The following is a 224,295-nucleotide window of genomic DNA, read 5'->3' on the forward strand; positions in this document are numbered from 1 at the left end:
TGGTGTGCGGCTGGTACAACTTCGGGCCACCCTTCTCCTGGACCGCCCCTCGGATACTCACGGTGGGCACGCGGCCTGGAGACGAAAGCCTGCCCATCACTGTTCGCTCGCGTCACCCAACTATGCGGATGTCCCAACATCGCCTCGACGACATCCTGCAGGCCCGACTTCGAGTGGACCCAATGCGGTTCGACCGCTCACGGTCGCGGCGTAAACGCCGACGGCTGGGAGTCCCATGTCCTCGGCGGTGGAGATGGTGACAAAGGCGGCAGCCCGTCGGTTAGGAGCGGGAGGGTGGCCGGCACAGTGAGGACGGCGCCCCCGGCATTTAACGCAAGGCAGTGATCGTTGTTCATACTCGGGGTCAGCTCTGACGGCGCGCCTGGTCAAATGGTCAGGTCGGTGACTCATGTGGGCGCCGCGGCGCCGCGGCCGATTTGGCAGCATCCTTAGGGGTGCGTGTGGGGTGCGCGCTGTCAGATGGGCCCATTTTCGGGCGCTGCGCGGCAAGAACGACCCAAGCCAAATTGGCGGTGGATTGGCGGTGAAAAACCCGACTAGCCAGAGTCAGCCGCAAGTGTCCGCAGATTTGACCCGCGGAAGCTTGCCAACACTTGCGGTTCTCTATGGTCAGTTGCCAAATTTCGTCACATTTACACCGTGGATGTCGTCGGTTCGATCCCGGCAGGGCCCACACTAAGAGACTCGCGCCGCGAGGCGCCCCCGCTCTCAGGTTTCCGGTGCGGCAGTCTTGTGGGAGATCGTCGTGTGTGGTCAGCCGGCCCGTCGGCGCCGAGCTCTTCCCCTTGCGAAGCCGAAGGCCATCACGACGACGATCACGACGGACACGACTGTAAGGAGCCCGCCCAACCCCGCGACAGTGCGGCCCGGGGTCCCGTGACCCTCGACCAGAGCTGCGCTCGGTTCGGTAGCGCTGTAGATGACCGTGACGCTGGAACCGAAAGCGGGCTTCGCGTCGGGCGCCCAGTCGGCCCAGACCGAATGCACGGAAGCGTCGCTGGCGACGTACTCGACCCTGAAGTTGTGCGTGGGGGCCTCGGCGCCGTCATTCACCTCGACCACCGTCCCCGTCGTGCGCGAACCACTCGCGACGAGCTCCCGGTCGGCGGCGTTCATCGACGACCCGATAACCAGCAACACGGGCCCGGCGAGGAGGATGACGGCGATCACGATCGTCTGGAACACCGGGTGGTACACGAAGCTCCGGGGCGCGTTGGCGGAGCTGTAGGACGTCATCACGTGCCCATCTCAGCACAGGCTCATCGGCGGCGCTCCGTGGTCAGACGACTCGAAGCTCATACGCGAGGATCACCGCGTGAACGCGGTCTCGCACGTGGAGCTTCGCGAAGATGCGGTTGACATGCGTTTTCACCGTCGCAGGAGTCAGGTGCAGGTGAGCGCCGATCTCGGGGTTCGACAGACCCCGGGCGATCGCGAAGAAGACGTCGAGCTCGCGCGGCGTGAGACGGTCGAGGGGTTCGGGCCGGCTGTCGCCTCAGGGAGAGACTCCCCCACCCCATGCGTCTCGTACGGCGTCGGTGCTCGTGCACGGCTCGATCGGATCGGGGTCGTCCGCCAACGTCTGCAGTTCGCGCGCGACAGCGCTCTTGCTCATGCCCAACGCCGCAGCGATGTGCCGTACGGGGTGCACCGGGTGTATCTCGAGAAGCGCGCGAATCGCCTGAGTCTGAACGGTGCGGTAGACCCGCTGCCGCGCGGCCGCGTCGGAGGCGGCGTAGGCGACGGCCCGTCGGATCTGCTGTGCATCGGCTCCGACCGCGAACTCCGCGCTGAGAGGATCGGGTGATCCACCGTCTCTGGAGACGGTGGATACTGGGCCGCACGGATCGTCGAGGGCAAGAGAGGGGCGGGCGCCGTCAGAGCGCGCGTGGGTGCCGCGTCCCCCGTGGGCGGCAGGTGGGAGGCCTCCGTACGGTGTCGACATCCGCATCCAATCGGGCGTGGAGTCGGCGGGGTGCACAACGACACGTGGTTCTCGGGAGCCCCTGCGGTCATGCGGCGCCACCCGGCCCAGTGCGCCGTCTCGGCGTCCGAACTGAGGTCACTCTAATTCAGTTTGTCCCCCAAATGGGGGACATGAACACAGTCTCAGGTGATCGATACCTCATACCGCCGGGCGGGAGAACCCCGGGGTGGCGCAGGCGGCGCCGCCATAGCGTGTCGATGTCAAGGGTGTCGCTCAGAATGACCCCGCATCGTTCGCCGGAGGAGAAGAGACCATGAGTCAGCCCGCACAGCAACAGAACGTTCCCGGCACGGAGGCCGACCTCGACCCGCTCGCCGACCACGGCGAGCACAGCTACGTCGGTTCCGGACGCTTGACCGGCAAGATCGCATTGATCACGGGTGCGGACAGCGGCATCGGCAAGGCGGTGGCTATCGCCTACGCCCGCGAGGGGGCAGACGTCGCGATCGCGTACCTGTCGGAACACGACGACGCACGCGACACCGCGCGCTGGGTCGAGGAGGCCGGTCGGCGGGCAATCCTCCTGCCCGGGGACCTCTCCGATCCGGCGACCTGCCGAAGGATCGTCGCCGAGACGACCGAGCAGCTGGGCGGACTCGACATCCTCATCAGCAACGCAGCGTTCCAGATGTACCGCGACGACATCACCGACATCCCCGACGAGGAGTGGGACTTCACCCTCGCTACGAACCTCAGTGCGTACTTCCATCTCGCCAAGGCCGCCGTGCCACTGCTGAAGCCGGGGTCCGCCATCATCGCCACATCGTCGATCCAGTCGGACTCCCCTACTCCGCAGCTTCTCCCGTATGCGATGACGAAGGCGGGGATGGCGAGCATGACGGCCTCGCTGGCGCAGATGCTGGGCGAGCGAGGCATCCGCGTCAACGCCGTGGCGCCCGGTCCGATCTGGACGCCGCTCATCCCGTCGACGATGCCCGCGGAGGTGGTCGAGTCCTTCGGGGGCGATACCCCGCTCGGTCGCCCGGGTCAGCCGGCCGAGCTCGCCGCGGCCTATGTGCTGCTGGGCTCGGACGAAGGCAGCTACATCTCGGGTGCCGTGCTGCCGGTCACCGGAGGCAAGCCCATCCTCGGCGCGTAACGCGGGCGGCGCCCCCGGACGTCAACGAAGGATGCCGCGTTGCCGAGCGGCGGAGATCGCCGCGGTTCGGGACGCGACACCGAGCTTGGTGAAGATGTGGGCCAGGTGCGACTTGACGGTCGTCTCGCTCACGAAGATCGCCGAGGCCACCTCGGTGTTCGAGAGGCCGGAAGCGACGAGCTCCAGCACCTCGATCTCCCGCGAACTCAGGCTCGCCTGCGGCGCGCGCATCCGGTCGAGCAGGCGCGACGCGATCACGGGCGCCAGTGCGCTCTCCCCCGCCGCTGCGGCACGCACGGCGCCGATGAGCTCGTGGGGCGGGGCATCCTTGAGCAAATACCCGCTCGCTCCCGCCTCCACGGCGCCGAGGATGTCGGCGTCGGAGTCGTAGTTGGTGAGAACGAGCACGTACGGTGCGGCGTCGAGGGCACGGATGCGGCGCGTGGCCTCGGCGCCCGACCCCGTCGAACCCGACCCGAACTGCAGATCCATCAGCACGACGTCGGGGTTCACGCTCTCGGCGAGGGCGACGGCATCGTCGGGCGTTGCGGCCTCGCCGACGATCACGAGATCCTCCTCTGTGTCGAACAGAGCAGTCATTCCCGCCCGTACGATCGGGTGGTCATCGGCGATCACGAGCCGAATCATGCGGCTCCCTCCAGAACGAGATCGACGGCGAGGGTCGTGCCTCGGTCGGGCGTGGAATCGATCGACAGAGTGCCGCCGAGCTGGTCGATGCGCTCGCGGGTCGCACGCAGACCGAACGAGTCCGAGCGACTCCGCGAGGCGTTGGCCGCTGATTCGGGGTCGAAGCCCGTGCCGTCGTCTTTGATCGTGAAGCGCAACCGCTCGCGATCGGTGGCGAGGGTGATGGTGGCGTGGTGGGCCTGCCCGTGCTGGATCGCATTCGCGACGGCGCCCTGCGCCACCCGCAGGAGGGCTGTCTGCACGTGCATCGGCACCGACATGCTGTCGGCCACCCGCACGTCGACCGTGAGTCCTTCGACGGCCCACTGTGTGCGGGCGAGCCGACGCAGTGCCCCGCCCAAGCCCCTGTCTTCGAGGTCGGGCGGGGTGAGTTCACGGATGAAACGGCGGGCTTCGGCGAGATTGTCGGCGGCCGTCTCCCGCGCGAGACGGATGTGTTCGATACCGGGTCGCGACGGATCGGCGCGCTCTGCGGCATGGAGAAGCATCTGGATGCTGGACAGGCCCTGCGCGACCGTGTCATGGATCTCCCGAGCGAGCCGGGCTCGTTCGGCGAGAACGCCCGACTCGTGCTCGGTGGCGGCGAGCTGATCGCGCGTGGCCAGAAGCTCGCGCATGAGCGCATCTCGCTGCTCGGCCTCCCGGGCCAGAGCCTGATAGCCCAGCCCGATCAACAGGGCGACAGCCGCGCCCACGATGGGACCCACGACCCCGCCGACGCTCCATCCGCCGTGAAGACCGAGGGCGCAGATCGCGATCGTCGTTGTGACGACGATGGCGGCGGAACCCCACCACCGGCCGAGGAGATGCAGGTAGAGGAAGAACAGCGGAAAGACCAGATACGACGCCTCGGGCGTCAGCCAGAGAAGCGCGATCCACTCGACGGAGAGGAGTCCCAGCCAGATCGTGCCGCCCGTTCGGCGGCGACGTGCCCGCCGAGCGATCGACGCGCCGAGCGCATACGTCGCCAGCAGAAGAAGGCCGAGGCCGATGATCGCGGCCTCGGCGTCGGCGCGCGTCAGCACCGCTCGTGCCATGACGAGCACGGTCAGGGCGCCGAAGACGACGTGCAATCCGATGCGCAAGCCCACGAAGACCGGGGTCAGCGCGTTGTGGGCCATGGTCGGAATCCTACGCAGCGGGGTGTTCCCCGCATCCTCCGAAAGGACGATCCGGAAGACGGCATTTCGGCCCGATGAGGCTGTGCCCGCGGGCGATGTCGTCGGCGCCGCGAGTGGCGAGAGTGGACTGCGTCGCCGCCCCTCACGCCGTGTGCGGCAGGAAAGGACCCCCATGTTCGTCGCTCTTCGCGACCTCCGCTTCGCTCGCGGACGGTTCATACTCATAGGTTCGGTGGTCGCTCTGATCACCGTGCTCGTCGGGTTCCTGAGCGGCCTTACGGGAGGCCTCGCCACCCAGAACATCTCCGCCGTTCTGGCACTCCCGGGCGACCGGATCGTCTTTGCAGCCCCCTCGGCCAACGCGCAACCGACGTTCGCCGATTCCGTGATCACCTCCGAAATGGTCGAGGAGTGGTCGGCCACCGCGGGTGTCGGGGAGGTCGAGCCCATCGGCGTGAGCCAGACCCGTGCCGAGTCCGGCGACGCACGCACCGCCGTCGCCGTGTTCGGTGTGCAGGCGGGTATCGACGGTGCCCAGGTCGGGGGCGACGGCTCCGTCGTCGTCTCGGAGACGGTCGCCTCGGCGCTCGACGTCGCCGCGGGCGACGTCCTCACGATCGCGGGGACGTCGTACACCGTGGAGTCGGTCGTGGCCGACCTCTGGTACAGCCACACCCCGGTCGTGCAGATGACGCTCCACGACTGGGAGGCGTTGTCGGCGGTCACCGGCAACCCCGGCGCGTACGCCACGGTGATGGCGGTCACCGGCGATCCCGACTGGGCAGCGGCTGATGCTTCCGCCGCAACGGTGTCGACGACGACGCTGTCGTCGCTGACGGCGCTCGCGTCGTTCCGCTCGGAGATCGGATCGCTTCTGCTGATGGTTGTTCTGCTATTCGGCATCTCGGGCCTCGTGATCGGAGCGTTCTTCACCGTCTGGACGATGCAGCGGAAGAGCGACATCGCCGTCCTCAAGGCACTCGGTGCGAGCACCGCATCCCTCATCCGCGATGCCCTCGGGCAGGCGCTCGTCGTGCTGGTGCTCGGGATCGGTGTCGGACTCGCTCTCGTCGCCGTCCTGGGCGGCCTGGCGGGTTCCGCCCTGCCGTTCCTGCTCAGCCCTCTCACCACCATCGTGCCGGGCGCGATCATGATCGCCCTCGGTCTCGCCGGGGCGGCGTTCGCCCTGCGATCCGTCACCTCCGCCGACCCCCTCACCGCACTCGGGAGCAACCGATGATCCGACTCGACGACGTCACCCTCACCTTCCCCGACGGCGATTCCCGCATCACCGCGGTCGATCACGTCACTCTCTCGGCACGACCCGGCACCGTGACGGGCATCACCGGCCCGAGCGGTTCGGGAAAGTCCAGCCTTCTCGCCATCGCCGCGACGCTGATCCGCCCCGATTCGGGTCTCGTCCTCATAGACGACGTCGATGCGTCAGCCCTCAGCCTGAGTGAAGCGACGGCCCTCCGGCGAGAGAAGATCGGCATCGTCTTCCAGCAGTCCAACCTCATCCCCTCGCTGACGGCGCGTGAGCAGCTCGTCGTCATGGACGAACTCCGCGGTCGTGGCCGGAGGAATCGCAGCGCGGCGCGCACAAAGGCCGACGCTCTGCTCGAGTCGGTGGGCCTTCTTCCCCACGCGGATAAGCTCCCCCATCAGATGTCGGGAGGCCAGCGCCAGCGGGTCAACATAGCGCGCGCCCTGATGAACGACCCGCGCGTCCTTCTGGTCGACGAACCGACCAGCGCCCTCGACCAGGAGCGCGGAGCTGAGATCATCGAGCTCATCCTGAGGCTCAGCGGGGAGACGAACACCTCGACGCTTCTCGTGACCCACGATCTCGTGCATCTGCCCCGCATGCACGACGTGAAGAACATCGTGGACGGACGACTCGTCGAGGCGGCACACCTGTCGCGATGATCCGGATGCTTCGCGACTCGCTAGGCTGGTCGATGGTGCGTTGTGCGGATCGAACAAAGCGATCCGCGTTGCCATGGTGAGTGTCTGGCATGATCTGCCAGCCGAAGAAAGGTCTTCTGTGACTGTTCACGACCAGGATCCGTACTCGCAGGGGCCGCAGGACAGCGATCCCGAAGAGACCTCGGAATGGCAGGAATCGCTCCAGCAGCTGGTGGAGGCCAAGGGCCCCCAGCGTGCGCGCGAGATCATGCTGAGTCTCCTCAAGGAGTCGAAGGACCTGCACCTCGGGGTGCCGATGGTTCCGACGACCGACTACATCAACACGATCGCCGCCGAGAACGAGCCCGAGTTCCCCGGCGATGAAGAGGTCGAGCGCCGCTACCGCGCGTGGATCCGCTGGAATGCGGCCGTCACCGTGCACCGAGCGCAGCGCCCCGGCATCGGTGTCGGCGGGCACATCTCGACCTACGCGTCGTCGGCCGCCCTCTACGAGGTCGGGTTCAACCACTTCTTCCGCGGCCAGGACCATGCGTCCGGCGGCGACCAGATCTTCGTGCAGGGTCACGCCTCGCCCGGAACCTACGCCCGCGCCTACCTCGAAGGTCGTGTGACCGAGGCGCAGCTCGACGGATTCCGCCAGGAGAAGTCCGCAGCGCCCAACGGACTTCCGTCGTATCCGCACCCCCGTCTCATGCCGGAGTTCTGGCAGTTCCCGACGGTGTCGATGGGGCTCGGCCCCATCAACGCCATCTACCAGGCGATGTCGAACAAGTACCTCACCAACCGCGGGATCAAGGACGTCTCCGACTCGCACGTCTGGGCGTTCCTGGGCGACGGTGAGATGGACGAGGTCGAGAGCCGCGGCCAGCTCCAGGTCGCTGCGAACGAGGGCCTCGACAACCTGACCTTCGTCATCAACGCGAACCTGCAGCGCCTCGACGGCCCGGTCCGCGGAAACGGCAAGATCATCCAGGAGCTCGAGAGCTTCTTCCGCGGCGCGGGCTGGAACGTCATCAAGGTCGTCTGGGGTCGCGAGTGGGACGACCTGCTCAAGCGCGACACCGATGGTGCGCTGCTCAACCTGATGAACATCACCCCCGACGGCGACTACCAGACCTACAAGGCCGAGAGCGGCGCGTACGTGCGCGAGCACTTCTTCGGTCGTGACGAGCGCGCCGCCGCTCTGGTGAAGGACTACACCGACGACCAGATCTGGAACCTGAAGCGCGGCGGCCACGACTACCGCAAGGTCTACGCGGCGTTCAAGGCGGCGCAGGAGCACAAGGGCCAGCCCACGGTCATCATCGCCAAGACCATCAAGGGCTACGGCCTCGGTCCGCACTTCGAGGGCCGCAATGCGACCCACCAGATGAAGAAGATGACCCTCGACGACCTGAAGTCGTTCCGTGACGTGATGCACATCCCGATCACCGATGCGCAGCTCGAGGAGAACCCCTACCTTCCCCCGTACTACAACCCTGGGCCCAAGGACGAGGCGATCCAGTACATGCTCGAGCGCCGTAACGCGCTCGGCGGCTTCCTGCCCGAGCGTCGCACCCACCACGTGGGACTCGAGCTCCCCGGCGACGCGGCGTACGCGCTCCCCAAGAAGGGCTCCGGCACCCAGGAGATCGCCACCACGATGGCGTTCGTCCGTCTGCTGAAGGACCTCCTCCGCGTGAAGGGCTTCGGTCACCGCATCGTGCCGATCATCCCCGACGAGGCGCGCACGTTCGGCATGGACGCGTACTTCCCGACGGCGAAGATCTACAACCCGAACGGCCAGCACTACACCTCGGTCGATCGCGAACTGCTGCTCGCCTACAAGGAGAGCCCGCAGGGTCAGATCATCCACGTCGGCATCAACGAGGCGGGCGCCGTCGCGGCGTTCACCGCGGCGGGCACGTCGTACTCGACCCACGGTGAGCCGCTCATCCCGGTCTACGTCTTCTACTCGATGTTCGGGTTCCAGCGCACGGGTGACGCCCAGTGGGCCGCCGGCGACCAGATGGCCCGAGGCTTCATCATCGGGGCCACGGCCGGACGTACGACCCTGACCGGCGAGGGTCTGCAGCACGCCGACGGTCACTCGCACCTGCTGGCCTCGACCAACCCGGCGACGGTGTCGTATGACCCGGCCTACGGGTACGAGATCGCCCACATCGTGCGATCGGGCATCGATCGCATGTACGGCGGACAGCACCCCGACCCGAACGTCATGTATTACATGACGGTCTACAACGAGCCGATCGTGCACCCGGCCGAGCCGGCCGATGTCGACGTCGACGGCATCATCCGCGGCATCCACCGCATCTCCACCGGCGAGGGAGACGGCGCGCGCGCCCAGATCCTCGCGTCCGGCGTGGGTGTGCCGTGGGCCCTCGAAGCCCAGCAGCTGCTGAAGGACGACTGGGGTGTGGGGGCCGACGTGTGGTCGGTCACCTCGTGGACCGAGTTGCGCCGCGACGGTCTGGCGGTGGACGAGCACAACTTCCTCCACCCCGACGAGGAGCCTCGCCAGGCGTACATCACCGAGAAGCTGGCGGGAACGCCCGGTCCTGTCGTCGCCGTGAGCGACTTCATGCACGCCGTGCAGGACCAGATCCGTCCGTGGGTCCAGCACAACTTCTCGACCCTGGGCGCCGACGGATTCGGTTTCTCCGACACCCGCGCAGCCGCTCGTCGCTTCTTCAAGATCGACGGCCCGTCGATCGTCGTCCGCACCCTGCAGGCGCTCGCGCAGGAGGGCACGGTCGACCGTGGTCTCGTCGCACAGGCGATCGAGAAGTACAAGCTGCACGACGTGACGGCAGGAACGAGCGGCAACGCGGGCGGCGAGAGCTGATCCACCCGTGACGCGCGGCGGAGTCGCCCCGATGGACAAGACCGAGACCCTCGCGTGGTTGAAGCGGATCTCGGGAGACCTGGCGACCGCGACTCTGAACAGGCTCGAGGAATCGCTGCCCTGGTACGCGGAGATGCCGCCTGCGCGACGATCGGCCGTCGGCCTCGTCGCGCAGGCGGGCATCACCTCGTTCATCACCTGGTACGAGGACCCCACCTCCACACCGTGGGTCGCAGCCGACATCTTCGCCGCAGCTCCCCGCGAGCTGCTGCGGAGCGTGAGCCTGCAGCAGACGCTGCAGCTCATCCGGGTCACGGTCGAGGTGACCGAAGAACGGGTGCGGGGCAAGGGCGGTCAGCTTCGCGAGGGGATTCTTCTCTACTCCCGCGACGTGGCGTTCGCCGCCGCCGACGTCTACGCGCGCGCCGCCGAGGCGCGCGGGCTGTGGGACGCCCGGCTCGAGGCGCTGGTCGTCGACTCGATCCTGACGGGCGAGACCGACGAGGAGCTGCCCAGCCGCATCGCGGCCCTCGGGTGGCACGGTCACGGCGAGGTCGCTGTGCTGGTGGGTACGACTCCCCCGCAGCTCGACGTCGACCAAGTACGGCGCACAGCGCGCAAGCTGGGCGTCGACGTCCTCATCGGCGTACAGGGGTCTCGTCTCGTGCTGGTGGTGGGGCGTGCCCAGCTCGCGGGTCGCGTGGATGAGACCACCGTCGAGCTGCCGTTCGACGAGATCGCCCGCCGTCTCGAACCGGGTTTCGGTGACGGCCACCTCGTGCTCGGTCCGACGGTGCCTGCGCTCGTCGAGGCCAGCCAGAGCGCACGCGCCGCGCTTGCCGGTTTCGCTGTGGCCCGCGCGTGGCGACACGCGCCCCGACCCGTCGAGGCCGACGACCTGCTGCCCGAGCGCGCACTGGCGGGTGACGCCGTCGCCAAGCACACGCTCGTCGAGCGCATCTACCGTCCGCTTCACACGCACAGCCCCGACCTCGTGGCGACGCTCTGGAGCTACCTCGACAACGGTCGGTCGCTGGAAGCCACCGCCCGCGAACTGTTCGTGCATCCCAATACGGTGCGCTATCGACTGAAGCGGGTGTCCGAGGTCATCGGGTGGGATGCGACGGGGCCGCGCGAGGCCCTGATCCTCCAGACCGCGCTCATCCTCGGATCCATCGGCACCGACGCGACGCGACGCCGGCCGTCGACGCTTCGGCGTCACGCCCCCTGACCGCTGAGGTCCGACACGACGCGCGCCTTATCGACACCCGACAACGGATCGTGGCATTGTTGTCCCGCTTCCGACAGATGTCTCCCGACGAATATTGACAGGATGGATCCCGTGATCATCGCCGTCTTCCCCGGGCAGGGTTCTCAAACCCCCGGCTTCCTCGCCCCGTGGCTCGAACTCGACGGAGTGCGCGAACGTCTCGAGGCGTTCTCCGACCACTCCGAAATCGATCTGATCGCCGCCGGCACCGAGTGGGACGCCGACCGCATCCGCGATACCCGTATCGCTCAGCCGCTCATCGTTGCGGCGAGCCTCATCTCCTGGGAGGCCCTGCGGTCGCGAGCCGCTCAGCCTGCTGCGGGATTCGCGGGGCACTCGGTCGGCGAGATCGCCGCGCTCGTGGTCGCCGGCGTGCTCACGGCCGAGGAGGGCATGCGGCTGGTCGGCCTGCGCGGGCGCGCGATGGCGGATGCTGCGGCGCTCGCTGAGACCGGGATGAGCGCCGTGCTCGGAGGCGACGAAGCCGCTGTGCTCGCTCGGCTCTCGGAACTCGATCTCACCCCCGCGAACTACAACGGCGCCAATCAGATCGTCGCGGCCGGCACGCCGGCGTCTCTCGCGGAGCTTGCCGCCTCCCCGGTCGCCGGCACACGGGTGATCCCCCTCGCCGTCGCGGGCGCGTTCCACACCCGCTTCATGAAGCCCGCCGTCGACGTGCTGCGCGAGGCCGCCAGCGACGTCGAGCCGTCCGACCCGTCATCGCTGCTCTGGACGAACTCCGACGGTTCCGTCGTCTCGTCCGGACGCGCCGCCCTCGACCTGCTGGTGGCCCAGGTCGCCTCGCCCGTCCGCTGGGACCGCACGATGGCGTCGTTCGCCGAGAACGGCGCGACCGGCCTGATCGAGTTCGCTCCGGCGGGTACCCTCACCGGTCTCGCCAAGAGAGGCCTGCGCGGCACCCCCGCCGTCGCGGTGAAGACCCCCGATGATCTGGTCGCCGCTGCGGCCCTCCTGGAAGAAGTCCCCGCGTGACCGCCGTTCTCCGCCAGCCCCAGGGCGTGGCCCACACCCGCATCTACGCCTACGGTGCCGCCCGTGGCGAACTCGTCGTCCCGAACGACGCCCTCGTGGGTCCCATCGACTCCAGCGACGAATGGATCCGTCAGCGAACCGGGATCATCACGCGCGTTCGCGCCGAGGCGACCACGTCGGCCATCGACCTCGCCGCGATCGCCGGCGCGGAGGCCATCGAGCGTTCCGGGGTCGCAGCATCCGACATCGACGCGGTGATCGTCGCAACGATCAGCAACCCGAAGCAGACCCCGTCGGTCTCGGCGATCGTCGCCGACCGTGTGGGCGCCAATCCCGCCGCCGCCTATGACGTGAACGCCGCCTGCGCGGGCTTCGCCTACGCGGTGGCACAGGCGGATGCCCTCATCCGCGGGGGCATCGCCCACTACGCGCTCGTCGTGGGCACCGAGAAGCTGAGCGACGTCGTCGACCCGACCGACCGCAGCATTTCGTTCCTCCTCGGAGACGGCGCGGGTGCGGCCGTGATCGGCCCCAGCGACACGCCCGGGATCGGACCGACCGTATGGGGTTCCGACGGTTCGAAGGCCGAGGCGGTGGGCATGAACCACACGCTGACCGAGTTCCGCGATGGCGTCGCACCGTGGCCCACGCTCCGCCAGGAGGGACCGACGGTCTTCCGCTGGGCCGTGTGGGAGATGGTGAAGGTCGCTCGTGAGGCCCTCGAGCGCACCGGGATCGAAGCATCCGATCTCGCCGCCTTCGTGCCGCACCAGGCCAACATGCGCATCATCGACGAGTTCGCCAAGCAGCTCGGGCTGCCGGAGTCGGTCGTGATCGGCCGTGACATCGAGACGACGGGCAACACGTCGGCCGCCTCGATCCCGCTCGCGACGCACCGTCTGCTCGAGGAGCACCCCGAGGTCAGCGGCGGACTCGCCCTGCAGATCGGGTTCGGCGCCGGACTCGTCTTCGGCGCGCAGGTCGTGGTGCTCCCGTAGGGGCGGCGCGGCGAACTCTAGACTGATCAGGGCCCGTCGGGCCCACACCCCCAGAACAGGAGACACCATGGCATTCACCAACGACGAGGTCCTCGCCGGGCTGGCAGAGCTCATCACCGACGAGACCGGTATTTCCGCCGACGAGGTGGCTCTCGAGAAGTCGTTCACCGACGACCTCGACATCGACTCCATCTCGATGATGACGATCGTCGTCAACGCCGAGGAGAAGTTCGGCGTCACCATCCCCGACGACGAGGTCAAGAACCTCAAGACCGTCGGCGACGCCGTCACCTACATCACGTCGGCCCAGGCGTAGTACCTGCGGTGGGGGCCACCGCGCCCCCACCACATACCTCGAGGATCTTCATCACATGAGCACGACACGCATCGTCGTCACCGGCATCGGTGCCACCTCGCCCATCGGCGGGACGGCACCCGAGAGCTGGTCCGCCCTGCTGGACGGCGTTTCCGGCACCCGGACACTGGAGCACGACTGGGTCGAGAAGTACGACCTCCCGGTCACCTTCGCCGCCGAGGCGCTCGTTCGCCCCGAGACCGTGCTCGCCCGCCCCATCGCGAAGCGCCTCGATCCGTCGTCGCAGCTCGCGATGGTGGCCGCCATGGAGGCGTGGGAAGACGCCGGCAGCCCCGAGGTCGACCCCGAGCGGCTCGGCGTGGACTTCGCCACCGGCATCGGTGGCGTCTGGACGCTGCTCGACGCCTGGGACACGCTTCGCGAGAAGGGCCCTCGGCGCGTCATGCCGATGACGGTGCCGATGCTCATGCCGAACGCGGCCGCCGGCAACCTCTCCCTCCACTTCGGAGCGCGCGCCTTCGCCCGCACCGTCGCCTCGGCCTGCGCGTCGAGCACCGAATCGATCGTGAACGCCGTCGAGCACCTGCAGGACGGGCTCGCCGACGTCGTCATCGCCGGTGGCACCGAATCGGCGGTGCACCCGATCACGATCGCGTCGTTCGCGTCGATGCAGGCGCTTTCGCGTCGCAACGACTCCCCCGAGACCGCATCGCGTCCGGCGAGCATCGATCGAGACGGCTTCGTCATGGGCGAGGGCGCGGGCGTGCTGATCCTCGAGACCGAGGAACACGCGAAGGCTCGCGGCGCCAAGATCTACGCCACCGTCGTCGGTGGCGGAGTGACGGCCGACTCGTACCACATCACCGCCAACGACCCCGAGGGTACGGGCGCGGCCCGAGCCGTGCGCATGGCACTGAAGGCGGCGGATGCGTCTCCCGACGACGTCACGCACATCAATGCGCACGCGACGTCCACCCCGGTGGGTGATCCGAACGAGTACACCGCGTTGCGCACCGTCTTCGGTGAGCGGGTCGACGAGATCCCGGTCTCGGCGACGAAGGCCTCTACCGGACACCTCCTGGGCGGCACCGGTGCACTCGAGGCCATCTTCACGATCCTCGCGATCCGCGACCGTCAGGCGCCGCCCACCATCAACCTCACCGAGCAAGACCCGGCGGTGCCGTTCCGGCTCTCGGGATCGACGATCCCGCTCGGCGACGGACCGCAGCTCGCGATCAGCAACTCGTTCGGCTTCGGCGGCCACAATGCCGTCGTCGCGTTCGCCTCTGTGTGACCCGCTCGACGCGAAAATGCCCCCGGCCGAAGCCGGGGGCATTTTCCGTATCAGGCGGGTGATACGCGTTCGCGGCACCGGGACGCCCCACCGGCCGCCGTTACCGACGCCTCACCCGCCTGAGATCCTGCGGCGTTTCAGCCGACTTTGTGCAGCCAGACGACGGGAACCTCGTCGGACGCGTGACGGAACGGTTCGAGCTCCTCGTCCCAGGCGGCCCCCAGCGCTACGTGCAGCTCGCGCTGCAGCTCGAACGCGTCGCCGCCGGCAAGCTCCATGGCGTAGCGGACGCGGTCTTCCCCGATGACGACGTTGCCGGAAGCATCCGTCTGCGCGTAGTGGATGCCGAGGCCGGGGGTGTGCATCCATCGGCCGCCGTCGCTGCGGGGCGTCGGGTCTTCACTCACCTCGAAGCGAAGGTGCTCCCATCCGCGGATGGCGCTTGCCAGCGCCGCACCCGAACCGACGGGTCCTTCCCAGAAGAACTCCGTACGTCGAGCGCCCGACAGCACGGGCTGCTCGGACCACTCGAAGTTGACGGCACGCCCGAGGGCGCGACCGACGGCCCACTCCAGGTGTGGGCATAGTGCACGTGGCGCGGAGTGGATGTAGATCACTCCGCGCGAAGACGCAGTTGCCATGGTTTCTCCTTCGTCAGGTACGTCTTCCCCTACGACCTGACCGGAAACCGGCATATTCGGTTGTTATGTCGCAATTATCTCCGGTATGCCGCGGAATCACAAGCGTGTGATTCCGGGCGGAGAAGTGGCCCCGGTCGAACCCGACCGGGGCCACTTCGAACGAGTGGTTACGCCTCGCTCATGACCGTCTGCTCGGCCTGGCCGCGGGCCGCGAGAGCGGCGGCGCGCGCCGCGAGCCGGCGGGTCTGCTCGGCCTGACCGGCATCGAGCTGATCCTGGGGGACCTCGTAGCTGTCGACGTGGTTCACACCGTTGTACTTCTCGATGTACGCGTCGAGCTCGGGGCCCGACGTCCACGACGTGATGAGGCAGTACCGCGGGTCGTTGCCCGGGTGCGTGGCAGCGTGCCAGAGGCGCTGCGTGTCGACGATGAGCTGCGCACCCGCCGGGAGCGCGATGCGCGTCTCCTTGCTGGGGTCGGTGCGGTTCTCGCGCAGGACGAAGTAGCTGTCCTTATCGTCGGTGAGGTTGAAGAACCCGCGCACGACCCATCCGGTGCCGTCGGGGTTGAGGCGGTTGTTGTCGTCCTGGTGCAGGTTGTAGAGGCAGTCCGCGTACGTGTTCGGCTGCAGCTCGATGATGCGGCAGCGGCCGACGTTCGCGCCGGGCTCCAGCGCGCGCTCGGTGAGCGTCGGGGCGAGTGCCGTCTGCGAGTCGATCCAGATGCCGTCCTTGTCGGTGCGGGGGTTCTTCCCGCTCCAGAATCCGGCGCACTCGATCTCTCCGTCGCGCGAGGCGAGGGGGGCGAAGCGGGTGTCACCCGACGACTTCCAATCGACGTACTCGATGTCGAGCCATTCCTTGGGGTCGATCTCTTTGTTGTAGCGGTCCAGAACGACATAGCCGGTCTCTTCGAGAGCGGCCGATTTGATGTAACCCATGAGGTGAGTCATGCCTTCCGTAGGGGGCCAGTACGTTTTTCCTGGCCCTGGTAAGGCAAGCCTACATCGGCTCCCCGGGCGATCCCGGGAGCTCGGTTAGACTCGCCAGGGCTCGCGCCGCACCCGGTTCGACGCTCCCCCGACGCCGAACGGAGACCGGTACCGAGCATGGTCAGCGCCACGAATGTCGATGCGACCGCCGTCAACACGATCGGATGGCTGTCGTCGCCCGAGACGAGCATCGTCGTTCCCGTCTACCAGCGGCAGTACCGCTGGGACATCGGCGGCTGCGAGCAATTGCTCGCCGACATCCGCGCCGTCGCCGACACCGATGATCGGCGCATGCACTTCATCGGATCGATCCTGTCGGCCGTCAACACGGAAGACACCACCGGCGAGCTCGTGCTCATCGACGGTCAGCAGCGCATCACGACACTGATGCTGCTGGTCGCGGCGCTCCACCACACCGTCAGAGGCGCGCATCCCGAGATGGCGGCCGAACTCGAGCGCGTGATCGTACGCGCGGCCGATCCGTCGCGCACGAAGCTGCGCCCGCATCGCGCGTGGGCCGATGCCTTCCGCGCGGTGATGATGGACGCGCACGCAGACGACGCCGCTCGCGACACGCGCTTCGACGACAACTACGCGTTCTTCCGCAGCCAGGTGAGCCTCGCCGAAGCACCGAGCATCTGGCGCGGCCTGCAGAAGCTCGAGCACGTCTCGATCACCCTGGGGGCGGGCGCCAACGCCCAGCAGATCTTCGAGAGTCTCAACTCCACCGGCGAGCCGCTGCGCGATCACGAACTGATCCACAACTACGTGCTCATGGGCTTGTCGCACGACGAGCAGACCGAGATCGAAGACGGGTTCTGGCTGCCCATCGAGCAGAACACCGGTGACACGATCGCGTCGTTCTGGCGGCATTACCTCGTCATGCGCACCGGGCGCGAAGTGTCGACAGTCGGCGAGCGGGGAGTCTACGACGCGTTCCGGGCGGAGTTCCCCCGCCTCGATCTGGCGCAGTTGCGGGCGGATGCGGCGCAATGGAAGGCCTATTCGGAGATCTACCGCGTGCTGCTCGAGCCGGCCCATGAACCGGACCCCGAGATCGCGCGTCAGATCGCATACCTCAACACCTTCGGCCGCGGGATGTATCCCCTGATCATGCGGTCCTACGGCGACTATCTGACGGATGCGGCGCATAAGCCGACTCTGCTTCGTACTCTCGAGTTCGTGCAGGCGCTCCTCCTGCGACGCAGCGTCGTGGGACTGACGAACGATCGGCTCGTCGCCCGACTGTGTCGAGCCCGCGCTGACGGCCAGGACGAGCTCGAGAAGGCCGTCTCGCGCATCACGCCGTCGGATGAGCGCGTGCGCGTGGGGCTCAAGTACAGCGAGCTCCCGCATCCGACCTACGTTCTCCGGCGTCTCGCCGCAACGGACTCGCCCGACATCGAGCTCGAGTGGATCTTCCCTCCCGCCCCCGCCGACACATGGAGCGGAGACGGGACGCGCGAATGGTCGGAGTACACCGAGGACGAGCAGAACAGCCACCGAGCGCTCGCGAAGACGCTCGGCAACCTCACTCTCCTCGAGGAAGGACTCGCTGAGCGCGCGGTCGATCGCACATATCCCGACAAGCGCGACGGCGTGTACCCGCGCAGCGCGGTGGACATCTCCGCCGAGCTCGCGTCGGTGCCGGTGTGGAACACGGCGGCGATCTCTGCGCGGTCCGCTTCGCTGGGCGAGCGGTTCCTGGAGATCTGGGCCAAGCCCCCCGTCGTCGACATCGACGACGACGGGCTGACCCCGATCCTCGACGCGAAACGCCGGCGGGGCTGGCCTCGCGGCTGGCAGCGCGAATGGGACTACGTCGAATACTGCGGCGAGCACTGGGAGGTCTACGACGTCAAGTACCTCTTCAACCGCGTGTTCAAGCGGCTGTGGGCAGACTCGCGCGAGTCGGTCGTGGCGTTCAGCGGGCGCCGGGGCGGCCCGGTCTATGGGGCCCAGTCGTGGAACGGGCAATGGGACGCTCTCGACGACAGTCACTTCCTCTACATGGGCTGGGACTCGCGCTACATGCTCACCGCGGTGCAGGGCGTGCTCGACGAAGCCGGACTCGCGTCGGAGGTCTTCGTGAAGTACTCCTACATCGGCGACGCGATGGCCTGACCGCAGCATCCGGCGACCCGGGTGGCCACCGATATCGCTTCGTCGATCGCGCCCGCTCAGGGGCGCAGCAGGTCGACGAGTCCGCCGATGACCAGCCCGATCGCGAGCGCGATCAGCAGCATTCCGATCAGAAGCCTCGCCACGAAGCGCGGCCCGGACCGTGTGCGGGTTCGCACACCGAACAAGATGGCAGCACCCGACGAGGCCAGGAGCAGAGCTCCCGCGCCGACGAGCACGATCATGACGCCCGCGCCGACCTCGGGGGTATGGAGATACCCGAGGACGAGCGCTCCGACATAGACGATCGCGGCCGTGACGACACCGGCGAGGACCCTCGCTCCGATGTCGCGCCAGAACTTCTCTTCGCGAACCCACTCGCCCGGCCATGCCCACGGCGAGACCGGTCGTTCGTCGCTGTTCTCGGCCATCTCTGCACGATAGCGGTCGGCTCGCTCCGCCAGCGCTATGGTGCAGGAGTGTGCACGCGAATCCTCTGGAACGACAACCCGATCGCCAAGACCGTCAGCCGCTGCATGGACTGGTCGGTGAGCGACGAGCCCGAGCTGTGGTTCGTGCCGCGAGGCATCGAACGCGGAGGCGCGGGCGACTCGGAGGCGCACACGTGGCGATCCCTGTACTCGAGCGTGGTCACCAGCATGTGGGGAATGGGCACCGTCGACGGCCTCAACGAGAAGGGGCTGGGTGCGCACGCGCTCTATCTCGATCCCGAGGACGTCTCATTTCCCGAACCCGACGGTCGTCCTTCCGTGCCGAACGCGCTCTGGGTCCAGTACCTGCTCGACAACTACGCGACGGTGGCCGACGCTGTCGCCGACATCGACAGCATCCGGATCACCTCGCCCACGTTCCGCGGTATCGAGCTCGGCATCCACATCGCTCTGGAGGATGCCACGGGTGACTCCGCGATCATCGAGCCGCTCGACGGCACGCTGGTGGTGCACCACGGCCCCGAGTACACCGTCATGGCGAACTCCCCCACTCTCGACAAGCAGCTCGAGAATCTCGCGCGATACCGGCCCTTCGGAGGCGAGCTGCCGCCGCCCGGCGACATCACGTCGTCGGACCGTTTCGTCCGCTCGTCGTACTTCCTGCACTACCTGCCCGAGCCGGAGAACCTCGAGGAAGCGGTGGCGGGGGTCTTCCAGCTCATCGCCAATGTCTCCGTGCCTTACGGCGCGCCCTACTCGACAGGCGACGTGTATCCGACCTGGTGGCGCTCCGGTGCCGACCTGACGAACCGGGTCTACTACTTCGGGTCGACACGGAGCCCGAACATCTTCTGGATCGTCCTCGACGACCTCGCCGACGGCTCGGAGGTGCGCCGCATCGATCCGCGCCAGCTCACGCTCGTCGGCGACCAGACTGAGAATCTGCAACCCGGAGTGCTTCCCTACTAGAACCATCCGCCGTCGCAATGACGGCGATGACCTCGGAGTGCTCAGCCCCGTCGCTGATCGAGCCACCGCCGAACGTCTGGCCAATGGGATGCTGCGGGGTCGATCGCGTCCAGGTGCGAGAGCTGTGGCAGCTCGATGAGATCGACATCGGCGCCCGCGGCTCGTGCCGCCTCGACGTAGTCGCGAGTGTGTTCGATCGGCACCCGAGCATCGTCGCGGCCGTGCACGACGAGCAGCTCGCCACGAGGCGGAATCTGGGCGAGGGGGGACGCGGCGATGATCGTGTCGGTCGATTCGCCGAAGAACTCGGCTACGGCGCCATCTCCGATCCGCTCACGGAAGCCGCGTACGAGGTCGGTGACCGGGGCGAGGGCGACCACAGCGTCGCCGTCTCGGCTACCGAGGAGGGCCAGCTGTCCTCCGACCGAGTGCCCGATGATCGCGAGCCGCGAGGCCTCTCCCGCTGACCGTGCGACGTGCAGCGCCGCGGTGATATCGGCGTCGGTGGCTGCCCACCCTTCCGAACCTCTCCGGTACTCGACGTTCGCTACCACCCATCCGTCAGCGACGAACGTCGGTACCAGCGGGCGCATGAGCTCAGCCGTGAACGGGCGACGCCAGTAGCCGCCGTGAATGAGCGCCACCGTGCCTCGCGAGCTGCCGACCGGAGAGGTGACCTCCACATACTGGTCGGCCAGCGGGCCGTAGCGGAGAATGCGATGCGCAGCCTCCGGTGCGCTCACGCCCCTTCGACCGCGCCCTCGGGAAGGAAATCGACGCCATTGAGCGCCGAGAGTCGAACGACCTCGGCAGGATCGGTGACGTTGTGCAGCAGGCTGAACAGGTTGGCGAGCTTGCCGCCCGGACTGACCCAGAACAGCGACTTCGCCGCCGAATCCTGCTTGTTGTAGTACGCGTGGGGAAGGTTGCGCGGCATCTGCACGAGGTCGCCCGGACCGGCCGTCGTCCACTGACCGTCGAGGTAGAGCGTGTAGACACCCTCGAAGACGTAGATGAACTCGTCCTGCGTCGGGTGCACGTGAGGCGGTACACCCGTCCCGGCGGGATCGAGCGAGAGCCACGAGTAGGTCGAGGCGCTTTCGATCTTCGTGGTGTACGTGTGGCCGAGCACGTTCCACACGCGCCCTGCGTAGGCTTCATCGGCCCGCACGATGCCTGCGGGCAGATCGCCCAGGATGATCTCTTCGGACTTCATCGTCGTACTCCTCTGCTCGGGATCTGCTGGTGTCAGTGTGGCAGAGACCAGGACCGTCGAGCGGATGTACGCGTGCGGTGGGCCGAACCGATCCGTGGGTGCCGCTAGGCGTCTTCGGTTCGTCGCCGGGGCACTGCTGCCCCGCGATTCTTCGCCGCGCGCGGCCGGAGGATGTAGAAGAACGTCAGCACTCCGATCACCGCGACCAGCACACCGAGGTCGATGAACAAGATCAGCAGCAGCGTGGAGGAGTCGAGCACTCACCGACAATAATCCACGCACGACGGGCGAACCGCATCGCCGTGTGTGCGCCTCCACGGAGCGTATGATCGTGTGCCCTTCGCGTGGTCGAGGGGGCTTTTCCGTAAGGCGCACAGGACGTGATTCTCCGTCGCTCGCGTCTCCCTCGCCCCTCGGCGAAGAGCTCCGTGTGTGAACACGGAACCGTTGTCATAGTGGCTGCGCGCGCGGTCTCATCGCCAGCCTGCGCGTTACGCTTTCCCACACGCCTCTCGAGTTGCGGGTTCGAATCCCGTCGCCTCCGCTTGTGGGGGCGTAGCCACCGGCATGGCCCACTGCGCCCCGACTTCGTTCGGGGCGCAGGCGGCTGCCGTGAGGCAGTTGCGGCTATGAGGACACCTCTGTGGGTTGCGCCATGCTTCCGGCGGACGCGACGGTGATGGCAGCGGCGCGAATCTACTCCCCCGATTCGCCTCTTCGGGTGCCGGGCGCGGTCGAGCGGGGCCGTGCGACAGAGAGCCGGGCGGTCAGGTAAGTGAGAGGGATCGCGGCGCAGCTACCGACCACTAATCCGAGCAGGGGGTTCGCCGAGAGCAGTCCCGCCACGAAACCGAGTGCGACCGCGCAGAGTGCGCCTGTTGACGCACGAAAGAGCTGTTCTATCGACATATTGAGACGCTATTCCGCCGGCCACGCACCCACCTCCCCCGTGAGAGGGAAATGGACCTCGCTCTTGCGGTGAGCTGGGCGTGTCGAACGGTCACCCCAGGCGGCCGGCTAGGCGTCCGCGCGCACGGGCGGCCTGTTCACGCTTTCGGGTTGAGCACTGCCTGGATGCTGCGGATGTTCTCGCCGAGGAGGCCCGAGGCGAGCAGTCCGGTGCCCAGCGGGCCAGACGAGTCCTCTCCGAGCGTCGGCAGCTGGCTCAATGCTGCTCTCACGGTCTGGCTCATGTTCGCCAGCTGCCACGCGATCTCTGCCGCACCCCCGCGACCCGGGTCGACGATCTCGGCCGCCTTCGCCGCGTAGGCCGCCGCACCGAGGGCGTGCGCCCCCATGTGTGCGACTCCCGCTGCCTGGCCGGCTGACCACGCTGCCGCCTTAGCCGCCGGAGAATCCACTCCCTGTGAGGCTCGCCCTGCGACGAAGCGGCGACGGATCTCGCCCGCAGTGTCCAGTTCTCCTCGGGCGAAGGACCGCGCGCGGCTGATGCCGTCTCGCGGCCTACCGTCGCCCGGCGCCTCTGCCTCGAAGAGCGGCAGAACGCGCTCTGCACAATCCGCCGCCCACGCGGCGACGATTCGACGGTCATTCTCGCTCAGCGATTGCGGGGAGAGCATCCTCCTACCTTCCTACACACGGTGTCTGTGGGGCAGCCGGGTACGGCATCGCCGTGCGTCGGGCCATCCGGAACGAGTGGCAGTGAGATCGCGACTCCCTGTCTTCATCGAGCGCCGCTCTCTGCGGCGGGTGTCCAGGCGTAGAAGTCACCATCGTTCTGGGCGATCGCCCACTCACCGCAGAGGGCGACATCGTTTACTGCGTAAACGTCCAGCCCGCCGGGCACGACCATGGTGGGTGCCGATTGTCTTTCAACTGTTTCGCAGCCCGAGAGCCCCTGTTCGCTCTCGAACACCAGCGATTCTGTGCTGTCGGATCGAGTCGACGCCACGAGAACGATGTGCTGTGCGTCGTCGGGCAGCCATTCCAACGTCTCGCCACGATCCTGCTCCAACATCTGAGAGTTCGCGAAGGAGCTCTGAGACGTGCCGTGAGCGACGTCGTCGACGACGCCGCATCCTGTCACCACGATGAGGACAGCGGTGAGCCCCACGAACGCGGAACCGGGGCGCGGGCTTCGGAAGAAGTTCTTCGGGTTCATGCCCTCCACGCTAGGAACGCATGCCCCCACGCACATCGTGCCTCAGAGGTAGCCGGCGTAATCCTCCGGAGGGATTGATATCGGTGCACTTTGTCTCGCCCACGCTCATCGAGACGATCAGCGCGGGCCATCAGCATTGTGCGGGGTGGCCGCGAAACTCGGGGCTTCTCGTAGGGCGGGTGGGACTTGAACCCACGATCGTCGGGTTATGAGCCCGCTGCCTTGACCAGCTTGGCCACCGCCCCCTGCGTCGACGAGTTTATCGTCACGCCGTCACGCCAGCGGCGGGCGCTCTCCACCGCTGCCGCGGGCAATGCGGAGTTCCTGGCTGTCGCTGATGATCTGCGGGTGGTAGCGCGTCAGGAGGAACACTCCGACGATCGCGATCGCGCCCGCGATGCCGAAGCCGACAAGCGCCCACGGTGGAGCGCTCGACGCCTCCCCCAGCACCACGAGGCCGATCACGACGGCAACGATCGGGTCGATCACGGTGAGACCCGCGATCACGAGATCGGGCGGGCCGACGGAGTACGACGTCTGCACGAAGTACGAACCGACGCCCGCGGCGATCAGAAGTCCGACCACGCACAGCACCGTCAACCAGTCGAAGTTGCCCGCTTGCGCCCGGCTGATGACGACCTTCGCCAGCGTCGCGACGAACCCGTAGACCACGCCACCGGCGGAGATGTAGAACAGCGCGCGGAGCTTGCGGCGGCGAGCCAACCACGTGCCGCCGAAGATCACGAGGACGACCAGCAGGATCACGAGGATGATCGAGAGCTCTCGGGCCGTGATGGCGTGCTCGGTCGCGAAGAACGCGGCGATCGTCACGAACGAGAAGATGCCGCCGAGGCAGAGCACGATCGCGAAAATCGATCGACGGGTCGGCTTGTGCCCCGACACGCGCGCATTGAGCAGTGTCGTGATCACGAGGGCGATCGCACCGATGGGTTGCACGAGGATCAGGGGGGCGACGGACAGTGCGCCCAGTTGACAGATGATCGCGAGACCCAGCATGAGCGTGCCGGCGACCCAGGAAGGGCGACCGAGCAGCGCCAGCAACTGGCGACCGGTGAGGCCTGCGCCGGTCTGACCGGTGACTCGTTCGACCTTCACCACACCTCGGTGCTGGTACTGCGCACCGAAGGACATGAAGACCGCACCCGCCAGGGCGAGAGGGATACCGAGGAGGATCCCGGGGTCGCGGAAGATCCCGACGAGTTCATCCGTGACGTCGTTCAGCGAAACTTCGGCGCCAATCACCCTCCGACACTAACCGCCGGAATGGCTCGATAGGCTCAAGGCGTGGCCGTTCTTCCTATCCGCATCATGGGAGACCCCGTTCTCCACGCCCCCGCCAGCCGCGTCGCCGAGATCTCGGATGAGATCCGCACGCTCGTCGACGACATGTTCGAGACGATGGATGCTGCGCCCGGGGTCGGACTCGCCGCTCCCCAGGTGGGCGTCGGCCTGCGGATCTTCACGTACAGCTACACCGACGACGACGGCGCACCATGGCGAGGAGCGATCCTCAACCCCGAGTTGTGGATGCGGCCTCTCGAGCCCGGCGCTCCCGACGACGACGAGGAGTCCGAGGGGTGCCTGTCGTTCCCGGGTGAGCGCTTCCCGCTTCGCCGCTCGGACGAGGTGCTCATCACGGGCACCGACCTCGATGGGCAGTCGGTCAGCATCCAGGTCGACGGGTGGCGTGCGCGCATCCTGCAGCACGAGTTCGACCACCTCGACGGGATCCTCTACGTCGACCGGCTCGACGACTCCGATTGGAAGACTGCGCAGAAGATCGCGAAGAAGCGCGGATGGGGGCGTCCGGGCAAGTCCTGGACGCCCGGAATCGACGATCTGGACGCGTGAGTTTCCGACCACCCCTCACGCTTTGCTAGTATCGAGGGGTTGCCCTGCGAACGGGCGATGTAATCCTCGGTAGCTCAATTGGCAGAGCAATCGGCTGTTAACCGATAGGTTCTTGGTTCGAGTCCAAGCCGGGGAGCCACGAGAGGCCCAGAGCATTCGCTCCGGGCCTCTTCCATTGGGCGAGATGCGCGGATTCCCGCAGCCTGCGGCTGGCTACAATCTAGACGGCGGGGAGCTCCCCCCGACGGTCGAATCAGCCTCTCGAGGATCGGACTGCGCAGTCACGAGTCCCACTGCGCTGTCTGCACCTCGCTCTCCGCAAAGGTGCGTCATGTCAGCCCTTCCTCACACCCTCGTCGATGCTCTCCGCGCGACCGCCGCCCATCACGGCAACGATCGAGGCGTCCGCTACTACGGCACCCCGACGTCCTCGGAGTTCATCGGCTACGCAGATGTCGATCGGGACGCGCGGTCGATCGCTGTCAGCCTCATCGCTGCGGGTCACAAGATCGGCGAAACGGCCCTCATCGCCGTCTCGCCTGGTCTGGGATGGGCGCCGGCCGTGTACGGCGTGATGTATGCCGGCCTCGGCTTCGTTCCGGCGCCTATCGCGGGGTACGGGTCGGCCGACAGCATCGCCGAGAAAGCCGCGGGGATCGGACATGCCGCCGAAGCCGCCCTGTTCGTGACAGACCGACAGGCGCTCGCCAAGCTCGGCGGGTCGGTGCCCGGATTCGAGGGTTCGACGGTGTTCGTCGAAGACCTCCTCGCCGATGGGGATGCGGACGCGTGGGTACGACCCGACATCGACGGCGACTCCCTCGCTTACCTGCTCTTCACCTCGGGCTCGACGGGTGACCCGAAAGGCGTCATCGCCGCCCACGGTGGCATCACGGCCACCTGCTTCGGCAACCGGCCCTTCTACGGCGACGTCGATGGCAACTCGACGGTGGTGGGGTGGGCGCCACTGCACCACATCACGGGACTGTCCATCAGCCTCCTCATCCCGGCGACGATCGGCGTCGATACCGTCATCACACCGACCGAGCAATTTCAGCGCAGACCGATCTTCTGGCTTCAGTTGATCAGCAAGCACAAGGGCACGGTGAGCGCAGCGGGAAACTTCGCCTTCGCGCTGTGCACCCAGCTGGTGACCGACGAGCAGGTGGCCGACCTCGACCTGTCGAGCGTGCGAGCGCTCATCTGCGGCAGCGAGCCGATCCTCCCGGGCACGATGTGGGCGTTCATGGAGAAGTTCGCCCCCGCCGGTCTCGCGCCCGACGTCATCGCGCCCTCGATGGGTCAGACCGAGTCGGGCCTCATCTCGGCGAAGTTCGCGGGAGAGCCCCTGGTCATCCGACGGTTCGACGCGAAGGCGCTCGAATCCGGTGAGCTCGTACCGGTCGACGGAGAGGGAGACGAAACCGTCGAGTGGGTCTCGTGCGGCCGGATCGCGGACGACGTCACCATGAAGATCGTCGACCCCGAGACTCGCGAGCTCCTGCCGGATGGCCGCGTCGGCGAGATCTGGGTGTCGTCGTACATGGTGTCGCCCGGGTACTTCCACCGTCCCGAAGCCACCGCGGAGACCTTCGGCCTCTCCCTCCCGGGCGATGACCTTCCGTACCTGCGTACGGGTGACCTCGCAGCGATCCTGAATGGACAGCTCTACGTCACCGGCCGGCTCAAGGAGATGATCATCATCCGGGGCCGAAACCTTTACCCGCAAGACATCGAGGCCGCAGCCCGATCCGTCTCGCCCGCGGTGGGCATCGGGTCGGCGTTCGAACTGACCGGTCACCCCTCAGCCGTCGGCCTCGTCTTCGAGGTCGATGAGGAGGCACTCACGACATCCGGGGAGAGCCTCGAGTCGCTCGTGCTGCGGGTGAAGGAGAGCCTCATGAGCAAGTTCTCGCTGGCCTCTCTCGCGACCGCGACGCTGCCCCCGAATCACCTGCCGAGAACCGCCGGTGGGAAGGTGCGCCGCAGCCCCACCCGCATCGCACTCGAAGCGGGAGACCTCGCCGTGACATCAAGCTCGGGCTTCCGCACCCCCGGTAAGCGCTGAGTCGAGAGTACGGCGATCACCCGATTGCTCGACGTCGTCGCGTAGCGAGACCGTCGGCCCCGTCAGAACCGCGCGGCCACCTCGCGGAGAACTCCCTCTTCACCGGCGTAGATGCCGTCGGCGCGGGGCCAGTGCGAGATCACGTCGGTGAAGCCCAGCGCCCCGGCGCGCTCGACCATCTCGTCGAAGCGGGCGACACTCTCGAAAGAGAAGAAACCGCCGGAGTCGAGAGAGAGATAGCGGTCGATCGATCGCGCCTCGCGTCCGACGGAGTCCAACGCGTCGTCGAGGCGACGAGACAGCATCTCGACCGACTCCCACCACTCCTCACCCGTGCGTCCCTCCAGCCCTGTGGTCACCCACCCCTGAGCTCGTTCGGCGACGAGTGAGAGTCCTTTCGGGCCGTTGGCCGCGAGGACGAAGGGCACCCGGGGCCGCTGCACCGGCTCCCCCACCATGCGGGCGCCCCGAGCTGTGAACCACCGACCATCGACGTCGAACCCGCCGGAACCCGTCGGCTCGTGGCGGAGGAGCTCATCGAGGACGGCGACGAACTCGACGTAACGCTGGTGCCGCTCGCGCGGCGAGTACTCGGGCTGACCGAGCACGAACGCGTCGAAGCCGGTGCCTCCCGAACCGATGCCGAGGATGAACCGACCCCCGGAGATGTCGTCGACCGTCGCGATCTCTTTGGCGAAAGGAACCGGATGCCGGAAGTTGGGCGAGGCGACGAACGTGCCCAGCCGGATCGTCTGCGTCACCACGGCTGCCGCAGTGAGGGTGGGCACGGTCGCATGCCAGACCTGATCGGCCAGTGTGCGCCACGAGAGGTGGTCGTAGGTCCAGGCGTGGTCGAAGCCCAGCGCTTCCGCCGACTCCCATTTTGCGCGAGCGGTCGACCAGGGTTCCTGCGGGAGGATCACGATGCCATGGCGCATGGTTCCGAGTGTAGGTTCGGCGTCACGCCCTGACGACGAAACAGTCGGATGCTACGCAGCGGGCGTGCGGCGGAATTTGATCAGCGCACCGGCCGCGAGACAGACGGCGGCGCCCACGATGTGCGCACCGACGAGCCACTCACCGGTGATGTTTATCGGGTATACCGGATTCCAGATGAGGGCGATGGCGAGCATGACGGGCGCCCACCACCACTGACCCGCCTGAATGGCGAACCAGCCGATGATGACCGCCAGGATCGCCACGACGAATCGGACGGCGAGGTAGTACTCCTGTCCGACGAGGGCTATACCCGCGATGAGCACGACCGCGACGAGAATCCCCGGTGCGAGAGCGTTCCGCTGATAGGCGGCCGCGGCCTTCGGAGTCTGGGGCGCCCCCATCAGCGGACGACCGAGCGGTGGTCGTTCGCCTCGTCGGGCGTCCAGACCATCGTGCTCGCGTCGGCCCCGTAGGCGACGGTGTGGCCGGCTCGCAGTACCAGCACGTCGGAATCGAGCTCGCGCGCAGCATCCGGGTCGTTCGTCACCACCAGGGCGGACAGGCCGTAAGACGTGCGCCGACGGCGCACCGCCTCGAGAACGGTCTCCCGCACTTCGATGTCGAGGTTCGCGTAGAGGTCGTCGGCCACGAGCAGACGCGGATCGAGAACCAGGGCACGGGCCATCGCGACCCGTTGGCGCATACCCGCGCTGAGTTCGTAGGGGTACTTCGGGGCCGCTCCGAGAGGCAGCTGCATCTCGTCGAGCAGCGTTGCGACACGGACGGCGAGAGCACGCGGGTTGACTCGTCGATCGCGGCTCGTGATCGGTTCGGCGATCACCTCTGACACGGTCAGACGCGCGGGCAGGTCGGACCCGCCGCCCTGCGGAAGATATCCGGTCAGGTACGTGAGGGTGCGAAGCGCCCGCCCGGGCCGCTTCACGGATATGCCTTCCACGACGGCTTCGCCCCCGGCGACCGAGATCGACGTGCCGGCGCGTCCGGCGAGGACGGCGGCGAGGCTCGATTTACCGGCGCCCGTGGGGCCCATGATCGTCAGCGTCTCACCGTGGGCGAGGGTGAACGACAAGCCGTCGATCACGCGCGCGTCACCTCGGGTGAGCGACAGATCGTCGACCCGGATCGAGACGTCGGGTGTTTTCGCGCGGGACATGGGTTTCATCCTGCCTGCCCGACGGCGCGAACGCTACTGCGCGCCGACCAGGCGCTGGCGCTCGATGTCGACTTCCCGCAGACGCAGACGGAGCGTTCGCCCATCGGCGGAGTCTGCGGGAACGCGCTGGATCGCACCCAGCAGCTCCGTCTTCTCGCGGTCGAGAACTCGACGCAGGAGGTTCACAGCCAGATCGTTCGCCGAGGCGATCGCGTGCGCTTCGTCACGCGCGGGGAAGTCCGACGTCAACAGCTCGGCGGCCAGCGTGCGGTAGGGCTCTCGCACCGCGCCCACCGCCTCAGCGGCCCATCCCGGCTTGGACGCGTCGTTGGACGAGGCGAGCACCGACCGTACGGCCTCGAGACCGGGATGCGTGAACGGGGCAGCGAGGGCACGGGAGAGCAGGGACGCGTCGACATGATGCCCGTACTGGAGGAATGCCATGAGCGCGTCGCGCTCGATGGCCACGTCGCGCGAGCGCGGCAGCGTGGCGACGGTGACGCGCAGCTCGGGCGCGGGAGCTTCGGCGGGCGGGGCCGACGACGGCGCGCGGTCGTCCGCGCGCGCCGATGCGCCATCGGCGCGCGCACTCCGCGCGGCACGGTCGACGGCCGCCGACACCTCGGAGAGGTCGAGTCCGAGTCGTCGAGCCAGCACGCGGGTGTAGCCGGGGCGCAGCGACGGGTCGCGGATCTCGGCCACGATGGGAGCGGCGGTGCGCAGGCCCGCAGCGCGTCCTTCCACGGTCGCGAGGTCGTAGCCCGAAAGTCGCTGGTCGATCACGAACTCGAACATGGGCACCTTGTTGTCCATGAGCGCCCGCACGGCCCCGTCTCCCCGCTTGAGGCGAAGATCGCAGGGGTCGAGGCCTTCGGGGGCGACGGCGACGTACGTCTGGGCGGAGAAGCGCTTCTCGTCGCCGAACGCGCGCAGCGCCGCCTTCTGGCCGGCCGCATCGGGATCGAACGTGAACACGACCTCGCCCGACGCGGAATCGTCTCCCATGACCCGACGGAGCACAGTGATGTGGTCGGCCGCGAACGCGGTTCCGCATGTCGCGATCGCCCCCGTCACGCCCGCGAGGTGGCAGGCCATGACGTCGGTGTATCCCTCGACGACGACCACACGATGCCCACGGGAGATATCGCGCTTGGCGAGGTCGAGGCCGTAGAGCACCTGCGACTTGCGGTAGATCGGCGTCTCGGGGGTGTTCAGGTACTTGGGTCCCTGGTCGTCGTCGTAGAGCTTGCGCGCACCGAAACCGATGACCTGCCCCGTGACATCGCGGATCGGCCACACCAGGCGACCTCGGAATCGATCGTAGACACCGCGCTGACCACGCGAGACGAGCCCGGCCTGCTCGAGTTCTTCGCGCGTGAACTTCTGCGCGACGAGGTGGTCGAGCAGAGCCGACCAGCCTTTCGGCGCGTATCCCACCCCGAAGTGCGCGGCGGCGCCGGCGTCGAACCCTCGTTCGCCGAGGAACCTTCGCGCGGTCTCGGCCTCCGGGTCGAGCAGGCGCGCACGGAAGAACTCCGCCGCCGCTGCGTTCGCGGCGTACAGGCGCGAACGTCCGCTGGTCTCGGGCGCTGCTCCCCCGTCTTCGTAGTGCAGTGTGTAGCCGACGCGCCCCGCCAGCCGCTCGACGGCTTCCGTGAACGAGACATGGTCCATGGCACGGAGGAACGAGTAGACATCGCCCGACTCGCCGCAGCCGAAGCAGTGGTAGAAGCCGACCTGCGGCCGCACATGGAAGCTCGGACTGCGCTCGTCGTGGAACGGGCAGAGCCCCTTCATCGAGCCGACCCCCGCCGACTTGAGAGCGACCCGCTCCCCCACGATGTCGGCGATGTTCGTCCGGGCCTTCACCTCATCGATGTCGGCCTGACGAATCCGCCCCGCCATCAGCGGTCCCCGGCGGTCGGCGCGGGCGCCCACGGCGCCCAGACGCCGAGGGATGCAGCATCCACCTCGCCTACCAGCCGCCCGTGCCAGGCGATGGCCAGTTGATCGGTGAGACTCGCGACCTGATCGACCACGACCCGACGACGCGCCGTGTCGTCGGCGGCCGCAGCGAAGTCGTCGGCATGGATCGCGTCGAGGAAGTCGGGTTCGTCCCACAGCGCCGAGGCCAGCCGCTTGAGCACGCCGCGCTGCTCCTTGTAGAGCGCCTTGCGGCCGTCGATCGAGACGACGGTGGCTCCGATGATGCCTTTGAGCACCGCCATCTCGGCTTCGACGACCCGAGGCACGACGACGTGCGCCCGGTAACGGGTGAGGGCTTCGAGGGGGAACGCCTCGCGAGTGGCGGCCGTCGCAGCCCGCGCGAACCGGCCGATGAGATCGGATGTGAGGTTCTTCAACCGCGCGAGGTCGGGACGGCTCCCGTCGAACGACGGCAACCACTCGGGCAGGCGCATGAGCCGATAGAGAGCGTCTTCGAGCTCCTCGCGGGGGAAGTCGAAGCCGACCCACGTCTGAATCGCAGAAAGCAGCGCGGAGTGCTCGCCGGTGTCGGCGAGCACGCGCGGATCGAGGTACCGGTTCGTGATGGCGTCTTCGAAGTCGTGCACCGAATAGGCGATGTCATCGGAGAGGTCCATCACCTCGGCCTCGATGCAGCGGACGCGCCCCGGCGCGCCGTCGCGCATCCACCGGAAGAGCGGCTCGTCATCGGGGTAGACCCCGTACTTCAACCGACCCCCGGGATCGGGGAGCGGGTGCTCGGAGGTCCAGGGGTATTTGCAGGTCGCGTCGAGGCTGGCTCTCGTGAGGTTCAGCCCGAAGGTGCGTCCGTCGTCGTCGATGACCTTCGGCTCGAGACGGGTGAGGATGCGGAGGGTCTGAGCGTTGCCCTCGAATCCCCCGATGTCTTCCGCCCAGTCGTTGAGCGCCCGCTCGCCGTTGTGCCCGAAGGGCGGGTGGCCGAGGTCGTGGCTGAGGCAGGCGGTGTCGACGACATCGGGCGAGAGCTGCAGCGCGGTGGCGAGTTCGCGACCGACCTGAGCGACCTCGAGCGAATGCGTCAGACGGTTGCGTGCGAAGTCGGCGGGACTCGCGGGGCTCAGCACCTGGGTCTTGGCGGCGAGGCGGCGCAGCGCGGCCGAATGCAGCACTCGGGCGCGGTCGCGCGCGAAATCGTCTCGACGTGAGCGGTGCTCTTCCACGTGGAACCGTGCGGCGTCGGGATCGTCATAACCGGCGGGGCGGGCGGCGGCGACCACCGCGCCGCTCTCATCCGCCACTGTTGTCGATCTCCGCAGCGGCGAGGGCGGTGGACGCCTCGAGGCCGATCTCGCGGGAGGCGAGCCAGCCGTCGGGCAGAGCCGTGCGCTTGGGTGTGCCGGCGCGCCCGCGCTGACCCTCCGCACCGGCGCCGGGGTACGGCGCCGATCGGTCCATCGTCTCGAGGAGCTCGTCGATCTCGGCCAGGCTCGAGACCATGGCCAGCCGCGCGCGCAGGTCGCCCCCGACGGGATATCCCTTGAAGTACCACGACGCGTGCTTGCGGATGTCGCGGCAGCCGCGCAGCTCGTCCTCGTAGAAGTCGACCAGCAGCTCGGCGTGCCGGCGGAAGGCGTCGGCGACGAAGCCGAGGGTGGCGTCGACCGGGGCAGCCATCGCGGCATCCGGACCGCCCAGTGCGCGCGCGAGATCACCGAACAGCCACGGTCGGCCCAAGCATCCGCGGCCCACGACCACTCCGTCGCACCCGGTCTCATCCATCATTCGCCGTGCGTCGTCGGCGGACCAGATGTCGCCGTTGCCGAGGACGGGGATGCTGGTGACGGCCTCTTTGAGCGCGGTGATCGCCGACCAGTCGGCGTGACCGGAGTAGAACTCCGACGCCGTCCGGGCGTGCAGCGCGACGGCCGCCACGCCCGCGTCTTCGGCGATGCGGCCGGCGTCGAGGAATGTCAGGTGGTCTCTATCGATGCCTTTGCGCATCTTGACGGTGAGAGGGATGTCGCCCGCTGCTTTGACGGCACGCGACACGATCTCTTGGAAGAGCCCGAGTTTCCACGGCAGCGCCGCTCCGCCGCCCTTGCGCGTGACCTTGGGCACGGGGCAGCCGAAGTTGAGGTCGATGTGGTCTGCGCGGTCTTCTTCCACCAGGAGGCGAACCGCGCTCTCTGTCGTGGCCGGGTCGACGCCGAACAGCTGGATGGAGCGCAGCGTCTCGGACTCGTGGTGCTGGATCAAGCGCATCGTCACCGCATTGCGCTCGACGAGCGCGCGGGTCGTGATCATCTCGCTGACGTACAGCCCGGCGCCGTACTCACGGCAGAGACGGCGGAAAGCGGTGTTCGTGATCCCGGCCATCGGCGCGAGCACGACGGGCGCGTCGAGCTCGATGGGACCGATGCGCAGGGAGCGCGTCGGAGCGAGGGTCGAAGTCATTGTTCCATTCTCCCAGACGTTGGCCCACGAGAGCTGCTCACGGTTCTAGCCTGGGGACCATGACCGCTGATTCCACAGATCTTCGCGACATCCCGTTCCAGACCGCGGAAGGCGAGCCCACGAGCCTTGCGTCCTACGGGCAGGATGTGCTCCTCATCGTGAACGTCGCGTCGAAGTGCGGCCTGGCTCCGCAGTACGAGCAGCTCGAAGAGCTGCAGCGCACCTATGGAGACCGCGGATTCACCGTCCTGGGCTTTCCCTGCAATCAATTCATGGGGCAGGAGCCGGGGTCGATGGAGGAGATCCTCGACTACTGCGCGACCACGTGGGGAGTCAGCTTCCCGGTGCTCGACAAGGTGAAGGTCAACGGCCCCGGCGCCGCGCCGCTCTACAAGGCGCTGAAGAAGGCCGAAGACCTCGAGGGCAAGCGCGGGCCGATCCTGTGGAACTTCGAGAAGTTCGTGCTGACACCGACCGGCGACGTGCACCGTTTCCGCCCGACCACCAAACCCGACGACCCGGCGATCGTGGCCGTCATCGAGCAAGCCCTAGGCGACTGATTCCTCGGGTTCGGCTGCGCCGACCTGGCGGCGTTCCTCCCACACTTGGCGTGCGATCTGAGCGAAGGCCTCCGCGGGCTGAGCGCCGCTGACGCCGTACTTGCCGTCGATCACGAAGAACGGAACGCCGTTGATGCCGTAGGCCTGCGCCTGGGCCTGGTCGGCGCGCACGTCGTCGAGATACCGCTCCGAGACGAGCGCGTCGCGCGCGGCCTCGGGATCGAGCCCGGCGTCGGCGGCCAGCGCGACCAGCTCGTCGTCGCGCCCGAGATGCCGACCCTCGGTGAAGTAGGCCGACATCAGGCGCTCGGTCAGTTCGGGCTGCTTGCCCTCCGCCTTGGCGAAGTGCAGCAGCTGGTGAGCCTTGACGGTGTTCGTGTGCTTCAGCTTGTCGAACCGGTACTCCAGACCCGCGTCGGCGGCGACGCCCGTGACACGGTCAAGCATCTCGCGCGCCTGCTCGGCGGGGATGCCCTTGTGGTGCGCGAGATAGTCGGTCTCGCCGCCGTCGAAGTCGACCGGTGTGTCGGGGGCGAGTTCATAGGAGTGGAAGACCACCTCTACGACGGGGGCGTCGTCGTCGGTGGATGCTGCGGCGAGGCCGGATTCCAGATTGCGCTTACCGATGTAGCACCACGGGCAGGCGATGTCGCTCCACACGTCGATCTTGATGGCGTCTGTCATGTCATGCGCAACACGTCTGCCGCGGCGCGCATTCCATGACGCGGGAGTGTTGCCGCGACATGCGAAGATGGCTCCGGGAATTCGCACGGGGGTTGCGGATCCCGGGGGAAATGAGATCCATGCGTCATCGGGGGAAGCGCGGCCTGTCCGCGCTCGGATTCGTCTTCATCGCCGCGGCGACCGTACTCGGACTCGCCGGCTGCGCCGCTGTGTCTGCGACCGAACTCGCGCCGACGACGGCGCCTTCGGTCTCGTCGGTGTCGAACGCGACCCCGACTCCCACCCCGACGGCGACTCCGACCATCGCGCCGACGCCGACGCCGACGCCGCCGCCGACCGCCACCGCTGAGCCGGAACCGCCCGCGCCGCCGCCGGTCGATCCGCTGCGTCCCGCCTGCGCGGGGGCGCGGGCCATGTCGGTGTGGGCTCATGAAGACGACGATCTGCTGTTCGCCGGCACGCAGCTTCCCCAGGTGCTCGCGGCGGGCGGCTGCATCCGCACCGTCTTCCTGACCGATGGCGATGCGGGCCGCGGTTCGGACTACGCGCGCGGTCGGGTGGAGGGCATCCATCGCGCCTACGACGTCCTCCGCGGGGCGTCGTCGCCGTGGACGGAGACCGAGGTGACGCTGCCGTCGGGTGCGACTGTCTCGGTGCACCAGCCCGTCGATGACACGCGGGTGTCGCTCGTCTTCCTCCATCTGCCCGACGGCAACCTGAACGGTCAGGGGTACCCCGCAACAGGTGAAGTGAGCCTCGCCAAGCTCGCAGCCAACAAGATCGCCGCGCTCCCGCCCTCCACCGGGGGCGCACCGCTGTCGTGGAGCGCGATCGTCGCGAGCCTCGACGACCTGATCGGGGCCTACCAGCCGGCATCGTTCTTCACACACGTTCCTGGCAGCGCGAATACCCTGGCCAAGGGCGATCATGCCGACCACGCCATCACGGGCATCATCGCGCGCAAGGCATGGTTCAGCGACGTCCGCGGCGGGGCGACGATCATGTACGCGATGGGATACCAGTCCGCACAGCGACCGGCCAACCTTTCGGGCGATGTGCTGCGGCATAAGATCGCCGTCTTCCGCACGTACGCCGCAGACGACCCTGTGATCCGCGGGTGCAGCGATGATGCGTCGTGCCTCGCGGTGCCGCGCTTCGGCGGCTGGCTCGGGCGCGAATACCTCTTCACCGAAGCGCAGCTCGGGCTCGGCTGAGCCCGCCGCCTACTCCTCGTCGGGGGTGTCGACCGCCCCGCCGAACCGGCGATCGCGTCCGAGGTAGTGGCCGATGGCGTCCCAGAGGTGCGTGCGGCGGAAGTCGGGCCAGAGCGTGTCGAGGAACACGAACTCGGCGTAAGCCGACTCCCACAGGAGGAAGTTCGACGTCCGCTGCTCGCCGCTGGAGCGGACGAAGAGGTCGACGTCGGGCATGTCGGGCTGGTAGAGGTGGCGACGGATGAGCTTCTCCGTGACGGCCGAAGGCTTGAGCCGTCCCGCGGAGATCTCGTCGCCGATCCGTCGCATGGCGTCGACGAGTTCGACCCGGCCGCCGTAGTTCACGCACATCGTCAGGGTGAGTACGTCGTTGCCCGCGGTCAGCTGCTCGGCGTACTGCAGCTCCTTGATGACCGAGCCCCAGAGGCGCGGCTTGCGCCCCGCCCACCGCACCCGCACGCCCCACTCGTTGAGCTGGTCGCGACGACGGTGCAGCACGTCGCGGTTGAAGCCCATGAGGAAGCGCACCTCGTCGGGCGAGCGCGACCAGTTCTCCGTCGAGAACGCATAGACCGAGAGGTGCTTGACGCCGGCCTGCACGGCTCCGGCGACGACGTCGAGGAGCGCGGCCTCACCCGCGCGATGGCCCTCGACGCGGGTCAGTCCCTGACGGTTCGCCCATCGGCCGTTGCCGTCCATGACGATCGCCACGTGCTCCGGCACCGAGCCGCGCGGAAAAGCAGGCGGGTACTCGCCGGTCCAATCCAGCGGACGGAAGGGCACAGCATCCTTGTGGGTGAAGGGCTTCGGGCTCATCGGGTCATCTCCGCTCTTCCCGTCTCGACGTGGGCGAGCGAGCGGATGCCGCGCTCGAGGTGCCACTGCGCGTACGCGGCGACGAGGCCGGATGCCGCGGCGGAGGCGTGCTGTGGTGCGCCGTCGACGGCGTCCCACTCCCCCGCCATCAGCGAGCGGAGAAGGGAGGTCGTCTCGGGTGCCACCTTCGGCGAGCCGACCGGCGCGCAGTTCGCGCACACCATGCCGCCCAACTGCGCGACGAACGACCGGTGGTCGCCCGCGGTGCCGCAGCGCGCGCATTCGCCGAGACCGGGCGCCCAGCCCGACAGCGCCATGACGCGAAGAAGGTACGAGTCGAGCACGCTGCGCGGGGTGTGGTCGCCCTTGGCAAGGGCGCGGAGGCCCCCCACCAGCAGGAGATACTGCTGCGGGGTCGCCTCGGACTCGTTGAGTCGGTCGGCGGTCTCGACCATCGCGTTGGCGGAGGTGTAGCGCTCGTACTCGACGACGATGTCGGCTCCGTACGATCCGAGCGACTCGGCCTGCTGCACGACGTCGAGGGTGCGCCCGCGGTAGAGCTGCACATCGGCGACCATGAACGGTTCGAGGCGTGCGCCGAACTTCGACGAGGTGCGCCGCACGCCCTTCGCGACCGCCCGGATCTTTCCGTTGCGGCGGCTGAGGAGGGTGAGGATGCGATCCGCCTCCCCCAGCTTGTGGGTACGCAGGATCACGACTTCGTCGCGATAAGTGGGCACGGTCCATTATCGGTCGCCCCGGCGACGTCGGGCCGGCACCGCCCCGCCGACGCGGGACAATGGTGGGGTGGATCAGCCCGAGTTCGTCATCCCCCTCTGGGCCGACCTCACCGCGGTCGGGCTCGGGGGCGTGCAGGGGGCGCTGTTCGCCTCGGGCTTCCGGGGCCAGCGGCGGCTCGATCTGCTCGGCGTGGCCATCATCGGCATCCTGATCGGCATGGGCGGCGGGCTCATCCGCGACCTGCTGCTGGGTGTGCCTCCCGCCACACTGCAGAGCAACTGGTATCTGCTCGTCGCGACCGGGGCGGCGCTCGTGGGGATGCTGCTGGCCGGGGTCTTCCAGCGGGTGAACCGGGTCATCGTCGTGCTCGATGCCTTCGTGATCGGCATGTTCGGTGCATTCGGCACCAGCAAGGCGCTGGCGCTCGGTCTGCCGATGGTGCCCGCCGTCTTCGTGGGAGTGTGCGCTGCGGTCGGCGGAGGCGTGCTCCGCGACGCCCTCATGGGGCTTCCCATCGCGATCATGCACGTCGGCTCGCTCTACGCGGTGGCGGCGGCCGCGGGATGCTTCGTGCTCGCCACGGCCGCCGCGTTCGGCCTACCGCTCGTGGGCGCCGCGATCACCGGCATCGCCGTCACCGCCGTGATCCGCATCCTGGCGGTGGTGTTCGACCTCTCACTCCCCGAGCAGCGGATGCTCTACCGCCGCAAGGTCGCCGCCGAGACCCGGGCGATCCCGGTCATCCGGCCCGATGCGTAACATCCGCGCCCGCCCGTAACGACCGCGAGACCCCTTCTGACGCTCGAGACCCCGGCCGAATGTCGGGGTCTCGCGCACAGAACGAGGTCTCGCGGTCGAGAGGGATCAGACAGCGGCGAGCTCGCCCGCGTTCTCGCGGGTGCGGATCGCGCGGTTGACGCCGGAGATGATCGCCTTGAGGCTCGCGGTGGAGATGTCGCCGTCGATACCGACGCCCCAGAGGCGCTCGCCCTCGACCCGCAGTTCGACGTAGGCCGCCGCCTGCGCGTCGCCGCCGGCGCTGAGCGTGTGCTCGACGTAGTCGTACAGCGAGATGTCGATTCCGCGCGACCGCACGATCTCGAGGAACGCGGCGATCGGGCCGTTGCCGTTCGCGGTGGTGTCTTCGATCGAGTCGCCGTCGCGCAACCTCACGTGCAACTCGACGTCGCCGGTCATGTCGCTGGACGACCGCGTGCCGAGCACCTCGAAACGCCCCCAGCGGTCGGCGACGTCGGGCGCCGGCAGGTACTCGTCGGTGAAGACGTCCCAGATCTGGTCGCTCGTGACCTCGCCGCCCTCGGCGTCGGTCTTCGCCTGGACGACGCCCGAGAACTCGATCTGCAGCTTGCGGGGCAGGTCGAGGGCGTGGTCGCTCTTCAGCAGGTAGGCGACGCCTCCCTTGCCCGACTGCGAGTTGACCCGGATGACGGCTTCGTACGAGCGGCCCAGGTCCTTCGGGTCGATGGGCAGGTACGGCACGGCCCATTCGATCTCGTCGACCGTGACGCCCTGCGCGTCGGCCTTCGCGGCCATGGCCTCGAAGCCCTTCTTGATGGCGTCCTGGTGCGATCCGCTGAAGGCCGTGAAGACGAGGTCGCCGGCCCACGGGCTGCGCTCCGGCACGGGCAGCTGGTTGCAGTACTCGACCGTGCGCTTGACGTGGTCGATGTCGCTGAAGTCGATCTGGGGGTCGATGCCCTGCGACAGCAGGTTGATGCCCAGCGCGACGAGGTCGACGTTGCCGGTGCGCTCGCCGTTGCCGAAGAGGCATCCCTCGATGCGGTCGGCGCCCGCCATGTAACCGAGCTCTGCAGCCGCAACCGCGGTGCCGCGGTCGTTGTGCGGGTGCAGCGACAGCAGCACGTTCTCGCGGTGGTTCAGGTGACGGGACATCCACTCGATCGAGTCGGCGTAGACGTTCGGGGTGGCCATCTCGACCGTGGCCGGCAGGTTGATGACGACCTTGCGCTCAGGCGTCGGCTCGAGGATCTCGAGCACCTGGTTGCAGATGTCGACGGCGAACTCGAGCTCGGTGCCGGTGTAGCTCTCCGGCGAGTACTCGTAGAACACCTCGGTCTCGGGCACGGTCTTCTCGTACTGGCGGCACAGGCGAGCACCGGCCAGAGCGATGTCGACGATGCCCTGCTGGTCGGTGCGGAAGACGACTTCGCGCTGCAGCACGCTCGTCGAGTTGTAGAAATGCACGATCGCGCGCTTCGCGCCCGCGATCGACTCGTATGTGCGGGCGATCAGGTGCTCGCGCGCCTGCGTCAGCACCTGGATCGACACGTCGTCGGGGATGCGGTTCTCTTCGATCAGCTTGCGTACGAAGTCGAAGTCGGTCTGGCTCGCGCTCGGGAACCCGACCTCGATCTCCTTGTAGCCCATCTGCACGAGCAGCTCGAACATGACGAGTTTGCGCTCGGGGCTCATCGGATCGATGAGTGCCTGGTTGCCGTCGCGCAGATCGACGGCGCACCACCGGGGAGCCTGCGTGATGCGGGCGTCGGGCCAGGTGCGGTCGGGCAGGTCGACGCGGATCTGCTCGTGGTACGGCCGGTACTTGTGGATGGGCGCGGTCGTGGGCTTCTGGGTGTTCTTCATGATGCTGTCGCTTCCGTTGGATGAGAGACGGGCCGACGACAAGCTCCGCGACGAGGTGGGCCCTAGAACGAGGCCTCGTCGCGGCGACTAAGAAGAAGCAGACCGTGAAGCATGCACAGATCGTACCAGGATGCTGCGCTCAGGCGTTCGCTCAGAACCCGAGGCGTCCGAGCTGCTTGGGGTCGCGCTGCCATTCCTTCGCCACGCGCACGCGCAGAGACAGGAAGACCCGGGTGCCGACGAGCGGCTCGATGCCGGCACGCGCGCGGGCGCCGACGTCGGCGAGACGCGAGCCCTTAGGCCCGATGATGATGCCCTTCTGGCTGTCGCGCTCGACGATGATATTGGCGTAGATGTCGGTCAGGTCGGTGCCCTCACGGGCCGCGATGTCTTCGACCGTCACCGCGATCGAGTGAGGGAGCTCGTCCCTGACGCCCTCGAGCGCGGCCTCGCGGATGATCTCGGCGATGCGGTCGTCGAGGCTCTCGTCGGTGACGATGCCTTCGCCGTACAGCGGCGGCCCGTCGGGCATCATGCCGATGAGTTCTGCCACCAGCACGTCGAGCTGCTCCCCCGCCGTCGCCGAGAGCGGGATGACGCTCGCCCAGTCTTCGCGGAGGGCGTCTACCTCGAGCAGACGCTCGGTGATCTGGTCGCGGCTCGCGGCGTCGGTCTTGGTGACGATGGCCACCTTCTTCGCGCGCGGGTAGCCGCTGAGCGACTCGGCGATCCGCCGGTCGCCGGGGCCGACCTTCTCCGTCGCCGGCACGCAGAACCCGATCACGTCGACGTCGCCGAGCACCTGCTCGACGAGGTTGTTCAGTCGCTCTCCGAGAAGGGTGCGGGGCCGGTGGATACCGGGGGTGTCGACGATGACGAGCTGTCCGTCGGCGCGATTGACGATCCCGCGGATCGCCCGCCGGGTCGTCTGCGGCTTCTCGCTCGTGATGGCGACCTTCTCGCCGACGAGGGCGTTCGTGAGCGTGGACTTTCCCACGTTGGGCCGGCCGACGAAGGTCGCGAACCCCGAGCGGAAATCGGTCATCTCATTCCCCTTTTCGAGGGAGACGGATCTCCCCGGTCTGCGGTGCGCGACCATCGGTGGTCGTCGTCGCCGCGTCAAGACTCTCGGCCCGCTCGACGAAGACCGTCGCGAGCCCCCGGCCGCGCCCGCGGGAGGCGCCGCCGGTCATGGTGAGCCCGGCGTACTGCGCCGTCGCGCCCGGCTGAGGCACGCGCCCCAGGGCTTTGCCGAGTAGACCGCCGATCGAGTCGACGTCGTCGTCTTCGAGTTCGATCCCGAACAGGTCGCCGACCTCGTCGAGCGCGACGCGCGCGCTGAGGCGGTACCTGCCCGGCTCGAGTTCGACGATCTCGGTAGAGCGCGCATCGTACTCGTCGGAGATGTCGCCGACGAGCTCCTCGATGAGGTCTTCGAGCGTGACGAGGCCGGCCACCCCGCCGTACTCGTCGACCGCGAGGCACACGTGCACGGCGTCGCGGCGCATCTTCTGCAGGAGCGTCTCGGCCTTCATCGACTCGGGCACGAACATCGCCGGTCGCGCGATGCGACGGATCGGCGCGTCGCGCCAGGAACCCTGGTCCTCGAAGCCGAACTGCACGAGGTCTTTGAGATAGAGCATTCCCACGATGTCGTCGCGCTCGTCGTCGACCAGAGGGAGACGCGAGTGCCCCGTGTCGAGGAAGAGCGTCATCGCCTCGCGCGTCGAGGCTGCAGCATCCACCGTCGTCATGTCGGTGCGCGGGATCATCACCTCGCGCACGTAGCGGTCGGTGAAGTCGAACACCGAGTGGATGAGCTCGCGGTCGTCTTCTTCGATGAGCTCGTTCTCGGCGGCCTCGTCGATGATGCTGAGCAGCTGCTCCTCCGACGCGAACGACGAGCCCTGCGACAGACCGGGCGTGACACGGTTGCCGATCGCGACGAGCCCGTAGGCGAGCGGTCCGAGCAGGATCCGCAGGCCCCGCACGAGCGGGGCCGCGCCCAGGAGCAGACCGCGCGCGTGCTGGCGTCCCACCGAGCGGGGGCTCGCGCCCACCGCGACGAACGAGATGCCCGTCATCAGCAGCGCCGCCGCGAGCATCGCCCACCAGATGTTGTCGAAGAGGAGGGTGAAGGCGACGGTGACCAGCACGGCGGCCGCGGTCTCCGCGAGCACGCGGATGAACGCGACCGCGTTCGCGTGCGCGTCGGGGTCGTCGGCGATCTTCTGCAGCGCGCTGACGCTCCGACCCTCCGACGTGAGGTCGACGAGGTCGGCGCGCGAGGTGACGCTGAGCGCGGCCTCGATTGCGGCCATGAGGCCGCCGAAGGCGACGAGGAGGAGAGCTGCGACGAGCAGGAGGGTTTCGGTCATGTGCGGCGACGTCGCCGCTCGGAAGCCTGGAAGCCGGAGATGAGCTCCTTCTGCAGGCCGAACATCTCGCGTTCGTCCTCGGGCTCGGCGTGGTCGTACCCGAGGAGGTGCAGCAGACCGTGGGTGGTGAGCATGACGAGCTCGTCCTGCGTGGAGTGCTTCGCCGCCACGGCCTGCGTCTCGGCGACCTGCGGGCAGAGCACGATGTCGCCGAGGAGCCCGGCGGGTGTCGGCGCGTCGTCGGTGCCCGGGCGCAGTTCGTCCATCGGGAAGCTCAGCACGTCGGTGGGGCCGGGTTCGTCCATCCACTGCACGTGCAGTGCCTCCATGGCGCCCTCGTCGACCAGCACGATCGCGAGATCGGCATCGGGGCTCACGTGCAGTTCGGCGAGGTCGAACTCGACGAGGCGCAGGAGCACCTGCTCGTCGACCGCGATGCCCGACTCGTTGTTGATCTCGATCGTCACGGGCGTCCTCGTCTCGGCTGGTGGTCGCGGGGTCCAGCGGCGCGCCCGCCGCGGCGTTCGGCGCGGTTGGACATCTCTGCGGCCTCGTCGCGCTCGCGCCGGGATGCCAGACGCTCTTCGTCGTATTCCGTGTAGGCGTCGACGATGCGACCCACGAGCGTGTGACGCACGACGTCGGCGCTCGTGAGGTACGCGAAATGGATGTCGTCGATGTCGCGCAGCACGCGGGTGACCAGCCGCAGCCCGGAGGCGCCCATCGGGAGGTCGACCTGGGTGATGTCGCCGGTGACGACCATCCGCGTGCCGAATCCGAGGCGCGTGAGGAACATCTTCATCTGCTCGGGCGTGGTGTTCTGCGCCTCGTCGAGCACGACGAATGAATCGTTGAGCGTGCGCCCTCGCATGTAGGCGAGCGGTGCGACCTCGATGGTTCCCGAGGCGATGAGCTTCGGCACGATCTCGGGATCCATCATCTCGTTCAGCGCGTCGTAGAGCGGCCGAAGATACGGGTCGATCTTGTCGGTCAGCGTGCCCGGGAGGAACCCGAGCCGCTCGCCGGCCTCGACCGCGGGGCGGGTCAGGATGATGCGGCTGACCTCTTTGCGCTGGAGCGCCTGCACGGCCTTCGCCATCGCGAGGTAGGTCTTGCCGGTGCCGGCCGGGCCGATCCCGAAGACGATCGTGCTCTCCTCGATCGCGTCGACGTAGGCCTTCTGGCCGAGAGTCTTCGGGCGGATGACCTTGCCGCGCGACGACAGGATCGCCTCGCCGAGCACCTCGGAGGGGCGGGGGCCGCCTTCCGAGCGGAGGATGCGGCTCGAGCTGCTCACATCGGACGGCTCGAGCCCGTGTCCGGCCTTCGTCATGGCGATGAGCTCTTCGACGAGAGCGAGCGCCCCGGCCACGACTCGAGCCTCGCCGCTGAGGGTGATCTCGTTGCCGCGCACGAGCACGTCGACGCCGGGATGCTCCTTCTCGACCACGCGCAGCAGCCGATCCTGGGGACCGAGCAGCTGAACCATGGCGACCCCGTCGACGTAGACGTGCTCGACGACGGTCTCGTCGAAGGATTCAGGCATTCAGGCTCTTCTCGTCGAGGTCGCCCGCGAGGACGTGGGCGTGCACGTGGAAGACGGTCTGGCCGGCGCCGGCGCCGGTGTTGAAGATCAAGCGGAACTCGCCGTCGGCATGCTCGGCAGCGACCGTGTGCGCGAGGCCGACGACCTCGGCCAGCAGCGCCGGGTCGCCGGCGGCGAGCTCGACGACGTCGCGGTAGGCGGCCGTCTTCGGGATCACGAGGAGGTGGACGGGTGCCTTCGGAGCGATGTCGCGGATGGCGAAGACGTTCTCCGTCTCGGCGATGATCTCCGACGGGATCTCGCCCTCGAGAATGCGCGTGAAGATCGAGGTCTCGGTCATGGAAACAGTCTACCGACGCGGGGTCGGGCGGATCCGGCGGCGGCCGACGTCACCATCGTCCGAGCGCGACGCTCACGACGGCGAGGGCGGCGGCGCCCGCGGTGGAGGTGCGGAGCACCGTCGCCCCGAGCCTCACCCGCACGGCAGCGGCCTCTTCGAGAGCCGTGAGCTCGGCCGGGGAGATTCCCCCCTCCGGACCGACGACGAACACGACGTCGCGGGTGTCCGCATTCAGATCCACCGCGCTGAGGGGCGACTCGGCCGACGGCTCGAGCAGCAGCATCCGGGTCGAGCCGGCCAGCGCGGCGAGATCGGCCGTGCGGGCGACGGATCGCACCTCGGGAACCCACGCGCGATGCGCCTGCTTCGCGGCCTCGCGCACGATGGTCGTCCAGCGCGCGATGCCCTTGTCGGCCTTGCCGTCCCAGCGCGACACGCTGCGCTCGGCCTGCCAGGGCACGATCTCGTCGACCCCCAGTTCGGTCGCGGCCTGCACCGCGAGCTCGTCGCGGTCCCCCTTCGCGAGAGCCTGCACGAGGATCACTCGCGGGCTCGGAGCCGGCTCGTCCCGGCGAGCATCGACTCGTACCGTCACCTCGCGAGGACTGACGGCCGTGCTGCGCCCGGTGAGCCAGACGCCCCGGCCGTCGCCGACCGTGACCTCTTCGTCGATCCGAAGACGTCGAACGGATGCTGCGTGGTGGGCCTCGGCGCCCTCGAGGACGACGTCATCGCCGGGCTGAGCCGTCGTCGCGGCGTCGGAGAGGAAGTGCAGCGCCACGGTCAGACGTTGCGGAAGCGGTCGCGCAGCTTCGCGAACAGGCCCTGGTGGAACTCGGCCAGGTGCGGTGCGGGGGCCTTCGTGCGCTTGGCGAAGTCCTCGATGAGAGCGCGCTCCTTGGCGTCGAGCCTGGTCGGTGTGACCACGTGCACCCCGATGCGGAGGTCGCCGCGCTGGGTTCCCCGCAGCGGGGTGATCCCGCGGCCCTTGATCGTCAGCACGTCGCCGCCCTGGATGCCCGCACGCAGCTCGAGATCGACCGAGCCGTCGAGGGCGTCGATGGTGGTGTTCGTGCCGAGGATGGCGTCCGACATCGACACCTCGAGGGTCGCCAGGAGGTCGTCGCCGTCGCGGCTGAAGGTCTCGTGAGGAGCAACCGTGACCTCGAGGTAGAGGTCGCCGTTGGGCCCACCGGCGGGTCCGACCTCGCCGGAGCCGGGCAGCTGCAGCCGCAGGCCTGTCTCGACACCCGCCGGGATGTCCACCGACACGGTGCGACGAGCGCGCACGCGCCCCTGACCCTGGCAGGTCGCGCAGGGGTAGGGGATGGTCGTGCCGTGTCCCTGGCACGTTCCGCACGGCTGGTTCGTGACGACGTTGCCCAGGAGGCTGCGCACGGTGCGCTGGATGTGCCCGCTGCCATGGCAGATGTCGCAGGTGACCTCCGAGGTGCCGGGCTGGGTGCAGGCTCCCTGACAGGTCTCGCACAGCACGGCGGTGTCGACCTCGAGGTCGCGGTGCACGCCGAAGACGACGTCGTCGAGCTCGAGCGTGACCCGCACCAGGGCGTCCTGTCCGCGTTCGCGACGCGAGCGCGGACGCGGACCACGGCTTCCGCCTCCGCCTCCGCCCCCGAAGAACGTCTCGAAGATGTCACTGAAGCCGCCGAAACCGGCTGCTCCCCCGGCTCCGCCGAATGCACCGCCGTCGCCGCCCATGTCGTAGCGGCGACGCTGCTCGGCGTCGCTCAGCACGTCGTACGCGTGGGTGACGAGCTTGAACCGCTCGGACGCGTCGGCGCCCGGGTTCACATCGGGGTGCAGCTCGCGCGCGAGACGGCGGTATGCCTTCTTGATCTCGTCTGAGCTCGCGTCGCGCGCGACACCGAGAACCTCGTAGTGGTCAGCCACATTCGCCTTCCTGCCCGCACGCGGCGGGGATCGTCAATGGAACGGAGCCCGCGTCAGCGGGCGTTCTCGTCGTCTTCGAGCATCCTGGTCAGATGGTGGGCGACGGCTCGGACCGCCGCCAGATGCGAGGGGTAGTCCATACGCGTCGGGCCGAGCAGCCCGACCCGCGCGCCTGTGCCCGATGCGTCGTAATCACTCGCGAGGACGGACGCCTCGATGAGGCCGAACGGTTCGTTCTCCCGCCCGATGCTCGCGGCGAGTCCCTTGGCGTCGACCACCATCTCGGTCATGAGCTTCAGCAGCGTGACCTGCTCCTCGATCGCCTCGAGGAGCGGGTAGATGCTGCCCCGGAAATCGGACTCGCGACGAGCGAGAGTCGCCGCTCCGGCCATCACGAGACGGTCTTGGCGGAACTCTTCGAGTTCTTCGGCGAGCACTCTCAAGATGGCGTGGGCCGCCGCATCCGTTCCCGTCGCCGGCACGATCGAGGCGGCGAGCAGGTCTGCGATCCGCTGCGTGGCGTCGCCGACGAGGTGCCCGACGACGACCGAGGAGACCCGAGCTCGCAGCTGGGCGAGGTCGGCCTCGCTCGGCTCTTCGCGCACGAGGGCGATGCGCTGCGAGACCCGGCCGGTGTCGGTCACGACGATCACGAGCAGTCGCCCGCCGCCGAGATCGACGAGTTCGACGTGGGTGACGTTCGCGCGGGCGAACGACGGGTACTGGACGATCGCGACCTGCCCGGTGAGCTGCGTGAGAGCGCGCACCGTGCGCGAGAGCAGATCGTCGAGGTCGCCCGAGCCGTCGAGGAACGACGCGATGGCGCTGCGCTGCGCGGGGCTCAGCGGACGCAGATCGGCGAGGTGGTCGACGAAGACGCGATAGCCCTTGTCGGTGGGGACGCGCCCCGACGAGGTGTGGGGGGCGGCGATCAGCTCCTCGTCTTCGAGGAGCGCCATGTCGTTGCGGATGGTGGCGGCCGACACACCGAAGGCATGGCGCTCGACGATTGCCTTGCTCCCGACGGGCTCGCGCGTGTCGACGTAGTCCTGCACGATCGCACGGAGCACCTGGAGTCCGCGTTCGCTGACCATGGTCCCCTCCGCTCTGTCGCTGTCGTGGGTCGGATTGGCACTCGCGCGCCGTGAGTGCCAATTCTAGCTGATCGGGTCGCGCGGGGCCCCGAGCTCACGCCGTGAGCGTGCGCACCACCGTATCGGCCAGCAGCCGGCCGCGGCGAGTCAGCACGACCCGTCCGGCACCGGCGCCTTCCGCCGCGACGAGTCCCTCATCGACCAACGACGCCACGGCGCGAACACCCTCGTCGGTCAGCTCGGTGAAGGGAAGCCCCTCGCGAATACGCGAGCGCAGCAGCACGGACTCGAGTCGCCGAGCCGTGGCATCGGGACGCTCACGCGCTGCCGCGGGCGACTCCCCGAGCGCGAGCCGCTGGGCGTACGCGGCGGGGTGCTTCACGTTCCACCACCGCAGACCCGCGACGTGGCTGTGGGCGCCGGGCCCGAACCCCCACCAGTCGGTTCCGCGCCAGTACGCGAGGTTGTGACGTGATCGCCGGGTGTCGTCGCGCGCCCAGTTCGAGACTTCGTACCAGTCGAACCCCGCGGCGGCGAGGAGATCGTCGGCCAGTTCGTACATGTCGGCCTGCAGATCGTCGTCGGGCGCGACGACTTCTCCGCGACGGATCTGGCGGGCGAGCTTCGTACCGTCTTCGACGATGAGCGCATAGGCCGAGAGATGATCGGGGTGGAGCGCGACGGCGGTCTCGAGCGATGCGCGCCAGTCGTCGAGCGACTCACCGGGAGCGCCGTAGATGAGGTCCACGCTCACGGCGAGGCCGGCATCGCGCGCGGCCGCCACCGCGGTCGCGACGTTCGCCGGGTCGTGCGTGCGGTCGAGCGCGGCGAGCACGTGGGGTCTCGCCGACTGCATGCCAATCGACAGGCGCGTCACTCCGGATGCTGCGAGCTCTCGCACGACCGCGGGGGTCACGGTGTCGGGGTTCGCCTCGACGGTGATCTCCGCACCGTCGGCGAGGCCGAAGGCGTCGGTCACCCCGGCCAGCATCCGTCCGAGGTCGCCGGCCGGCAACAACGTCGGGGTGCCCCCTCCGAAGAACACCGTCTGCGCGGGGCGGAGCGCACCGGCATCGCCGAGCACGCGACGGGCGAGAGCGATCTCCTGGCCGACCGTGTCGGCGTACTGATCCTGTCGCGCACCCTGCAGCTCGGTCGCGGTGTAGGTGTTGAAATCGCAGTATCCGCACCGCACCCGACAGAACGGCACGTGCAGGTACACCCCGAACGGCGTCGACGGATCATGACCGAGGTCGTCGGGGAGGGCGCCGTCGGGAGGTGCGGGATCGCCGAGAGGGAGGGCCGAGCCCATCAGGCGGGCGTCGTGTACATCGGAGAAATCGCTCGCAGGTACCGCGAGAACAGCTCACGCCGGCGCTGACGCACCATCGCCGGGAACAGCCGATAGAGGAACGCCACCGGACGGTCGAAGGCGCGCACGGTGAACCAGACCTCGTCGTTGTCGCGCCATTCGAGCAGGAAGAGCTCTTCGCCGCTGACGACGGAGCCGCCGACCGTGCCGAGGGCGAAGCCGACGCGACGCGGCTCTTCGATGACCGAGATGACGCGCGCCTCGGCGTCGGCGCGGTATCGCCCGGCGTGGCCGTGCAGGTGCACCGTGGTGCCCGGACCGACGAACGGTGTGCCGTCGGCGGCGAAACGCTGGTCGGACTCGAGCCGACTGGGGGCTATGGGCCTGCCCTCGCCGTCGTACCCGACGCCCGTGTACGACGGACCTGCGGCCGGACGCACGTCGGCGAGAGTGAGACCGCCCTCGCGCTGCGCCGACCAGCTGAGCAGAGCCTCTCCCGCGACCGTGAAGCGGTCCTCGCCGCTGCCGATCCGCCACGCTTCCTCCGCCGGCACGGAGCGCTCGGGCGGGTACTGCATCAGGTCGGAGGCCTGGGTGGCTCCGACGGCGGCATAGTCCACCGTCTCGTCCTTGAAGGTTCCGCGACGCATGACCTCAGCCTTACTTCTTTTCCTCGACGTCGCCCGAGAGGGCTGCGATGAACGCGCCCTGGGGGACTTCGACGCGACCGATGGTCTTCATGCGCTTCTTGCCCTCCTTCTGCTTCTCGAGGAGCTTGCGCTTGCGGCTGATGTCGCCGCCGTAGCACTTGGCCAGAACATCCTTCCGCATGGCGCGGATGCTCTCGCGTGCGATGATCCGCGCGCCGATCGCTGCCTGGATCGGGATCTCGAACTGCTGACGAGGAATGAGTTTGCGGAGGCGCTCGGTCATCAGCGTGCCGTAGGCGTAGGCCTTCTCGCGGTGCACGATCGCGGAGAACGCGTCGACCTTCTCGCCCTGCAGCAGGATGTCGACCTTGACGAGGTCGGCGCTCTGCTGACCCGAGGGCTCGTAATCGAGACTGGCGTACCCCTGGGTCTTGCTCTTGAGCTGATCGAAGAAATCGAACACGATCTCGCCGAGAGGCATGTTGTACCGGATCTCGACGCGGTCCTCGCTGAGGTAATCCATGCCGAGGAGCGACCCGCGCCGCTGCTGGCACAGTTCCATCACGGTGCCGACGTAGTCCTTCGGCAGCAGGATCGCGGCCTTGACCATCGGCTCCTGCACGGAGGAGACGCGACCATCGGGGTACTCGCTGGGATTGGTCACGGTGACGGTCTCGCCGTTGTCGGTCGTGACCTCGTAGACCACGCTCGGAGCCGTGGCGATGAGCTCCAGACCGAACTCGCGTTCGAGCCGCTCGGTGATGATCTCGAGGTGGAGGAGCCCGAGGAACCCGCACCGGAAGCCGAACCCGAGGGCTACCGACGTCTCGGGCTCGTACGCGAGCGACGCGTCGGAGAGCTTGAGCTTGTCGAGCGCCTCGCGCAGGTCGGCGTAGTCGCTCTGCTCGATCGGATACAGGCCCGAGTACACCATCGGCTTCGGATCGGTGTAGCCCGCGAGCGCCTCGGTCGCGGGAGATCGATGCGTGGTGATGGTGTCGCCGACCTTCGACTGCCGCACGTCCTTCACACCGGTGATCAGGTAGCCGACCTCGCCGACGCTCAGACCTCGCGACGGCGTGGGCTCCGGGCTCGACACGCCGATCTCGAGGGTCTCGTGGGTCGCACGCGTCGACATCATCTGGATCTTCTCGCGCGGCTCGAGCTTGCCGTCGATCATTCGCACGTATGTGATCACACCGCGGTAGGCGTCATAGACCGAGTCGAAGATCATCGCCCGTGCGGGGGCATCCGGGTCGCCCTTCGGCGCCGGGATGTCACGGACGATCCGGTCGAGCAGCTCTTCGACGCCCTGGCCGGTCTTGCCGCTCACGCGCAGCACGTCGTCGGGCGAACCGCCGATGAGGCCCGCGAGTTCGGCGGCGAACTTGTCGGGGTCGGCGGCGGGGAGGTCGATCTTGTTCAGCACCGGGATGATCGTGAGGTCGTTCTCGAGCGCGAGGTAGAGGTTCGCGAGCGTCTGCGCCTCGATCCCCTGCGCCGCATCGACGAGGAGGACGGCCCCTTCGCACGCGGCGAGCGAGCGGCTCACCTCGTACGTGAAGTCGACGTGACCCGGCGTGTCGATCATGTTGAGAGCGAACGCGTTGGCGGGCGATTCGAACGCCCACGGCATGCGAACCGCCTGGCTCTTGATCGTGATGCCGCGCTCACGCTCGATGTCCATGCGGTCGAGGTACTGCGCCCGCATGTCGCGGTCGGCGACGACGCCGGTGATCTGCAGCATCCGATCGGCCAGCGTCGACTTGCCGTGGTCGATGTGGGCGATGATGCAGAAGTTGCGGATCAGTTCCGGCGGGGTCGCGGAGGGCTCGAGAGACTGGAGTGCGCGCGGTGACATGTTCCGTCGATTCTACGGGCGACCGAGCATGTTCGCGGGCGCAGGCAGTCGGCGGATCCCTTCGAGGAGGCCGTCGAGGTCGCTCGCGAGGCAGATCCGGATCCATCCCTCGCCCTGCGACCCGAACGCCGAGCCCGGAGCGACGGCCACTCCCTGCTCGTCGAGGAAGCGCATGCACCAGGACGTCACGTCGCCTGCGGTGTCATGCGACACGTCGATCCAGAGGTAGAAGGCGCCCGTCGGAGGCAGGTAGCGGAACCCACGCTCGTCGAGCAGAGCGGATGCTGCCGCAAGGTTCGCCGCGTAGTGGGCGGCCGCATCCGAGACGGCGTCCTGCGGACCATCGATCGCCGCGAGCGCGGCGTACTGGGCGGGCGTGTCGACGCAGCTGATCGACGCCTCCTGCACGCGCAGCATGACGTCCTGCCAGCCGGGTGGAGTCAGCAGCCAACCGACCCGGGCACCCGTCATCGCATAGGTCTTCGAGGTGGAGAACACGGTGAAGACGCGGCCGTCCGTGTCGAAGCCGGCGGGACTGACATGTGCCCGGCCCCACGTGAACCGTTCGTACACCTCGTCGCTGATGAGCCAGAGGTCGCGGCGCCGCGCGAAATCGACCAACGCGGCGATCGTATGCGCGTCGTAGGTGACGCCGAGCGGGTTCGAGGGGCTGTTCACGATGAGCGCCCGTGTGCGCGGGGTGACGAGGGCGTCGAGCTCGGCGACGTCGGGCACGAAACCGCGCTCGGAGCGAAGACTGTACGCCACCGGCGTCGCCTGGAGCAGATGGGCGTTCATGGTGAACGTCGTATATCCGGGGTCGGGCACGAGAACCTCGTCGCCCGCAGCGAGGGCGAGGGTCATCGCCTGATGCAGGGCCTGCGTGCCGCCGACGGTGACCCAGATCTGCTCGACCTCGACGTCGAGGCCGTTCTCCCGGAAGAGCTTTCGCGCGATCGCCTCGCGCAGAGGACGGATGCCACCGTTGGGCGTGTAGCGGACGTCGCCGCGCTCCCACGCTGCGGCGGCAGACGCACGGATCTCTTCGGCGACCGACGCCCCGGGCTCCCCGACGGCCAAGATGATGGTGCCCGGCCGCTGCAGTGCGACCTCGAGGATCCGACGCACGCCGGAGCCCGCCATCTCAGCGACATGAGCGGGGATTCGAGGCACTCCGTCATCATATTTCGAGCCCGCGCGCACCCCATCGTGACGGCGGCGTTACCGGACGTTTACCTCGACGACACGCGCATGTCCGTGGCATCGTTGAGTATCGAAACAGGTCCCCCCGACCTCCGAACGGCCGTCGTCCCGGCCGCTGTTCGTCGTGCGCCCAAACCCTGGAGAAGAGTCTGTGACGTCGCATCCCCCCACCTCTGATCGGTCCGAGACCACGAGAGGAGGAAAGGGCCGGGCGTTCGCCGCGAGTGCTGTCGTCGCGGCCCTGGCGGCGAGCTCTTTCGCCGTCGGAGTGCTGCCGGCGACGGCTGCCGTCAGCACCGAAGCGCCCGTCGTGATCAGCGAGGTCTACGGCGGAGGCGGCAACAACGGCGCCGTCTTGAACCGGGACTTCATCGAGCTTCTCAACACGAGCGACGTCGCCGTCGATCTCGACGGGTGGAGCGTTCAGTACGCCTCTGCGTCGGGCACCTCGTGGCAGGTCACTCCGCTCGGCGACATCTCGCTCGAGGCCGGGGCCCACCTCCTCGTGGGACAGGCGTTCGGCACGAACACGGGGCTTCCCGGTTTCGAGGCGGACGTCGACGGCTCGATCCCCATGCAGGCCTCCAACGCCAAGGTCGCGCTGGTCGACAGCATCACCGCTCTCGCCGCCGGGACCGGTGTAGCGGCCCTCCCCCAGGTCATCGATTACGTCGGCTACGGGTCTGCCAACGACTTCGCGGTCGCACCGGCACCGGCCACGAGCGTGACCCAATCGGCCTCGCGCGATGCCGCCGGCACGAACACCGGCAACAACTCCGCCGACTTCGCACTCGGCGCACCGACGCCGACGTCCAGCGGCACGGGGACGACCCCCACACCCGAACCGACGACGACCACGTCGCCGTCGCCGTCACCCTCCCCCAGCCAGCCGACCACGCCGGGCACCGTCGTGCCGATCGCCGAGATCCAGGGCACCGGCGCCGCATCGCCTCTCGCCGGACAGACGGTCACCACCGAGGGTGTCGTCACGGCGCACTACCCGACCGGCGGCTTCAACGGGTACGTCATCCAGACCGCCGGGACGGGCGGGTCGCTCGATCTCGCGACCCACACCTCGTCCGACGCGATCTTCGTCTACTCCCCCGCAGCCGCCGACGCCGTCGCCCTGGGCGACACCGTTCGCGTGACGGGCCCCGTGAGCGAGTTCAACGGGCTCACCCAGATCACCGCGGGCGTCGGAGCGGCCTCGAAGATCGACGCCGCCACAGCGCCGACCTCCTCGACCGTCGCCTGGCCGACCACCGATGCTCAGCGCGAGTCGCTCGAGTCGATGCTCGTCCAGCTGACCGACGAGTTCACGGTGTCGAACACATACTCGACCAACCAGTACGGCGAGGTCGGTCTCGCCGTCGGATCCACACCCCTTCGTCAGCCCACCGATGCCGCCCGACCGGGGACGCCTGAGGCTGCCGCCGTGGCCGACGACAACGCGGCCCGGGCGCTCACGGTCGACGACGGTGCATCGACGAACTTCCTGAACGTCTCCAACAGCACGCTGACCCCCGCATACGTCTCGCTCCTGGAGCCCGTCGTCGTCGGCGGGCAGGCCGAGCTCAGCGGTTCGTTCATCGTCGACTACCGCAACAACACGTGGAAGATCAACCCGACGCAGCCGCTCGTCGCGGACGGCAGCGGCACCGACCAGGTCGTGTTCTCGAACCCGCGCACGGAAGCCCCGCAGCCCGTCGGCGGTGACCTCAGTGTGGCGTCGTTCAATGTCTTGAACTACTTCACGACGCTCGGAGAGACGACCGCGGGCTGCCAGACCTACACTCCGCTTCCCAACGGCCAGGCGAACTCCGTGCGAACCGGCTGCGATGTGCGCGGCGCGTGGGATGCGGCGGACTTCACCCGTCAGCAGTCGAAGATCGTGACCGCCATCGAAGACCTCGACGCCTCCGTCGTCGGTCTGATGGAGATCGAGAACTCCGAGGCACTCGGTGAGACGAAGGACGAGGCCGTCGGGTCGCTCGTCGCCGCGCTGAATGCGGCCTCGACCCCGGGCAAGTGGGCGTTCGTCCCGACCGACGACTCGCTCGCCGACGTCGACCGCGACGTCATCACGAACGCGATCATCTATCAGACCGCGCTCGTGGAGCCGGAAGGGACGTCGGTCGCGCTGGCCACGCAGAGCGGGAACGGTCAGGCGTTCGCCAACGCGCGCGAGCCGATCGGACAGTTCTTCACCCCCGCGGACGGCGGGGAGAAGTTCTTCGTCGCCGTGAACCACTTCAAGTCGAAGGGCTCCGGCGAGGGCGTCGACGCCGACCAGAACGACGGGCAGGGTGCGTCCAACAACTCTCGCGTTCGTCAGGCGACGGCGCTGACGGCGTGGGTCGACGAGGTCACGACCGACGAAGACGCCGTCTTCCTCGTGGGCGACTTCAACTCCTACACGCAGGAAGACCCCATGCAGGTGCTCTACGGCGCCGGCTATGTCAACGCCGAGTCGGAGTTCGAGCTGGACTCGTCGAGCTACTCGTTCTCGGGTCTGTCGGGTTCGCTCGATCACGTCCTCCTCAATGAGGTCGCCCTCCAGCGCGCCACCGGCGCGGACATCTGGAACATCAACTCCGGAGAGTCGATCGCCCTCGAGTACAGCCGCTACGGCTACCACGGCACGAACTTCTGGGAGGACGGAACGCCCTACCGGTCGTCGGACCACGACCCCGTGAAGGTCGGCCTGTCGGCAAGCGCGACGGCCCCGATCGAGCTGACCCTCCTCGGGATCAACGACTTCCACGGCCGCATCGACAGCAACACGGTGAAGTTCGCGGGCACGATCGAGCAGCTGCGCGACCAGGCGCGGGGCGAGAGCCTGTTCCTGTCGGCGGGTGACAACATCGGTGCGTCGCTCTTCGCGTCGAGCTACTTCGATGACGAACCGACCATCGAGGTGCTGAACGCGCTCGATCTCGAGACGAGTGCCGTCGGAAACCACGAGTTCGACAAGGGATTCGACGACCTGAGCGGTCGCGTCGAGGAGTCGGCCGACTTCTCGTACCTCGGCGCGAACGTCTACGAGAAGGGCACGACCGACCCCGCGCTGCAGGAGTACCAGCTCATCGAGGTCGACGGCCTCACTGTCGCCGTCGTCGGAGCGATCACCGAGGAGACGAGCACCCTGGTCTCCCCCGGCGGCATCGCCGACCTCGAGTTCGGCGACCCGGTCGAGGCGGTCAACCGCGTCGCGGGCCAGCTGTCCGACGGCGATGCCGCCAACGGCGAGGCCGACGTGATCATCGCGATGTACCACGAGGGTGCTGGTGGTGGCGTCAAGGAGAACACCACCCTTGAGGAGGAGATCGCCGACAGCGCGGTCTTCGCCTCGATCGTCAACGACACCTCGGCCGAGGTCGCCGCGATCTACACCGGTCACACGCACAAGGAGTACGCGTGGTCGGCACCGGTCCCGGGTGTCGAGGGCGCGACGCGGCCCATCGTGCAGACGGGTTCCTACGGCGAGAAGATCGGCAAGATCGTGCTGACGCTGGACGCCGAGAACGGCGACCTGATCGCGCACACCGAGGAGAACGTCGCGCGGACGACGGCGGACGACGCGGCCTTGGTCGCCGAGTACCCCCGCGTCGCCGAGGTCAAGGAGATCGTCGACCTGACGCTCGCTGCAGCGGCCGAGGTCGGCAACACGAAGGTCGGCGAGGTGTCGGGAGACATCACGACGGCGTTCGGCGGCGGCTCGTTCGTGAACGGCGTCTGGACGGGCGGATCGCGCGACGACCGTGCGTCCGAGTCGGCGCTGGGCAACCTCGTCGCCGGGGCGCTGCGCGACTCCATGGCCGACCTGCCGAACGGCGCCCAGATCGGTGTGACCAACTCGGGCGGTCTGCGTGCCGAGCTCTGGGACACCCAGGCGGAGTTCGGAGCGAACGCGGTGGCCGGCCTCGAGGACGGAGACATCTCCTTCTCGCAGGCGCTCGCCGTGCTGCCGTTCAACAACACCACGACGCTGGTGACGATGACCGGTGAGCAGTTCACCGATCTGCTCGAGCAGCAGTGGCAGCGTGCGGCAGATGGCACCGTGCCCTCGCGGGCCTACCTGCAGCTGGGCCTGTCGGACAACGTGACGTACACGTTCGACGCCGCACTGCCGGAGGGTTCGCGCATCACCTCGGTGACGGTCGACGGCGCGCCCATCGACCCCGCCGCGGAGTACCGCATCGGAACCCTGTCGTTCCTCGCGGACGGCGGAGACAACTTCCGGAAGTTCGCCGAATCGACCGACCGTCAGGACACGGGCAACGTGGACTACCAGGCGTGGGTCGACTTCCTGGCCGCGGAGTCGCCGGTGGCGGCTCCCTACGCCAAGCACGCCGTGTCGGTGAAGGGCGCTCCGGAATCCGCGGCTGCAGGGTCGAACCTGGCCTTCCAGGTGTCGACGCTCAACATGACGAGCCGGGGCACGCCCGAGGCGCGCGAGCTCACGGTGAGCCTGGGCGACGAGGTTCTCGGAACGTTCCCGATCGTGGGCGGTGCGGCGGATGTCGCCATCACCCTTCCGGCAGATGCGGCCGAGGGAGCAGCGTCTCTGACGCTCACGACCGACGTCGCCGGCACGGTCGTGACGCTCCCCGTCACGATCACCGCCGCGGGATCAGGGAACCCCGGTACGGGCGAACCCGGCACCGAGGCGCCGAACGGCAGCTGGGCCACCGTGACGCTCAACGACCGTGTCGAGCAGGGCGGCGTACTCAACGTCACCGTGACGGGCCTGAAGCCGGGCCAGCTGATCGGCGCGACCCTGTTCAGCGAACCGATCGTGGTGACGGGGATCCCTGTCGCCGACGCGTCGGGACGCACATCGTTCTCGGTCGCGATCCCGTCGGACTTCGCCCTCGGTGCGCACGAGCTCGTGGTCACCTCCGCGGGCGAGAGCCCGATCCGGGTCGGTGTCACCGTGCTCGCCGGCGGTCAGCTGGCCGTCACCGGGTCCGAGCTGCCGCTCGGTATCGCTCTCGCCGCGGGCTTCCTGCTCGTCGCGGGCGGTCTGACCTACGCCCTGCGGCGTCGGTCGCCCGTGATGCGCTAGTCGCAGACGTACGCGCCCCCTGCTCGGCTTCGGTCGGGCAGGGGGCGCGTCGTATGTTGGAGGCATGTCGGTCGGAGTGGTGTTCGTCCACGGCATCCGCACGTCTGCGAGCATGTGGCGGCCCCAGCTCGAGTACCTCGCCGCGCGTGGCAACGCGGCGACAGCGGTCGACCTCCCCGGACACGGTGCCCGGATGTCGGAGGACTTCACGATCGAAGGGGCCTTCGCCACCATCGACCGGGCCGTCAGGGACACCGCATCCCAGGGGCCCGTCCTGCTGGTCGGCCATTCCATGGGCGGCCTCCTCTCGCTCGAGTACGCGGTATCGGAGGAGCCCCCTCCACTGGCGGCGGTCATCGGCGCGGGCTGCACCGCGATCCCCCGCGGCCCCGCCCTGCGGGCATACCGCCTCTTCCTGCGCGGTTTCGACTCGCTTCCCGACCGTGGCGCGGCCATCACCGACTACGTGCTCGCCCGCACGTTGCCGGAGGAGACTCGCGACGACTTCGGCGCGGGCGGCTACGCATTCGACACGCAGCACACCGCTCTGGCGAGCCTCTCGGTGCTCGACCTCATGCGGGCGCTGCGCAGCATCCGTGTGCCCTTGTGGTTCGTGAACGGGCAGTTCGACCAGCTCCGCATCAACGAAGCGTTGTTCACGCGGACCGTTCCCGAGGCCGAGCTGATCATCGTGCCGAAGACCACGCATCTCGTCACCTCGATGCGCCCCGATGTGTTCAATGCCGTGCTCAACCTCGCGATAACGACGGTGGAGCAGACCTGATAGACTCGGTGTTTGGCTTGCGTGTGGGTTTTCCCACCCTCACGACCGCCGTGCGACAGCCCTCTTCTGTCAACCGGCAATTGACCGAATCCTCCGAACGAAAGACCGTCGAACGTGGCGAATATCAAGTCGCAGATCAAGCGCAACAAGACCAACGCGAAGGCTAACGAGCGCAACAAGGCTGTCAAGAGCGGCCTGCGCACCGAGATCCGTCGCACCCGCGAAGCCATCGCCGCAGGCGACAAGGCCACGGCCGAGAAGGCTCTCATCACGGCGACCAAGAAGCTCGACAAGGCCGTGAGCAAGGGCGTCATCCACCAGAACCAGGCGGCGAACCGCAAGTCGGCCATCGCCAAGCAGGTCGCCGCTCTCTGAGCCGCACCTCGTGAAGAGCCCGTCCCGTTCGCGGGGCGGGCTTTCGTGTTTCCGCCGTGAAGCACCGGAATCGGCCGACACGCGCGGCCCTGCGGTGCGTCTCAGCCGATCGCGGTGTCTCGCCGGGCAGCAGTTGCTCAGTCGCCGAACGGCGTGCGCGTCGCAATCACGGTGATCATGCGCTCGAGGGCGAATACGGGGTCGCGCGACGCGCCCTTCACCTCGGAGTCGGCCCGCGCCACGGCGTGGATCGCCATGCCCAGCGTGGTCTGCGACCAGCCGACGAGGTCGCGCCGAGCTCGGTCGACCTGCCAGTCCTTCATGCCCAGCCGGGCAGCCAGAGCCCCCGATGACTCGCGACTGCCCGCGACACGGGCCATCGTGCGCACCTTCATCGCCACGGCGGCCACGAGCGGCACCGGGTCGGCACCCGAGGCGAGCGCGTGCCTGAGAGCGATCAGGGCATCGCCGTACCGACCGGCGATCGCGGTGTCGGCGACGGTGAACGCCGACGTCTCGACCCGGCCGCCGTAGTAGCGCTCGACGATCCTGTCGTCGATGTCACCGGCGACGTCGGAGATCAGCTGCTGGCATGCCGCCGCGAGCTCGGTCACGTCGTCGGAGAAGGCCGAGACGAGCGCGCGGAGTGCGGTGGGGGCGATGCGTTTACGGGCGGCGGAGAACTCGCCCGCGGCGAAGTCGTACTTGTCGCTATCGCGCTTGATCGCCAAGCACGGAATCTCGATGCCGCTCCCCTGCCCCGCGCGCACCGCGTCGAGCAGCTTCTTCCCACGGACGCTCGCACCGTTGTGCCGCAGCACGATCGTCGCGCCCTCCTGCGGGTGCTCGAGGTAGGCGAGCGCCTCGAGCAAGAAGGTGTCGGATGCTTTCTCCACGCCGCCGATGCGGACCAGACGCGGTTCGCCGAAGAGCGAGGGAGAACTGACGCCGAGCAGGGTGCCGGCGGCGTAGTCGTCGGCACGGACGTCGGTCACCTCGAGGCTCGGGTCCTCGGCGCGCAGGTAGTCGCGGATGCCCGCGATCGCACGCTCGGCGCAGACCTCTTCGGGGCCGGAGACCAGCACGACGGGCGCCGGTCTGGGCTCGCGCCACGACACCTGCGGGATCGCCGACTTCGCCTTCGCCGGAGCGGATCGACGGGGAGCGGCGGCCATACCCACCAGCCTAACGAGCCCCGCCGACGTCGCGCTCCCGCCAGAGGACGAGCTCGTCGCCGTCACCCCGCCACGCGGCGACGATGCCCTCCTGATCGGTGCGCGCCACGGTCGCCCCCACCGAGGCCAACGTCGACAGGATCGATTCCCGGGGGTGGCCGTAGTCGTTGTCGGCACCGACCGTGATGAGCGCGAGCGTCGGCGATGCCGCGCGGTAGAGCTGTGCATCCTGGTCGGCGCTGCCGTGGTGCGCGACCTTCACCACGTCGAACTCCCCCACCGGCTCGTTGCGCTGCATCGCCTGCTGCGCCTCGGCGGACAGATCGCCGAGCAGAAGAGTGTCGGGGATGCCCCCGCCGCGCACGTCGAGCACGACACTGGCGTCGTTTCCCGCTGCGACCGTCGCGGACGGCCAGAGCACCCGCCACCGTGCGCCGCCGAGGATCCCTTGCATACCCGGGTGGGCGACCTCCGTGCGGGCTCCTCCCTGCCGCATGTCGGCGAGCAGTCGGTCGGCGGCGCCGCCGTCGGAGATCCCGTGGACCACCAGGTCGACGCGACCGTGCAGCGCCGCGGCACCGCCCCGGTGATCGGCGTCGAAGTGGGTGAGCACGAGCAGATCGACTCGAGAGACCCCGAAGCGGACGAGACACGCCTCCAGCGGCGCCGGGTCGGGCCCGGTGTCGATCAGTGCGGTGGCACCCTCCGACCGCAGCAGCACGGCGTCGCCCTGGCCGACGTCGCATGCCGCGATCGCCCAGCTGCTGGGCACCGTCCACGAACCCGCCACCGTGCGGAGGGCCGTCTGTCCCGCACCGACCCCGACGACCGCGCAGACCACCACGACCGCGACGCCACGCAGCATCCGCCGATCCGCGCCCTGCGGAGCGAGGATGACCACGGCGACGCACGCCGACACGACCGAGAGAGCGGCGAGGCCGCCGAGATCGCCCCACCACGGCAGCTGCTGGCCCGGAAGTGAGCCCACCACCTCGGAGATCCCGGCGATCCAGCTCGCAGGCAGCCAGGCGATGGCCGTGAGGCCGTCCTGCAACCAGGGGAACGGTGCCGTGAGGCACGCGGCGAGCCCCGCGAGGGTGGCGAGGGGCGCGGCAGGGGCGGCGAGCAGGTTCGCGGCGACCCCGAGCACAGGAACGCGAGGGTCGACGAGCACCAGCAGCGGCCCGCAGGCGAGCTGGGCCGCGAGCGGTATCGACAGGCCGAGGGCGAGCGGTCGCGGCATCCAACGACCGAGCCCGTGCGCCAGCGGACGAGCGAGCACCAGGAGTGACGCCGTCGCGACGGTCGAGAGTGCGAATCCGAGCGAGAGGGCGAGCCAGGGGTCGACGGCGAGCAGCAGCACGACGGCGAGGCAGAGCACGCTGAGCCCCGCACCTGCGCGACCGAGCGCGAGGGCGAGCATCGCGATGGCGGCCATCGCTCCGGCGCGCACCACGCTCGGTTCGGGGGTGACGAGAACGATGAATCCCCCGAGCGCCAAGAGTCCGGCGGCGATGCGCACGCCCCGCCGCGCGCCGACGAGCGCTGAGGCGCCGTAGGCCACGCCCACAACGAGGGCGCAGTTCGCACCCGACACCGCCGTCAGGTGCGACAGCGACGACGCTTTCATGCTCTCGTCCAGCGACGCCGAGACCGCTCGCGTCTCGCCCACGGCAAGGCCGGGCACGAGTGCCGCACCGGGGCCCGGCAGCCCCGCGGCCGACTCGACGAGACCGCCACGCAGATCGGATGCGGCGGCCAGCACCGCGATGGGCCGATCGGCGCGCACGATCACTTCCTGCGCGCGGAGCACGAGCACGGCCCGGTCGCCCGCACCCACGGGGATGGAGGCACCTCGAACGGTGACCTCACTGCCGATGTCGACGCCGTCGAGCCCGGCGACCGCGTCGGCCGCGACCCCGATGCGTACGGGCAACGCGCCACCGGTGACGGCACGATCACCGGCCGTGATGCGGCCGGCAAGGGCGTCGAACCAGATGTCGCCCGAGCTGTTCGGGTCGAGTTTCCCCGAGATCGTCGCGTCAACGACCAGCGCGCGGCCACCACCCGTGGCGAGGTCGTCCACGCTCGTGCGGGCCGGCTGCGCGAGCGCCACGTGCGACATACCGACGGCGGCACCGACCGCCGCCACCGCGATCACCGCGCGCACCGGCGACGGACGCCGCCACAGCAGGGCTCCGCCCACGACCGCGACTGCCCAGAATGCCGCCGAACCCCACACCGCCGCCTCGGGGAGGCAGACCGCGAGGGCGGCCCCCGCCCACGACGCCGCAGCCGCCGGGACGAGCCGCGCCGCACGGCGGCGCCGACGCGCGGCGCTCATACCCTGACGAGATCGCGCAGGCCGTCGACGATCTTCTCTCCGATCCCGGGGATGCTGAGCAGATCGTCGACGCTCGTGAACCGACCGTTGTCCTCGCGCCAGGCGACGATCCGCTCCGCCAGCGCCGGGCCGATCCGCGGCAGCGTATCGAGCACCGAGGCGTCGGCCCTGTTCAGGTCGACGAGTCCGCCGACAGTCCCGGTCGCAGCATCCGACGACCCCTGCGCCGGCTCCTCGGCGGTCGCCCCGATCACCGGGACGACGAGCTGTTCGCCATCGGTCACCGGGCGTGCAAGATTCACCGACCCCCGGTCGGCATCCTCGGCGAATCCGCCCGCCGCCCCGACCGCGTCGACGACGCGTGCCCCGACGGTCAGGCGGTAGAGGCCGGGTGCGGCGACCGCGCCGGTGACGTGGACGTAGAGCGCGCCGTCCGTCGGGGCCCCCGGCGACGCCGTCGACGAGGGGGTCACCGTCGTCGTCCCTGCACCTCCCGCGCCGCGAGCGATCCCGATGCCGACCGTGATGACCAGACCCGCCAGTACGAGCACGACGACCGCGCCGACGCCCAGACGTCGCGAGGCGGTGCGGTCGTGGTCGTCTGGCACCCGGGCGACGCTACGTGGCACCGACCCGCATCAGGAAGCACCGGCTCACGGCCGTGGAAGGATCACGACGGACCGCGGCCTGGGGAGGGGCGGATGCTGCGCCCCTCCCCGGCCGGGCGCTGCTACTTGGTCGAGAAGCTGACGACCTTCGGCGGACGCACCACCGCGCGGACGATCTCGCGATCGCCGAGAGCACGGCGCACCTTCTCGTCGGCGCGCGCACGGGCCTCGAGGTCGGCGGCATCGATCCTCGCCGAGACCTCCAGCGTCGCGCGCACCTTGCCGTCGACCTGCACGACCGCGGTGACCGATTCTTCCACCAGGAGGGTCGGGTCGGGCTGACGCCAGACGGCCAGACCGACGAAGGGCTCGTACCCGAGCACCTCCCACATCTCCTCCGCGGTGTGCGGAGCGAAGAGGTCGAGGATCATCGCAATCGCTTCGGCCGCCTCGCGGACGGCGGGATCGCCGGCCCCGGCCCCGGTGTCGATCGCCTTGCGGGTCGCGTTGACGAGCTCCATGAGCCGGGCGACCACGACGTTGAACTTCGTCTGCTCGATGAGTCCAGGGGCATCGGCCCACAGTCGGTGCGTGACCCGCCGCAGAGCCGCGTCGCCCTCGGCCCATACGACATCGGTCTCGCTGTCGACGTCGTGGGCGATGCGCAGCGCTCGCGCGAGGAACTTGGTCGCGCCCGTCGTGGAGACGTCGTCCCAGTCCTTGTCGTCCTCCACCGGGCCCGCGAACCCGAGGGCGACCCGGAGAGCGTCGGCGCCGTGCGCGTCGAGCTCCTCCTGGAAGAGCACGAGGTTGCCCTTGCTCTTCGACATCTTGGTGCCGCCGAGGATGACCATGCCCTGGTTGATCAGGTGCGTGAACGGCTCGGTGAACTCGACCATCCCCATGTCGAACATCGCCTTCGTGACGAAGCGCGCGTAGAGCAGATGGAGGATCGCGTGCTCGACGCCGCCGATGTAGAAGTCGACCGGGCCCCATTTGTCGGCCTCACGCGAAGAGAACGGCTGCGTCGTGTCTCCGGGCGAGAGGAAGCGCATGTAGTACCAGGAGCTGTCGACGAACGTATCCATCGTGTCGGGATCACGTCGCGCGGGCGCTCCGGTCTCGGGGTCGGCCACCTCGACCCAGTCCTTGGCCGCGCCGAGCGGCGAGGCGCCCTTGGGGGTGAGATCGAGACCCTCGACCGCAGGCAGACGCACCGGCAGCTGGTCGTCGGGCACGGGAACGATCCGGCCGTCGTCGGTGTGGATCATGGGGATGGGCGTTCCCCAGAAGCGCTGACGCGAGATGAGCCAGTCGCGCAGACGGAACGTCTTGGCGGCGCGGCCGAGTCCGTCCTTCTGCAGCTGGTCGATGACACGGGAGATGGCCGTGCGCTTGGACAGCCCATCGAAGGGGCCCGAGTTGATCAGACGCCCCTCGCCCGCGAGCGCGACGCCCGTGCGCGCCGGATCGAGGTCGTCGATGCTCTCCCCGCCCGGATCGATCGGGACGCCGTGCTCGTCGAGCTCGATGACGGGGATCGCACCGGTGACCGGAGCGGTGGTGTCGACGACGATCCGCACCGGCAGGTCGAATGCGCGGGCGAAGTCGAGGTCGCGCTGATCGTGGGCGGGAACGGCCATGACCGCGCCGTGGCCGTAGTCTGCCAGCACGTAGTCGGCCGCCCAGACGGGCATGCGCTCGCCGTTGACGGGGTTGATCGCCCAGCGCTCGAGGAAGACACCCGTCTTCGGGCGGTCGCTCGACTGACGATCGATGTCGGTGGCCTTGCGGACGTCGGCCAGGTAGGTCGCGAACCGCTCCTGCGCCTCGGCGGACGCGCCCTGGATGAGCTCGGCGGCGAGGTCGGAATCGGGTGCCACGACGAAGAACGTCGCTCCGTGCAGCGTGTCGGGGCGGGTGGAGAAGACCGTGACCTTCTCGGCGCGCCCCTCGATCTCGAAGTCGATGTCGGCGCCCACGGAGCGACCGATCCAGTTGCGCTGCATCTGGATGACCTTCTGCGGCCAGAAGCCCTCGAGCTGGTTCAGGTCGTCGAGCAGACGGTCGGCGTAGTCGGTGATGCGCAGGTACCACTGCGTCAGCTTCTTCTTGATGACCTCGTTGCCGCACCGCTCGCAACGGCCGTCCACGACCTGCTCGTTGGCGAGCACCGTCTGGTCGAAGGGGCACCAGTTCACGGCGCCGTCCTTGCGGTACGCGAGGCCCCGCTCGTAGAGGCGCTCGAAGAGCCACTGGTTCCAGCGGTAGTAGTCGGGATCGCTCGTGTGGAGCACACGACTCCAGTCGAAGGAGACCCCGTAGTCCTTCATGCTCGTCTTCTGCTGAGCGATGTTCGCCGATGTCCACTGCACCGGGTCGGCCTTCCGCTGGATCGCCGCGTTCTCCGCCGGGAGGCCGAAGGAGTCCCAGCCGATCGGGTGGAGCACGTTGTACCCGCGGTGCCGCCAGAACCTCGCGACGATGTCGGAATAGAGGTAGTTCTCGGCGTGACCCATGTGCAGGTCGCCGGAGGGGTACGGGAACATCGCCAGCACGTACTTGCGGGGGCGCGTATCTTCGTCGCCGCCCGCGCGGAACGGGTCCTTCTCGGCCCAGCGTTCCTGCCACTTGCGCTGGACCGCGTGAACGTCGGGGCCACCGCTCTCAGCGGGCGAAGAGGGCATAGAAGACATACGGAAGAGCCAATCGTGGGGTTCGGGTCGCGCACACGGCGCGCGATCCACGTTACCGGAATGCCGCCGTCACCAGCCCGGCGGCAGAACGGCGCCGATCGCGGCCAGGGGCGCACGCGCCTTCCAGCCCACCTCGCGCACCTCGGCCTCGGGTCGGGAGTGCCACGTGATGCCTCCCCCGGCACCGACATACGCGCCCTCGGGGTGCACGACGACGCTGCGGATCACCATCGCGAGGTCTGCTCCCCCGTCGTCGCCCACCCACCCGAAGCAGCCCGAGAACACGCCCCGCGGAGCCTCCTCGAGCTCGCGCAGGATCGTCATGGCCGACAGCTTCGGGGCCCCCGTCATGCTGCCCGCCGGAAACGCGGCCGCGAGCAATGAGCCGAGGGTCGTGCCGCCGGCGAGGGAGCCCGCGATCGTGCTGACGAGCTGGTGCACCGCGGGGTAGCTCTCGACGTCGAGCAGCCGTTCGACGGTCACCGTGCCGGGGGCGCACACCCGCGCGAGGTCGTTGCGCATCAGGTCGACGATCATCACGTTCTCTGCGCGCTCCTTCGGATCGGCGCGCAGCTCGTCGGCGAGTCGGCGATCCTCGACGGGATCGACCGCACGAGGTCGAGTGCCCTTGATGGGATGCGTCCGCACGACGCCGTCGGTCACCGTGAGGAATCGCTCCGGGGTCGCGCTGACGAGCGCTGTGCCTCCCGCCCGCACGAAGCCTCCGTGGTGGCTCGGCGAGGACGCCCGCAGCCGTCGATGCACCGCACGCGCATCGATGCTCCCGCCGACGTCGAAGCGGGTCGTCAGGCAGAGCAGGTACGCGTCGCCCTCACGGATGTGGTCGCGGCACCTCTCGACGAGTTCGCCGTACTCCGACGGCAGATGGCGGGAACGTGCGACGGATGCGGCGGGCTCGACCGGTGGCGCAGCATCCGGCCGACGTCGATCCGCCGTGGCGGCCAACCGCCCGGCACGCTCGCGTGTCGGCGCCCACGCCCACACGCGGCGCCTCGCGTGATCGAACGCCAGGAATTCGTCCACGCGCAGCCACCACCGCTCGGGTTCGTCGCCCGGGACCGTGGGCGCAGCGGCGGCAGCGGCCCCCGCCTCGTAGGTGGCCCAGCCCACCCATCCGCCGCGGAACGGGCCGGCCTCATCGGTGCGTGGCATCGACCGCGACAGGTCGACCGCGGCGACCGCGTCGGGGTCGGGTTCGGGACGGCCGATGCCGAGCCAGCTCCAGCCGTCGAGGGCGTCGGCTCCCGCGTCGAGCCAGAAGCCGTGCGGGTCGTCTCCCACGACACCGGCGTAGGCGTCGGAGGGGTCGATCCATGCGTCGACGGCGACGGCGACGTTCTCTGGCGACACGCTCCCAGGGTAGACGCGACGACGCGTCTTAGGCTCGTGGCGTGAACGAGATCCTGACGTGGCTGCTCGACACGGTGCAGAGTGTCGATCCCGTCGTGCGGACGATCATCGCCGGCGTAGCGATCATGCTCGAGACGAGCGTGCTCGTCGGTCTCGTCGTGCCCGGTGACACGGTCGTGATCGTCGCCGGCACCGCCGTCTCCGGCCCCGTCGAGGCCATCGCGCTCGGAATCGCGGTGGTCGCGGGTGCACTCGTCGGTGAGAGCGTCGGCTTCGCCCTGGGCCGGTTCCTCGGGCCCCGCATCCGCGCCTCGCGGTTGGGGCAACGCATCGGGGAGGAGAACTGGCGACGATCGGAGCGCTATCTCGAACGTCGCGGCGGTCTCGCGATCTTCCTCTCCCGGTTCCTCCCGGTGCTCCACTCCTTGGTTCCGCTCACGGTCGGCATGAGCAACTACTCCTACCGGCGGTTCCTCGCCTGGACGACCCCGGCGTGCGTGATCTGGACGACGCTGTACATCTCAGTCGCCTCTCTCGCCGCGGGCACGTATCGCGACCTCTCCGAATCGATCCACTACGCGGGGTACATCTTCGTCGCCGTGATCGTCGTGTTCCTGGTGCTGATCTTCGTCGGCAAGAAGGTAATCGAGCGCGTGGAGCGCAAGCATCTCGGCGACGATCCGACCGAACCCTCACGCGGGGACGGTGCGGGCATGAAAGACTGACGGCGATGCCTTCCGACGCACCTGAGCGCCCCAAGATCCTGTGGCTCGCCCGTCTCGAGCGACGCTTCCACTCGTGGCGGGAGCGTCGCGCCCGCGGGCGCGGCCTCGTGCCGACGGCGACCGGCTTCCCCGGATACGGCAGCGAGGAGTGGGTGCGGGTCCTCGGCCGCGTTCTCATCGTCCCGGCCGTGAAGCGCACCTCGTCCGGCGAGTACTCCAGCGTCCGCGGGTGGCGGAGCTTCGCGGCCGTTCCGGTCGCGTTCGCGCAGGTGACGGTCACCATCGAAGGCGAGCGGCACGACGTGCGCGCCGACCGCGGCGGGGTCATCGACACGGTCCTCCCGGCCCGTCTCGCACCGGGGTGGCAGACGATCATGGTGGCCGTCGAGGACGGCGAGCCGGTCGAGTCGCGGGTGTTCATCGTGGCCTCCGGCGTCCGCTTCGGACTGGTCTCGGACGTCGACGACACCGTCATGGTGACCGCTCTCCCCCGGCCCCTCCTCGCCGCGTGGAACTCCTTCGTCGTCGACGAGCACGCCCGTCAGCCCGTACCCGGCATGGCGGTCATGCTCGAGCGGCTGTCCCGTGAGCACCCCGGTTCGCCGGTCATCTATCTGTCCACGGGAGCCTGGAACGTCGCGCCCACGCTGATCAGGTTCCTTCACCGTCACCTGTACCCCGCGGGGGCCATCCTGCTCACCGACTGGGGCCCGACCCACGACCGATGGTTCCGCAGCGGTCAGGATCACAAGAAGACGAACCTGCGGCGGCTGGCCGAGGAGTTCCCCGACATCCGGTGGCTGCTCGTCGGAGACGACGGTCAGCACGACGACGAGATCTACACGGGGTTCGCGATCGATCACCCCGCCAACGTCGCAGGGGTGGCGATCCGCAAGCTCTCACCCGCCGAGGCGGTGCTCGCGGGTGGCCGCACGGTCGTCGACGATCACTCTGCAGCAGAGGTCCCCTGGGTCACCGCATCGGACGGCGCAGGGCTGCTCGACCGGCTCGCCGCTGTCGGGATCGCCGCGGAGGACGACACCGAGAAGTGACGGTGTCGTAACGCCCGTCTACGGTGGAAGCATGTGCGGTCGATTCGTGGTTGCCAATGTCGGTTCCGAGCTCGTCGGGGTCTTGCGCGTCGACGTCGAGAACGACGATCTCCCCGCCCCGTCGTACAACATCGCCCCCACGGCGTCGGCGGCGATCGTGCTCGATTCCGTGAAGACCGATCCACCCACTCGGCGGCTCGAACCGGCGCGCTGGGGCCTCGTACCGTCGTGGGCGAAAGATCCGGGGATCGGCGTCAAGGCCTTCAACGCCCGGTCGGAAGAGATCGAGAACAAGCCGATGTTCCGGGGAGCGCTCGAGAAGCGTCGCGCTATCATCCCGGCCTCGGGTTACTACGAGTGGAAGACGACCGACGACGGCAAGGTCCCCCACTACATCCACCCCGCCGACGGATCACCGCTGTTCTTCGCCGGGCTCTACGAGTGGTGGAAGAACCCCGAGCTCGCCGACGACGATCCGGCTCGGTGGATGCTGAGCTTCACCATCCTCACCCGCGCCTCGATCGGTCGGCTGGGGTCGATCCACGATCGGATGCCGTTGTTCATGGACGCCGACTACGCCGACGCGTGGCTCGACCCGTCGACCGACAACGTCGGCGACATCCTCGATGCCGCCATCGATGCTGCGCCCACGGTCGCCGACACGCTCGACGACCACGTCGTCTCCACGGCAGTCGGCAACGTACGCAACAACTCCCCGGAGCTGATCGAGCCGGTCGACGAGTGACGTCGCCCACGCAACGGAGTCCGACCTCGATCGCCCTGGGCGGCGACGAATGGCGCGCGATCGCCCAGACGCACGCGGCACGCGCCGATGCCCTCACGGCGGGCCGGCGAGCCCGGGCATCGCGCGGTGAGACGCATCCGGTCGATGACTTCCTGTTCACGTACTACTCGTACAAGCCGGCGGTGCTGCGGCGGTGGCATCCCGGTGCCGGTGTCGAGCTCGCCGATGCCGATGAGCGCGCCGGATGGCGGTGGTACCGGTCCAACGGCTACGGCGGTGTCGTCGTCGACGTCGACGCGTTCCGAGCGGATCGCGGCGATCTGATCACGGCCGTCTTCCGCCTTCTCCGGGCGACATCGCAGCGCCCGGCCCATTTCGGATGCTTCGGGCTCCACGAGTGGGCGATGGTGTACCGAGACGCCGCGCCCCGCCACGACGTCCCGCTGCGCCTGAGCGCAGCGGAAACCGATGCCGTGGTCGAAGCATCCGAACTTCGCTGCACCCATTTCGACGCGTACCGGTTCTTCACCGACGCTGCGGTGCCGCGCAACCACGAGCCCCTCAGTCGCGACCTGCAGGTCGCCCGCGAGCAACCGGGCTGCCTGCACGCGGGCATGGATCTTTACAAGTGGGCGATGAAGCTGGGGCCCGTCGTGCCGGGTGAGCTGCTGCTCGACGCGTTCGCACTCGCGCGCGACATCCGCACGCTCGACATGCAGGCCTCACCGTACGACCTACGCAACTGGGGCTACGAGCCGGTGACGATCGAGACGGTCGAGGGAAAGACCGAATACGGGCGGCGCCAGCGCGCATTCAGCGCGCGAGCCAGCGAGATCAGGGCGCACCTGCTCGCGAGACTCGACGGCGTGTCTTAGCCCCATCCACCCGAGTTACGGGTGGAGCGCATGTCGAACTGAATTCGCGTCATGGGATCTTGCTCTCCCACCTCGCGCTGCCTCTGCATCTCCTCGCGGCTCAGCGGCCGTCCGGTGAACACCCAGATCAGGCGTCGCCAGAACGAGGGCTTCTTCTGATCGGTCATCAAGGCCTCCGTTTCTCTGTGACTCCTCCAGCCTGCACAATCGACGCTCGCGCGTCCAGGCCTTGCGAACGGTGCCGTTCACCGAACCTCAGATGTCGTGACGAGCTTCGTCCACGGACCGTCCGGCACATCGGCCTCATCGACGAACGCCCAATCGACGTGATCGCCGTCCCCGTCGAGCTCGTCGAACCCGAGGCATCCGTTGAGCGCGGGCGAGACATCCAGCCCCGCGCCGTTGAACCGTTCGTTCGCCGGTCGCTGATCGTCGGTCCCGAAGACGTACGCCGCATCGGCGTACTCCCCCGGCCCCGCATCCTCGATCTGGCCGTAACACACACGGCCGTTCCTGTGGAGGACCACCCATCGGTTCTTCATGAGGCTGCGCGACCGATCGTCGATCGAGGGCGCATAGGCCGGCTCGTTCGCCCAGGGAACCACCCCGCCGCGGAGTGCGAAAGCCGATCCGTCGTTCACATCGTCGAACGGGAGGTCGAGATAGAACGGATTCTCGCGAGGCGTCATAGTGCGCGGGAAGAACCCGTTCTCTGCCGTGCGCGGTTCGGTGACGCACTCGCCCGTCGCATCCGTGACTCCATCGCATCCGCCGTACGACGCCATCCAGTCGGAGTCGTAGGTCGAGAACCGCTGGCTCCCATCCGGCGCGCTCGGGTCGAACACCTCGCCGATCCAGAAGGTCGTCGCCACGATGCCGGTATGCCGGGGATAGCCCGTCTCGGGAAGACCCCCGCCCCGCGTCATGAGCGGCACCGTGACGACAGCGGCGGCCACGGCGAGGAGAGGGACGGCGACCGCCACCAGGACGACCGCCGTCCCTCTCCGCCCCACCGTGTCACTCGCCCTCGAGGTCTTGCGCGACCTCTGGGGCTCCCGTCGGCGGTTGCACGGCGATCCGACTGCTCGCACCCGGGACGGCGGTCTGCGCCGACGTCGCGGCGGGCGCACCGGTCGAATCGTACATCGACACGTCATCCGTCTGCAGAGTGCCGTTCGAGAACACGTTGAGCGCGAAACTGATGCCCGTGTACCCGGCGGGGATTGCGGGAGTGGTCCATTCCGCCTGCGTGTACGCCGACGCCGCCGAGAACCAGGGGCTCGACGTCCAGTACTGCCAGACACCGGTGGATGCGCGCAGATATACCGCGAACTGCGTGACGGCGGTCGAGGTGTACCAGCTACGCAGCGAGTAGGTGTGTCCCGTGACGACCGTCGGCGCACACGCACCGAGATCGAACTGGGGAAGCAGCTTCGCATCGCCCGAGACGTAGTTCGACATCGAGACCCGGCTCGCCACCGAGCCACCATGCGCCGGCGATCCCTTGCTGAAGGCAGCGGTGTTCTGTCCCCATCCGCCCTGCATCCAGCAAGAGGGCGCCCCCGCTGTCAACGTCTCCATCCCGGGGTTCTTGATCGCATTCACGCCCGCCGCGGCCGCGGGCACGACGGGGCCGTTCACCACCGGTTTGGCGGTTCCCCCGACCGCGTCTCCCACCGTCTTCACGACGGTGTTGGCCGCGGCCATGTGCTGCTTCAGCCACGACAGGAACTGGTCGAGCAGCGCCGGACTGATCGCGATGTCGGTGCACGCGTTGTCGCAGACGTCATGGAACGTGTACTGCACCCATCCGCCGGTGGACTCGGCATTCAGCACGCCCTGCTTGAGGTCGTCCAACGTCCAGTTCGCTTCGAACTGTGGCAATGCCTTGGTGCCGAACCGGTCGGACGGAGGCAAGGTCTCAGCGACATCGCAGTCCTGGCAGTCGAATCGTGTGCGGAGGTCGCCCAGGAGTCGGGCCGATCGGTAGCCGCAATCGGAGGCCGCCTTCTCCACCGCCGGCGACGCCGACGCGAAGGGATAGGCGAAGCTGCGCAGCGTGAAGCCCCAGGAGGTGAGCGTGCTGCGGTCGGTGCAGATCTGCCGCTTCGCTTCGTCGGCGGGCAGTGTGGCGAGGTCGGGGTGGTTCACGGTGTGACCGCCGATCTCGTGCCCGGCCGCCTTCAACGAGTCGAGGTCGGACCGCGTCATGTACCCGGCGGCGCCCACGAACCCCGAAGGGATGAAGAAGGTCGCCTTCATCCCGTACTTCTGGAGAATCGGGAGCGCGCTCAGCTGGCTCGCGTCGGCATCGTCGAACGTGAGGCTGACGGTGGTGCGCGGGCCGGCGGCCGTCGCTGGGGGAACAGCGGCGGCCGTCGAGAGGAAAGCCGTCACGGCGAGGATGGCGAAGCCGCCCGCGATCGTCCGGCGAAGACGTGAGGTGAACATGAAATCTTCCTTCTGGGGATCAGTCGACGGTGACGGACTTGGCGAGGTTGCGCGGTTTGTCGACGTTGCGGTCGAGACGAATCGCGAGTGAACGGGCGAACAGCTGCAGGGGGACGACGGCCTCGAGCGGGCCCCAAGGCGGTGCGGGTCGGAGGTCACCGACCGGATCCGGTCCGACGCCCGCGATGCGGACGACGCGTCCTCCGCGCGCGAGCACCTCAGCGATGTTGATGTCGAGACGCCGGTCGCCGACGTCGACGGCCAACACCGGGGTCCCGTTCTCTACGAGTGCGAGCGGGCCGTGCTTCAGTTCGCCCGCAGGCTGGTGCTCGGCCCACCGGTAGGTGAGCTCCTTGAGCTTCAGCGCTCCTTCCGCGGCGTACACCACACCGGAGCCTCGGCCGAGAAAGAGGAATCCCGACGCATCGGCGAACTCCTCCGTGAGGAGGGGGATGCTGTCCGACCAGCCGCGCAACGCCGCATCCAGTCTCAGCGGGGTCTCGGTCAACGCCTCCAGGGCTGCACGGGCATCCACTCGATCGACCCGTGCCGACCCGCACAGGCCCGACAGCGCGACGGCGACTCCCGTCATGACCTGGGCGACGAAGGTCTTGGTCGCGGCGACCCCAATCTCGACACCGGCGAGGCAATCGATCACCGCATCCGCCTCCCGCGCGAGCGAGGAGTAGGGGTTGTTGGTGAGGGCGAGCAGCGTGCGGTCGGGAAACGACAAGGCATCGAGCGCGCGAAGGATGTCTGCTGTCTCGCCGGACTGGCTGATCGCTATGACCAGGGTGTGCGGTTCCGGTACGAACGAGGACGCCTCGCTCGCGACCAGGGCAGTGACGGGCAGGTGGCCGAGATCGGAGAACACACGGCCGATCGCGATGCCCGCGTGCAACGAGGTACCGCATCCCAGTACGACGACGCGATGGATGCGGTCGAAGCCGGCCAGCCCCAGAGAGCGCCACAGCGATCCGTCCGCGATGCCCCCGGCGAACGCGTCGAGGACTCGGGCGGCGACGGCGGGTTGTTCGTCGATCTCGTTGCCCATGTGGTCGTCGAACCGTCCTCCGTGCTCCGCGGTCGCGCGCCATCGCACGGGAGAAGACGACGGGCCGGCGGAGCGGGCGCCCCCGTCCCACCAGGTCGCACCGCCCCGCCCGATCTCGACGACGTCGGAGGAGCGGAGCACCTGATAGGCGTCCACGCGGTCGGAGATGGCGGTGATGTCGCTGGCGACGAAGGTGCCCTCCGGAGTCGTCGAGACGATCAGCGGCGACCCCTGGGCGGTGGCCGCGACCGTTCCCGTCCGCGCGTCCATCGCGACGATCGCCCACGACCCTTCGAGCCGGGCGGTCGCGCTCGTGAGGGCAACCGCGATCGAGGAGCCCTCCTCGACGAACTCCTCGACCAGGTGCGCGATGACCTCCGAATCCACCTCGCCCACGAGGCGGTGGCCCCGAGCGGCGAGCTCGCGCCGCAGGACGTCGGCGTTCGCGATGACGCCGTTGTGCGCGATGCTCACCGCACCGTGGCAGTCGGAGAGGGGATGCGCGTTCACTTCGGTGACCGCGCCGTGCGTGGCCCACCGCGTATGTCCGATCGCGGTGCCGCTGGTCTGCAGATCGGCTCTCACCAGAAGGGAGGTGAGCGCGACGACACCGCCGACCGTCTTCTCGGTCTCGATCTCGCCGTCAGGGGTGAGTACGGCGATCCCCGCGGAATCGTAGCCGCGGTACTCCAGGAGACCCAACGCGTGGAAGACGAGCGGTGCGGCCGGACGCAGACCGACGTAGGCGACGATGCCGCACATCAGTCGGACGTTCCCACGCCACCGGCGCGCGCGAGGGGCATGAGCTCGTCGCTGATCCGGTCCCGCGTGACCAGATCGGCCGCGACGAGGAGGATGGACGTTCCGAGCGAGGTGTGGGGGTGGTAGCCGACCAGGTCGTGCGCGCGGGAGTTGTCAGGCACGCGCCGCCGCATGTCTTCGAAGCCGGCGCTGTAGGCGCGCTCGTACGGGATGAACTCGATCGTGCTCGTGCTCTCGACGATCTCGATGATCTCGCGGGCGAGTTCCACGATCGCGATCTCGCGTGCCCCGCCCAGGTTGTACGCCTGGCCGCGGGAGCGCGGATCGCGTTCGATGGCGACCATCGCCGGCACCACGTCGCCGACCGCCGAGAAGCATCGTGTCTGCATCCCGTCGCCGAAGACGCTCAGCGGATCACCGCGCAGCGCCTGCCCGACGAGGTTCGGGACGACCATGCCGTATCGCCCCGTCTGTCGGGGACCGATCGTGTTGAACAGGCGCACGATCGATACCTCGAGGCCCTCTTCGTCGGCGTAGGCCTTTGCGAACGCCTCGTCGATGCCTTTGGCCGCCGCGTAGCTCCACCGCGACTTCAGCGGCGACCCGAGAATCCGGTCGGCGTCTTCGTCCAGCCGGTCTGCGGTGTTCTTCCCGTAGATCTCGCTGGTCGAGACCAACAGGACCGATGCCTCGCTCTCCACCGCGGCGGCCAGGACGTTCTCGGTTCCGTGGATGTTGGTGCGCAGGCCCTGAAGGGGATGTTCCACGATGAGCTTGACCCCCACGGCAGCCGCGAGGTGGAACACGCGGTCGCATCCGCGCATGGCTTCTCGCACCGTACGGGCGTTGAGGACCGAGCCATGCACGATCGTGAGTCGATCGTGTCCGGCGACGGCTCGCAGGTTGCGAGGAGAGCCGGTCGACATGTCGTCGAGCACGACGACCTCGTCGCCCGACGCGAGCAGGTGCTCGGTGAGGTGGCTGCCGACGAAGCCGGCGCCTCCGGTGATCAGCGTACGCATCTCGATTCTCCCGACGTCTCAGACCAGCACACGGCCGGCGATATCCGCGCTGCGATACGTGGCGTCGAGGACGACGCCCGCCTCAGCCAGCCACGACAGATCCGCGTCGGCGTGGCGCGTGTGGATCAGCACGAGGTCGGGGACCACCTCACCTGGTTCGTCGAGCGACGTCAGCACCGTCCCCGACGCGAGCCGCAGCGAAGGAACGCGGCTATCGAGGTACTGCACGTCGACGCCGAGATCAGCCAGCGCCTCGATGATCTCGATCGCGGGGGATTCCCGGAGGTCCGCGACGTCGGGCTTGTAGGTGACGCCGACGACGACGACACGGGAGCCGGTCGTGCCGATCCCGGCGCGGCCCAGCACCTCGCGTACGCGGTCGACGACGTGACCCGGTCGTGCGGAGATGCCGCTCATCGCCTCGGTGATCACACGGGCGTCGACACGGAGGGCGCGAAGCTGCCACAGCAGGTAGTGGGGATCGCACGGGATGCAGTGACCTCCGACGCCAGGGCCCGGATAGAACGGCATGAAGCCGTACGGCTTCGTACTCGCGGCATCGATGACCTCGGTCACGGGCACGTCCAGCGCCGAGCAGATCTCCGCGAACTCGTTCGCGAGGGCGATGTTGACGGCACGGAAGGTGTTCTCGAGCAGCTTGGTCATTTCCGCCGCCGCGAGGCTCGACACGTGGTGCACCCGTGAGACGTAGCGCGAGAGCAGCCGTGCACCCTCCTCCTCGCATTCGAGAGTCGCTCCCCCGACGACGCGAGGCACGTCCTCCTGCGCGAACCCGGTGTTGCCGGGGTCGATGCGCTCCGCGCTGAAGGCCACGAACACGTCGCGTCCGATCACGAATCCGCGGTCGCGGAGCGGCTGCTCGATCAGATCGTGCGTGCACCCGACATAGCTGGTCGAGGTGAGCATGACGGTCTGACCGGCTCGGACGGCGGCGACGACGGTGGCGCACGCCGCCCGAAGCAGCGAGAGGTCGGGGACGAGCTGATGGTCGACCGGGGTGGGTACGCAGACCACGATCGCCGCCGCCGAGCTGAGAAGAGCGATGTCGTCGGTGAGGCGGAACGAACGGTCTCGCAGCGCTCCGCCGAGCCGGACACGATCGGTCTCCAACAGGTCGGCGCGCCCGGCGGTGATGTCCGTCAGCCGGGCGGACGAGGCATCCAGAGCCAGTACCCGGCTCCCCGCCGCGTGATAGGCCAGCGCCGTGGGCAAACCCACGTAGCCCAGACCGACGATGGCGACGTCGTAGTCGAATCCGAGGGCGATCTCGGGGGACGTGGTCGTTGCGACCGGGGCGAGCCCGGTGTCGACTGCCGTCATTTCTCCTCCTGCGTGTTGATGCATCGACTCGGCGGGCATGACGCCCGCCTCGGGATAGCCGACGCGATTCGGGTTGATTCGCTGGGTCCAGGCGAGGATTCGAGCCACAGCCTCGATCCGGCCGATCCCCGGGTCAAGGGAATCGACCGGATCGTGCGGCTTCCCACCGAGGGACGATCCAGGCCTGCGGAGAACCGCAACGCATTCTGCGGATGTTGCGGACCGATCTGCCGTGGTGCTCTCGTAGCGTCGTGCGTACGCGCAGAGACACCGAGAGGACAACGGCATGGATGCTGTGTGGATCACGGTTGTCGTCGTCGCGATCGTGGGTCTGTCGACCGTGATCTGGTCGGTCTCCGGTCTTGCCCGTCTGGTCGCGGCAGCGTCCTCACGGCCTCTGCATCCGCGACCCCACGCGTTCCATCCTTCCGACGTCGCCGTGATCATCGCCGCGCACAACGAACAGCTGGTCATCGAGGACACAATCCGCAACGCAAGCGGCCTCGTCACGATCGACCACGTCTTCGTGGTCTCGGACGGATCGACTGACGAGACGGTGCTTCGCGCCCGGACCTGCGGCGCCTCGGTGCTCGAGGTCGCGCCCAATCGGGGCAAGGCCGGTGCGATCGCCCTCGGCATCGACGAGTTCCGGATCGCCGAGCGGTTCGACGTGCTCGTGCTGCTCGACGCCGACACCCGGTTGCGTCCCGACTACCTCTCCACCGGCCTGCCCCTGTTCGACGACACCGGCGTGGTGGCCGTCGCCGGTCGCGCGACGAGCCATCCCCGAGCGGGCGGGTCGTGGGTCGCGCGGTTGCTCACGACATACCGTGAGCGGACGTACGTGTGCACGCAGTACCTGCAGAAGTTCGGGCAGGCCGCACGGTGCATCAACGCGGTCACCATCGTGCCGGGATTCGCGAGCATGTACCGCACAGCCATCCTCGGTGACATCGACATCGTGGCCAGAGGGCTGTCCATCGAGGACTTCAACATGACCTTCGAGGTGCACCGGAAACGTCTCGGTCGCATCGCCTTCCACCCGGGGAAGGCGATCGCCGAAACCCAGGATCCGGTCGTCCTGGGCGACTACGCACGGCAGATGAAGCGCTGGAGTCTCGGATTCTGGCAGACCGTGCGGCGGCACGGTCTACATCCCGGTCTGTTCTGGTCGTCGCTGGCGCTCTTCGTGACCGAGGTGCTCGTCTCGAGCGTGGTCCTCGCGCTGATCCTGCCCGTCCTGGCGGTCGCGGCGGTCGCCCTCGCCTTGAGCGGCCTGCCGGATCCGGTGGGAGCCACCGCGCGCGACGTCTCGGGGGTGATCCCCCTCGCCGTCCTCGCCGCCGGATTCGTGATCTCGGACGTGATGCTGACCCTCGTCGCCGCCGCCCTCACCCGCCGTCGTCCGAGCCCGAGCGCTGTGCTGTTCCCCTTTCTGCGGGTGCTGGACGCGTGGATGTGTCTTCTCGGTCTCGCCGCCGCTTTCGGCCACCCCTCGGACGGACGGTGGCGGAGCCCGGAGCGCCGGGACATGGCGGATGGGGCGGAGAATGCCGGGGCAACGGCAGCGGCGGCCGCCGTCACTCGTTGACGAGCACGGACGCGAGGTGCGAGCGTGACCGTACCTCGAGCTTGCGGTAGATCCTGGTGAGCCGCAGCTCCACAGTGCGCGTGGAGACGAAGAGCTGGGCGGCGATCTCGCGGTTGCGCAGACCCCGGTGAACCAGTTGAGCGACCTCGCGTTCGTCGTCGGTCAGGCACGACAGTGGCACCACCGCGCCCCCCTTCGAGACCGCGCCCCCCTTCGAGACCGCGGCGCCGTCGGTGGGCGCGGGACTTCCTGTCGGCACGCAGATGGCGCGCACTCGCGCGACCGCCCGCTCCGCCCATCGCGAGGGGTGACGCTCGACGTCTGCTTCGAACCGGCGCATCTCCTCCCGTGCCTCGTCCTGTCGGTCCAGTGTCCAGAGCGCTTCGATCAGGTCCGATCCGCAGCGCATCACGGCGGGATCGTCCGGCGCGTGGACATCGGTCATCGCATCGCGGAAGAGTTCTACAGCGTCGTCGATGCGTCCTGCCGCAAGAGCGCAGCGAGCATCCAGGACATCCAGGAACGGCGGCAGCGCCGCGTTGTGCTCGCGCAGGCAGAGGGCACGCCCCTCAGCGATCATCTCCTCCAGATGCTCGACATCGACATCGGGTTGCACGGCCCGGGCACCGATCGCAGACAGGTGGCGCGCCGCATCCGTTCTCAGCTCGCTGAGAGCCGATCGCTCCCATGCGATCAACGCGTCTTTGGCTCCGGGCGTGTCACCCGCGCGGAACTCGTTCTCCACGAGCAGTCGCCGGAGGAACTCCTCCCAGAACGGAGCAAGACGGTCCATCCTCTCCATGTGGAACGCTGCCCGTCGCCGAGCCAGTCCGTAGCGCTCGGTCACCGTCAGGAAGCGGATCAGGAGAGCGAGCTCCGGCGCGGTCAGTTCGACCACGGCACCCGGCTCCGTCGGATCCCTTACGAGCTCAGCGAGACACGCCTCCGAAGCGGGATCCAGGTCGTACGGATCGATGATCGCGCGCATGAGGTGGTGCTCGAGCGTGAGCGGCCCCCGCGCGAGGGTGCGCGCTGCCGCCAGACGCGTGCGCGCGCGCGGATACTCCCGCCGCCGGATGCGGATGCGAGCGACCTCTTCGAGCAGCCTTACGCACCCGGCGCTGTCACGAGCGGCGGAGGACGCGACGTAGCTGTCGACGATCGCGTCATCGACGACGCCGTCCAGTGCGTCCGCGATCCGCAGAGAGACGATCCGAGCCAGCACGCTCACCTCCTCCCCGTCGAGAGAGGCCGCGCGAGCGAGGTAGAGCTCCGCGAGGGCGAAGTACCCCTCGTCGCAGAGCGCCTCGCTGAGCCGGACGAGCGCACGATCGCGGCCGGCCACCGGAACCGTGCGGGCGAGGGCCCGCTCGGCGAACTCCACTGCGGCGGCGGCCTCGCCCGCGATGACATAGCGCGCAGCCGACTCGAGCAGGCCCGCGCTCTCGTCGCTCGTCTCGGCGAAGCTCCTGTGCCATTGCTCGAGGCCCGGCGCCCATCCGCCGTGCGCGAGCTGCAGCTCCTCGTGACCGGACAGTCGCGCTCGAGCGTCGAGGCTGCGATACAGGCCGATGCGGTCGAGCGGATCGGACACGCGGATCATCCCGGTGTGCGAGGTGAGCACTCCGGCATCGAGCAGGTCGTCGACGAGGCTCGCGCCTTCGGGAAGGAGATCTGCCACCGCTTCACGGGCCGTCTCCGGCGCGAGTGAGACCAGGGTGAGAAGCTGGAGTGCCGCGGGGTTCCACCTCTCTATGGCCATCTCGTCATCCGCACGCTGAGGCTGCTCGGCGCGAAGCCGAAGCGGGAGGGGCACGGGCGACTCCCCGGTCTGCTCATGCGATGCCAGCCGAACACGTCGGATCGCCGACGGATTGCCGGCCGTAGAGGCGGCGACGATGTGCAGCACGCCGCGAGCGGTCGACGGACCGAGGGTGGAGGCCGCTAATTCCACCGATTCCGAGTGGCTGAGCGGCCCCAGCCTGATCTGGGCGAGTGACCAGAAGGGGTGCCGGCCGTCGATGCGTGTCGCGCTGGAGAGTACTCGGAGCCCTGTGCCGGGAAGGCGACCGAACACGTAGGCCAGAACCAGTGAGCTCGCCGCGTCCATTTCGTCGATGTCGTCGATGAGCACGACCTGGTCGTCACCGTCGGTCGCGTGAAGAACACGGCTGGTCTCATCGGCGACGCGGAAGTCGGTCCACTCGATGCTCTCGGACGTGATGCGATCGATGGCGGCTGCCCGTTCACCGCCGAGAGCGTGAGCGAACGCCGAGAGGCCGGAGTAGGGCCAGACCCGCTCCGATCTGTTGACCGCGAGCAGCGTGCTGGTGGTGTGTCGACGAGCTACCTCTCGAAGAAAGGCCGTCTTTCCTATTCCCCTCTTCCCCAAGAAGATGCTGGCAGACGATTCCGAACTGGCGAGCGTACGGTCAGCGAGTTCGTTCTCGCGGGCGCGACCGATGAAGCCCATGGCAGACTCTCATTCCGCTCGATCATCGCAGTCCGGGTGGCTGGGTCCCCACGACCCATTCCTGCTCGATCGAGCTGTGCGGCGAACACTACGCCTCGATCATCGGAATCGGCAAGGCGGTTTTGCACTGATCTGCGGAGGTTATTGAGGAATGCGCGACCGACACACGACACCCGCGGGCACAGCGAACGACGCACTCCCGGCGATGCCCACCGGGCGAGGAAAGGCGACGGCCGGCTACGCTGCCGTGACGCCGTACCTGTCTAGATGAGGTCCTCCCAGTACCCCCCCGTTCCATGATTCGATCCCCGTTCGGTCCTCGGTCTCTACGGTCGTCCCCGCGACCGTTGCGCCGCGGCTCATCGGCGCTCCCATGCGAGCATTCCCCGCCTTGAGGTGAAGCTCGAGGACCGTGTCGATGTCGAACATCTCCTCGTCGCGATCCGCGCTCGTAACGGTCGCCATCTCGATTCCCTCGCCGATCGAGAAGGTGACACGCCCCGCGGTCTGGAACGCATCGAGAAAAGGAATATCGACCGTGTCGACGTCGTGCGCGCGGTGGAGCGCCAGAGCATAGGCGGAGACCGCATCCGCGATCTCGGATCCCGTGAGGAATGCGCCGCGCGCAATCAGGACGGTCTTCATACGGAACCTCGCGATTCATCAGCAATGATGCACCGGGGTCTGGGGTACGTGCCCAGTGTAGGGCGGTCCGGGAGCGGACCGTACCGACTCCGCAGATTTCTAAAGCTTGAGCCGCCCTGCGATGACGTCGGCCGCCACGACGCTGAGGCGAGACTGGGTCGAACGCGCGTGCGAACGCAGCAGCCGGAATGCGGCGTCCATGTCGATGTCGTGGCTGAACGCGATGTAGCCCTTCGCCTGCTCGATGACGACGCGACTGTCCAGCGCTCTCTGCAGCTGCCTCTGGGCGACGACGGACTCCTCCGTGAGCCGTTGCTGCAGGATGCTGATGGTGGCGATGTCGGCGAGCGTCTTCGCCGCCGCTGCGTCGGCGTGATTGAGCTCTCCGGTACGGTCGCGGAACAGGTTGAGGGAACCGATGACCGAGTCCCGCAACCGCATAGGGATGGCATAGAGCGAGGCGTACCCCGATCGATGGGCATCGACGGCGAACCGCGGCCATTTGTCGGTGATGTGCCGCAGATCGGGGACCGATACGACCTCGCCGGTCAGCACGGCCTCGACGCAAGGCCCCTCCCCGACGCGCACCTGGAGGAGGCCGATGAGCTCGCTGCGCTCGCTGGTGGACGCGATGACCTCGAGTTGACGGTCAGGGCCGACCAGCAGGATCCCGGCGGCGGTGGCGTCGAAGATATCGGTGCAGCCGTCGACCAAGAGCTGCAGCAGGTCGACGATGTCGAAGTCGTCGACGAGCGAATCTGCCAGCTTCGCCACGGTTCGCAGCAGGTGCTCTTCGCGGGTGCTCATAGTTGAGTGTAGGTACCGACGCCGCTCAGATATCGAATCTCAGTCGGCGCGCGACGACGTCTTCGGCTACCTGTGCCACGGTTCGGTTGGTCGAATACGCACGCCCGCGCAGCACGAGCAGCGCGTCTTCCACCCCGATGCCGAGTTGCGCGGCGACCATGCCGGACGCCTGGTGCATCTCTCGACGCGAGTGCGGACCGTCCGGCAGACCGTCTTCGGTGTGCTCGACATCGTCGAGCGCGCGCTGGAGGATCCGCCGGGACGCGATCTCGGCGAGGGTCGTGACGTCGGCGACAGCCCGGGCGGTCAGATCCCGCGGTCGTTCGCTGTAGAGGTCGACCGCACCGACGCTCAGTTCGCCCACGTAGAGCGGAAAAGAGTAGATCGCGCCCACGTCCAGCGAGCGGAACGCCTCCCGGGCATTCGGCCAGTTCGTCGACGTCGTGCGGGCGAGGTCTGCTTCGAGCACCGGACGTCGGCGGCTCAAGGCATCCCAGCACGGACCTTCCCCGAGATCGATCTGGATCTCGTCGATTCGAGCCGCGGTGCGGTTGCTGGCGCAGACGGTCTCGCTCCCCAAGGGGCGACCGAGGGTCGAGATCGAGGCCCCCGTGACCTGGACGGCTCCGATGAACGGGCCGCAGAGATCATCGCCGTGTCGCGCTGCGCTCAGGCGCGCCAGCGCGTCGGCGAAAGCGGCGCGGTCATCGCCCGGAAGGGACATGCCAACACTCATCCGTCGACCTCCGTGATTGCTCGGGCTCTCATTCGGGTGCCGTAGCGCTGACGCTATCAGCACTGAGCCTCGACCGGGGGCGTGACCGGGACGACGATCTTCCCGATGAATACCAGAAAGACCCCCGGTTTCCCGGGGGTCTTTCTCGATGGTGGACCTGAGGGGACTCGAACCCCTGACCCCCTGCATGCCATGCAGGTGCGCTACCAGCTGCGCCACAGGCCCTTACGCTGCCTCAGAAGGCAACCCCCCTAGATTACTACATCCGAAGGGATGCCACGAACCAGGGCGCGTGATCCGTTACTCCTGCGCCGCCGGCGCAGGCAGATCGATGGGCACCACGGGGCAGTCCTTCCACAGGCGCTCGAGCCCGTAGAAGACGCGCTCCTGCTCATGGAAGACGTGCACGACGAGATCGCCGAAGTCCAGCAGCACCCAGCGCGACTCCTGGCGGCCCTCCCTGCGCAGACGCTTGTGGCCCGCTTCGAGGAGATCCTCCTCGATGGCGTCGGCGATGGCCGCGACGTTGCGCTCGTTGCGCCCGGTGACCATGAGGAAGATGTCGACGAGCGGCAGCGGCTCTGACACGTCGAGAGCGACGAGATCCTCGCCGCTCTTCGCGTCGGCGGCGCGCGCCGCGATCTTGAGCATCTCGCGGGAGTTGTCGGTGGCGACCATTTAGAAGATTCCTGTCGTGAAGGCGAGGACGAGAAGTCCGGCCACGGTGACGAGCAACGCGCCGGCGGTGATCGTCAGCGCGATGAGCAGCCTGCCGCCCTTCTCAGGGGCGGGGGGCCGGATGATCTCGTCGGAGTTGCGCACCTGGCTGATGGCGGCACTGGCGGCGATGGGGGTGGGTGAGGATGCGGCGGGCAGCTCTCCGTCGACGAGAACGGCGTCGGCATCCTTGCCGTCGTGCAGCCCCGGCGCGTGCCCCACGGAGCCGAGACCCTCGGGAAGGTCGAAGGTGCCGGTGATGAGCACCTCACCCGTGGCCGTCACCGGCGCGACGAGTGGCGCAGCTGCCGGCGTCTGGGACAAGATCAGCGCGTTCGGTGTCGACGAAGACACCCCTGCAGATCCGGTTCGTGTGATCAGCTGGTCGAACGACGGAGGCAGCTCGACGACGGGGGTCTCACCGGCGAGGAGACCGGAACCGAAGTGCGGGTTCACCACCGCAGTGGGCTCGTCGCCGACGGCGGAGGGGCGAGAGAGCCCCGGAACGTCGGCGATGATCTCGTCCGGCCCCGACTCCGTGTCGTCGGAGTCGACGGCGACGGCGTCGGGGTCATCCGTGGGCGTCGTCTTGTCGACGTCCTGCGCCGGGGAGGGGGCCGCGTCGGGCGCGATGATCGGAACCGAGGCGGTGCGGATGCGCTCGACCTCGCGCGCTTGGCGACGGGTGAGGGGTGTCACGGCGAGATCGGCAAACGACCCGGGAGCGACCGTCTCCTCCCCCGTGACCGACGGCGGAAGGACGACGGGCTCCGCCGTCTGGTGAGCGCGCTCGACATCGGCCTCCGACTCGGGCTGCTCCTCGAGGTCGGACGGCGAGGCCTCGGACTCGGGTTGCGGGTCGGGATCGACCGATTCGGCCTCGAGCGCATCGGGCGCGGCGTCCGTGGGATCCTCGACCGCGGGGGGCGAGTCGACCTCAGCTTCGTCACCGGCATCCTGCTGCGCGTTCTTCTCACGTTCCGCTGCCGCCGCGCGATCGTCGGCTTCGCTCAAGAAGGCTTCGTTCTTGGCGATGTCTTCGGGTGTGAGGACGGGGGTGGCGCCCGTGTTGCGGATCTCGCGCAACCGCCGACGGGTCAGCGGAGGCGTGTCGGGCTGATCGGGTGTGCTCATGCCTTGCTCCGATAGAGGTGATGCTTCTCGATGTACTGGACGACGCCGTCGGGTACGAGATACCAGACCGGATTGCCCCTGCGGACACGGTCTCGGCAGTCGGTCGACGAGATCGCGAGGGCGGGGATCTCGAGCTGGCTCACGTTGTCTCGCGGCAGTCCGTCCGTGCTCAGCACGTGGCCTGGCCGTGAGACGGCGACGAAATGGGCGAGGCCCCACAACTCATCATGGTCCCTCCACCCGAGAATCTGCGCCACGGCATCCGCGCCCGTGATGAAGAACAGATCTGCTCCGGGGCGTTGCGCCTTGATGTCGCGCAGGGTGTCGATCGTGTAGGTGAAGCCGTCCCGGTCGATATCGACCCGGCTGACCGTGAACTGAGGGTTGGAGGCCGTCGCGATGACCGTCATCAGGTAGCGGTCCTCGCTCGGCGACACTTCCTGCTTCTGCCACGGGCGCCCCGTGGGAACGAAGACGACCTCGTCGAGATCGAACGACTGCGCGACCTCGCTCGCCGCGACCAGGTGGCCATGGTGGATCGGGTCGAACGTTCCACCCATGACCCCGATCCGCGGGGCGCGCGTCGTCGTCATGCAGTGAGCCTCAGTGGCCGTGCCCCTCGGGAGTCGGCGTTCCGTGCTTGCGCGCGTAGGCGTCGGCCTTGTGCGCGTGCCGGTTGGCCACGTTGCGGTACGACAGCGTGACGAGTCCGAGGAGGGTGAAGACGGCGAGGGCGACCGCGCCGTACCAGAACGTCTCGAGGGCGACGTTGCCGTGGTGTTCGGCTTCTTCAGCGGCGAAGGCGATCAGCGTGGCGATGGTCATCGAGGCTCCGTTCGGGTTCGCGCGGCGGCGACGCGCATGTAAGAGTTTAGGCCGTCAGGCACGGGTCTGCCCGTCACCGCGCGCCAGCCACTTCGTGCTGGTGAGTTCGGCAAGTCCCATGGGCCCGCGCGCGTGCAGCTTCTGCGTCGAGATGCCCACTTCTGCGCCGAACCCGAACTCTCCGCCGTCGGTGAACCGCGTCGACGCGTTCACCATCACGACCGCCGAATCCACCTCCGCGAGGAACCGCTCGGCGTTGGCGGCGTCGTCGGTGATGATCGACTCGGTGTGATGGGTGGAGTAGCGGCGGATATGGGCCAGCGCCTCGTCGAGATCGTCGACGATGCGGACGGCCACGTCGAGGCTGAGGTACTCGCGCGCCCAGTCGTCGTCGGTGGCGGGAACGACGGAGGCGTCGTACGCCGAGGTCTGCGTGTCACCGTGCACGGTGACGCCGGACTCCTTGAGGGCGGACAGCATTCCGGGAAGCACACGGGGCGCGGCATCGCGGTGCACCAGCACCGTCTCGACGGCATTGCAGACGCTCGGGCGCTGCGCCTTGGCGTTCACGACGATGTCGCGCGCCCAGTCGGCGCGCGCGGAGGCATCGACGACGAGGTGGACGACACCCGCCCCCGTCTCGATGACGGGGACGAGCGATTCGGTCACGACCGTCTCGATCAGCTGAGCGCTCCCACGCGGCACCAGCACGTCGACGAGTCCGCGGGCACGCATGAGGTCGCGTGCTCCGTCGCGACCGAACTCGTCGACGGTCTGGATGGCCTCCGGATCGACGCCCTGCGTGGAGAGAGCGGCGCGCATACTCGCTACGAGCGCCGCGTTCGAGCTCTCGGCGGCACTACCACCGCGGAGGACGACCGCGTTGCCGGAGCGCAGGGCGAGGGCCGTGATGTCGACGGTGACGTTCGGACGGGCTTCGTAGATCGACCCGACGACGCCGAACGGCACCGACACCTTCGTGAGTTTCAGACCGTTCGGCAGCACCCGCTCGTCGAGCACGCGCCCCACAGGGTCGGGCAGTTCGGCGATGTCACGCACGGCCGACGACAGCGCGGCCACCCGCCCGTCATCGAGACGCAGGCGATCGAGCAGCGCGTCACCGATGCCGTTCGCTCGACCTCGCTCGAGGTCTTCCGCGTTCGCCGCGACGATGACGTCCGTGTCAGCGTCGAGCTGCGCGGCGATGGCTCGCAGAGCAGCGGTCTTCTCCCCGGAGGTCAGCAGACCGATCGTGCGTGCAGAGTCTTTCGCGCGCAGCATCCGATCGTGGGCCGAGACGACGAGAGCGGTCATCGGACCAGCTTATCGGCGGGACTCACCGTACCGACGGGCCCGGTGAGCGTGGGCGCTGCGTCGGGATTCGGGGCGAACCACGTGCCGATCTCTTCGCCGCCGAGCGCTTCGGCGACCAGGTCTGCACTGGTCACCAGCACCCCGACACCGGATGCTGCGGCCAGCCGGGCGGCCGATACCTTGGTGGCCGCTCCCCCGGTGCCGACGCTGTTGACGACGACCGTGCCGAACTCGTAACCCGAGAGATCGTCGCCGAACTCGACGTGGGTGATGGCCCGGGCTCCCGGCTCGCCGGGCGGGCGGGTGTAGAGGCACGAGATGTCGCTCAGGAGCACGAGTCCGTCGGCCCCGATGAGCTGCGCGACGAGAGCCGCGAGCCGATCGTTGTCGCCGAACCGGATCTCGTGCGTCGCGACCGTGTCGTTCTCGTTGACGATCGGCAGGATGCGCAGACCCAGGAGCCGCTCCATCGCGCGTCGCGCGTTCGAACGGTGCGTCGGGTTCTCGAGGTCGCCTGCCGTGAGGAGCACCTGGCCTGCAAGGAGTCCGTGTCGGTCGAGAGCGGTCTGGTAGCGCCACATCAGCACGTTCTGCCCGACGGCTGCCGCGGCCTGCTGCGTCGCGAGATCGTTGGGGCGTCCCGCGAGATCGAGCAGCGGCAACGCCGTCGCGATGGCTCCGGAGGAGACCAGGACGATCTCCGTCCCCCGAGCCGACGCCGCGGCCAGGGCGTCGACGATCGTGTCGATGCGGTGCGCGCCTTCGCCGCCGATCGACGACGAGCCCACCTTCACCACGACGCGCTGAGCTCCGGGGAGGTCTGCGCGGGTCTGCGCCGTCATTGCTCGGTGATCTCCTCGGCGTGGCGCGCCTTGCGCTCGACTTCGTCTTCGGCGCGAGCGGCCGCCTTCGCGTCCATCCGCTCCTTGTAGCGCTCGCGACGCTGATCCGTCGTACGACGGGGGTTCAGGTCGAGGCGCGGGTCTGTTCCGCGCGGGGCGGTCATGAGCTCGGCCGGCGACGACATCGTGGGATGCCAGTCGAAGACCACAGCGTCGTCCTCGCCGATCACGACGGTCGCGCCAGGTGTCGCGCCCACCTTGTACAGCTCGGTCTCGACGCCCAGCTTCTCCAGACGATCCGCGAGGTAGCCCACGGCTTCCTCGTTCTGGAAGTCGGTCTGCTGCATCCAGCGGACCGGCTTCTCTCCCAGCACGCGGAAGATCGGCCCGTAGGTGCCGCCCTCGACGCGAACCGTGAACGCCTTCTCGGAACCCGTGGGACGAATGACGATGCGCTCGGGCGCCGGCGCGGCGGCGAGCTCGGCGCGGTGCTTCTCGACGACCTCGCCGAGGGCGAAGGTGAGTTCGCGAAGCCCGGCGCGGCTCACGGTCGAGATCTCGAACACGCGGAACCCGCGCGCTTCGATCTCGGGACGGACGAGATCGGCCAGGTCCTTGCCCTCCGGTACGTCGACCTTGTTGAGGGCGACGAGCTGGGGTCGCTCGATGAGGGGCACCTGGCCTTCCGGGACCGGGTAGGCCGCGAGCTCGGCGAGGATGATGTCGAGGTCGGTGAGGGGGTCGCGTCCTGGCTCGAGTGTGGCGCAGTCGAGCACGTGCACGAGCGCCGTGCAGCGCTCGACGTGGCGGAGGAACTCGAGGCCGAGGCCGCGCCCTTCGCTCGCGCCTTCGATGAGTCCGGGGACATCGGCGATCGTGAAACGCACGTCACCGGCCTGCACGACACCGAGGTTGGGATGCAGCGTCGTGAACGGGTAGTCCGCGATCTTCGGACGCGCCGCCGAGACGGCGGCGACGAGACTCGACTTGCCCGCCGAGGGGAAGCCGACCAGAGCGATGTCGGCGACCGTCTTCAGCTCGAGGTTGAGGTCGCCCTCCCACCCGGGCGTGCCGAGCAGAGCGAATCCGGGCGCCTTGCGCTTGGGGTTCGCCAGCGTCGCGTTGCCGAGGCCTCCGATGCCGCCCTGAGCTGCGATGAAACGCATGCCCGGAGTGATCATGTCGACGATGGTCTCCCCCGCAGCATCTTTCACCACGGTGCCCACCGGAACGTTGAGCTCGACGGGTTCACCGGCGGCCCCGGAGCGGTGATCGCCCATTCCGAACCCGCCGTTGCCGGCGGAGCGGTGCGGGGAGTGGTGGTACGACAGCAGCGTGGTGGTCTGCGGGTCGGCGACGAGCACGACGTCGCCCCCGTGTCCGCCGTTGCCGCCGTCGGGACCGGCCAGCGGCTTGAACTTCTCGCGCTTGACCGAGACGCAGCCGTTGCCGCCGCGCCCCGCACGAAGGTGCAGTGTGACGCGGTCTACGAACGTGACCATGCGTGTTCCTTTCGTGCGGTGATGCGGGACGAGGGCCCGAAGCCCTGCTGAAACGGTGAAGGGGACGGGCAAAAGCCCGCCCCCTTCCAGAGCTGTACGGCCGGAGCCGCTGCTCGTGCGTGTCGGAGGTTACTCCGCGCCCGCGACGATGTTGACGACCTTGCGGCCGCCCTTCTGACCGAACTCGACAGCACCGGCCGAAAGGGCGAAGAGGGTGTCGTCCTTGCCACGGCCCACGTTGGCGCCGGGGTGGAAGTGCGTGCCGCGCTGGCGGACGATGATCTCGCCGGCGCCGACGACCTGGCCGCCGAAGCGCTTCACGCCGAGGCGCTGAGCGTTGGAGTCACGACCGTTACGGGTGGAGCTTGCGCCCTTTTTATGTGCCATCTCTGCGTCTCCCTGGCTTTACTTGATGCCGGTGACCTTGACGCGCGTGAGGTCCTGACGGTGCCCCTGGCGCTTCTTGTAGCCGGTCTTGTTCTTGAACTTCTGGATGACGATCTTCGGTCCGCGCAGCTCGCCGAGCACCTCGGCGGTCACCGAGACGCCCGCGAGCTTCTCTGCGTCGGTCGTGACGGCGTCGCCGTCGACGAGAAGCACGGCAGGAAGCTGCACGTTGTCGCCTACCTTGGCCGCGAGGCGATCGAGAACGACGATCGTGCCGACCTCTACCTTCTCCTGCCGGCCACCGGCCCGCACTACTGCGTAAACCACTTCATACCTGTTTCGTTCGGGAGCACGAGGCTCCGGTTTGTCTGATGACGGAAGTCTTGGTGCGAATCGTCCGCATCGACCGCGTCATCCGGGCCGGCGTCCTTCTCAGGCCACCGCTGCCGGGCACGTGACACGAACGCACCAAAGGGAAATGCTACCCGATGCCGACTCCCCTGGCAAAAGCGCGGACCCGCGTGTCGCGGGGCCCGCATAGGATCTCGACGTGACGATCCTGATCGACAACCCGCTGTGGCCGGCACACGGACGACTCTGGGCTCACCTGGTCAGCGACTCCGACCTGGTCGAACTCCATGCCTTCGCCCAGGCCAACGGCATCCCCCGGCGCGCGTTCGATCTCGACCACTACGACGTCCCCGACGAGGCGCACCCGCGGCTCGTCGCCGCGGGTGCCACTCATGTCGAAGGTCGCGAACTCGTTCGGCGTCTGATCGCCTCAGGGCTGCGTGTGACGGCCCGGGAGCGTCGCAGCATCCGCTGAGGGCTCTCAGCTCTCCTCGGTCGGCCCAGCCTGCACGGGAGTGCCGCTGAGGGCCGCTGTCGTGACACGGCGGCGCGAACGACCCTGCCCGGGCGCCTTGGGCTCGGGGAGCGCGCTGAGTACCGAATCGAGGAGGACGTCCTTCTCGGTGCGGGGGTTCTTCGCCGCGGTGTCTGTGCGTTTCTTGCGCGGGCGCTTCACCGGCTCGGCCTCCACGGCGGGAACCTCCACGACGACGGGTTCGACCGCGGGGGCCTCCTCCTCGCCGTTCGGCTGGATCGTCGAGGCGGCGATCTGCGCGAGGGCCGACTTCACGCCCTCGGTGATGACGTGGGTCGCGCCCACAGCGCCGTTGCCGCCACCGCCCGTGTTGCCGCCCCCGTTGCCGGAACCGCGCGAGCGCCGGTTGGACGATCCGTTGTTGCCCGACGAAGACCCTCCGCCGTTGGAGCGGTGCTTCACCACGGGGTCGTGGTGCACGACGACTCCGCGGCCGGCGCAGACCTCGCACGGCTCGCTGAAGGTCTCGAGGAGCCCCAGTCCGAGCTTCTTCCTGGTCATCTGCACGAGGCCGAGCGACGTCACCTCGGCGACCTGGTGCTTCGTGCGGTCGCGGCTGAGGCACTCGACCAGGCGGCGCAGAACGAGGTCGCGGTTGGATTCGAGCACCATGTCGATGAAGTCGACGACGATGATCCCGCCGATGTCCCGCAGCCGCAGCTGTCGGACGATCTCCTCCGCCGCCTCGAGGTTGTTCTTGGTGACGGTCTCTTCGAGGTTTCCGCCGGAACCGACGAACTTGCCGGTGTTGACGTCGACGACGGTCATCGCCTCGGTGCGGTCGATGACGAGCGATCCGCCCGAGGGCAGCCACACCTTGCGGTCGAGCGCCTTCTCGATCTGCTCGGTGACGCGGAACTCGTCGAACGGGTCGCGGTCGGCGTCGTACGATTCGACGCGGTCGAGCAGGTCGGGCGCCACGCTCGCGAGGTAGCTGGTGATCGTCTGGTGTGCGTCCTCGCCCTGGATGAGCATCTTCGTGAAGTCCTCGTTGAAGACGTCGCGGACGATCTTGACGAGAAGGTCGGGCTCCGAGTGCAGAAGCGCCGGCGCCTGGATCGTCTCGATCTGTCGGCTCACGTGCTCCCACTGGCTGGTGAGTCGCTGCACGTCACGCGTCAGCTGATCCTCGGTGGCCCCCTCGGCCGCGGTGCGCACGATGACGCCCGACGACTCGGGGAGAACCTCTTTCAGGATCTTCTTCAGGCGAGCGCGCTCGGTGTCGGGGAGCTTGCGCGAAATGCCGTTCATCGCGCCACCGGGCACGTAGACGAGGTAGCGCCCGGGGAGCGAGATCTGGCTCGTCAGACGAGCACCCTTGTGCCCCACCGGGTCTTTCGTGACCTGGACGAGCACCTTGTCGCCCGACTTCAGAGCGAGCTCGATCCGCCGCGGCTGGTTTCCGGTCTCGACGGCGTCCCAGTCGACCTCGCCCGAGTACAGCACGGCGTTGCGACCGCGACCGATGTCGACGAAGGCGGCCTCCATGCTGGGCAGCACGTTCTGGACGCGGCCGAGATAGACGTTGCCGATGAGCGAGGCGTCCTGGTTGCGCGCGACGTAGTGCTCGACGAGGACGTGGTCCTCGAGCACGGCGATCTGCACGCGGCCGTTCTTGGAGCGGACGATCATCTCGCGGTCGACGGCTTCGCGACGGGCGAGGAACTCGGCCTCGGTCACCACCGGACGGCGACGGCCGGCTTCACGCCCATCGCGGCGACGCTGCTTCTTCGCCTCGAGGCGCGTGGAACCCTTGATGCGCTGCGGCTCGGTCACGTACTCGACGGCGCGCTGACGCGGCGGTGTGGGCGCGGACTCCGTGCGCTCCTCGTTGCCGCCGCTCTCGCCGCGACGGCGATTGCGCCGACGCGCCGAGGTTCCGGATGCGGGAGCTTCCTCGGGCTCGTCGAACTCCTCCGCACGCGGCGGGAGGGCGACGACGGGCGGGGCGTAGAAGTGCAGCTGCGTGCTGACGGCCGAGACGAACACCTCGGGCAGGAGGCCGAGAGCGACGGCGGTGAGCTCGGTGGGCTCCTCGGGCGCCGGATCCTGCACGGGCGCCTCTTCGGCGGGCGACTCCTCGGCCGCGGGCGTCTCCACGATCGGGTCGATGGCGGGCTGCTCACCGGCCTCGGAGACATCGCCCAGCGGCGCCTCGACCGGCTCATCGGCGACAGGCTCGCCCTCGGCGGCGGGCTCGTCGGCATCACCCGGTTCCACCGCGGCGTCGGCCACGACGACGGCGGGCTTCGACGCGTCATCCGCGGGGATCGCACCGCGATCGCCCTCGGTCGCCTCGACCGCGTCGAGCACGGCCTCCATGTCGGCGATCGTGGTCAGCTGCTCCGCGGCATCCTGAGGCGCATCGCTCGCGGGGGTGTCGTTCCGGGTTTCGTTCTCATCGGCCATCACGGGGGTGCTCCTTGCGGACGACACCGCGCATCGTCCGACGAAATCTCGTGCGGCGCCACACCCGGCGGGGCCGCGAACTCATTTGGTCTGCAGCCGGCCCGAGGCTCTAACTGCAAGGGCGTCCATCGCCCGAAGTCTGTCGTGATGCCGGTGCGGCGCGGCCGCGGGCATCACCGACCATTATCGCACTCCCCCGCCGCTTGTGCCGACCACACGCTTCGAGAGTCGATCCATCGCCGAGCCGGGCCGGAGGTACGGATGCCATAATCCGAGCCATGAGCGCACCGGCAGCATCCCCGCAGCGTCCGACCGCGATGGCGGTCTGGCTGATCATCGCGGGGGTGGTCGGCTGGTGGGCCGCCTTCTCCCTCACGCTGGAGCGCCTGCACCTGCTGGAGGATCCGAACGCCACCGCCTCGTGCGATTTCAACCCGCTCATCCAATGCGGGAAGAACCTCGTCTCCGCACAGGGAAGCGTGCTCGGCTTCCCGAACCCGATCATCGGGCTCGCCGCATGGATGGCGCCGCTGTTCGTCGGCGTCGCGATCCTCGCCGGCGCGCGGTTCGCGCGCTGGTTCTGGTGGGTCTTCACACTCGGAACAGCGGGGGCATTCGCCTTCGTGGTGTGGCTGATCGTGCAGAGCATCTTCGTCATCGGCACGCTCTGCCCGTGGTGCATGGTGACGTGGGTCGTGACGATCCCGACGTTCTACGTCGTGCTTCTCCACGTCTTGCGAACCGGCATCGTCCCCGTACCCGCAGGGGTGCGGCGAGGAGCGGCGGCCACCATGGGGTGGATGCCGCTCCTCGCCGTGGGCAGCTACGCGATCATCGCGATCGTCGCCCAGCTGCGGCTGGACGTCATCGGCTCTCTCGTCTGACCGGCCGGCTCAGAACCAGATGGCGAGCTCTCGCGCCGCCGACTCGGGGCTGTCGCTGCCGTGCACGAGGTTCTGCTGCACGGCGAGGCCCCAGTCACGCCCGAAGTCACCGCGGATCGTGCCGGGCGCCGCGGTCGTGGGATCGGTAGTTCCCGCGAGCGAGCGGAAGCCCTCGATCACGCGGTTGCCGGCGAGGCGGATGGCCACAGACGGGCCGGAGAGCATGAATTCGAGCAGCGGCTCGTAGAACGGCTTGCCCTCGTGCTCGGCGTAGTGCTGCTCCAGGGTCGCGCGCTCGGGCTCCACGAGCCGGATGTCGACGAGCGCGTACCCCTTCGCTTCGATGCGGGCGAGGATCGCGCCGGTGAGGCCACGGGCCACGCCGTCGGGCTTCACGAGTACGAGAGTCTCTTCGGTCGCCATGAGTCAGTTTCCGTTCGATGTGCGGGGATCGGCCAGTGCGGCGTTTCGGCGGTCGAGGGACGCCCCCTTGATCGTCGCATACGCCCACATGCCGCCGAAAATGAGTGCGACGAGGAGAAGCGCCGGCACGAGGAACCCGCCGAGGGCGAGGACGACCTGAAGCGCCCACCCCGCGCCGATCGCCCAGCGGTGACGCAGGAAGCCCGATGTGATGACCATCAACAGCGCCAGCACCACTCCGCCGACGATCCCCCACCACGGTTCGATGCCGTCCGGCAGCACGCGCAATCCGAAGACCACGAGCCCGCCGAGGAAGACGACGATCGACTCGAAGCCGAGCACGACGGAGCCGAGCGACTCCTCCGCGCCGCGCTGTCGCCTCACCCGGGGCTTGCGCTCCCGGGGGCTCATTCCTGCCACCCGTTCTTCCAGTCCTCGGCTTCGGAGAGGCGCAACGCCTCTCCGGCGAGCACGACGGAGCCGGCGATGACGACGGCTCGGCGGTCGGATGCTGCGGCCCACTCGCGCGCGGCCTCCGCCGCGTCATCGAGCCCGGGGTGCACCGAGACCGTGGCCCCTCGAGCCTCGGCGAGGTCGGCGATGAGGTCGGGGTCGCTGGCGCGCTCCGATTCCGGAGCGGTCGCGAACACGCGTGCCGCCACCGGGGCCAGCGCGTCCACGATCCCCGCAGCATCCTTGTCTCCGAGCACGCCGACGACGACACCCCACTCGTCGACGTCGAACGTCTCACGCAGACCCGAGACGAGCGCCTGTGCGCCGTGGGGGTTGTGGGCGGCGTCCGCCACGACGATCGGGTGCGACCCGACGAGCTGCAGTCGCCCCGGCGACGTCGCCTGAGCGAGCCCGTCGGTCACGACATCGGCGCTCACGGTGCCGAAGAGCGACTCGACGGCAGCGATCGCGAGGGCGGCGTTCGCTCCCTGGTGGAAGCCGTAGAGAGGAAGGTACTGCTCATCGAAGGTGCCCGACAGGCCACGCACCGAGATGAGCTGGCCGCCGACGGCGAGCCGCTGGGACGAGAGGCCGAACTCCTCGCCCTCGAAGGCGATGGTCGCTCCCCGCGCCGCGGCGGCGGCACGGAGCACGGCTGCCGCCTCGGGATCCTGGCGGGCGGAGACCACGGCGGCACCGTCCTTCACGATGCCCGACTTCACGGTCGCGATCTCGCGGATCGTCGATCCGAGGCGGTCGGCGTGGTCGAGCGCGATCGGGGCGAACACCGCGACGTCTCCATCGGCGGTGTTGGTGGAGTCCCAGGCGCCGCCCATGCCCACCTCGAGCACGAGGACGTCGACCGGCGCATCGGCGAAGACGACGAACCCCAGAACCGTGAGGAGCTCGAAGAAGGTGAGGGCGGCGTCGCCCGCCGCCGCCAGCTCGGCGTCGACGAGGTCGACGAACGGTTGGATCTCATCCCACGCGTCGGCGACGGCGGCGTCGGAGACGGGTTCGCCGTCGACCATGATGCGCTCGGTGAAGCGCACGAGGTGCGGGCTCGTGAAGAGCCCGGTGCGCAGCCCGGTCGATCGGACCAGGCTCTCGATCATGCGGCTCGTCGACGTCTTCCCGTTCGTGCCGGTCACGTGGATCACTCGGTAGGTGCGCTGAGGGTCCGCCAGCAACTCCAGCACCCGGCGGGTCCGCTCGACACGGGGCTGGACCCACTGCTCGCCCTGCCTCGTCAGCAGAGCCGCATACACGGCGTCGGCGCGGTCGCGGTCGCTCATTCGCCACTCTCCTCGTTCAAACGGGTCACCGACACGGTGAACGCTCCGGCGTTGGCGAAGGTTCCCTTCGCGAACTCGGCCTGGTGTTCGGGCGTTTCCGACGGGGTGCCGCGCAGCGTGCCCCTCGACAGGGTCGTCGCGCCATCGGACCCGACGATCGCGGCCTCTCGGGCGAGAGTCTCACCCGCCACGTCCGCGACGTCGAACGCAGCCGACACCGCCGCTGCGTCCTCCTCGTGGCTGAAGCTCAGCACGAGTCGGATGCGATCGCTGACGTCGAACCCTGCGCCCTTGCGGGTGTCCTGCACCGCACGGACGACGTCGCGCGCGAGCCCCTCCGCCTCCAGCGCATCGTCGGTCGTGGTGTCGAGCAGCACGAATCCGCCGCCGGCGAGCACGGCGAGAGCTTCGCCTTCGGGGCGCCCGGCCGTCTCGACCACCAGCTCGTACTCGCCGGCCTGCAGCTCCACGCCGCCCGCCGAGACGACGCCGTCGGTCTCAGACCAGTCGCCGGCGCGCGCGGCCTGGATCACCTGCTGCACCTGCTTTCCGAGGCGGGGGCCCAGGGCGCGTGCGTTCACCGTCAGACGATGCGAGATTCCGTACGACGCCGACGCGCCGTCGACGAGTTCGACCAGTTCGACGGATTTGATGTTGAGCTCGTCGCGGAGGATGTCTTCGAACTGGCCGAGAGCGGCAGCATCCGCGACGACCACCGTGAGACGCGGGAGCGGCAGACGCACGCGCTTGCCCTCGCGCTTGCGCAGCGCGTTGGCGACGCTCGACACCTCGCGAACGGCGTCCATCGCGACACGGATGTCGGCCGACGCCGGGAAGGCGTCGGCATCGGGCCAGTCGGTCAGGTGCACGCTGCGCCCGCCCGTGAGCCCCTGCCAGACCTGCTCCGAGACGAGCGGGATGAGCGGGGCGGCGACGCGTGTGAGGGTCTCGAGCACGGTGTACAGCGTGTCGAACGCCTCGGTCGACGACGGGTCGTCGTCGCGCACGCCGACCCAGAACCGGTCGCGCGAGCGACGGATGTACCAGTTGGTCAGCACCTCGGCGAAGTCACGCAGTCGCTCCGCGGCGGTCGTCGAGTCGAGGCCGTCGAGGTCGGCGGCGACGCCGCGCACGAGGTCACCCGTGAGAGCGAGGATGTAGCGGTCCAGCACGTCGGTCGAGTCGGTGCGCCAAGATGCGTCGTATCCCGACTCCGCGCTCGCGGACGGACCGGCGGTCGCCCGCGCGGCGTTCGCGTAGGTGGAGAAGAAGTACCACGTGTTCCAGAGGGGCAGCAGGAACTCCCGCACGCCCGCACGGATGCCCTCCTCGGTGACCACGAGGTTGCCCCCGCGCAGAACCGAGCTCGACATGAGGAACCACCGCATCGCGTCGGATCCGTCGCGGTCGAACACCTCCCGCACGTCGGGATAGTTGCGCAACGATTTCGACATCTTCTGCCCGTCGCTGCCGAGCACGATCCCGTGGGCGGAGACGGCACGGAACGCCGGACGGTCGAACAGCGCGGTCGACAGCACGTGCATGACGTAGAACCAGCCCCGGGTCTGACCGATGTACTCCACGATGAAGTCGGCGGGGGCGTGCTGCTCGAACCAGTCATGGTTCTCGAAGGGATAGTGCACCTGGGCGAACGGCATCGACCCGGAGTCGAACCACACGTCGAGCACGTCCTCGACGCGGCGCATGACGCTCTCCCCCGTCGGATCGTCGGGGTTGGGGCGGGTGAGGTCGTCGATGAACGGACGGTGCAGATCGACCTCGCCGTCGGTGTTGCGCGGCAGGCGACCGAAGTCGGCCTCCATCTCGGCCAGCGACCCGTAGACGTCGAGGCGCGGGTACTCCGGGTCGTCGCTCTTCCACACGGGGATCGGGGATCCCCAGTAGCGGTTGCGGCTGATCGACCAGTCGCGGGCGCCCTCGATCCACTTGCCGAACTGGCCCTCCTTGACGTTCTCGGGAACCCAGGTGATCTCGGCGTTGCCCGAGATCATCCGCTCCTTCACGTCGGTGACGCGGATGAACCAGCTCGAGACGGCCTTGTAGATGAGGGGGTTCCGGCAGCGCCAGCAATGCGGGTACGAGTGCTCGTAACTCGCCATGCGCAGCAAGCGCCCGTTCTGGCGCAGGATACGGATCAGGGGGGTGTTCGCGTCGAGCCACAGCTCGCCCGCGACATCGCTCACGTCCGACAGGAACCGGCCGCCGTCGTCGAGCGACAGGATGGTGGGCAGGCCCGCCGCATCCGCCAGCCGCTTGTCGTCCTCGCCATAGGCCGGTGCCTGGTGCACGATACCGGTGCCGTCGCTGGTCGTGACGTAGTCGTCGACGAGGATGCGCCACGCGTTCTGCGTGCCCCACTCCTCGGCGTCGGCGTAGTAGTCGAACAGGCGGTCGTAGGCGACGCCCTCGAGGTCTGTGCCGACCACCGTCTGCTGCACGGCTTCGCGGGCCGCATCCGCAGACTCGTACCCGAGGTCCTTCGCATATCCGGCGAGCAGGTCCTCGGCCAGGAGGTAGCGGTGGGACGTCGCCTCGATCGCATCGTCGGCCTGGCCGTCGGGGGTGTGGTGCACGTCCGCCGCGCCCCCCGGTCCTCCGGGCACGACGACGTAGCGGATCGCGGGGCCGACGGCGAGGGCGAGGTTCGTCGGGAGGGTCCAGGGCGTGGTCGTCCAGGCGAGGGCGCGCACGCCGGTGAGCCCGAGCGCCTCGGCCTTGGCTCCGACAAGGGGGAAGGTCACGGTGACCGACGGGTCCTGGCGCATCTTGTAGACGTCGTCGTCCATGCGCAGCTCATGGCTCGACAGCGGGGTCTCGTCGCGCCAGCAATAGGGCAGCACACGGTAGCCCTCGTACGCGAGGCCCTTCTCGTGCAGGGTCTTGAACGCCCAGAGCACCGACTCCATGTAGGTCGTGTCGAGCGTCTTGTAGCCGTTGTCGAAGTCGACCCACCGGGCCTGGCGGGTCACGTAGTCCTGCCAGTCACGCGTGTACTCGAGCACCGACTCACGGGCCTTCGCATTGAAGGTCGCCACACCCATGCGCTCGATGTCGTCCTTCTCGGTGATGCCGAGTTGCTTCATCGCCTCGAGCTCGGCGGGCAGACCGTGCGTGTCCCAGCCGAAGACACGGTCGACCTTCTTGCCTCGCATGGTCTGGAAGCGCGGGAAGACGTCCTTCGCGTACCCCGTCAGAAGGTGGCCGTAATGCGGCAGGCCGTTCGCGAACGGCGGCCCGTCGTAGAAGACCCACTCCTCGGCACCCTCGCGCTGGGCGATGGAGGCCCGGAATGTGTCGTCGGAGGCCCAGAAGGCGAGCGTCTGCTCCTCGAGCGAGGGGAAGCGCGGGCTCGGGACGATCCCGGCGCTCGCCGCTCCGGTCTCTGAGCTCGTCGACGGGTCGGCGGCGGGTCCGAACGAGGACTTGGGGTAGGTCATGTCACTCCAGCAGGTCGAGGATCAGCCTGCGAGGACGACTCGATCGAGCCGCGGTACCACCCCGCGTGACGCCTCGGGCCCTTCGACAGGCTCAGGGACCGAGTCGTCCACTTTCACTGCGGCTGTGACGGGCCTGCCCCGCCCGGTTCTACTGACGCCGACCCGAGGACCGACGCGTTCTTCCGGGAGCTCCCCGGTGATGGCCGGATCGAAACTCGTGCCTCCTATTCTACGCGTCGGCTGCGAGGCGCCGGGCCCGCCTCCCACCCCACTTTCTGCGCTGCGTCCAACAAGCTCGCAGCGCTGGCAGGATGGATGCTCGTGACCACCGCAGCATCCGTGACTCCTCCGGCCTCAAAGACCTCCGCCCGCCGGGTATCCGTGGCCTCCATGGTCGGTACCTCCCTCGAATCCTTCGATTTCTACGTCTTCGCCTACTTCTCGGCGTTCTTCGTCGGTCCACTGTTCTTCGAGCCGCTCGGAACCGCCGGCGCGACCCTGGCATCGTTCACGACCATCGCGATCGCGTTCGTCGTGCGACCCATCGGCGCGATCATCTTCGGCTACATGGGCGACCGACTCGGCCGACGCGCGACCCTTCTGTGGACGGTCGCGATCATGGGTGTGGCCACCGGCCTCATCGGCGTGCTCCCGACCTACGCGCAGGCCGGCTGGATCGGAGCGGTGCTGCTGGTTGTGCTGCGTCTGGCACAGGGGATCTCCCTCGGTGGCGAATGGGGCGGGTCGATCCTGCTGGCGACCGAGCACGCCTCTCCCGTGAAGCGCGCCTTCTACGCCGCCATCCCGCAGCTGGGCTCCCCGATCGGGTCGATCCTCTCGGCGGCCCTGTTCATCGTGATGACCGCGACGCTGCCCACCGAGGAGCTCGTCGCCTGGGGCTGGCGCATCCCCTTCCTCATCGCCATCCCGCTGCTCCTCGTCTCGCTCTACCTGCGCTGGTCGATCGACGAGACGCCGGTGTTCCGCGAGGTGGTCGCAGAGGGGCGTCGCGACCGGCTGCCCTTCCTCACGATGTTCCGCCAGCGCCCCACCGCCATGGCGATCGCGGCCGGAGCGGCACTGCTCGGAATCGGGTCGTACGGACTCATGAACACCTACACGATCAACTACGGCGCGACACAGCTCGGGTACGCCTACACCGACCTCCTCATCGCCGCGACGATCGGCGCCCTGTTGCAACTCGTCACGATCCCGCTGTTCGGGGCGCTCGCCGCGCGCATCGGTTCGGCGAAGGTCGTGGCGTGGGGAGCCCTCGGCACACTGATCATCGCGTTCCCCATCTACTTCATCCTCCAGGAGGCGAACTTCGGCGTCCTCGTCGCGCTCATGGTGGTCGGAGGCATCCTCCCGACGATGTCGTGGGCGGCACTCGGCGGGCTCATGAACGACCTCTTCCCCGATGCGTTCCGCTACTCCGCCCTCTCTTTCGCGTACGCGCTCGCCGCCACCGTCGGCGGATTCGTGCCGCTGATCACCGGCGCCCTCGGCGTGCAGACGAACTACGCCTGGTGGCACCCCGGCGTCATCCTCGCCGTGATGTCGGCGGTCACGCTCGTCGCAGCCTGGGCGGCAGCCCGTTACTCGACGGCCCGCTCCGCCGCGACGGCCGAGCCGGCCCTCGCCGACCACTGAGGCGCCGAGAGTGCCCGATCCCGCCAAGGGTGCCCGGATACTCGGGCACCTACGGCGGAAACGGGCGCACTCGGCGGGCGGGCGGTAGCGTCGGAGGGTGATGCGCGCCCTCCCCACGACCGACCGGCTCGTCCTCCGGGAGATGGGGCCCGACGACCTCCCCGCCCTCACCGCGATCATGGGCGACGCCGAGACCATGACCGCCTACGAGGGGCCGTTCGGCCCGGCCGAGATCGCGACCTGGCTCGCTCGATCGCAGCAGCGATACGCCGACGACGGATTCGCGCTCTGGGCGGTGACCCTGCGCGAGACGGGCGAGATGATCGGCCAGTGCGGGCCCACGCGCCAGATCATCGACGGACGATCGATGGTGGAGGTCGGCTACCTGTTCGATCGCCGCTGGTGGCACCGTGGGTTCGCGCGGGAAGCTGCCCGGGCCTGTCGCGACTGGGCCTTCCACAACCTCCCGGTAGACGTGGTGTGCTCCAAGATCCGCGACACGAACCTCGCCAGCATGAATGTCGCGATCCGCAACGGCATGTCCGTCCGCGGGCGCACCGTGACCCACTACCGAGGCGTCGACATGCCGCACCTCGTCTTCGAGATCACGCGAGACGAATGGATGCTGCGCCCCACACCCTGACACCGTGCGGAGAAGACGCGCGCACGCCCGCCGGTAGACTGGCGTCGACCCACACTCAGGCACGCTCACACAGTGCCGCACATACCGAGGAGCTCTCGATGTCCGACGCGCAGATCCCCGACAAGCCCGTACTCGAAGGCCTCGAAGCGAAGTGGGATGCGGCGTGGACCGCAGCCGGAACCTACGACTTCGATCGCGCGAAGGCCGCCGAGGTCGGTCGCGCAGGCGTCTTCTCGGTCGACACTCCCCCGCCCACCGCGTCCGGGAGCCTCCACATCGGCCACGTGTTCAGCTACACGCACACCGACGTCAAGGTGCGCTTCGAGCGCATGCGCGGCAAGACCGTGTTCTACCCGATGGGCTGGGACGACAACGGCCTGCCCACCGAGCGTCGCGTGCAGAACTACTACGGGGTGCGCTGCGATCCCTCCCTGCCGTACGACGAGGACTTCACTCCCCCGTTCGAGGGCGGCGACAACAAGAGCTCGAAGGCCGCCGACCAGCGTCCGATCAGCCGTCGCAACTTCATCGAGCTCTGCGAGAAGCTGACCGCGGAGGACGAGAAGGCGTTCGAGGCCCTCTGGCGCGACCTCGGCCTGAGCGTCGACTGGACGCAGACCTACCGCACGATCTCCAACGACACGATCCGCACCAGCCAGTCCGCGTTCCTCCAGAATCTCGAGCGAGGCGAGGCGTACCAGGCGCTCGCCCCGACCCTCTGGGACGTCGACTTCCGCTCGGCGATCGCGCAGGCGGAGCTCGAGGACCGCGATCAGCCCGCCGCCTACCACCGCCTCGGCTTCCACAAGGTCGACGGTTCGGGCGACGTCCACATCGAGACCACCCGTCCCGAGCTGCTCGCCGCGTGCGTCGCCCTCGTCGCGCACCCCGACGACGAGCGCTACCAGCCGCTGTTCGGAACGACGGTGCGCACTCCGCTGTTCGACGTCGAGGTGCCGGTGCTCGCGCACCCGCTGGCCCAGCCCGATAAGGGCTCCGGCATCGCCATGATCTGCACCTTCGGCGACGTCACCGACATCATCTGGTGGCGCGAGCTCGACCTCCCCAACCGCACGATCATCGGCAAAGACGGCCGCATCGTCGCCGAGGCCCCCGACGTGATCGAGACGGATGCGGCCAAGGCCGCCTATGCGGAGCTCGCCGGGAAGACGGTGTTCAGCGCCAAGAAGCGCGTGGTCGAGCTGCTGCAGGAGTCGGGCGAGATGGAGGGCGACCCCCGCCCGTTCACGCACGCCGTCAAGTTCTTCGAGAAGGGCGACCGCCCGCTCGAGATCGTCTCGACCCGCCAGTGGTACCTGCGCAATGGCGCTCGCGACGAGTCGCTGCGCGACCGCCTCATCGAACTCGGCTGCGAGATCTCCTGGCACCCCGACTTCATGCGGGTGCGCTACGAGAACTGGACCAACGGCCTCACCGGCGACTGGCTCGTGTCGCGCCAGCGTTTCTTCGGCGTACCGATCCCCGTCTGGTACGGGCTCGACGAGAACGGCGACCGCGACTACGCGCACGTGCTGACGCCCGATGCGGCATCGCTGCCGGTCGACCCCACGACCGACGTCCCCCCGGGGTACACCGAGGACCAGCGGGGCGTTCCGGGCGGCTTCGACGCCGAGCGCGACATCTTCGACACGTGGGCCACGTCGTCGCTCACCCCGCAGCTGGCCGGCGGTTGGCAGCGCGATGAAGACCTCTGGAAGCTCGTCGCCCCGTTCGACCTCCGCCCCCAGGGGCAGGACATCATCCGCACCTGGCTGTTCTCCACCCTGCTGCGCAGCGCCCTGCAGGACGACCGGGCACCGTGGTCCGATGCCGCCATCTCCGGCTTCATCGTCGACCCCGACCGCAAGAAGATGTCGAAGTCGAAAGGCAACGTCGTCACGCCGGCCGACGTCCTCCACCAGCACGGCTCGGATGCCGTGCGCTACTGGGCGGCCTCGAGTCGGCTGGGAACGGACGCCGCCTTCGACCCGCAGAACCCGACCCAGATCAAGATCGGTCGACGCCTGGCCATCAAGATCCTGAACGCGGCGAAGTTCGTGCTGTCGTTCCCGGTGCCCGATGACGCCGAGGTCACGCACGCTCTCGACGCGTCGATGCTCGCGACGCTCGACCAGGTGGTGCGCGACGCGACGAAGGCTCTCGACGCCTACGACCACGCGCGCGCGCTGGAGATCACCGAGTCGTTCTTCTGGACTTTCTGCGACGACTACCTCGAGCTGGTGAAGGAGCGCGCGTACGACCAGACCGACGTCGGACAGGCATCTGCGGCGCTCTCGCTGAGGATCGCGCTCTCGACGCTCCTGCGTCTGTTCGCCCCGGTCGTGTCCTTCGCCTCGGAAGAGGCCTGGTCGTGGTTCAACGAGGGCTCGGTGCACCACGCTGAGTGGCCTGAACCGGCCGGCTCCTCCGGCGACCCGGCCGTGCTGAGTGCTGTCGGTGAGGCGCTCGTCGGAATCCGCCGGGCCAAGACCGAGGCGAAGGTCTCTCAGAAGACGGTGGTGGCCGTCGCGACGGTCGCCTCACCGCATACCGCCGCGCTGCGATTGGCTGAGGGCGACCTCAAGGCCGTCGGACGCATCGAGACCATCGTGTTCGAAGACGCCGAGACGACCGCCGTCACGGGCATCGAACTCGCCCCCCAGGAGGCCTGACATGCAACTCGGTACACGCTGGACCTCGGGCTCCACTCCCCCGTCGGCCGTTCCGGCCAGCCTCCACGCCCAGATCGCCGCGGTCGAGACATCGCTCCCGGCTGATCAGTTCGGGCAGCCCGCACCGCGGTGGACGCTGACCTGGCTCGAAGGGCGTCCGGTCGTAGAGCTCGATACGGGCATCATCGTCACCCTGGATCGTTCGGGTGAGGCCGTCGTCACTCACGACGAGCACGAGCAGTTCTCGGATCGGGACTACTCCGGTCAGGACTGACCGTCGGGCACTGCTTCTGGCACGATGGCCGTCATGGCCACCATCCCCGACCCGCGGCTGGACGAACTGACGCGGCTGCGAAGGGTGCGCGACCGCATCGACCGCGAGCACGGCCAGCCCCTCGACGTCGGTGCGCTCGCTCGCGGAGTGCACATGTCGGCGGGTCACCTCAGCCGTCAATTCCGCCTCGCCTACGGCGAATCGCCGTACGCCTACCTGCTCACACGGCGGATCGAGCGTGCCATGGCGATGCTGCGGCGTGGCGACCTCTCGGTGACCGACGTCTGCTTCGCCGTCGGTTTCTCCTCGCTCGGCACGTTCAGCACGAGATTCGCCGAGATCGTCGGAACCTCGCCGAGCGCCTACCGACGCGAGACGGAGACGGATGCGGCGGAGCTGCCCAGTTGCGTCACGCGATTCGTCATGCGCCCGGTCAGGAATCGAGAAGCGTCGGCCGTGTCGGCGCTCTAGCGTGAGCGTCATGGACATCACGATTCACGAGTCATACCTGCCGCACACCGATCCGGAGGCTTCCCTGCGTTTCTACCGCGACCTCCTCGGTTTCGACGTGCGTACCGACGTCGGATACGAGGGTATGCGGTGGCTCACCGTCGGCCCGGCAGGCCAACCCGATACCGCCATCGTGCTGCACCCGCCGACGGCCAACCCCGACCTGACCGAAGAGGAGCGCCGCACTCTGCTCGAACTCATCGCCAAGGGGAGCTACTTCGGCATCAACCTGGCGACGCCCGATCTGTTGGCGACCTTCGAGACGCTCGAGGCCTCGGGGGTAGACATCGTGCAAGAGCCGACCGAGCAGCCCTACGGAGTCTTCGACTGCGCAGTACGCGACCCCGCCGGCAACATGGTGCGCATCCAGCAGCCCCGCTAGCCCTGAGCCCGGCCGGGCAGATCCGCCCCGGCCTTGCGCGTGCCGCTGATGAGAAGAGGAGCCGCAGCGAGCGTCGCGACGAGAACCACGGCCGCCGCGATCGCGAACGGCAGGCGCAGATCGATCCGCGATACCCACCCTCCCAGCACGGTCGCGATCGGGAACAGGCCCCAGGTCAGCATCCGGATGATCCCCAGCACGCGTCCGAAGAGAACACCGGGCACGATCTGCTGGCGGAGGGCGCCCCACGGTACGTTCCAGATCGCCACCGCGAGGGCGAACACGGCGTAGGAGGCCATCGCGCTCCACACCCCCGGGGCGACGGCGGTGAGCCCGAGGCCGCCGGCGCACACCAGATTCGCTCCGAGCATGACCGGGCCGCGTCCGAAGCGTCGTACCAGCGGCGAGGCGATGAGCGAACCGGCCAGCGCACCGACGCCGATGCCGGCGGTGACGAAACCGAAAGCCGCCGGCTGCACCGATTGCTCCTCCAGGAAGTAGAGCACGGTGACCGCCTGTGCGAAGCTCAGCGCCGAGCCGATCACCGCCGTGAACGCCACCATCGCCCGCAAGTAGCGGTGTCGCCACAGGAAGATGACGGCGTCGCGGGCAGAGGGCGCGGCGCGGCCCGACGCGGCTGGCGGGACGCCGGTCGATCGAGCGGCCGCGACCGGAAGGAGCACGGCGAGGACGATAGGAACGAGGTACCCCGCGGCCCCGACCCACAGCGGCAGCGCGAGCGCCACCGCGTAGAGGAGCCCGCCGATGGGCGTCGCAACGAAGTTGTCGATCGTGATCTGGGCGGCCTGGATCCTGCCGTTCGCTCTGTCCAGCTGATCTCGCGACACCACTCCGGGGATCACGGCGTTCGTCGCGTTGTCGAACAGGGTCTCACCGAGTCCGAACACGATCGCGCCCATGAGGAGGGCGGTGATGTCGAGTCGACCGAACGCTGTCAGCAGCGCGAGACCGACAGCGGCGAGCCCGCGCAACGCGTTCGCGACGGCCATGACGTATCGACGGTCGAAGCGGTCGACGATCATTCCCGCCGGCAGTCCGAAGACGAGCCAGGGCACGAAGGCAAGAGCACCCAGGAGCGAGATCAGCAGCGGATCGCGGGTGAGGGTGGCGGCGATGAGCGGCACGGCGGTGCGTCCCACCCCGTCTGCGAGGTTGCTGAAGGCGGCCGCGGTCCACAACTTGCCGAAGTCGCGACCGAGGCCCCTTCGCGCCCCGACTCCGCGGGAGGTCACCGCGGCATCAGCTGCATCGCGACCGCCCCGACGCGATCGCGCTGGGCCTCCGTGGCCGCTCGTCGCCGTCCGTGCAGCTCGAGCGAGTCGAGGCGCCGACGCTGACGCGCGCTCACATACGCGTCGAGCGCGTGGGCGGCTGCGCTGAGCAGGCGATCAAGGGGTGTCGCCCGTGCCACGCGTCGCGACGCGGTGATGACGGTCATCGTTCGTCTCCCAATTCCGGCAGGGGGAAGACGTCGGCGCGGATCGTCACCGGGCGGACGCCCTCACCGGTCTGGTCTCGGTAGGTGTGCACGGCCGCGTCGAGCAGGGCCTGGATCGACCGCGAGAGCTCCCGGGTCTGGTCGACGGTCAACCGCGTGTTGGCTGTCGAGATGATCACCGCATCGCGCCATTCGGCCGTCTCCGTGTCGATCCCGCGTTCGGAGAAGTCCGCCAGCTGCTCGTGACGATTGCGCAGGAACTCGCTCATCACCATCTGCGAGACGGCCCGCCCTGCCGGTGTCCTCATCGCGTCGGGGTTGGTGAGCTCGATGCCGCCCGCCGGGCGCTCCCACCAGCGCTCGCGCGCCGTTCCGCGCCCCTCGACTTCGCGGATCAGCTCATGCTTCGCCAGCGCACGCAGGTGGTAGCTCGTCGCACCGCTCGACTCGCCCAGGCGCTCCGCCAGCGAACTGGCGGTCTGCGGGCCGTACTGGCTGAGCATGTCGAAGATGCGGACACGGAGCGGATGGGCGAGCGCGCGGAGCGCTCCTACGTCGAGAACGCGATCGGTTCTCGCGGGGAACTTCTGCGTGCCGGGATCGGTCATGATCCAAAGATATCTTTGCCAAGCTTTCTTTGCAACATTTTCTTTGCACTGACTGAGTGACCGCGGCAGGGCACGCCGACCTCCGACGTAGGCTGGACGAATGGCTGCCGATAACCCCCTCCTGAGCCCGTCCACTCTCCCCTTCGGGCTCCCCGACTACGGGGCGATCGGAACGGAGCACTACCTCCCCGCGTTCGCCGAGGGATTCGCCCGGCAGCGCGAGGAAGTCGACCGCATCGCCGCGAACACCGACGCTCCGACGTTCGAGAACACGATGGCTGCTCTGGAGGAGAGCGGCGAGCTGCTCGGCCGGGTAGCGAGCGCCTTCTACACGATCGCCTCCGCAGATGCGACCGATGCCGTGCAGGAGATCGAAGAGGCGCTCGCGCCTCAGATGTCGGCCCATCACGACGCGATCGAGCTCGACACGCGCATCTTCTCTCGCGTGCAGTCCCTGCACGATCGGCTCGAAGAGCTCGACCTTTCCGCCGAGCAGCGCTATCTCGTCGAACGGCGCTTCCGAGAGATGTCGCGTGCCGGAGCCGGCCTCGGCACGACCGACAAGACGCGGCTGACAGCCATCAACGAACGGCTCGCGGTCCTGACGACGACGTTCGAGAAGAACCTCCTCACCGACACGAACGCCCTCGCCGTCGTCTTCGACTCCGCTGACGAGCTCGACGGGCTCAACGCCGGGCAGCTGTCGTCCGCCGCTCAGGCAGCGTCGGATCGCGGCCTCGACGGACAGTACGTCGTCACGCTCCCGCTGTTCACCGGTCACCCGTATCTCGCGGGGCTCACCAACCGCGACAGTCGTCGTCGCATCCTCGAAGCCTCCCGCTCGCGGGGCCGTCGCCCCGGCGCGCACGACAACCGCCCCGTTCTCCTCGAGATCGTGCGGCTTCGTGCCGAGCGGGCCGCACTCCTCGGGTTCTCCAGCCACGCCGCGTATGTCACGGCGGACGAGACCGCCGGCTCTCCCGCCGCGGTGCGCGATCTGCTGCGCCGCCTCGCCGCTCCCGCCGCGGGGAACGCACAGCTCGAATACGAGAAGCTGCGCGCCATCGCCGCCTCCGACGGCGTCGAGGTCGCGGCCCACGACTGGGCGTTCTACACCGAGAAGCTGCGTCACGCAGAGTACGACCTCGACACCGCCGCGCTCCGGCCGTGGTTCGAGGCGGAGCGCGTCCTGCAGGACGGTGTCTTCTTCGCGGCCGAGAGGCTCTACGGCATCACCATCGCCGAGGGACACGATCTCACGGCATACCACCCCGAGGCTCGAGTCTTCGAGGTGACGAACCCGGACGGTTCCGCTCTCGGCCTGTTCGTCCTCGACCTGTACACCCGCGACACCAAACGTGGCGGGGCCTGGATGAACTCCATCGTGGTCCAGTCGGCTCTGCGGGGCACCTCGCCCGTCGTCGTGAACAACCTCAACGTCAATCGCCCGGCAGCCGGTCAGCCCACTCTGCTGTCGCTCGACGAGGTCACCACCCTTTTCCACGAGTTCGGGCACGCCCTCCACGGCCTCTTCGCGACTGTCACCTATCCGTCGTTCGGCGGCACGGCGGTCTTCCGCGACTTCGTGGAGTTCCCCAGCCAGGTCAACGAGATGTGGATCTTCTGGCCCGAGGTGCTGGCGAACTACGCGCGTCATCATGAGACCGGCGAGCCTCTCCCGTCCGACGTGGTCGCCAAGCTCGCGGCGACCGAGGCCTTCAACCAGGGCTTCGCGACCAGCGAGTATCTGGCCGCCTCGTGGATCGATCAGGCATGGCACTCCCTCTCGGCGGCCGAGTCGTCGAGGGAGATCGATGTCGCAGAGTTCGAAGCGGCCGCCCTGACCGACATCGGCCTCGGCGAGCCGACTGTGCCTCCCCGTTACTCGTCGACGTACTTCGCGCACGTCTTCTCGGGCGGCTACAGCGCCGGCTACTACTCGTACATCTGGAGCGAGGTGCTCGACGCCGACACGGTGGAGTGGTTCCGCGAGAACGGCGGCCTCACCAGAGAGAACGGCGACCGCTTCCGCGACCGCCTGCTCGGCGTCGGAGGATCGAAGGACCCGCTCGAGGCATACCGGGACTTCCGCGGGCGCACCGCGGAGATCGCCCCGCTCCTGAAGCGCCGCGGACTCGAGGACTGAATGCGAAGGGCGGCCGGGATCCCCGGCCGCCCTGACATCCGCGATGTTCTCAGGCGCTCTTGCGCTTCTGCTCGAGCACCATCGTCGGGGCGGCGCCGTCCTCGACGCACGCCCGCGTGATGATGACCTTCGACACGTCGTCGGACGACGGCACGTCGAACATGATCGGCCCAAGCACGTCTTCGAGGATCGCGCGAAGGCCGCGTGCACCGGTCTTGCGCCCGACGGCGCGGTCGGCGATAGCGAGCAGTGCGTCGCGCTCGAACTCGAGCTCGACACCGTCGATCTCGAACATGCGCTGGTACTGCTTGACGAGCGCGTTCTTCGGCTCCGTCAGGATCTCCATCAGGGCGTTCTGGTCGAGCGGCGACACCGACGCGACCACCGGGAGACGCCCGATGAACTCGGGGATCAGCCCGAACTTGTGGAGGTCTTCGGGGAGCACTTCGCTGAACAGGTTGAGGTCTTCGCCCTTGCTGTGCAGCGGTGCGCCGAAGCCGACCCCGTGCTTGCCCACGCGCGCCGAGATGATGTCTTCGAGACCGGCGAACGCACCCGCCACGATGAACAGGACGTTCGTCGTGTCGATCTGGATGAACTCCTGGTGCGGATGCTTGCGGCCGCCCTGCGGCGGCACCGACGCGACCGTGCCTTCGAGGATCTTCAGCAGAGCCTGCTGCACGCCCTCGCCCGAGACGTCGCGGGTGATCGAAGGGTTCTCGGCCTTGCGGGCGATCTTGTCGACCTCGTCGATGTAGATGATGCCGGTCTCAGCGCGCTTCGTATCGAAGTCGGCGGCCTGCAGGAGCTTCAGGAGGATGTTCTCGACGTCCTCGCCGACGTAGCCCGCCTCGGTGAGAGCCGTCGCGTCGGCGACGGCGAACGGGACGTTGAGTCGCTTCGCCAGAGTCTGGGCGAGATACGTCTTGCCGGTACCGGTCGGGCCGAGGATCAGGATGTTGCTCTTGGCGATCTCGATCTCATCGGCGCGCTGCTCGGCGGGCTGGATCGTGCCGTGTGCACGGACGCGCTTGTAGTGGTTGTAGACGGCCACCGCGAGGGAGCGCTTCGCGTCTTCCTGCCCGACGACGTACTCCTCGAGGAAGGCGAAGATCTCGCGGGGCTTGGGCAGATCGAAGTCGGACACCACGCCGGCGGAGGATTCGGCCATGCGCTCTTCGATGATCTCGTTGCACAGCTCGACGCACTCGTCGCAGATGTACACGCCGGGACCAGCGATGAGCTGCTGCACCTGCTTCTGGCTCTTGCCGCAGAAGGAGCACTTGAACAGGTCGGCGCTCTCACCGATACGTGCCATTGCGGCTCCTCTTCGCCCCCACGGGAGCCACTCCCCCGTGCGCACTGACGAGCCTAACCTCTGCCCACGACATCGGAGGGCATTGGAGATCGACTGTTGCTCCCGCCGTAGGCGAACACGACGAAGCCCCCGCCGCGAGGTGCGACGGGGGCTTCGAAGCATCCGGTCAGGAGGTGAGCGCCGCCGGAGTGCGCTTGCGCGTGGTGAGCACCTGGTCGATGAGACCGTACGCCACAGCCTCCTCGCCCGAGAGGATCTTGTCGCGGTCGATGTCCTTGTTGACCTCTTCCGGCGTCTTGTTCGAGTGCTTGGAGAGCGTGGCCTCCAGCCAGGTGCGCATACGGAGGATCTCCGCCGCCTGGATCTCGATGTCCGACGCCTGACCGTGACCCGACTCGCCCACGGCGGGCTGGTGGATCAGGATGCGGGCGTTCGGAAGCGCGAGACGCTTGCCGGGCGCGCCGGCAGCGAGAAGCACCGACGCCGCCGACGCCGCCTGGCCGAGCACGACCGTCTGGATCTGCGGCGACACGTACTGCATCGTGTCGTAGATCGCCGTCATGGCCGTGAACGAGCCACCGGGCGAGTTGATGTACATGATGATGTCGCGGTCGGGGTCCTGGCTCTCGAGGACGAGCAGCTGCGCCATCACGTCGTCGGCCGACGCGTCGTCGACCTGCACGCCGAGGAAGATCACGCGGTCTTCGAACAGCTTGTTGTAGGGGTCCTGGCGCTTGTACCCGTAGGCCGTGCGCTCTTCGAACTGCGGCAGGATGTAACGGCTGCCGGGCATCTGGATGCCCTGGCCGGCCGCGGCTCCGAAGGTGGGGGTGTGCATGTGGGTTCTCTCTCTTTCGCCTTCGGGTGCGTTACTCGGCGGTCGTTCCGCCGCCGCCGGTCACGTCGAGCGCGCTGGAGCGGATGTGGTCGACGAAGCCGTACTCGAGTGCTTCCTCGGCCGAGAACCAGCGGTCGCGGTCGCCGTCGGCGTTGATCTGCTCGACGTCCTTGCCCGTCTGACCCGCCGTGATCTCGGCGAGGCGACGCTTCATGTCGAGGATCAGCTGAGCCTGGGTCTGAATGTCGCTCGACGTGCCGCCGAACCCGCCGTGCGGCTGGTGCAGCAGGACACGCGCGTTGGGGGTGATGTACCGCTTCCCCTTCGTGCCGCTCGTGAGCAGGAGCTGGCCCATCGAAGCAGCCATGCCGATGCCGACGGTGACGATGTCGTTGGGCACGAACTGCATCGTGTCGTAGATCGCCATACCGGCGGTGATCGATCCGCCGGGCGAGTTGATGTACAGGAAGATGTCCTTTTCCTGGTCTTCGGCGGCGAGCAACAGGATCTTGGCGCAGATCTCGTTGGCGTTCTCGTCACGCACCTCTGAGCCCAGCCAGATGATGCGGTCTTTGAGGAGCCTGTCGAAGACGCTGGTTGCCATTAGTGGTTCGGCCATGAATACTCCTGATTCCTCGGGGTCGGCTTCGAATCTACCGGCGTGGTTTCAGGCCCGAGGTCGTGTTCGCCGTGGGCAGATCAAGCGTGTCCATCCACGATCTCCTCGGCGTAGCCCCGCACCGACCGGGTGTACCGCGGGAGGTGCGGAGCGAGCGCCAGAAGAGCGACGGCGGCGGCCCGGTCGGCCTGCCCCGCCGAGACCAGCGCCAACGCGTAGAACGCCGCGGCCGCGTCGTTCATCGGCGTACCGGGGGCGCGCTCGTACTCCTCGCGCAGCAGGGAGAGCGCCTCCGTCACCTGGCCGAGGTTGCGGATGGTGCTTGCCAGCTGGATCGTCGCACGTGCGCGGCGCTCGTCGTCGAGCCCGAGCTCGAGGGCGCGCCGGTAGAGCGTCTCGGCCTCGGACTCCCTGCCCGCCGAGTCGCGAGCACCGGCTCGTTCGAACAGGGCGACGGGGTCGTCGGCGTGCCGCTCGGAGGCCAGGGCGTCGATCGCCGTGATCACCTCATCGGGGGCGAGGGCGTCATCCGCCCACACCGCATCCACCCGTTCTTGCCAGCTCTGCCCGCTCATCGCTCTTCCTCCCGGGGACGAGAAAGGGGCGGATGCTACTGCATCCGCCCCTTCCCTCTGGGTCTTACTCCTTGGCCGCGGCCTTCTTCTTGGCGGGGGCCTTCTTCTTGGGCTTCTCTTCGGCCTCGATGACCTCGTCGGCGTCGGCCGCGGCATCCGCGATCTCCTCGGCCTCTTCGACGACGTCGGCCTCGGCAGCAGGCTCGTCCTCGACCGCGACGAAGCCGCTCAGATCGACGGGAGCGCCGTTGGAGTCGACGACGGTCACGCGACCGAGCGCGACGGCCAGCGCCTTGTTGCGGGCGACCTCGCCGACGAGTGCGGGCAGCTGGTTGCCCGACTGCAGCGCCTCGACGAACTCCTGCGGTGCCATGCCGTACTGGGCGGCAGACTGGATGAGGTACTGCGTGAGCTCGTCCTGCGAGACCTGGACGTTGCCGTCCTCGGCGATCTTGTCCAGGATCATCTGCGTGCGGAACTGCTTCTCGCTCGCTTCGGTGACCTCGGCGCGGTGCTCGTCGTCCTCGAGGCGGTTCTCGCCCTCGAGGTGGTTGTGCACCTCGTCCTCGATGAGCTGCGGCGGAACGGGGATCTCGACCTGCGAGAGCAGCTCTTCGATCAGCTTGTCGCGCGCGGCCGAGCCCTGGGTGAAGGTCGACTGCTGAGCGACGCGCTCCTTGAGGCTGTCGCGCAGTTCGGCGATGGTGTCGAACTCGCTGGCGATCTGCGCGAAGTCGTCGTCGGCCTCGGGGAGCTCGCGCTCCTTGACGGCGGTGATCTTGACGGAGACCTCGGCCTCCTCGCCGGCGTGGTCGCCGCCGACGAGCTTCGAGCGGAAGGTGGTGTCCTCACCCGCGGTGAGAGACTCGATCGCCTCGTCGATGCCCTCGAGCAGTTCACCCGAGCCCACCTCGTACGACACGCCCTCGGCGCGGTCGATCTCGGTGCCGTCGATCGTGGCGACGAGGTCCAGCTCGACGAAGTCGCCGGTCGCCGCGGGGCGGTCGACGGTCACGAGAGTGCCGAAGCGTGCGCGCAGGCTGTCGAGCTCGGCGTCGATGGCCGCCTCGTCGACCTCGACGGCGTCGACGGTCAGCGTGATGCCCTCGTAGGCGGGCAGCTCGAACTCGGGACGCACGTCGACCTCGACATCGACGATGAGGTCTCCGGAGTAGTCCTTGAGCTCAGGCAGTTCGACGACCTCGGCGTTCGGGCGGCCGATGACGCGGAGGTTCTGCTGCTCGACGGCCGCGCGGTAGAAACCGTCGAGGCCCTCGTTGACCGCGTGCTCGACGACCGCACCGCGGCCGACGCGCTGGTCGATGATGGGGGCGGGCACCTTGCCCTTGCGGAAACCGGGGATCTGCACGTCCTGCGCGATGTGCTCGTACGCGTGAGCGATGCTCGGCTTGAGCTCCTCCGGCGAGACAGTGATGTGCAGCTTCACCCGGGTCGGGCTGAGCTTCTCGACGGTGCTGTTGACCATGCCTGTTCGTTCTCCTCGTGATGGACCGCGCACAGCGCGGCGTTCGGAAGGGTCTGGGGTCTGCGGGGCTCGTTCGTCGGGGCGACAGGATTTGAACCTGCGGCCTCCCGCTCCCAAAGCGGGCGCTCTACCAAGCTGAGCTACGCCCCGGGCGGTGCACGCGGACGTGCGACGATACGGCCCCGAGAAGTCTAGACGATGGGGCCGCCACCGCCCGCCGAACGGCACGGATGTGCAGAACGGGCGCCGACACCCGGTAGACTTTCGGATGCTGCGGCTGAGCCGCGGACAATTGAAAATCGCGGGGCTGTAGCTTAGTGGTAAAGCCTTAGTCTTCCAAACTAATGATGCGGGTTCGATTCCCGTCAGCCCCTCCAAAGATCATCCATTCGGTTGATGCGTCGCCGAGTCTCCTCGGGTTGGCTGGGTGGATGGACGTTTTCGCCCTCTTCCACCCGACGGCAGCCAACGCGCGCGATGAGTGGCAGTCGAAACAGGAGCTCCCCGCTCCCGTGCCGACTCCCGGCGAGGGTCCCGGTGTCATCCGCGGCGGGCGCATCGTCATCGAGGTCGCGTAGCGCTTCGACCCGCCCTATTCGAGCCCGTCGCCGACGACCTCGACCGCCGCGCGGTGCTCGTCGAGCCGCTCCCGATAGACCTCCGCGTTACGGAGGATCTTCGCCCTCTCCTCGGCGGTGAGTTGCCGCCGCACCTTCCCCGGCACGCCGGCCACCAGCGATCCCGGCGGGATGACGGCCCCTTCGAGAATCACGGCTCCCCCGGCCACCAGGCACCCCTCGCCGATCACCGCACCCGAGAGCACCACGCTCCCCATCCCGATGAGCGTTCCTTCACCGATGGTGCATCCATGGACGACCGCGTTGTGGCCGACCGATACGTTCTCACCGATGCGTACAGGACGCCCCGCGTCGACGTGCACCGAAACGTTGTCCTGCAGGTTGCTTCCGGCCCCGATGACGATGGCGTCCCCGTCGGCCCGCAGTACCGCGTTGTACCAGACGCTCGATTCCGGCCCGAGCGAAACCGCCCCGATCACTCGGGCGCCCGCGGCGATGAACGCCGAGTCGTGGACGACGGGAACCGCCCGGCCGAGGCGGAGAACACTGGCGTCAGAGGCACTGGTCATCCCCCGACCCTACTGAGACACCACTGGAGGCACCCCCGTCCGAAGCACAGACACGGGTGGGGCGATAGGTAGACACCGGGGTTCGCGCGGGGAAGTGCGCCCGACGGCCCGCGCACGGCGGAGCGGAGTCTAGCGTTTCGGGCGACTTGCCGAACGACTCGTCCACAGCCCTCAGCCAGGAGAACGCAATGACCGCTCAACTCGAAGACACCACCCCTGCCCGCCGGACCGGCGGCCGCAGCACGGGACGCACGAAGGGGATCCTCGCGATCGCCGTCGGGACCGCGCTCCTCCTCGGCGGCGGCGGAACGTACGCGTACTGGTCGACGCAGCAGGCGTTGACGGCCGGCACCGTCACCACGGGCGATCTGAACCTCGGTCTCGGCACTCCGAGCTGGACCCTGACCGGCGTGCTCTCGCCGGCGGCACCGGTGGCCGACCCGGCGGCGGTCCGCATCGTTCCCGGCGACACCCTGACCCTCACCCAGCCGGTCACCGTGACCCTCGTCGGCAACACGATCCAGGCCAACCTCGCCGTCAACGCCGCGTCGATCGTGCCCGCCGACGTGGCCCAGTACGTCTCCGTGGCTTTCACCGCCCCCGGCCTCGGGACGCCGACGGGGACCAACACCTACCGGGTGACGCCCGCTACGGCCGGGACCATCAACGCCACCGTCACCGTGACGTTCTCGTCGAGCACGCCCGACCGTATCGCCGCCAACACGGCGGTGAACCTCAACAACATCACCTTCTCGCTGACCCAGGCGTCGAGCTGACGTCAGCGTGCCCCACCGCACCACCCGCCCTCGAGGAGTTCCGATGCGCCCGATTCGCAGGGGCGTGATTCTCGGCGTGGCCCTCGCACTCGTTGCGGGGGCCACCGCCGCGAACGCCCTGTGGTCGGTGCGTGCCCCCGTCGCCGTCTCGGCGACGTCCACGGGCGACATCACCGTCGCCGCCGTGTGGCGCGACGGGACCCCCGCGTGGAGTCCGCTGTTCCCCGGCCGCTCCACCGCCGGGCACGTGCTGCGCATCACCGAGGGCGGAGAGGCCACCACGTTGCGCTGGACCCTGCGCGTCTCGCTCACCACGGCATCCTCCTTCGCCCCCTACGTCACGATGCAGGCCTGGGTCGGGCCGTGCGGCACGGGCGTCCCGATCCCCTCCGCCGGCTATACGACGTCGAGCGGACTCACCCCCGGACAGGTCCTCGACGTATGCGTCCGACTGACGATGGCAGCGAACACGCCGGCGTCGCTCGCGGGCGCCGCCGTCGCGCCGGTCGTCACGGTGGCCGCCCTCCAACGGGGGATGTGATGGCCCCCCCGCGCCGCGGACGACGGGCGATCCGCCTCATGATCGGGGCGGTGTCGGTCGGGCTCACGGTCGCGCTCGCGCCGGTCGCAGCATCCGCACTGTGGCAGACCACCACGACGGCACCGGCCGCTCCGCTGGCCGCCGGAACGCTGACGACCCCCGTCGCCACCTGTACCTCTGTACCGGCAGGTGGCGGCAGCGCCGCCTATGCGCAGATCTCCTGGCCTGTCATCACCGGGGCCGATGCCTACACCATCACCCTCCGCAACTCGACCGGCTCCGCATCGACCGTGCAGGCGACCGGAGTGACCTCGACGACGTACGACATCAAGGGAAACCTCGTCACGAATCTCGGCGTGCTCCTCACCGCCCTTCTCGGCGGCGGCGCGATCTACGTCACCGTCACGGCGACCAACAGCACGTGGGTCTCGGCTCCCAGCACAGGCACCCCCATCATCCTGAGCAGCGTCATCGGCGGGCTCCTCGGGGGATTCAAATGCCAGTGACCACCCCCGCGCTCCCGCTCCGGCGCGATCTCGCGCCTCGCAGGCCGCAGCGAACCGTGCCGAAGCGCGTGTGGTCGGTCGTGTCCACGGTGGTTCTCGCGGCGTTCGCCCTCTTCGCGATCCTGGCCATCGGCGTGCCGTTCGTCCTCGGTGCGCAGAGCTACACCGTTCTCACGGGGAGCATGAACCCGGGGATGCCGCCGGGGTCGCTGGTGGCTGCCCGACCGACCGACTTCGCCTCGATCCGCATCGGCGACGTGATCACCTATCAGCTCGAGCCCGGTGAGCCCGCCGTGGTCACCCACCGCGTCGTCGGCAGCACCCAGGACAACACCGGCGACCGGATGCTGATCACGCGCGGGGACGCGAACGACGTCGACGACGAGAAGCCGGTCATCGCGGCACAGGTGCGCGGGGTCATCGTCTACGCGGTGCCCTTGCTCGGGTATCCCAACAGCCTGCTGCCCGGCACGACACGATCGGCCGCCGTCATCGGCATCGGTGCCGCCATCGTCGGCTACGGCGTCGTCGTGCTCGCGACGGATCTGCTGCGCTCGCACCGGCGCCGCCTCCGCGCTCGTGGCGCGGCCGTCGTCATCGCGATCGCGATGGGGACCGCCGCCGGCGCGGGCATCACGGGCGCGTCGACGGCGCACGCCGACACACTCATCGCACCCACGGCGGCTCCCTCGCAGTGGCTGCAGCTCAGCAGCGATGGCCGATCGTGGGTGACCGGACGCGGACTCTCGGTCTTCAACAAAGCGGAGGGCCTCGTCCCGGGCGGCGCGGCGACCGAGTCGCTGTGGGTCCGCAACGCAGGACCGGATGCCGCCACAGCGGCGATCGTGATCGACTTCCGCCCCGCCGGAACCAGCCCAGCCGATGCCGCCCTCGCCGAGGCGCTGGTGCTCCGCGTCGACGGCGAGGTGGTCACCGCCGGAGAACCCTCGCCGCTCGGACGGTTCGACCCGTCGGGCGCACGCCGTGTCGAGCTCCGACTGTCGCTCGCGCCGTACTCGGGCAACGCGTCGAGGAACGCCGCGGCGGTCGTCGCGCCCGTCGTCCGCCTGACCGAGGTCGTCGGTGACGAGGCGCAGGCCGCCGCGCCGCGCCCGCTGGCCGCAACCGGGATCGATCCCGCCGTCGGCGGGACGCTCATCTTCTCGGGGTTGACCGCCCTCATCGCCGGCGCGGTCCTCCTCCGGCGCTCCCGTCACGGATCCCGCTGAACCGACGGGATCGGATCAGCGGGTCATGGCCTCTCGAAGCGCGCCTGTGATCTGCGGGGCGAGGGAGTCGGCGAAGGTGACGGTCAGGTGATCCTGGTCGCGATAGATGTTCGCGCCTCCGACCACGGGAGCGCAGACCTCGTCGTCGCAGTACACGTCGGTGAAGTCGAGGAGCGTGACGAGGTCCTGCCCGTCCGCCGCCCCGCGCAAGGGGTCGTTGTCGACGAGGACGTCGGCCCTGGCGCCGTTGCACTCCGTCGCGTCACGCGTTCGCAGGCACTTGTTGGGGTCGGTCTCCCAGACCGGATTGTCGACCACCGTCACCACCGGGATGCCGCGGTCGGTCATCGTCGACCAGGCCTCGCGGTAACCGGCTACCGCCGCGTCGTACGACGAGCCGTAGCCCGCCGACGAGTACGGCGTGGTTGCGATCGCCGCGGTGAAGACGGCGTCGAACTCCTGCGCATCGAGGCTCTCCTGCACGCCGGCGCGCCAGTCGGAGCACGCGTCTCCGAACGCACCGGGTGTCGACAGCGGCGTGGCGTTCCACGGGCACGCGCCCTTGAAGTAGGTCGTCAGGTGCCAGCCCTCGGCGTCCGCGATGCGTTGCATCGTCGAGAGCAGCTGGAAGGCGTGGCTGTCTCCGACGAGAGCGATGCGCGGGGCGTCGGGAGCATCGGAGCCGAAGTCGCACTGCTGCGCGCGCGAGTCGTTCAACTGGATGAAGCACTGCTCGTCACCCGGTCGATCGACACCTGCGAAGCCCGGGGCCGGGAGGATGCTGTCGCCGAAGTCGGTGGTCTCGCACCCCGGTTCGAGCACCGAGGCCGCTCCGAAGCAGTCGGGCGGGTCTTCGCGCAGCTGCGCGAGGGTGGTCACGCCGTCCCGGTAGGTCGTGGCGTTCACGGCCCACGCTCCACCGGCGGTGAGGGCGACGACGAGCATCGCGGCGAGCGAGGTCCATAGGGTGACCTTCGCGGGCCGGGAGGTGAGCACCTTCCAACTGCGCGTCGGGTCTTCGACGAACCTCTTGGTCAGCCAGGCGAGCACGAAGCAGATCCCCAGCAGGGCGACGCGGTGATAGATCGTCAGACCCCAGAACGGCACGGACGGAGCGATGACGATCAGCGGCCAATGCCACAGGTAGAGCGAGTACGAGATGTCACCGATGAACTGAGCCGGACGCAGTGAGAGAACGCGGGTCGGGTACCACCAGCGCTCGGTGTTCGACGCAGCGATGATCGCTGCCGCACCCAGCGTCGGGAGAGCCGCCATGTATCCGGGGAACGGCGTCTGCCCGTCGAAGCGGAAGGCGACGAAGAGGAGGACGAGGACTCCTCCCCAGCCGAGGACGAAGCTCAGCCACCGATTGCGGACCCGCAGCATCGGCACGAGGGCGATCATCGCGCCGACCCCGAACTGCCACATGCGGGTGAAGGTGACGAAGTAGGCCGGCGCAGGGTTGGTGAGCGTGAAGACGACGCAGAAGACGAAGGAGGCCACCGAGACCGCGCCCAGCGTGATGAGCACCGTGCGGCGCACGTTGCCGCGGATCCACTTCACGGCGACCCACGCCGCGAGCAGCATGAGCAGGGGCCAGACGACGTAGAACTGCTCCTCGAGTGACAACGACCAGTAGTGCTGGACCGTGGTCGGTTCGCCGCCGTGGTTGAGATAGTCGGCCGACGTGAAGGCGAGGAACCAGTTCTGCACGTAGAACGTCGAGGCGACGATCTCCTGCACCTCGTTCGGGAGTGCCGAGGTGGGAGTCAGGTACGGCGACATGGCGACGAGCGCGCACACGAGGAGGACGAGCAGCGAGGCCGGCAGCAGACGCCGCGCGCGCCGCGCCCAGAACTGTCCGAGCTTCACCGTTCCGGTCGCCGTGAGCTCGCGCATGAGGTGGCCGGTGATGAGGAACCCGGAGATGACGAAGAAGATGTCGACACCGACGTAGCCGCCCGGCAGGCGAGCGGGCCAGAAGTGGTAGAGCACAACGAAGAGCACGGCGATCGCGCGCAGTCCCTGCACATGCGGGAGGAAGCGTGACGGCTCTGCGTGCTCGGGCGAGCGGTCGGACCGGAGCCTCGGGCGGGTGGCGACGGGCTCGCCGAGGTTCTGCGGTCCGGAGCGGGAATCGGCGCCGGAGCGAGAGTCAGCGGAGTGCACTCCTCGACGGTAGTCGACGACGCCCCTCGAGCCGGGAACGACGCGTGTTTCCGCGGGCGTAAGCCGAGCCTCAGCTTGCTTGCGGAATGCAGCGGGCTGAGTAGCGTTGGCATTCATAGGGGCACGATGTGCCCAGCATGGAGGCGAAAATGACTGACATCCACACCACTTCCGAGACCGCAACGGTCGCCGACCCCACGATGGCCGCCGCCACCGCGCAGTTCCTCTCGCCCGTCGTCCTCGGGCTCGAGGCCCTCGTCGTGAACGGCAAGCAGGCGCACTGGCACGTGCGCGGTGCGAACTTCATCGGCGTGCACGAACTCCTCGACACGATCGTCAGCCACGCTCAGGATTGGTCCGACCTCGCCGCCGAGCGCATCGTCGCCCTGGGGCTTCCCATCGACTCGCGCCTGCAGAGCGTCGCATCGAAGGCGAAGCAGACCAGCGTTCCCGCCGGGTTCGCCCCGTCCGACGTCATCATCCGTGCGGTGCTCGCCGACATCGACGCCGTTCTCGGAGACCTGCAGGCGGCGGTCGACGGACTCGACGAGACCGACCTCACCAGCCAGGACGTCGCGATCGAGATCAAGCGGGGCCTCGACAAGGACCGCTGGTTCCTCTTCGCGCACCTCGCCGCGTAAGCGGTCACGCACCGACGAAGGGCCCCGGGATCATCCCGGGGCCCTTCGTCGTCTCACGCCCGGTGGGTCAGCCGCCCGCCCAGGAGCGTCGCGGAGATCTGCATCCCGCGGAGTTCGAGCTCGGACGCCTCCAAGGGATCGGTCGAGCAGAGGGCTAGATCGGCGACCGCGCCCGGCTCGATCCGCGCCCCGCCGAGCGTTCCGCCGGCCGTCGAGGCGGCCAGAGCCGCCGCCGCGCCGATCCTCTGCTCGGGACGCCACGGTTCGCGTCCGTCTCGGGTGCGATAGACGGCACCCGCGATGGCGGCCCAGGGATCCAGGGGCGACACCGGCGCGTCCGACCCGAAGACGAGGTTCGCCCCCGCGTCGGCGAGGGCGCGCAGCGGGTAGGCCGTCGCCGTCTGGGCCGCCCACATCTCGTCGGTCACATCGCGGTCGTCGATGGCGTGCTCGGGCTGCACGCTCGCCGTCACACCCAACCGGGCGAACCTCGGGATGTCAGCGGCGGCGACGAGCTGCGCGTGCTCGATCGTGCCGACCGCGCCCGTGGTCGCGTAGGCGTCGAGCGCGTGGGAGTTGGCGACGTCTCCGATCGCGTGGATCGCGCACTCCAGCCCCGCGCCGGTCGCCCGCATCATCAGGTCGGTCAGGGTGCGCGGGTCCACGGTGAGCAGGCCGCGGTTGTGCGGGTCGTCGGGGTACGGGTGCCCGCAGGCCGCCGTGCGCGTTCCGAGCGAACCGTCGGTGATGACCTTCAGCGGCCCCGTGCGGATGAGACCCCCCTCGGAACCGCGGACCGGGTCGCCCGTCCGGAGTCCCTCGGCGATCGCGCGCTCGAGGTGCTGCGGGTAGATGCCGTAGCGCACGCGGAGCACGTCGAACCCCGCGGCGGCACGCCGCATCCAGGACTCGTCGTTCCATGTCATGTCGAGATCCACCATGCCGACGACGCCCCGCGCCGCTGCGGCGCGCGCCGCCTGCTCGACCAGTCGATCGCCCCCGAGCGGATCGGCGGCGTTCAACCGGCGCGAGATCTCGAAGGCGTCCTCCTCGCGGAGGAACCCCGACGGGTCGGCGGCGTACCCCTCGCGCGCGAAGGCGGCGGTGTTGAGCCACACGCTGTGCACATCGGCGTTAATGAGGTACGCCGGAACGTCACCGGTCGCCTCGTCCAGCAGCGCCAGGGTCGGCTCGTCCGGCCACAGGGCGTCGCGGAACCCGACGCCGATGCGGCGTCCGTCCTCCGGCGTCGCGGCGGCCATGATCGTCGCCGCCTCGCGGGCGGTCGCGGCACGGCCGACGTCGATGCGCTGCGAGAGGAGAGCCCACTGCAGGGCGTGCACGTGGTGATCCCACAGCCCGGGGATGAGCCAGGACCCGTCGGCGTCGACGATCTCGCCCACGGGACGCAGCGCGCCGGACGGGGCGATGTCGGCGATGCGTCCGCCCGCCAGGAACACGTCGAACGCGCCGTCGTGCGGCAGCAGCTCGCGTCCCGCGCCCGCGATACGCGCGCCGCGGATGGTGCCGACCTGCGCCCCGATCATCGCTGGGGGCGCGCGTCGGCCGCGCGTCGCATCTCGGCGGCGAGCTCGGGCTGGGCGTACGAACCGTCGCCGCTCAGCTCGGCGATGATCGTCTCGACCACATCGGGCGTCTTGTTCTGACTGAGTTTGCGCTTCGCGACGACCTTCGTCGGGGTCATCCGGAATCCGACCGTCCCTCGTTCGAGTCGCTCGACGAAGCTCGCGTCATTCGGTCGCTCCCACAGCATCCGGGGCTCGGACACCCGTCGCTCGAAATGCTCGACGAGTCGGTCGAGCACGCGCAGGTTCTCGTCGGGCGAGAGTATTTCGGGCACGCCCGTGAGGTGGACCGAGACGAAGTTCCAGGTGGGCACGGCGGCCACGTCGCCGTACCACGACGGCGAGATGTACCCGTGCGGGCCCTGCACGACGAGCATCAGCTCCCGCTCCCCCAGTCCGAGGATCAGGTCGTCGGGCTTGCCGACGTGACCGACGACGGTGAGGTCGTCCCGGTCGTCGTCCAGCAGCACCGCGTAGTGGGAGGCGACGAGACCGTCGTCCGTGCTGCTCACGAGGGTCATCCAGGGGTTCCGCGCGATGAGGCGACGCAGCTCGCTCACGTCGGTCATCGCGAAGCTCGGGTTCTGCCGCATCCGCTCAGCCTAGAGCCGTCACGCCTGGCATCTGGGACACCAGTAGAGCTTCCGGCCGGCCGCTTCCTCGACGACGATGGAGGTGCCGCACACCCGACAGGGCAGACCCGCACGGTGATAGACCCAGTGGCGATCGTCGCGGCTGGCCATGGCGGCGCGGTAGGCCTCGGGGTCGAGGTCGTCCATCGTCATCATCTGACCGGTCTCGACGCCGATCGCGAGGAGCCGCACCCAGTCACGCCACAGGTCGCGCACGACCTCCTCGGGAACATCGCGCCCGGGCGTGTGGGGGTTCTGACGCGCCCGGAAGAGCATCTCGGCGCGGTACACGTTGCCGATCCCGCTGACGACGCCCTGATCCATGAGCAGCAGACCGATCGCCGTCGGCTTGCGGCGCACGACCGAGACGAAGCGCTCCTCGCCCTCGACGACGTCGTCCACGAGCGGGTCGGGGCCGAGCTTGGCGATCGTCGCCGCGACCTCGTCGGGCGTCTGGATCTGGCACGCCGTCGGCCCGCGGAGATCGGCGCACGTCAGCTCGGTGAGCAGACGGAGCCGCACCTGACCCACGACGGGCGGTGGCCACTCTGTCTCCTCCTCGAGTCCGCGCGTCTGCTCCGACATGCGGACTCGCCCCCGGGCGCGCCTCGGGGCACCGATCGACGAGAGGGAGTTCTCGCCCGCCGCATCCAGGATCGGCTCGCCGTCGAGGACCGTGCCGCGCTGATTCGTCTGACCCATGCGACCGTTCGCCGACGCGATGGTGGGATCGACGACGATGTCGCCGGCGAAGTCCCAGGCCCCGTACATGCCGAGGTGGACGCGCAGCCAGACGTCCTCGTCGAACTCCAGGAACATCTGCTTGCCGACCGCCCGCACCGACGTCGCCTCCCGCCCGTCGAGCAGCGCCGCACCGTCGACGAAACGGCCCTGCGGGCTGGATGCCGCGACACGGCGACCGACCACGTTGCGGTCGAACTGGCGGGCGATGCGGTGGACGGAGTGTCCCTCCGGCATCAGCCGGCTCGCAGTTCGATGGGCGCAGTACGGATGGATTCGGATGCGGGCATCAGCCCGCTTCCGGATCGAGGGCGTCGACGTCCTCCCCGCCGCGGACGTCCGCGCGCGGATCGGGCAGGAGCGAACCGTCGTTCTCGAACGCGGCGAGCTGGGCGATCCGACGAGCGTGGCGCTCCTCGTCCGAGAACGGCGTGGCTACGAAGCGATCGATGAACGCTGCGGCCTCCTCGAACGTGTGCTGGCGCGCGCCGATAGCGATGACGTTGGCGTCGTTGTGCTCGCGGGCCAGTTCGGCCGTCGCCATGTTCCACACCAGCGCCGCCCGTACACCGCGCACCTTGTTCGCCGAGATCTGCTCGCCGTTTCCGGAACCTCCGAACACCACGCCGAGCGTGTCGATACCGGCCGCCTGGTCGCGGACCACGGCCTGCGCCGCCCTGATGCAGAACGCCGGGTAGTCGTCGACCGGGTCGTACTCGATCGGGCCATGGTCGACGACCTCGTGGCCTTGGGCCGCGAGGTGGTGCTGGAGCTGGGTGGAGAAGTCGAGACCCGCATGGTCGGTCGCGATGTGGATGCGCATGGCACTCATCCTAGAAGTGCGTCGGGACAGAAGTCGGGATCAGGGAAGGACGCCCGAGGCCGCGGGCTTGAAGCCGGCACGGACGTTCTCGCAGCAGCCCGGTCGGCAGACGTCGAACCACGGACCGAGCGAGGTCTCGTGAGGGCGCTCGGAAGCGGGCGTGCCGTTGACGCGCTCCTCGATGAGGTCGACGAGACCGGCGACATAGGCCGGGTCGACACCCGGCGTCGGCGTGCGCACCGCGCGGATGCCGACCTCCTGCGCCGATTCCATCGCTTCGGTATCGAGGTCCCACAGCACCTCCATGTGGTCGCTGACGAAACCGAGCGGCACGATCACGACGGCCTCCACGCCCCGCCCCGGCAGCTCGGCGATCACGTCGTTGACATCCGGTTCGAGCCAGGGCTGCGTGGGCGGGCCCGAACGGGACTGGTAGACGAGCTCCCAATCGAGAACGCCCGCCGACCCCGGGACGGCGGCGTACACGGCATCCATGACCACCTCGGCGACCGCTCTGTGCTGCGCCGCATACGCACCGCCCTCGCCGAAATCGACGTCGCGGGGACCGGAGCGCTCGGCATCGGCGGAGGGGATGGAGTGCGTCGAGAACAGCACCTGGATGGCCGACGGATCGACGTCCTGCGCGACGAAGGCCTGCACGGCGTCGCGGACTCCCGTGACGAACGGTTCGACGAAGCCCGGGTGGTCGAAGAACTGGCGCACCTTGTCGATCGTGACCGACGCCCCCGCACCGGTCTCGGTCAGCACGCGCGCGAAGTCTTCGCGGTACTGCCGGCAGCTGGAGAACGAGCTGTAGGCGCTCGTGGCCACGGCGAGGAGGGTCGTGTCGCCGGCCGCTGCGGCATCCGACACCGCTTCCTCGAGGTACGGCGACCAGTTGCGATTGCCCCAGTAGACGGGGAGGCCGAGTCCGCGGCGGGCGATCTCGGCTTCCAGCGCCGCCTTGAGTGCGCGGTTCTGCGCGTTGATCGGACTGATGCCGTCGAAGTGGCGGTAGTGGTGGGCGACCTCTTCCAGACGCTCATCGGGGATGCCGCGACCTCGCGTGACGTTGCGCAGGAACGGGATCACGTCGTCCTGTCCCTCCGGGCCGCCGAATCCGGCGAGGAGGACCGCGTCGTACGCGACCGGCGTCTCGACGTGGGGCGCACCCGACGACGCGGCGGGCGATGCGAAGAGCACCGTCGCAGGTGCGTCGGCCGGGGCTGGATGGAGGGATTCGTTGGCGGTCACGCGCTCAATCCTTCCACTCCCGGCGCATCGCTTCGCCGGAGTAGCTCGATGGTGTAACGAACCGGCCCCTCCGCACCGATCGGCCCCGGAGATAGGGTGGGACGGTTGTCGTCGGCGCCAGCCGCGTCGCGCAGCATCCGACCCCTCTACCCCTGGGAGAACGTCAGTGCCTGGAGAGAACCTCACCCGCAGCGAAGCGCAGCAGCGCCGCTCCGTCGTCGACCCGGCTGCGGGCGGTGGCATCGAGTACGAGATCGCGCTCGACCTGACGCGCGGCGCGGAGGTCTTCGGTTCGCGTACCGTCGTCCGATTCTCCGCGGTGGAGGGCGCCGACACCTTCATCGACCTCATCTCGGGCTACGTGCACTCGATCACGTTGAACGGGCGCGAGGTGCCGGTGTCGGCCCACGTCGACTCCCGCATCGCGTTGACCGGTCTCGAGGCCCGAAACGAACTCGTCGTCGTCGCCGACTGCAGCTACACCAACACCGGGGAGGGTCTGCACCGCTTCGTAGACCCCGTCGACGGCGAGGTCTACCTGTACACGCAGTTCGAGGTGCCCGACTCCCGCCGCGTGTTCGCGGTGTTCGAGCAGCCCGACCTCAAGGCCACGTTCCAGTTCACGATCACCGCGCCCGAGGCCTGGGCCGTCGTCTCGAACTCGCCGGCGCCGCAGCCCGAGCTCCACGGCGACGGCAACGCCACCTGGACCTTCGAACCCACCCCCACCATCTCGTCGTACATCACCGCGCTCATCGCGGGACCCTACGAATCGACCTTCTCGGAGCTCACGAGCGCCTCGGGCCGGGTGATCCCGCTCGGCGTGTTCGCGCGCAAGAGCCTGTGGGAGCACCTCGACGCCGAGTACGTCTTCGAGAAGACCCGGCAGGGCTTCGCCTACTACGAGGAGAAGTTCGACTACCCGTATCCCTTCGCGAAGTACGACCAGCTCTTCGTGCCGGAGTTCAACGCCGGAGCGATGGAGAACGCGGGCGCCGTCACGTTCACCGAGACCTACGTCTTCCGCAGCAAGGTGACGGATGCGGTGAAGGAGCGCCGCGTCGTCACGATCCTCCACGAGCTGGCCCACATGTGGTTCGGCGACCTGGTGACGATGAAGTGGTGGAACGACCTCTGGCTGAACGAGTCGTTCGCCGAGTGGGCCTCGACGATCGCCACGGCCGAGGCCACGGAGTGGACCGAAGCGTGGACGACCTTCAACGCGATGGAGAAGACCTGGGCGTACCGCCAGGATCAGCTCCCCTCGACCCACCCCGTCGTGGCGGAGATCAACGATCTCGAAGACGTGCAGGTGAACTTCGACGGGATCACCTATGCCAAGGGCGGCTCCGTGCTGAAGCAGCTGGCGGCGTGGGTCGGCATCGAGCAGTTCTTCGCCGGAGTGGCCGCCTACTTCGCCAAGCACGAGTGGTCCAACACCGAGCTCGGCGACCTGCTCACCGAGCTCGAGGCGACGAGCGGTCGAGAGCTGGGCGCGTGGTCGCGCAAGTGGCTCGAGACCGCCGGTGTGAACACCCTCTCCCCCCTGCTGGAGGAATCGACCGACGGGACGCTCTCGCGGTTCGCGATCGTGCAGACGGCCCCGGCCGACTACCCCACCATCCGCCCGCACCGCCTCGCCGTCGGCTTCTACTCGCTGAAGGGCGGCTCCCTGCAGCGCGTGCACCGCATCGAGCTCGACGTGGACGGCGATCGCACCGACGTGCCCGAGCTCGTCGGCGTCCGACGTCCCGACCTGGTCCTCCTCAACGACGAAGACCTCGCGTACGCGAAGATCCGTCTCGACGAGCGGTCGCTCGCCACCGCCATCGCGCACCTGAAGGACATCAGCGACCCGCTGGCCCGCTCGATCGTGTGGGGAGCCGCGTGGGACCAGACGCGCGACGCCGAGGCGTCCGCAACCGACTACGTCGACCTCGTGCTGCGTAACATCGGCTCGGAGACCGAGTCGACGACCGTGCGCACCACGCTCGCCCAGCTGCAGCTCGCGGCCAACGCGTACGTCGCCCCGGAGAAACGCGACGAGACGCGCGCCAAGGTCGCCGAGGCGCTGTGGGATCTGGCCCGCGCCGCCGCTCCCGAGAGCGACAGCCAACTGCAGTTCGTCACCGCGTTCGCCTCCGCCGCTGCCACCGACGCGCAGTGGGCCCGGGTCCGCTCGCTGCGCGACGGCGCCACGACGCTCGACGGTCTGACCGTCGACACCGACCTGTCGTGGCAGCTGCTGGTCTCGCTCGCCGCCGGCGGTGCCGTGTCGGCGAAAGACATCGACGACGCCCTCTCCGCCGACAACACGGCGAAGGGCGGCGAGTTCGCGGCGCAGGCTAAGGCCGCGCTTCCGACGGTCGAGGCGAAGATCGCCGCGTGGGACTCACTCGTGGTCAAGGACGACGCCCCGAACACGATCGTGCGCGCGGCCGCGGCCGGGCTCGTGCACCCCGCCGGCGTCGGGGTGCTGCGCGAGTTCGTGAAGCCGTACTTCGACATGCTGCTTCCGATCTGGAACTCGCGCAGTTACCAGATCGCGCAGTACCTGATCGTCGGCCTCTACCCTGCGGCTCTCGCCGATGCCGCCTTGCGCGACGCGACGCGCGCGTGGCTGGCCGAGAACGCGTCGGCGCCCGCAGCGCTGCGCCGCCTCGTGAACGAGAACCTCGCCGGGGTCGAGCGCGCGCTGTCGGTGCAGGAGCGCGACGCGGAGTAACCTGCCGCGACGAACGCCTCGGTGCCCAGCCGGCTCCGAGGCGTTCGTCGTTAACATGGGGATGATGCTCGTCCTCGCCGCAGAAACCACTGACGCCCCCGCCACGCCCGCCATTTTCACGCTCGAGACGTGGCAGCCCTTCCTCGATTGGCTGGTCAGTGCGGGGTGGCGTCTTCTCGGCGCGGCGGGAATCATCGTGGCCGCGGTGCTCGTTGCCTGGGTACTGCGCGTCGTAATCCGCCACATCGTGGGACGGATCGTCTCGGGCGCGAAGAACAAGGCGAACGTCGACGACACGCAGGCGCTCGAACGCTCGCCGCTCGCGGCCGTGCGGCTCGTCCAGCGCACCCGCACGCTCGGCACGATCCTGCAGAACATCATGAACGTCGTCATCGTGGTCGTGGCGCTGGTCCTGATCGCCGGCGTCGTCGCGCCCGATGTGCTGGCGTCGCTGACCCTCCTCACCGCGGCCGTCGGCGCGGGCCTCGGATTCGGCGCCCAGAACATCGTGAAGGACGTGCTCAACGGCATCTTCATCGTCGCGGAAGACCAGATCGGCATCGGCGACGTGGTCGACCTCGGGCTCGCCACCGGCGTCGTCGAGTACGTGAGCGTCCGCGTGAGCCACGTCCGGGACGTGAACGGCACGCTCTGGTACGTCCGCAACGGCGAGATCTTGCGCATCGGCAACATGTCTCAGGGCTGGTCCCGGGTCATCATCGACCTCGCCGTACCGGCGAACGCCGACATCCCCGAGGTCGAAGGAGCCATGCTCTCGGCGGCGAAGTCGCTCACCGACGAGCCGAAGTGGCGCTCCCGCATCATCGAGCAGCCCGAAGTCTGGGGTCTGGAGTCGGTGTCGGGCGACGCGCTCGTCATCCGCCTCGTCATGAAGACCCGCGCCAACGCCAAGGACGACGTCGCGCGGGAGCTGCGGATGCGGCTGAAGAACGCGATCGACGAACTGGGTCTCACACTTCCGCAGCTGAACTCGATCACGCTCAGCGGACTCGAGGGCGCGCAGCGGGTGCGCGGGGCGAACCCTCCCCGCACCCGGCCGAACCCGGTGGCCGTCGAGCAACGGCCCGTGTGGAAGCCGCGCAAGCGACCGAAGTCCACGCCGGGCGACCCCGGCGACCAGAAGACGCCCCCCGCTACGAAGGCGGAACCCGACACCGGCGAGGACGAGAAGTGACAGAGCAGACGAGCTTCTACGACGAAATCGGCGGAATGCCCACGTTCCGGCGACTCGTCGACGCGTTCTACAGGGGGGTGGCGAGTGACGAGGTGCTCAAGCCGATGTACCCCGAGGAGGACCTCGGCCCCGCCGCCGAGCGACTGACGCTCTTCCTCGCGCAGTACTGGGGCGGCCCCACCACGTACAGCGAGCGGCGGGGCCACCCGCGCCTGAGGATGCGGCACCAGCCGTTCCACGTGAACCCCGACGCCCGTGACCGGTGGCTCTCGCACATGCGTGCCGCCGTCGACGAGCTCGAGCTCTCCCCCTTGCACGAGGCGACGCTGTGGGATTATCTGCAGAGGGCGGCGCTGGCGATGGTGAACACCTTCGAGCCGACCGGCATCGGCACCCCCTCCGGGGGGCGCTCGACGCCGGGACTGCCCGTCTCCAGCCGGAGCGACAGCGCCGACTGACATCGCACGACGACGAAGGAGTCGCCATGACCGCTCGCATCTACGACACCGATGTTCTCGTCGTCGGGTGGGGGTTGGCCGGCCTGGTGGCGACGCGTGAGGCCCTCCTCGCGAACAAGCGCGTGCTGGTCGTGGACCAGGAGCCCCGCACGAACCTCGGCGGGCAGGCGTGGTGGTCGTTCGGCGGTCTGTTCCTCGTCGACTCTCCGGAGCAGCGCCGTTTCGGAGTGAAGGACTCGCTCGAGCTCGCGCGGCAGGACTGGTTCGGCAACGCCGCCTTCGATCGTCCGGAAGATGCGTGGCCCCGCCGGTGGGCCGAGGAGTATCTGCAGTTCGCCGCCGGTGAGAAGCGCTCGTGGTTGCGCGGGCTGGGGCTCGGCTTCTTCCCCGTCGTGGGGTGGGCGGAGCGCGGCGGGTACGGCGCGATAGGCCCGGGCAACTCCGTGCCTCGGTTCCACATCGCGTGGGGAACCGGCCCGGGCGTGCTCGCTCCGTTCCTCCGCGCGGCCGACGACGCCGAGTCGGACGGGCGCCTGGTGGTGCTCCCCCGCCACCGTGTCACGGAGCTGGCGGTGCATGACGGCGTCGTGGTGGGCGCCGTCGGTGACGTCCTGGCGCCGAGCCTCGCCGAGCGGGGCGCGGCCACGGATCGCGACGCGGTCGACCGCTTCGAGGTGCGTGCGACTGCCACGATCGTCGCGTCGGGCGGGATCGGGGGCAACCATGACCTGGTGCGCGCGATGTGGCCGGAGCGCCTGGGCACCGCACCCGGCACGATGCTCTCGGGGGTGCCCGCCTACGTCGACGGCTCCATGCTCCCCGTGGCCGAAGCGGCCGGCGGCACGGTGATCAACGCCGACCGGATGTGGCACTACGTCGAGGGCATCCAGAACTGGTCGTCGATCTGGCCCGATCACGGCATCCGCATCCTGCCCGGTCCGTCATCCCTCTGGCTGGACGCGACGGGGCGGCGGCTCCCCGTCCCCCTCTTCCCCGGGTTCGACACGCTGGGCACGCTGGCTCACCTGCGGAGCACCGGTCACGACCACTCCTGGTTCGTGTTGTCCTCGCGCATCGTCGAGAAGGAGTTCACCCTCTCCGGCAGCGAGCAGAACCCCGACCTCACGGGCAAGGACGTCCCGCTCCTGGTGCGGTCGCGCCTCGGGAAGGGAGCGTCGGGGCCCGTTCAGGCGTTCCTCGACAACGGCGCGGACTTCGTCGTGCGCGACAACCTCGACGATCTTCTCGCGGGCATGCGAGCACTCCCCGGCGGCGACCTGCTCGACACCGCCCGGGTGCGGTCGGAGGTGGAAGCGCGTGACCGCGAGATCGAGAACGACTTCACGAAAGATGCCCAGATCGCGATGCTGCGATCGGCGCGCTCGTTCCGCGGCGACCGTCTCGTCCGCACGGCCGCACCCCACCGCATCCTCGATCCCGCTGCGGGGCCTCTCATCGCCGTGAAGCTCCACGTGCTCACCCGCAAGTCGCTCGGCGGGCTCCAGACCGACCTGCAAGGACGGGTCCTCGGGCTCGGCGGCGAGCCCGTGCCGGGGCTGTTCGCCGCGGGCGAGGCCAGCGGCTTCGGGGGCGGCGGAATGCATGGCTACCGCGCGCTCGAGGGCACGTTCCTCGGCGGATGCCTCTTCTCCGGGCGCGTCGCCGGACGCGCGGCGGCGGCGGTCTAACTCACGGCGCCGGTGGAACGCACGGCCGTGAGCCCGTTGCGGACCGTCGTCCTCACCAGCACGTGCCCCCGCCGCAGCGAGAGCCGACGCCACGGGCCGGCTTCGCGTACCTGTGCCTGCTCCTCGCCGGAGATGAATCCGAGCGCGAAGGCCGCGAAGGCGGCACCCAGCGGCAGACCGTCGAGAAGGGGCTCGGCTGCACCCCACACGCTCGCCCGGACGCTCTGCACGATCTCCTCGCCCGCATCGCGCGGGACGGCCTGGGCGACGCTGGCGATACCCGCCTGTGCACGCGAAGCGAGAACGGATGCGGCGACCTCGCCGACGGCTCGCCACCCTGCGCGCGGCGGCGAGATCCCCGCCCACGTCGCCGTCAGGGCGGAGTCCGGCAGCACCAGCTGCGATGCGTCATCGGGAGCGACCGCGAGGGCGGTGCCGGGCACCACGAGATCGCAGACGAGCTCAGGGTCGATCGCCGTGGCCCGCAGACCGAGCACCGTAGGGGTCGCATCGAGCAGGTCGCGCGGCGCCAGCGGGGCGGACGTCATCACGAGCGTCCCCTCCGCGGCGCGGAGCCGCACAGCACCATCGCCGAGCTGAGCGGCGCGGGAGGCGAACGTCACGACGTCGGCGGCGCCCTGCGGATCGGGGAACACGAGACGAGCGGACACCCGCCCTAAACTACCAAGCGGCGAGCGGATGCTCGTCGGAACGGGAGGATCACGTGCCTGACGCCCTCGATCCCGTCGCCTCGCTCCTCGCGGTGCTCGATCTCCGCGACGCGGGCGCTCGGACGACGGAGGACATCTTCACCGGTGTCTCGCAAGCGATGCCCGGCGGACGGGTGTACGGAGGGCAGGTGCTCGCCCAGTCGGTCGTCGCCGCATCCCGGACGCTTCCCGCCGAGCGCGCTCCGCACTCCATGCACGGGTACTTCCTCCGGCCCGGTGACGCCAGCGCCGACATCACCTTCTCGGTCGATCGCATCCACGACGGGCGCTCGTTCTCGACCCGGCGCACACAGGCGTACCAGTCGGGCGTGCCGATCTTCTCGATGATCGCCTCGTTCCAGGACGAAGATCCAGGTCTCGAGCATCAGGCGCCCATGCCCGAGGGGTACCCCGACCCCGACGAGCTGCCCGACATCGAGGGCGAGATCGTCCGCGCCCACCCGCACTCGGGACGGATCTTCCGCGAACGCCCCGTCGACGTCCGGCACGTGCCGTCGCCCATCTACGTGGACGTCGACGAGCCCGTCGCGCGGCAAGCCGTGTGGATGCGCGTCAAGCGCGCGCTGCCCGACGACGCGGGTACCCACCGCGCAGCCCTCGCCTACATGAGCGACATGACGATCCAGGAGTCGATCATGCGCGCCCACGGCATCGCGTGGACGACGCCCGGACTCAAGGTGGCGAGCCTCGATCACGCCATGTGGTGGCACCGCCCCGCGCGTGTCGACGAGTGGCTGCTCTACGTGCAGGAGTCGCCCAGCGCCCGCGGGGGACGCGGGCTGTCGAACGGACGGATCTACTCGCGGGACGGCGCTCTGGTCGCGAGCGTCGCGCAGGAGGTCATGGTGCGGGTGCGTCAGGAAGCAGAGCCCCGCCGGTAGTCGATGGGCGCTCCGATGAACGGCGCCCACGCGCGGCGCTCCAGCTCGCTCCAGCGGGTCGGCCGCCCGCTCGCGGTGTCGACGATCACCACGACCGCCGTCGCGCGCGCATAGAGCACCGGGGCCTCGTCACCCAGGGGGCTGTACACCTCGAAGCAGATGTCGGCACTCGAGCCGCCCATGCGCCCGATCCACATCTGCACGTCGAGAGGTCGCTGTCCGTAGGGAACGGGTCGGTAGTACTCGATCTCCTGACGGGCGATGAGTGTCGCGCGCGACCCGCCGCTCTCGAGCACGTCCATCTCGAAGACCGCGGTGGGAAGAGGCTCGGCCGCGCCGTCGCCCTTCCAGAACGCGCGAAGCCGTGCCTCCTCGAGCAGCTTCAGCATCGAGGTGTTGTTGACGTGCCCCAGCGCGTCGAGGTCGCCCCACCGCAGATGGATGGGCACGTGGATGCGGGGGCGCGCAGCATCCGGTTCGATGGCGCTCCCCCGCTCCGAGGTCGTGTCAGTCACGCGTGAGCTTGCGGTACGAGGAGCGGCTGGGGTTGCCCGCATCCGGACCGAGCCGCTCGATCTTGTTCGCCTCGTACGCCTCGAAGTTTCCCTCGAACCAGTACCACTGATCGGGGTTCTCGTCGGTTCCCTCGTAGGCGAGGATGTGGGTCGCGATGCGGTCGAGGAACCACCGATCGTGGGTGATGACCACGGCGCAGCCGGGGAACTCGAGCAGTGCGTTCTCGAGCGAGCTCAGCGTCTCGACGTCGAGGTCGTTCGTCGGCTCGTCGAGAAGGAGCAGGTTGCCGCCCTCCTTGAGGGTCAGAGCGAGGTTCAGACGGTTGCGCTCTCCACCGGAGAGCACGCCGGCCTTCTTCTGCTGGTCGGGTCCCTTGAAACCGAACTTCGACACGTAGGCGCGCGAGGGGATCTCGACCTTGCCGATCGTGATGATGTCGAGCCCGTCGGACACGACCTCCCACAGCGTCTTCTGCGGGTCGATGTTGGACCGGTTCTGATCGACGTAGCTGATCTTGACGGTCTCGCCGATCTTGACCTCGCCGCCGTCGACGGGCTCGAGGCCCACGATGGTCTTGAAGAGCGTCGTCTTTCCGACGCCGTTCGGACCGATCACGCCGACGATTCCGTTGGGCGGCAGGCTGAAGCTCAGGTTCGAGATGAGCGAGCGCCCGTCGAAGCCCTTCTGCAACTTCTTCGCCTCGATCACGATGCTGCCCAGGCGCGGCCCCGGCGGGATCTGGATCTCGTCGAAGTCGAGCTTGCGCGTGCGGTCGGCCTCGGCGGCCATCTCCTCGTAGCGGGCGAGTCGAGCCTTGGACTTGACCTGGCGGCCCTTGGCGTTGGATCGCACCCACTCGAGCTCCTCGGAGAGGCGCTTGGCGAGCTTGGCGTCCTTCTTGCCCTGGACCTCGAGTCGCTGGCCCTTCTTCTCGAGATAGGTCGAGTAGTTGCCCTCGTACCCGATGAGGCGACCGCGGTCGACCTCGGCGATCCACTCCGCGACGTTGTCGAGGAAGTACCGGTCGTGCGTGATGGCGATGACGGCGCCGGCGTACTTCTGCAGGTGCTGCTCGAGCCACTGCACGCTCTCGGCATCGAGGTGGTTGGTGGGCTCGTCCAGGAGCAGCAGATCGGGCTTCTGGAGGAGGAGCTTGGTGAGCGCGACGCGTCGCTTCTCACCACCGGAGAGGTTGGCGATCGCGGCGTCGCTCGGCGGCGTGCGCAGGGCCGACATCGCCTGCTCCAGCTGCGAGTCGAGATCCCACGCGTCGGCCGCGTCGATCTCCTCCTGCAGGGTGCCCATCTCGGCGAGGAGCGCGTCGAAGTCGGCGTCGGGGTCGGACATCAGCGCGGAGATCTCGTTGAAGCGGTCGACCTTCGCCTTGATGGCGATGCCGTCCTGGATGTTCTCCAGCACGGTCTTGCTCTCATCGAGCTCGGGCTCCTGCATGAGGATGCCGACGGAGAAGCCCGGACTGAGCTTCGCCTCGCCGTTGGACGGCGTGTCCATACCCGCCATGATCTTCAGGATCGTCGACTTTCCGGCGCCGTTCGGGCCGACCATTCCGATCTTCGCGCCCGGAAGGAACGACATCGTGACGTCGTCGAGGATCAATTTGTCGCCCACGGCTTTTCGCGCGCGGACCATCTGATAGATGTACTCAGCCATATCGCTCCCAGTCTAGGGGCGCGAGCCGGGCCGACCGGGGCGCGGGGTCACCAATCGATCGGGCGGGTGTTCCCCACGAGGCACCGGCCGGCCGCGAGTCCCGGCATGACCACGGTCACGGGCTGTCCCGTCGAGGGGCCGACCTGCCCGATCAGGCACTCCTCGCCCCAGCGCACCGAGAACTGGATGCTCTCCGCATCGTTGCCGACGGTCGACTGATTCTCGGTCACCTGCATGGCCGCTCTGTCGAAACCCGCGGCGACGAGGGCATCGACGTACGCGCGCCCGACGTCGGGTCCGGCGGCGACCGACTGCACGATCTGCGCGAAGTACGGGAGATTGGCCGAAGCGTCACCCTCCGGCACCAGCCTCGGCGCTTCGGCCGTGGGCGGTGCTTCAGCCGTCGGGGTCAGCGTGGCCGTCGCGGTCGGCACGGGGTCGGGCGTATCGGTGCATCCGACCAGCGCGGTCGCCACCGCGAGGGCGAGAACGACGAGGCCGGCACGGCGGGAGGCAGTCGGTCCGATCACGCTGCGAGTCTACGGGCGCACCTCAGAAGGGCGTGTCGGCGAGCTGCGTCGCCGGTGCGCGCTCGGCCGTCGCCGCAGGGATGGCCCACCCGTCGGAATCGGTCGCGGCCACCACCGGTGCGGCCGCGACCACGGGCTCGGGCTGGTGCGACTCGCCATCGGGTGCGACCACCGGCGCCGGCGCGGCGGGCTCGACGGCGCCCCCGTTCTTGTGGAACGTCGTGCGTCCTCGGAGCAGATCGTGTCCGACGGCATCCGCCTCGACTTCGACGGCGAGACCGCGCTTCGTGCCGTTGTCCCACTCTCGGAGGCGCAGGCGGCCCGTGACGATCACCCGGTCGCCTTTGTGCAGCGAGGCGAAGGCGTTCTCCCCGAGTGCGCGATAGGCCGACACCTGGTACCAGTTCGTGAACACGTCGACCCATCGTTCGGTCGACTTGTCGAACCGGCGGTGGGTCGACCCCACGCGGAAGTTGGTGACGGACGCACCGCCTCCGAGGATGCGATGCTCCGGTTCCGCAGCGAGATTGCCCGTGAACGTGATGGTGTCGGTCATTTCGTGTCCTTTCGGTCGGGGATGCTCCGGCGCCCGAGTGCCCGTCGAACGCCGGAGCGTCTCCAGCTTCGCCGTGGGGACACCCCGGCGCGTGGCCTCGTCTGCTTCTGGGGATGATCGCCCGACCTCCCCCGATGGGGAGGAGTCGATCGACGACCCGTCGGCCGCGCGTCACGATGTCGGAGGCCGCACATATCTTCGAATCGAACGGAGGAACGAACATGCAGACGCTGGAGCGCGAAGCCCCGACATTCGACCTACCGCCGTGGGTGCGCCTCACCCGCGCGGCGGCGACCCTCTGGCGGGTAGCCGACGCCGACGGGAGACCCCTCGGCCATGTGCGTGCCGTCGCGGTCGCCGACGGATGGAGATTCCGAGCCGAGCGGTACCACGGGGGCACGCGATCGTTCCGCTCGCTCGGCGAGTTCTGGGCCGTCTCCGACGCGTTCGACTGCCTCCGCTATCAGCGATGACGCTCAGACCACGGCGTCGAAACTGTCGACCAGCGCCCGGGGCGCTCCGTCGTGCACGGTCGGCCAGACCTGCTCCAGGATCGACACGGCGCTGACGAGTGTCGCCGCGGGGGCCGTGAACGGCACGCGCAGGTGGCGGTCGTAGCCGCCTTCCACTGCGAAGCGCGATCCAGCCGAGAGGTACAGGCCCCGCGCTCGCGCGGCCATGACCAGACCGGAACTCAGCGGGGCGTCCAGCTCGACCCAGAGCGACACTCCGCCGTCGACGGCGGGCACGCGCCACTGGGGAATCCGATCGCGCAGCGCGGCCGAGACGGCGTCTCGCCCCTGCCGGAGCAGGTGAGCGCGTTGCTGGGCGATCTCGTCGAGGCGAGGCAGGAGTGCCTCGGCGACCGCCTGCTCGATCTCCGGTGTGCCCAGGTCGTGCACGGCGCGTGCGGAGACGAGACGACGGACGAGTTCGGCCTCCGCTCGGATCCATCCGATCCGCAAGCCGCCCCACACCGTCTTCCCGAGCGAGCCGAGGCGGATCACCGACTCCCCCCGGCCGAACGGCTCGGGCTCGATCGCCCGATCGATGTCGAGATCGGACGTGGTCTCGTCGACGATGACGAGGGTGCCCGATCGGTCGGCGGCCGCGGCGATGACCGCACGCTCCTGCGCCGTCATCGTGCGACCCGTCGGGTTCTGGAAATCGGGCATCAGATACGCGAGCACCGGGAGGGTTCGCGCGAACGCCTGCTCCGCGCGGTCGAGGTCCCACCCATCCGACGTCGTCACCGGGACGCCGACCATGCGAGCACCGGCGCGGCGGAAGGCATCGGCCGCGTGGGGATAGGTGGGCGTCTCGATGAGCACCCTGTCGGCGCGACCCAGCAGCACCGACGCGATCAGGTGGATCGCGCTCTGCGCGCCTGTCGTGATCATCACCTCGTCGGGAGTGGTCGGGATCCCCCGGGCCGTGTAACGGGCGGCGATGGCATCGCGCAGTCCAGGACGGCCGACGATGTCGTACCCGACCGTGGAGACGAGTGTCGCTGCCCCGGCCGCCACGTCTGTGATGACGCCGGCCAGCCCCGGCCACGCGGGTGGACTCGCCTGCTGCAGGTCGATGGTCTCGTCGCCGGTGGCACGATGCCCAGGGTCTGTGCGCCGCAGAGGCAGAGTGATGCTGCCGGAGCCGCGGACGCTCTCGATGTGCCCGGTGTCACGGAGACTCCGGTACGCGGCGGCCACTGTCGTGCGACTCAGGCGCAGCTCCGCCGACAATTCCCGTTCCGCGGGGAGGGCCGTGCGCGGCGCGATCCGATTGTCGAGACAGAGGAGCCGGATGCCGTCGGCGAGAGCCTCGTACACCGGATCCTTCGAGCGCCAACCGCCGAGCGAGGCGGCGAGGGAGCGGGCCGATATCCGTGAGTCCATGAATCCAGATTAGATGAATTGGCCTCTCCGGTACGGTCCAATCCGGTGATTGGATGTTCGCATGGCCCGACGCATCCTCCAGCTCCTCATCGGTCTCGTGCTCTACGGGGCCGGGTGCGCTCTGACGATCCGCGCCGGGTGGGGCGTCGACCCGTGGACGGTCTTCGCGCAGGGAGTCTCGATCCACACCGGCGTCGGCATCGGCTGGGTGACGAACATCCTCGGTGCCCTCGTGCTCCTGGCGTGGATCCCCCTCCGGCAGAAGCCGGGGATCGGCACGCTGGCGAACGTCGCTCTCGTCGGCACCTCGATCCAGGCGACGCTGGCTTTCGTGCCGACGGCGCCCGACGTCTGGACGGGGGGCGCCATGCTGGTCGGTGGCACCCTGCTCGTGGCTCTGGCCTCCGGGCTCTACCTCGGGACGGCGTTCGGCCCTGGACCGCGCGACGGACTGATGACGGGGCTGCACCGCCGTCTCGGCTGGCCGATCTGGCTCTGCCGACTCCTCGTGGAGAGCACCGTGCTCATCGCCGGATGGCTGCTGGGCGGGACCGTCGGCGTAGGCACCGTGATCTTCGCGGTCTGCATCGGACCGCTGGTGCACCACGCGCTGCCGCTGTTCGACCTCGCGAAGCGACGCCGGGTCCCGGTCGAGGCCTGAGAGCCCGACTATCTCCGCTCAGTGCTCGCGGAATTCGGGGCGCTCCGACCCCGGTTTCAGATGCGCGGTGAGCGCCGACTTGGCGATCTCCATGGTCGGGTAGCGGCCGAGCTCCTCGTCGGCCCCCGCCATCTGCACGACGTACCAGTCGTCGTCTGTCTGGATCTTGCCCACGGCCCCCGCCGGTCCGTAGGCCACCCACAGTCTGCGCGTCTTCGCTTCGGTCATCATCGACTCCTTACGCCTGTCCGATGGACGCTACGCCTGGCGCGGACCCCGCGCCAGTGCATGCCGGGACGACCCCCGCTACTCTGGTCGTCGGCCCCCAGTAGCTCAGTGGATAGAGCAACGGCCTTCTAATCCGTTTGTCGCACGTTCGAATCGTGCCTGGGGGACTCCGCACCGCCTGTCGACGGGCGTCATTAGACTGATCGTCATGGTGGCTGCCTCCGAGAACGATCGACTCGTCTGGATCGACTGCGAGATGACGGGACTCGATCTCGACGTCGACGAACTCGTGGAGATCGCCGTCGTCGTCACGGATTTCGACCTGCGCATCCTCGACCCCGGATTCTCCATCGTCATCAAACCCGATGACTCGGCCCTGGCGTCGATGAGCGAATTCGTCACCGACATGCACCGCTCCTCCGGACTGCTCGAGGAGATCCCCCACGGCGTCAGCCTCGCCGACGCCGAGTTCCAGGCGCTGGAGTACATCCAGAGATTCGCGCCGGTCGAGGGCAAGGCACCGCTCGCGGGCAACACGATCGGCACCGACCGCATGTTCCTCGCGAAGTACATGCCCCGCATCGACCGCTGGTTGCACTACCGGAACATCGACGTCTCGAGTGTGAAAGAACTCTCCCGTCGCTGGTTCCCGCGCGCCTACTTCCATGCGCCCGCGAAGGACGGCGGGCACCGCGCTCTCGCCGACATCCGCGAATCGATCCGCGAACTCGCCTACTACCGCCAGGCGGTGTTCGTTCCCGAGCCCGGCCCCAGCAGCGACGTCGCGAAGGCAGCCGCAGCCTCCACCGTGTCGTCTTTCTCGGCAGGAGTGTGAGAGAATCGTTGGGTTGCCCGCGCGAGCGGGAGACATGGTGGGTATAGCTCAGTTGGTAGAGCGCGGCCTTGTGGTGGCCGATGTCGCGGGTTCGAGCCCCGTTACTCACCCCAATGCTTGATCTGAGTTCCGACGCGTTCGAGAGACTCGTGGTGGACGAACTCGATCGTCTCCCCGACGAGATGATCGACGGTCTCGACAACGTCGTCTTCGTCGTCGAAGACAGAGCAGAGGACGGCAGTCTCGACCTGCTCGGTCTCTACGACGGGTGGGCGCTGACCGAGCGGGAGCGCTACGGCGTCGGCGAGCTGCCCGACCGGATCATCCTCTACCGCGAGGCCCACCTCGCCGTGTGCGACGACGAGGAAGAACTCCGCGACGAGGTGCACACCACGCTGGTGCATGAGATCGCGCACTTCTACGGCATCGACGATGAGCGCCTGCACGAGTTGGGATGGGCCTGATCATGGCACTCACGCACCTCGACGCCCGGGAGGACCTCGACCCGGGTCGACTCGGCGACGACGTCTGGCAGACCGTGGTCTGGAACGATCCGGTCAACCTCATGAGCTACGTGGCACATGTTTTCCGCGAGTACTTCGGATTCGACGCCGAGACGGCTTCCCGACTGATGCTCGCGGTGCACCACGAGGGGCACGCCGTCGTGTCGCGGGGTCCCCGCGAGCAGATGGAACTGCACACCCAGGCCATGCACGATTACGGCCTGTGGGCGACCGTGCGGAACGGAGCATCCTCATGACCGACCGGATCGTCGTCCTCGAGATCTCGGCCATCGAGGCCGTTCATCTCTCCGGGATGGTGCGGCAATTCCTCGAACTCCTCGACGAGACATCCGTCGAGGGCGCCGCTCCCCCCGACCCCGCCGTTGCGCGCCTCCTCCCGGACGCGTACGCCGATGACGCCGACGCCTCCGCCGAGTTCCGCCGGCTCACGGGCTCCGACCTGCTGGACCGCCGCAGGCATGACGCCGGCGTGGTGCTCGCGACGCTCTCGACCGGCGGGCCGGAACTCGACATCGTGACGGCCGAAGAGGCCGACTTGACGCGCGCTTTCGTGCTCACGCTCGACGGCGAAGAATCGGGTGCATGGATGCGGGTGCTCGCCGCCATTCGCCTGGTGCTCGCATCGCGGCTCGGGATCGAGACGGAGGACGACCACGACGAGGAAGATCCCCGCTTCGGGATCTACGAGTGGCTGGGCTTCCGGCTGGACGGTCTCGTGCAGGCGGTAGACGCCTCCCACTGACTCAGGGCACCGCCAGGACGAGGGTGGCGTGGCTGGTCGGTTCGTCCCGCACGATATGCGCCTGCTCTTGCAACGCCCAGCGATCCCAGTGCGGCTCGTACGTCTCGCCGTCGCGAGCGATGCCGCGTCTGCGCCGTTCCGGTGCCGGAGACTCCAGCCACACACGGACATCCCCGAGACGAGCCGTCGCCGGGGTGAGGAGTCCGGAGCCTTCGACGATCAGAGGGAGCGAGGGGTCGACCGCGTGCGCTTCGGCACGGGCCCCGTCGACCCAGTCCCACCGCCGCCATACCCCGATGATTCCGCGCGCGTGCGGCATCAGGACCGTCGTGCGCGCGTACTCGACCCCCTCCTCGAGCCCGTCCCACCCCGGGTACAGGGAGTCGAGGGCCACCGATTGGACCCGGCCCTGCACGGGCCAACGCTGAACGACACGCTGAGCGAGCGTGGTCTTGCCGGCCCCGCTCTGTCCGTCTATCAGGATGACGGGATTCGGCGCCTCGACGCCGATCACGGCGTCGAGGATCCGTGTGACGGCCGACTCGAGAGCTCGAGCGACCGGGTCGACGCTACTTCTTGAGTGCGCGGATGACACGGCTGAGCGCGCGTCCGACCACCCACACGAGAGGAATGGCGACGGCGGCGAAAGCGACGACGTTCGGTTCGAACCGAAGATCGTCACCGCGGCGGATGTAGGCACCGAGCGGCAGCGAATACCCGCCACCGCCGCCACCGCCGTTGCCGGACTCGTCGGAGCCGCCCCCGAAGCCGGTCCAGGTGAGCGCGACCGGGATGAGGCGAACGCCGTCGACGTCCTGCTGCTCCCCGTAGGACGACTTCACTCCGAAGGACGCGGACTGCTCACCGAGCTCTAATGCGATGTTGGGCATGGCCCCACCGTACCCGCCGCGCCTTCCGGTTCCCAGGCCTTGACGGCGGGAGCCCACCCGATCAGCGCTCGTGTGCGGACGGGCGGGGGTGCGACGGCAGAGCCCCCGTGTCACGCATCGGGCCGAGGAGAGCCGCCCGAGTGATGACGCCCTTCCCGAAGCGCGCGGTCGCGTCGTCGAGCGCACCCTCGACCCTGCGCCACTCCTCATCGTCATCCCAGAGCGCGAACCCCGACGTAGGAGCGCGGAGCTTCTCGGCGCGAACTCCGATCAGCCGGACGGGAAGTGGGCGCTCGATGGCGTCGAAGAGCTCGATAGCCGCCTCGCCGATGCGTTGCCCCACCGCTGACGGCTCGGCGAGCGTGCGGGATCGACTGAGCGTCGTGAAATCCGAGAACCGCACCTTGATGGCGATCGTGGCCGCCTCGACCCCGTGGCCGCGGAGGCGTGATCCCACTCGGTCGGCGAGGCGCCTCAGCTCGACGTGGAGCACGCCCGTCGAAGAGATGTCGTCGGAGAAGGTCTCTTCGTGCCCGATGCTCTTCTCGACGCGGGTCGTGTCGACCTCACGGGCGTCGATGCCGCGGGCGAGGCTCCAGATGCGCTCCCCCATCGCCGCGCCGAGCGCACGGTCGAGCACCGCGCGCGGGGTGCCGAGCACGTCGCTCACCGTGCGGATGCCGCGCGACTCGAGCGCCTCGGACGCCTTCGGACCGACGCCCCACAGGGCTCGTACCGGTCGCGGAGCGAGGAAGGCCGCTGTGTCGCGCTCGGCGACGATCAGCAGGCCGTCGGGTTTGCTGATCGTGGACGCCATCTTCGCCACGTGCTTCGTGGCCGCCGCACCGATGCTGCAGGTGAGGCCCGTCTCGTCCTTGACGCGCTGGCGGAGCGCACGAGCGATCACGCCGGGGCTCCCCCACAGACGTCGCGCACCGCGCACATCGAGGAACGCCTCGTCGATCGAGAGGGGCTCCACCAGCGGGGTGACATCGGAGAAGATCGACATGACCTGCGCGGACAGGGCGATGTAGCGGTCGAAATGAGGGCTCACGACGGTCGCCATCGGACACAGGCGCAATGCCTGTCCCATCGACATCGCCGAACGCACGCCGTATCGACGCGCCTCGTACGAGGCCGCGGACACCACGCCTCGACCCTCGGTGCCCCCGACGATGATCGGCTTACCGCGAAGAGACGGGTCGTCGAGCACCTCTACCGACGCGTAGAACGCGTCCATGTCGACGTGCAGGATTCCTGCCCCGGTGTCATCCGCCGCATCCGACGAGACGAGGCGTCCCGATCCGTCAGCTCGACCCATGATCCGATTCTCGCTACCCCCACCGACATCGCGGCGAGGAGATCGTTACTGAGCGGCGCGCTCGAGGATCAGCTCGCGGACGCGCGCCGCGTCGGCCTGGCCCTTCATCGCCTTCATCACGGCACCGATGACCGCGCCGGCGGCCTGCACCTTGCCGTCGCGGATCTTCGCCATGACATCGGGCTGAGATGCCAGCGCATCGTCGATCGCGGCGATCAGCGCACCATCGTCGGAGACCACCGCGAGACCTCGCGCGTCGATGACCTCCTGAGGCGTGCCCTCCCCCGCCACGACGCCCTCGAGCACCTGGCGGGCCAGCTTGTCGGTGAGCGTGCCGGCGTCGATGAGTTTCTGCAGCGCGGCGACGTCGGCAGGAGCGATGAGATCGGATGCTTCGCGATCGGCCGCGTTCGCGATGCGGCTGATCTCGCCGGTCCACCACTTGCGCGCCGAGGCCGGGCTCGCGCCCGCCGCCACCGTCGCCTCGACCTCGGCGAGGAGGCCGCCGTTGGCGACATCCTGGAACTCGAGGTCGGTGAAGCCCCAGTCGGCTTTCAAGCGGCGACGACGCACCGCGGGCGGCTCGGGGAGCTGCGCGCGCAGTTCCTCGATCAGCTCGATCGACGGTGCCACGGGCAGCAGGTCGGGCTCGGGGAAGTATCGGTAGTCGTCGGCATCGGACTTCGGCCGTCCCGGCGAGGTCGTCCCGGTGTCCTCGTGCCAGTGGCGGGTCTCCTGGGTTATCGTGCCGCCGCCGGCGAGGATCGCCGCCTGCCGCTGGATCTCGTAGCGCACGGCGCGCTCGACCGACCGCATCGAGTTGACGTTCTTCGTCTCGGTGCGGGTTCCGAGCGGAGCGGGCGCCTCGCCTTCGGGAGTGCGCGGACGGAGGGAGACGTTCGCGTCGCAGCGGAGGTTTCCGCGCTCCATGCGGGCTTCGGAGATGCCGAGCGACAGCACGATGTCGCGGATGGCCTGCACGTACGCCTTCGCGATCTCGGGCGAGCGGTGCTCGCCCCCGTAGATCGGCTTGGTGACGATCTCAACGAGCGGGACCCCCGCGCGGTTGTAGTCGACGAGGGAGTACTCCGCGCCCTGGATGCGCCCGGTCGCACCTCCGACGTGCGTGAGCTTGCCGGCGTCCTCCTCCATGTGGGCGCGCTCGATCGGCACGCGAACGAGGGTGCCGTCCGCCAGCTCCACCTCGACCTCGCCCTCGAACGCGATCGGCTCGTCGTACTGGGAGATCTGGTAGTTCTTCCCGAGGTCGGGGTAGAAGTAGTTCTTCCGCGCGAACCGGCTCGACGCGGCGATGGAGCATCCGAGCGCGAGCCCGAGGCTGATCGAATAGCGGACCGCTTCGGCGTTGACGTTGGGAAGCGCCCCCGGCAGCCCCATGTCGACCGGCGCCACGAGGGTGTTCGGCGCGGCGCTGTGGTTGGCCTCGTTGGCGGGGTTGGGCGCGCCCGAGAACATCTTCGTCGCGGTGTTCAACTCCACATGCACCTCGAACCCCATCACGGGTTCGAAGCGCTCGAGCGCCTCATCGAAGTCCATCAGTGCACTCTTGGCCATCACGCGACACCTTCCGTTGCCTGAGCCTGTCGAAGGACCGGCGCCCGATCGAGCAGAGGGCCGCCCCAGGAGTCGACGAGCAACGCTTCGAGCGCGGCGCCGACGCGGTAGAGGCGGGCGTCCTCACGAACCGGCGCGAGGAACTGGATGCCGACGGGCAGGCTGTCTTCCTCGGCGAGTCCGGAAGGAATCGAGATGCCCGGCACACCGGCGAGGTTCGCCGGGATCGTGGTCACGTCGTTCAGGTACATCTGCAGCGGGTCGTCGATCTTCTCGCCGATGCGGAACGCGGTGGTCGGCGCCGACGGTGTGGCGATGACGTCGACAGCCGCGAACGCGGTGGCGAAGTCCTGCTGGATCAGCGTCCGCACCTTCTGCGCACTTCCGTAGTAGGCGTCGTAGTAGCCGGCCGACAGGGCGTAGGTGCCCAGGATGATGCGGCGCTTCACCTCGTCGCCGAACCCCGCTTCGCGCGTGGCGGCCATGACCTCCTCGACGGTCGCGCCGCCGGGAGGCGTCACACGCAGGCCGAACCGCACGGAGTCGAACTTCGCCAGGTTGCTCGATGCCTCCGCCGGGAGGATGAGGTAGTAGGCCGCCACCCCGTACTCGAAATGGGGGGCGCTGATCTCGACGATCTCGGCGCCCTGCGCCTCCATGGCCGCGAGAGACGCGCGGAAGGACGCGGAGACGCCGGCCTGGAAACCGCTGTCGGGCAGTTCCTTGATCACTCCCACCTTCAGCCCGCGCAGCACGTCGCCTCGGGCACCGTCGCGCGCCGCGTCGGCGAACGACGGCCAGGTGTCGGTCAGCGATGTCGAGTCGTTCGGGTCGTGCCCGCCGATCACGTCGTGCAGGAGGCCCGCGTCGAGCACCGTGCGGGTGACGGGGCCGACCTGGTCGAGGCTCGAGGCGAGTGCGATCGCTCCGTAGCGGCTGACCCCGCCGTAGGTCGGCTTCACGCCGACCGTGCCCGTCACGTGCGCGGGCTGCCGGATCGAGCCGCCGGTGTCGGAACCCAGTGCGAGCGGGGCCTCGAAGGCGGCCACGGCGGCGGCCGAGCCGCCACCCGAACCGCCGGGGATGCGATCGAGATCCCACGGGTTGCGCGTCGGTCCGTAGGCCGAGTGCTCGGTGGACGACCCCATGGCGAACTCGTCCATGTTCGTCTTGCCGAGCGGAACGAGCCCCGCGGCGCGCGAACGCGCGACGACCGTGGCGTCGTAGGGCGACATGTACCCCTCGAGGATCTTCGAACCGCTCGTCGAGGGCATGTCGGTGGTCACGAGCACGTCCTTGATCGCCAGCGGCACGCCCGCGAGGGGGCCGAGCTCCTCGCCCGCGGCCCGGCGCCGATCGATGTCCTCCGCGACGGCGACGGCGTGGTCGCTGACGTGCAGGAAGGCGTGGACGTCGCCGTCCACGGCCGAGATCCGGTCGAGGTGCGCGCGCGTCGCCTCGACGCTCGACACGTCGCCCGCCGCGAGGGCGGACGCGAGATCGGCGGCATTCAGACGAGTGAGATCGCTCACTGTTCCTCCCCCAGGATCGCTGTGACACGGAATCGGTCTTCGGTCGCATCGGGCGCGTTCTGCAGCACCTGCTCGCGGCTCAGCTCCCCGCCGGGCACGTCGGCTCGGAAGACGTTCTCCAGCGCCACCGGGTGGCTCGTCGCGACGACGTCGGGAGTCGCGACCTGCGAGACCTTCGCGATGTTGTCGACGATCGCGTCGAGCTGGCCGGTCAGGCGCTCGACCTCCTCGTCGTTCAACTGGATCCGGGCGAGCACGCCGAGATGGCGCACGAGATCGGGGGTAATTTCAGACACTCCCCCAGTCTAGGTCTGCGCGGCGACGCACCTCGGTGCCCGGCGCGTCGCTGACTAGGCTGTGCGCGTGACGACCTACGACCCGCCGCGCCCCTGGATCGCCAGCTACGCGGAAGGGGTGCCGTCCGAACTCGACGCGGTGTCGGGGTCGCTCGTCGACATCGTCGACGCCTCGGCCCGGGACTACCCCGACGCTCCCGCCCTGCAGTTCTTCGGGCGCGTCACGACCTATCGCGACCTCCAGGACCAGATCTCCCGGGCGGCGGAAGGACTCCGCTCTCTCGGGGTGAAGGCCGGCGACCCCGTCGCGATCGTGCTCCCCAACTGCCCGCAGCACATCGTCGCCTTCTACGCGGTCCTCCGCCTCGGCGCCGTCGTCGTCGAGCACAACCCGCTCTACACGCCGCGAGAGCTACGGAAGCAGTTCGAAGATCACGGTGCGAAGCACGCGATCGTCTGGAACAAGGTCGTGCGGACCGTGCAGGAGTTCCCCTCCGACCTGAGGGTCGACGCACTCGTCTCGATCGACGTGACTCGCGCGATGCCCGCCGCCACCCGGTTCGCCCTGCGCCTGCCGATCGCGAAGGCGCGCGAGTCACGGGCGGCGCTCACCGAGAAGGTGTCGGGCACCGTGCTGTGGGAGAAGGTCCTGGGCGCGTCGCCGCTCGCCCCCTCGCACCCTCGCCCGGCCACGGACGATCTCGCGATCATCCAGTACACGAGCGGCACGACGGGGGTCCCGAAGGGGGCATCGCTGACCCACCGCAATCTGCTCGCCAACGCGGCGCAGTCTCGCGCGTGGGTACCGCAGATCACCCGGGGCGAGGGATGCGTCGTCTACGCCGTCCTCCCGATGTTCCACGCCTACGGTCTGACCCTCTGCCTCACCTTCGCCATGTCGATGGGAGCTCGGCTCGTCCTCTTCCCCCGCTTCGATCCCGACATGGTGCTCGCGGTGACGAAGAAGCATCCGGCGACTTTTCTCCCTCTCGTGCCGCCCATCGCCGACCGACTGCTGAAGGCGTCCCTCGAGAAGGGGGTTCCTCTGACCGGAACCGACATCGCCATCTCCGGCGCGATGGCGCTCCCGCATGACCTCGTCGTGCCCTTCGAGGCGGAGTCGGGCGGGTACCTCGTCGAGGGCTACGGACTCAGCGAGTGCTCGCCCGTCCTCATGGCGAACCCCGTCGCGGCGAACCGCGTGCCGGGCACCGTCGGCCTGCCGCTGCCCGGCACCGAGTGCCGCGTCGTCGATCCCGATAATCCGACGTCGGACGTCGCTCCCGGGGCGGCAGGCGAGCTGCTCGTGCGGGGGCCGCAGGTGTTCGACGGGTACTTCGGTCGCCCCGAAGAGACGGAGGCGGTGTTCGTCGACGGATGGTTCCGCACGGGCGACATCGTGACGATCGACGATGCGGGCTTCGTGCGTATCGTCGACCGCATCAAGGAGCTCATCATCACCGGTGGGTTCAACGTGGCCCCGACCGAGGTGGAGAACGTTCTGCGGCAGCATCCGCTGGTCGAGGACGTTGCGGTCGTCGGCCTTCCCGATGAGCACAGCGGCGAGGAAGTGGTCGCCGCGGTCGTGCTAGCGCCCGGAGCAGCGCTGGACGAGGACGCCATCCGCACCTTTGCGCGTGGCATCCTCACCCCCTACAAGGTGCCCCGCCGGGTCGTCGTGGTCGACGAGCTGCCGAAGTCGCTGATCGGCAAGGTGCTGAGACGACAGGTGCGCGAGCAACTGCTCACGGGCTCCTGACGGCCGCGGTCACTCGTCCTCGTCCGCCGGCTCGGCGAGAGCGCTCGGCCCTTCGGTGACGAGCAGATGGAACTGCGCCGCGTCGATGATCCGCAGACCCAGTTCCTCGGCTTTGGCGAGCTTCGATCCGGCACCGGGACCCGCCGCGACGAAGTCGGTCTTCTTCGACACGCTCGAGGCGGCCTTGCCGCCTGCCTGAAGGATCGCCTCTTGCGCACCCTCGCGGCTGTAGCCCTCCAGTGAGCCCGTCGCGACGACCGTGATGCCCTCGAGGACGCCCCCGATCCCCGCCGCCGCACCCGGACCGGGGTGGCCGGGTGTGGCGAACCGGACGCCCGCGTCACGCCAGCGATCGACGATGTCACGATGCCAGTCCACGGCGAACCAATCGACGAGCGAGTCGGCGATGATTCCGCCGACGCCTTCGACGGCTGCCAGCTCGTCGCGCGACGCGGCACGGATCGCCTCGAGCGAGCCGAACCATTGAGCGAGCGCACGGGCGGCGACGGGGCCGACGTGGCGGATGTTCAGGGAGACCAGGAGCCGCCACAGGTCTTTTGTCTTGGCCTTCTCGAGCTCGGCGATCAGCTTGATCGCCTGCTCCGACGGCAGGACCTCTCTGTGATCCTTGCGAATTCCTGCCCGTCGCCGCTCGCCGGCGTCGAGCAGCTCGGCACCGGGCGGATAGGTCGCCGGGCCCAGCTTCTGGAACGGTGTGCGTCGCACGTACTCGCCGGTGACGTCGTCGATCCGGGGTTGCCCCGTCTCGGAGTCGCGGACGACGACCTGGATCGGAACGAGCTCTTCGAGGGTGAGATCGAACAGACCCGCCTCGGTGTCGAGCGGTGGATGCTCGGGAACCTCGGGCTGGGTGAGCGCCGCCGCGGTCACTTCGCCGAGTGCTTCGATGTCGAGGGCGCCGCGCGAGCCGATGTGCTCGACGCGACCTCGCACCTGGGCGGGACACGACCGCGCGTTCGGGCAGCGCAGGTCGATGTCGCCCTCCTTCGCCGGCGCCAGCGGCGTGCCGCACTCGGGGCAGTGCTCCGGCATCACGAAGGCGCGTTCCGTACCGTCGCGGAGTTCGGCGACCGGACCGAGCACCTCGGGGATCACGTCGCCCGCTTTGCGCAGGACGACCGTGTCGCCGATCAGCACCCCCTTCGCCTTCACGACGTCTTGGTTGTGCAGTGTCGCCTGCCTCACGACGGAGCCGGCGACGCGCACCGGCGCCATCACCGCGAACGGCGTCGCACGACCGGTTCGCCCGACCGAGACGACGATGTCGAGGAGCTTCGTGTTGACCTGCTCGGGCGGGTACTTGTAGGCGATCGCCCATCGCGGCGCGCGGCTGGTCGCCCCCAGCTCGTCGTGCAGGTCGAGCTCGTCGACCTTGACGACGATGCCGTCGAGCTCGTGCTCCACGTCGTGACGGTGCTCGCCGTAGTGGGCGACGTAGCCGAGCACCCCGTCGACGTCGTCGAAGGTGCGATAGTACGGGCTGGTCGGCAGCCCCCAGGAGGAGAGGAGTTCGTAGACCTCGCTCTGCGACGCCACCGGCGGGTTCGGCCACGCCCCGATGCCGTGGACCAACAGGCGCAGCGAATCGAGACGGGCCTGTCCGGCCTCGAGTTCGAGGCCGTCCTTCTTCTCGAGCTGCTGCCGCAGACCACCGCTCGCCGCATTGCGGGGGTTCGCGAACGCCGGGAAGCGTCGCTCGGCGCTCAGCGTCGCTCGGGCCTCGTCGAAACCACGGCCCCGCGAGCGGCTCTCTTCGACGACGCGCTCGCGCATCCGCGCCTGCAGCGCGTTGAGCTGCTCGAACGACGCGACAGGTATGAACACCTCGCCGCGCACTTCGACGATCGGCGGGTGCCCCTCGCCGGTCAGTCGTTGCGGGATGCCGTGCACCCGCACCGCGTTGATCGTGACGTCTTCGCCGGTGCGCCCGTCGCCGCGCGTCGCGGCCGATGTCAGCACGCCGTTCTCGTAGCGCAGACTGATCGCCAGCCCGTCGATCTTCAGCTCGGTGAGCCATCGCACCGGGCGTCCGGCCGAAGCCTGGGCCTTCTCGCACCACTCGCGGAGTTCGTCGGCGCTGAAGACGTTGTCGAGGCTGAGCATGCGCTCGGCGTGCTCGACGGGGGCGAACATGGTGCCGGATGCTGCCCCGACGGTCAGCGTCGGACTGTCCTGCCCCTGCAGTTCGGGGTGAAGACGTTCGATGGCCTCGAGCCGCCGCATCCACCCGTCATAGGTCGCGTCGTCGACCAGCTCAGCGTCGGCGCCGTAGTACGCATCGCGCGCACCGATGATGCGGTCGACCAGCGACGTGACCTCGTCGCGCGCCTCATCGAGGGTGAGGTCGGGGAGTTCGTCGACGCCGTCAGCCATCCCGCCAGTTTAGAGAGCGTCGCCGACATCGCCGTGGGCTGGACACCACCCCGGCGAGACCGTCAGACGTTCGCCGGAACCGCCGACACGGTGCGGGCGATCGTGAACTGGCCGAGCACGCGCGTCCCGTCGTAGAGGACCGCGGTCTGGCCGGGGGCGACCCCGTCGAAAGGCTCGTCCGGCACCACGGTGACCCAGCCGTCGGCCACCGTCGCACGCGCCGGCACCGGATCCGAGTGCGCGCGGATCTGCACGTCGCATCCGAACGCCGACTCCGCCGGCGCCCGGCCGGCCCAGGAGTGGCGCTCCCCCGCGATCTCAGCCGTGGCGAGGGCTTCCTTCGGACCGACGACGACCGTGTTCGACACCGGACGCACCTCGAGGACGAACCGGGGCTTGCCGTCGGCGGCCGGGACCCCGAGCTGGAGCCCCTTGCGCTGCCCGACGGTGAAGGCGTGCGCGCCATCGTGGCGGCCGATCACCGCGCCCGAGCGATCGAGAATCTCGCCCTGCTCGGCGCCGACACGCTCGGCGAGCCAGCCGCGGGTGTCGCCGTCGGGGATGAAGCAGATGTCATGGCTGTCTGGCTTCTGCGCGACGGTCAGTCCGCGCTCGGCCGCCTCGGCGCGCACGAGCGCCTTCGACGGCGTGTCCCCGAGCGGGAAATAGGTGTGCGCCAACTGCTCGGCCGTCAGCACTCCGAGCACGTACGACTGATCCTTCGCGGAATCCGATGCCCGGTGCAGCTCGAGCCCGTCGGGCCCGTCGACGAGGGTCGCGTAGTGGCCCGTGCACACCGCGTCGAACCCCAGCTCGACAGCGCGCTCCAAGAGCGCGGCGAACTTGATCTTCTCGTTGCAGCGCATGCACGGATTCGGGGTGCGGCCCGCACGATACTCGGAGACGAAATCGTCGATCACGTCGTCGCGGAACCGCTCGGAGAAGTCCCACACGTAGAACGGCATCCCCAGCTTGTCGGCCGCCCGCCGGGCGTCCATGGCGTCTTCGATGGTGCAGCATCCCCGGCTCCCGGCGCGCAGCGTGCCGCCCGCGCGCGAGAGAGCGAGATGCACGCCGACGACCTCGTGACCCGCGTCGACGGCTCGGGCGGCCGCGACGGCCGAGTCGACGCCACCGCTCATGGCTGCAAGAATCCGCATCCCTCCAGTCTAGGAGCGGTGGCCGCCGGGGGCTCAGCGGGCGGCGGCGGCGCGCACGTACGCGAGCGGAAGCGCGCGGGCCACGGCCTCGGCGTCCCTCGCCGTGGAGGTGCGGCCGAAGGTGAACCGCAGCACGGAGCGAGCGTCGCGCTCGCTCCGACCGAGAGCCAGCACGACGTGCGACGGTTCGGGAACGCCGGCCTGACAGGCCGACCCCGTCGACACCGACACCCCGGCCTGATCGAGCAGGAACAGCAGCGTCTCCCCCGCCGCGCCCGGGAACAGCACGTGCAGATTCCCCGGGATGCGGTCGACCGGGTCGCCGAGCACCTCTGCCTGCGGAACAGCGTCTCGGATGCTGCGTGCCAGCGCATCGCGGAGATCGTCGAGGCGCCGCGCCTCCTCCTCGCGCTCGCCGACGGCGAGCTCGGCGGCGACCGCGAACGCGGCAGCACCCGCGATGTCCTGGGTGCCGGCACGGAGGCCGCGCTGTTGTCCGCCGCCGTGCTGCAACGGCGTCGGGGTCGCCGCCCGGCCCACCACCAGCGCACCGACGCCCACGGGCGCCCCGACCTTGTGCCCCGACACGCTCACCGCGACGAGCCCGGTGGGGCCGTCGGCATCCGCCCGCCAGTGCCGGAAGGACACCGGCAGGTGTCCGAAGGCCGAGACGGCGTCGAGGTGGAGCGGGACCCCCGCCGCCGCCGCAGCAGCGGCCAGCCCGGCGGCGTCGTTGACCGTGCCCACCTCGTTGTTCGCGACGAGGGCGGTCGCGACCGCGGCGCCGGGAAGCGCCTGCGCGAAAATGCCGGGATCGATGCGACCCACCGCGTCGAGGGGCACCGGGACGACCGTGGCGCCCTCGTGGTCGGCGAGCCACCGGACGGCGTCGAGCGTCGCGTGGTGCTCGCCGTCGGGCAGAACGATGGAGCCCGCACCCGACCTCCGCGACCACCAGAGTCCCTTGAGCGCGAGGTTGATCGACTCTGTGCCTCCCGAGGTGAAGACCACCTCGACCGGATCGCAGTCCAGCACTGCGGCGAGACGCTCCCGGGCCCCCTCGAGCACGCGACGGGCGGCCTGCCCGCCGCCGTGGATCGACGAGGCGTTGCCCACCACGTCCTGGGCTTCCAGCCACGCGGCTCGCGCCTCGGGGCGCAACGGCGTCGTGGCCGCATGATCGACGTAGACGGCCACGCCGCCTCCTTGCGTAACTTTCCGGACTTCCGGCCTCATTACTCTAGGACGCATGGTCCGCACCGAGACGTCCTCCGTCCTTTCCGGCCCCCGCTTCCTCGGTCCGGCTCTCGACGACCTGGGCGTGCGGCGGGGCGCAGACGGGATCGCGACCCTGCGGGTGTGGTCGGGCACCGCCGACGCGATGGATCTGGTCGTCTTCGACGACACCGATCTCGACTGGGCGACCGCAGTCCTCCCGATGTCCGACGTCGGCGACGGCGTGTGGAGCGTGACGAGCGAGTTGCTGCGTCCCGGCGCGCGGTACGCCATCCGGGTCAACGGTCCGCACGGCCCGGGAAACACCTTCAACCCGACGACGCTCCTCCTCGAGCCGTACTCCCGAGGGCTCGTCTCCGGCGGATACGAGGACTGGCGATCCGTCGTCGTCGACGGCGGCTTCGACTGGGGCGATGCGCGTAAACCGCGCATCCCCCTCGATCGGACGGTCATCTACGAAGGCCACGTCAAGGGCCTCACGAAACGGCACCCCGACGTGCCCCCGGCACTCCACGGCACCTACGCCGGCCTCGCTCATCCCGCCATGATCGAGCACCTCCAGACGCTCGGCGTGACCAGCGTCGAGCTCCTGCCCGTGCACGCCTTCGCGACCGAGCCACGACTGCTCCAGCTCGGACTGGCGAACTACTGGGGATACAACTCCCTCAACTTCTTCACCCCCCACGGCGCCTACGCGACGGCAGAGAGTCGCCGGGAGGGGCCGGAGGCCATACTGCGCGAGTTCAAGGGCATGGTGAAGCTGCTCCACGAGGCGGGCCTCGAGGTGATTCTCGACGTGGTCTACAACCACACGGCCGAGGAAGGCATCGGCGGACCGCGCACGAGCTTCCGCGGCATCGACAACCGCAACTACTACCGTCAGACCGAAGACGGCACCTACATCGATGTCACCGGCTGCGGAAACGCCGTGAACACCTCGACCGATGCGGCCGCGAGACTCGTGATCGACTCCCTGCGCTACTGGGCGCAGGAGGTGCAGGTCGATGGTTTCCGCTTCGACCTGGCTGCCACCCTCGGCCGTGACGAGACGCACGCGTTCACCCCGCAGCATCCCCTCCTGCAGGCGATCCTCCATGACCCCCAGCTCGCCGACGTGAAGATGATCGCCGAACCGTGGGATGTCGGCATGGGGGGATGGCAGACCGGCAACTTCGGCGAGGGATGGTCGGAGTGGAACGACCGCTACCGCGACCGGGTCCGCAACTTCTGGCTGAGCGACGTCGACTACGCGCGACGCGCCGACACCGCACCCGTCGGGGTCGGCGGCTTCGCGACGCGCCTCGCGGGCTCGTCGAACACCTTCAGCGTCGAGAGGGGCCCTCTGGCGAGCGTCAACTTCGTCACGGCTCACGACGGATTCACCCTCCGCGACCTCGTCTCCTACGACGTCAAGCACAACATCGGCAACGGCGAGCACAACCGTGACGGTGCCGACACCAACCGTTCGTTCAACCACGGCGCCGAGGGCAAGACCGACGACGAGGGCATCCTCGCGACGCGCCGCAAGGCCATGCGCAACCTGCTGGGCACGCTGCTGCTGTCGGCGGGTGTGCCCATGCTGACGGCGGGCGACGAGTTCGCGCGCACGCAGCGGGGCAACAACAACGCCTACTGCCACGATTCGTCGCTCACCTGGCTGTCATGGCAGCACGAGCCCTGGCAGGAGGATCTGTTCGCCCACGTGCGCGAGCTCATCCGCCTCCGGCAGGCCAACCCCGCGCTGCGCCCGACCCGCTTCGCACGCTCCGGCGAATCCACCCCGTCCGCCTCCGTGATGGCGTGGTACGACGAGCGCGGCGAGATGATGTCGGAGGATCGCTGGACGAACCCCGCGCACCGCACGCTCCAGTACGTCGCGACCTCCACTCCGGAGTTCGAGGACGCGAACACGGTGCTCCTGATGGTGCACGGCGACGAGCGGCCGATCGACGTCACCCTGCCCCTGGTCGACGGCATCGAGCGCTACGTGCCGGTCTGGTCGAGCGCGGACGAACGACCCACCGGCCAGGGGGGCGCCTCGCTGCCCGGCGACACGGTCTCGCTCATCGGCACCTCGATGCGTCTCTTCGTCGCTGAGTGATCACGACGCATCTGTCAACCGCTCCGGGTCCGCTGTCATGGGCCGGACAGCCACGATAGGTTTCAACCGTGGCTCCGACGACGCGAACTCCTTCCCCCTCGGCGTGGCGTAGCGCCTCGTCCATCCCCGTCCGACCGGTGGTTGCGACGCCCTCTCCGGGCGCGACGCAGACTCCCCGCATCCCGCTTGCTCTCCCCTTCCCCCAGGTGCCCGGCGGCAGGTTCGATCCGACCGCCTATGTCGGAGAGGCCGTGCCGTTCACGGTCACCGCCTTCCGCGAAGGCCACGATCGCATCGGCGTGCACGTGCGTCTCTTCTCGCCCAGCGGGGACGAGTCGCTGCATCGTCTCAGCGCGCTCGGCGACGGCTTCGACCGGTGGTCGACCCTCATCGTGCCGCTGGAACAGGGCGTCTGGAAGTTCCGTTTCGAGGCGTTCGCCGACGACTTCGCGACGTGGCAGCACGCGGCCGATGTGAAGATCTCCGCGGGTGTCGACGCGGCGCTCATGCGCGAGTCGGGCGCTCTCCTGTTCAGTCGGGCAGCGAAGGAGAAGTCGCGGCCGGCTGCTGAGCGACGTCTGCTCGAGCGCGGCGCGGTCACGTTGCGCGACCCCGCAGCATCCGACGACACCGCACTCGAGGTCGTCCGATACGCCGAAATCGAGGAGTCGTTCGCCCGACGCCCCCTCGCCTCCCTGGCGACCGTCGGCGACGAGTACTCGCTCCTCGTCGAGCGCGAGCGCGCCGGAGTCGGCGCCTGGTACGAGTTCTTCCCGCGTTCCGAGGGCGCCGTCCGCTCCGAGGACGGCACGGTCGTGAGCGGCACGTTCCGAACGGCCGCCAACCGCCTCGCCGGTGTCGCCGGCATGGGCTTCGACGTGCTGTACCTCCCGCCGATCCATCCCATCGGCGAGCGGAACCGCAAGGGACCCAACAACACGCTCGACCCCAAGCCCGGCGATCCGGGCTCGCCCTGGGCGATCGGCGGTGCCGCGGGAGGACACGACGCGATCCACCCCGACCTCGGAGACCTCGACGATTTCCGGGCATTCGTCGAGGAAGCCCGGCGCCACGACATCGAGATCGCTCTCGATCTCGCTCTGCAGGCCTCCCCCGACCACCCGTGGGTCACCGAGCACCCCGAGTGGTTCACGACCCTCCCCGACGGCTCGATCGCTTACGCCGAGAATCCGCCCAAGAAGTACCAGGACATCTACCCGGTCAACTTCGACAACGACCCCGAAGGCATCCGCGCCGAGGTGCTGCGCGTGGTCCGCCACTGGGTGGCGCAGGGCGTCAGCATCTTCCGCGTCGACAACCCTCACACCAAGCCGCTGCAGTTCTGGGAGTGGCTCATCGCGACCGTCAACGCCGAATCCCCCGACGTGGTCTTCCTCGCCGAGGCGTTCACCCGCCCAGCACCGCTGCAGGGACTCGGCATGGCCGGATTCCAGCAGAGCTACACCTACTTCACGTGGCGGAACACGAAGGAGGAGCTCACCGAATTCCTCACCGGGCTCGCCCATGAGACGGCCGACTTCCTGCGACCGAACCTCTTCGTCAACACCCCCGACATCCTCACCGAGTACCTGCAGTACGGCGGTCGTCCGGCGTACAAGACCCGCGCGGCTCTGGCCGCCACCGCGGCGCCCACCTACGGTGTCTATGCCGGCTACGAGCTCATCGAGAACGTGGCGAGGCCGGGGTCGGAGGAGAACATCGACAACGAGAAGTACGAGTACAAGTTCCGCGACTGGGCCGGGGCCGAGGGACGCGACGAATCGATCGCGCCGTACCTCCGGCGCCTCAACGAGATCCGCCGCGCGCATCCCGCCCTCGCGCAGCTGCGCAACATCTCGTTCCACTGGACCGACGACGACGCGATCCTCGTCTACTCCAAGCACATCGATGCGGCCCTGAGCCCGACCGGTCGCGACGACACGATCATCGTCGTGGCGAACCTCGACCCGCACTCGGCGCGTGAGACGACCGTCCACCTCGACACGCGCATCTGGGGCGTCGACGGTGCGGCCGGTGAGACGTTCGAGGTGGAAGACCTCGTGACAGGTGCCCAGTGGACGTGGGGCCAGCACAACTTCGTGCGCCTCGACGCTTTCGTCGAGCCCGTCCACATCCTGCACGTGAAGGAGACCCGATGAGCCTCTCATCCACCCCCGACGACGTCGTCCTCGACACCATCGCGACGGGGAGCTACCACGATCCGCACTCGGTGCTCGGCGTCCACACCGACGCGGACGGCAACGGGGTGCTGCGCACGCGCCGTCCCCTCGCGTCGACCGTCACGGCGGAGCTCGCCGACGGATCGACGGTCGAGTTCACCCATCTGCGCGGCGGGATCTGGGAGGCCGACATCACCGGTGCGCCCGGGCGGTACACCATCACCACGACCTACGACGACGGGTCGTCCCACACGGCGGACGATCCGTACCGGCACGTGCCGACGATCGGCGAGCTCGATCTGCACCTGATCGCCGAGGGCCGCCACGAGGAGCTGTGGCGCGTGCTCGGCGCGCACGAGCGCGTGCTCGACGGCACGGCGGGCGTGGCGTTCACGGTGTGGGCGCCCGATGCGCGAGCAGTCCGCGTGCTCGGGGATCACAACGGCTGGGACGGCCAGGCCCACTCCATGAGGTCCATGGGCGGGAGCGGCGTCTGGGAGCTGTTCATCCCGGAGATCGGTTCCGGCGCCCGCTACAAGTTCGAGATCCTCACGCGGGCGAGCAACTGGATCGAGAAGGCCGACCCGATGGCGCGCCTGGCCGAAGTCCCTCCCGCCACCGCATCCGTCGTCACGTCCTCCGACTACACCTGGACCGACGACACCTGGCTCGCCCACCGCTCCTCGGCGCCGCTGACCGACCAGCCCATGTCGATCTACGAGGTGCACCTGGGCTCCTGGCGGCCCGGCCTCGGTTACCGTGACGCGGCCGACCCGCTGGTCGAGTACGTGACCCAGCAGGGCTTCACCCACGTCGAGTTCATGCCCCTGGCCGAGCACCCGTTCGGCGGATCGTGGGGTTACCAGGTGACCGGGTACTACGCCCCGACGAGCCGATTCGGCGGACCCGACGATCTCCGATACCTCATCGACCGGCTGCATCAGGCCGACATCGGCGTGATCATGGACTGGGTTCCCGGGCACTTCCCGAAGGATGCCTTCGCGCTCGCGCAGTTCGACGGCGAGCCCCTCTACGAGCACCCCGACCCGCGACGGGGCGAGCACAAGGACTGGGGCACCCTCATCTTCGACTACGGCCGCAGCGAGGTGCGCAACTTCCTCGTCGCGAACGCCCTCTACTGGTTCGAGGAGTTCCATGTCGACGGGCTGCGCGTCGACGCGGTAGCGTCGATGCTCTACCTCGATTACTCGCGCAACGAGGGCGAGTGGGCTCCGAACCAGTACGGCGGCCGCGAGAACCTCGAGGCGATCAAGTTCCTGCAGGAGGTGAACGCCACCGCCTACAAGCGCTACCCCGGTATCGCGATGATCGCCGAGGAGTCCACGAGCTTCCCCGGGGTCACGGCACCGACCTCGCACGGCGGGCTCGGCTTCGGCTTCAAATGGAACATGGGCTGGATGAACGATTCGCTCCAGTACATCTCCCGCGATCCGCTCTACCGCGCCCATCACGAAGGCGAGCTGTCGTTCTCCTTCGTCTACGCGTTCACCGAGAATTTCGTGCTGCCGATCAGCCACGACGAGGTCGTCCACGGCAAGGGCAGCCTCTTCGGCCGCATGCCGGGCGACCACTGGCAGAAGCTCGCGAACATGCGCGCCTACCTCGCCTACATGTGGGGCCACCCGGGCAAGCAGTTGCTCTTCATGGGCCAGGAGTTCGGACAGATGTCCGAGTGGTCCGAGGGTCGAGGTCTGGACTGGTGGATGCTGGAGCAGCCGGCGCACGCTCAGCTCCACGACTTCGTGGCGGCGCTGAACCGCGTCTACCGCGATGAGTCCGCGCTCTGGGCCCGCGATCACGACGGCGCGGCATTCAGCCGGCTCGGAGGCCCCTCATGGAACCCGAACGTCTCGGCCTTCTCCCGGCGTGACTCGCACGGCAACACCGTCGTCGTGATCGCCAACTTCTCGGGCGAGCCGTTGCACCACTACCCCATCGATCTGCCCGAGGGCGGCGTCTGGACCGAGGTGCTCAACAGCGACGCCACCGTCTACGGCGGATCGGGCGTCGGCAACTACGGCGTGGTCCACACCGACGACCACGGTCGTGCGACTCCCACGCTTCCCCCGCTGGGCGTGCTCTTCCTGAAGCACAACGCCTCCTGACCGCGAGACCCGTTCCACGCAACGAGACCCCGACATCATGTCGGGGTCTCGTTGTTCGAGGGCGGTCTCGGCGGTCTAGAACAGCAGCGAGGTCAGGCGGCGACGCGCGACACCCACGCGGGGGTCGGCATCCCCGACCAGGCCGAAGAGTTCGAGGAGGCGCTCGCGCACGGGAGCCCGGTCGTCGGAGGGGAGAGCCGCGAACAGCTCGAGCAGACGATCGAAGGCGTCCTCGACGTGACCGCCGGCGATGTCGAGGTCGGCCACCGCGAACTGGGCGTCCACGTCGGAGGGAGACGCAGCTGCGGCCGCTCGAGCGGCCTGGAGGTCGAGCCCCTGCACACGGTCGAGCAGACGCACCTGGCCGAGTCCGGCGCGGGCGTCGTCATCGCGCGGGTTCTCGATGATCGCTTTCTCGTACGCGGCGATGGCGCGCGGGTAGTCACCGGCTTCGATGGCTTCGAAGGCCTCGGCGTGCAGCGGCGGCAATGCGGGCTCCTCGGGCTCGGCGGCATCCGCCGGCTCGTCCGAGACCGACAGCGAGCCGGTCACACCGTTCTGCGCCGCCAGCTGCAGCAGCTGCGCGAAGACCTCGCGCACCTGCTGCTCCGGCACCGCGCCGGTGAACATCGGCACCGGCTGGCCCGCGACGAGCGCGACGACCATGGGGATCGACTGGGCACGGAAGCCCTGGGCGAGCTGCGGGTTCGCGTCGACGTCGACCTTGGCGAGAACCACGCGTCCGCCGAGCTCGACGACGACCTTCTCGAGGATCGGACTGAGCTGCTTGCACGGCCCGCACCACTCGGCCCACAGGTCGACGACGACCGGGACGGTGCGCGAGAGCTCGAGGATCTCGCCGAACGTCTGGTCGGTGACGTCGCGAACGAGGGCACCGGCGTCACCGGACGGCGCCGGCGGCACCGCTCCCTCTGCGGGAGGCTGCGGACGGTTGCGCAGGGTGGACAGATCCACCGCTCCGCGCATGACGGCACCGGATGCGGGCGTGCTCACGGGATCACCTTTGCTTCGAGGATGCTGGATCGATACCCGAGCAGACGGATCTGCTCGCTCGAACCCTGGGCGGGGACATAGAAGAAGAGCTGGTCGGAGTATGTGGTGAAGAACCCCGTCGACGACTCCTCGACGCCGGTGAGGGTCTTCACCGCCGGGTTGTCGAGCAGCTTGATCACCGCGTCGGCGTTCGTCGGCTTCACCGTGTCGTTGTCGTTGACGTTCACCGCGACGATCGCGCCGCCCTCGAGCGTCGCGAGGGCGAAGGGTTCCTGCGACCCCGCGACGGACTCGAAGGCGATCTCGGCCGTGTTGGTGCCGGTCTGCGCGAGATCGGCGGTGCGCTGATCCTTGTTGGCCTGGATGCCCGCGAGCAGAAGGTCGCCCTGGGTGTCGAACTTCGACCAATACTGGCTGTTCTCACCGTTGTTGATGACGTCGGCGTACGCGGCGGCGAGGTCGTCCGGCGCGAGCGAGAGGAAGCCGGAGTCGGGGGGAACCTGGTAGGCACCGACATACGAGGCCGCGACGTCGGGCAGCTCGGTGGATGCTTCGAGGCTCGCCACATACATCGCCTTGTAGTCCGACCACGGGTCTTCCTGGGTCAGGAGCATGATGGTGGGGGCCACAGTGGTGTCGGCGTCGTTCTCGACCACGGTCAACACCGAACGGGGCCAGCCGTCGAAGGCCTGCGGCAGCACGATCTCGACGGGCGACGCGGGGATCGCCGGCAGAGCGGGATGCTCGGGGATCGCGGCGCGGAGGGTGTAGTTGGTCTGACGCTCTGCGAGGGCCGCGCCGCCGAGACGGGTGGCGGCCAGACCCGCGTCACCCGCGGCATCGGCGGAGGCGATCGTCGCGGCCACCTCGGAGACGATCCGCTCCGCCTGGTTCTCGGTGACCGCCGGTGCCTGCTGACCCTCGGGCACGATGACCGTCTCGGTGGGTGTCGGGGTGGCCGAGCTCGCGAGGTCGGGCCACGCGTCGGCCGAGCATCCGGCGAAGAGGAGCGTCGTCGCAGCGACGGCGGGCACGACGAGGAATGCGCGACGACGCGACGACACCGACCTGCGCGACGCGGGGGCACCGGCGGTGATCACGCCCTTGTCGACGCCCTCGACGGCCAGATCGATCGGCTCGGTCACGGGCATCGGCAAGCCCTTCCTCCGCGGGCCGCGTGACCGGCGGGAATGCCGGATCGCGAGCACGTAGAGGAAGATCCCGACGAGCAGCACGATCGAGCCGCTCACGATCAGCGGTCCGGCCCATGGGGTCGTCACGGGCAGGGGCCACGACAGCACGATGGTCGACGGCGCCGGTGCGCTCCCGTCGGAAGCGAGCAGGACGCTCATGGTGTCGGGAAGCTGGAGCGGCATGGTGAGCGAGCCGTCGCCCTGGAACTCCTCGAGCCAGAGATCGGATCCTGCGGGATCGCGCGCGACCGTCGCCGCGGCGTCCGAGCCGGCCGAATCGTCCCCGGCCGCAGCATCCTCGGCCGCATCCGCGGACCCGCTGGGACTCGGACTGGGTGTCGGGGTGCTCGTCGCGTTCGACACGGCGCCTTCGCCGTCGACGGTGATCTCGGTGAAAGCCGTGTCGGCGAGCCACGCGCGGAGGTCGGCCGTTCGTCCGTATGCCGCGAAGACCGCTCCATCGCCCTCGGCGGTCACGGTCTGCGCGCCGGGGAGCCGTGTGAGAACCGCGCCGTCGATGAGCGTGTACGCGGTCGCGCCGTCGGTCTGGATCGTCTGCGTCTCGGTCGAAGGACCTTCGAAGACCGTCCGCTGGGCGATGCCCGCTCCGATCATGACGGCGGCGATGAGGAACGCCACCACGGCCCACACGAAACGCACGAATACACCTACCCCATCGCCGGTCTCCGGGGCGGAAACCGCTACTCGACATTCCAGACTATCCAACACCGCCTGAAAGTTGTCCCGATGGCCCGGGTTCCGCGATTCCGCCTCGCCGCGCCGTATTCTGACCTCACCCCCGGTATCGACCGGTCCGAGTCAGGAGCAGCGCACCGTGAAAATCCACAACCCGTTCCGTGTCGCGCTCGTCGCGACGCTGGGCGTCGGCGTCGGGCTTCTGCTGATCGGCAGCATCCAAGCTCTCTCGACCATCCTGTTGTACGTCGGGACGGCCCTGTTCCTCTCCCTCGGGCTCGAACCGATCGTCGGCTGGCTCGAGAAGCGCAGACTGCCGCGCTGGGCGGCGGTGCTCGTCACGATCCTGGGCGTCCTCGCGGTGTTCGCCGGCATCATCCTCGCGGTCGTGCCGATCATCGTGGACCAGATCGTGCAGCTGATCGGCCAGATCGACGTCATCGTCCAGACGAGCAACCTCGACGACATCGTCGAACAGGTGCGTCAGTGGGTTCAGACGAACTTCCCGGGCATCAACGTCGACCAGGCGTGGCAGTACGTCCAGAACTGGTACACCTCCCTCGACGTGGGCTCCATCGGAGGCGAGATCGGCGGCAGCATCATCACGATCCTCGGAACCGTGATCGCCGGTTTCGGAGGAGCGTTCATCGTGCTCATCCTGACCATCTACTTCACGGCGTCGACGCCGTCCCTGAAGTCGGCGGTGTACCAGCTGGTTCCTGCCTCGAAGCGTCCTCGCTTCATCGACCTCGCCGAGCAGATCGTCGACTCGGTCGGTTTCTACGTCATCGGTCAGATCAGCCTCGGAGTCATCAACGGCGTGCTGAGCGCGATCTTCCTCACGATCATCGGCGCACCGTTCCCCGCCGTGCTCGCCGTCGTCGCCTTCTTCTTCTCACTGATCCCGCTGGTCGGCACCTTGACCGGTTCGACGATCATCGTCTTGACGTGCCTGATCCCGGGCCTCGGCGGCGGGGGCGGCCTCTTCGGTCTCCAGTCACCGACGCTCGCGCTCGTCGCCGCGGTCTACTACCTCGTCTACATGCAGATCGAGGCGTACATCATCTCGCCGCGCATCATGAACCGCGCCGTGTCCATTCCCGGGGCGGTCGTGGTCATCGCCGCCCTCGCCGGCGCCGCGCTCGGCCAGCTGCTCGGCGCACTGGTCGCGATCCCGGTGGCGGCCAGCATCCTGATCATCTACCGGCAGGTCATCATCCCGAGACAGAACGAACGCTGACGCGGGTCAGGATGCGGAGGTGCTCTCCGCCCACTCTGTCGGGAGCGGCAGGGCAGCGGGATTGACTGTTTTGACGATCTCCGTGAGCACGCGAGCGGTCTGGGCCTCCCCGACCCAGAGGTGCTTTCCGCCTTCTACGGCGATCAGCTCCGCGTCGGGGATCGATGCGAACCGTTCGGCCGCCTCGGGCGGGCGCAGGTAGTCGTCGAACTCGGGGATGAGCACGACGACGCGACGGTGATCCCCCGCCCACGCGGCGACCTCCTCCGGTGTGGCCCGGTGCAACGGGGGCGACAGGAGGATGACGCCCTCGACGTCGTGCTCGCGCGCGTACTTGAGCGCGAGCTCCGTACCGAACGACCACCCCACGATCCAGGGTCGGGGCAGGCCGCGCTCGCGAACCATCTCCATGGCGGCGGCGACGTCGAACCTCTCCCCCGCACCTCCGTCGAAAGCGCCCTCGCTCGTCCCTCGCGGCGAGGTCGTCCCGCGGGTGTTGAAACGAAGAACGGCCAGATCGGCGAGAGCCGGCAATCGCGCCGCAGCCTTGCGGATGATGTGGGAGTCCATGAAACCGCCGGCCGTCGGCAAGGGATGCAGCGTGACGAGCGTCGCGACCGGCGCGGTCTCCTCGGGAAGCGCGAGTTCACCGACGAGCCGGAGGCCATCGGACGTCTGCAGTTCGATGTCCTCGCGGCGCGCGGGGAGCACGATCGGTCCTCGGATCTCCATGTCAGCCCAATCTCCAGCAGTGCGTGTGCCAGTGTCGTCGATTCGCGAGGTCGGCAGCGTCTCCGAGCACGCCGTCCGCGCGCCAGGTGACGACGTGGGCCGTGCCGGCGGCGATCGTGCGGCCGCACCCCGGGCAGGTGTACGCCTTGACGGCCTTCGACGCCGAGACGGGTTGCACCGTCCATTCGGCACCGCGACGGGTCTCCGAGCGCTTCCACCCCGCGATCAGTCGATCGAGGGAGTCGTCCGACGACGAGGAGTCAGGACGACGGCGATGTGAGCGGGGCATGACGCGGCTCGCTCACCACCAGTGGTTGCGGGTCCAGAAGTCGTACGCCGCCGACCAGCTGCCGTAGCGACCGACGGCGTACCCCGTCGCCCAGCGCAGGTTGTCGACCGGGTCGTAGCCGTTGCCCGGCACCTTGCTGCACGGCAGGGCCTGCACGAGCCCGCACGCCCCCGATGAGCTGTTCGTGGCGTTCGGGTTCCAGCCGCTCTCGCGCGACACGATGTAATCGACGTAGCCCTGATCGCCCTCGGCGATGCCTGCGGCCGCCATCCACTCCGCCGCCGATCCCCCGCCGGTGTACTGCGGTCGCGCGGAGATCGACTTCTGAGCGGTGCCGCTGGAGGCGCTGGCGCTCGGAGTCGGTGTCGGGGTCGGAGTGGGTTTCGGGGTGACGTACACGGAGTAACCCGCCCGGTCGAGCGACGCGGCCGCGGCATCGGCCCCGCTCGCGAACGATTGGGCGTCGTCCATCGAGACCGAGTAGAGGGAGACGCCGTCGGATTCGGCGGCTCGGGCATCGACGACCGCCCCGCCGAGAGGGCCGACGTAGGCGACCGCGAATGCGAGGGCGGCGCACCCGGCGAAGACCGACAGAACACCGCGACGTCGCGACCATCGCGGCTGCGGACGCACCGACGCCACGGGCGAGACGACATCGACCGTCGCGTGCGACCGACGTGCGAGGCGGCGCGAAGAAGCGCGAGTCAGGTCGGTGCCGGGAGTCACAATGCCGTCGAGTCTAACGGGCGCACCGCGGGGCTGTCACCCGCGTCCGGCGCGTCACGTCAACCGACCGCGAGCATGACCTCGACGACCGCGTCGAGCACCGCGTCCACCTGCGTCTCGCTGTATCCGCCGCGCTGCATGCGGAATGCGACGGCTCGCACCTGATCGGGGGTGACGGGGTCGCCGGAGGCGATGTAGCGGGCGATCTTGTCGGCCACGAGATCGACCTCGTCGACGCGGTAGCCGTAGCGGAGCACGCTGACCCGGTCGAACCTGTGCCGGCGAGGCCTCGTCAGCCGATCGAGCACGACCTGCGCGGTCTGGCGCGACTCGGCGACCCACGCACGCGCGCCCCGCCGCGACATGGCCTGCTCGCGCTCGCGAGCGGCGAACGCGTCTTCGATCCTCCCGAGAGCGGCGTCCACCGGGGCGATCGCGTAGCCCTTCTTCACGAGGGGGAACGCGGTCTCCCGAACGACCGTGGAACGCAGGGTGCCGGGCTCATCTGCTTCGAACGCGGCGCGGGCCTGCGCGAGGAACGCGTCGACCGCGCGCTTCTCGTACCCCTTCTGGCGCCCGAACGTCTCGGGGAACGGCGATTCGACCGCGGCCGTATCCAGGTCGGAAGACATCGTCATGACACCGCCAGAGGTGAGAGGAGGTAGAAGAGAGCGAGGGCCGCCGTAGCCGACGGGAGGATCGAATCGAGGCGGTCGAGTACCCCGCCGTGTCCGGGGAGCCACGAGCTCATGTCTTTGATGCCGAGATCCCGCTTGACCATCGACTCCCCGAGATCACCGATCGTGGCAGTCCCCAGGATCACGGCGCCGATGATGAGCCCGGTCCACCAGGGCAGGCCCAGCATGTACAGCGCCAGGAGGACTCCGGCGATCAGAGCCGCCACGAACGCGCCGCCGAAGCCTTCCCAGGTCTTCTTGGGGCTGATCCTCGGGGCCATCGGGTGCCGCCCGATAGTGAGCCCCGTGACGTAGGCGCCGGTGTCGGCGGCCACGGTGATGATGATGAAGGCCAAGGCCCACCACTCCCCGCCGTCCTGGCTGAGGAGGATCATCGCGAGGCTCCCGAGGAACGGGACGTACAGGACGACGAGACCGGTGATCAGCACGTCGGAGAGCACCGCACCGTACGTGCGCCCATCACGCGAGAACATCTGCCCCAGGAGCCGCCACACGATGAGGACGACGACCACGACCATCGTGAGCACCCAGTGCAACCAGAGGTCGACGAAATAGCCGCTCAGCATCAGGACCACGCCGCCCAGCAGCTGCGGGATCAGGTCGACGCGGCGGCCGGACGCCCGCAACGCACGGACGAACTCGAACACTCCGAGCGACGTCGCCGCGATCGCGAACAGGAGGAAGATCCACTTGAAGAAGATGAGCGACGCGACGACGACGACGCCGATCGCGACGCCGATGACGATGGCGAGGATGAGATCGCGGCCCGTGCGCTGCTTGATCCGCTCGTTCGCCTCTTCGAATTCCGCCCTCGCGTGTGCGACGTGCGTCTCGAACTCGGCCCGCGCCGAACGCGCACCGGTCGTCGTGGAGGCGGATGCGTCGGCCGCGCTGTGCGCGCGACGGAGCCCGCCGCCCTCACGGCGGCTGGTGGGAGGTTCGGACGGCTCGGGGCCTTCCGACCCGGGAGCGTCGGTCATGGGGAGTCTCAGACCTCGAGGAGCTCTGCTTCTTTGCGCTTGAGTGCATCGTCGATCGCGTCGACGTGCGCACGTGTCAGAGAGTCGAGCTCCTTGTCGGCACGGGCGATCTCGTCTTCGCCGATCTCGCTCTTGAGCGCGTCGAGGTCGTCCTTCGCCTTCCGACGGATGCCGCGGACGTGCACCTTCGCGTCCTCGCCCTTCGTGCGCACGATCTTGACGTACTCCTTGCGGCGCTCCTGCGTCAGCTCGGGAAGCGTCACGCGCACGAGGTTGCCGTCGTTGGTCGGGTTCGCACCGAGGTTGGGCATGTCGCGGATCGCCTGTTCGATGGCCTTCAGCGCCGACTTGTCGTACGGCGTCACGACCAGCGTGCGGGCCTCGGCGTTGTTCAGCGACGCGAGCTGCGCGAGCGGCGTCGGGGTGCCGTAGTAGTCCACGAGGATCTTCTGGAACATCTGCGGGTTCGCCCGCCCGGTGCGGACGGTGGCGAAGTCGTCCTTCGCCGCCTCGACGGCGCGATCCATGCGCGTTCCTGCATCGGCCATAACTTCGGCGATCACGGTGACTCCATTCGTAAAACCTGTGCCATAACTCTAACGGCGCTGCGCCGCGCTTCCCGGGCGCGACGAACCGTCATACCGAGACGCGCGTACCGATCGGCTCGCCCACCAGCGCGCGGGTGACGTTGCCGGCCGGCTCCATCCCGAACACCCGCATGTCCATCCCGTTGTCCATGCAGAGGCTGAACGCGGTGGAGTCCACGACCTTGAGGCCGCGCTGCAGAGCGTCCATGTACGTGATGTGGTCGATACGGGTCGCCGTCGGATCGGTGCGCGGGTCAGCGGTATAGACCCCGTCGACACCGTTCTTCGCCACGAGGACCTCGGTGCAACCGGTCTCGAGCGCGCGCTGGGCGGCCACCGTGTCGGTGGAGAAGTACGGAAGTCCGGCGCCCGCGCCGAAGATGACGATGCGGCCCTTCTCCATGTGCCGGACGGCACGGCGAGGAATGTAGGGCTCGGCGACCTGGGTCATCGAGATCGCCGATTGCACGCGCGTGGCGGCACCCGCCTGCTCCAGGAAGTCCTGAAGGGCGAGGGCGTTCATGACGGTGCCCAGCATGCCCATGTAGTCGGCACGACCGCGATCCATGCCGCGCTGGCTGAGCTCGGCACCGCGGAAAAAGTTGCCTCCACCGACGACGATCGCGATCTCCACCTGGTCGACGGCGGCGGCGATCTCGCGGGCGATCTGGCTCACGACGTCGGGATTGACCCCGAGTTGCCCCCCGCCGAACGCCTCCCCGGAGAGCTTCAGCAGAACCCTGCGGCGGGTGGAGTTCTCATCGATCACGGGTGTCGTCCTCTCGTCGGGTTCAAAGGTACCGCGCGCATGTGGCGGGCAAGACAAGAGCCCGGGATGCTGATGCATCCCGGGCTCTGGAGACGAGCTACGCGCCGACCTTGAAGCGGGCGAAGTCGGTCAGGGTGATACCGGCGTTCTTCGCGACCTGGGCGATGGACAGCTTGTTGTCCTTCGCGTAGTCCTGGTCGAGCAGCGACACCTGCTTGAAGAACGCGTTGACACGCCCTTCGACGATCTTCGGCAGAGCCGCTTCCGGCTTGCCCTCGTTGCGGGAGATCTCGGTGACGATCTCGCGCTCCTTGTCGACATCGCCCTCGGGCACGTCGTCGCGGGAGAGGTACGACGGGTTGGCGAACGAGATGTGCTGCGCGATGCTGCGAGCGGTCTCCGCGTCGTCACCCGAGTAGGCCAGGACCACGCCCACCTGGGGCGGGAGGTCCTTGCTCGTCTTGTGGAGGTAGATCTCGAAGTGGTCGCCCGAGAGGGTGCGCACGCGGCGCAGTTCGACCTTCTCGCCGATGATCGCGGCCTCGTCCGAGATGAGCTGGTCGACCGTCTGGCCGTTCGCGTCGGCGGCGAGAGCTGCCTCGGCCGAGTCCGCGGCGGCTGCGGCAGCAGCATCCGCGACCTTGTCGGCGAGGGCGATGAAGCGCTCGTTCTTCGCGACGAAGTCGGTCTCGCAGGCGAGCTCGACGAGCGTGACCTTGCCGTTCAGCTCGCGAGCGGCGACGAGTCCCTCGCTGGTGGAGCGGTCGGCACGCTTCGCGTTGCCCTTCGCTCCCTTGAGACGGAGGATCTCGACGGCCTTCTCGACGTTGCCGTCGGCCTCTTCGAGCGCCTTCTTCGTGTCGACCATGCCCGTGCCGAGCTGCTCGCGCAGCGCCTTGATGTCGGCGATGGTGAAGTTTGCCATGGGGTGCTGGCTCCTTGATTCGTATGTGGGTGACGGATGCCCGGCGCGCCCGCCGCTCCGACCGAGGTCGGAGGGCGGGCGCGCCGATCGTAGCGTCTGAGGGGAATGCGCCGGTTACTTGGCGTCGGTGGCCTCGTCGGCGGCGACCTCTTCGGTCGACTCGCCGGCGGCGGCCGCGACGGCCTCGTCGTGCGCCTCGGCGCCCAGGGCGTCGGCGATCGACTCGGTGGCACGCTCCGTCGTCTCGACCTGCTCGTCTGCGACGAGCTCATCGGCTTCGGCCTTGGCCTCGCCCAGGTCGGCGACCTTCTCGGTGTCGGCCGACGACTGCGCGGGAGCACCCTGCTCGAGCAGCTCACGCTCCCAGTCGGCGAGAGGCTCGGCCTCGGTGGCCGCCTCGTCGGTGGGGTTGTGGCGCTGGATCAGGCCCTCGGCGGCGGCGTCGGCGATGATGCGCGTGAGCAGGCTCACGGAACGGATCGCGTCGTCGTTGCCGGGGATCGGGTACTGGAACTCGTCGGGGTCGGCGTTCGTGTCGAGGATGCCGATCACGGGGATGCCGAGCTTCTTGGCCTCGTCGACCGCGAGGTGCTCGCGCTTCGCGTCGACGACCCAGATCGCGGAGGGGGTCTTCTGCAGGTTGCGGATACCGCCGAGCGACTTGTGGAGCTTGTCGAGCTCACGCTTCTTCAGAAGGAGTTCCTTCTTGGTGAAGCCGCTCTCAGCCGGGTTCTCGTAGTCGAGCTCCTCGAGCTCCTTCATGCGAGCGAGGCGCTTGGAGACCGTCTGGAAGTTGGTGAGGAGACCGCCGAGCCAACGCTGGTTGACGTAGGGCTGGTTGACGCGCGTCGCCTGCTCGGCGAGCACTTCCTGAGCCTGCTTCTTCGTACCGACGAAGAGGATGGTGCCGCCGTGGGCAACCGTCTCCTTGACGAACTCGTACGCCTTGTCGATGTACGTCAGCGACTGCTGGAGGTCGATGATGTGGATTCCGCTGCGCTCGGTGAGGATGAAGCGCTTGACTTTCGGGTTCCACCGGCGGGTCTGGTGTCCGAAGTGGACGCCGCTGTCGAGCAGCTGGCGGATGGTGACGACGGCCATGGCCGTTCTCCTGTTCTCGGCGCGCGCACGCGCCGTCTGCGGTTGATCTCGCCGGTCCGGAGGAACGGCGGGCCTGGTGCCCGGCGCGCACCCGCCCTGAAACTGCTCAGGGACCGATGGGTGCGGATGCCGCGCGGTGCGGTTCGGAGAACCACGGAGCGCTGAGGGCACGCGGAGTCACCCCGATACACGAGGTGCGACATCCACTCTACCAGCGCGCCCCGTTTCCCAGGTACGCGCGCCGCAGAGGGTCTCCCCTTCCTCCCCAGACCGGTTCCCAGGAGGATCTTCACCGCTCCCGACGGAACGCGGATCCACCCGCCCCTCCAGAAGCGAAGCTGTCAGTCATGTCGAGACGCACCCGATCCGTGCTGTTCGCGGTCGCGGCATCCACTGTCGCCCTCCTCGCCACGGCAGGGGCGACGGCTGCGGAAGCACCCGACCTCACGACCCTCGGATGGCGGTGGCCCGTCGACACCCTGCGCATCGTCGAACCGTATGCGGCTCCGCCGCACGCCTACGGTGCCGGTCATCGCGGGGTTGACCTGGCAATGGACGGGGGCGAGGTGCGCGCACCGTCCGAGGGGATCATCGCGTTCGCCGGGCCAGTGGCCGGACGCGGGGTGGTGACCATCGACCACGGCGGAGGCCTCGTGACGACCCTCGAACCGGTCGAGCCTCTCGCGCAGGCCGGCTCCTCCGTCTCGCGAGGCGACATCGTGGCCGCACGGAGCGAGGGCGGGCACACGCCGCCGGGCGTGCTGCACTTCGGGGTGCGCCTCGCCGGGGAGTACATCAACCCCATGCTGCTGCTGGGAGGCGTGCCGCGCGCGGTGCTCCTCCCGTGCTGCTGATCAGCCGATGCGGTTACGCTGTCCGTCGACGGTGACGTTCGACACCGGAGCGGTCACGATGTTGTCGTTCCCCGCGACGACCAGGTCTCCGCCGCCGCCCGGCGCGACGACGGTGTTGCGGTCGCCGCGAATCGTCAAAGCCCCGATCGACGCCACGTCGAGCGATGCGTCGTTGCCGTCCACCGTCGCGTCGCCGATGGCTCCGGCCGCGAGGGCGATGCGATCTCCCGCGACGGCCACAGCGCCCACGGTCGCTCCTCGGGCATCGACGGTCACCGCGTTCCCCTCGATGCGGACGAGCGGGCACTGCCCGGTCAGCACGACGGTGCGATCGCTCTCGGAGATCGTCCGCTCCTGACCGGCGCAGTCGCCCGCGTCGTCGACCGAAGCCGACGGGGTCGACGACGCCGTGGCCGTAGCGGTGGGGGCGCGGGACGCGGACGGCGAGGCCGAGACGGAAGGCTCGCCCGAGGCCGACGGCGGCCCATCGCTGGGGAGGCGCGTGACGAGGGGCTGCGGCACCGCGGAGCATCCGGCCACGAACAGCGCACTCACGAGCGCGAGTGCAGCGGCGAGACGGCGTGCTCGAGTGCGCATTCCTCCACCGTAGCGCCGGGGGTCGGTTCAGGCGCGGGGGTGGGCGAGTCGGTAGGTGGCCGCCAGCCGTTCACTCGAGACATGGGTGTAGATCTGGGTCGTGCCCAGACTGGCGTGACCGAGGATTTCCTGGACGGCCCGAAGGTCGGCGCCTCCATCGAGGAGGTGCGTCGCGGCCGAGTGACGGAGGGCATGGGGGCCGACGCTGGAACCCACGAGCGGTGCCAGCGTGCGCGAGACGAGGTCGTAGACGCTGCGGACGCCCATCCGGCCGCCGCGCGTGCCGAGGAGGAGCGCCCTGCCGGTGGTTGCCGCACGAGACGCGAGCGCCGGGCGACCGCGGACGAGGTAGGCGTCGACGGCGCGACCCGCGGGGGCTCCGAAGGGCACGATGCGCTCCTTCGACCCTTTGCCGAGCACGCGCGCGGTGCGACGGTCACCGTCGACGTCGTCGACGTCGAGCCCGCAGAGCTCGGACACCCGCATCCCCGCCCCGTAAAGCAGCTCGAGGATCGCGTGGTCGCGGAGCGCGATCGCATCGCCCTCCGCGGCGACAGCCGCCATGGCATCCAGCGTTTCGCGCAGCGCATCCGCCGTCGCGATCCGCGGAAGGGTTCGGCCGCGCTTGGGCGTGACCAGCCGCAGTGTCGGGTCGACGGCGACCAGGTCTTGCTCGGTCGCCCACGCGAAGAACCCACGGACGGCCGCGGTGCGGCGCGCGATCGTCGAGCGCGCCGAGCCCGCCTGCGTCGCGGACCACAGCCATGACCTGAGCTCCTCGAGATCGATGCGATCGAGGTCGACATCGCCGACGTGCGACCGGAGGTCGGTGAGATCGGAACGGTAGGCGCGGACGGTTGCGGGAGCGAGTCGGCGCACCTCTGTCAGCTGCTGCAGGTACGCCTCCACCGTCCGCTCCCAATCCATGTGCCCAGCATGCCTCCCGTCGCGGATGCCACGGTGCGCCCCGTCGGCGCGTCACCCGGTGAGGGCGCACAATCAGGTGCAGGCGCGTCACCGGGTGGACAGTGCGCGTCTCCATCCGTCCGCTCGCTCGAGCACCTGTCCCGACAGCTCGGCGAGGGCGATGAGACCCCTCACCTCCTGAGGCTCGATGCCGCTGCGGCGGGCGATCTCGTCGGGGCTCCGCGACTGGCGGGTGCTCATCGCGTCGAGCACACGGGTCATCTCGTCGGTGCGGGTCTCGTCGAACGACAGGGTGGGCGCGTCAGTCAGGCCGAGGAGCTCGCGGACGTCGGCGGCACCGGTGATCAAAGAGCCGTCGAAGTCGCGGATGACGCGATGACAACCGGCCGATGACGCACTGGTGACGGCACCGGGTACCGCACCGAGGGGCCGTCCCAGGGCGGCCGCGTGCGCGGCGGTGTTCAGCGAACCGCTGCGCACACCCGCCTCGACGATCACGGTCGTGTCGGCCAATGCCGCGATCAGCCTGTTCCTCGCGAGGAAACGCCATTTCGTCGGCGGCGTGCCGCACGGGGTCTCCGCGAGGACGGCACCGGAGCGGGCGGTCGCATCGATCAGAGCGGCATGACCGGAGGGGTAGGGCCGGTCCACTCCCCCGGCCAGCAGAGCCACGGTCCGCCCGCCGACATGAAGCGCGGAGCGATGCGCGACCCCGTCGATACCGTATGCGGCACCGGAGACGATCGTGACCCCGGCCGATGCCAGCTCCGCCGCGAGCTCAGCGGCGACGTGTTCGCCGTAGGCGGTAGCCGCGCGCGCCCCGACGATCGCCACCGTCGGCATCTCATCCGCGACCAGCGCGACATCGCCCCGCGCCCACAGCACGAACGGCGCGTGCACGCCGAGGTCGGCGAGACGGCCGGGCCAGCCGGGGTCGTCGGGGAGGACCAGGCGGGCACCCGTCCGACGCGCGGACTCCGTCGCCGCCCGCACCGCTGTCGCGTCGCCCCGCGGCTTCCACCGCGAAAGGCCCTTCGCCAGATCGGATGCATCGATCCCGTTCGTCTGCAGCGGGTGACCCGCGATCAGGCGCCGGAGAGCCTCGGCGGCGCCCCACTCCTCCACGACGCGTCCGGCCACCCCGTCGCCGGGCTCGACGACGACGCTCCAGACCAATCGAGCGAAGGCGTCCATGAGGTCCGCCTCCTCCAGGTCGTCGTCACGCACGCCCGACAGCGCCGCGCGAGCTGCGGCGGGGGTCAACTCGATCCGCATCACGCCGGGACTCCCTTCTTCAAGTACAGCGCGCGCCCGACGTCGCCGACGTCGATGGCTCCGCGCCCTGCCAAGTCGGCCAGTGACCACGCCACGCGCAGCACACGGTCGTAGCCCCGAAGTGTCAGCATCCCCCGATGCAATGCCGCATCGATGGGCCGCCGCACCACGGGAGCGGGAGCCAGCGGCCCCTGGCGCAACCATGAGCCGGGCACCTCGGCGTTGCGTCGCCATAGCGTGTCGCGCAGCCGGTGGGCGGCCCTCGCGCGGGCCTCGCCGACCTTCTCGCGCGCTGCGGAGGTCGTCATCGTCGCACCGAGCGAAGGATCGTCGCGGGCGACGGAGACCCGTCGCATCGACAACTCGATGTCGATGCGATCGAGGAGCGGACCCGACAGCCGCGAGAAGTAGCGCCGGATGGCCTGCGGCGGGCAGACGCACTCCGCGCCGGGCACGGCGAAGTTTCCGCAGGGACAGGGGTTCGTGGCGACGACCAGTTGGAATCGTGCGGGATACGCGGCCGTGACTCCCGAGCGATGGATGACGATGGACCCCGACTCCAGCGGCTGGCGCAGTGCGTCGAGCGCGCTCGCCGTGAACTCCCCCGCCTCGTCGAGGAAGAGGACGCCTTCACTCGCGCGAGCGATCGCGCCCGGACGAACGATCCTGGATCCCCCGCCGACCAGCGCGGCGATGCTCGTGCTGTGATGCGGTGCTTCGAAAGGCGGCACCCTCGACAGCCGGGTCACAGGCTCGCCCGAGAGCGAGCGCACCGAACCGACGGCCAGCGCAGCGGATTCGTCGAGCGGTGGAAGGATTCCGGGAAGGCGCTGCGCGAGCATCGTCTTGCCTGCACCCGGTGGTCCGCTCATGAGCAGATGGTGGCCGCCCGCGGCGGCGACGAGCAGCGCGTCGATCGCCTCGCGCTGGCCGATCACGTCGGCCAGCTCGGGCACCTCGTCATCGGAGGCGTGCTCACGGGCGAGCGCCACGGGCTCGACCGCCGGGATGTCGACGTCGAGCCCGTGCCACCGCACCACCTCGGCGAGACAGCTCGCACCGCACACCTCGATCCCGTCGACGAGCTCGGCCTCCGCGAGGTTGGCGCGGGGCACGACCACGCGGCGCACCCCCGCGCGCGCGGCCGCCGCGACCGCGGGGAGAACGCCGGGCACCGGGCGCAGACGGCCGTCGAGACCCAGCTCGCCCAGGTGCACGGTCGACGCGACGCCCGCAGCATCCATCTCGCGTTCGGTCGCGAGCGCTGCGACCGCGATTGCGACGTCGAAGCCGGATCCCTGCTTGGGCAGGCTCGCCGGCGACAGGTTGACGGTCAGACGGCGGCGCGGCAGCGCGAGCCCGCGGTTGACGCACGCGTTGTGCACGCGCTGCACGGCCTCGCCGAGCGACTTGTCGGGGAGCCCGATGATCACGAACCTCGGGGTCTGCTCCGAGAGGTCGGCCTCGACCTCGACGATCGCTCCTTCGAGCCCGTTGAGCGCAACGGAAAGGGTGCGTGCCACGCTCACAGCGCGTCTTCCAAGTGCTCGAGGACGCCCGTCGCCGGATCGTCGCCGGTGATCGCGATCGCATCGAGGCGCAGCCTGCGCCCCCGAGCCTCCTGCGGGTGCGCGGCGATCCACGCCGCCGCGAGACGCCAGAGCCGCGCCGTCTTCCGGTCGTCGATGGCCTCGAGCGGATGGCCGAACGCCAACGACCGCCGGGTCTTGACCTCGACCACCGCCAGCGACCGCCCGCGGACCGCGACGATGTCGACCTCTCCTTGCGAACACCGCCAGTTGCGATCGACGATCCGGTATCCGAGCGTGATCAGATGGTCGGCGGCGCGCTGTTCACCCGCGCGTCCGAACTCGTCTTTGGCTGCCATGTCCCCATCGTGCGCGCCGCGGGGCGGTCGAGCCGGGCTCCGCGGTCGAGCTGTGGCAGCAGAGGAGAATCCGCCTCCTGGGGAGGAACGGATGCGACGAGGTCAGTTGTCGAGCGAGAGCTCCTCGGGCAGCTGGAAGTCCCGGCGCGAGAGCTCCTCGACGTTCACGTCCTTGAACGTGAGCACCCGCACCGACTTCACGAACCGGTCAGCCCGGTAGATGTCCCAGACCCAGACGTCGGTCATCGAGATCTCGAAATAGAAGTCGTGCTCGGTGTCGCGGCGGACGACATTCACCTCGTTCGCGAGATAGAACCGCCGCTCGGTCTCGATCACGTACTGGAACTGCGAGACAACGTCGCGGTACTCCCGGTAAAGGGCGAGTTCGAGTTCGCGGTCGTAGTCCTCGAAAACATCGTCATCCATGGTTGCTCCATCCTACGGGCGCGCGCGTGCGCCCGGGACAGCGGGTCTCAGAAGAGCGTCGGTGCGTTTGCGATGGCCCAGGAATGCCGGTGATGGGCGCTCAGACCGTTCGCGGATATCGCCTCGCGGTGGTCGAGGCTCGCGTATCCCTTGTTCCTCGCCCAGTTGTACGCGGGGAGGTCGTCGTGGAGTGTCACCATCAGCGCGTCTCGCGCGACCTTCGCGATCACCGAGGCGGCCGCAGCGCTGGCGCAGTCGCGGTCGGCCTTGATCACCGGCGTCACGCGCAGCCCCTGTGCCCCGGCCGGGGTGATGTAGTCGTAATTGCCGTCGAGGATCACGATCGCCGTCTCGGGGACGACCCCGTGCGCCCGAAGGTCGGCAAGCGCCCGGACGGCGGCGAGACCGAGCGCCGCCATGATCCCGATCTCGTCGATCTCCACCGAGCTCGCCCACCCGACCGCGCTGTGCGGCACCCACGACGCCGCGCGGGCGGCGACGTCGGCCCGTCGAGGCTCGGGAACGAGCTTGGAATCACGCAGCCCGGGCGGGATACGTCTGCGCGACAGCGCGGGATCGACGACGGCGGCACCGACGGCGACCGGACCGGCGAGGGCGCCGCGCCCCACCTCGTCGCACGCGATGACCAGTGGATAGTCCTTGAGGAGTCGGCGTTCCAGCGTCAGACGCGGCTCGACGACGGTCACGGGGCGACCTCGGCTCGGAGCGTCACGGTGCCGCCTCCGGCGCGGGCACCCCCGCGAACACCTCGTGGTGGAAATCGATCAGCCCGAAGCGGTCGAAGGGCCACGTGATGAGGAACGCACGTCCGACGACGTTGTCCACGGGCACGAACCCGCCCCCGGGCTGATCCTGGTGGAAGCGGGAGTCCTGCGAGTTGTCGCGATTGTCGCCCATCACCCAGATCGAGCCGTCGGGCACCGTCACGTCGTACTCGCGGACGTCGGGCGCCGTCTTCCCCGGAAGGAGGTTCAGGTAGGCGGTCTCGTCGATCGCCTGCCCGTTGACCGTGGTCTGCCCGAGGGCGTTGCAGCAGACGATGTGGTCACCACCGACGCCGATGATCCGCTTGATGAGGTGCTCATCGCTGTCGGGGGCTGCGAGACCCACCAGGGAGAGCACCCACTCCACGCCTTCGGTGAAGGGCGACACGGGCGCCTGAGGCGTCTTCTCGAGCCAGCCTCCGGGATCGCGGAAGACGACGACGTCGCCGCGGTCGTAACCGCCGAAGCGCGGGGTGATCTCGTCGACGAGGATGCGGTCGTTCTCGATCAGCGTCTGGTTCATCGACGCCGACGGGATGTAGAACGAGCGGACGAGGAAGGTCTTGACGAGGAACGACACCAGGAGCGCGATCAGGACGATGACCACGACGTCTCGCAGGAACGTCAACCACCCGCGACGGGGCTTGTCCTCCGCCAGGACGGGGGCCGATTCGTCGGCGGGGGCGGCCGGGTCACTGCTCATGGGATGCCTCACTCGGCTCGCCGCCGTTCGGGAACCGCACACACAAGGTTCGCACACGCTCTGCCGCCTCCGGTGCACGGCGACCGCCCATCTCGACCGATGTCGGAGGGGCAAAGACGAACGCCCCGGGCATCAGCCCGGGGCGTTCGAGAGAAGCGACTCAGCGAGCGTCGCGCTTCTCCTTGATCTTGGCCTTCTTGCCGCGGAGGTTGCGGAGGTAGTAGAGCTTCGCGCGACGCACGTCTCCACGGGTGACGACCTCGATGTGGTCGATCACGGGGCTGTGCACGGGGAAGGTGCGCTCGACACCCACCTGGAAGCTGATCTTCCGCACCGTGAAGGTCTCGCGGACGCCGTCGCCGGACCGGCCGAGCACGATGCCCTGGAAGACCTGGATACGGGAGCGGTTGCCCTCCGTGATGTTGACGTGGACCTTCACGTTGTCGCCGGGGGCGAAGGTCGGGATGTCGGTGCGGAGCGAAGCCGCGTCGACTGCGTCGAGGATCTGCATGATCGTCTCTTCCTGCGGCCGCCACAGGTCGACAGCATGATGTGTTCAAGAATGGGATGACGCGTCCGTGCCGCGGAAGCGGCGGGTTCCCCTGTGGCAGAACCGGTCAGGACACAAACGTCTATTCTGCCACGGATGCGGCAGCGGTCCAAAACACCCTACGAACGGTGCGGGCGCTCCTCCAGCACGACGACCGCCGGGTCGGCTCTCGGCGTGGAAGAAGGATGCGTCGGAGGGATGTACCCGGTGCCGTCGACGGTACGCAGCAGCATCACCGATCCCCGAGTCTCGCGCCAGAGCTGCGTGATGCTGACCCAGAAGACGCCCACCGCCGCGAGGATCGCGAGGACGAGCGCGAGAGCGAACCACGACGGGAAGAAACCGGTCGCGATGATCAGCGCGTGCCAGACCGAGAACGCCAGAACGTCCCACCACGACACGGCCCGATCGGCACGAACGCTCCCTCGCGCGCGGACCAGGAGCGCGAGCACCGTCTGCCCGACCAGCACCGACGGGGCCGCGATGAAGAGCACCCAGAGGAATGCGAGCCCACCCGCCTGGAACACGCCCCACCCGACCAGAAGCCAGAGGGGCAGCACCACGGCGGCCGGGAAGAGCCAGCGGAAGAAGAGCCGTCGGAGCCACATCCTTCGATGCTACGCGGCGCCCTCGACGTCTCTGCCGTTGCAGGGCGAGCCCGAAGCATCCTCTCGGGTTCGTCTCGCGGCGAATAGGTCGCGAGGTCGTCTCACGAAAGAATAGAGCGGTCGAAAGGACACCCATGATCGAACTGCGCACCCCGGCCGAGATCGACGCCATGCGCCCGGCGGGTCGCTTCGTCGCCGAGACGCTCGCCGCACTCCGCGACGACACCAAGGTGGGGACGAACCTCCTCGCCATCGATCGCCGCGCGCACGAACTGATCCGGCGCGCCGGCGCCGAGTCCTGCTACATCGACTACCACCCCTCGTTCGGCGCGAGTCCGTTCGGCAAAGTCATCTGCACATCGATCAACGACGCGGTGCTGCACGGACTCCCCCACGACTACGCCCTCCGCGACGGCGACCTGGTCTCGCTCGACTTCGCCGTCGCGATCGACGGATGGGTCGCCGATTCCGCGGTCTCGTTCGTCGTCGGAACACCGCGCGACGAGGACCTCGCCCTCATCGACACCACCGAGCGCGCGCTCGCCGCTGCCATCGACGCCGCGGTGGTCGGCCAGAAGATCGGCGACATTTCGTCGGCGATCGCGTCCGTCGCGCACGCCGACGGCTACTCGATCAACACCGACTTCGGCGGCCACGGCGTCGGCCGGGTCATGCACGGCGACCCCCACGTGCCCAACGACGGCAAGGCGGGGCGCGGGTATCCGTTGCGTGAAGGACTGGTCGTCGCGCTCGAACCGTGGTTCCTGGCGACGACCGACAAGCTCGTCACCGATGCCGACGGCTGGACCCTCCGCAGCGCCGACGGATCGCGCGGGGCACACGCCGAGCACACCGTGGCGATGACCGCCGAAGGTCCCATCGTGTTGACCGACCGGTCGTTCCTCGGCGTCGACTGACGCGGTGCCCTACTCGGCCAGCAGGTCTGGCCGACGATCGCGCGTGCGCTCGATCTGCTGCTCGCGACGCCACGTGGCTATCGCTCCGTGGTTGCCGCTGAGGAGGATCGGCGGCACCTCGCGCTCGCGCCAGGAGGCGGGCTTGGTGTACGACGGGTACTCCAGCAAGCCGTCCTCGTGCGATTCCTCGACCAGGCTCGCCGGGTTGCCGACGACGCCGGGCACGAGACGCCCGATGGCCTCGATCATCGCCATCGACGCCACCTCTCCCCCGTTGAGTACGTAGTCGCCGAGGCTCACGAGCCGCACGCGGCCGATCGTCGCCGCGTACGAGAACACGCGCTCGTCGATCCCCTCGTAGCGACCGCAGCCGAACACGAGGTGCCGCTCCTCGGCGAGCTCGCGCGCCGTGGCCTGGGTGAACACCTCGCCGGCGGGCGAGGGGAAGATGATGACCGGATGCTGCGCGGCGGGGTCGTCGCCAGCATCCGCCACGATCGAATCCAACGCCTCACCCCAGGGCTCGGGCTTCATCACCATGCCGGCTCCGCCGCCGTACGGCGTATCGTCGACCGTCCGATGACGGTCATGCGCCCAGGAACGCAGATCGTGGACGCGGACGTCGAGGATCCCCGCACCGCGCGCCTTGCCGAGGAGCGACACCTCCAGGGCGTCGAAGAAAGCCGGGAAGATCGAGACGACGTCGATGCGCACGTCAGCGGTCCGTATCGTCGCCCTCGGAGGACTCGGACGCTGCGGGTTGCGCCACGTCCGCCTTACCGGCTGCGGTCTCCGATTCGTCGGACTCGAGCTCCTCGAACAGGCCTGCCGGTGGGGTCACGATGACGCGCCCTGCCGAGATGTCGACCTCGGGCACGATCGCCTTGACGAACGGGACGAGGATCTCGTCGTCGGCGGCGCCCGTCGGGCGCACGGCGAGGAGATCCTGCGAGGGGAGGTGATCGACGCGGATCACGCGGCCCACGACGTCGCCGTCGCGGACGACATCGAGGCCGACCAGCTGGTGGTCGTACCAGGCGTCGTCCTCGACGGGAGCGGACTCGGCGTCCTCGTCGATCCAGAGGATCGCCCGAACGAGCTCCTCGGCTCCGCTGCGGTCTTCGACACCCTCGAAGAAGGCGACCGGGTGGCTGTTCATCCAACGGAACTCGCGCACCGTGAGCGGCTTTCCGTGCCACGGCGACGACTCGGGAACCTGAAGGGTGAAGGTCGACCCGGGCGCGAAGCGGCCATCGGGGTCGTCGGTGTAGAGCTCGATCTTGAGGGCTCCTTTGAGCCCGTGCGCCTTCACGAGGCGTCCGACGCGCAACTGGGTGCGGGCCGGTCGCGGCGAGTGTGCGCGACCTTCTGCGGGCACGTCAGTCATCGGCGACGTCGACCCGCACGCGGCGACCGTCGGCGAGAGCGCCGACGACCGTCCGCAGGGCTTTGGCCGTGCGTCCGCCGCGCCCGATCACGCGACCCCGGTCATCGGGGTGCACGTGCACCTCCAGCACGTCACCGCGAGGAGACGTGGAGGAACGGATGGACACGGCGTCGGGGTGATCGACGATCCCCTTGACGACGTGCTCGAGCGCGGCGGCGAGCAACGGCTTACTCGGAGGCGGACGCCGCGTCGGCGTCGCCCTCGGCTGCGTCGGCCGGAGCCGCGGCGGGCTTGTCGGCCTTGGGCTTGATGACCGACTTCTTCGAGGAGTCGACCTCGAAGGGGACCTTCTCGGCCTTGGTCTTCAGGGTCGACGTCGCGTTCGCGTCGCCCTTGAAGGTGCCCCAGTCGCCCGTGATCTTGAGGATGGCGAGCACCTGCGGGCTCGGCTGAGCGCCGACGCCGAGCCAGTACTGCGCACGCTCGGAGTCGACCTCGATGAACGAGGGCTCCTCGGTGGGGTGGTACTTGCCGATCTCTTCGATGACACGGCCGTCGCGCTTGGTGCGCGAGTCGGCGACGACGATGCGGTAGTACGGCGCACGGATCTTGCCCAGGCGCTTGAGACGGATCTTTACAGCCACGATTCTCCTGAATGTGTGGAAAGCGAACGAACCGAACGCCTGGAGAGTGGGGTGCACACCCGGCGGAAGCTCAAATAGGTGGACCGGGAACTGGATAGAGGGTCGAGTACCGGGTCCGACCCTCTATTCTGCCAGATGACGGCGCGTGCCGCGAAACGACGGCTCGCGGATCGCGGGATGTCAGAATGTGGCCATGACGGTGCCCTTCGCGACCTCCCCCCGTTCGACGGTCGGGATCGAGTGGGAACTCATGCTCGCCGACGCGGACACGGGCGACCTCGTCCCCCGCGCCCCCGAGATCCTGGACGCGCTGGAGGAGTCCACCGCCCTCGAACGCTTCACCGTCACGGGCGAACTCCTGACGAATACGGTCGAGATCACGAGCGGCATCGGCGACACGGTCGCCGCGGCCGTCGACGACGTCGCGGATGCGATCGCCGCCGTCCGGGCCGAGACCGAACCCCGCCACCTCGAACTGCTGTGCGCCGGAAGCCACCCTTTCGCGCAGTGGTACGACCAGCAGGTCACCGACAAGACCCGCTATGAGAGCCTCATCGAGCGCACCCAGTGGTGGGGGCGCAACATGATGATCTGGGGTATCCACATCCACGTCGGTGTCGAGGACGTCAACAAGGTGCTGCCGATCATCGGCGCGCTCACGACCTACCTGCCGCACCTGCAGGCGCTCTCGGCCTCCAGTCCGTTCTGGGCGGGAGAGCGCACCGGCTACGCGTCGAACCGCGCGCTGGTCTTCCAGCAGCTCCCGACGGCCGGACTCCCCTGGCCGCTCGACGACTGGGCGCAGTTCGAGGGGTATCTCGACGACATGGTGCGCACCGGCGTCATGGCCGATGCCTCCGAAGTGCGGTGGGATATCCGCCCCGCACCCCGCTGGGGAACGATCGAGGTGCGCGCGTGCGACGGCATGTCGACGCTGCCCGAGCTGGCCGCCGTCGCCTCGCTCGTGCAGTCGCTGGTCGAGCAGTTCTCGCGCGACCTCGACGAAGGGCGGGAGCTCCCCCGCATCCAGCCCTGGTTCGCCCGGGAGAACAAGTGGCGAGCGGCCCGTTACGGTCTCGACGCCAGAGTCATCGTCGACTCGGACGGACGCGAGGAGCCCGTCGTCGAGCACCTCCACGAGACGATCGATCGTCTTCGCGATGTCGCGTCCGAGCTCAAGTGCGCGCGGGAGTTCGAGGGTCTGCAGACGATCCTCGCCACCGGCGGCAGCTCCGCGCGGCAGATCGCGGTCGCCGAGGCGGCCGACGGCGATCTGCGCCAGGTCGTCCAGCATCTGATCCGCGAGTTCCGGGGCGGGCCGACGCTGCGCGAGCACCTGCTGTCGTCGCTCTAGCGCGCAGCATCCGCTCTCCCCTGCGCCGAGGGTAGGAGATGGTGCCACTGCAGGACGATCGCCGGTGAAACGGCCTACCCTCGCGCCGTCTCCTACGACCGGAACCCCGGTGGCGCGAGGTGGAGCCCCTGCGCCACAGCGAGGAGGAGCGATCGCTCGACGAACGCCCAGTCGAACAGAACCTGGTACCAGTCGAATCGCAGGGTGGTGTAGCCGCGGAGCGCGAGCCTGGTGTCGGCTCGGATGTCGCGCCGTCGATCCTGCGCGCTCGAGTGGTGCTCGAATCCGTCGAGTTGCACGAGCAGGCGATCTCCGATCACCGCGTCGAGCGGGTGCCCGTCGATCCACACCTGCTGGCGCACCGCGAGTCCGAGGGCCCGCACGCCATGCACGAAGATCGACTCGAGCCCCGAGTCGCTGAGGGCCGACAGATGCTCGGCGATGTCGGTGGCAGCCGAAGACCTCGATGTCACGCGCGCGAGCTCGGCGGGTTCGACCATGGCGAGCCGAACAGCAGACTCCCAGACCGCGAACGCGTCGCGCCGCGGCTGGCATCGAGCGACGTGGAACAGCACGTTGATCAGCGGGTCCTCGACCGAATGGGGCGGAACGGGCACAGGGCCGGATCCCCAGTGGACCACCGACGACGCTCCGCGCACCCGGGAGGCAGTGGGTTTCACCGCCACATGTACGAGTCCATCGCGGTCGGGCACCCACAGCCCCGTTCGCGCTGCGGCGGTGACGCACGTGATGCGACCGCCGGCCTCGACGGCCGACCTCGCTCCGGCATCCGCATCACGCGCCACCAGCCACGAGCGCCGCACTCGGTGCACGGAGCCGCCCGCCACCGCGTCGGCCATCGCACGCTGGGAGTACCCCGCGGCGCGGGCGGTGGCCGAGTGGGCGATACCGCCCTGCTCTCGAAGCCAGACGGGGAAGGGAGGGAGTCGCATTGCGCAACGCTCGCTGACGGCGAGCTCCCGACACGACGACAATCCGCGTCACCGTGCATAACCTCCGTTCCCAGCGGGCTGGGGAGGACGAGCCGGGCGCGATCAGCCGTGCCCGGCGTAGGTCATGGCGCAGAGGTAGGACGATATGCGGAGAAACGGCCTACGTACACGCCATCTCCTACGTGCGGAACGGCGCGGGCGCGAAGCGTCAGCCGCGGCCGAGCATCTTCTGCAGCTCGGCGAGGTCGGCCTCCGACGGAGCAGCGCCCTTCGCGCCACCGAGGCCGAAACCCGACCCGGTCGGAGCGGCGGGGGCGGATGCGGCGATGCCGGCGTTCTCGGCGGCACGCTTGGCCGGGTTGCCCGACCGCGACCCCTTCGCCTTCTGCTGCTTGCCGCGCTTGGAGGAGGCTCCCGGACGCCCGGCTCCGGGCACCGGACCCATGCCCGGGATGTTGGGGACCCCGCCGCGGGCCATCGTCTTCATCATCTTCGCAGCCTGGTCGAAGCGCTGCACGAGCGAGTTCACGTCGGTGACGGTCATGCCCGAACCGCGCGCGATGCGCAGCCGTCGCGAACCATTGAGGAGCTTCGGATTGCGACGCTCGGCGATCGTCATCGAGCGGATGATCGCCTCGGTGCGATCGATCTCACGCTCGTCGAAGTTCTCCATCTGCTGCTTCATGGAGCCCATACCCGGGAGCATCCCGAGCATCTTCTTCATGGAGCCCATCTTCTTCATCTGCTGCATCTGCTCGAGGAAGTCCTCGAGAGTGAAGGTCGATGTCGCGAGCTTCTCGGCGACCTTCATCGCCTCTTCCTCGTCGAAGGCCGACTGCGCCTGCTCGATGAGGGTCAGGATGTCGCCGAGGTCGAGGATGCGGCTCGCCATGCGGTCGGGATGGAACGGCTCGAGATCGTCGAGGCCCTCGCCGGTCGACGCGTAGATGATCGGACGCCCGGTGACGGACGCCACCGACAGAGCCGCTCCACCGCGCGCATCGCCGTCGAGCTTCGACAGCACCACTCCGGTGAAGTCGACGCCCTCCTGGAAGGCCTTGGCCGTGTTGACGGCGTCCTGGCCGATCATCGCGTCGATGACGAACAGCACCTCGTCGGGGTCGGTCGCCTTGCGGATGTTCGACGCCTGCTTCATCAGCTCGGCGTCGACACCGAGGCGCCCGGCCGTATCGATGATGACGACGTCGTGCTGCTGGCGTCGCGCGTGCTCCACTCCCGCCTTCGCCACCTTCACCGGATCGCCGACGCCGTTGCCGGGCTCGGGGGCGAAGATCGTCGCGCCGGCCTGCTGCGCGACGACCTGCAGCTGGTTGACGGCGTTCGGGCGCTGGAGGTCGGCGGCGACGAGGAGCGGCGTGTGGCCCTCTTTCTCGAGCTGCTTGGCGAGCTTGCCGGCGAACGTCGTCTTACCCGATCCCTGAAGACCCGCGAGCATGATCACGGTCGGCGGGTTCTTCGCGAACTGCAGGCGACGCTGCTGTCCGCCGAGGATGCCGACGAGCTCCTCGTTGACGATCTGCACGACCTGCTGAGCCGGGTTCAGAGCCTTGTTGACCTCGTCGCCCAGGGCGCGTTCGCGCACGGACGCGGTGAAGTCCTTGACCACGGGCAGTGCGACGTCGGCGTCGAGGAGGGCGCGACGGATCTCGCGCACGGTCCCGTCGACGTCCGCGGGCGTGAGCTTGCCCTTGGTGCGGAGGTTGCGGAACGTCTCTGTGAGACGGTCGGAGAGCGTGCCGAAAGTAGCCATGATCCGACAAGTTTACGCGAGCGGATGCGGCGCACCGGCGTGGGCCCGCAGCATCCGCCGCTGCTACGCCGGATCCTCGTCGAAGAGAGTCAGCTGCAGATCGGCCGGGCCTCGTAGGCGACTGTTCAGTGAACCCCACGGCGTGATGCGCGGCGAGGCGAGCACGCCCGCACCGCCCTCCGCCAGCCGCTCGGTCGCCGCCGCGCCGTCCGTCACCTCGAAGCCCAGGCGGATCCGGTCGCTCGTGTCGCCGTCGGTCTCGACGCGATCGATCATCGCGACCTGAGCGGCGTTCGCAAGTTCGAGGGTCGCTACTCCGGCCTCGAGGATCGTCACGTGCGCATCGCCGTCGCCCTGGTACGCAGCCCTCTCGGGCATGCCCACGACATCCCGGTAGAACGCGACGGCGGCCTCGTAGTCGTCGGCGCGGACGACGACGCGCAGCTGCCGCACGGCCCCTCCACCGCCGGCGGGCGTGACCGCCTCCAGGGCCCGCGACAGGATCGCACCGAGCGGGGTGCGCCCTGCGCCGGCACCCGCCCATCGCGACAGCGCCGCGAGCACCGCTCCCCCGTGGGCCGCACCCAGCACCTCGGCGCGCAAGGGGTCGACGCCTCCGGCGACGAGCCTCTCGGCTACCGCACGGGCGATGCGCGCCCGCCGGACCGCCGACTCGCGCTCGATCTCGTCCGTGAGTCCCATCGTGTCGGACTGGGCGAGCGCCAACGCCAGGGTGTCGGGATCGAATCCGTCGAGGAGATCCCTCAGCGCGCGACGAACCGCCGCGTCGACGTCGGCGTCGTCGTCGCGGTCCAGCACTCCCTGCAAACGCCCGACACGCTCATCGAAGCCCGCCCAGAGGACGTCGCTCTTGGTCGCGAAATAGTTGAAGAAGCTCGAGCGGCTCACCCCGGCGCGCGTCGTGATGTCGGCGACCGACGTCTCTGCGAAGCCCTTCTCGAGGAAGAGCTCGGATGCCGCCTCCGCCAGGGTCTCTCGAGAGGACGCGCGAGGTCGACCCCCGCGCTGATCAGCTGCCATGCCTTCCAGGGTAGGCGCGAGGGAGTGACGTCCGCGTGCTGTTCGAGGTTGTTAGACTCCATGCAACAACTCCGGCGGAGGTCGAGATGATCGAGATCCTCGAAGCGGGCCTCGCCCCGCACTACGTGCCCTACCTCGATGGATGGGCGCTGCAGCGACGCATCCACACCGACGTGGTCACCGGCACGAGAGCCGACACGCTGATCGTGCTGGAGCACGAGAGCGTCTACACGGCGGGCACCCGCACGCAGGAGGCCGATCGCCCGCGCGACGGCATCCCCGTCGTCGACGTCGACCGGGGCGGCCGCATCACGTGGCACGGCCCGGGGCAGCTCGTCGGATACCCGATCATCCGGCTCGCCGAGCCCATCGACGTCGTCGCGCATGTCCGACGCCTGGAGCGCGTGCTCATCGCCGCGCTGCGCATCCACGGCGTGGACGGCCGCCAGGTCGAGGGACGCAGCGGCGTCTGGGTGCGCGGCCCCCTGTCCGACAACAAGATCGCGGCGATCGGCGTCCGCGTGGAGAAAGGCGTCACGATGCACGGCTTCGCCCTCAACTGCGACAACTCGCTCGCGCCCTTCCGGCAGATCGTCCCGTGCGGCATCAGCGACGCGGGGGTCACGACGGTGAGCGAGGTCGCCGGTCGCGCGGTCTCTCCCGCCGACGTCGTCGCGACCGTGACGACCGCCTTCACCGCCGAGTTCGCGGCGGTGGCCGCGTGAGCGTCGCCGCGCCCGACGGGCGCAAGATGCTGCGCCTCGAGGTGCGCAACGCCGAGACGCCCATCGAGCGCAAGCCCGAATGGATCAAGACCAAGGCGCGGATGGGCCCGGAGTACACCGCACTGCAGTCGCTGGTGAAGACGGAGGACCTGCACACCGTCTGCCAGGAGGCCGGGTGCCCGAACATCTTCGAGTGCTGGGAGGACCGCGAGGCGACGTTCCTCATCGGCGGGTCCCAGTGCACCCGACGATGCGACTTCTGCCAGATCGACACCGGCAAACCCGCCGACTACGACACCGATGAGCCCCGCCGTGTGGCCGAGAGCGTGCAGCGCATGAACCTGCGCTACGCGACGGTCACCGGCGTCGCGCGGGACGACCTGCCCGACGAGGGCGCGTGGCTCCACGCCGAGACCGTGCGCCGCATCCACGCCGACAACCCCGGGACGGGCGTGGAGATCCTCGCCACCGACTTTTCCGGCAACCCGGTTCTCCTCGACGAGGTCTTCGACGCGCGGCCCGAGGTCTTCGCGCACAACGTGGAGACCGTGCCGCGGATCTTCAAGCGCATCCGCCCGGCCTTCCGCTACGACCGCTCGCTCGGCGTGCTCAGCCGGGCACGGGCAGCGGGCCTCATCACGAAGTCCAACCTCATCCTCGGGATGGGCGAAGAGCCCGCCGAGGTCGTACAGGCGCTCCGCGATCTGCGCGAAGCCGGGACCGACATCATCACGATCACGCAGTACCTGCGCCCCACGCCCCGCCACCTGCCCGTCGCGCGTTGGGTCAAGCCCGCCGAGTTCGTCGAGTTCAAGGAGGAGGCCGAGCGGATCGGATTCCTCGGGGTGCTGGCCGGCCCGCTCGTCCGGTCGTCCTATCGCGCGGGTCGCCTCTGGGCGCAGTCGATGGTGTCGCTGGGTCGCGACATCCCGCCGCACCTCGCCCACCTGGCGAAGGACATCGCCGCTGCGGACGAGGGGTTCGCACAGGCCGTGTAGCCGGACCGTCAGTCGGCGCTGGTCACCGACTGCACGATGCCGTCCGAACCGAGATTGACCAGCAGCACGTCGTCGGTGGCCTCGGGGTCGAGCGCGTACTCGAGCACCGCGAAGGGATCGTCTCCCCCGTGCTCGTCGGCGAGGATCGTCATGCTCATCAGCTGCAGCGACCGGATCACGTCGATCTGGGTGTCGCCCGAGACGTCCACGAGCAGATCGTCGAGCTCCTCGCCCAGGAGCTGCTGCTGCTGGAGGATGTACTCGATCACCTCGCTCGTGCGGTCATCGAGCTCGGAGACCATCGCGTCCCGCGCGGTGCGGTCGATGCCCTCCAGCGAGGAGACCATCCCGGCGGCGGCATCGAGGGCCTCCTGCGACACGTCGTCCTGATCGGGAGCCGTGAGGTCGACCGTCACCGTCTGGTCGCCGAACTCCACATTCTCGGACCAGAAGATCGATCCGTCCGGACCCGACTCGAGGAGTCCGAAGAAGTCGTGCTCGATCGCCATGGCCCTATGAAACCAGTCCGGCGGTCACGACGGTAGTCGCCGCACCGCGCACGGCCGGGCCGGTCACGAAGCCCGTCATCAATCGACCAGCGCAGAGGCGAAGACGTGCGGCGTGAAGCCGGTGAGATCTCCGATCCCCTCGCCCTGTCCGAGCAGTTTGACGGGGATGCCGGTGAGCTCCTGGACGGCGAGGACGAAGCCTCCGCGCGCCGACCCGTCGAGCTTCGTGAGCACGAGGCCGGTGACTCCGGCGCTGTCGAGGAAGGCCTGTGCCTGCATGAGGCCGTTCTGGCCGGTCGTCGCGTCGAGCACGAGCAGCACCTCGCTGATCGGCGCCTGCTTCTCGATGACGCGCTTGATCTTGCCGAGCTCGTCCATCAGTCCGCCCTTGGTGTGCAGGCGGCCCGCGGTGTCGACGAGCACGATCTCCGTGCCCGTCTCCTTCGCGTAGGTGATGGTCTGGAAGGCGACGGATGCCGGGTCCTGGCCCTCGTGCTGCGGCCGGACGATCGCGGCGCCGCCGCGCTCGGCCCACGTCGCGAGCTGGTCGACCGCGGCCGCGCGGAAGGTGTCGGCGGCACCGACGACGACCGTGCGCCCGTATCGCTGCAGGAACTTCGCGAACTTGCCGATCGTCGTCGTCTTGCCGACACCGTTCACGCCCACCACGAGCACCACGGCCGGGCGTTCGGTGAGGCGGAGCGTCGTGTCGAACTTCGCGAAATGCTCCTCGATCGTCTCGCGGAGCATCCGCTGGAGGTCCTTCGGGTCGGTCGTGCGGAAGCGCTCGACCTTCTCGCGGAGCTCGTCGATGATCCGCTCGGTGACGTCCGGACCGAAGTCGGCGGTGATGAGCGCCGTCTCGAGGTCATCCCACGTCGTCTCGTCGATCGTGGGTTTGACGAACATGCCGCGCAGTGCACGGCCGAGCGACCAGGGATTCTCAGCCATGCATCCAGCCTACGGTCAGCGCGCGGCGCGGTCGCCGACGCGCTGACCGACCACGGCGGAAACGCCGTCCTGGCGCATCGAAACGCCGTAGAGCGCGTCGGCGATCTCCATCGTGCGCTTCTGGTGCGTGATCACGATGAGCTGACTGCTCTCGCGGAGCCGCTCGAACACGCCCAGGAGGCGCCCGAGGTTCGCGTCGTCGAGAGCGGCCTCCACCTCGTCGAGGATGTAGAAGGGGCTGGGACGCGCCGTGAAGATCGCCACGAGGAAGGCGACGGCGGCCAGCGATCGCTCACCGCCCGAGAGCAGCGAGAGCCGTTCGATCTTCTTGCCCGCGGGGCGCACCGTCACCTCGATGCCGGTCGTCAACGGCGAGTCGGGATCGGTCAGGGCCACGCTGCCCGTGCCTCCGGGGAACAGGATCGGGAAGATCTCACCGAACGCGACCTTCATGTCGTCGAACGCGGCGATGAAGATCGTCTGCATGCGCTCGTCGAGCTCGTCGATGATCGTCATGAGGTCGGCGCGTGTCTGAGTCAGGTCCGCCAGCTGCTCGGTGAGGAACGCGTGGCGCTGCTCGAGCGCGGCGAACTCCTCGAGCGCGAGCGGATTCACCCGTCCCAGCTGGCCCAGTTTGCGCTCGGCCTCCTGCAGCCTCCGACGCTGCGCTGGGCGGTCGAAGGGAACGGATGCTTCGACCGCGGCGTCGCCGTCGTCGGTCGGGATGGGCTGATCCGGGCCGTATTCCGCGATGAGAATATTTTCGCTCAGACCCAGCTCCGACCCCACCCGCTCGAGGAGGCTGCCGGCGTGGAGGCGCTTCTCGTGGATCTGCAGCTCGAGACCGTGGACGCTCTCGGTCAATCCGGCGAGACGCTCCCGCACGGCGGTCTCCTGGGCGCGCACCCCTGTCAGCTCCGCGGTGACCGCGGTGCGCGCCGACTCGGCCTCGGAGAGTTCCACGCGCGCCCGGCTGACGGAACGGTCGACCGAATCCAGGAGAGCGGGGAGCTGGTGGGCTACCTCCGCCGCGATCTCGCGCTGCGCGCGCCGGATGACGGCGCGCCGAGCGGCCTCCTCGGCCGCGGCGCGTTCGCGCTCGCGCTGTCGCTCGAGCTGCACGATGCGGGCCTCGCCGGCGCGCACCCGTTCGCGCAGCGTCTCCACGTCGAGTCGGGCGCGCATCTCGCCGTCTCGGGCCGCTTCCAGCTCAGCGAGCATTCCGTCCCGAGCCGACGCGTCGAGGATCGGACGCGGCGCCTCCTGCGCGGACTCGAGGGCCTGCTGCGCCACGCGAGCAGCATCCTCTGCGCCGGTCACGGCGGCGGCGGCCTGCGCCAGACCCGCGGCGAGCCGCTCGCACTCCGCGACGGCGGCTTCGAACCTCACGGTGGCGCGGTTGACCTTCTCAGCCTGTGACGCGACGTTCGCGTCGTGCTCTCGGAGCGCAGCGAGCGTGTCCTTGGTCTTCTGGCGCGACTCCCGGTGCACGACGGCCGCCTCGGCGAGGGCTTCGCGCAGCGAGTCGGCGACGACGACGATCTCCGACAGACGTTCGGCCGCAGCATCCCGCTCGGCCGCGAGCTCGAGGCGCGAGCGCCCCTCGCCCGACCCTGCCCGGATGGTGTAGGCGGTGACGGTCTCGCCGCTGCGAGTGACGATCGTCGCGTGCACGAGTTCGGCGGGCAACACCGCCGCCGCAGCGCGCGCCGCGTCGAGGTCGTCAGCCACGAAGACGTCGGCCAGGAGCCCGAGCACGCCCGGCGGCGCCGCGACGACATCGCAGGCCGCGACGAGTCCGGCGGGCGCCGCGTTCGCCGCCGCAACGACCTCCGGCTCCGCCACCGTGATGTCGACGACACCGAGGTCGTCGTCCCGGGCGAACGACGCCGCCGAGAAGGCGTCGTCCCACGCGTCGACGAGCAGCCCTTCCGCGAGCGGACCGAGAGCCGCCGCGATCGCCGCCTCGAAACCTGCGGTGACCTTGACGCTGTCGGCGAGCAGACCACGCACACCGCGCTCACCCCGCGCGGCGAGTCCGGCGGCGGCGTTGCGCACGTCGAGAGCTCTCCCGAGGGCCGTCGTCTGCGCGGTCAGCGACTCGACCTCGCGCTCGGCGGCGTGCAGCCGCTCGCGGAGCGCCTCCACCGCGCTCTCCGCCTCCGTCGCATCGCGTTGCGCGCGCTCGTAGGCGGCCGCGTGCTCGGCCACCGATTGCTCGGGCATCACCACGGGCTCGAGGGCCTCGAGCGCCTGAGCGGCCTCGTCGCGTCGTGCGGTCGCCGCGTCGAGGGCGCGCTGTTGGCGCTCGACGCCGGCCAGCATGGCGGTCAACGCCGACGTCGCCGCCTCCGCCCGACCCCGAAGAGCGGTGAGTCGCATGTCGTGCTCGGAGACGAGAGCGCTCTGCGCCGCGATGTCGGTGTCGAGCGCGTCCAGCTCGGCTCGGGCGCGCGAGACCTCGCGGGTCGCGGCCGACGCTGCATCCTGCGCGTCGCCGAGTCCCTCGGCCAGCTCGTCGATCTCCGTCCGCACGTCGTCGATCGACGCCTGCGACACCGTCGTCACGATCGCCGACGGGTCGGCATCGTCGGAACCAAGAAGCGACAGGCGCTGACCGGCGAGCGAGTAGAGCCCGCGCAGACGCTCCTGGACCTGTTCGAGAGAGAAGGCGACGCGACGCGCGGCGTCGACGGCTTCAGAGCGCTGCTCCGTCTCCAGGCGCTCGACGCGGGCCCGGATGTTCGCCGCCTGATCCTGCAGGACGAGCCGCTCGGTATGGCGCTCGTGCTCGGTGCGGGCGTGGTCGGCGAGCTCGCGACGGAGCGCGACGAGCTCGTCGGCGAACAGCCGCGCCTTGGCATCGCGGACGACGGCCGCGATCGTCGCGGCCTCCCGCGCGATCTCGGCCTGACGCCCGAGGGGCTTGAGCTGCCGGCGCAGCTCGCCGGCGAGGTCGCTCAGACGCGTGAGATTCGCCTCCATCGCATCGAGCTTGCGGAGCGTCTTCTCTTTCCGACGGCGGTGCTTGAGGATTCCGGCGGCCTCCTCGATGAAGCCGCGGCGATCCTCCGGCGTCGCCTGCAGCACGCTGTCGAGTCGACCCTGCCCGATGATCACGTGCATCTCGCGTCCGAGGCCCGAGTCGCTCAACAGCTCCTGGACGTCGAGCAGACGACAGCTCTCGCCGTTGATCGCGTACTCGCTCGATCCGGTGCGGAAGAGGGTACGGCTGATCGAGACCTCCGAGTACTCGATCGGGAGCGCGCCGTCGGAGTTGTCGATCGTGAGCTGAACCTCCGCGCGACCGAGAGGGCCGCGCGTCGAGGTGCCGGCGAAGATGACGTCCTCCATCTTGCCGCCGCGGAGCGTCTTGGCGCCCTGCTCTCCCATGACCCAGGCGAGGGCATCGACGACGTTCGACTTGCCGGATCCGTTCGGACCGACGATGCACGTCACACCCGGTTCGAGCGCGAAGGTCGTCGGTTGGGCGAACGACTTGAAGCCCTTGAGCGTGAGGCTCTTCAGATGCATGGCGTCGTCCTTCGGATCAACGCATCACGGTACCGGAAAGAGCGTCGAGACCCCGTTCGGCGGGCCGGAGGCGCATCCGACCAGCACGACGACACGCCCGGAGATCCATCGATTCTGGGAGAAAGCTTGACGTTCGCTCCATCTCCCGGGTAACGTCTTACCCCGCTGCGAAGTCGAAAGGAGGTCACCATGATCCAGCCCACTCTTACCGGAGACGCGTTCCGCGTCCGTGCTGCGGTGACCCGCTCCTTCGCCGCCTTCGGCACGACCGCCGTCTGACGCCCCGGTCCATCCGTTCCGCCCTTCCGAGGGCCCGCTCGCGCGCTGCGCTCGAGCTCCCCGACGCGTCTCGCGTCCTCCTTCGTCTCCCGGCGGCTCCCGTCCGCCTCGCGTGCGTCGCTCGAATGCCCGCGCGCACCACCTCGAAAGTGACTGCCATGAACGATCTGGCCTCGCGTGTTCGGTCGGCCGACCGCGCCGAGCACGACATCCTCCAGGCGGTCGCCGACCCCGGCGGCCGCATCTCCCTCCTCGATCGGCTCTCCCTGCGCCTCGGACTGTGGCTGCTCCTGCGGAGCACCCGCCGCATCCATCGCGTCCGCGACCACGCGGACCACGCCCGGCTCCTCGCCGAGCACCGCGCCGAGGAAGAACGCGCCCGCGCCGCCGCGCGGATGCAGTTCGATCGACGCCTCCCCCTCTGACCCCGATCCGCCGGCCGCCCACGCGACGGCCGGCGGATCCCTCTCGAAGGAACACCTATGAACGCCCCGCCCGCCGGACTCGAGATCCGGCCCCTCACCATTCCCCGCACGATCGACGACCCGGATGCCGCCGACTTCATCGCCATGACGCACGTGCGCAACCTCGTCTACGCGGAGACCTCCGGGCATGACGACGGCCGGATGGCCCCCGCCGAGCTCCTCCCGAACTATGCGCCGGATCCGGCCGAGATCCGATACTCCTGGCTCGTGCTCCTCGACGGCGAACCCGTCGGACGCGTCGGGGTCGACGTGCCGCAGGAAGCCGGGTCCCGCGTCGTGTTCTGGCTCGTCGAACTGCGACGGTCGGTGTGGGGCCGCGGGGTCGGAACCGCCGCGTACGCCCTGGTCGAGTCGACGGCTCGCGCGCATGGACGGACCGTGCTGCAGACGTGGGCGGAACATCCGCCCTCTCCCGGAGACCGGTTGGAACCGCCCACGGGGTTCGGGAGCATCCCCCTCGACCACATCGCGCGGTTCCTCCAGCATCGTGGACATCAGCTGGAGCAGGTCGAGCGCATCAGTGCTCTCGACCTTCGTGACGGACTCCCCCGGGTGCGAGAGTTGTGCGCGCGTGCCACGGAGGCTGCCGTGGGCTACCGGGCCGTGCAGTGGCGTCTCCCGACTCCGCCCGAATTCGTCGACGGCTACGCCTGGATGAAGTCGCGCATGAACACCGACGCACCCGCCGCCGGGCTCGAGTTCGACGAGGAAGTCTGGGACGCCGCCCGAGTCGCTCGCGCCGACGCGAAGATCGTCGACGCCGGGCGGACCGCCCTGGTCACCGCGGCGCAGCATACCGAGACGGGTGAGCTCGTCGCGTTCAACGAGCTCGTCATCAACAACGACCTCACCGAGGCGACCTCGCAGTACGACACTCTCGTGCTCTCATCGCACCGAGGCCACAAGCTCGGGATGCTGGTGAAGTGCGTGGGCCTGCTGGCCTGGCTCGACATCGCACCGGAATCGCCGCGAGTCCTCACGTACAACGCGGAGGAGAACCGGCCGATGCTCGACATCAACGAAGCCATCGGGTTCGAACCGATCGGCTACGAGGGCGCCTGGAAGAAGGTGCTCAGCGACCCGACGACGGCAGGCGCTGACACCGCGGACAGTAGTGACTCGAGCGGTTCGTGAACGACACCCGCATGATCGGTCGCCCGCAGCGGGCGCACGGCTCCCCCGTGCGCCCGTAGGCGTTGAGCGAGTGCGCGAAGTAGCCCGCCTGTCCGTTCACGTTGACGTACTGCGCGTCGAAGCTCGTGCCGCCCTCGGCGAGAGCCTTCTCCAGCACGGCTCGAACCTCCGCGAGCAACCGGTTCACGGCCCGGGTCGACAGATCGAGCGCGAGCGTCTCCGGATGGATGCGCGCGGCCCAGAGCGACTCGTCGGCGTAAATGTTGCCGATGCCGCTCACGACGGTCTGGTCGAGGAGGACGCGTTTGATCCCCGACGCCTTGCGGGCGAGCACCGAACGGAAGACGCCGTCTCGAAAGGCGGGGTCGAGAGGATCGCGGGCGATGTGCGCAACCTGGCGCGGAGCGACCGCGGCCGCATCTCCTCGGCCCCCGGCGGCGCCGTCGGGCGTCGGTTCGAGTGCGTCGATCGCGAGCGAGCCGAACGTGCGCTGATCCGCGAAGACGACGGCAAGCTCGCCGTGCGTCGGATGCTGCAGATCGAGCCGCACGCGTTCATGGCGCTCCACGGGAGCGCCCGACGGCCGCAGCAGCATCTGCCCGCTCATGCCGAGGTGCGCGATCATCGCCTGCGGGTCGGGGCCGCTGTGGGCGAGGGGCAGCCAGAGGAACTTCCCCCGGCGCACCGCGGCGGTGAACGAACGACCCATCAGAGCACGCTCGAATGAAGGGCCGCTGTCGCCGTGGCGTGTGAGTGCGCGCTCGTCGAGCACGGTCACCGCCGCGATGCGCGCGCCGGAGACGGCGGGCGCGAGGCCGGCGCGGACGACCTCGACCTCGGGGAGCTCAGGCACGTCCGCCGAGTTCGCGCCACGCCGCTAGCGCAGCCGCCATCTCGGCCTGCTTCTTGCTGGTGCCCTGGCCGCGGGTGACCACGTCGCCGACGCGGACCGTGGCCGTGAAGCGCCGGTCGTGGTCGGGGCCCGTCGCATCGACCTCGTAGCTCGGCGCGGACGCCCCCTGCTGAGCGGCCAGCTCCTGGAGACTCGTCTTCGGATCCATCGCCGCGCCGTAGCGCTCCGGGTCATCGAGAAGGGGTTCGACCAGGCGCAGCACCAGGGCCGTCGCCTCGTCCTGGCCGGCCGAGAGGTAGGCCGCGCCGATCACGGCCTCGGTCGTGTCGGCGAGGATCGAATCCTTATCGCGCCCGCCGGTGAGCATCTCGCCCCGACCCAGGAGCACGTGATCCCCGAGACCGATGCGCCGCGCGACCTCCGCGAGAGCAACGGTCGACACGACGCTGGCGCGGCGCTTGGCGAGCGACCCCTCGTCGAGGTCGGGATGCCGGGTGAACAGGCGCACGGTCACGGCCTGCCCCAGCACGGAGTCGCCCAGGAACTCGAGGCGCTCGTTGTGGGGGATGTGGCCGTTCTCGTACGCGAACGAACGATGGGTGAGGGCAAGCGACAGAAGCTCGGGGTCGATATCGACCCCGAGCCTGTCGATGAGCGTCTGGCGCTCAGCAGAAGCGACTGTCACGGCACCTGCCGCGGACGTCAGACGTCGGCGACCTTGCGTCCCTTGTACTCCAGGAACAGCTCGGTGCCCTGCGAGTCGGTGACGACCTTGGCCTGGTGCGGACGGCTGTAGACGACCTTGCCGTTCTCGACCGTGGTGGTCAGCGTGATGGGGGCAGCCTTCCACTGGGCACGGCGCGAGCGCGTGTTGGAGCGGGAGACCTTCCGCTTCGGGGGGTTACCTGCCATGACTAGCTCTTCTCTGTGACGGTGTCTTCGGATTCGGGCGTGGCGCGGCGGGGCGCTTCGCCGTCAGGGTCTGAGGGGTACTGCTGGAGCGCAGCCCATCGAGGATCGACAGGCGTTCGCTCGCTTTCGCTGGTGCTCTCGGTCAGTCGCTCGCCTGTTTCCGGGTCGAGCCCGAGGCAATCCGGCTGACACACCGGCTGGAACGGAAGCGAGAGGACAATGGCGTCCCTGATCAGAGTTTCAAGATCTACGTAATCGTCTTGAACCTCGAAATCAGCCGCTTCGTTTCCAGGATACGTGAAAAGCTCCTGAAACTCGACTTCGACAGGCTCGGCGATGTCTTGAAGGCAGCGGCCGCACACCCCGGTCAGCCGCGTGTCGGCCGTGCCGGTGACGAGGATGCCTTCGTGCACGGACTCGAGACGCACGTCGAGGTCGAGCGGTTCGCCCGCCGGGATGGACACGAGGCCCTCGCCCCATTTCTCGGGCGTGTCGAGGTCGAGCTCGAACTCGCGCATCTCCCCCGGGTGGTGGACGATATCGCGGACGTGCAGCATGAAGGGTCCGGGTCGGCGAGTTCTCACGGTCGTCCATGCTACCCGCCGCACGCGGCCGAGGCTCCGTCAGCGAGCGCTGGCACCCGTATCGAGGAACCGCGCCACGGCCGGCGGAACGAACGGCGAGACGTCTCCGCCGAGGGCGGCGACCTGCCGCACGAGCGAACTCGACACGAGCGCGTGGGCCGGATCGGGCAGCAGGAAGACGGTCTCGATGTGGGCGAGGTGGCGGTTGACGATCGCCATAGGCGATTCGTACGCCACGTCGATCTGCGATCGGATGCCCTTCACGAGCACGCCCGCCCCGACATCGGTCGCATAGTCGACGAGCAGGCCCATGCTCCACGCGGCCACGACCACGTCGCCTTCGATGCCGTCCTCGGCGATCGACTGCTCCAGGAGCGCCTGACGCTGCGCGATGGGGAGCAGCGCCTCCTTGCCGGGGTTGTGCACCACCAGCACGTGCAGCTGGTCGTAGAGCGCTGCGGCTCGGCGGATGACGTCGATGTGTCCGAGCGTCGGCGGGTCGAACGACCCCGGTACGACGGCGATCCGGCTGTCCATGTCGTCAGCCTATCGAGCGACGATGGCACAAACCTGAACCCGGCGACCCGACGGGTCACGAACGAGCGAGAGCTGCTCGCTCCAGCACGCCGACACGTCGGTCGATCGCGGCTGCGAGAGCCGGATGCTGGGCGAGGGCGGGGTCATCGGCGAAGATGAGCTCGGCGGTCGCACGAGCCTCGGCGATGACGTCGGCGTCTTTGACCACGCGGAGCAGTCGCAGCGACGAGCGAGCACCCGACTGGACGGCGCCGAGGACGTCGCCCTCCCCTCGCAGCTCGAGGTCGACCTCGGCCAGTTCGAAGCCGTCGAGCGTGCTGGCCACCGCCTCCACCCTCGCGCGCGCCGACGTGCCCGCCGAGGCCTCGGTCACCAGAAGGCAGATGCCGGGCAGGCCGCCTCGTCCGACTCGGCCTCGCAGCTGGTGCAGCTGCGAGACGCCGAAGCGGTCGGCCTCGAGGATCACCATCGCCGACGCGTTCGGCACGTCTACGCCGACCTCCACGACGGTCGTCGCGACGAGCACATCGATGTCGCCGCGCGAGAACGCCTGCATGACGGCGTCCTTCTCGTCGGACGGCATCTTGCCATGGAGGATCTCTACGCGCAGCTGCGTGAAGGCGGGGTGACGCGAGAGCACGTCGGCGACCTGCACCACGCCCCACCGGATGCGGGGAGCCGCGGCTTCGGCCTCGGCCACCATGTCGTCGGCGGTGTCGTCCTTCGTGGAGGCCTCGGCGTCGATCGCGGGGCACACGACGAAAGCCTGTCGTCCCTGGGCGACCTCCTCGGCAACGCGGTCCCACACCCGCGCGAACCAGCCCGGCTTCTCGGCGACGGGGGCGACGAACGACGAGATCCCTGCGCGCCCTGCGGGCATCGTGCGGATCGTGGACACGTCGAGGTCGCCGAACACCGTCATGGCGACGGTGCGCGGAATGGGCGTCGCCGTGAGCACGACCGTGTGCGGCGTGGAGCCTTTCGCACGGAGAGCCTCTCGCTGCTCGACGCCGAACCGGTGCTGCTCGTCCACCACCACCAGACCGAGGTCGGCGAACGTGGTCGACGCGCTGAGCAATGCGTGTGTTCCGACGATGATGCGCGCTTGACCGGATGCGGCGCGCAGCGCCGCTTTGCGTCGCTCGGCGGCGGGCAGTTGCCCCGTGAGCAGCGTCGGCATCAGCTCAGGGGCGAGCTGAGGACCGAGCATGCGGGCGATCGAGCGCACGTGCTGCGCGGCGAGCACCTCGGTCGGCGCGATCAACGCCGACTGGCCACCCGACTCGGCGACCTGCAGCATCGCCCGCAATGCCACGAGGGTCTTCCCCGATCCGACCTCCCCCTGGATCAGCCGGTTCATCGGCCACTCGCCGACCAGATCGGCCGCGACCGCGTCGCCCACCGTGACCTGGTCGGGAGTCCGATCGAAGGGAAGCAGTGCGTCGAAGCGTTCGAGGAGCCCCCCGGCGGACGCGGGGCGCCGCGTCGCCGACATCGCCCTCACGAACTGCCGCTGCTGCAGAAGCGCCGACTGCAGGACGAGCGCCTCATGCATGCGCAGCGTCGCGACCGCCGGCCCGACCTGCTCCTCGAAGTCGGGCCGATGCACCCTCTCGAAGGCCGTACGCGCCTCGAGCAGACCGTGCCGCGCGCGAAGGGTCTCGGGGAGCGGGTCATCGATCGGGCCGAGACCGGCGAAGACGAGGGCGATGGCGTCCGTGATCATGCGACTGGTCACCGTGCTCGTGGCCGGATAGATGGGGATAGGCAGATTCGCGTTCGCCTCGGCCGTCATGCGCGCCTGCTCAACGTCTTCGAACAGCTCGTAATCCGGGTTGGTCAGCTGCGTCGCGCCCCGGTATTCGCCCACTTTGCCCGAGAAGATGCCCCGGCGCCCCGGGTAGAGCTCTTTGATGCGCCACGGCTGATTGAAGAACGTGAGGCTCATGTGTCCGTCGCCGTCGGTGATGACGACTTCCACGAGCGATCCGCGCTTGTTCTGCATGCGACGCTCGCCGGCGCGGACGACTTCCGCGACGATGGTCACGGGCTCGCCGAGGGGAAGCGAGGCGATCGGCGTCAGCTCGCCCCGCTTGGCGTACCGACGCGGGTAGTGACCGAGCAGCTCGCCGACGGTCGCCATGCCGAAGGCGCGCTCGAACGCGGCAGCCGTCTTGCCGCCCACCACGCCGTCGAGACGCGACGCGAGAGTCAGGGCGGGCATGGGGAAAGTCTAGGCAGGATCGCCGACATCGCCGCCGGACACCGCCTCGGATGCCGTGCGGGTGTTTGTAGGGTGAGACGGTGACCCGCATCATCTCCGGCTCGGCCGGAGGCACCGTGCTCGACGTGCCTCCGAAGGGCACCCGCCCCACGAGCGAACGTGTCCGCGAGTCGCTCTTCGGTGCGCTCGACGCGGCCGGGCTCGTCGACGGCGCGAGGGTGGTCGACCTCTACGCCGGATCGGGCGCGCTCGGACTCGAGGCCGCGAGCCGAGGCGCCGCATCCGTCGATCTCGTAGAGCATGCTCCGCAGGCCGTGGCACTGATCCGACGCAACGCCGAGCGCGTCGCGAAGGCACTCGGGAGCCCGCCGCCTCTCCGGGCCCACCGCGCGACGGTGACCGGATTCCTCCGAGACGCCGCGGGGCCGTACGACCTCGTCTTCGTCGACCCGCCCTACGACGTCTCCGACGGCGATCTGACCGAGGCTCTGACCGCCCTCGCCCCGCACCTGTCGCCCGATGCCGTCGTGATCGTCGAGCGCGCCAAGCGCTCTCCCGGTCCTCGGTGGATCGACGCGGGCCTCGAGCCCCTCCGCGACCGCGTCTACGGCGACACGGCGATGTGGTGGGGTCAGCCTCTTCCCGCGTCCCAGTCCCTGTAGGGGTCCCACCCGCCGGGCTTCTCGTACGGGACGCCGTCCACCGTCACCGCCGCAGCGACGCGCGCGCGCACCTCGCCGATCGCACGGAACCCCTCCGGCAGCGCTGCGCCCGGGGGGAAGGTCGCGAGGAGCGCGTGGTCTTCGCCGCCTCCGAGCGCCGCATCGGGGTCTGCGCCGAGCAGCGCGCGGACGATGTCGATGGTGACCCCGGACGCATCGGCCATCCGACGCGCGTCGAGGACCAGTCCGTCCGAGACGTCCATCATCGCCGTCGCGCCCGCGATCGCGGCGATGGCTCCGGAGGCGATCGGAGGACGCGGCGCCAGCTGCCGCTGCAACCCGAGGGCCTCGGCTGCGGTGAGCCCCGCCCACCCGCTGGGATCGATCGCGACCGGCGACCCCGCGGCGTCGACGAAGCGGCGGAACAGCACGGAGAGGCCCAGGGCCGCGACGCCGAGGTCGCCCACGACGGCGACGGTGTCGCCGAGCGCGGCACCCGAGCGACGAACGGGCTCCCGGCCATCGAGCGATCCCAGAGCGGTGACGGCGATCGTGAGCGTGTCGGAGACCGTGAGGTCGCCGCCCTCCACCGCGCACCCCGGGGAGAGCTCCGCGCACGCGGCGGCGAGACCCGCGGCGAGTCCGTCGACGAACGACACGGGGAGGTCGTCGGGCATCGCGAGGGCCACGAGCAGCGCGGTGGGGCGCGCGCCCATCGCGGCGACGTCGGACAGGTTCACCGCCGCGGCCTTCCACCCCAGGTCGAACGGGCTCGACCACGCCAGCCGGAAGTCCGGGCCGTGCACAAGGGTGTCGGTCGTCGCGACGACCCGCCCGTCGACCGCGTCGAGCACGGCCGCGTCGTCACCCGGCCCGACGATCGCCCGGCTCGTGGGAAGGCGGTCGAGGATGCGGCGGAGGATCGCCCCTTCGCTGAGGTCGCCCACGGTCTGCTCCTGCACGGTCCCACGCTAGCGCCCGGCGCATCGACACGATCGCGCGGCGGGTACCCTGGAGAAGTGATCCGCCTGCCCCGTCTCCTCGCCGCGGGCGTGGTGCTCGCGGCCGTCGCCGGACTCTCGGCGTGCGCCGGCACCGTCTCGATGGACGCCGCGCCGAATGCGAACGACCCCGCGTGCGCCGACGTGTCGGTGAGGCTCCCCCAGACCATCGCCGGCGAGACCCGCCGCTGGACCGACGCTCAGGCGACCGGAGCGTGGGGCGATCCCTCGGCGATCCTCCTCACGTGCGGTGTCGCCGTCCCCGGGCCGTCCACACTCTCGTGCCAGAACGTCGAGGGCGTCGACTGGCTCGTCGACGAGACCGACGCGCCGTTCTACCGTTTCACGACGTTCGGGCGCACGCCCGCCGTCGAGGTCTACCTCGACTTCGACGTCGTGGGCAGCGCGGACACCCTCCGTGCCGTCTCGCCGATGCTCGCGCGTCAGTTGGTCGAGACCGGCAGCGTCTGCACCGACCGGCCGGGCACCGACGGCTGACGGGCCGCCGGCTCACCGCCGCACTCCGATCGGCCGAGACCGCGCGCCTGGCGGCGTTTCTCAACCCGGATGGCGCGTCTCGGTGCGGGCCGACGTCACGCGCGCTCGAGTGCCTGTTCGATGAGGTCGGTGATGAGCGCCTCGTACGACAGGCCCGACGCGATCCAGCACTTCGGGAACATCGAGATCGGTGTGAAACCCGGCATCGTGTTCAGCTCGTTGACGATGGGTCCGTCCTCACCGAGGAAGAAGTCGACGCGTGCGAGTCCGCGACCCTCCACGGCCGCGAAGGCGCGCAGCGCAGCATCCTGCACCGCCGCCGTCTCCGCGTCGCTCATGGCGGCGGGGCAGACGACGTCGACGCCGTCGCCGCCGAGGTACTTGCCCTCGAAGTCGTAGAACTCGCGGCTCGTGAGCACGATCTCGCCCGGGAGCGACACGCGCGGCTCGCCGCCCGCGCGGGCTCCCAGCACGCCGACCTCGATCTCGCGCCCGGCGATGCCCTGCTCCACCAGCACCTTGTCGTCCTCCGCGAATGCGAGGTCGAGGGCCTCGGCGAGCTCGCCGAGGTCGTGCACCTTCGACACCCCCACCGATGAGCCCGCGCGAGCGGGCTTCACGAACCAGGGGAAGGTGAGCTCGCCCGCGCGCGCGGCGATCGCGGCGACGTCGCCGGTCCACTCTCCCCGCCGCACCGTGATCCACGGCGAGACCGCGATGCCCGAATCGCGGAGCACGATCTTCATGAAGTGCTTGTCCATGCAGAGTGCGGAATCGAGCACCGCTCCCCCGGCGTACGGGATGCCGAGGGTGTCGAAGAAGCCCTGAACGGTGCCGTCCTCCCCGTGCGTGCCGTGCAGGATCGGCAGCACGACGTCGATCTCGCCCAGCTCCTCCTCGGTGCCGTCGGCTCGGCGGACGACGAGAGTGCGCTCCCCCGCATGCGGCCAGAAGACGCGGGTGCCGTTGTCGACGACCTCCGGCAGAGCGTGCGCGTCGAGCGCGAACTTGTCGGGGTCGTCGTCCTCGAGAACGAAGACGCCGTCACGGGTGATACCTACGGGGAACACCCGGTAGCGGTCGCGATCAATCGCCCGAAGGACCCCGCCCGCCGTGGCGGAGCTGATCGAGTGCTCGCTGGATCGACCGCCAAAGAGCACCGCTACCGCTGTCCGAACCATTCTGCGTCCTCTCGCCCTTCGGCGTATCGTCGTCGGTCGTCAAATGTGGCGCGATGTCGCGCGGGTTCATCGTGCCGTCCAGCACGCGCTTCACCTGGGCCACGATGGGCATCTCGACCCCCGCCTTGCGGGCGAGTTCGAGCACGGGCGTCACCGACGACAGCCCCTCGGCGGTCTGCTCCATCTGCTTCACCACGTCCTGCAGGCTGTACCCCTGGCCCAGCAGCCGCCCTGCCGTGTTGTTCCGGCTGAGCGGCGACTGGCAGGTCGCGATGAGGTCGCCGAGGCCCGCGAGACCCTGCAGGGTCTCGGGCTGAGCGCCCTGCGCGACGGCGAAATCGGTCATCTCGACCAACCCGCGCGTGATGATCGAGGCCTTCGTATTCTCCCCGTACCCGACCCCGTCGACGATGCCGATCGCGACCGCGATGAGGTTCTTCAGCACGCCGCCGAACTCCGTGCCGATGACGTCGGTGTTCACGAACGACCGGAAGTACCGGTTCCGGGCGCGCCGCGCGACCGCCTCGGCGGTCTCCCGGCTGACCGAGGAGATGACGGCGGCGGTGGGCTGCTCGCGCGCGATCTCCAGGGCGAGATTGGGGCCGGACGCCACGGCGATGCGCTCCGGGTCGCACTGCAGCTCCTGAGCGATCACCTCGCTCATCCTCAGGCCGGTGCGCTTCTCGACGCCCTTCATGAGCGAGACGATCGGCACGTCTGTCGCGTCGACGAGCGGCCGGAGCGCCTTCAGATTCTCGCGCAGCGCCTGGCTCGGCACCGACAGATAGATCTGCGTCGCCCCGTCGACGGCCTCCGCGAGATGGACGCTCGCCGACATCTCCCGGGGGAGGTTGATGCCCGACAGGTACTGACTGTTGCGCTTGGCCTCGTTGATCTCCTGCGCGATCTCGGCACGGCGCGCCCACATGGTGACGTGCGCTCCGCCGTCCGCGAGGATCTTGCCGAAGGTCGTGCCCCAGCTCCCGGCTCCGACGACGGCGACGCGCGGGAGTGCAGCATCCGATCTACGACTCAAGGCGGCCCGTCTCGGTCTGGCCGTGCGCCGACGGGTTCCAGCGCTGCTCGGGCGGGGTGGCGCCGCGCAGGCGCGCCAGGAGCCCGGAGATCCGGTCCATCAGCACGTCGGTGGCCGCGACGAGCGTCGACGGGCGCGACACATCGGCGCCGTGTTCGGAAGGCAGGATCGGGTCGCCGAACACCACGCGCACTCGTCGACGGAGCGGCCAGAGCCTGATCTTGCCGTAGCGCGGCATGATGTCCTGCACACCCCAGTGCGCCATCGGCACCAGGGGGATGTCACCGGCGATCGACAGCCGGACGGCACCGGTCTTCCCCCGCATCGGCCACAGGTCGGGGTCGCGCGTGAGGGTCCCCTCGGGGTAGACGATGACACCGCGTCCGTGCTCGACGAGCTGCTCCGAGCCGCGGATCGTGTCGCGGGCGGCGGACGCCGACGAGCTGCGCGAGACCGGCACCATCCCGGTCGCGCGGAGTGCCGCACCCAGGACGGGCACGCGGAAGAGGCTCTCTTTCGCCATGAAGCTCGGGGCGCGGCCCAGCCGCCACACCACGACGGCGACGATCAGCGGGTCGAAGTTCGAGTAGTGGTTCGGGGCGAGCACGAAGGCTCCCTCGCGCGGCAGCTTGTCGCCGTCCTCGATCTCGATCTTGGCGAAGATGCCGGTGAGGGGGACGACGACGGCCGCGAGCGGCCAGAAGACGCTCGGACGGGACTTCTCGCGCGACGCGGCGCGGCGACCGGACGCCATCGCTATCCGATGACGTCGAAGTCGGCGCCGAGCGTGTCGAGCTTGGCGAAGAGCTTCTCGTACCCGCGACGCAGGATCCCCACGTTGCGCACCACCGACTCCCCCTCGGCCGCGAGAGCCGCGATGAGGTAGCTGTAGCCGCCCCTCAGGTCGGGGACGACGACGTCGGCACCGCGGAGGGGGGTGGGACCGGTGATGACGGCGGCCTGCTCGAGCGCCCGTCGCGGGACCCTGCGCGCGGGATCGGCGATCCCGTTCGAGTGGACGACGATGTCGGCGCCCATCTGCACCAGCGCCCGGGTGAAGCCGAGCCTGTTCTCGTACACCGTCTCGTGGACGGTCGATACGCCGTTCGCCTGGGTCAGCGCGACGACGAGGGGCTGCTGCCAATCGGTCATGAAGCCGGGGTGCACATCGGTCTCGACGACGACCGGACGCAGTTCGCCGCCGCGGAAGAAGCGGATGCCGTCCTCGTGCACGTCGAACTCGCCGCCGACCTTGCGGAAGACGTTGAGGAACGTGAGCATCTCCTGCTGGCGGGCGCCACCGACGAAGATGTCGCCGTCGGTCGCCAGCGCCGCGGCGGCCCACGAAGCGGCCTCGTTGCGATCGAAGATGCACCGGTGGTCGTAGCCGCGGAGCTCGTCGACGCCCTCGATGAGGATGACGCGGTTGGGCTCGTAGGAGATGATCGCGCCCATCTTCTGCAGCACGGCGATCAGGTCCATGATCTCGGGCTCGATGGCGGCGTTGCGAAGCTCGGTGACGCCCCTCGCCCGAACGGCGGTCAGCAGCACCTGCTCGGTCGCGCCGACGCTCGGGTACGGCAGCTCGATCTGCGCGCCGTGGAGGCCGTCGGGGGCGGTGATGCGGATGCCCTCGTAGGTCTTGTCGACGACCGCGCCGAACGCCCGCAGAGCGTCCATGTGGAAGTTGATCGGGCGATCGCCGATGCGGCAGCCGCCGAGGTCGGGGATGAGCGCCTCGCCCAGGAGGTGCAGGAGCGGTCCGCAGAACAGGATCGGGATGCGGGAGGCCCCCGCGTACGCGTCGATCTGCTCGAAGTTCGCCGACACGGCCCCGCTCGGATCGAAGACGAGTTCGCCGGGGTTCTCGCCGTCCGTGACGTGGACTCCGTGCACCTCGAGGAGCGAGCGGACCACCCCGACGTCGCTGATGTCGGGAACGTCGCGCAGGATGCTCGTCGAGTTGCCGAGCAGCACGGCGACCATGGCCTTCGTCGCGAGGTTCTTCGCCCCCTTGACCTCCACGCGCCCGGTGAGCGGCCTGCCGCCGCGGATGCGAAGCGTCTCGCCCTCTTCGGAAGAAGATGCCGGCGCGACAGCGCCCGTGACGACTGAACTCATTCGATGGACCTCACTTGTATCGACGAGGGGCGGAAGAACCGGCCCGGGTGGGGTCGATCTGGCTTACGGAACAGGAAGTGTCCGCGGCCGCCATGCCTCGCGGCGAGCCTCGAACTGCGCGATCTTGTCTTCGTTGCGCAGGGTGAGCCCGATGTCATCGAGCCCTTCGAGAAGCCGCCACCTAGTGTAATCGTCGATGTCGAAGGCGACCTGGAGGTCGCCGATGCTCGCGCGCCGCTCACGCAGATCCACGGTCATCTCGATGCCCGGCTGAGCATCGACGGCGGCCCAGATGCGCTCGATGTCTTCTTCGGTCACGACGCCGGCGACGAGGCCCTGCTTGCCGGAGTTGCCACGGAAGATGTCGGCGAAACGCGAACTCAGCACGACCTGGAAGCCGTAGTCGCGCAAGGCCCAGACCGCGTGCTCGCGGCTCGACCCGGTGCCGAAATCGGGGCCGGCGACGAGGATCGACGCGCCGGCGAAGGCGGGCTGGTTGAGGACGAACTCCGGATCCTGGCGCCAGCTCGAGAACAGGGCGTCTTCGAAGCCGGTCTTGGTGACGCGCTTCAGGTAGACGGCGGGGATGATCTGGTCGGTGTCGACGGCCGATCGCTTCAGCGGCGCGACGATTCCCGTGTGCGTGGTGAAAGCATCCATGTCAGACCTCCACCTCCGTTCCCTGGTTCTGCGTAGTCGACTCGCCGGAGAGCGGAGCGAGATCGCTCGGGCTGGACAGCGTCCCGCGCACGGCTGTCGCCGCCGCGACCAGCGGCGAGACGAGGTGCGTCCGCCCGCCCTTGCCCTGGCGCCCTTCGAAGTTGCGGTTCGATGTGGATGCGCAACGCTCACCGGGTGCGAGCTGATCGGGGTTCATGCCCAGGCACATCGAGCAACCGGCGAACCGCCACTCGGCCCCGAAGTCGATGAAGATCTTGTCGAGCCCCTCGGCCTCGGCTTCGAGACGGACGCGGGCGGAGCCGGGAACAACCATGACCCGAACGCCGTCGGCCTTCGTCCGGCCCTCGATCACCGATGCGAAAGCGCGGAGATCTTCGATGCGGCTGTTGGTGCAGGAGCCCATGAAGACCGCGTCGACCGCGACCTCCTTGAGCGGCATGCCCGGCGTCAGGTCCATGTACTCGATCGCGCGCTCTGCCGCTGCTCGTTCGTTCGCGTCGGTGTACTGCGACGGGGTCGGCACGACATCGCTGAGCGAGACCCCCTGGCCGGGGTTCGTGCCCCAGGTCACGAAGGGCTCGAGCTCGTTGGCGTCGAGGAACACCTCGGCGTCGTAGACCGCGCCCTCGTCGCTCGGCAGCGTGCGCCAGTAGGCCACCGCGTCGTCCCAGTCCTGCCCCGTGGGCGCGTGGTCACGCCCGCGCACGTACTCGAACGTGATGTCGTCGGGCGCGACCATTCCGGCGCGGGCACCCGCCTCGATCGACATGTTGCACATCGTCATGCGCCCCTCCATCGAGAGGGCGCGGATCGCGCTGCCGCGGAACTCGAGCACGTAGCCCTGTCCGCCGTTCGTGCCGATCTTGGCGATGACCGCGAGGATGATGTCTTTCGCGGTGACTCCGGGCTTGAGTTCGCCCTCCACCGTGATGGCCATCGTCTTGAACGGCTTCAGCGGCAGCGTCTGCGTCGCGAGCACGTGCTCGACCTCGCTCGTGCCGATGCCGAAGGCCATCGCGCCGAACGCACCGTGGGTCGACGTGTGAGAGTCGCCGCAGACGACCGTCACGCCCGGCATGGTCAGTCCGAGCTGCGGGCCGACGACGTGGACGATCCCCTGCTCGGCGTCGCCGAGCGAGTGGATGCGCACGCCGAACTCGGCGGCGTTGCGCCGCAGGGTCTCGATCTGGGTGCGACTCGTCAGGTCGGCGATCGGCTTGTCGATGTCGAGCGTCGGGGTGTTGTGGTCCTCGGTCGCGATCGTCAGATCGAGACGGCGGACCGGTCGGCCTTCCGTGCGCAGGCCGTCGAAGGCCTGCGGGCTGGTCACCTCGTGCACCAGGTGGAGGTCGATGTAGATGAGATCGGGCTCGCCGTTCTCGCCTTTGACCACCAAGTGGTCGTCCCAGACCTTCTCGGCCAGGGTGCGCGGACGATCGGGCACGACGATGTCGTCGAAGGATGCTGTGCTCATGAACTCTGTCGTTCTCCTCGGGTGGGGATTTCGGCCCGCGATGAACTCCGCGACGAGAGAGGCCTAGATGAACGAGGTCTCGCCGCGGCCGCTAAGAAGGAGACGAGCGATCCGCACGGCGCCAGGATACCACCGCCCGACGACCGCCCGCGGAATCGACCCCCTTCGATTCTCAGTAGGCACGACACGGACGATGTGTCAAGGTCTCCTCGCGAAACTCCCACCGCTTCTACAGTGAGGCACGCGTACGAAGACACGACCGGTGTCCGCAGGTGACCGCCACCAGCGCCGGTCAACGCAGCTTCTCACCCGGAAGCCGCGTCGCTCGTATTCAGTGAAAGGACATCTCGCCATGGGCTTCCTCGGATTCCTCCTCCTCGGCCTCATCGCCGGCGCCATCGCCAAACTGATCCTCCCCGGCAAGCAGGGTGGCGGCTGGCTCGTCACGCTGCTCCTCGGCGTCGTGGGCGCGCTCCTCGGCGGATGGATCGGCAGCGCCATCTTCGGTGTCGGTGTCGACAGCTTCTTCGAGATCAGCAGCTGGCTGCTGGCTATCGGCGGTTCGATCATCGTTCTGCTGATCTACGGCCTCATCGTGGGACGCCGCAAGGCCTGACCACCCGGTCCGCACGAAGGAGTCGCCCCCTCGGGGGCGGCTCCTTCGTGGTTTCCCGTAACAAGACGCCCCAGACTTTCGCGGGGAGGCATGGCACGTGTCAGCCTGTTCCGATGACCAGGCAGGAGAGCGACGCATGACCGAGTCGACCGGATTCACCACGCGCCAGGTGCACATCGCAGACGAGACGGTATCGGCGGAGCCTCGCGCTCTCCCCATCTATCTGACCGCCGGTTTCCGATTCACCGACGTCGAGCACTCCGCCGACCACTTCGGCACGGGGGCCGGCTTCGGCTACTCGCGCACCGGCAACCCCACGGTCGACGCCGTGGAGCGCCGCCTGGCATCGCTCGAGGGCGGCGACCAGGCCATCCTCGTCGCCAGCGGGCAGGCCGCCGTCGTCTGCGCTCTGCTGTCCCTGCTGAGCTCCGGAGATCACCTCGTCGCCGCGACGCAGATCTACGAAGGCACGCGCGGCGCGATCATCCACAACCTCGAGCGTCTCGGCATCGAGACGACCTTCGTCGACGCGACCTCGATCGACGAGTGGCGGGCCGCGATCAGGCCGAACACGAAGGCGTTCTTCGCCGAATCGCTCTCCAATGCGCGCAACGATGTGCTCGACGTCGCGGCGGTGTCGGGCATCGGCGATGAGCGGGGAATCCCGCTGATCGTCGACAGCACCTTCACCACCCCGTACCTCCTCCGTCCGATCGAGCACGGAGCGGCCGTCGTCGTCCACTCGGCGAGCAAGTTCCTCGCCGGTCAGGGGTCGGTCCTCGGCGGTGTGATCGTCGACGACGGTCGGTTCGACGCGGCGAAGTCCGGTCACCTCTACCCCCACCTGACCACGGCAGACCGGCTCGGCGGCCCGAGCTACGCCGAGAAGTACGGCCGGCGCGCGCGCGGGCAGTACATCCGCGAGAGCGTCGTGCCGCGCCTCGGTCCCACGCCCTCGCCGCTCAATGCCTTCTTCATCGGGCAGGGCATCGAGACCCTCAGCCTGCGCGTCGAGCGCCAGAGCGCGAACGCCCTCGCCGTGGCGGAATGGCTCGCCGCCCGACCGGAGGTCGTCGGAGTGGACTACGTCGGTCTGCCGTCGCATCCGCATCACGCGCTCGCCGAGCGCTACCTGCCCCGCGGCAGCGGATCGGTGTTCACCTTCACCCTCGCCGGCGGCAAGGCGGCGGCCAGCCACATCGCCGAGTCCGTCGAGATCATCACGCACATGACGCATCTCGGCGACGTGCGATCGCTGATCCTGCACCCGGCCAGCACGAGTCACGCGGGGCGCACGGAGGCCGAGCGCGAGGAGGCCGGCGTCTTCCCCGGCACGCTCCGCGTCTCAATCGGGATCGAGGACGTCGACGACCTGCTGCGCGACCTGGGGCGGGCATTCGACAGCCTGCCGGCCTCGACGCCGCAGCGCGAGGTGGTCGTGCTGTGACGAAGCTGCAGCACTTCGGATGGTTCCTCGCGCGGGGCTTCGGCCCGCACGGGTGGGGCCATCCCTACCTCGACTGGAACTACCGGTGGACGAACCCCGACCTCTACCAGGAGTCGGCGCGCGCACTCGAGCAGGCCGGATTCGATCTCGTCATCATCGAGGACGCTCCGTCGCTCGGAAGCGCCGACACGATCGACCTCCGCGTCCGTCACGCCTTCGGCGGACCCAAGCTCGACCCCCTGCTGCTCGCGCCGTACCTGTTCGCCGCCACTCGGCATCTCGGTATCGCGCCGACGGTGAACCCGGCGGCCTACCTGCCGTATACGGCAGCCCGCCAGTTCGCGACGCTGCAGCACCTCAGCGGTCACCGCCTCGGTCTGAACGTCGTCACCGACACCGGTAGCGCACGTCATTTCGGCACCGCTGCCCAGCTCGGCCACGACGCCGCCTACGACCGCGCCGAGGAGTGGCTCGCCGGCATCCGCGATCTCTGGCGCAGCTGGGACGACGGCGCTCTCCTCGAGGACACCGCGACCGGTCGGTACGCAGACGGCACGCGGCTGCGCACCGTGCGGCACCGTGGAGAGCACTTCGGTTTCGACGGACCGCTCAACGCCGTGCCCTTCACCGACGGCGAACCCTCGATCGTCTCCCCCGGCGGCTCCGGCCGCGGTCTGGGCTTCGCCGGAGCAAACTCCGACGTGCAGCTCGCGCTGGCTCCTCTCGACGAGGCCAGCATCACGGCCTACCGCGGTCGCATCCACGATGCCGCGCGTGCCGCCGGCCGGAGCCCTGACGACATCAAGGTGCTCTTCGCGATCCAGCCCGTGATCGTCTCCTCGCCGGAGGAGGCCGACCGGCTGGTCGCGGCATCCGCTCATCCCGATGAGGCCGCTCTCACCCTCATCGCTCAGCGCCAGTCGAGCGATCTCGAGACCGATCTCACCGCTTTGGACCTCGACAAGCCTCTCGACGTCGGGATCTTCGGCGACCACGTCTCGCAGGGCAGCATCCGTCGCCTGATCGGTGGGCACGATGCGTCCGCTCCCCTCCGTCAGGTGCTGGCCGCGCACGCACGGCTGGGGCGCCTGTCGGACGGGTCGGGATTCGTCGGCACGGCCGCTGAGCTCGCCGACCGCATCGAGGAGCTCGGCACGTGGGGCAACGACGGTGTGCTCCTCTGGGGCGACCTGCACCCCGTCACGGTGCACCGCATGCTCGACGAGCTCGTCCCGATCCTTCGACGCCGCGGGATCCTCCGCTCCGAGTACACCGGCGGCGGTCTCGCGTCGAACCTCGCCGCGTTCTAGCGCGACACCCGCCGGGGTCAGCGCGGGGTGTCGCCGGGCGCCGGGGGCTGCTCCACCGTGGCGGGCGTGCCCTTCTCGTCGGCGACCGCGGCGGCGGCATCGACCGGCGTCTCCTGCGCCTTCTCACGCGAGGAGGCGATCAAGCTGGCGATCGTGGCGACGGCCATCGACAGCACGATCACGGCGAGCGAGACCCACGTGGAGATCTCCGGCGCCCACTCGATGTGCTCTCCGCCGTTGATGAACGGCAGTTCGTTCACGTGCATCGCGTGCAGCACGAGCTTCACGCCGATGAAGGCCAGGATGAAGGCGATCCCGTAGTGCAGGTACCGGAGCCTGTCGAGCAGATCGCCGAGCAGGAAGTAGAGCTGGCGCAACCCCATCAGGGCGAAGATGTTCGCGGTGAAGACGATGAACGGGCTCGTCGTGATGCCGAAGATGGCGGGGATCGAGTCGATGGCGAACAGCAGATCGGTCACGCCGATCGCGACGAACACGATGATCATCGGCGTGAACATCTTCTTGCCGTCCACGACGGTGCGCACCTTGGCGCCGTCGTAGTCGTCGCTGATGTTCACGGTGCGTCGGATGAGGCGCACGATGAAGTTCTCGCGCTTGGCCTCGTCGTCGTGCGCGTCGTCGCCGGGGAAGGCCTGGCGGATCGCCGTGTACACGAGGAAGGCGCCGAAGACGTAGAAGATCGGGCTGAAGTTCTCGATGACGGTCGAGCCGACGAGGATGAACGCGCCGCGCAGCAGGAGCGCGATGATGATGCCGACCATCAGCACCTCCTGCTGGTACCGACGCGGTACGGAGAACTGCGACATGATCAGCACGAAGACGAACAGGTTGTCGATCGAGAGACTGTATTCCGTCAACCAGCCGGCGACGAACTGTCCGGCGAACTCGCCACCCGCGACGATCCACATGATGCCCGCGAAGATGAGCGCGAGAGTGACGTAGAACACCACCCAGAGGGTGGACTCGCGCGTGGACGGGATGTGCGGGCGTTTCAGGATGATCAGCAGGTCCGCGACGAGGATCAGCGTCAGCACGACGAGCGAGCCGATCTCGAAAGCGAGCGGAAGTTCCAGGTCCATGACGGCCTTTCGAAGCGGGGGGTGTGACGGAGGCCGAAAGTCTTGCCGGGCGAGTCTACCGCCGTGGCGAAATGGTCTGAGACGATCCCGCCCGAGGCGACACCTGTAGGTGAGAGACAATGCACCGAAGGCTCACGGATGCTTCGGGGACGGGATGCTGATGATCGACTCGATCGACGATGCCACGCTCATGGCGCGCGCCGCCGGCGGGTCGGAGTTGGCGTTCCGGACGCTGTACCGCACCCACGCGCGTCCGGTCTACTGGATCGCGCATCGGCTGCTCGGCAACGCGACCGACGCCGAGGACGTCACCCAGGAGACGTTCGTCGTCGCGTGGCGGAAGCTTCCGACCTTTCACCTCGAAGGGTCGTCGGCTCTTCCGTGGCTCGCGACCATCTGTCGCCTGCAGGCATCGAACCGGCTGCGGTCGCGCACCCGCGATCGGGCGCGCACGACGGAGGTGCACGACGGCATCCCCGACACAGTCGATGTCGAGAAGCAGGTGATCGACTCGGCGACCGTCGAAGCGATCCTGCGAGAAGTGACGGCGCTGAGCCCCCTCGACCGCGAGATCTTCCGGTTGTGCACCGAAGAGGGCTACGGCTACCAAGCTGCCGCCGACCATCTCGGGGTCGCGCACGGAGTGGTCCGCAATCGTCTCTCCCGCATCCGCACCCGGGTGCGCGGCGCCGTGACCGAGACGGAGAGCTCATGAACACCACTCCCCCCACCGAATTCGCCCTGCCCGATCTCCCCGACGAGCGGGTCGAGGCCATGGAGAAGCTCGTCTTCGCGCGCATCGGTCGCGAGCGGAAGATGCAGTCGGACCGGCGGACGGTTCGACGCCGATGGTGGGCGGGCGCAGCGGCTGCGGCGGCCGTGGTGGTCGTCGCAGCGGTGATCGCGCCCTACATCTCGGTGGGCACCACCGGGACGAGCAGCGCGGGGTCGAGCGCCGCCGATGCCCCGGCCGTCGTCCCCGGACGCAGCGTCCCGGGCACCATCGAGGAGGGATCGGTCTCGCTCGACGGTTCGGCCGTTGACGCAGCGGAGTCGGGCTCGGCCGCCGCAGACGGCGCGCGGGAGATCGCGACGACCGCCTCGGCGAGCATCGTCGTCGACGACGTGGCGAACGCCGCCCGCGCCATCGGTGATGATGCGGAGGCACGGGGAGGCTACGTCGAGACGGCGAGCATCGACTCCGCCACGAGCGCGCGCGAGTCGTCCGGGGGCGCCTCCGACACGATGGTCGCGCCGTACCCCTCCCCCGTCGACGGCGGCTGGATCAGCGTTCGCGTGCCGTCGGATCAGCTGACGGACGCCGTAGCGGCGCTCGACGCCCTCGGCGAGGTCACCTCGTCGAGCATCGGGCGGCAGGACGTCACCGACCAGGCGATCGATCTGCGGGCGCGTGTCGCCGCATCCGAGGCCTCGGTCGCGCGCCTCACGGAACTCATCGGCCAAGCCCAGTCGGTTGCCGATCTCATCGCCGCCGAGTCGGCGCTCGCGGATCGTCAGGCGACGCTGGACTCCGATCGCCAGCAGCTGGAGTCTCTGGAGAACCAGGTGTCGCTGTCGACGCTGACGGTGCAGTTGACCCCGGTCACGCCGACAGTCACGGCCGATCCCGCCGGCTTCGGCGACGGCATCGCCGCAGGGTGGAACGGACTCGTCGCCACCCTCAACGGCATCGTGGTGGCGATCGGATTCCTGCTGCCGTGGATCGTGGTCGTCGGTGTGGCGGCGATCCTGGTCTGGGGTGTCGTGAAGCTCGTGCGCGGCGCACGCGCACGCAAGGGCGCTGCTCAGGACAGGACGAACGAGTGACCTTCGCGCCGGATCCGGCGTGAGCTCAGGCGGCCCACCCGCACATACCGCACTCGCCGGTCGCTGTGACCTCGACGAAGCAGTTCGGACAGGTCTCGCGCTGCTTCTCGACGACCGGCTCCCGACGGGCGGCGGGCGCTCGACGTTCGCGATTCGGTGCGGGCCGCGAACGGCCCACCGTCTCGGTCACGGGAGCCGCGAAGACCGGACGGTGGTCGGCGCAGTAGAAGCGGACGAAACCCCCGTGATCGTTCGGATGGCGGTGCTTCACGACCCAGAGCTCGGTGCGCGGCTTCGGTTCGGCCGCTGAGCCGCACGTGAAGCATCGGGTCGGCTCGCCCGGGGCGACGTCCGCGACGATCATCGGCGTCTCGAACGGGATGCCGTCACGCCAGTCGGCTGACGAGACCACTCTCATGGGGTGTCCCTTCGTTGCGAGATGCGCGTGCGGGTGAACGCGGGTCTCTCCTACCGAGGCTAGTCGACCAGCACCGGGGCGGGCGGCAGACCTGTCAACCCGGGGCCCAGGCGGGGAGGACGCTCGTAGCGTCGCACCCATGAACTCCGACAACGAGACGCGTCCGACCACCGAGACCCCGGGCCTCACCGATCCCGAATCAGTGCGCAAGGACCGCACGTACAGCCCGGGAAGCGACACCGAGACCCAGCAGAAGCAGGGCGAGACGCTCTCGGACAACGTCGACTCCGACATCGATCCCGACCAGGTCGAGGTCGCCCCGGGTACGGGAGGCCCCGACGACGTCGGTGAGATCGAGGTCGACCCCGACGATCTGAACCTGCCCTGGAAGTCCTGAAGACCCCCCATGGGAGGATCGGTGCATGCCTCGCGCCGTTCAGCTGATCAGATCCTCCGCCCTCTCGAACGTCGCCGAGTACGCGTACGCGGCCACGGCCCCGAAGGACGCACGGCTGATCTTCCTCGCCGGAGCGTGCCCGCTCGACGCCGAGGGCGCGACCGTCGGACGCGGTGATGTCGCCGCGCAGGCCGAGGCGTGCGTCGAGACGATGAAGCTCGCGTTGGAGGCCTCCGGCGCCACGATGAACGACGTGATCAGCACCCGCGTCCTGGTCGCCTCCACACGCCAGAGCGATCTGATCGCGGCATGGGAGGTCGTGCGCGACGCCTTCGGAGAGCACGACGTGCCGAGCACGCTGCTCGGAGTCACCGTGCTCGGGTACGCCGACCAGCTCGTCGAGATCGAATCGGTCGCCGCAGTTCTCGACGCGGAAGCGCCGTCGTGACCCGTTCGTTCTCGATCGAGACGACGACGCAGCACCCCGCAGAATCATTGTTCGATCTCTCGCTGGGTATCGACGCTCACGTGGGTTCCATGCGGCGATCGGGAGAGACCGTCGTCGCAGGCACCGCGCACGGACGGATCGGACTCGGCGAATCGGTGACCTGGCGCGCTCGTCACTTCGGGATCTGGTTCCGCCTCACGACGAAGATCACCGTGCTCGAAAGGCCGCGACGCTTCGTCGATGAGCAGACCGACGGACCGTTTCGCAGGTTCCGACACGAGCATACTTTCCGTGACGGCCCGGAAGGCGGCACGGTGATGGAAGACAGAATCACCCTGGCCTCCCCCGTTCTGGGGTTCGTCCTCGAACGGCCGGTTCTCGTGCCGTATCTACGACGGTTGATCGAGAAGCGCAACCAGTTCTTGCTCGACGCTCTCGACGCGCGCGCCGGCCGTGACTGATCCGTCCTCGGTCGTGTGGCCCGCCGTCGACACGGCTTTCCGTCGCTCGGAGGTGTCGTCCGTCGTCGGGAGAGGCGACGACGTCTGGATACGCGCGTCGGCGGATCTTCTGCATTGGCGCGTCAAGACGCGGAGCGGCTTCGCCGTGGTGGGTCCGGCGCCGGTCTCCGTCGGAGATCGGCCTCTCATCCGCGTTCGTCTCCTGGGTATCAGCGTGGTCGAGCCGGTCGAGGTCGTTCACGTGGTGATGGAGCGGGACCGCGTCGGCTTCGCGTACCGCACCCTCCCCGGGCACCCCGTGCGCGGTGAGGAGGCGTTCATCGTGGATCGCGACGACGACGGCGTGGTCAGCATCACCGTGCGATCCCTCACCGCGCGCTCCGACGTGGCGGGCTGGCGTGCGGTGCATCCGATCCTGCGCGTGGCGCAACGGATCGCTCGTCGTCGATACCTTCGCGCACTGTCCTGACGCGGCGGAGCCGATCGGGACGCTCGTCAACCCCCGCGCGGGTAGCGGCAGACGCGGCGTAGGTTCGTGAACCCCGACAGAGGAGACAACGATGACGACCAACTCCCTTCCCCCGATCGTGCCCGGCCCTGGCGACGCCGAGTCGAATGCGACGAAAGAGGTCGATGGCGACGAGGTGCTCGACGCAGACGCGAACGACGATCTGATCGACAGCGCCGACGCCGACCGGCTCGCCACGGAGCCCGACGCGTGACGCGTCCTGACAGGACAGGAGAGCGGACACGATGAGCGAGACGACCCCTCGACGCGATGCAGACGACGCGCACGCAGACGACGGCCCGCCGACCGATGCACTCACCGACGAGGTGAAAGCCGACTCTGCGGAGAGCGTGGTCACCGAGACCGACGACGCCGAGTCGGTCGACGATGCGGACGGCCAGTCGACAGCGAGCGCGGAGGAGCCCACCGACTGAACGGCGCGCGGAGCCTCGGGCGGTGGTCCCGACCCGCGGTGCGGCGTCTCATCCAGCTACGTCGCCAAACGAAAAATGCCCGTCCACTCGGACGGGCATTTTCGTGTTGTGACCCCAGCGGGATTCGAACCCGCGTTACCGCCGTGAGAGGGCGGCGTACTAGGCCGCTATACGATGGGGCCGTTGCGACAACCGTTCAATTATGCCACGGCGACGACGACTCGGCCAAATCGAGCCGAGGCCGCCTCCGGAGGTTGCCGTCGGAGGTGCGGGCGAGTTGACTCGCACCATGCGAGTGACGAAGTACGAACATGCCGCCCTCCGACTCGAGGTCGCGGGCAAGGCCCTCCTGATCGATCCCGGCGCCTTCACCAGTCCGCTCGACGACCTGCAGAACGTCGTCGGTGTCGTCATCACCCACGAGCACCCCGATCATTGGACGGCCGATCACCTCGACCGCATCCTCAGAGCCGTGCCCGGAGTGCCCGTCTACGCGCCCGAAGGAGTTGCGAAGGCCGCTGCGGGCTTCGACATCACGGTCGTGCATCCCGGCGACACCGTGGCCCTCGATCCGTTCTCACTCGAGTTCTTCGGCGGAACCCACGAGGTCATCCACTCCTCGATCCCCACCGTCGACAACGTCGGGGTTCTCGTCAATGGGGACTTCTACTACCCGGGCGACTCCTATGCCCTGCCGAAGGGGCATGACATCGCCCTCCTCGCCGCACCGCTCGGGGCTCCGTGGCTCAAGGTCGGCGACGCCATGGACTTCGTGCTCGCGGTCAAACCCCGCCGTGCGTTCGGCACCCACGACATGACCGTGTCGCAGATCGGCCGCGACATGCACCGTGCGCGTCTCACGTGGGCGGTCGAGGAGAACGGCGGGGAGTTCGTCTCGCTCGATCCCGGCGACTCGACCGACCTCTGACGCTGCGGCGCCGACGCCTCTGGGCGTGATCGCCCGACACCAGCTCAGGATGGATTTCTACCGCCGCCCGCGCAGCCGCGTGGTTCCGAGACGCGCGAGGTCGGCTGATGACATTCGTCCTGAGTTCGGGTGGATCGGGCGGCGGTACATGTCCCCACGGTGCCCGTCAGACCTCGGGAAGGTCCGCCGATGCCACCACCCCGGTGCGGGAGTCACGGATTTCGAGACGCACCACGTCCTCCCGCAGCACCGCCGCGTTGACGCTGCAGTGGATCGGCACATCCGAGCCCAGCATCGCACCCGCCGAGAACTCGGTGCCGTCCGACCCCAAGAGCACGACGGCGTAGGTCACCCCGACATCGAGCCCGGTGGCATCGAGGATGGCCTCGGTGCCCCATGTGTGCGCGACCAGGTCGGCATCGATGGCCGCTCCCGACGGCTCGTCGCGCACATCGATGGTCTCGAGCGCGCCGAGGGTTCCGGGTGGCCCGGTCGGCGCTGAGCCCGCAGGCGGAAGTGCCACGCCGACGGCGAGCCCGACCGCGAGGCAGGCGGCCCCGACGGCGGGCAGGATCCACCGCGTCCGGCGCGACTCCCGGACGGGAGCGAGGTCGATGGGAACGGCGTCAGGGATCGCCGCGACCCGGTCGCGAAGCGCATCATCCGGCGCGACCTCCTGCCACGTCATCCCGTCGAAGTCGGCGGTCAGCCGCCGAAGCTCGGCGATCTCGCCGTCGATCCACGGATGCTGCGCACGGAGTGCATCGAGCTCGCGCTTCTCGTCGGGCGACAACTCGCCGGCCACGGCCGCAGCGATCAACTCGGCGGCGCGGTCATCAGGACTGTGCATCGGGTTCCTCCGATCCTTCGAGGTGGCCGCGGAGGGCCCGGAGCGCGTGGAAGGCGCGTGTGCGCAGAGTCGCGACGGGCGTCCCCGTCGCATCCGCGAGCTCTTGATACGAACGCCCGTCGAGGTGCACCGCGACGACCACCTCACGGTGGGCCTCGGTCAGCCGGGAGAGCCCCTCGACGATGCGGAGGCGCTCGAGCGGATCACGGTCGGACGACGGTTGCTGCTCGAGCAGGGCATCCGACCCTATTCGCCCGAGGCGCGCGCGTGCCCGGAGAGCGTCGGTCACGACGTTCCTCGCGATCGCGAACAGCCAGGTGCGCTCGCTCGCTCGCCGGGGGTCGAACCGGTCTCGCGATCGCCACGCGCGGAGGAAGGTCTCCTGCACGCAATCCTCCGCGAGGGCGCGGTCGCGCAACGCGTTGACGGCGAAGCCGAGGAGCACCGATCCGTGGTCGTCGAACGCCCGCGACGTATCGAAGTCGATCGGCTGCTCCATCACGCCCCCCGCGCGCATCTCGACGACTGCCGCCACGGGCTCACGCTCCTCACAGGCTAGACGACCGCACCTCTGGCCGAGGTCCTGCGAGTGATACCGCGACCTGCGCCGCCGCGTTCATCCGGGAGGAAAGAAATGTCCGTCCGACGTGAACGCACGCGCCGTCCGCCACGTATCCCCCTCCAACGGAGGCATCCCGCGTCCGCGTCGAAAGGTCGAGACATGTCGAACAACACACTCCCCCGCACGATCGCGCTCGGTGCCGTCGCCGCCGTCGGCCTCGTGGCCCTCGGATCGCCGGCGCACGCCGAGACCGAGGTGGCCGAGCCCTCGTCGTTCACGAGCGCTTTCACCGTGATGGCCACTCCCGACCAGGTCATCAACAACGACGGCGTCGTCACTCCGGGCCAGGAGGGCGCGACCGGTTCGTTCACGTTCCGCATCAACAGCGATGAAGAGATCATCTGCTACGACATCACCCTCAATGGCGTGTCGGGCGACTACCAGAGCCCCGCCAAGACGGCGACGCACATCCACGAGGCCGCGGTCGGCAAGCCCGGCCCGCCGCGCATCGCCTTCCCCAACCCCGCGCCGGTCGGCGACGGCCCCCGCACGAGCTCCGGCTGCCTGCAGGGCCCCTTCACCACGGGCATCGTCACCGACGGCGTCGACAGCGGCGAGGGCTTCACGCTCGCCGAGATCGAGGCGAACCCCGCCGGATTCACCGGCGACTCGCACACGGTGGACTTCGCCGCGGGCGTCGTCCGCGGACAGCTGTCGGCCGTGCCGGTCGGCGGAGTCAGCACCGGTGCCGGCGGTACCGCGACGTCGAGTGTCGACGCTCTCGGTCTGACGCTCGCCGGTGCCGGCGTGGTGGGGCTCCTCGCGGCCCTGGGCGTCACCTCGCGGCGTCGTCTTCACGCGAGCGCGTGATCACGGCCCCTTCCCGGATCACCGAGCGCCGCCGTGTCCGCACGGCGGCGCTCGGCCCCTTGTGCGCCGCAGCTCTCGCGACCGCTCTCGTGCTCAGCGGCTGCTCGTCTGCGCCTCGCGCAGAATCCACTCCGTCGCAGCCGACCATCGCCGAGCCCACGGGCGCACCTGAGGTGTCTGAGGCGCCGCCGTCCCCCGAGACCGTCGAGGCGCTCGCGCCCGCGAGCGTGCGCATTCCCGCGATCGAGCTCGACGAGCCCCTGATCGACCTCGGCATCACCGCCGAGGGCGACATGGAGGTGCCGGAGGACTTCGACGACGTGGGCTGGTTCACCGGCGGGGGCCGCCCCGGAGGCCGAGGCCCCACGGTGATCGCCGCCCACGTCGACTCCCCCACCGGCCCGGCCGTCTTCCTCCGCCTCGAGGAGCTGGTGCCCGGCGACATCGTGGAGGTCGCCGATACGGGGGGAACGGTCTTCTCCTACGTCGTCACCGAGGTGGCCGACTACCCGAAGGCGGCGTTCCCCACCAGCCGTGTCTTCGGCGCGGTCGCCGACGACGAACTCCGACTCATCACGTGCGGAGGGGTCTTCGACACGGCGGCGGCCTCCTATGTCGACAACCGCGTGGTCTACGCCGAGCGCGCCGCCTGACCCCGGAAACGACGGATGCTGCGGGCCCTCGCGGGTCCGCAGCATCCGATCGATTCGTCCTACTGGGCGTCGAGGTCGGTCTCGAGCAGGGTCACCAGCTCGTCGAGCGCC

General features: G+C 68.9%; 223 protein-coding genes and 8 tRNA genes (1 of these 231 only partly in view). 83 read left to right on the forward strand and 148 right to left on the reverse strand.

Annotated features, from left to right (window positions below; genetic code table 11):
* Positions 1–774 precede the first annotated feature (774 nt).
* Together FVP77_RS06790 and FVP77_RS06795 are read right to left on the reverse strand one after the other, a co-directional pair.
* The gene (locus FVP77_RS06790) at positions 775–1,257 is read right to left on the reverse strand and encodes a DUF3592 domain-containing protein (protein ID WP_147893805.1); all 483 of its coding nucleotides are present in this window, start codon (positions 1,255–1,257) and stop codon (positions 775–777) included.
* A gap of 43 nt (positions 1,258–1,300) precedes the next feature.
* Positions 1,301–1,453, reverse strand: a complete 153-nt coding sequence (locus tag FVP77_RS06795; RefSeq protein ID WP_147894474.1) for a response regulator transcription factor — start codon at positions 1,451–1,453, stop codon at positions 1,301–1,303.
* Between FVP77_RS06795 and FVP77_RS06800 the strand changes: the two genes are divergently transcribed.
* Complete coding sequence (locus FVP77_RS06800) at positions 1,415–1,828, forward strand: hypothetical protein (protein WP_147893806.1); 414 nt, start codon at positions 1,415–1,417, stop codon at positions 1,826–1,828. The genes FVP77_RS06795 and FVP77_RS06800 overlap by 39 nt on opposite strands.
* Before the next feature lie 433 nt (positions 1,829–2,261).
* The gene (locus FVP77_RS06805; RefSeq protein WP_147893807.1) at positions 2,262–3,107 is read left to right on the forward strand and encodes an SDR family oxidoreductase; all 846 of its coding nucleotides are present in this window, start codon (positions 2,262–2,264) and stop codon (positions 3,105–3,107) included.
* 21 nt (positions 3,108–3,128) lie between these two features.
* Here FVP77_RS06805 and FVP77_RS06810 read toward each other — a convergent pair whose 3' ends face one another.
* Complete coding sequence (locus FVP77_RS06810) at positions 3,129–3,755, reverse strand: response regulator (RefSeq protein WP_147893808.1); 627 nt, start codon at positions 3,753–3,755, stop codon at positions 3,129–3,131.
* Entirely contained in the window at positions 3,752–4,936 is a 1,185-nt protein-coding gene (locus FVP77_RS06815; RefSeq protein WP_147893809.1) for a sensor histidine kinase, read from the reverse strand. Before FVP77_RS06815 ends, FVP77_RS06810 begins: the two co-directional genes overlap by 4 nt.
* A 172-nt stretch (positions 4,937–5,108) precedes the next feature.
* On the opposite strand from FVP77_RS06815, the gene FVP77_RS06820 reads away from it, so the two are divergent.
* The 8 genes from FVP77_RS06820 to FVP77_RS06855 all read left to right on the forward strand — a co-directional run bounded on the left by FVP77_RS06820 (position 5,109) and on the right by FVP77_RS06855 (position 14,581).
* On the forward strand, positions 5,109–6,176 hold the full coding sequence (locus FVP77_RS06820; protein WP_147893810.1) for an ABC transporter permease: 1,068 nt from the start codon (positions 5,109–5,111) through the stop codon (positions 6,174–6,176).
* The gene (locus FVP77_RS06825; RefSeq protein ID WP_147893811.1) at positions 6,173–6,865 is read left to right on the forward strand and encodes an ABC transporter ATP-binding protein; all 693 of its coding nucleotides are present in this window, start codon (positions 6,173–6,175) and stop codon (positions 6,863–6,865) included. Before FVP77_RS06820 ends, FVP77_RS06825 begins: the two co-directional genes overlap by 4 nt.
* 118 nt (positions 6,866–6,983) lie before the next feature.
* A complete protein-coding gene (gene aceE, locus FVP77_RS06830) occupies positions 6,984–9,710 on the forward strand; it encodes a pyruvate dehydrogenase (acetyl-transferring), homodimeric type (RefSeq protein WP_147893812.1) in 2,727 nt (908 codons plus the stop codon).
* Between the two features lie 31 nt (positions 9,711–9,741).
* Positions 9,742–10,941 (forward strand): PucR family transcriptional regulator, encoded by a 1,200-nt coding sequence (locus tag FVP77_RS06835; protein WP_116646505.1) that lies wholly within the window; start codon positions 9,742–9,744, stop codon positions 10,939–10,941.
* Between the two features lie 111 nt (positions 10,942–11,052).
* Positions 11,053–11,973, forward strand: coding sequence for an ACP S-malonyltransferase (locus FVP77_RS06840; protein WP_147894475.1), 921 nt, complete (start codon positions 11,053–11,055; stop codon positions 11,971–11,973).
* Positions 11,970–12,971, forward strand: coding sequence for a beta-ketoacyl-ACP synthase III (locus tag FVP77_RS06845; RefSeq protein ID WP_147893813.1), 1,002 nt, complete (start codon positions 11,970–11,972; stop codon positions 12,969–12,971). The genes FVP77_RS06840 and FVP77_RS06845 overlap by 4 nt, the downstream gene beginning before the upstream one ends.
* Positions 12,972–13,038: 67 nt before the next feature.
* On the forward strand, positions 13,039–13,287 hold the full coding sequence (locus FVP77_RS06850; RefSeq protein WP_116646503.1) for an acyl carrier protein: 249 nt from the start codon (positions 13,039–13,041) through the stop codon (positions 13,285–13,287).
* 55 nt (positions 13,288–13,342) lie between these two features.
* Positions 13,343–14,581, forward strand: coding sequence for a beta-ketoacyl-[acyl-carrier-protein] synthase family protein (locus tag FVP77_RS06855; RefSeq protein ID WP_147893814.1), 1,239 nt, complete (start codon positions 13,343–13,345; stop codon positions 14,579–14,581).
* 137 nt (positions 14,582–14,718) lie between these two features.
* On the opposite strand, the gene FVP77_RS06860 is transcribed toward FVP77_RS06855, so the two are convergent.
* Positions 14,719–15,222 (reverse strand): DUF3145 domain-containing protein, encoded by a 504-nt coding sequence (locus FVP77_RS06860; protein ID WP_121149411.1) that lies wholly within the window; start codon positions 15,220–15,222, stop codon positions 14,719–14,721.
* 167 nt (positions 15,223–15,389) lie between these two features.
* Complete coding sequence (locus tag FVP77_RS06865) at positions 15,390–16,163, reverse strand: hypothetical protein (RefSeq protein ID WP_147893815.1); 774 nt, start codon at positions 16,161–16,163, stop codon at positions 15,390–15,392.
* Between the two features lie 168 nt (positions 16,164–16,331).
* On the opposite strand from FVP77_RS06865, the gene FVP77_RS06870 reads away from it, so the two are divergent.
* The gene (locus tag FVP77_RS06870) at positions 16,332–18,338 is read left to right on the forward strand and encodes a DUF262 domain-containing protein (protein WP_147893816.1); all 2,007 of its coding nucleotides are present in this window, start codon (positions 16,332–16,334) and stop codon (positions 18,336–18,338) included.
* Positions 18,339–18,394: 56 nt separating this feature from the next.
* Here the strand turns inward: FVP77_RS06870 and FVP77_RS16780 are convergent, their stop codons facing one another.
* Positions 18,395–18,766, reverse strand: coding sequence for a hypothetical protein (locus FVP77_RS16780; protein WP_187266843.1), 372 nt, complete (start codon positions 18,764–18,766; stop codon positions 18,395–18,397).
* A 48-nt stretch (positions 18,767–18,814) separates the two neighbouring features.
* Here FVP77_RS16780 and FVP77_RS06880 point away from each other — a divergent pair, with 48 nt between their 5' ends.
* The gene (locus FVP77_RS06880) at positions 18,815–19,756 is read left to right on the forward strand and encodes a linear amide C-N hydrolase (RefSeq protein ID WP_187266844.1); all 942 of its coding nucleotides are present in this window, start codon (positions 18,815–18,817) and stop codon (positions 19,754–19,756) included.
* A gap of 41 nt (positions 19,757–19,797) precedes the next feature.
* Here the strand turns inward: FVP77_RS06880 and FVP77_RS06885 are convergent, their stop codons facing one another.
* The 7 genes from FVP77_RS06885 to FVP77_RS06910 form a co-directional block, all read right to left on the reverse strand.
* Complete coding sequence (locus FVP77_RS06885; protein ID WP_147893819.1) at positions 19,798–20,499, reverse strand: alpha/beta hydrolase family protein; 702 nt, start codon at positions 20,497–20,499, stop codon at positions 19,798–19,800.
* Positions 20,496–20,972, reverse strand: coding sequence for a cupin domain-containing protein (locus tag FVP77_RS06890; protein ID WP_147893820.1), 477 nt, complete (start codon positions 20,970–20,972; stop codon positions 20,496–20,498). The genes FVP77_RS06885 and FVP77_RS06890 overlap by 4 nt, the downstream gene beginning before the upstream one ends.
* A gap of 104 nt (positions 20,973–21,076) precedes the next feature.
* Entirely contained in the window at positions 21,077–21,232 is a 156-nt protein-coding gene (locus tag FVP77_RS16785; protein WP_187266845.1) for a hypothetical protein, read from the reverse strand.
* Between the two features lie 786 nt (positions 21,233–22,018).
* Entirely contained in the window at positions 22,019–22,552 is a 534-nt protein-coding gene (locus FVP77_RS06895) for a putative immunity protein (protein WP_147893821.1), read from the reverse strand.
* A gap of 104 nt (positions 22,553–22,656) precedes the next feature.
* Entirely contained in the window at positions 22,657–23,094 is a 438-nt protein-coding gene (locus FVP77_RS06900) for a hypothetical protein (protein WP_147893822.1), read from the reverse strand.
* A 171-nt stretch (positions 23,095–23,265) separates the two neighbouring features.
* A tRNA-Ile gene (locus FVP77_RS06905) sits at positions 23,266–23,339 on the reverse strand.
* 28 nt (positions 23,340–23,367) lie between these two features.
* Entirely contained in the window at positions 23,368–24,357 is a 990-nt protein-coding gene (locus tag FVP77_RS06910; protein WP_147893823.1) for a DMT family transporter, read from the reverse strand.
* 42 nt (positions 24,358–24,399) lie between these two features.
* Here FVP77_RS06910 and def point away from each other — a divergent pair, with 42 nt between their 5' ends.
* From def to FVP77_RS06925, 3 genes are all read left to right on the forward strand, one after another.
* Positions 24,400–24,966 carry a peptide deformylase gene (def, locus tag FVP77_RS06915; protein ID WP_147893824.1) on the forward strand — a complete coding sequence of 189 codons (567 nt, stop codon included), beginning with the start codon at positions 24,400–24,402 and terminating at the stop codon, positions 24,964–24,966.
* A gap of 63 nt (positions 24,967–25,029) precedes the next feature.
* Positions 25,030–25,105 (forward strand) — tRNA-Asn (locus FVP77_RS06920).
* A gap of 192 nt (positions 25,106–25,297) precedes the next feature.
* Entirely contained in the window at positions 25,298–27,034 is a 1,737-nt protein-coding gene (locus tag FVP77_RS06925; RefSeq protein WP_187266846.1) for an AMP-binding protein, read from the forward strand.
* 62 nt (positions 27,035–27,096) lie between these two features.
* On the opposite strand, the gene FVP77_RS06930 is transcribed toward FVP77_RS06925, so the two are convergent.
* From FVP77_RS06930 to dusB, 6 genes are read right to left on the reverse strand one after another with little or no spacing between them, the layout of a single operon-like run.
* The gene (locus FVP77_RS06930; protein WP_147893826.1) at positions 27,097–27,972 is read right to left on the reverse strand and encodes an LLM class flavin-dependent oxidoreductase; all 876 of its coding nucleotides are present in this window, start codon (positions 27,970–27,972) and stop codon (positions 27,097–27,099) included.
* Between the two features lie 51 nt (positions 27,973–28,023).
* Complete coding sequence (locus FVP77_RS06935) at positions 28,024–28,374, reverse strand: DUF6804 family protein (RefSeq protein WP_147893827.1); 351 nt, start codon at positions 28,372–28,374, stop codon at positions 28,024–28,026.
* Positions 28,374–29,147 carry an ATP-binding cassette domain-containing protein gene (locus FVP77_RS06940; RefSeq protein WP_147893828.1) on the reverse strand — a complete coding sequence of 258 codons (774 nt, stop codon included), beginning with the start codon at positions 29,145–29,147 and terminating at the stop codon, positions 28,374–28,376. The genes FVP77_RS06935 and FVP77_RS06940 overlap by 1 nt, the downstream gene beginning before the upstream one ends.
* Positions 29,148–29,180: 33 nt before the next feature.
* Entirely contained in the window at positions 29,181–31,052 is a 1,872-nt protein-coding gene (dnaG, locus tag FVP77_RS06945) for a DNA primase (protein ID WP_147893829.1), read from the reverse strand.
* Positions 31,052–32,392 carry a deoxyguanosinetriphosphate triphosphohydrolase gene (locus FVP77_RS06950; RefSeq protein WP_147893830.1) on the reverse strand — a complete coding sequence of 447 codons (1,341 nt, stop codon included), beginning with the start codon at positions 32,390–32,392 and terminating at the stop codon, positions 31,052–31,054. The genes dnaG and FVP77_RS06950 overlap by 1 nt, the downstream gene beginning before the upstream one ends.
* On the reverse strand, positions 32,382–33,548 hold the full coding sequence (dusB, locus tag FVP77_RS06955) for a tRNA dihydrouridine synthase DusB (protein WP_147893831.1): 1,167 nt from the start codon (positions 33,546–33,548) through the stop codon (positions 32,382–32,384). The genes FVP77_RS06950 and dusB overlap by 11 nt, the downstream gene beginning before the upstream one ends.
* 59 nt (positions 33,549–33,607) lie before the next feature.
* Here dusB and FVP77_RS06960 point away from each other — a divergent pair, with 59 nt between their 5' ends.
* Complete coding sequence (locus FVP77_RS06960; protein ID WP_147893832.1) at positions 33,608–34,108, forward strand: glutathione peroxidase; 501 nt, start codon at positions 33,608–33,610, stop codon at positions 34,106–34,108.
* Here FVP77_RS06960 and FVP77_RS06965 read toward each other — a convergent pair.
* Positions 34,097–34,792 (reverse strand): DsbA family oxidoreductase, encoded by a 696-nt coding sequence (locus tag FVP77_RS06965; protein WP_147893833.1) that lies wholly within the window; start codon positions 34,790–34,792, stop codon positions 34,097–34,099. The genes FVP77_RS06960 and FVP77_RS06965 overlap by 12 nt on opposite strands.
* A gap of 119 nt (positions 34,793–34,911) precedes the next feature.
* Between FVP77_RS06965 and FVP77_RS06970 the strand changes: the two genes are divergently transcribed.
* Complete coding sequence (locus FVP77_RS06970) at positions 34,912–36,006, forward strand: PIG-L family deacetylase (RefSeq protein WP_147893834.1); 1,095 nt, start codon at positions 34,912–34,914, stop codon at positions 36,004–36,006.
* A gap of 9 nt (positions 36,007–36,015) precedes the next feature.
* Here FVP77_RS06970 and FVP77_RS06975 read toward each other — a convergent pair whose 3' ends face one another.
* Together FVP77_RS06975 and recO are read right to left on the reverse strand one after the other, a co-directional pair.
* Entirely contained in the window at positions 36,016–36,822 is an 807-nt protein-coding gene (locus tag FVP77_RS06975) for an isoprenyl transferase (RefSeq protein WP_147893835.1), read from the reverse strand.
* Positions 36,819–37,562, reverse strand: a complete 744-nt coding sequence (gene recO, locus FVP77_RS06980; protein WP_147893836.1) for a DNA repair protein RecO — start codon at positions 37,560–37,562, stop codon at positions 36,819–36,821. Before recO ends, FVP77_RS06975 begins: the two co-directional genes overlap by 4 nt.
* A gap of 67 nt (positions 37,563–37,629) precedes the next feature.
* Between recO and FVP77_RS06985 the strand changes: the two genes are divergently transcribed.
* Entirely contained in the window at positions 37,630–38,322 is a 693-nt protein-coding gene (locus tag FVP77_RS06985; protein WP_147893837.1) for a trimeric intracellular cation channel family protein, read from the forward strand.
* A gap of 105 nt (positions 38,323–38,427) precedes the next feature.
* On the opposite strand, the gene leuA is transcribed toward FVP77_RS06985, so the two are convergent.
* From leuA to FVP77_RS07050, 13 genes are all read right to left on the reverse strand, one after another.
* The gene (leuA, locus tag FVP77_RS06990; protein WP_147893838.1) at positions 38,428–40,188 is read right to left on the reverse strand and encodes a 2-isopropylmalate synthase; all 1,761 of its coding nucleotides are present in this window, start codon (positions 40,186–40,188) and stop codon (positions 38,428–38,430) included.
* 151 nt (positions 40,189–40,339) lie between these two features.
* Positions 40,340–41,233, reverse strand: coding sequence for a GTPase Era (gene era / locus FVP77_RS06995; RefSeq protein ID WP_147893839.1), 894 nt, complete (start codon positions 41,231–41,233; stop codon positions 40,340–40,342).
* A gap of 1 nt (position 41,234) precedes the next feature.
* Positions 41,235–42,566 carry a hemolysin family protein gene (locus FVP77_RS07000; RefSeq protein WP_147893840.1) on the reverse strand — a complete coding sequence of 444 codons (1,332 nt, stop codon included), beginning with the start codon at positions 42,564–42,566 and terminating at the stop codon, positions 41,235–41,237.
* Positions 42,563–43,033: an rRNA maturation RNase YbeY gene (gene ybeY / locus FVP77_RS07005; protein ID WP_147893841.1), complete on the reverse strand. Its 471-nt coding sequence runs from the start codon at positions 43,031–43,033 to the stop codon at positions 42,563–42,565. The genes FVP77_RS07000 and ybeY overlap by 4 nt, the downstream gene beginning before the upstream one ends.
* On the reverse strand, positions 43,030–44,112 hold the full coding sequence (locus FVP77_RS07010; RefSeq protein ID WP_147893842.1) for a PhoH family protein: 1,083 nt from the start codon (positions 44,110–44,112) through the stop codon (positions 43,030–43,032). Before FVP77_RS07010 ends, ybeY begins: the two co-directional genes overlap by 4 nt.
* On the reverse strand, positions 44,105–44,452 hold the full coding sequence (locus tag FVP77_RS07015) for an HIT domain-containing protein (protein ID WP_147893843.1): 348 nt from the start codon (positions 44,450–44,452) through the stop codon (positions 44,105–44,107). Before FVP77_RS07015 ends, FVP77_RS07010 begins: the two co-directional genes overlap by 8 nt.
* Before the next feature lie 49 nt (positions 44,453–44,501).
* Positions 44,502–45,233, reverse strand: a complete 732-nt coding sequence (locus FVP77_RS07020) for a 16S rRNA (uracil(1498)-N(3))-methyltransferase (RefSeq protein WP_147893844.1) — start codon at positions 45,231–45,233, stop codon at positions 44,502–44,504.
* A gap of 2 nt (positions 45,234–45,235) precedes the next feature.
* Positions 45,236–46,363 (reverse strand): molecular chaperone DnaJ, encoded by a 1,128-nt coding sequence (gene dnaJ / locus FVP77_RS07025; protein ID WP_147893845.1) that lies wholly within the window; start codon positions 46,361–46,363, stop codon positions 45,236–45,238.
* Positions 46,364–46,416: 53 nt separating this feature from the next.
* The gene (gene hrcA / locus FVP77_RS07030) at positions 46,417–47,457 is read right to left on the reverse strand and encodes a heat-inducible transcriptional repressor HrcA (RefSeq protein WP_147893846.1); all 1,041 of its coding nucleotides are present in this window, start codon (positions 47,455–47,457) and stop codon (positions 46,417–46,419) included.
* A 94-nt stretch (positions 47,458–47,551) separates the two neighbouring features.
* Positions 47,552–48,769, reverse strand: a complete 1,218-nt coding sequence (gene hemW / locus FVP77_RS07035) for a radical SAM family heme chaperone HemW (protein WP_147893847.1) — start codon at positions 48,767–48,769, stop codon at positions 47,552–47,554.
* On the reverse strand, positions 48,769–49,419 hold the full coding sequence (locus FVP77_RS07040) for a DUF1990 domain-containing protein (protein WP_147893848.1): 651 nt from the start codon (positions 49,417–49,419) through the stop codon (positions 48,769–48,771). The genes hemW and FVP77_RS07040 overlap by 1 nt, the downstream gene beginning before the upstream one ends.
* A gap of 10 nt (positions 49,420–49,429) precedes the next feature.
* A complete protein-coding gene (gene lepA, locus FVP77_RS07045) occupies positions 49,430–51,280 on the reverse strand; it encodes a translation elongation factor 4 (protein WP_147893849.1) in 1,851 nt (616 codons plus the stop codon).
* A 12-nt stretch (positions 51,281–51,292) separates the two neighbouring features.
* Complete coding sequence (locus tag FVP77_RS07050) at positions 51,293–52,453, reverse strand: pyridoxal phosphate-dependent aminotransferase (RefSeq protein ID WP_147893850.1); 1,161 nt, start codon at positions 52,451–52,453, stop codon at positions 51,293–51,295.
* A gap of 181 nt (positions 52,454–52,634) precedes the next feature.
* Here FVP77_RS07050 and FVP77_RS07055 point away from each other — a divergent pair, with 181 nt between their 5' ends.
* From FVP77_RS07055 to rpsT, 3 genes are all read left to right on the forward strand, one after another.
* Positions 52,635–57,551 carry an ExeM/NucH family extracellular endonuclease gene (locus FVP77_RS07055; protein WP_246134002.1) on the forward strand — a complete coding sequence of 1,639 codons (4,917 nt, stop codon included), beginning with the start codon at positions 52,635–52,637 and terminating at the stop codon, positions 57,549–57,551.
* Positions 57,552–57,615: 64 nt separating this feature from the next.
* The gene (locus tag FVP77_RS07060) at positions 57,616–58,335 is read left to right on the forward strand and encodes an alpha/beta fold hydrolase (protein ID WP_147893851.1); all 720 of its coding nucleotides are present in this window, start codon (positions 57,616–57,618) and stop codon (positions 58,333–58,335) included.
* Between the two features lie 114 nt (positions 58,336–58,449).
* Positions 58,450–58,710 carry a 30S ribosomal protein S20 gene (gene rpsT, locus FVP77_RS07065; RefSeq protein ID WP_116646468.1) on the forward strand — a complete coding sequence of 87 codons (261 nt, stop codon included), beginning with the start codon at positions 58,450–58,452 and terminating at the stop codon, positions 58,708–58,710.
* A 137-nt stretch (positions 58,711–58,847) separates the two neighbouring features.
* On the opposite strand, the gene holA is transcribed toward rpsT, so the two are convergent.
* From holA to FVP77_RS07090, 5 genes are all read right to left on the reverse strand, one after another.
* The gene (gene holA, locus FVP77_RS07070; protein WP_147893852.1) at positions 58,848–59,885 is read right to left on the reverse strand and encodes a DNA polymerase III subunit delta; all 1,038 of its coding nucleotides are present in this window, start codon (positions 59,883–59,885) and stop codon (positions 58,848–58,850) included.
* Positions 59,886–59,895: 10 nt separating this feature from the next.
* Positions 59,896–61,725, reverse strand: a complete 1,830-nt coding sequence (locus tag FVP77_RS07075) for a ComEC/Rec2 family competence protein (protein WP_425463132.1) — start codon at positions 61,723–61,725, stop codon at positions 59,896–59,898.
* Between the two features lie 500 nt (positions 61,726–62,225).
* Complete coding sequence (locus FVP77_RS07080) at positions 62,226–62,837, reverse strand: ComEA family DNA-binding protein (protein WP_147893854.1); 612 nt, start codon at positions 62,835–62,837, stop codon at positions 62,226–62,228.
* 122 nt (positions 62,838–62,959) lie between these two features.
* Positions 62,960–65,533, reverse strand: a complete 2,574-nt coding sequence (leuS, locus tag FVP77_RS07085) for a leucine--tRNA ligase (RefSeq protein WP_147893855.1) — start codon at positions 65,531–65,533, stop codon at positions 62,960–62,962.
* 69 nt (positions 65,534–65,602) lie between these two features.
* Positions 65,603–66,904 (reverse strand): anthranilate synthase component I family protein, encoded by a 1,302-nt coding sequence (locus FVP77_RS07090; RefSeq protein WP_147893856.1) that lies wholly within the window; start codon positions 66,902–66,904, stop codon positions 65,603–65,605.
* A gap of 41 nt (positions 66,905–66,945) precedes the next feature.
* Here FVP77_RS07090 and FVP77_RS07095 point away from each other — a divergent pair, with 41 nt between their 5' ends.
* From FVP77_RS07095 to FVP77_RS07110, 4 genes are read left to right on the forward strand one after another with little or no spacing between them, the layout of a single operon-like run.
* On the forward strand, positions 66,946–67,629 hold the full coding sequence (locus FVP77_RS07095; protein WP_147893857.1) for a DedA family protein: 684 nt from the start codon (positions 66,946–66,948) through the stop codon (positions 67,627–67,629).
* Positions 67,630–67,634: 5 nt separating this feature from the next.
* Positions 67,635–68,681 (forward strand): App1 family protein phosphatidate phosphatase, encoded by a 1,047-nt coding sequence (locus FVP77_RS07100; protein WP_147893858.1) that lies wholly within the window; start codon positions 67,635–67,637, stop codon positions 68,679–68,681.
* Between the two features lie 31 nt (positions 68,682–68,712).
* Positions 68,713–69,426: an SOS response-associated peptidase gene (locus FVP77_RS07105; protein ID WP_147893859.1), complete on the forward strand. Its 714-nt coding sequence runs from the start codon at positions 68,713–68,715 to the stop codon at positions 69,424–69,426.
* Positions 69,423–70,301, forward strand: coding sequence for a 3-methyladenine DNA glycosylase (locus FVP77_RS07110; protein ID WP_425463124.1), 879 nt, complete (start codon positions 69,423–69,425; stop codon positions 70,299–70,301). The genes FVP77_RS07105 and FVP77_RS07110 overlap by 4 nt, the downstream gene beginning before the upstream one ends.
* Here FVP77_RS07110 and FVP77_RS16790 read toward each other — a convergent pair.
* From FVP77_RS16790 to FVP77_RS07135, 6 genes are all read right to left on the reverse strand, one after another.
* Complete coding sequence (locus FVP77_RS16790; protein WP_187266847.1) at positions 70,298–70,468, reverse strand: hypothetical protein; 171 nt, start codon at positions 70,466–70,468, stop codon at positions 70,298–70,300. The genes FVP77_RS07110 and FVP77_RS16790 overlap by 4 nt on opposite strands.
* 78 nt (positions 70,469–70,546) lie before the next feature.
* Entirely contained in the window at positions 70,547–71,314 is a 768-nt protein-coding gene (locus tag FVP77_RS07115) for a hypothetical protein (RefSeq protein ID WP_147893860.1), read from the reverse strand.
* Between the two features lie 4 nt (positions 71,315–71,318).
* Positions 71,319–72,752, reverse strand: a complete 1,434-nt coding sequence (locus FVP77_RS07120) for a polysaccharide deacetylase family protein (RefSeq protein WP_147893861.1) — start codon at positions 72,750–72,752, stop codon at positions 71,319–71,321.
* 19 nt (positions 72,753–72,771) lie between these two features.
* Positions 72,772–74,568, reverse strand: a complete 1,797-nt coding sequence (glmS, locus tag FVP77_RS07125; protein ID WP_147893862.1) for a glutamine--fructose-6-phosphate transaminase (isomerizing) — start codon at positions 74,566–74,568, stop codon at positions 72,772–72,774.
* A complete protein-coding gene (locus tag FVP77_RS07130) occupies positions 74,568–75,590 on the reverse strand; it encodes an NAD-dependent epimerase/dehydratase family protein (protein ID WP_147893863.1) in 1,023 nt (340 codons plus the stop codon). The genes glmS and FVP77_RS07130 overlap by 1 nt, the downstream gene beginning before the upstream one ends.
* An 18-nt stretch (positions 75,591–75,608) precedes the next feature.
* Positions 75,609–76,931 (reverse strand): nucleotide sugar dehydrogenase, encoded by a 1,323-nt coding sequence (locus FVP77_RS07135; RefSeq protein WP_147893864.1) that lies wholly within the window; start codon positions 76,929–76,931, stop codon positions 75,609–75,611.
* A gap of 286 nt (positions 76,932–77,217) precedes the next feature.
* Here FVP77_RS07135 and FVP77_RS07140 point away from each other — a divergent pair, with 286 nt between their 5' ends.
* Positions 77,218–78,522 (forward strand): glycosyltransferase family 2 protein, encoded by a 1,305-nt coding sequence (locus FVP77_RS07140; RefSeq protein ID WP_147893865.1) that lies wholly within the window; start codon positions 77,218–77,220, stop codon positions 78,520–78,522.
* Here FVP77_RS07140 and FVP77_RS07145 read toward each other — a convergent pair.
* The 14 genes from FVP77_RS07145 to rplU form a co-directional block, all read right to left on the reverse strand.
* Complete coding sequence (locus FVP77_RS07145) at positions 78,512–80,995, reverse strand: helix-turn-helix transcriptional regulator (RefSeq protein WP_147893866.1); 2,484 nt, start codon at positions 80,993–80,995, stop codon at positions 78,512–78,514. The genes FVP77_RS07140 and FVP77_RS07145 overlap by 11 nt on opposite strands.
* Positions 80,996–81,232: 237 nt before the next feature.
* Entirely contained in the window at positions 81,233–81,640 is a 408-nt protein-coding gene (locus tag FVP77_RS07150) for a hypothetical protein (protein ID WP_147893867.1), read from the reverse strand.
* Between the two features lie 99 nt (positions 81,641–81,739).
* Entirely contained in the window at positions 81,740–82,447 is a 708-nt protein-coding gene (locus tag FVP77_RS07155; RefSeq protein WP_147893868.1) for a GAF and ANTAR domain-containing protein, read from the reverse strand.
* Between the two features lie 25 nt (positions 82,448–82,472).
* Complete coding sequence (locus FVP77_RS16795) at positions 82,473–83,171, reverse strand: GAF and ANTAR domain-containing protein (protein ID WP_187266848.1); 699 nt, start codon at positions 83,169–83,171, stop codon at positions 82,473–82,475.
* Between the two features lie 161 nt (positions 83,172–83,332).
* Positions 83,333–83,408 (reverse strand) — tRNA-Ala (locus FVP77_RS07170).
* A gap of 75 nt (positions 83,409–83,483) precedes the next feature.
* A complete protein-coding gene (gene rsfS, locus FVP77_RS07175; protein ID WP_147893869.1) occupies positions 83,484–83,861 on the reverse strand; it encodes a ribosome silencing factor in 378 nt (125 codons plus the stop codon).
* Entirely contained in the window at positions 83,862–85,034 is a 1,173-nt protein-coding gene (locus FVP77_RS17035; RefSeq protein ID WP_246134003.1) for a hypothetical protein, read from the reverse strand. It lies immediately after the preceding gene.
* Positions 85,031–85,627, reverse strand: coding sequence for a nicotinate-nucleotide adenylyltransferase (gene nadD / locus FVP77_RS07185; protein WP_121149326.1), 597 nt, complete (start codon positions 85,625–85,627; stop codon positions 85,031–85,033). The genes FVP77_RS17035 and nadD overlap by 4 nt, the downstream gene beginning before the upstream one ends.
* 10 nt (positions 85,628–85,637) lie before the next feature.
* Entirely contained in the window at positions 85,638–85,859 is a 222-nt protein-coding gene (locus FVP77_RS07190; RefSeq protein ID WP_121149325.1) for a hypothetical protein, read from the reverse strand.
* A gap of 54 nt (positions 85,860–85,913) precedes the next feature.
* A complete protein-coding gene (locus tag FVP77_RS07195; protein ID WP_147893870.1) occupies positions 85,914–87,173 on the reverse strand; it encodes a glutamate-5-semialdehyde dehydrogenase in 1,260 nt (419 codons plus the stop codon).
* Positions 87,170–88,015, reverse strand: a complete 846-nt coding sequence (gene proB / locus FVP77_RS07200) for a glutamate 5-kinase (RefSeq protein WP_147893871.1) — start codon at positions 88,013–88,015, stop codon at positions 87,170–87,172. The genes FVP77_RS07195 and proB overlap by 4 nt, the downstream gene beginning before the upstream one ends.
* Positions 88,012–89,517 carry a GTPase ObgE gene (gene obgE / locus FVP77_RS07205; protein ID WP_147893872.1) on the reverse strand — a complete coding sequence of 502 codons (1,506 nt, stop codon included), beginning with the start codon at positions 89,515–89,517 and terminating at the stop codon, positions 88,012–88,014. The genes proB and obgE overlap by 4 nt, the downstream gene beginning before the upstream one ends.
* 129 nt (positions 89,518–89,646) lie before the next feature.
* A complete protein-coding gene (gene rpmA / locus FVP77_RS07210; RefSeq protein WP_116646439.1) occupies positions 89,647–89,904 on the reverse strand; it encodes a 50S ribosomal protein L27 in 258 nt (85 codons plus the stop codon).
* Between the two features lie 18 nt (positions 89,905–89,922).
* Positions 89,923–90,231, reverse strand: a complete 309-nt coding sequence (gene rplU / locus FVP77_RS07215) for a 50S ribosomal protein L21 (RefSeq protein ID WP_121149321.1) — start codon at positions 90,229–90,231, stop codon at positions 89,923–89,925.
* Between the two features lie 223 nt (positions 90,232–90,454).
* On the opposite strand from rplU, the gene FVP77_RS07220 reads away from it, so the two are divergent.
* Positions 90,455–90,730, forward strand: coding sequence for a DUF4031 domain-containing protein (locus tag FVP77_RS07220; RefSeq protein ID WP_147893873.1), 276 nt, complete (start codon positions 90,455–90,457; stop codon positions 90,728–90,730).
* A 6-nt stretch (positions 90,731–90,736) separates the two neighbouring features.
* On the opposite strand, the gene FVP77_RS07225 is transcribed toward FVP77_RS07220, so the two are convergent.
* Entirely contained in the window at positions 90,737–93,199 is a 2,463-nt protein-coding gene (locus tag FVP77_RS07225; RefSeq protein ID WP_147893874.1) for an Rne/Rng family ribonuclease, read from the reverse strand.
* 278 nt (positions 93,200–93,477) lie between these two features.
* Here FVP77_RS07225 and FVP77_RS07230 point away from each other — a divergent pair, with 278 nt between their 5' ends.
* Positions 93,478–94,083, forward strand: a complete 606-nt coding sequence (locus FVP77_RS07230; protein ID WP_147893875.1) for a vitamin K epoxide reductase family protein — start codon at positions 93,478–93,480, stop codon at positions 94,081–94,083.
* A 9-nt stretch (positions 94,084–94,092) separates the two neighbouring features.
* On the opposite strand, the gene ndk is transcribed toward FVP77_RS07230, so the two are convergent.
* From ndk to ileS, 4 genes are read right to left on the reverse strand one after another with little or no spacing between them, the layout of a single operon-like run.
* Entirely contained in the window at positions 94,093–94,506 is a 414-nt protein-coding gene (gene ndk, locus FVP77_RS07235; RefSeq protein WP_116646434.1) for a nucleoside-diphosphate kinase, read from the reverse strand.
* Between the two features lie 3 nt (positions 94,507–94,509).
* Positions 94,510–94,917, reverse strand: coding sequence for a DUF4233 domain-containing protein (locus FVP77_RS07240; protein WP_147893876.1), 408 nt, complete (start codon positions 94,915–94,917; stop codon positions 94,510–94,512).
* Complete coding sequence (locus FVP77_RS07245) at positions 94,914–96,254, reverse strand: bifunctional folylpolyglutamate synthase/dihydrofolate synthase (protein WP_147893877.1); 1,341 nt, start codon at positions 96,252–96,254, stop codon at positions 94,914–94,916. Before FVP77_RS07245 ends, FVP77_RS07240 begins: the two co-directional genes overlap by 4 nt.
* Complete coding sequence (ileS, locus tag FVP77_RS07250) at positions 96,251–99,712, reverse strand: isoleucine--tRNA ligase (protein WP_147893878.1); 3,462 nt, start codon at positions 99,710–99,712, stop codon at positions 96,251–96,253. The genes FVP77_RS07245 and ileS overlap by 4 nt, the downstream gene beginning before the upstream one ends.
* A gap of 315 nt (positions 99,713–100,027) precedes the next feature.
* On the opposite strand from ileS, the gene FVP77_RS07255 reads away from it, so the two are divergent.
* The 6 genes from FVP77_RS07255 (at position 100,028) to FVP77_RS07280 (ending at position 105,846) form a co-directional block, all read left to right on the forward strand.
* Positions 100,028–101,365: an MFS transporter gene (locus FVP77_RS07255; protein ID WP_147893879.1), complete on the forward strand. Its 1,338-nt coding sequence runs from the start codon at positions 100,028–100,030 to the stop codon at positions 101,363–101,365.
* Between the two features lie 100 nt (positions 101,366–101,465).
* Entirely contained in the window at positions 101,466–102,008 is a 543-nt protein-coding gene (locus tag FVP77_RS07260; RefSeq protein WP_147894480.1) for a GNAT family N-acetyltransferase, read from the forward strand.
* Between the two features lie 98 nt (positions 102,009–102,106).
* On the forward strand, positions 102,107–104,680 hold the full coding sequence (gene valS / locus FVP77_RS07265; RefSeq protein ID WP_147893880.1) for a valine--tRNA ligase: 2,574 nt from the start codon (positions 102,107–102,109) through the stop codon (positions 104,678–104,680).
* 1 nt (position 104,681) lies between these two features.
* Positions 104,682–104,954: a hypothetical protein gene (locus FVP77_RS07270; protein WP_147893881.1), complete on the forward strand. Its 273-nt coding sequence runs from the start codon at positions 104,682–104,684 to the stop codon at positions 104,952–104,954.
* Between the two features lie 33 nt (positions 104,955–104,987).
* Complete coding sequence (locus tag FVP77_RS07275; protein WP_147893882.1) at positions 104,988–105,425, forward strand: helix-turn-helix transcriptional regulator; 438 nt, start codon at positions 104,988–104,990, stop codon at positions 105,423–105,425.
* A 10-nt stretch (positions 105,426–105,435) separates the two neighbouring features.
* Positions 105,436–105,846: a VOC family protein gene (locus FVP77_RS07280; RefSeq protein ID WP_147893883.1), complete on the forward strand. Its 411-nt coding sequence runs from the start codon at positions 105,436–105,438 to the stop codon at positions 105,844–105,846.
* On the opposite strand, the gene FVP77_RS07285 is transcribed toward FVP77_RS07280, so the two are convergent.
* The 3 genes from FVP77_RS07285 to FVP77_RS07295 are packed head-to-tail and all read right to left on the reverse strand — an operon-like array spanning position 105,843 to position 107,913.
* Positions 105,843–107,099, reverse strand: coding sequence for an MFS transporter (locus FVP77_RS07285; RefSeq protein WP_147893884.1), 1,257 nt, complete (start codon positions 107,097–107,099; stop codon positions 105,843–105,845). The genes FVP77_RS07280 and FVP77_RS07285 overlap by 4 nt on opposite strands.
* Positions 107,096–107,305, reverse strand: coding sequence for a hypothetical protein (locus tag FVP77_RS07290; protein ID WP_147893885.1), 210 nt, complete (start codon positions 107,303–107,305; stop codon positions 107,096–107,098). The genes FVP77_RS07285 and FVP77_RS07290 overlap by 4 nt, the downstream gene beginning before the upstream one ends.
* A complete protein-coding gene (locus FVP77_RS07295) occupies positions 107,302–107,913 on the reverse strand; it encodes an ArsR/SmtB family transcription factor (protein ID WP_147893886.1) in 612 nt (203 codons plus the stop codon). Before FVP77_RS07295 ends, FVP77_RS07290 begins: the two co-directional genes overlap by 4 nt.
* A 100-nt stretch (positions 107,914–108,013) precedes the next feature.
* Here FVP77_RS07295 and FVP77_RS07300 point away from each other — a divergent pair, with 100 nt between their 5' ends.
* On the forward strand, positions 108,014–110,059 hold the full coding sequence (locus FVP77_RS07300) for a M3 family metallopeptidase (protein ID WP_147893887.1): 2,046 nt from the start codon (positions 108,014–108,016) through the stop codon (positions 110,057–110,059).
* Between the two features lie 49 nt (positions 110,060–110,108).
* On the opposite strand, the gene clpX is transcribed toward FVP77_RS07300, so the two are convergent.
* The 6 genes from clpX to FVP77_RS07330 all read right to left on the reverse strand — a co-directional run bounded on the left by clpX (position 110,109) and on the right by FVP77_RS07330 (position 115,045).
* Positions 110,109–111,377 carry an ATP-dependent Clp protease ATP-binding subunit ClpX gene (gene clpX / locus FVP77_RS07305; protein ID WP_116646422.1) on the reverse strand — a complete coding sequence of 423 codons (1,269 nt, stop codon included), beginning with the start codon at positions 111,375–111,377 and terminating at the stop codon, positions 110,109–110,111.
* 166 nt (positions 111,378–111,543) lie between these two features.
* A complete protein-coding gene (locus FVP77_RS07310) occupies positions 111,544–112,215 on the reverse strand; it encodes an ATP-dependent Clp protease proteolytic subunit (protein WP_116646421.1) in 672 nt (223 codons plus the stop codon).
* A gap of 31 nt (positions 112,216–112,246) precedes the next feature.
* Entirely contained in the window at positions 112,247–112,834 is a 588-nt protein-coding gene (locus tag FVP77_RS07315) for an ATP-dependent Clp protease proteolytic subunit (protein ID WP_116646420.1), read from the reverse strand.
* 80 nt (positions 112,835–112,914) lie between these two features.
* Positions 112,915–113,409 carry a tetratricopeptide repeat protein gene (locus FVP77_RS07320; RefSeq protein ID WP_147893888.1) on the reverse strand — a complete coding sequence of 165 codons (495 nt, stop codon included), beginning with the start codon at positions 113,407–113,409 and terminating at the stop codon, positions 112,915–112,917.
* Between the two features lie 64 nt (positions 113,410–113,473).
* A complete protein-coding gene (tig, locus tag FVP77_RS07325) occupies positions 113,474–114,895 on the reverse strand; it encodes a trigger factor (RefSeq protein WP_147893889.1) in 1,422 nt (473 codons plus the stop codon).
* 76 nt (positions 114,896–114,971) lie between these two features.
* Positions 114,972–115,045, reverse strand: a tRNA-Pro gene (locus FVP77_RS07330).
* A 153-nt stretch (positions 115,046–115,198) separates the two neighbouring features.
* On the opposite strand from FVP77_RS07330, the gene FVP77_RS07335 reads away from it, so the two are divergent.
* A tRNA-Gly gene (locus FVP77_RS07335) sits at positions 115,199–115,272 on the forward strand.
* Between the two features lie 54 nt (positions 115,273–115,326).
* On the forward strand, positions 115,327–115,473 hold the full coding sequence (locus tag FVP77_RS16800) for a hypothetical protein (protein ID WP_187266849.1): 147 nt from the start codon (positions 115,327–115,329) through the stop codon (positions 115,471–115,473).
* 14 nt (positions 115,474–115,487) lie between these two features.
* Here FVP77_RS16800 and FVP77_RS07340 read toward each other — a convergent pair whose 3' ends face one another.
* Positions 115,488–116,042, reverse strand: coding sequence for a gamma carbonic anhydrase family protein (locus FVP77_RS07340; RefSeq protein WP_147893890.1), 555 nt, complete (start codon positions 116,040–116,042; stop codon positions 115,488–115,490).
* A gap of 188 nt (positions 116,043–116,230) precedes the next feature.
* Between FVP77_RS07340 and FVP77_RS07345 the strand changes: the two genes are divergently transcribed.
* The 4 genes from FVP77_RS07345 (at position 116,231) to FVP77_RS07360 (ending at position 119,094) form a co-directional block, all read left to right on the forward strand.
* Positions 116,231–116,818 carry an alternate-type signal peptide domain-containing protein gene (locus FVP77_RS07345; RefSeq protein WP_147893891.1) on the forward strand — a complete coding sequence of 196 codons (588 nt, stop codon included), beginning with the start codon at positions 116,231–116,233 and terminating at the stop codon, positions 116,816–116,818.
* Positions 116,819–116,894: 76 nt separating this feature from the next.
* A complete protein-coding gene (locus FVP77_RS07350; protein WP_187266850.1) occupies positions 116,895–117,359 on the forward strand; it encodes a hypothetical protein in 465 nt (154 codons plus the stop codon).
* Positions 117,359–117,865 carry a hypothetical protein gene (locus FVP77_RS07355; protein WP_147893893.1) on the forward strand — a complete coding sequence of 169 codons (507 nt, stop codon included), beginning with the start codon at positions 117,359–117,361 and terminating at the stop codon, positions 117,863–117,865. The genes FVP77_RS07350 and FVP77_RS07355 overlap by 1 nt, the downstream gene beginning before the upstream one ends.
* Positions 117,856–119,094, forward strand: a complete 1,239-nt coding sequence (locus FVP77_RS07360; RefSeq protein ID WP_147893894.1) for a signal peptidase I — start codon at positions 117,856–117,858, stop codon at positions 119,092–119,094. The genes FVP77_RS07355 and FVP77_RS07360 overlap by 10 nt, the downstream gene beginning before the upstream one ends.
* Before the next feature lie 15 nt (positions 119,095–119,109).
* On the opposite strand, the gene FVP77_RS07365 is transcribed toward FVP77_RS07360, so the two are convergent.
* Positions 119,110–121,263: an acyltransferase family protein gene (locus tag FVP77_RS07365; protein ID WP_246134004.1), complete on the reverse strand. Its 2,154-nt coding sequence runs from the start codon at positions 121,261–121,263 to the stop codon at positions 119,110–119,112.
* A gap of 149 nt (positions 121,264–121,412) precedes the next feature.
* Here FVP77_RS07365 and FVP77_RS07370 point away from each other — a divergent pair, with 149 nt between their 5' ends.
* On the forward strand, positions 121,413–121,904 hold the full coding sequence (locus tag FVP77_RS07370) for a Dps family protein (protein WP_121149298.1): 492 nt from the start codon (positions 121,413–121,415) through the stop codon (positions 121,902–121,904).
* 53 nt (positions 121,905–121,957) lie between these two features.
* On the opposite strand, the gene FVP77_RS07375 is transcribed toward FVP77_RS07370, so the two are convergent.
* Genes FVP77_RS07375 through FVP77_RS07395 form a run of 5 tightly spaced genes read right to left on the reverse strand, consistent with a single transcriptional unit; the run spans position 121,958 to position 126,940 of the window.
* Positions 121,958–123,451 carry an amidohydrolase gene (locus FVP77_RS07375; RefSeq protein ID WP_147893896.1) on the reverse strand — a complete coding sequence of 498 codons (1,494 nt, stop codon included), beginning with the start codon at positions 123,449–123,451 and terminating at the stop codon, positions 121,958–121,960.
* Complete coding sequence (locus FVP77_RS07380; protein WP_147893897.1) at positions 123,448–124,083, reverse strand: FMN-binding negative transcriptional regulator; 636 nt, start codon at positions 124,081–124,083, stop codon at positions 123,448–123,450. The genes FVP77_RS07375 and FVP77_RS07380 overlap by 4 nt, the downstream gene beginning before the upstream one ends.
* Positions 124,084–124,101: 18 nt before the next feature.
* The gene (locus FVP77_RS07385; protein WP_147893898.1) at positions 124,102–125,100 is read right to left on the reverse strand and encodes an Fpg/Nei family DNA glycosylase; all 999 of its coding nucleotides are present in this window, start codon (positions 125,098–125,100) and stop codon (positions 124,102–124,104) included.
* A 52-nt stretch (positions 125,101–125,152) separates the two neighbouring features.
* Positions 125,153–125,686, reverse strand: coding sequence for a ribose-5-phosphate isomerase (locus FVP77_RS07390; RefSeq protein ID WP_147893899.1), 534 nt, complete (start codon positions 125,684–125,686; stop codon positions 125,153–125,155).
* Positions 125,687–125,725: 39 nt separating this feature from the next.
* Positions 125,726–126,940: a ferrochelatase gene (locus FVP77_RS07395; protein ID WP_425463125.1), complete on the reverse strand. Its 1,215-nt coding sequence runs from the start codon at positions 126,938–126,940 to the stop codon at positions 125,726–125,728.
* 166 nt (positions 126,941–127,106) lie between these two features.
* Here FVP77_RS07395 and pepN point away from each other — a divergent pair, with 166 nt between their 5' ends.
* From pepN to FVP77_RS07415, 4 genes are all read left to right on the forward strand, one after another.
* On the forward strand, positions 127,107–129,665 hold the full coding sequence (pepN, locus tag FVP77_RS07400; protein WP_147893900.1) for an aminopeptidase N: 2,559 nt from the start codon (positions 127,107–127,109) through the stop codon (positions 129,663–129,665).
* Positions 129,666–129,729: 64 nt separating this feature from the next.
* Positions 129,730–130,860 (forward strand): mechanosensitive ion channel family protein, encoded by a 1,131-nt coding sequence (locus tag FVP77_RS07405; protein ID WP_147893901.1) that lies wholly within the window; start codon positions 129,730–129,732, stop codon positions 130,858–130,860.
* Positions 130,857–131,318, forward strand: coding sequence for a globin (locus FVP77_RS07410; RefSeq protein ID WP_147893902.1), 462 nt, complete (start codon positions 130,857–130,859; stop codon positions 131,316–131,318). Before FVP77_RS07405 ends, FVP77_RS07410 begins: the two co-directional genes overlap by 4 nt.
* A gap of 26 nt (positions 131,319–131,344) precedes the next feature.
* Positions 131,345–133,006 (forward strand): FAD-binding dehydrogenase, encoded by a 1,662-nt coding sequence (locus tag FVP77_RS07415; RefSeq protein WP_147893903.1) that lies wholly within the window; start codon positions 131,345–131,347, stop codon positions 133,004–133,006.
* Here the strand turns inward: FVP77_RS07415 and FVP77_RS07420 are convergent.
* Positions 133,003–133,677 (reverse strand): DUF8185 domain-containing protein, encoded by a 675-nt coding sequence (locus FVP77_RS07420; protein ID WP_147893904.1) that lies wholly within the window; start codon positions 133,675–133,677, stop codon positions 133,003–133,005. The genes FVP77_RS07415 and FVP77_RS07420 overlap by 4 nt on opposite strands.
* Before the next feature lie 53 nt (positions 133,678–133,730).
* Here FVP77_RS07420 and FVP77_RS07425 point away from each other — a divergent pair, with 53 nt between their 5' ends.
* Complete coding sequence (locus FVP77_RS07425; RefSeq protein ID WP_246134005.1) at positions 133,731–134,618, forward strand: acyl-CoA thioesterase; 888 nt, start codon at positions 133,731–133,733, stop codon at positions 134,616–134,618.
* Here the strand turns inward: FVP77_RS07425 and FVP77_RS07430 are convergent.
* The 4 genes from FVP77_RS07430 to FVP77_RS07445 are packed head-to-tail and all read right to left on the reverse strand — an operon-like array spanning position 134,594 to position 137,891.
* Positions 134,594–135,133, reverse strand: a complete 540-nt coding sequence (locus FVP77_RS07430) for an acyl-CoA thioesterase (RefSeq protein WP_246134006.1) — start codon at positions 135,131–135,133, stop codon at positions 134,594–134,596. The genes FVP77_RS07425 and FVP77_RS07430 overlap by 25 nt on opposite strands.
* On the reverse strand, positions 135,126–136,805 hold the full coding sequence (ettA, locus tag FVP77_RS07435) for an energy-dependent translational throttle protein EttA (protein WP_147893906.1): 1,680 nt from the start codon (positions 136,803–136,805) through the stop codon (positions 135,126–135,128). Before ettA ends, FVP77_RS07430 begins: the two co-directional genes overlap by 8 nt.
* Before the next feature lie 47 nt (positions 136,806–136,852).
* Positions 136,853–137,335, reverse strand: a complete 483-nt coding sequence (locus FVP77_RS16805; RefSeq protein WP_342779737.1) for a DUF6993 domain-containing protein — start codon at positions 137,333–137,335, stop codon at positions 136,853–136,855.
* Positions 137,336–137,357: 22 nt separating this feature from the next.
* A complete protein-coding gene (locus FVP77_RS07445) occupies positions 137,358–137,891 on the reverse strand; it encodes a single-stranded DNA-binding protein (protein WP_147893907.1) in 534 nt (177 codons plus the stop codon).
* 221 nt (positions 137,892–138,112) lie between these two features.
* On the opposite strand from FVP77_RS07445, the gene FVP77_RS07450 reads away from it, so the two are divergent.
* Complete coding sequence (locus tag FVP77_RS07450; protein ID WP_147893908.1) at positions 138,113–138,364, forward strand: hypothetical protein; 252 nt, start codon at positions 138,113–138,115, stop codon at positions 138,362–138,364.
* Positions 138,365–138,367: 3 nt separating this feature from the next.
* Here the strand turns inward: FVP77_RS07450 and yczR are convergent, their stop codons facing one another.
* Positions 138,368–139,786, reverse strand: coding sequence for a MocR-like transcription factor YczR (yczR, locus tag FVP77_RS07455; protein ID WP_147893909.1), 1,419 nt, complete (start codon positions 139,784–139,786; stop codon positions 138,368–138,370).
* Between the two features lie 61 nt (positions 139,787–139,847).
* On the opposite strand from yczR, the gene yczE reads away from it, so the two are divergent.
* Complete coding sequence (gene yczE, locus FVP77_RS07460) at positions 139,848–140,447, forward strand: membrane protein YczE (protein WP_147893910.1); 600 nt, start codon at positions 139,848–139,850, stop codon at positions 140,445–140,447.
* An 18-nt stretch (positions 140,448–140,465) separates the two neighbouring features.
* On the opposite strand, the gene FVP77_RS07465 is transcribed toward yczE, so the two are convergent.
* A complete protein-coding gene (locus FVP77_RS07465; protein ID WP_147893911.1) occupies positions 140,466–140,675 on the reverse strand; it encodes a methyltransferase in 210 nt (69 codons plus the stop codon).
* Between the two features lie 94 nt (positions 140,676–140,769).
* Here FVP77_RS07465 and FVP77_RS07470 point away from each other — a divergent pair.
* From FVP77_RS07470 to FVP77_RS07495, 6 genes are all read left to right on the forward strand, one after another.
* Positions 140,770–140,842: transfer RNA gene (locus FVP77_RS07470), tRNA-Arg, on the forward strand.
* A 41-nt stretch (positions 140,843–140,883) separates the two neighbouring features.
* On the forward strand, positions 140,884–141,510 hold the full coding sequence (gene orn, locus FVP77_RS07475; RefSeq protein WP_147893912.1) for an oligoribonuclease: 627 nt from the start codon (positions 140,884–140,886) through the stop codon (positions 141,508–141,510).
* A gap of 37 nt (positions 141,511–141,547) precedes the next feature.
* Positions 141,548–141,623, forward strand: a tRNA-His gene (locus FVP77_RS07480).
* On the forward strand, positions 141,624–141,974 hold the full coding sequence (locus tag FVP77_RS07485) for a metallopeptidase family protein (protein ID WP_116646400.1): 351 nt from the start codon (positions 141,624–141,626) through the stop codon (positions 141,972–141,974).
* Positions 141,965–142,270 carry an ATP-dependent Clp protease adapter ClpS gene (clpS, locus tag FVP77_RS07490; protein WP_147893913.1) on the forward strand — a complete coding sequence of 102 codons (306 nt, stop codon included), beginning with the start codon at positions 141,965–141,967 and terminating at the stop codon, positions 142,268–142,270. Before FVP77_RS07485 ends, clpS begins: the two co-directional genes overlap by 10 nt.
* A complete protein-coding gene (locus tag FVP77_RS07495) occupies positions 142,267–142,776 on the forward strand; it encodes a DUF2017 family protein (protein WP_147893914.1) in 510 nt (169 codons plus the stop codon). Before clpS ends, FVP77_RS07495 begins: the two co-directional genes overlap by 4 nt.
* 1 nt (position 142,777) lies before the next feature.
* On the opposite strand, the gene FVP77_RS07500 is transcribed toward FVP77_RS07495, so the two are convergent.
* From FVP77_RS07500 to gatC, 6 genes are all read right to left on the reverse strand, one after another.
* Complete coding sequence (locus FVP77_RS07500; RefSeq protein ID WP_246134008.1) at positions 142,778–143,371, reverse strand: nucleoside/nucleotide kinase family protein; 594 nt, start codon at positions 143,369–143,371, stop codon at positions 142,778–142,780.
* Complete coding sequence (locus FVP77_RS07505) at positions 143,346–143,666, reverse strand: hypothetical protein (RefSeq protein WP_147893915.1); 321 nt, start codon at positions 143,664–143,666, stop codon at positions 143,346–143,348. Before FVP77_RS07505 ends, FVP77_RS07500 begins: the two co-directional genes overlap by 26 nt.
* 61 nt (positions 143,667–143,727) lie before the next feature.
* The gene (dinB, locus tag FVP77_RS07510; RefSeq protein WP_147893916.1) at positions 143,728–144,987 is read right to left on the reverse strand and encodes a DNA polymerase IV; all 1,260 of its coding nucleotides are present in this window, start codon (positions 144,985–144,987) and stop codon (positions 143,728–143,730) included.
* A gap of 45 nt (positions 144,988–145,032) precedes the next feature.
* Positions 145,033–146,562: an Asp-tRNA(Asn)/Glu-tRNA(Gln) amidotransferase subunit GatB gene (gene gatB, locus FVP77_RS07515; protein WP_147893917.1), complete on the reverse strand. Its 1,530-nt coding sequence runs from the start codon at positions 146,560–146,562 to the stop codon at positions 145,033–145,035.
* Positions 146,562–148,094 (reverse strand): Asp-tRNA(Asn)/Glu-tRNA(Gln) amidotransferase subunit GatA, encoded by a 1,533-nt coding sequence (gene gatA / locus FVP77_RS07520; RefSeq protein ID WP_147893918.1) that lies wholly within the window; start codon positions 148,092–148,094, stop codon positions 146,562–146,564. Before gatA ends, gatB begins: the two co-directional genes overlap by 1 nt.
* Positions 148,091–148,390, reverse strand: coding sequence for an Asp-tRNA(Asn)/Glu-tRNA(Gln) amidotransferase subunit GatC (gene gatC / locus FVP77_RS07525; RefSeq protein ID WP_121149275.1), 300 nt, complete (start codon positions 148,388–148,390; stop codon positions 148,091–148,093). Before gatC ends, gatA begins: the two co-directional genes overlap by 4 nt.
* A 67-nt stretch (positions 148,391–148,457) precedes the next feature.
* Here gatC and FVP77_RS07530 point away from each other — a divergent pair, with 67 nt between their 5' ends.
* A complete protein-coding gene (locus tag FVP77_RS07530) occupies positions 148,458–150,149 on the forward strand; it encodes a long-chain-fatty-acid--CoA ligase (RefSeq protein ID WP_147893919.1) in 1,692 nt (563 codons plus the stop codon).
* 9 nt (positions 150,150–150,158) lie between these two features.
* Here the strand turns inward: FVP77_RS07530 and ligA are convergent, their stop codons facing one another.
* The 3 genes from ligA to FVP77_RS07545 all read right to left on the reverse strand — a co-directional run bounded on the left by ligA (position 150,159) and on the right by FVP77_RS07545 (position 154,900).
* Entirely contained in the window at positions 150,159–152,543 is a 2,385-nt protein-coding gene (gene ligA, locus FVP77_RS07535) for an NAD-dependent DNA ligase LigA (RefSeq protein WP_147893920.1), read from the reverse strand.
* 62 nt (positions 152,544–152,605) lie between these two features.
* The gene (mnmA, locus tag FVP77_RS07540) at positions 152,606–153,703 is read right to left on the reverse strand and encodes a tRNA 2-thiouridine(34) synthase MnmA (protein WP_147893921.1); all 1,098 of its coding nucleotides are present in this window, start codon (positions 153,701–153,703) and stop codon (positions 152,606–152,608) included.
* A gap of 33 nt (positions 153,704–153,736) precedes the next feature.
* The gene (locus FVP77_RS07545; protein WP_147893922.1) at positions 153,737–154,900 is read right to left on the reverse strand and encodes a cysteine desulfurase family protein; all 1,164 of its coding nucleotides are present in this window, start codon (positions 154,898–154,900) and stop codon (positions 153,737–153,739) included.
* 52 nt (positions 154,901–154,952) lie between these two features.
* Between FVP77_RS07545 and glgX the strand changes: the two genes are divergently transcribed.
* From glgX to glgB, 3 genes are all read left to right on the forward strand, one after another.
* Entirely contained in the window at positions 154,953–157,040 is a 2,088-nt protein-coding gene (gene glgX / locus FVP77_RS07550; protein ID WP_147893923.1) for a glycogen debranching protein GlgX, read from the forward strand.
* Positions 157,041–157,177: 137 nt separating this feature from the next.
* Positions 157,178–159,199, forward strand: a complete 2,022-nt coding sequence (locus FVP77_RS07555; RefSeq protein ID WP_246134009.1) for a maltotransferase domain-containing protein — start codon at positions 157,178–157,180, stop codon at positions 159,197–159,199.
* Positions 159,196–161,346: a 1,4-alpha-glucan branching protein GlgB gene (glgB, locus tag FVP77_RS07560; RefSeq protein WP_147893925.1), complete on the forward strand. Its 2,151-nt coding sequence runs from the start codon at positions 159,196–159,198 to the stop codon at positions 161,344–161,346. The genes FVP77_RS07555 and glgB overlap by 4 nt, the downstream gene beginning before the upstream one ends.
* 75 nt (positions 161,347–161,421) lie before the next feature.
* On the opposite strand, the gene FVP77_RS07565 is transcribed toward glgB, so the two are convergent.
* Positions 161,422–162,360 carry a tetratricopeptide repeat protein gene (locus tag FVP77_RS07565; RefSeq protein WP_147893926.1) on the reverse strand — a complete coding sequence of 313 codons (939 nt, stop codon included), beginning with the start codon at positions 162,358–162,360 and terminating at the stop codon, positions 161,422–161,424.
* The gene (locus FVP77_RS07570) at positions 162,357–164,213 is read right to left on the reverse strand and encodes a DUF8094 domain-containing protein (RefSeq protein ID WP_147893927.1); all 1,857 of its coding nucleotides are present in this window, start codon (positions 164,211–164,213) and stop codon (positions 162,357–162,359) included. Before FVP77_RS07570 ends, FVP77_RS07565 begins: the two co-directional genes overlap by 4 nt.
* A 175-nt stretch (positions 164,214–164,388) precedes the next feature.
* Here FVP77_RS07570 and FVP77_RS07575 point away from each other — a divergent pair, with 175 nt between their 5' ends.
* Positions 164,389–165,489: an AI-2E family transporter gene (locus FVP77_RS07575; protein ID WP_147893928.1), complete on the forward strand. Its 1,101-nt coding sequence runs from the start codon at positions 164,389–164,391 to the stop codon at positions 165,487–165,489.
* A gap of 6 nt (positions 165,490–165,495) precedes the next feature.
* On the opposite strand, the gene FVP77_RS07580 is transcribed toward FVP77_RS07575, so the two are convergent.
* The 9 genes from FVP77_RS07580 to rpsB form a co-directional block, all read right to left on the reverse strand.
* Entirely contained in the window at positions 165,496–166,221 is a 726-nt protein-coding gene (locus FVP77_RS07580) for an alpha/beta hydrolase (protein ID WP_147893929.1), read from the reverse strand.
* A 1-nt stretch (position 166,222) separates the two neighbouring features.
* Positions 166,223–166,510: a hypothetical protein gene (locus FVP77_RS07585; protein ID WP_147893930.1), complete on the reverse strand. Its 288-nt coding sequence runs from the start codon at positions 166,508–166,510 to the stop codon at positions 166,223–166,225.
* A 12-nt stretch (positions 166,511–166,522) separates the two neighbouring features.
* Positions 166,523–167,236, reverse strand: a complete 714-nt coding sequence (locus FVP77_RS17040; protein ID WP_246134010.1) for an aggregation-promoting factor C-terminal-like domain-containing protein — start codon at positions 167,234–167,236, stop codon at positions 166,523–166,525.
* Between the two features lie 59 nt (positions 167,237–167,295).
* The gene (locus tag FVP77_RS07595; RefSeq protein WP_147893931.1) at positions 167,296–167,868 is read right to left on the reverse strand and encodes a DivIVA domain-containing protein; all 573 of its coding nucleotides are present in this window, start codon (positions 167,866–167,868) and stop codon (positions 167,296–167,298) included.
* A 2-nt stretch (positions 167,869–167,870) separates the two neighbouring features.
* Positions 167,871–168,914, reverse strand: coding sequence for a phosphatidate cytidylyltransferase (locus tag FVP77_RS07600; protein WP_147893932.1), 1,044 nt, complete (start codon positions 168,912–168,914; stop codon positions 167,871–167,873).
* A gap of 8 nt (positions 168,915–168,922) precedes the next feature.
* On the reverse strand, positions 168,923–169,477 hold the full coding sequence (gene frr, locus FVP77_RS07605) for a ribosome recycling factor (RefSeq protein WP_116646379.1): 555 nt from the start codon (positions 169,475–169,477) through the stop codon (positions 168,923–168,925).
* 73 nt (positions 169,478–169,550) lie between these two features.
* The gene (gene pyrH / locus FVP77_RS07610; RefSeq protein ID WP_147893933.1) at positions 169,551–170,270 is read right to left on the reverse strand and encodes a UMP kinase; all 720 of its coding nucleotides are present in this window, start codon (positions 170,268–170,270) and stop codon (positions 169,551–169,553) included.
* A gap of 97 nt (positions 170,271–170,367) precedes the next feature.
* Positions 170,368–171,195, reverse strand: a complete 828-nt coding sequence (gene tsf, locus FVP77_RS07615; protein WP_147893934.1) for a translation elongation factor Ts — start codon at positions 171,193–171,195, stop codon at positions 170,368–170,370.
* 114 nt (positions 171,196–171,309) lie between these two features.
* Positions 171,310–172,296, reverse strand: coding sequence for a 30S ribosomal protein S2 (gene rpsB, locus FVP77_RS07620; RefSeq protein WP_147893935.1), 987 nt, complete (start codon positions 172,294–172,296; stop codon positions 171,310–171,312).
* A gap of 347 nt (positions 172,297–172,643) precedes the next feature.
* Between rpsB and FVP77_RS07625 the strand changes: the two genes are divergently transcribed.
* Positions 172,644–173,150 carry a murein hydrolase activator EnvC family protein gene (locus FVP77_RS07625; RefSeq protein WP_147893936.1) on the forward strand — a complete coding sequence of 169 codons (507 nt, stop codon included), beginning with the start codon at positions 172,644–172,646 and terminating at the stop codon, positions 173,148–173,150.
* Here FVP77_RS07625 and FVP77_RS07630 read toward each other — a convergent pair whose 3' ends face one another.
* The 10 genes from FVP77_RS07630 to FVP77_RS07675 all read right to left on the reverse strand — a co-directional run bounded on the left by FVP77_RS07630 (position 173,151) and on the right by FVP77_RS07675 (position 180,909).
* Positions 173,151–173,747 carry a hypothetical protein gene (locus tag FVP77_RS07630; RefSeq protein ID WP_147893937.1) on the reverse strand — a complete coding sequence of 199 codons (597 nt, stop codon included), beginning with the start codon at positions 173,745–173,747 and terminating at the stop codon, positions 173,151–173,153.
* A gap of 27 nt (positions 173,748–173,774) precedes the next feature.
* Positions 173,775–174,674, reverse strand: a complete 900-nt coding sequence (locus tag FVP77_RS07635) for a tyrosine recombinase XerC (RefSeq protein WP_147893938.1) — start codon at positions 174,672–174,674, stop codon at positions 173,775–173,777.
* A gap of 87 nt (positions 174,675–174,761) precedes the next feature.
* A complete protein-coding gene (gene dprA, locus FVP77_RS07640; protein ID WP_147894486.1) occupies positions 174,762–175,949 on the reverse strand; it encodes a DNA-processing protein DprA in 1,188 nt (395 codons plus the stop codon).
* Positions 175,949–177,478 carry a YifB family Mg chelatase-like AAA ATPase gene (locus FVP77_RS07645; protein ID WP_147893939.1) on the reverse strand — a complete coding sequence of 510 codons (1,530 nt, stop codon included), beginning with the start codon at positions 177,476–177,478 and terminating at the stop codon, positions 175,949–175,951. The genes dprA and FVP77_RS07645 overlap by 1 nt, the downstream gene beginning before the upstream one ends.
* Positions 177,475–177,837 carry a YraN family protein gene (locus tag FVP77_RS07650; RefSeq protein ID WP_147893940.1) on the reverse strand — a complete coding sequence of 121 codons (363 nt, stop codon included), beginning with the start codon at positions 177,835–177,837 and terminating at the stop codon, positions 177,475–177,477. Before FVP77_RS07650 ends, FVP77_RS07645 begins: the two co-directional genes overlap by 4 nt.
* Before the next feature lie 102 nt (positions 177,838–177,939).
* Entirely contained in the window at positions 177,940–178,263 is a 324-nt protein-coding gene (locus tag FVP77_RS07655; protein WP_147893941.1) for a DUF2469 family protein, read from the reverse strand.
* A gap of 47 nt (positions 178,264–178,310) precedes the next feature.
* Entirely contained in the window at positions 178,311–178,970 is a 660-nt protein-coding gene (locus tag FVP77_RS07660) for a ribonuclease HII (protein WP_147893942.1), read from the reverse strand.
* 22 nt (positions 178,971–178,992) lie between these two features.
* On the reverse strand, positions 178,993–179,751 hold the full coding sequence (gene lepB, locus FVP77_RS07665) for a signal peptidase I (RefSeq protein ID WP_147893943.1): 759 nt from the start codon (positions 179,749–179,751) through the stop codon (positions 178,993–178,995).
* 160 nt (positions 179,752–179,911) lie between these two features.
* Positions 179,912–180,262 carry a 50S ribosomal protein L19 gene (rplS, locus tag FVP77_RS07670; protein ID WP_116646366.1) on the reverse strand — a complete coding sequence of 117 codons (351 nt, stop codon included), beginning with the start codon at positions 180,260–180,262 and terminating at the stop codon, positions 179,912–179,914.
* A gap of 158 nt (positions 180,263–180,420) precedes the next feature.
* Positions 180,421–180,909, reverse strand: coding sequence for an MFS transporter permease (locus tag FVP77_RS07675; protein WP_147893944.1), 489 nt, complete (start codon positions 180,907–180,909; stop codon positions 180,421–180,423).
* A gap of 134 nt (positions 180,910–181,043) precedes the next feature.
* Here FVP77_RS07675 and map point away from each other — a divergent pair, with 134 nt between their 5' ends.
* On the forward strand, positions 181,044–181,826 hold the full coding sequence (gene map, locus FVP77_RS07680) for a type I methionyl aminopeptidase (protein WP_147893945.1): 783 nt from the start codon (positions 181,044–181,046) through the stop codon (positions 181,824–181,826).
* A 9-nt stretch (positions 181,827–181,835) separates the two neighbouring features.
* On the opposite strand, the gene trmD is transcribed toward map, so the two are convergent.
* Genes trmD through rpsP form a run of 4 tightly spaced genes read right to left on the reverse strand, consistent with a single transcriptional unit; the run spans position 181,836 to position 183,857 of the window.
* Complete coding sequence (trmD, locus tag FVP77_RS07685; RefSeq protein ID WP_147893946.1) at positions 181,836–182,540, reverse strand: tRNA (guanosine(37)-N1)-methyltransferase TrmD; 705 nt, start codon at positions 182,538–182,540, stop codon at positions 181,836–181,838.
* 1 nt (position 182,541) lies between these two features.
* A complete protein-coding gene (rimM, locus tag FVP77_RS07690) occupies positions 182,542–183,213 on the reverse strand; it encodes a ribosome maturation factor RimM (protein ID WP_147893947.1) in 672 nt (223 codons plus the stop codon).
* A complete protein-coding gene (locus tag FVP77_RS07695; protein ID WP_116646361.1) occupies positions 183,206–183,436 on the reverse strand; it encodes an RNA-binding protein in 231 nt (76 codons plus the stop codon). Before FVP77_RS07695 ends, rimM begins: the two co-directional genes overlap by 8 nt.
* Before the next feature lie 4 nt (positions 183,437–183,440).
* Positions 183,441–183,857 carry a 30S ribosomal protein S16 gene (gene rpsP / locus FVP77_RS07700; protein ID WP_147893948.1) on the reverse strand — a complete coding sequence of 139 codons (417 nt, stop codon included), beginning with the start codon at positions 183,855–183,857 and terminating at the stop codon, positions 183,441–183,443.
* Positions 183,858–184,050: 193 nt separating this feature from the next.
* On the opposite strand from rpsP, the gene FVP77_RS07705 reads away from it, so the two are divergent.
* The gene (locus FVP77_RS07705) at positions 184,051–185,211 is read left to right on the forward strand and encodes a glutamate--cysteine ligase (protein ID WP_147893949.1); all 1,161 of its coding nucleotides are present in this window, start codon (positions 184,051–184,053) and stop codon (positions 185,209–185,211) included.
* Between the two features lie 92 nt (positions 185,212–185,303).
* Here the strand turns inward: FVP77_RS07705 and FVP77_RS07710 are convergent, their stop codons facing one another.
* From FVP77_RS07710 to FVP77_RS07720, 3 genes are all read right to left on the reverse strand, one after another.
* Positions 185,304–186,164: an endonuclease domain-containing protein gene (locus tag FVP77_RS07710; RefSeq protein ID WP_147893950.1), complete on the reverse strand. Its 861-nt coding sequence runs from the start codon at positions 186,162–186,164 to the stop codon at positions 185,304–185,306.
* A 208-nt stretch (positions 186,165–186,372) separates the two neighbouring features.
* On the reverse strand, positions 186,373–187,935 hold the full coding sequence (gene ffh, locus FVP77_RS07715; protein ID WP_147893951.1) for a signal recognition particle protein: 1,563 nt from the start codon (positions 187,933–187,935) through the stop codon (positions 186,373–186,375).
* 63 nt (positions 187,936–187,998) lie between these two features.
* The gene (locus tag FVP77_RS07720; protein WP_147893952.1) at positions 187,999–188,976 is read right to left on the reverse strand and encodes a TetR family transcriptional regulator; all 978 of its coding nucleotides are present in this window, start codon (positions 188,974–188,976) and stop codon (positions 187,999–188,001) included.
* A gap of 86 nt (positions 188,977–189,062) precedes the next feature.
* Here FVP77_RS07720 and lipB point away from each other — a divergent pair, with 86 nt between their 5' ends.
* On the forward strand, positions 189,063–189,701 hold the full coding sequence (lipB, locus tag FVP77_RS07725; protein WP_147893953.1) for a lipoyl(octanoyl) transferase LipB: 639 nt from the start codon (positions 189,063–189,065) through the stop codon (positions 189,699–189,701).
* 26 nt (positions 189,702–189,727) lie between these two features.
* Positions 189,728–190,699, forward strand: coding sequence for a lipoyl synthase (lipA, locus tag FVP77_RS07730; protein ID WP_147894487.1), 972 nt, complete (start codon positions 189,728–189,730; stop codon positions 190,697–190,699).
* An 8-nt stretch (positions 190,700–190,707) separates the two neighbouring features.
* Here lipA and FVP77_RS07735 read toward each other — a convergent pair whose 3' ends face one another.
* The 3 genes from FVP77_RS07735 to smc form a co-directional block, all read right to left on the reverse strand.
* Positions 190,708–191,208 (reverse strand): DUF2004 domain-containing protein, encoded by a 501-nt coding sequence (locus FVP77_RS07735; protein WP_116646354.1) that lies wholly within the window; start codon positions 191,206–191,208, stop codon positions 190,708–190,710.
* Positions 191,209–191,286: 78 nt separating this feature from the next.
* A complete protein-coding gene (gene ftsY, locus FVP77_RS07740; RefSeq protein WP_147893954.1) occupies positions 191,287–192,159 on the reverse strand; it encodes a signal recognition particle-docking protein FtsY in 873 nt (290 codons plus the stop codon).
* 15 nt (positions 192,160–192,174) lie between these two features.
* Positions 192,175–195,693, reverse strand: coding sequence for a chromosome segregation protein SMC (gene smc, locus FVP77_RS07745; RefSeq protein ID WP_147893955.1), 3,519 nt, complete (start codon positions 195,691–195,693; stop codon positions 192,175–192,177).
* A 437-nt stretch (positions 195,694–196,130) separates the two neighbouring features.
* Here smc and FVP77_RS07750 point away from each other — a divergent pair, with 437 nt between their 5' ends.
* Together FVP77_RS07750 and FVP77_RS07755 are read left to right on the forward strand one after the other, a co-directional pair.
* The gene (locus tag FVP77_RS07750; protein WP_147893956.1) at positions 196,131–196,397 is read left to right on the forward strand and encodes a hypothetical protein; all 267 of its coding nucleotides are present in this window, start codon (positions 196,131–196,133) and stop codon (positions 196,395–196,397) included.
* Positions 196,398–196,454: 57 nt separating this feature from the next.
* Positions 196,455–197,591 (forward strand): GNAT family N-acetyltransferase, encoded by a 1,137-nt coding sequence (locus FVP77_RS07755; protein ID WP_147893957.1) that lies wholly within the window; start codon positions 196,455–196,457, stop codon positions 197,589–197,591.
* Here FVP77_RS07755 and mutM read toward each other — a convergent pair.
* The 6 genes from mutM to FVP77_RS07785 form a co-directional block, all read right to left on the reverse strand.
* A complete protein-coding gene (gene mutM / locus FVP77_RS07760) occupies positions 197,530–198,444 on the reverse strand; it encodes a bifunctional DNA-formamidopyrimidine glycosylase/DNA-(apurinic or apyrimidinic site) lyase (protein ID WP_147893958.1) in 915 nt (304 codons plus the stop codon). The two genes, FVP77_RS07755 and mutM, sit on opposite strands and share 62 nt — an antisense overlap.
* Positions 198,437–199,129, reverse strand: a complete 693-nt coding sequence (rnc, locus tag FVP77_RS07765) for a ribonuclease III (RefSeq protein WP_147893959.1) — start codon at positions 199,127–199,129, stop codon at positions 198,437–198,439. The genes mutM and rnc overlap by 8 nt, the downstream gene beginning before the upstream one ends.
* 17 nt (positions 199,130–199,146) lie before the next feature.
* Positions 199,147–199,356: a 50S ribosomal protein L32 gene (gene rpmF / locus FVP77_RS07770; RefSeq protein WP_028495421.1), complete on the reverse strand. Its 210-nt coding sequence runs from the start codon at positions 199,354–199,356 to the stop codon at positions 199,147–199,149.
* A gap of 2 nt (positions 199,357–199,358) precedes the next feature.
* Complete coding sequence (locus FVP77_RS07775) at positions 199,359–199,913, reverse strand: YceD family protein (protein ID WP_246134011.1); 555 nt, start codon at positions 199,911–199,913, stop codon at positions 199,359–199,361.
* Between the two features lie 66 nt (positions 199,914–199,979).
* Complete coding sequence (gene coaD / locus FVP77_RS07780; RefSeq protein WP_147893960.1) at positions 199,980–200,477, reverse strand: pantetheine-phosphate adenylyltransferase; 498 nt, start codon at positions 200,475–200,477, stop codon at positions 199,980–199,982.
* 55 nt (positions 200,478–200,532) lie between these two features.
* On the reverse strand, positions 200,533–202,701 hold the full coding sequence (locus tag FVP77_RS07785) for an ATP-dependent DNA helicase RecG (protein WP_147893961.1): 2,169 nt from the start codon (positions 202,699–202,701) through the stop codon (positions 200,533–200,535).
* A gap of 80 nt (positions 202,702–202,781) precedes the next feature.
* Between FVP77_RS07785 and FVP77_RS07790 the strand changes: the two genes are divergently transcribed.
* Positions 202,782–203,363 carry an RsmD family RNA methyltransferase gene (locus FVP77_RS07790; protein ID WP_147893962.1) on the forward strand — a complete coding sequence of 194 codons (582 nt, stop codon included), beginning with the start codon at positions 202,782–202,784 and terminating at the stop codon, positions 203,361–203,363.
* Here FVP77_RS07790 and thiL read toward each other — a convergent pair.
* Positions 203,333–204,325: a thiamine-phosphate kinase gene (thiL, locus tag FVP77_RS07795; RefSeq protein ID WP_147893963.1), complete on the reverse strand. Its 993-nt coding sequence runs from the start codon at positions 204,323–204,325 to the stop codon at positions 203,333–203,335. The two genes, FVP77_RS07790 and thiL, sit on opposite strands and share 31 nt — an antisense overlap.
* 57 nt (positions 204,326–204,382) lie before the next feature.
* Here thiL and FVP77_RS07800 point away from each other — a divergent pair, with 57 nt between their 5' ends.
* Positions 204,383–204,862 (forward strand): DUF3515 family protein, encoded by a 480-nt coding sequence (locus tag FVP77_RS07800; RefSeq protein WP_147893964.1) that lies wholly within the window; start codon positions 204,383–204,385, stop codon positions 204,860–204,862.
* A 95-nt stretch (positions 204,863–204,957) separates the two neighbouring features.
* On the opposite strand, the gene FVP77_RS07805 is transcribed toward FVP77_RS07800, so the two are convergent.
* The 6 genes from FVP77_RS07805 to leuC form a co-directional block, all read right to left on the reverse strand.
* Positions 204,958–206,043, reverse strand: coding sequence for a D-alanine--D-alanine ligase family protein (locus FVP77_RS07805; protein ID WP_147893965.1), 1,086 nt, complete (start codon positions 206,041–206,043; stop codon positions 204,958–204,960).
* Entirely contained in the window at positions 205,949–207,079 is a 1,131-nt protein-coding gene (locus FVP77_RS07810) for an NAD(P)H-dependent glycerol-3-phosphate dehydrogenase (protein WP_147893966.1), read from the reverse strand. The genes FVP77_RS07805 and FVP77_RS07810 overlap by 95 nt, the downstream gene beginning before the upstream one ends.
* Complete coding sequence (locus tag FVP77_RS07815) at positions 207,069–207,833, reverse strand: lysophospholipid acyltransferase family protein (protein ID WP_187266851.1); 765 nt, start codon at positions 207,831–207,833, stop codon at positions 207,069–207,071. Before FVP77_RS07815 ends, FVP77_RS07810 begins: the two co-directional genes overlap by 11 nt.
* A 2-nt stretch (positions 207,834–207,835) precedes the next feature.
* Entirely contained in the window at positions 207,836–209,200 is a 1,365-nt protein-coding gene (murA, locus tag FVP77_RS07820; RefSeq protein WP_147893967.1) for a UDP-N-acetylglucosamine 1-carboxyvinyltransferase, read from the reverse strand.
* A 63-nt stretch (positions 209,201–209,263) separates the two neighbouring features.
* Positions 209,264–209,860, reverse strand: coding sequence for a 3-isopropylmalate dehydratase small subunit (gene leuD / locus FVP77_RS07825; protein ID WP_147893968.1), 597 nt, complete (start codon positions 209,858–209,860; stop codon positions 209,264–209,266).
* 1 nt (position 209,861) lies between these two features.
* Positions 209,862–211,355 carry a 3-isopropylmalate dehydratase large subunit gene (leuC, locus tag FVP77_RS07830; protein ID WP_147893969.1) on the reverse strand — a complete coding sequence of 498 codons (1,494 nt, stop codon included), beginning with the start codon at positions 211,353–211,355 and terminating at the stop codon, positions 209,862–209,864.
* 352 nt (positions 211,356–211,707) lie between these two features.
* Here leuC and FVP77_RS07835 point away from each other — a divergent pair, with 352 nt between their 5' ends.
* The 3 genes from FVP77_RS07835 (at position 211,708) to FVP77_RS07845 (ending at position 214,728) form a co-directional block, all read left to right on the forward strand.
* Positions 211,708–211,971 (forward strand): GlsB/YeaQ/YmgE family stress response membrane protein, encoded by a 264-nt coding sequence (locus tag FVP77_RS07835; protein ID WP_121149225.1) that lies wholly within the window; start codon positions 211,708–211,710, stop codon positions 211,969–211,971.
* A gap of 136 nt (positions 211,972–212,107) precedes the next feature.
* Complete coding sequence (locus tag FVP77_RS07840) at positions 212,108–213,418, forward strand: O-acetylhomoserine aminocarboxypropyltransferase/cysteine synthase family protein (protein ID WP_147893970.1); 1,311 nt, start codon at positions 212,108–212,110, stop codon at positions 213,416–213,418.
* Positions 213,415–214,728, forward strand: a complete 1,314-nt coding sequence (locus tag FVP77_RS07845) for an LLM class flavin-dependent oxidoreductase (RefSeq protein WP_147893971.1) — start codon at positions 213,415–213,417, stop codon at positions 214,726–214,728. The genes FVP77_RS07840 and FVP77_RS07845 overlap by 4 nt, the downstream gene beginning before the upstream one ends.
* A 17-nt stretch (positions 214,729–214,745) precedes the next feature.
* On the opposite strand, the gene FVP77_RS07850 is transcribed toward FVP77_RS07845, so the two are convergent.
* Entirely contained in the window at positions 214,746–215,828 is a 1,083-nt protein-coding gene (locus tag FVP77_RS07850) for a TerC family protein (RefSeq protein WP_147893972.1), read from the reverse strand.
* 160 nt (positions 215,829–215,988) lie between these two features.
* Between FVP77_RS07850 and FVP77_RS07855 the strand changes: the two genes are divergently transcribed.
* Together FVP77_RS07855 and FVP77_RS07860 are read left to right on the forward strand one after the other, a co-directional pair.
* Complete coding sequence (locus FVP77_RS07855) at positions 215,989–216,543, forward strand: RNA polymerase sigma factor (RefSeq protein WP_147893973.1); 555 nt, start codon at positions 215,989–215,991, stop codon at positions 216,541–216,543.
* Positions 216,540–217,655: a DUF4349 domain-containing protein gene (locus tag FVP77_RS07860; RefSeq protein ID WP_147893974.1), complete on the forward strand. Its 1,116-nt coding sequence runs from the start codon at positions 216,540–216,542 to the stop codon at positions 217,653–217,655. Before FVP77_RS07855 ends, FVP77_RS07860 begins: the two co-directional genes overlap by 4 nt.
* A 25-nt stretch (positions 217,656–217,680) precedes the next feature.
* Here FVP77_RS07860 and FVP77_RS07865 read toward each other — a convergent pair whose 3' ends face one another.
* Positions 217,681–218,073, reverse strand: a complete 393-nt coding sequence (locus FVP77_RS07865) for a glucose-6-phosphate dehydrogenase (protein ID WP_147893975.1) — start codon at positions 218,071–218,073, stop codon at positions 217,681–217,683.
* A gap of 139 nt (positions 218,074–218,212) precedes the next feature.
* Between FVP77_RS07865 and FVP77_RS07870 the strand changes: the two genes are divergently transcribed.
* The 6 genes from FVP77_RS07870 to FVP77_RS07895 all read left to right on the forward strand — a co-directional run bounded on the left by FVP77_RS07870 (position 218,213) and on the right by FVP77_RS07895 (position 220,321).
* Positions 218,213–218,470 (forward strand): hypothetical protein, encoded by a 258-nt coding sequence (locus FVP77_RS07870; protein ID WP_246134012.1) that lies wholly within the window; start codon positions 218,213–218,215, stop codon positions 218,468–218,470.
* A 25-nt stretch (positions 218,471–218,495) separates the two neighbouring features.
* The gene (locus FVP77_RS07875) at positions 218,496–218,918 is read left to right on the forward strand and encodes a RidA family protein (RefSeq protein ID WP_147893976.1); all 423 of its coding nucleotides are present in this window, start codon (positions 218,496–218,498) and stop codon (positions 218,916–218,918) included.
* A 155-nt stretch (positions 218,919–219,073) separates the two neighbouring features.
* Complete coding sequence (locus FVP77_RS07880; RefSeq protein WP_342779738.1) at positions 219,074–219,379, forward strand: SRPBCC family protein; 306 nt, start codon at positions 219,074–219,076, stop codon at positions 219,377–219,379.
* Positions 219,372–219,848, forward strand: a complete 477-nt coding sequence (locus tag FVP77_RS07885; RefSeq protein ID WP_147893978.1) for a DUF1990 family protein — start codon at positions 219,372–219,374, stop codon at positions 219,846–219,848. Before FVP77_RS07880 ends, FVP77_RS07885 begins: the two co-directional genes overlap by 8 nt.
* Positions 219,849–219,939: 91 nt before the next feature.
* Complete coding sequence (locus FVP77_RS07890; protein WP_187266852.1) at positions 219,940–220,101, forward strand: hypothetical protein; 162 nt, start codon at positions 219,940–219,942, stop codon at positions 220,099–220,101.
* A 31-nt stretch (positions 220,102–220,132) separates the two neighbouring features.
* Positions 220,133–220,321, forward strand: a complete 189-nt coding sequence (locus tag FVP77_RS07895) for a hypothetical protein (protein WP_147893980.1) — start codon at positions 220,133–220,135, stop codon at positions 220,319–220,321.
* Between the two features lie 109 nt (positions 220,322–220,430).
* Here FVP77_RS07895 and FVP77_RS07900 read toward each other — a convergent pair.
* Positions 220,431–220,503 (reverse strand) — tRNA-Glu (locus FVP77_RS07900).
* A 107-nt stretch (positions 220,504–220,610) separates the two neighbouring features.
* Here FVP77_RS07900 and FVP77_RS07905 point away from each other — a divergent pair.
* Positions 220,611–221,249, forward strand: coding sequence for an MBL fold metallo-hydrolase (locus FVP77_RS07905; protein ID WP_147893981.1), 639 nt, complete (start codon positions 220,611–220,613; stop codon positions 221,247–221,249).
* A 166-nt stretch (positions 221,250–221,415) separates the two neighbouring features.
* On the opposite strand, the gene FVP77_RS07910 is transcribed toward FVP77_RS07905, so the two are convergent.
* A complete protein-coding gene (locus FVP77_RS07910) occupies positions 221,416–222,099 on the reverse strand; it encodes an anti-sigma factor family protein (RefSeq protein WP_147893982.1) in 684 nt (227 codons plus the stop codon).
* Positions 222,086–222,634 carry an RNA polymerase sigma factor gene (locus tag FVP77_RS07915; RefSeq protein WP_246134013.1) on the reverse strand — a complete coding sequence of 183 codons (549 nt, stop codon included), beginning with the start codon at positions 222,632–222,634 and terminating at the stop codon, positions 222,086–222,088. Before FVP77_RS07915 ends, FVP77_RS07910 begins: the two co-directional genes overlap by 14 nt.
* A 186-nt stretch (positions 222,635–222,820) precedes the next feature.
* On the opposite strand from FVP77_RS07915, the gene FVP77_RS07920 reads away from it, so the two are divergent.
* Together FVP77_RS07920 and FVP77_RS07925 are read left to right on the forward strand one after the other, a co-directional pair.
* On the forward strand, positions 222,821–223,531 hold the full coding sequence (locus tag FVP77_RS07920) for a CHRD domain-containing protein (RefSeq protein WP_147893983.1): 711 nt from the start codon (positions 222,821–222,823) through the stop codon (positions 223,529–223,531).
* Positions 223,528–224,184 (forward strand): class F sortase, encoded by a 657-nt coding sequence (locus FVP77_RS07925; RefSeq protein ID WP_246134014.1) that lies wholly within the window; start codon positions 223,528–223,530, stop codon positions 224,182–224,184. The genes FVP77_RS07920 and FVP77_RS07925 overlap by 4 nt, the downstream gene beginning before the upstream one ends.
* Positions 224,185–224,243: 59 nt before the next feature.
* Here the strand turns inward: FVP77_RS07925 and FVP77_RS07930 are convergent, their stop codons facing one another.
* Positions 224,244–224,295, reverse strand: partial view of an HPr family phosphocarrier protein gene (locus FVP77_RS07930; RefSeq protein WP_116646326.1) — the 3' end only. The gene runs 218 nt beyond the window's last position; the window shows 52 of its 270 coding nt (coding positions 219–270); its start codon lies beyond the right edge, outside the window; the stop codon is at positions 224,244–224,246.

This window comes from Microbacterium hatanonis, assembly GCF_008017415.1.
In the GTDB taxonomy this organism is placed as follows: domain Bacteria; phylum Actinomycetota; class Actinomycetes; order Actinomycetales; family Microbacteriaceae; genus Microbacterium; species Microbacterium hatanonis.

Excerpts from the sequence above, each read along its gene's own strand:
- glmS (WP_147893862.1), bottom strand. The coding sequence starts at position 74,568 with ATGTGCGGCATCGTCGCCTACGTCGGTCTGCGTCCGGCCGCACCGCTC.
- FVP77_RS07145 (WP_147893866.1), bottom strand. The coding sequence starts at position 80,995 with ATGGGCTTCATCGGTCGCGCCCGCGAGAACGAACTCGCTGACCGTACG.
- FVP77_RS07580 (WP_147893929.1), bottom strand. The coding sequence starts at position 166,221 with ATGGAGATCCGAGGACCGATCGTGCTCCCCGCGCGCCGCGAGGACATC.
- FVP77_RS06805 (WP_147893807.1), top strand. The coding sequence starts at position 2,262 with ATGAGTCAGCCCGCACAGCAACAGAACGTTCCCGGCACGGAGGCCGAC.
- dinB (WP_147893916.1), bottom strand. The coding sequence starts at position 144,987 with ATGGGTCGAGCTGACGGATCGGGACGCCTCGTCTCGTCGGATGCGGCG.
- orn (WP_147893912.1), top strand. The coding sequence starts at position 140,884 with ATGGTGGCTGCCTCCGAGAACGATCGACTCGTCTGGATCGACTGCGAG.
- FVP77_RS07910 (WP_147893982.1), bottom strand. The coding sequence starts at position 222,099 with ATGCACAGTCCTGATGACCGCGCCGCCGAGTTGATCGCTGCGGCCGTG.
- rpsB (WP_147893935.1), bottom strand. The coding sequence starts at position 172,296 with ATGGCCGTCGTCACCATCCGCCAGCTGCTCGACAGCGGCGTCCACTTC.
- FVP77_RS07315 (WP_116646420.1), bottom strand. The coding sequence starts at position 112,834 with ATGGCCGAACCACTAATGGCAACCAGCGTCTTCGACAGGCTCCTCAAA.
- rpmA (WP_116646439.1), bottom strand. The coding sequence starts at position 89,904 with ATGGCACATAAAAAGGGCGCAAGCTCCACCCGTAACGGTCGTGACTCC.
- FVP77_RS06870 (WP_147893816.1), top strand. The coding sequence starts at position 16,332 with ATGGTCAGCGCCACGAATGTCGATGCGACCGCCGTCAACACGATCGGA.
- ligA (WP_147893920.1), bottom strand. The coding sequence starts at position 152,543 with ATGGCTGACGGCGTCGACGAACTCCCCGACCTCACCCTCGATGAGGCG.
- FVP77_RS07340 (WP_147893890.1), bottom strand. The coding sequence starts at position 116,042 with ATGACCAGTGCCTCTGACGCCAGTGTTCTCCGCCTCGGCCGGGCGGTT.
- FVP77_RS07385 (WP_147893898.1), bottom strand. The coding sequence starts at position 125,100 with ATGCCGGAGGGACACTCCGTCCACCGCATCGCCCGCCAGTTCGACCGC.
- FVP77_RS06850 (WP_116646503.1), top strand. The coding sequence starts at position 13,039 with ATGGCATTCACCAACGACGAGGTCCTCGCCGGGCTGGCAGAGCTCATC.
- FVP77_RS07785 (WP_147893961.1), bottom strand. The coding sequence starts at position 202,701 with ATGCCCGCCCTGACTCTCGCGTCGCGTCTCGACGGCGTGGTGGGCGGC.
- smc (WP_147893955.1), bottom strand. The coding sequence starts at position 195,693 with ATGCATCTGAAGAGCCTCACGCTCAAGGGCTTCAAGTCGTTCGCCCAA.
- FVP77_RS06900 (WP_147893822.1), bottom strand. The coding sequence starts at position 23,094 with ATGAACCCGAAGAACTTCTTCCGAAGCCCGCGCCCCGGTTCCGCGTTC.
- glgB (WP_147893925.1), top strand. The coding sequence starts at position 159,196 with ATGAGCCTCTCATCCACCCCCGACGACGTCGTCCTCGACACCATCGCG.
- FVP77_RS07920 (WP_147893983.1), top strand. The coding sequence starts at position 222,821 with ATGTCGAACAACACACTCCCCCGCACGATCGCGCTCGGTGCCGTCGCC.
- FVP77_RS07345 (WP_147893891.1), top strand. The coding sequence starts at position 116,231 with ATGACCGCTCAACTCGAAGACACCACCCCTGCCCGCCGGACCGGCGGC.
- FVP77_RS07150 (WP_147893867.1), bottom strand. The coding sequence starts at position 81,640 with ATGAAGACCGTCCTGATTGCGCGCGGCGCATTCCTCACGGGATCCGAG.
- FVP77_RS07415 (WP_147893903.1), top strand. The coding sequence starts at position 131,345 with ATGACCGCTCGCATCTACGACACCGATGTTCTCGTCGTCGGGTGGGGG.
- FVP77_RS07225 (WP_147893874.1), bottom strand. The coding sequence starts at position 93,199 with ATGGCCGATGAGAACGAAACCCGGAACGACACCCCCGCGAGCGATGCG.
- FVP77_RS17035 (WP_246134003.1), bottom strand. The coding sequence starts at position 85,034 with ATGAGCACACCCGATCAGCCCGACACGCCTCCGCTGACCCGTCGGCGG.
- rpmF (WP_028495421.1), bottom strand. The coding sequence starts at position 199,356 with ATGGCAGGTAACCCCCCGAAGCGGAAGGTCTCCCGCTCCAACACGCGC.
- ftsY (WP_147893954.1), bottom strand. The coding sequence starts at position 192,159 with ATGGCTGAGAATCCCTGGTCGCTCGGCCGTGCACTGCGCGGCATGTTC.
- FVP77_RS07835 (WP_121149225.1), top strand. The coding sequence starts at position 211,708 with ATGGGCTTCCTCGGATTCCTCCTCCTCGGCCTCATCGCCGGCGCCATC.
- FVP77_RS07040 (WP_147893848.1), bottom strand. The coding sequence starts at position 49,419 with ATGCGTCGCGGAACCTTCAAGGACGAGACGGTGGACTATGCCGCCGTC.
- FVP77_RS07405 (WP_147893901.1), top strand. The coding sequence starts at position 129,730 with ATGCTCGTCCTCGCCGCAGAAACCACTGACGCCCCCGCCACGCCCGCC.
- FVP77_RS06820 (WP_147893810.1), top strand. The coding sequence starts at position 5,109 with ATGTTCGTCGCTCTTCGCGACCTCCGCTTCGCTCGCGGACGGTTCATA.
- rsfS (WP_147893869.1), bottom strand. The coding sequence starts at position 83,861 with ATGGTCGCCACCGACAACTCCCGCGAGATGCTCAAGATCGCGGCGCGC.
- tsf (WP_147893934.1), bottom strand. The coding sequence starts at position 171,195 with ATGGCAAACTTCACCATCGCCGACATCAAGGCGCTGCGCGAGCAGCTC.
- FVP77_RS07840 (WP_147893970.1), top strand. The coding sequence starts at position 212,108 with ATGACCGAGTCGACCGGATTCACCACGCGCCAGGTGCACATCGCAGAC.
- FVP77_RS07270 (WP_147893881.1), top strand. The coding sequence starts at position 104,682 with ATGCAACTCGGTACACGCTGGACCTCGGGCTCCACTCCCCCGTCGGCC.
- lepB (WP_147893943.1), bottom strand. The coding sequence starts at position 179,751 with ATGAGCAGTGACCCGGCCGCCCCCGCCGACGAATCGGCCCCCGTCCTG.
- FVP77_RS06810 (WP_147893808.1), bottom strand. The coding sequence starts at position 3,755 with ATGATTCGGCTCGTGATCGCCGATGACCACCCGATCGTACGGGCGGGA.
- FVP77_RS07600 (WP_147893932.1), bottom strand. The coding sequence starts at position 168,914 with ATGACCGACGCTCCCGGGTCGGAAGGCCCCGAGCCGTCCGAACCTCCC.
- FVP77_RS06975 (WP_147893835.1), bottom strand. The coding sequence starts at position 36,822 with ATGAGCCCGAAGCCCTTCACCCACAAGGATGCTGTGCCCTTCCGTCCG.
- FVP77_RS07360 (WP_147893894.1), top strand. The coding sequence starts at position 117,856 with ATGCCAGTGACCACCCCCGCGCTCCCGCTCCGGCGCGATCTCGCGCCT.
- FVP77_RS07720 (WP_147893952.1), bottom strand. The coding sequence starts at position 188,976 with ATGGCAGCTGATCAGCGCGGGGGTCGACCTCGCGCGTCCTCTCGAGAG.
- FVP77_RS07390 (WP_147893899.1), bottom strand. The coding sequence starts at position 125,686 with ATGCGCATCCACATCGCGACCGACCATGCGGGTCTCGACTTCTCCACC.
- FVP77_RS07195 (WP_147893870.1), bottom strand. The coding sequence starts at position 87,173 with ATGACCGCTCTCGTCGTCTCGGCCCACGATCGGATGCTGCGCGCGAAA.
- FVP77_RS07855 (WP_147893973.1), top strand. The coding sequence starts at position 215,989 with ATGATCGACTCGATCGACGATGCCACGCTCATGGCGCGCGCCGCCGGC.
- FVP77_RS07635 (WP_147893938.1), bottom strand. The coding sequence starts at position 174,674 with ATGGATTGGGAGCGGACGGTGGAGGCGTACCTGCAGCAGCTGACAGAG.
- glgX (WP_147893923.1), top strand. The coding sequence starts at position 154,953 with ATGGTCCGCACCGAGACGTCCTCCGTCCTTTCCGGCCCCCGCTTCCTC.
- FVP77_RS07585 (WP_147893930.1), bottom strand. The coding sequence starts at position 166,510 with ATGCCCCGCTCACATCGCCGTCGTCCTGACTCCTCGTCGTCGGACGAC.
- FVP77_RS07750 (WP_147893956.1), top strand. The coding sequence starts at position 196,131 with ATGAACGATCTGGCCTCGCGTGTTCGGTCGGCCGACCGCGCCGAGCAC.
- tig (WP_147893889.1), bottom strand. The coding sequence starts at position 114,895 with ATGGTCAACAGCACCGTCGAGAAGCTCAGCCCGACCCGGGTGAAGCTG.
- FVP77_RS07705 (WP_147893949.1), top strand. The coding sequence starts at position 184,051 with ATGACGGTGCCCTTCGCGACCTCCCCCCGTTCGACGGTCGGGATCGAG.
- hrcA (WP_147893846.1), bottom strand. The coding sequence starts at position 47,457 with ATGGTCAGCGAACGCGGACTCCAGGTGCTCCGTGCGATCGTGCAGGAC.
- FVP77_RS07775 (WP_246134011.1), bottom strand. The coding sequence starts at position 199,913 with ATGCTGCACGTCCGCGATATCGTCCACCACCCGGGGGAGATGCGCGAG.
- FVP77_RS07710 (WP_147893950.1), bottom strand. The coding sequence starts at position 186,164 with ATGCGACTCCCTCCCTTCCCCGTCTGGCTTCGAGAGCAGGGCGGTATC.
- rimM (WP_147893947.1), bottom strand. The coding sequence starts at position 183,213 with ATGACTGACGTGCCCGCAGAAGGTCGCGCACACTCGCCGCGACCGGCC.
- lepA (WP_147893849.1), bottom strand. The coding sequence starts at position 51,280 with ATGTCACCGCGCGCACTCCAGTCTCTCGAGCCCTCCGCGACCCCGCCG.
- FVP77_RS07850 (WP_147893972.1), bottom strand. The coding sequence starts at position 215,828 with ATGGACCTGGAACTTCCGCTCGCTTTCGAGATCGGCTCGCTCGTCGTG.
- FVP77_RS07650 (WP_147893940.1), bottom strand. The coding sequence starts at position 177,837 with ATGGCAGCCAAAGACGAGTTCGGACGCGCGGGTGAACAGCGCGCCGCC.
- FVP77_RS07130 (WP_147893863.1), bottom strand. The coding sequence starts at position 75,590 with ATGCGTACGCTGATCACCGGAGGCGCCGGCTTCGTCGGCAGCCACCTC.
- leuS (WP_147893855.1), bottom strand. The coding sequence starts at position 65,533 with ATGTCTTCTATGCCCTCTTCGCCCGCTGAGAGCGGTGGCCCCGACGTT.
- FVP77_RS07445 (WP_147893907.1), bottom strand. The coding sequence starts at position 137,891 with ATGACCGACACCATCACGTTCACGGGCAATCTCGCTGCGGAACCGGAG.
- FVP77_RS06865 (WP_147893815.1), bottom strand. The coding sequence starts at position 16,163 with ATGGGTTACATCAAATCGGCCGCTCTCGAAGAGACCGGCTATGTCGTT.
- FVP77_RS07375 (WP_147893896.1), bottom strand. The coding sequence starts at position 123,451 with ATGATCGGGGCGCAGGTCGGCACCATCCGCGGCGCGCGTATCGCGGGC.
- dprA (WP_147894486.1), bottom strand. The coding sequence starts at position 175,949 with ATGCGGATCGAGTTGACCCCCGCCGCAGCTCGCGCGGCGCTGTCGGGC.
- FVP77_RS06930 (WP_147893826.1), bottom strand. The coding sequence starts at position 27,972 with ATGCGCCATGGCATCGTGATCCTCCCGCAGGAACCCTGGTCGACCGCT.
- coaD (WP_147893960.1), bottom strand. The coding sequence starts at position 200,477 with ATGGACAGCCGGATCGCCGTCGTACCGGGGTCGTTCGACCCGCCGACG.
- FVP77_RS07755 (WP_147893957.1), top strand. The coding sequence starts at position 196,455 with ATGAACGCCCCGCCCGCCGGACTCGAGATCCGGCCCCTCACCATTCCC.
- ffh (WP_147893951.1), bottom strand. The coding sequence starts at position 187,935 with ATGGCTACTTTCGGCACGCTCTCCGACCGTCTCACAGAGACGTTCCGC.
- FVP77_RS07260 (WP_147894480.1), top strand. The coding sequence starts at position 101,466 with ATGCGCGCCCTCCCCACGACCGACCGGCTCGTCCTCCGGGAGATGGGG.
- FVP77_RS16780 (WP_187266843.1), bottom strand. The coding sequence starts at position 18,766 with ATGGCCGAGAACAGCGACGAACGACCGGTCTCGCCGTGGGCATGGCCG.
- FVP77_RS07280 (WP_147893883.1), top strand. The coding sequence starts at position 105,436 with ATGGACATCACGATTCACGAGTCATACCTGCCGCACACCGATCCGGAG.
- rplS (WP_116646366.1), bottom strand. The coding sequence starts at position 180,262 with ATGCAGATCCTCGACGCAGTCGACGCGGCTTCGCTCCGCACCGACATC.
- FVP77_RS07870 (WP_246134012.1), top strand. The coding sequence starts at position 218,213 with ATGAACTCCGACAACGAGACGCGTCCGACCACCGAGACCCCGGGCCTC.
- FVP77_RS07310 (WP_116646421.1), bottom strand. The coding sequence starts at position 112,215 with ATGCACACCCCCACCTTCGGAGCCGCGGCCGGCCAGGGCATCCAGATG.
- FVP77_RS07105 (WP_147893859.1), top strand. The coding sequence starts at position 68,713 with ATGTGCGGTCGATTCGTGGTTGCCAATGTCGGTTCCGAGCTCGTCGGG.
- FVP77_RS07865 (WP_147893975.1), bottom strand. The coding sequence starts at position 218,073 with ATGAGAGTGGTCTCGTCAGCCGACTGGCGTGACGGCATCCCGTTCGAG.
- FVP77_RS06790 (WP_147893805.1), bottom strand. The coding sequence starts at position 1,257 with ATGACGTCCTACAGCTCCGCCAACGCGCCCCGGAGCTTCGTGTACCAC.
- lipA (WP_147894487.1), top strand. The coding sequence starts at position 189,728 with ATGCTGCGCCTCGAGGTGCGCAACGCCGAGACGCCCATCGAGCGCAAG.
- FVP77_RS07485 (WP_116646400.1), top strand. The coding sequence starts at position 141,624 with ATGCTTGATCTGAGTTCCGACGCGTTCGAGAGACTCGTGGTGGACGAA.
- ndk (WP_116646434.1), bottom strand. The coding sequence starts at position 94,506 with ATGGCGACCGAAGAGACTCTCGTACTCGTGAAGCCCGACGGCGTGGCC.
- FVP77_RS07815 (WP_187266851.1), bottom strand. The coding sequence starts at position 207,833 with ATGGCGTCCGGTCGCCGCGCCGCGTCGCGCGAGAAGTCCCGTCCGAGC.
- FVP77_RS07495 (WP_147893914.1), top strand. The coding sequence starts at position 142,267 with ATGACCGACCGGATCGTCGTCCTCGAGATCTCGGCCATCGAGGCCGTT.
- FVP77_RS07675 (WP_147893944.1), bottom strand. The coding sequence starts at position 180,909 with ATGTGGCTCCGACGGCTCTTCTTCCGCTGGCTCTTCCCGGCCGCCGTG.
- FVP77_RS07875 (WP_147893976.1), top strand. The coding sequence starts at position 218,496 with ATGCCTCGCGCCGTTCAGCTGATCAGATCCTCCGCCCTCTCGAACGTC.
- FVP77_RS07450 (WP_147893908.1), top strand. The coding sequence starts at position 138,113 with ATGCAGACGCTGGAGCGCGAAGCCCCGACATTCGACCTACCGCCGTGG.
- FVP77_RS07000 (WP_147893840.1), bottom strand. The coding sequence starts at position 42,566 with ATGACCGAAACCCTCCTGCTCGTCGCAGCTCTCCTCCTCGTCGCCTTC.
- FVP77_RS07465 (WP_147893911.1), bottom strand. The coding sequence starts at position 140,675 with ATGACCGAAGCGAAGACGCGCAGACTGTGGGTGGCCTACGGACCGGCG.
- FVP77_RS06970 (WP_147893834.1), top strand. The coding sequence starts at position 34,912 with ATGCGTCATCGGGGGAAGCGCGGCCTGTCCGCGCTCGGATTCGTCTTC.
- FVP77_RS07295 (WP_147893886.1), bottom strand. The coding sequence starts at position 107,913 with ATGACCGATCCCGGCACGCAGAAGTTCCCCGCGAGAACCGATCGCGTT.
- FVP77_RS06825 (WP_147893811.1), top strand. The coding sequence starts at position 6,173 with ATGATCCGACTCGACGACGTCACCCTCACCTTCCCCGACGGCGATTCC.
- FVP77_RS16790 (WP_187266847.1), bottom strand. The coding sequence starts at position 70,468 with ATGACCGATCAGAAGAAGCCCTCGTTCTGGCGACGCCTGATCTGGGTG.
- leuA (WP_147893838.1), bottom strand. The coding sequence starts at position 40,188 with ATGAAGAACACCCAGAAGCCCACGACCGCGCCCATCCACAAGTACCGG.
- FVP77_RS07245 (WP_147893877.1), bottom strand. The coding sequence starts at position 96,254 with ATGAGCGACCGCGACCGCGCCGACGCCGTGTATGCGGCTCTGCTGACG.
- ettA (WP_147893906.1), bottom strand. The coding sequence starts at position 136,805 with ATGGCTGAGTACATCTATCAGATGGTCCGCGCGCGAAAAGCCGTGGGC.
- map (WP_147893945.1), top strand. The coding sequence starts at position 181,044 with ATGATCGAACTGCGCACCCCGGCCGAGATCGACGCCATGCGCCCGGCG.
- ileS (WP_147893878.1), bottom strand. The coding sequence starts at position 99,712 with ATGACCTACCCCAAGTCCTCGTTCGGACCCGCCGCCGACCCGTCGACG.
- mnmA (WP_147893921.1), bottom strand. The coding sequence starts at position 153,703 with ATGCGGATTCTTGCAGCCATGAGCGGTGGCGTCGACTCGGCCGTCGCG.
- FVP77_RS07155 (WP_147893868.1), bottom strand. The coding sequence starts at position 82,447 with ATGAGCACCCGCGAAGAGCACCTGCTGCGAACCGTGGCGAAGCTGGCA.
- FVP77_RS07100 (WP_147893858.1), top strand. The coding sequence starts at position 67,635 with ATGCCTTCCGACGCACCTGAGCGCCCCAAGATCCTGTGGCTCGCCCGT.
- lipB (WP_147893953.1), top strand. The coding sequence starts at position 189,063 with ATGATCGAGATCCTCGAAGCGGGCCTCGCCCCGCACTACGTGCCCTAC.
- FVP77_RS07625 (WP_147893936.1), top strand. The coding sequence starts at position 172,644 with ATGTCGAGACGCACCCGATCCGTGCTGTTCGCGGTCGCGGCATCCACT.
- FVP77_RS07140 (WP_147893865.1), top strand. The coding sequence starts at position 77,218 with ATGGATGCTGTGTGGATCACGGTTGTCGTCGTCGCGATCGTGGGTCTG.
- yczE (WP_147893910.1), top strand. The coding sequence starts at position 139,848 with ATGGCCCGACGCATCCTCCAGCTCCTCATCGGTCTCGTGCTCTACGGG.
- FVP77_RS06960 (WP_147893832.1), top strand. The coding sequence starts at position 33,608 with ATGACCGCTGATTCCACAGATCTTCGCGACATCCCGTTCCAGACCGCG.
- leuD (WP_147893968.1), bottom strand. The coding sequence starts at position 209,860 with ATGGATGCTTTCACCACGCACACGGGAATCGTCGCGCCGCTGAAGCGA.
- FVP77_RS07320 (WP_147893888.1), bottom strand. The coding sequence starts at position 113,409 with ATGAGCGGGCAGAGCTGGCAAGAACGGGTGGATGCGGTGTGGGCGGAT.
- valS (WP_147893880.1), top strand. The coding sequence starts at position 102,107 with ATGTCCGACGCGCAGATCCCCGACAAGCCCGTACTCGAAGGCCTCGAA.
- FVP77_RS07655 (WP_147893941.1), bottom strand. The coding sequence starts at position 178,263 with ATGGATGACGATGTTTTCGAGGACTACGACCGCGAACTCGAACTCGCC.
- FVP77_RS06855 (WP_147893814.1), top strand. The coding sequence starts at position 13,343 with ATGAGCACGACACGCATCGTCGTCACCGGCATCGGTGCCACCTCGCCC.
- FVP77_RS07060 (WP_147893851.1), top strand. The coding sequence starts at position 57,616 with ATGTCGGTCGGAGTGGTGTTCGTCCACGGCATCCGCACGTCTGCGAGC.
- FVP77_RS07630 (WP_147893937.1), bottom strand. The coding sequence starts at position 173,747 with ATGCGCACTCGAGCACGCCGTCTCGCCGCTGCACTCGCGCTCGTGAGT.
- dnaG (WP_147893829.1), bottom strand. The coding sequence starts at position 31,052 with ATGGCGGGGCGGATTCGTCAGGCCGACATCGATGAGGTGAAGGCCCGG.
- FVP77_RS06935 (WP_147893827.1), bottom strand. The coding sequence starts at position 28,374 with ATGGGGGCGCCCCAGACTCCGAAGGCCGCGGCCGCCTATCAGCGGAAC.
- proB (WP_147893871.1), bottom strand. The coding sequence starts at position 88,015 with ATGACGGCGCAGACCCGCGCAGACCTCCCCGGAGCTCAGCGCGTCGTG.
- FVP77_RS07015 (WP_147893843.1), bottom strand. The coding sequence starts at position 44,452 with ATGACCGAGACCTCGATCTTCACGCGCATTCTCGAGGGCGAGATCCCG.
- gatB (WP_147893917.1), bottom strand. The coding sequence starts at position 146,562 with ATGGCCAAGAGTGCACTGATGGACTTCGATGAGGCGCTCGAGCGCTTC.
- FVP77_RS07255 (WP_147893879.1), top strand. The coding sequence starts at position 100,028 with ATGCTCGTGACCACCGCAGCATCCGTGACTCCTCCGGCCTCAAAGACC.
- FVP77_RS07505 (WP_147893915.1), bottom strand. The coding sequence starts at position 143,666 with ATGCCCAACATCGCATTAGAGCTCGGTGAGCAGTCCGCGTCCTTCGGA.
- FVP77_RS07905 (WP_147893981.1), top strand. The coding sequence starts at position 220,611 with ATGCGAGTGACGAAGTACGAACATGCCGCCCTCCGACTCGAGGTCGCG.
- FVP77_RS07300 (WP_147893887.1), top strand. The coding sequence starts at position 108,014 with ATGGCTGCCGATAACCCCCTCCTGAGCCCGTCCACTCTCCCCTTCGGG.
- holA (WP_147893852.1), bottom strand. The coding sequence starts at position 59,885 with ATGGCCGCCGCTCCCCGTCGATCCGCTCCGGCGAAGGCGAAGTCGGCG.
- FVP77_RS06835 (WP_116646505.1), top strand. The coding sequence starts at position 9,742 with ATGGACAAGACCGAGACCCTCGCGTGGTTGAAGCGGATCTCGGGAGAC.
- clpX (WP_116646422.1), bottom strand. The coding sequence starts at position 111,377 with ATGGCACGTATCGGTGAGAGCGCCGACCTGTTCAAGTGCTCCTTCTGC.
- FVP77_RS16795 (WP_187266848.1), bottom strand. The coding sequence starts at position 83,171 with ATGTCCCTTCCGGGCGATGACCGCGCCGCTTTCGCCGACGCGCTGGCG.
- murA (WP_147893967.1), bottom strand. The coding sequence starts at position 209,200 with ATGAGTTCAGTCGTCACGGGCGCTGTCGCGCCGGCATCTTCTTCCGAA.
- FVP77_RS06860 (WP_121149411.1), bottom strand. The coding sequence starts at position 15,222 with ATGGCAACTGCGTCTTCGCGCGGAGTGATCTACATCCACTCCGCGCCA.
- FVP77_RS07370 (WP_121149298.1), top strand. The coding sequence starts at position 121,413 with ATGACTGACATCCACACCACTTCCGAGACCGCAACGGTCGCCGACCCC.
- FVP77_RS07120 (WP_147893861.1), bottom strand. The coding sequence starts at position 72,752 with ATGTTCACCTCACGTCTTCGCCGGACGATCGCGGGCGGCTTCGCCATC.
- clpS (WP_147893913.1), top strand. The coding sequence starts at position 141,965 with ATGGGCCTGATCATGGCACTCACGCACCTCGACGCCCGGGAGGACCTC.
- obgE (WP_147893872.1), bottom strand. The coding sequence starts at position 89,517 with ATGGTCACGTTCGTAGACCGCGTCACACTGCACCTTCGTGCGGGGCGC.
- leuC (WP_147893969.1), bottom strand. The coding sequence starts at position 211,355 with ATGAGCACAGCATCCTTCGACGACATCGTCGTGCCCGATCGTCCGCGC.
- FVP77_RS07135 (WP_147893864.1), bottom strand. The coding sequence starts at position 76,931 with ATGACGGCAGTCGACACCGGGCTCGCCCCGGTCGCAACGACCACGTCC.
- FVP77_RS06965 (WP_147893833.1), bottom strand. The coding sequence starts at position 34,792 with ATGACAGACGCCATCAAGATCGACGTGTGGAGCGACATCGCCTGCCCG.
- FVP77_RS07735 (WP_116646354.1), bottom strand. The coding sequence starts at position 191,208 with ATGGCGATCGAGCACGACTTCTTCGGACTCCTCGAGTCGGGTCCGGAC.
- FVP77_RS07890 (WP_187266852.1), top strand. The coding sequence starts at position 219,940 with ATGACGACCAACTCCCTTCCCCCGATCGTGCCCGGCCCTGGCGACGCC.
- FVP77_RS07010 (WP_147893842.1), bottom strand. The coding sequence starts at position 44,112 with ATGCCTGAATCCTTCGACGAGACCGTCGTCGAGCACGTCTACGTCGAC.
- era (WP_147893839.1), bottom strand. The coding sequence starts at position 41,233 with ATGACCGATTTCCGCTCGGGGTTCGCGACCTTCGTCGGCCGGCCCAAC.
- FVP77_RS16800 (WP_187266849.1), top strand. The coding sequence starts at position 115,327 with ATGGACGTTTTCGCCCTCTTCCACCCGACGGCAGCCAACGCGCGCGAT.
- FVP77_RS07380 (WP_147893897.1), bottom strand. The coding sequence starts at position 124,083 with ATGCGGCAGAACCCGAGCTTCGCGATGACCGACGTGAGCGAGCTGCGT.
- FVP77_RS07290 (WP_147893885.1), bottom strand. The coding sequence starts at position 107,305 with ATGACCGTCATCACCGCGTCGCGACGCGTGGCACGGGCGACACCCCTT.
- FVP77_RS06815 (WP_147893809.1), bottom strand. The coding sequence starts at position 4,936 with ATGGCCCACAACGCGCTGACCCCGGTCTTCGTGGGCTTGCGCATCGGA.
- yczR (WP_147893909.1), bottom strand. The coding sequence starts at position 139,786 with ATGGACTCACGGATATCGGCCCGCTCCCTCGCCGCCTCGCTCGGCGGT.
- FVP77_RS06890 (WP_147893820.1), bottom strand. The coding sequence starts at position 20,972 with ATGAAGTCCGAAGAGATCATCCTGGGCGATCTGCCCGCAGGCATCGTG.
- FVP77_RS07230 (WP_147893875.1), top strand. The coding sequence starts at position 93,478 with ATGAGCGCACCGGCAGCATCCCCGCAGCGTCCGACCGCGATGGCGGTC.
- dusB (WP_147893831.1), bottom strand. The coding sequence starts at position 33,548 with ATGACTTCGACCCTCGCTCCGACGCGCTCCCTGCGCATCGGTCCCATC.
- nadD (WP_121149326.1), bottom strand. The coding sequence starts at position 85,627 with ATGACGACGACGCGCGCCCCGCGGATCGGGGTCATGGGTGGAACGTTC.
- hemW (WP_147893847.1), bottom strand. The coding sequence starts at position 48,769 with ATGGGCTCGGCCCTCCCTCTCGGCGATCCCGCACCTCCCGACGGCGCC.
- FVP77_RS07805 (WP_147893965.1), bottom strand. The coding sequence starts at position 206,043 with ATGGTTCGGACAGCGGTAGCGGTGCTCTTTGGCGGTCGATCCAGCGAG.
- FVP77_RS06895 (WP_147893821.1), bottom strand. The coding sequence starts at position 22,552 with ATGCTCTCCCCGCAATCGCTGAGCGAGAATGACCGTCGAATCGTCGCC.
- FVP77_RS07275 (WP_147893882.1), top strand. The coding sequence starts at position 104,988 with ATGGCCACCATCCCCGACCCGCGGCTGGACGAACTGACGCGGCTGCGA.
- FVP77_RS06925 (WP_187266846.1), top strand. The coding sequence starts at position 25,298 with ATGTCAGCCCTTCCTCACACCCTCGTCGATGCTCTCCGCGCGACCGCC.
- FVP77_RS07595 (WP_147893931.1), bottom strand. The coding sequence starts at position 167,868 with ATGTCTTCCGACCTGGATACGGCCGCGGTCGAATCGCCGTTCCCCGAG.
- FVP77_RS07355 (WP_147893893.1), top strand. The coding sequence starts at position 117,359 with ATGGCCCCCCCGCGCCGCGGACGACGGGCGATCCGCCTCATGATCGGG.
- FVP77_RS07860 (WP_147893974.1), top strand. The coding sequence starts at position 216,540 with ATGAACACCACTCCCCCCACCGAATTCGCCCTGCCCGATCTCCCCGAC.
- FVP77_RS07240 (WP_147893876.1), bottom strand. The coding sequence starts at position 94,917 with ATGAGCCCCCGGGAGCGCAAGCCCCGGGTGAGGCGACAGCGCGGCGCG.
- FVP77_RS07190 (WP_121149325.1), bottom strand. The coding sequence starts at position 85,859 with ATGACCATCGCCACGCTGATCGCCTTCGCCGCTGAAGAAGCCGAACAC.
- FVP77_RS07895 (WP_147893980.1), top strand. The coding sequence starts at position 220,133 with ATGAGCGAGACGACCCCTCGACGCGATGCAGACGACGCGCACGCAGAC.
- FVP77_RS06940 (WP_147893828.1), bottom strand. The coding sequence starts at position 29,147 with ATGTCCCGCGCGAAAACACCCGACGTCTCGATCCGGGTCGACGATCTG.